This window comes from Campylobacter concisus (genome assembly GCF_015679985.1).
Classification (GTDB): Bacteria; Campylobacterota; Campylobacteria; order Campylobacterales; family Campylobacteraceae; genus Campylobacter_A; species Campylobacter_A concisus_AC.
Genome location: NZ_CP049239.1, coordinates 1,037,528 through 1,268,213, shown reverse-complemented (window position 1 = coordinate 1,268,213; position 230,686 = coordinate 1,037,528). Strand labels below are relative to the sequence as shown.

Here is a 230,686-nt window from a genome sequence, read left to right as displayed (position 1 = left end):
TACAAATGGCACAAAGATCAAGTAGCTGCCATAAATTTTGTTTATACCTTTTGCAAAATAGATATGTCGCAAGCAGAAAGCCAACTACTGCTCCGTGGTAGCTCATGCCACGAATTCCTATAAACTCGCCGTTATGAAATGGATTAAAAATTTGCCAAGGTTGCGCCAAGTAGTAGCTTACTTCGCCTGAATATACTAAAACCCAGCCAAGCCTAGCGCCTAAAATAACGCCTATTTCAACCCAGAAAAAGTAATTATCCAAGAGCTGATTTGAGATTGGGATTTTATCTTTTTTAACGAGATATTTTGCCATGGCAAGCGCCAAAACAAGGGCTAAAATATACATAAGCCCATACCAGTGCACGCTAAAACCAAAGATACTAAAGGCGACTGGGTTAAAGTGGTTATAAATGTCGTTCCAAATTTCCATTTTTACTTTCTTTTTAAAATTTTTGCGATTTTACAATGATTTAGCTTTGATGAGCGAATAAGCTCTTGCCACTAAGTGCAAGGGCTAAAAATTTAAACTCGCTTGCTTCAAATTCTTTGCAAAATTTAAATAGCTCGGCAAACTCAGCCTCGTTTAAATTTATACTCCAGATCGCTCCAAGGTCATTAAATTCTCTTTCAAACTCGCTTAAATTTTTAGTGGCAAAATAGTGCTCAAAGCGGCTCATCAGCGAAAATGGCGTAAAAAATTTAACCTCATCTTTTATCTCAAATTTCATCACGCCACCATCTTTTATGGCCTCATTTATTACTTCATTTACAGCCCCAGAGTAGGCTCTTACAAGTCCTCCAGTGCCAAGCTTTATCCCGCCAAAATACCTGACTATCAAGACACCAACATTTATAAGATCAGCGCCTCTTAGCGCGTTTAGGCTTGGCTGGCCGCTAGTGCCCTTTGGCTCGCCGTCATCGCTTTGGTTTTCAACTATTTGTCCGTATTTGTTTAGCTCCCTTGTCGCCCAAACTACATGAACGGCCTTAAAATGCTCCTCTTTTAGGCGTTCATGCAAGCTTTTAAATTCGCTTATCGGGCACAAAAATGCTAAAAAATTTGACTTTTTTATATCAAGCTGGGCTTTAAAAATCCTATCAATCGTCTGCAAATTTGCTCTTTTTTAAAAATTTTAAAAATCTTATCAATTTGCTAATTAAAGCCTTGTAAATTCAGAGAAATTTATATTATTAAGGAAAAGATAGTAGAATTTTGCAATTTTTCATGAAGGACTAAAATGATACAAACTTGCCTATTTCCAGCGGCTGGATACGGAACGAGGTTTTTACCAGCTACAAAATCGCTCCCAAAAGAGATGTTGCCAATACTTACAAAACCGCTCATTCACTACGGCGTTGATGAGGCGCTTGAGGCTGGCATGGATAATATGGCATTTGTCACAGGACGCGGAAAAAGGGCGCTTGAGGACTATTTTGACATTAGCTACGAGCTAGAAAAAGAGATCGCAGGTAGCTCAAAAGAGTCACTGCTAAGCGAAGTTAGAAATTTAATGAACTCATGCACATTTTCATTTACTAGGCAAAATGCTATGAAAGGGCTTGGACATGCTATTTATACAGGTAAAACGCTAGTTCGTGACGAGGCATTTGGGGTCATTTTGGCAGATGATCTATGCATAAATGAAAATGGTGAGGGTGTGCTTTCACAAATGGTTAAAATTTATGAGAAGTATCGCTGCAGCGTCGTTGCAGTGATGGAAGTGCCAAAAGAGCAGACCAAGTCTTATGGCGTCGTAAGCGGTAGGTTTATAGAAGATGATCTCATAATGGTTGATGATATGGTTGAAAAGCCCGATCCTGCCGAGGCTCCGACAAATTTAGCGATAATCGGGCGCTACATCCTAACGCCAGATATTTTTAACATTTTAGAGCGAACAAAACCAGGTAAAAACGGTGAAATTCAGATCACAGACGCGCTAAAAACGCAGGCAAAAGATGGCATGGTGCTAGCTTATAAATTTAGGGGTAAGAGGTTTGACTGTGGCAACATTGATGGGTTCGTTGAGGCTACAAATTTCTTTTACGAGCGCAGTAAATGATAGAGACTTCATTTAAATTTAACTTTGCAAGTAGCGAAGTCATTGACTCCTACGCCAAACGCATAAATGACGAGTACGAAAGCGGCGAGATAGGCTACTACCACCTGCCAGTGCTTGGGCAAAATTTATTAGGCGAGATCGAGGAGTATGAAAAGGGGCTAGCTCATATCAAAAATGTCGTGCTAGTTGGTATCGGTGGCAGCAGTCTTGGCGTAAAGGCGCTAAAATCGATGCTTGATGGCACAAAGGGGATAAAAAGAGAGCTTTTGTTTTTAGATAATGTCGATCCTTGCAGCTACAAAAGCACGCTTGATGGGCTAAATTTTGATGAGACACTTTTTGTAATAAGCTCAAAATCAGGCAACACGATCGAGACGATCACCATTTTTAAGTGCTTGCTTGATGACTTTAAGCCTCAAAATTTAGGCAAAAATTTCCTAATCATAACTGGTCCTGGGACAAATTTAGAAAATTTTGCCAAAGAAAATGGGATCAAGTTTTTTAACATCCCAAAAAATGTGGGCGGGAGATTTAGTGTGCTAAGTGCGATCGGCCTTGTGCCTCTTGGTATCTGTGGCTACGATATAAAGGCACTACTGGAGGGCGCGCTTGCTTGCAAGAAGCAATACATCGAGCAAAAAGATAGTTCAATAGTCGCTAAAGCCTACCACTACGCCACTAGCAGAAATGCCAGCATAAATGTTATTTTTAGCTACTGCGATAGATTTTTTGAATTTAACGACTGGTACGTGCAGCTTTGGGCGGAGAGCCTTGGTAAAAAAAGAGGCTATAAAAGGGTCGGTCTTACGCCAGTTGGACTTGTTGGTAGCCGCGATCAACACAGCTTTTTGCAGCTTATCATGGACGGCGTAAAAGATAAGAGCGTGACATTTATAAAGATAAAAGATCACGCAAGCGACAAGGCTATCCCAAATTTGAGTCTAAAAGGGCTTGAAGAGTGCGATTTTGTGGCGGGTCTAAGCCTAAATGAGCTTATAAATTTGCAATGCGACGCGACAGCTATGGCGCTAGTGCAAGAGGGCATAAGTGTCGATACTATCACGCTTGAGAGGCTTGATGAGTTTCATGCTGGCTGGCTCATTTTTTATTACGAGCTACTAACCTCGGCCACTGGTATCATGCTAGGCATCAACACCTACGATCAGCCAGGCGTTGAGATAGGAAAACGTATCCTAAAAACTATGCTTTTAAAGTAGAAAATGAAGAAATTTCTGCTTTTGGCTCTTTTTGCCACGCAAGTTTTTGCCTTTTCGGCGAGCAAATTTGTAAATGACGCTAGGTCGCAGATCGGCGTGACGCTAAGTTACGATCCAAGCTACGAAAGACTTGCCTATCCTATGGGTGATGTGGATATCAAAAAGGGCGTTTGCGCCGACGTTGTGGTAAGGGCACTACGTCATCAAGAGATGGATCTGCAAAGGCTCATTTTTGAAGATATGAGTAGAAATTTCGCGAGCTATCCTAAAAAATGGGGACTTAAAAAGGCTGATAAAAACATCGATCACAGGCGTGTTTTAAACATTGCCGCCTATCTAAAAAGGAAAGGTTTTGAGGTGAGCGATGATAAATTTCTGCCAGGCGATATCGTCACATGGATGCTACCAAAAAATTTACCTCACATTGGCGTGATCTCAGATAAATTTGAAGGCCAAACACCGCTTGTAATCCACAATATCGGCTCTGGCGTACAAGAAGAAAATATACTTTATAGCTACAAAATCACAGGTCATTTTAGGCTAAAGTAGCAAAAATGGCTTTTTAATCAAATTTTAGGCAAAATCGCAAAAAAATAAATTCAAGGAAAAATAATGTTAGAAGTTAGGGGACTTACTCAAAGATTTGCAAGCAGTTTGCTATTTGAGGATGTAAATTTAAAGCTAAATTGCCACAACAGATACGGACTAATCGGTGCAAATGGCGCTGGTAAATCGACATTTTTAAAAATTTTAAGCGGAGCTATCGAGCCAACTAGCGGCGAGATCATCATAGAAAATGGACTAAAGGTTGGCGTGCTTGGGCAAGATCAGTTTGCGTTTGAAAATTTCACGCTAAAAGATGCCGTGCTTTATGGCAACAAACGCCTATATGACGCTGTCAAAGAGAAAGAGAAGCTCTATATGAGCGAGGAATTTACAGATGAGATAAATGAGCGCTTAAGCGAGCTTGAGATGATAAGCGCCGAGGAGGATCCAAGCTACGAGTACGAGACTAGGATAGAAAAAATTTTAAGCTCGCTAGGGCTAAATGAATTTGATAAGCTCATGAGCGAGGTTGAAAACTCAGATAAAGTTAAGGTTTTGCTAGCGCAGGTGCTTTTTCCAAAGCCAGATATCTTGTTTTTAGACGAGCCAACAAACAACCTTGATATAGACGCGATCGCATGGCTAGAAAACGAGCTAAATCGCCACGAGGGCACACTTGTGGTTATCAGCCACGACAGGCACTTTTTAAATAGAGTTTGCACAAACATTTTGGATGTGGATTTTAAGAAAATTCGCGAGTTTTCAGGCAACTATGACGACTGGTATATGGCTGCAAATTTGATCGCAAAGCAGCATGAGATGGAGCGCGATAAGAAGTTAAAAGAGAAAGAGGAGCTGGAGAAATTTATCGCGAGATTTTCAGCAAATGCGAGCAAGGCAAAGCAGGCGACTTCACGTGCAAAACAGCTTGAAAAATTAGATATTGCTGAGATCGCAGTATCAAGTAGGCGCGATCCAAGCATTCTATTTCGTGCAAACCGCGAGATAGGCAATGAACTAATTGAGCTTAAAAACGTAAGTAAGAAATTTGATGATAAAGTGATATTTGAAAATTTTAACTTTAAGCTTGAAAAAGGCGACAAGCTAGCCATCATCGGCCATAATGGTGTTGGTAAAAGTACGCTTTGTAAGATCATAATGGGCGAGATAAAGCCTGATGCGGGCGAAGTGCATATAGGCGCGACCATTGAGCTAGGATATTTTGCCCAAGATACGGTAAATAAGATAGATGGCGAGCTAAAGCTTTATGAATACTTGCAAGATGCCAAAAACAAGGACATCGACGAGATCAGAAAGTGCCTTGGCAGGATGCTATTTAGCGGTGCTGAGCAAGAAAAGGCAGTAGGCGCGCTAAGCGGTGGCGAAAAACACCGCGTGAGACTAGCTCAGCTCATGCTTCACAGGCCAAATTTACTTGTCATGGATGAACCAAACAACCACCTTGATCTCGAGGCTATCATCGCGCTTGGCGAGGCATTTTATAACTTTAATGGCTCAGTTATCTGCGTGAGCCACGACAGGGAGCTAATAGACGCCTTTGCAAATAGAATTTTACATCTAAAAGGCAATGGCGAAGTGGCTGATTTTAAAGGTACTTACGAAGAATATAGAGTAAATTTGGGGTTTGAGAGCTAAAATTTGTTATTTCTTGCTCCTGATTGTAGTGGCAAGATTAAAATTTATATTTACTACAAAATCTTGCAAGTATTAATCTAGCTATATAAATTAAAAATAGCTTATAAAAATTATTAAAATCCAATAAAAAGACTTTATAAATAAGAAAGAAAATTAATAAGAATTTTCTAAAGTATTAGTAAGATTTGTAAAATAAAATTTATTAAATAATATTTTTATGATGCTTAGTTTAAGGGCTCTATTTAAAAATTTAATAAATTTACTTTGCAATATGGTGATATTTACTTAGTTTTTACTTTCTAAAGTAATATTAGAAATAAAATTTAACTTTATTTTTTATATTTTTAGATATAAAAAGTGTGATTTAATATTTATTTTATGTTATTTTTCTATATATTTACCTTTTAAGCTTAAAAATTTAAATAAATTTGAGCTAATTATGAGCTTTTTATATAATAAAAAAGTAATATTATTATTAAAACAACAATTTATCTAAGCTATATTGTTAAATATAGCTTAAAAGCTACTATAAATTTTTTTCCAAAAGTCGTTTTATCTAGGTTAAAAGTCAAAGCTTAAAAAAATAAAGTAGTAATTAATATTTAAAATATTAAATATCTATATAATTTCATTAATACATTTTTTATAAGGAGAATGGTTATGGCAACCAGAAAAGAACACGATTTTATAGGTGAGTTGGAAATTTCTGACGATTTTTATTATGGTATCCAAACATTTAGAGCTACCGAAAATTTTCACATGAGCGGTAGAACTTTAAAAGAGTATCCATATTTTGTAAAAGCATTTGCACAAATTAAAAAAGCAGCTGCACTTGCAAATAAAGAGGTTGGCGTTTTAGATCCTAAGATCGCTGATACACTAGCAAAGGCCGCTGATAGAGTAATAGCAGGTGAGTTTTTAGATCAATTTGTGGTTGATATGGTTCAAGGTGGTGCTGGAACAAGTACAAATATGAATGCAAATGAGGTTATTACAAATATCGCACTTGAGAGCATGGGGCATAAAAAAGGTGAGTATCAATACATCCATCCAAACGATCATACAAACCTTGGACAAAGCACAAACGACACTTACCCAAGCTCAATAAAAGTAGCAACTTATGCAAAACTTACTGATTTGCTTGCTGCGATGAATCTACTAAAAGACGAACTTGAGAAAAAAGCAAAAGATTTTAAAGATATCATTAAAATGGGTAGAACTGAGCTTGAGGACGCAGTTCCTACAACACTTGGAAATACATTTAACGCATTTGCAAGCTATATTAAGAACGATATAGAAAAGATAACAGCTGCACGCGAGTCAATGACATATCTAAATATGGGTGCAACTGCGATTGGTACAGGTATTAACTGCCACCCTGATTATAAAAATGTAGTTGTTAAAAAGTTAAAAGATATCACTGGTGTTGATTTCAAAAAAGCTGATGATTTCATCGCAGCTACTCAAGACACTGCAGATTTCGTTCACGTAAGTGGTGCGTTAAAAACTGCAGCAGTTAGACTTTCAAAAATCGCAAATGACCTTCGTTTGATGAACTCAGGTCCAAGATGTGGCCTTGGTGAGATAAATTTACCGCAAATGCAACCAGGTAGCTCAATCATGCCAGGCAAAGTAAACCCAGTTATTGCTGAGGTTGTAGGCGAAGCGTGCTATGAAGTAATCGGTAACGACGTAACTATCATGCTTTGCTCAGAAAGAGGCGAATTTGAGCTAAATGCATTTGAGCCAGGCATCGCTTATGCGCTATTTAACTCTATATTTATCCTTGAAAACGCGATGAAAACACTAGCTGAAAAAGCTGTAAGAAAACTAACAGCAAATCCTGAAGCTTGCTTAAAATCAGTTCTAGGCTCAGTTGGTATCGTAACTGCTTTTAACCCATACATCGGTTACGAAAAATCTGCAAGTATTGCTAAAGAAGCTTTGCAAACAGGTAAAGCAGTTGGCGATATCTGCCTAGAGAGAGGTTATCTAAGCAAAGAAGAGATCGATAAAATTTTAGAGCCAAAAAATATGCTAAATCCAAGCATGGTTAGGTAGAAATTTAAGCAAAGTATTATTAAAAGCGTGTCAAAATTCTGGCACGCTTAAGTAAAAATTTTAGTTATAAAATTTAATAGAGGAGTTTTCAATGGATATTTCATTGATATTACAGTTGATCGTGCTCTTTGGCGCGATATTTTTGGGTGTTAGACTAGGCGGTATGGCTATTGGTTATGCTGGTGGCATCGGCGTCGTAGTTTTAACTTTAGGACTTGGATTAAAAGCAGGCAGTATACCTTGGGATGTTATTTTAATCATTATGTCCGTTATAGCTGCTATTACAGCGATGCAAGTAGCTGGTGGCCTTGATTATTTGGTGCAAATAGCCGAAGGGATACTAAGAAAACATCCAAAATACATAAATTTCTTAGCCCCAGTTGTCACTTATCTGCTAACTGTATTTGCCGGTACTGGACACACAGCATTTTCTATGATTCCAGTTATTACTGAAGTTGCAAAGACACAAAATATTAAGCCTAGCGCGCCTCTTAGTATAGCTGTTGTTGCTAGTCAGATAGCTATTACAGCAAGCCCAGTTTCAGCAGCGGTTGTATTTATGGCTGGTGAGCATGCTTTGGGTGGACTTGGCATTAGCTATCCATTACTATTAGCTATCTGGATACCTACAACTTTTATTGGTTGTATGTTAACAGCTCTTGTTATAAATATATTTTATAATCTTGATCTAAGTAGCGATAAAGAGTATCAAAGAAGACTTAAAGAAGGGCTAATCAAAGATGTTAAAATCGAAGAGAAAAAAGAGCTTCCAAAAGGAGCTAAACTATCTGTTTTAATATTCTTAGTTGGTGTTATCTCTGTCGTTTTATATGCTACTGCTATTAGTAAAAACGTAGGCTGGATAAAACCAAGCTATGTAACAGGCTATGAAAAAATTTATGAGACCAAAAGTCCAGATAAATTTAATGAACTTGTCGCAAAAGATATAAAAGTTAAAACTGACTCAACTACTAATGTAAAATATGTAGAAGATCCAGATAAACCTACAAAGGTGTTGGTATTAACTAGAGATAACGCTATTATGAGCTTTATGCTAGTTATCGCTACTTTAATCACACTAACTTGTGGCGTTAAAGTTGATAAGTTATTTAATACAGCTACATTTAAAAGTGGTATGACTGCGTGCGTCTGCGTGCTAGGTGTAGCGTGGCTTGGAGATACTTTCGTGGTAAATCACACCGATGCGATCAAAAATTTTGCCGGCGATTTTGTTAAAGACTATCCGTTTATGCTAGCTGTTGCGCTATTTTTTGCTAGTATGCTTCTTTACTCTCAAGCTGCTACCGCAAAGGCACTTATTCCTACAGTTATAGCCGCACTTGGTTTAACTGCTGCAAATAACGGTGACGCATATATTTTAGTTGCATCATTTGCTGCAGTTTCAGCATTGTTTGTGTTGCCAACATATCCGACACTTCTTGGAGCCGTTCAAATGGATGATACTGGAACAACTAGGATAGGTAAATATATATTCAACCACTCCTTTTTTATTCCAGGCGTTTTAGCTATTGCTTTTTCTGTCGCACTTGGATTTTTGATAGCTCCGATACTTTTATAAGTATTTTAAATCAAACTTAAGCCGAGATCTCTCTCGGCTTTTTTAAATCCCTTTAAAATTTTTAATTTCTATTCAAAATCCTTAATCAAAATTTTATATTTAAAATTTTTATAAGATCGCGTTAAAAATTATATTAATTAAATTTATAATTTTTAGAATTTTACTTATTTTGATATTAGAATACTAATTTTTTAAAACTAAAAATCTAAATATAAATATTAAGTAAAATTTAATTTTATTTTCAACTTTAAATACTAGAATAACTAAAGGCAAATATCTTTAAAGGGAGAAAGATGAGCTTAAATAGACGAGAATTTTTAAAATTCGGTGCTGGAGTTAGTATGGTTGCATCATCCTTGCCGGGTGGTGCTTTGGAAAATGCTGCAAAGCAAGATGAGAAGTATGTCCGCAGCTTTTGCGAGATGTGCTCTTCAAGATGCCCTATCGAAGCAAAGGTCGTTGATAATAAAATTTGCTTCTTAAGCGGTAATCCAAAAGCTGGCGGTACGGCGACTTCGCTTTGCGCAAGAGGTGGCTCTGGTTTTAGCCAGCTTTATGACGAAAATAGAGTCAAAAAGCCTTTAATCAGGGTTGGAGAGAGAGGAGAAAATAAGTGGCGCGAGGCCAGCTGGGACGAGGCACTTGATCTAGTTGCTTCAAAAATGCTTGAGATAAAGCAAAAGTATGGCCCAGAAAGCTTTGTCTTTACCTGTAAAAGCTCGCAAACGCATAAGCTAATGGTAAATTTTGCCTCATCTTATGGTTCGCCAAACTGCTTTTCACACTTTTCATGCTGTCCGATCACATATCAGATGGTCTGCGAGCAGATGTACGGCATAGCTAAGCTAAAAAGAGACTTTGCAAATGCAAAATACGTTGTAAATTTTGGTCACAATCTCTTTGAAGGCATCGTCATAGCCGATGCTAAAAAACTTGCTAAATTTGCAGCCAAAAAAGATACAAAGCTACTTGTACTTGAGCCAAGATTTAGCGTGGTGGCTTCAAAGGCTGATGAGTGGCTACCAGTTAGACCTGGCACTGACCTAGCTTTTGTGCTAGCTATCATAAATACATGGATACAAAATGGCACTTACGATAAAGAATTTATAGAAAAATTTACAACTGGCTTTGATGAGATCATTAAAAGCGTAGAGGGCAAAACGCCTGAATGGCAAGAGGCAATCACTGGCATAAAAGCAAGTGATGTTAGACGCATCGCTGATGAAATTTATAAAGCTGCCCCAAGAGTTATTTTTGATTTTGGGCATAAGACAACCACCACGAAAGCCGAATATATGAGAACAAAAGCCATCATGGTGGCAAATGCGATGATGGGTAACTGGGAGGTCAAAGGCGGTCTTTTTGGTGGCAAAAATGCTAAAACCTTTAACAAGCTAGTTGGCGAGGATAAATTCCCAGTTCTTAAAAATCCAGATGATAAATTTAAAGTACCAAAAGTGACCAGACTAGACTTTGCTGGCGAGAATGGTAGGCATAAATTTGTAAGTAGAAAACATGGCGTTTTGATGGATATAAATGACGCTATCTTAAGCGAGAAACCATACGCCATAAAAGGCTGGTTTAACATTCGCTTTAATCACCTAATAAACGTTGCTGAGACGATGAAGAGCATAGAGGCGATGAAGAAGCTTGATTTTATCGTGGTAAGCGATGTCTATCTAAACGATATGGCGACATTTGCTGATGTCATCTTGCCTGAGAGTAGCTACCTTGAGCGCGACGAGGGCATAGAGGATAAGTCAGGTTTAAAGCCAGCTTATATGATAAGAAATAAGGTTATTGATCCAGTTGGCGACACAAAAGATGGGGCGTTTATCTTTAGAGAGCTAGCACGCCGCATGAAGATAGATGAGCTTTACACTTGGAACGACATACGTGAGTTTAGGATGCAGCAAGCTGGTGGAGATGTAAATTTACTTGCTGCGCTAGAAAAAGATGGCTTTATCACGTGGGATGAGCCGGGAATTTTGTTTAGAGAAAAAGGTATGATCGATAAATTTGTTGCTAAATATCCAGTCGCATCTAAATTTGTAGGCGAAAATGGCCTAATGGATGATATGGCTAAGCTTAAAACAAAAAGCGGCAAGATAGAGCTATTTTTGCCTGATGTCGAAGCGCAGTTTGTAGGATATGGCGCGCTAAATGACAAAGATATGGATACATTTGACGGGCATGATCTTTGTCTAACTTGTGGCAAAACACCTATTCATACCAATGGCCACACTCAGGCGGTGCCGTCGCTTCATGATCTTATGAGTGATAGCCCTATTTGGATAAATCCAAAAACAGCTAAACGTAAAAATTTACGTGATGGGGATATGGTTGTGGTGAAAAATAAATTTGGCGAGCAAAAAGGTAAGCTCATGGTAACTGAGGGTATTAGAGAAGATACGCTCTTTATCTATCACGGCTTTGGACACATCACTCCAGCTCTTAAGAGCATAGATCATGTGGGGCTAAATACAAGCGTGCTTCTTAATCCAGCCGAAGGACCAGTGGCTGCAACCATGGTTACAAATGTTGGCGTTAGCATAAGTAAAGCGTAAGGATAGAAAATGAAAAAATATATGATGATACATGATGAAAATTTATGCATCGGCTGTCAAGGCTGTTCGGTAGCTTGCAGAAGTGCAAACAACGTACCAAGAGGACTTTACCGCTTGCAGGTGCATGCGAAGATGAGTGGGACATTTCCAAATTTAAAGACTGATTTTTTACGTCAAAGCTGCGTTATGTGCGAAGATGCACCTTGTGTTGAGGTTTGTCCAACTGGCGCTAGCTTTAAAACGGCTGATGGCGTGACGCTGCTTGATCACAGAATTTGCGTTAGTTGCAAATACTGCATCCTAGCCTGTCCATACGACGCTCGCTACGTCATGCCAGATGGCGAGATAGGAAAATGCACATTTTGCTATGAGAGTAGGCTAGAAGAGGGCAAAGAGCCAGCTTGCGTTAGCGTCTGTCCTACAAATGCCCTAACTTTTGGCGATATAAATGATGAAAATTCTAAAATTTCAAAGAAATTAAAAGAGAGCAAATACTACTTGCCAAAAGCGGAGCTAAACACAAAACCTTCACTTGCGATGATCGCAAATACAAAAGGAGCACACCATGAATAACATGTCAGGAAGCCTAGCTCAATACTCTGAAATTTATTGGGGCTGGCCGATAGCCGTTTATCTATTTTTAGCAGGACTTAGTGCGGGTGCTAGCATCGTTGCTGTGCTCATTTCAAAAAAATATGGCAAAGAGAACTATTACTTTAAAGCAGCCGCTCTTATCGCTCCATTAGCGATCATTCTTGGACTTGCTCTTTTGGTGCTTGATCTTGGCAAGCCGCTTAGCTTTTACTGGATACTCTTGCTTTACAACTTCGACTCAGTCATGTCAATAGGCGTTGCACTGCTTCTAGTTTATACGCCTCTTAGCGTTATATACGCGCTTGGTGCATTTAAAAACGAGATCGCAATGCTTAAAATTTCTCTTTTTGACGTGGTTGCAAATTTTGCTAGCAAGCTTTCAAGCCTACTTGAAATTTTACTTTTTATCCTAGGCATTGGCGTTGGTGCATATACAGGCTTTTTGCTAAGTGCAGCTCACAAGATCGCACTTTGGAATACATCAGTCTTGCCGGTATTATTTTTAGTATCAGGCTTGAGCTGTGCTGGTGCATTTACGTTGCTTGTTGGCGTGCTAAAAGATAAGGCAAAAAGACAAAACGATATTGCACACTATTTATTAAAATTTGATTTTTTTGCGATTATTACCGAGTTTTTGCTCATAGTTGCTCTTTTTATGGTTGTAAAAGGTGCAAGCACAAGTGGTGCGCAGAGCGTAGCAAACGCACTTAGCGCAAATTCTCTTGGGCTGATGTTTTATATTGGCGTCATTGGTTTTGGTATGGCTTTGCCTATCATTTTAGACTTAAGCGTTTTAAAGGTGCATGATTTTAAACGCGAATTTGCCGTGATCAACGCATTATTCGTAATATGTGGTGTCTTTTTGCTAAGGTGTTACATTGTCTATGCGGGGCAAATTTTTATTTAATGCTTAAAAAATAATTTTAATTTTGAATTTACCTATTAAATATTACAATAGGGTTAAATCTTAATAAAACTTATTTTTTAGGAGAGAGATTTGAAAATTTTGCTTTTAGAAGATGATTTAGGGTTTCAAGAGAGCGTCTGTGAGTTTTTACAGACGCTTGGTTATGAAGTTACAGCAGTGAGCGATGGCCAAGAGGCGTGTGATCTGATAGAGAAAAATTTCTATCATCTTTTTATACTTGATATAAAAGTCCCTGGCGTAAATGGGCATGAGGTTATCAAGTACATAAGGAGTTTAAATCCAAACGCTCCTATCATGATAACAACATCTTTAGTTGATATAGGCGATATGGCTATTGGCTACGAGCTTGGCTGTAACGAATACCTAAAAAAGCCATTTGAGCTTGCTGAGCTTAAATTTAGAGTAGCTGAGCTTATGAGAAAATACTATGGAACTGACGATAAAAACATAGTAAAGATCAATGACGAGTTTAGCTTTAATCTAAACAAGCGTGCGCTATTTAAAAACGGCAAAATGGTCGATCTTAGTGCAAAAGAAGTCGCACTTGTTGAGTGTCTAGTTTCGCATCTAAATTCTTACGTCAGCATGGAAGAGCTAAGAGATCTTGTCTGGAATGACAAAGAAATAGAAGGCGCTGATATCAGAATGCATGTTTTAAAGATAAGAAACAAAACAACTAGTGACTTTATCACTTCAAAGAGGCGTATAGGCTACAAGATAGATGCACAAGAGCTTTAAGATCCAGATCATAGCGACATTTGTCATAATGTCGCTTTTTTGTTTTCAAAGCTTTGTGATCTTAAATTTAAGCCAAAAAAATAGCACTTCAAAAGCTCTTTTTGGTGCGATGAAGCATGAAACTATTATCAAAAATTCGTTTTTAAAAAATGAAAATATAACTCCTTCTTTAAAGTATAAATTTGCGATCTATGATGTAAATTTTAATCCAATTATTTCAAATCTCTCTAAGCAGCCAAGTAACTTTAAATTTGTAACACTTGAAGAAAATGGCTGCTTGTTTTATAAAAGTTTTTTTATAAAGGATAAGACGCCTTATTACATTGTCGTTGAAAAAGAGCTTGATAATGAAAAAAGTATATTTCTAGCGGCACTTATGCTCATTGTCATCCTTGTAGCGGTGCTTTTTATCGTATATTTTTTATATCTAAGTAGCGTTAAGCCCTATAAAGAGTTTCAAAAGTATATGAACAACTTCTTTAACGACGCCATGCACGAGCTAAAGACCCCACTTGGCGTGGCTGGTATGAACCTTGAGATGCTTGGACTTGAAAACAAGTATATAACTCGCATCAAAAACGCCCTAAAACAGATGCAAATAACCTACGAAGATGTCGAGTACTTCATAAAGCGAGGCTACATCAAATTTCCACTTGAGAGGCTAAATTTAGGCGAATACATAATAGAGCGAGTGAAATTTCTCTCAAGCGTGGCTGATGTCAAGCACATTGAGATAAAGACAAATTTAGAAGGCGATGCATTTACTATGCTAAGCAAGGTCGAAGCTCAGCGCATCATCGACAACACCATAACAAACGCCATAAAATACAGCCAAAAAGAGAGCGAGATAATAGTAAATTTAGAGCTTGAAGCAGACCGCATAAATCTTAGCGTGCAGGACTTTGGCAAGGGGATAAAGGACGTCAAAAAGATCTGGAAAAGATACGTCAGAGAGGATGAAATCCAAGGTGGCTTTGGACTTGGGCTAAATATCGTCAGTGAAATTTGCCAAAAACATGGCATTACATACGGCGTTGATAGCGTCTATGGCGAGGGCAGCACCTTTTATTATAAATTTAAACGAGCTTAAATTAAGCATAAAAGCGTAAAATGAAGCCTTAAATTTAGAAGGAAAAACTTTGGATAGAATCGTTGAAATCGAAAAAGTAAGCTTTGAAAATGACTTTGAAGTCTCGCTTAGACCGACAAAATTTGAAGACTATATCGGACAAGAAAAGATCAAGCAAAATTTAGATGTCTTTATAAAAGCAGCCAAAAAGCGAAATGAGTGCCTAGATCACGTGCTATTTTACGGCCCTCCAGGACTTGGTAAAACCACCCTTGCTCACATCATCGCAAACGAGATGGGTGTAAGTATCAAAATGACCGCAGCGCCTATGATAGAAAAGAGTGGTGATCTTGCGGCGATCCTTACAAATTTACAAGAGGGCGACGTGCTTTTTATCGATGAGATCCACCGCCTAAGCCCAGCTATCGAGGAGGTGCTTTACCCTGCGATGGAGGACTTTAGGCTAGACATTATCATAGGCTCAGGACCAGCTGCTCAGACTATCAAGATAGACCTGCCAAAATTTACGCTAATAGGTGCGACGACGCGTGCTGGCATGATCTCAGCGCCTTTAAGAGACCGCTTTGGAATGGACTTTAGGCTGCAGTTTTACACAAGCAGCGAGCTAAGCCGTATCGTACAGATCGCATCAGCCAAGCTTGGTAAAGAGTGCGACAAAAACGCCTCTTTAGAGATCGCCAAACGCTCACGTGGCACGCCTAGGATCGCTCTTAGGCTACTAAAGCGTATCCGCGACTTTGCCGAGGTAAATGACGAGCAAATCATCAGTCACGAGCGTGCAAAAGAGGGACTTAATGCACTTGGTGTAAATTCGCTTGGATTTGATGAGATGGATATTAGGTATTTAGAAATTTTGATGCAAGCAAGGCGCCGTCCTATGGGGCTTAGCACGATCGCAGCGGCACTTAGTGAGGATGAGGGCACGGTTGAGGATGTCATCGAGCCATATCTGCTTGCAAATGGCTTTATCGAGCGCACCGCAAAGGGTAGGATCGCAAGTGCGAAGTGCTTTGAGACCTTTAACATCAAGATCGATATCGAAAAAGGGCTTTTTGAGTAGCGAAATTTAAATTTGGAGCAAAAATGGGTGAGCCACATCTTTGTCCTAAGTGCGAGCAAAGGACGATTTACTTTGATGGGATCTGCTATGATTGCAGGCAAAAAGAGAAGCTGAAGTTTTATCAAGGTTTAAGCAAGGCTGAGATTAAGCAAAAGCTAAAAAATGTCCTAGCTCACACAGACGATATAGGCAAATATGATGAAATTTATAGCGATCTTGTCTATATTTTCTACCTGCATGGCATTTGCGACGAGCAGATAATAAAAGAAGTGACCAAGCAGGGCGAATACTACCCATTTGAAATTTACAAAAACGCCCCAAGCGACGTGAGAGATGAGCTCATAAATAGTCTAAATGGCGCTGAAAATATCGTAAAAATAAATCACATCCTTTGCGCACTTGCATGGCAGGGCGATGAGGTGGTGAGGGAGCTATTTTTTAAGCTCTATAATGCGCCAAAGCCTTGGAAGGCAAAGCTTCACGTCGATACTGATGCATACGCTCAGGTTGCTGGCTGGAGCTTTGACGAGAGTGGTAAGAGAAAAAGCCTAGTTTTTGATAGGTGTTTTACATGTGAGCCAAGCCAAAACGCAGAGGCAAGCATTAAATTTAAAGCACTAAACGATGAAAAATGTAAATTTTGTAGCGGTGAGATGCTGGAATTTACAATCAAAAAAGAGAGCTTAAAACGACTTAACTTAGAGCTTAAAAACGATGCTGTGCTTAAATTTTGCCCAACATGCGTTGGCCTTGTGCAGTACTTTTGCCAAAATGATGGCAATAGCGTGCAAACAGAGGTAGTAGGTGAGGGTGATAGCGAAGATTATTTAAGAGATGCTGTGGCAACGCTCGATGGGCAAAATTTCGAGCTAGCTAGCGAGGTTTGCGCTCACTACTCATATATGATAGATAGCGAAATTTTGCTTGGTGGATATCCGCAGTGGGAGCAAGATGCTGAGTATTTAAAATGTCCAAAATGTAGCAAAAGCATGAAATATCTAGCACAAATTCCTCTTGGAAGTCTAGTAGATGGCGAGGGAACTATATATGTTCAAGTCTGTGATGAATGCGAGATCATTGGGGCAAATTTTCAGTGTACGTAAAAGGCTAAATTTATAGGAGCTTTTGAGCTAGAAATTTTGCGTAAAACTATAAATTTATCTAAATTTACTAAGCGCCAGTAGCATGCTAAAAATATCAAAAGCCTAGCCACACTTGCTAGCTTTGCAAGCTTGATGGCAAAGAGATTGAGCAAATTTGGGAAGCAAATGAGCAACTTTGATAAATTTGCTATAATTACCCCATTTTAAGGGAGCAAGATGAACAATAGACTATTTTTTGGAATTTTTGTATTTTGCGCTTTGGCGTTGGTGGTCTATCTTTTTAAACCTTATCTGCTTGATATTTTTATCGCTGCACTGCTTGCTGTCGCGGTTTCAAATGTCCAAATCGCATTTTTATCGCTTACCAAAAACCGCAAGACGCTTTCATCGGCTCTTACCACATCTGTGCTTCTTTGCTTATTTATCGCCCCACTTCTTTATGCGGTGGTTGAGATCGCAAAATACGCGGCTGGCTTTGATATAAACAATGTTACAAAGACTATCGAATTTATCAAAAATTATGATTTTAGGATGCCTGAGTCGATAAATTTTTTAGAGCCAAAGATAAAAGAATTTATTGGCGGACTTGATATTAAGATGCTTTTTTCTCAACTTGCGACAAATCTTGCAAGCCTGGGCAAGTTAAGCCTTAAATTTGGCGTTGATATGATCATTATTTTGGTCTTTTTTTTCTTTTGCAATCTTTACGGCAATGAACTAATCAGCTATCTAAAATATGCACTTCCGCTAAAACAAGATGACACAGAGTCTATTTTAAGCGAGGTTGGCAACGTGATGAGCGTGGTTTTTTATTCAACCATTGCAAATATGATAATACAAGGCTTTTTGTTTGCTATTATCACAAGCTTTTACGGATATGATGGCGTGCTAACTGGTATCTTTTTTAGCTTTGCTTCGCTTATCCCAGTTGTTGGCGGTATTTTGGCATGGGGGCCTATTAGTATTTATGAGTTTGCAAATGGCAACATAGCAGCAGCGATAACTATCGCAATTTATACGATCGTAGTGATCTCATTTGCAGCTGATACGCTTTTAAAACCACTTGTTATTAAATTTATAAACTCGAAGCTGGTTAAAATACCAACAAAAATAAATGAACTTCTTATATTTTTTGCGATGCTTGCAGGCATCACGACATTTGGGTTTTGGGGTGTGATCCTTGGACCAGCGATCGTAACATTTTTTATCTCGACTATCAAACTTTATACGCTTTTAAGAGAGAGAAATTTCGTATAAAAATAGGAGCAAATATGATCTATGAAGATAAATTTATAAAAATCGAGCGTGAAGACAATGAACTTCCATGGATAAAAATTTTTACCATTAAGCCATTTCGTGAGCTAAGCGATTGCGATGAAGCGAGTAGGGCAAGGCTTTTTGAGGCGATGCTGGTGGCTGAAAAGGCGATGCTTGAGTTTTATAAACCAACTAAGATAAACATCGCAAGCTTTGGAAACTACGTACCACACGTGCATATTCATGTTATTGCTAGATTTAGTGATGACGCATTTTTTCCAGATAGTGTGTGGGCAGCTGCTAAGAGAAAAAGCGAGCTTGTGTTGCCAGAATTTGATAAATTTGCAAAATTTTTAGAAGAAAAGTTAAGGGCTAGTTTTGAATAAATATAAAAAATATTTTAATGTCTATATCATTTTTATCTTTATTATAGTGCTTGGAGGGCTTTTTTATTTTCTTTATAGCTCTTATATGGCTGAAAAGATGCAAAATAATATGCGAGTCTTTTTTGATTATCAGGTAAAACAGCTTAATAAAAGCATAGATGATGAGAAATTTTCATCAATGGCGATCTCTATCTTGCTTGCTCAAAATGAGTCTATACAAACGTGCTTGCTAGGGCAAAGTCGCGATGAATGTATAAAAAATATCGAAAATTTAACCAAAACCCTTGGCGCAGCTTCGATGTATAACAACATTAAGCTTCATATTTATGATAAAGATCTAAAAAGCTATGTAAGGAGTTGGGATCTAAACAGATATGGCGATATGATCGCTAGTAGTAGGTTTTTAGTGCAAGAGTCAAGGCATCAAAACAAGCCCATGGTTGGCATCGAGGCGTGGTATGCTGGAACACATATAAGGGCTGTCTCAAACGTAATACGTGATGGTAAAATTATTGGTAACATCGAGGTTTTGTTAAATTTTGACTCACTTGGAAATTATTTTAAAAAGCAAGGAATTGATCTATTTGTTCTTTTGGCAAAAGACAAGATGCCATCTCGTAAAAGCATTCCAAGTGATCAAATTTTAAATGATTATTACATCGAAAATTTAAGCAGTGCAAATTTAAACATAGTAGGTTTTTTGCGTGATATTAATTTTAAAGAATATGAATTTTACGTTTATAAAACGCACTACTTTTGCGTGGTACCACTAATAGATGCTAGCAACACACAGATAGGCTATTATGTGCTTCATGTAAATACTAATGAAAAAGAGCGAAATATTTCACAAAATTATTTTGAGTCAGAAGAGCTTTTTTAATTTAAGCTATTTAATAAAATTTTTATTTGTATTTTAGATAAAAATGGTGGAAGCGAGGGGGATCGAACCCCTGTCCAAAAACAAAATGCATACAGCCTCTACACGCTTAGCAAAAGTGAAAATTTCATCTAAAAAGGCTCACTTTCCAAAACCAAAATTTAGACTAAGACTAAAATTTCAGCTAGCAAGCAGTCACTTTGCGAGCCTACTCTAGCTAAATTACTTGCTTTTGTCCTAGCTAGAATTAGACTAAGCAAGGCTCAACTGAACTTACGCAGCTTTAGCGTAAGCAGGAGCGAAATTAACGTTGTTTGCGTTTAAATTTAATTTGAGCTTTTTACGCTTTGCTCAAAGCGACGTGCCACCGTACACACTCTGCTCCTGTCGAAGCCAAGTCGCTCCCAAAAAATAAAATGGTTAGTGAATTATTTAGTTAAGTTTTGCAGGCACATCAATGATTTTTGGCTCAAGAACGCTAAAATATTCAAAATCGTTCTCTACATCATCTTTATATTTATTAAACTGATCGCTAATAAGTAGTAACCAATCTATAAATTTATCATTTGCTGGCCCTTTTAGACTTCTTGCTTCTTGAGCTATCTCTTCAGCTAAAGTTGTAAGCTTTAATATCGGATCAAGATGCATGAATCCTGCTGCTGATTTAATATTATGAAAAATCCTAGTAAGCTCTAAGATACTATCTTTATATTTATCAGCTCTTCCTAAATTTATTATCAAAGGCTCGAGTAAATCGCACATTAAAGCATAGTGAGATAAAAATTCTTCAACTATGTCATAAGAGTAATCTATTTCAAGCCTTTTTAATATACCCATTTTTATGTCCTTAAGAAATTGGCGTAATTGTAGCAAAAATTTGATAAAATTGTTAGCCTTTTAGGTAAAATCCTTGGAGCTTGCAATGAAAAATGAAAAAACTCAGAAGAAAAAATTAAGCATAAATGATATAAAAAACAAAAAAGGCATTGACCCTATTGTAATGATAACAGCCTATGATGCGTTATTTGCTAAGCTTTTTAATGATTATGCTGATATTATTTTGGTTGGCGATAGCTTAAATATGAGTTTTAATATGCAAGAAAGCACGATAAGTGCGGACATGAATACCATGCTTTATCATACAAAGGCTGTTTGTAACGGAGCTAAAAATACTTTTATCATGGCTGATATGCCATTTGGTAGTTACACAAATGAAAAGCAAGCGATAAAAAATGCGATGAAATTTTTCAAACAGACAAATGCCGATGCGGTAAAGCTCGAAGTTGGCATGCACCAAGTAAATTTAGTGAAGCGCCTTTGTGAAGAGGGCATAAATGTTATGGCTCACATTGGTTTAAAGCCTCAGTTTTATAAATTTGAAGGCGGTTATAAGATAAAAGGCAGAAGCGAGATCGAGGCAAAAAAACTAATTGACGAGGCTTTGGCGTTCGAGCAAGCTGGAACATTTGGTATCTTGCTTGAAGGTACGATGAGTAGTGTGGCTAGCGAGATAACAAAGCAAGTTCATATACCAGTTATTGGCATTGGGTCTGGGGTAAATGTCGATGGACAAGTGCTTGTGTGGTCTGATATGCTTGGTTTTTTTGAAGACTTTAAACCAAAATTTGTAAAACACTATCTTGATGGAGCGGATATTGTAAGAAAGAGTGTGCAATCCTACGCAAATGATGTAAAAGGCAAAATTTTCCCAAGTGAAGAATTTTGCTACTAGGATGATTAATATCCGCATTAAATAGAACGTGACAAAATTAAATTTCTTTATAGCCTTTTATATCAAGACCAAAACCTGCAAGGCTTACAAATTCTTTATTTTTATTTGAGCTTAAAAGCTCAATTTCACTTATGCCAAAATACTTTAAAATTTGTGCCCCAATGCCATAATCTTTTTGCGAGCTTGTATCGCTTTTATTGCTGTCTAAAAATAGCAACACTCCGCCATTTTTACTTAAAAAATCCAATGCCTTTAATAAATTATCAAATTTATCTCCGCTTAAAAGCTCATGGTCTTTGCTTATTTTTTGAAATTTTACATTAGTTTGCGCTTTTATCTCTCCGAAAACATAGGCAGCGTGATTTTTATTTTCGTGATCTTTTATGTCATATCTTTTTGCTTCAAAACCACAGATTTTTACACTCTTTGCAGGCGAAACTTCTATTAAGCTTTCGTGACTAAGTCTGTATTCTACTAATTCAGAAACGCTTATCATATTTAGGTTAAATTTTTTACAGAATTCTTCCAAATAATCACGTCTTGCCATTGTGCCATCTTCTTTTACGATCTCACAAATCGCTGCCATTGGGCTAACGCCAGCGAGTTTGCAAAGATCAACTGATCCTTCAGTGTGACCTGTACGAACGAGGACGCCACCTTTTTTTGCAATAAGCGGAAATATATGCCCAGGCCTTACAAAATTTTCAGGCACTGAATCAATACTAGCAGCAAGTCTAATCGTCATATCTCGCTCATAAGCACTTACGCCTGTCGTTGCTTCCTTTGCGTCAATTGTGACAGTAAATGCGGTTTCGTGACTAGATGTATTTTTAGAAACCATTAGCGGCAAATCAAGTCTTTTTGCGTTTGCTTCATCCATTGCAAGGCAAAGCACACCTTTTGCATGAGTGATTGCAAAATTTACCTTTTGCATATCGCTGCTTGCCGCCGAAAAGACCAAGTCTCCTTCATTCTCACGGTCTTCGTCATCGACCATAATTACCATTTTGCCATTTTTTATATCTTCAATCGCTTTTAATACATTTTCAAATGCCATAAATTTCCCTTATTAAATTTTTACGATTATATTGATTTTTTGATAACTTAGAGATAAAAATATTAATTTTTGATTTATCTTGTATCAATTATCTAGAAATTTTAGTAAAAGATTTATTTTTAAATATATGCGATTTAGTGGTGATAACTTAGATTTTATTTCTCAATTTATTTTATATGTAAAATTTTAAAATATAAATTTTTAATAAAATTCACTATTTTTAAGAATAACAATAACTGGGAAAAATGGAAGTTAAAGAATAAATGATGGCGCAGCGGACGGGGCTCGAACCCGCGACCTCCGCCGTGACAGGGCGGCATTCTAACCAACTGAACTACCGCTGCACCTAAAATGGTGGTCGCTATAAGACTCGAACTTATGACATCCACCTTGTAAGGGTGGCGCTCTACCAACTGAGCTAAGCGACCTAAAATTTAAAAAATATCTGGCGACCCTTAGAGGATTTGAACCTCTGTTTCTACACAGAGAAAGTAGAGTCCTGAGCCACTAGACGAAAGGGTCATAAACCCAAAAATGGTGTCCTGCGTTGGATTCGAACCAACGGCCCCCTCATTAAAAGTGAGATGCTCTACCGACTGAGCTAGCAAGACATTTGTTTAAAAAAGAATTGAGATTATACAAAAAACATTATTACATGTCAAGAAAAGGATGTTTAAAATTTGTTTTTGGCTAATATTAATTGTACGGTTAAGCTGATTTGACATTGGTAAATTTTTAAAATAAAAAATACATAATAAAGGCCATTTGTAAGATATGCGGACACCAAATGGATGAATATTGGATTTACTAAGATATGTTTTTATTGTAAAGTTCTTCTATATTAAGCATCTTACTTTTTAGCCTCATGTGAATAGCTATTGCTATACGATAGATGATGTGTGATTCATAATAGTAAGAATTGTGGTAAATCGACGACATTGATTGCACATATGGCTAAATAAGTTATTTTTGAACTAAAGAGTTGTTTAAAGACAGTATATATTTGAGATGTCTACTTGAATAAATTCTATTTACCTCGTGCAAGTTAAATCAAAATTATAGATAGTACTTGAAAAATATTTTGAACTGTGTTCAATAAATAAAAATCTGTAAGAATATAAATCTAGGATATTTAGGATTAGGATTAAACCCCGTTAATAGGGGCTTAATAAGTTAATTAATTATAGTCCATCAAAAGGATTTGAAACTACATCTTTGCGATCTACTATGTAAGGTATAATAGCTGCATGACGAGCTCTTTTGATCGCTTTTTCTACCATCTCTTGATGTCTTTTTGATGTGCCAGTTAAACGTCTTGGCATGATTTTAAATCTCTCTGATAAACAATACTTTAAAAGAGAAGTATCTTTATAATCTATAAAATCAATTTTTGCTTCTGTAAATTTGCAATATTTACGTGAATATTTTCTTTTTTCTGCCATTTTCTATCCTTTAAATTAAAACGGTATTTCGTTGTCGCCATCAAAATTATCGGCGTCAATGTTTATATCAGGGATTTTTTCCTCATAGTACTCTTCTTGTACTTTTTTATTTTGTGGTTGCATTTGCTGTCTTTGTGATGCTGAATTTTGATATCCACCATTACCATAGCTATTATTTGAACCATTATTTCGTTGTTGTGAGTACGAACTATTTTGATTAAATCCACCTTGACTTTGTCCATTAGCTCCGCTATTTCCGCCAAGCATCTCCATATTTTCAACTACGATTGAGTGCTTTGAACGGTTTTGTCCGTTATTGTCGGTCCATTGATCAAATTTTAATCTTCCTTCAACCAGAAGCTTGGAGCCTTTGCTTAAATATTGATTTGCTATCTCAGCTGATTTGCCAAAGAACGATATGTCAATAAAGCATGTCTCTTCACGTTTTTCGCCGTTAGTATTAAATTTTCTAGTAACAGCAATACCGGAATTTCCTATAGCAGATCCACTAGTAGTGTATCTTAGCTCGATATCTCTTGTTAAATTCCCAACCAGTACTACTTTATTGAACATTTTTGATCCTTGATTATTCTTCTGTAAAAGTTTGCTCGTCTACTTTTTCAACTCTTGGCTCACGCGGTGCTCTTGGCTCACGAGGCTCTTTTTTTATAGTTTGTTTGATACCTTTGCAAAGTCTTTCCCAAGCTGCGATTTCGCGTTTATTTTCATATTTAACGCTTAAAAATCTTATGATATCTTCAGTGATCCTTACATTTCTTGTAAGCTCTGCAAGAAGTGCTGGTGGTGCTTTGTAATAGATAACAAAATATGTTCCACGCTCATATTTTTTGATGGTATAAGCTAGTTTTCTAGTGCCCATCTCAACGACAGTAGCGATTTCGCCGCCATTTTTTGTTATAACTTCTTTTACGAAGTCAACTTTAGCTTTAACTTCCTCTTCCGTTAGTGTCGGCTTAAGAATAAATAAAAGCTCGTAATGTTTCATTTCTTCTCCTTATGGATATTTAGCTCACTTTGTGAGCAAGGATTTTGCATTAAGCAAGGGTGGATTTTAGCTTAAAGTTACTTAATATTTGCTGTTGATATGAGGTGTTGTAAATTTAAAATAGTTGATAATACAAAAATTTCTTTATCCATTTTTGTATTTGTTTTTAGCTCTAACTCGGCTAAATTTAGCGTTTTAAATATCTCTAAATAGGCGTTTAAATTTAGTTTTAGACTATTTGCTTTTAATAAATTTGCGACATTTACAGGCGGTTGATAACCAATTGCCTCATCTAAATTTAATCGGCCATTTATCTTTATATAAGAGTAAATTTTAAATAGTCTAAAAAATGCTTTGTAAAGCGAATTTAGAAGTAAAATTTCATTAAAATTTGGATCTTCTAGATAGGTAAAAAAGTCGTTTTTTATGTCTTTTAGAGCCATAAATTTGTTAAAAAAATCATCAAAATTTATCCCGCCAAGTCCAAAAACTAGCCTTTTTACATCATCTTGTTCGATGTGTGTGTTTAGGCTCTTTAGCTTTGTTAGCTCGCTTGCTGCAAGGTATAAATTTTCATTATGCGTAAAGTAAAGCTCGTAAAGTGCGTTTTTGGTTATGTTTAGACCAATTTTAGCTGCGCTTTTAGCTAGCAAATTTATCGCTTCATCTGGAGTTGAGGGCTTGAAAAATCTAGCAAAATTTGTCCCAAAAGTCTTTTGTGTATCAAAAACTAGTTTCATATCGGACTCATAAAGCTCAAACAAAAAGTAGCTGTCCTGGCTTTTTGAACAAAGCGAGATGAGCTCTTTTAGCTCTTTTGCTGGGATCTTTTTGTCGCTTTTTACATATAGGATGTTTTTGCCACCAAAAAGCGACTGCTCGCTTAGATGAGAGCTTGCTTGCGCGTAGTTGTACTCGTCAAAATAAAGGCTTAATAGATTTGCATCTTCGCTTGAGTAAAAGCTCAAAATTTCCTTACCAAAAAGTTCGATCTGAAACTCATCCGCCCCAAAAAGCAAGAAGTAGTTGCTCAAATTTGCATTTGCTAAATTTAGCTCCAAATCTTTTCTATACATCGATCTTTCTTACCACTTTTGCAAAAATTTTAGCACTTGCGATGTCGGCCTCTGTGATCTTTACGACAAGCTTTTGAAGTAAATTTGCGCTGTATCCTGTTATAAAAATCCTAGCTCCGACAAAATAATCATCAAGCTTAGCAACCAAGACATTTTGGTTTTCGCTCACATAGCAGCGCACCTCTTTGCCGATGTTTGCGGCTGCCCAGCGTGCAAATTTCCTATCCATAAAGTCGTAGGCTACCTTGTCGGCCTCTCTTTCAAGCTCGCTTAAATTTGCGCAGGTGCTTTGGATGTTTAAAAGCAAAAAGTTGTAAAGCTTGTCATCTTTTGAAATTTTAGCCTTTAAAAGTCTGTGTAAAATGAGATCAGAATAGCGTCTAATAGGGCTTGTAAAGTGCGTGTATCTATCAAATCCAAGCCCAAAGTGACCTAAATTTTCACTTGAGTACTCAGCTTTTTTTTGAGACTTGATGATGAGCTTATCTATCTCTTCGCGGTTACCAAGTTCATCGGCTTTTAGCTGTACTTTTCTTATTAAATTTGCAAGATCGTTTTCATAAGTAAAGTCAAGCCCCAAAAGTTGCAAATCTTCAAGTAATGTATCTATCTTTTTAAAATCAGGCGAAGCATGGTTTCTAAAAACGCCTTTTGTGATGAGCTTTGCGGCAGCTTTGTTCGCTAAAAGCATGCAGTCCTCGACAAGTCTATGTGAGTCAGAGTCGCTTTCAAATCTAGTTTGTAAAATTTGACCCTCTTCATCAAGACTCATTCTCAGCTCTTTTGTCCTAAATTCAAATGCATGCAAAAGCCTTTTTTTGCGAAGCTTTGTGGTAAGTTTAAAAAGTAGCTTGACCCATGAAATTTCACACTCTCTTTTGCCTTCTAAAATTTCATCGATCTCGTCGTAGTTAAAGCGCCTTTTTGAAAGGATGATCGCTTCAAAAAGCTCCTCTTTTTTTACCTCATTATTCGCATCAAGTGAAATTTTAAAGCAAAATGCAAGGCGCGGCACATCTGGCTTTAGCGAGCAGATATTTTCACTTAGCGCGCGTGGCAACATCGGCACTGAAATGTGCGGAAAGTAGATAGAAAAGCCTCTTTTTTTAGCCTCGCTGTCAATAGCGCTATATGCGGTCACATACTCGCTTACATCAGCGATTGCGACATAAATTTCTCGCTTTTTCTCATCAAAATATATGGCATCGTCAAAGTCTTTGGCATCGACTGGATCGATCGTACAAAACTCTAAATTTCTTAGATCAACTCTATTTGGATACATGCTAGCATCGACTTCGTCGCCAAAAGCCTTTGCCTCAAGCTCGCAGGCCTCGCTAAATTTATCGTTTTTATTATAAATAGCAAGCGAAATTTTCTCATCGCTTAATGGGTCTTCTAAATTTCCTAAAACCTCAACTATCTCGTTGTTTAGGTTATTTATCTTTAGTAGCGTCCTAAGTGGGAGCATCTTTAGGCTTTTTTGCGTCGCTTTTAAGGTCGTGCTTAGTCCAGTTTTTAAATTTACTCCTAAAATGGCCGCTCCAAAGCGTTTTGTATAGACCACACTTGTCTCATTTGCAAGCTTTAGACTCATCACTATCTTAGCGCTTTGGCGTTTTTTCTTAAGCGGTAAAAGCTTTGCTAACACGATATCGCCAAGGTGAGAGTTGTTTAAATTTTTATTTTCTACAATGATATCTTGCTTGAAGCGTTTATCAAACGGCATGATAAAGCCAGTTGCGTTTTGACTGATGTCTAGCTTGCCGCAGACGTAGCCATTGTTTAGGTAAAATTTATCTTTATTAGAGCTTACAGCACCAAGATTTAAGAGATTTCGTAAAATCTCTTTATCTTCGTTTGAAACTTCTTTTTCCTTGATGCCAACTAGTAGTGATGTTAGAAATTCTTTCACAAATTATCTTTGACTTTAGCGACAGCCATTAAAAACGTATCATGTCCAAAGCCGTATTCGTCAAGAAGAGGTAGAGTATTTTGTATGCTTATATCATCAAGTTGATTAAAAATATTTACAGCTGTTTTTATCACTTTTAGGGCTTTTGCATAGTCTTTTATATGATCTGGTGCCTCTTCTGGATTATTTGAATAGAGTATTGAGCTGCTAAGCTCTGTCTCAAGGTTCCATTGTTCAAAAATTTTAGCTGTAACTTCTTCATTTGACATATCTAAAATTTCTGTTTCAAATAGAGCAAGATCAATTGGACTAGATATATTTTTAAGTTTTTCTCTAAATTCGACGTCTTGCTTATTTTCAGCTAATTCATGAGCAAGAACTATCTTGCCAATCTCAAGCATAAATGAAGCTGGAGATAGAATTTCTAGACTTTTAGGATTAACTTTAGAATGCCAATTGTACATCAGTGCATTTTGTATTATTGAGATATTTAAAAAATCTTGTGTAGTAATACCATAAGGCTCTAAATTTATAGAAAAACTCTTTTTAATCGTACTTGAAAGTGCAAAACCACGAATGGTAGCCATACCAAAAAGAGAAATAGCTCTTGCTATGGTTGTGATCTCTTGAGAAAACCCATAAAGTGGAGAGTTTGCTGAACGCAAGATATTTGCTGTTAGCATCGGATCCTTTTCGACCACTTTTGTAAGATCACTTATTGAGCTGTTTTCATCCGCATGTAAGCGTTGAATTTGTATAACTGTGTCATCTAATGGTGGAAGTGCTTTGATTTTTTTAAAAACTGATTCATTCATTGAGTTATCTCTTTTTTTGAAATTTCAGCGTATTTTATCAAAATAAATTATCATAAAACTTAAAAAGAGTTTCTATATATTTCAGCCGAATTTTTGCTGGCTAAAGTTATAATTTTGCCAAATTTTAATAATAGGAGTAACAATGGCTATAAATGTTTATTATGATAAAGACTGCGATTTAAGCCTTATTCAAAGTAAAAAAGTAGCAATCATCGGCTTTGGTTCACAAGGTCATGCACATGCTGAAAATTTAAGAGATAACGGTGTAAGCGTTGTAATTGGCCTTTCAAAAGGTGGCAAAAGCTGGGCAAAAGCTGAAGCAAAAGGCTTTGAGGTAAAAACCGTAAGTGAAGCTACAAAAGGCGCTGATGTGGTTATGATTTTAACTCCAGATGAGCTTCAAGCAGAAATTTATAAAAATGAGATCGAGCCAAATTTAAAAGATCATGCTGCTATCGCATTTGGACATGGTTTTAATGTTCATTTTGGTCAAATCAAAGCTCCAGCAAATATAGATGTCATCATGATCGCTCCAAAAGCTCCAGGACATACAGTTAGAAGCGAATTTGTAAGAGGTGGTGGCATACCTGATCTTATCGCTGTTGAGCAAAATGCAAGTGGAAAGGCAAAAGAGATCGCTCTAAGCTATGCTTGCGGTATAGGCGGCGGTAGAACTGGCATCATTGAGACAACATTTAAAGATGAAACTGAAACAGATTTGTTTGGTGAGCAAGCTGTTCTTTGTGGCGGTCTTTGCGCGCTAGTAAATGCTGGTTTTGATACGCTTGTAGAGGCTGGTTATGAGCCTGAGATGGCGTATTTTGAATGCTTACATGAGCTAAAATTAATCGTTGATTTGATGTATCAAGGTGGCATGGCCGATATGCGCTACTCTATCTCAAATACCGCTGAATACGGTGATTATGTAAGCGGTGTAAGAGTGGTTGGTGAAGAGAGTAGAAAAGCCATGAAGGAAGTTTTAAAAGAGATTCAAAATGGCAAATTTGCAAAAGACTTTATCCTAGAGAGAAAAGCAGGATATGTTAGAATGAACGCTGAGCGCGGTATAGCTGAGAGAAGTTTGCTAAATCAAACTGGCAAAAAACTTCGCGCAATGATGCCTTGGATAACTAACGGCAAACTTATAGATCAAAATAAAAACTAAGCCTTGAGCGAAAAAAAGACTACAAAGAAGCGACCTACAAAAAAGAGTGCAGGTCGCTCTAATAACAAAACCTATCTTGGTATCGGCATTATCGCAGCTATTTTAATAATAGCACTTAGCGTAGCTCTTAGTATAAAAAATAATGGTACAGAGCAGATAAGTAAAGCAAATGAGCCAAAGGTAGAGGAGCAAATTTCTAAAAAAGCTGAGCCAAAGGTTGCCAGTAAAGAGAAAAAACAAGAATACGAAAAGAGAAAATACCCTCTAAAATTTGATGAAGATGAAAATTTAAGTAAAATTTTTACTGATCCTAAGCATAAAAGTGAGCTTGCTTTAAATTCAAAAGCTGAGCCAAAAGAGCAAAAGAAGATAGCTGAAGTAAAGAGTGAAGCCAAAAAAGAAGAGATAAAAAAAGAGCAAAACGATACTAAAAATTTACTTGCAAGTTATAAAAACACAGAGCCTAGCGTAATAGAAAATGAACAAAAGATAGAGTCATTTTATAGCTCAAAAATCGAACAAAAAACTGAGCTAAAATCTCAAAATTTTGAAGTAAAAGTCGATCAAAATAAAAGTACTGAAATAGAAAAAAAAGAGAAATTTAAAAACGAGAACATAAAAGTCGAGCCAGCTAAAAAAGCTGAAAATTTAACTACCAAAAAGATAGAAAAAACAAAATACGAAGAAAAAAATATAAAAAAAGATAGTTTTGAAGCGGTACCTTTTACGCCAAATACTAGTGTAAAAGGGCGCGCAAAGCTCGTCATCATAATAGATGATGTAGCGACATTTGAACATGCAAGTATGATAAAGTCGCTTGGCCTAAAAATTACGCCGTCTATTTTTCCAGCGACAAAGACTCATCCAGATACGCCAAATATCGCAAGAACATTTGAGTTTTACATGATACATCTTCCGATGCAAGCAAAACACTTTGATAGCCCAGAGATAGGAACTCTCACGATCAACGAGAGTTTTGAGAGCATGCACAAAAAGATAAAAAAGATACGCAAAGACTTCCCGCGTGCAAAATATACAAACAACCATACAGGATCACGCTTCACAAGCGATTTTGATGCTATGGATAAGGCTTATAGGGCGCTGATAGAGCAGGGCTTTGTCTTTGTTGACAGCAAAACTATCGCTCAAACCGCAGTAGCAAGAGCTGCAAAAAAACATAATCAGCCATACATTTCAAGAGATATATTTTTAGACGACGATCCATCGGCTAGTGCTGTTAGACGTGAGCTTGTGGCTGCTGTAAATTTGGCTAAAAAAAGAGGCTATGCGATCGCCATCGGGCATCCAAAGAAAAATACGATCGCAGTGATAAAAGAGAGCAAAAATAATCTTTTAAAAGATGTTGATGTGGTTTATTTAAAAGATATTTTATGAGACTTGACTTTATCCCAGAGCCACTAAATAGACTAAAAAATCCACCAAAACAGCTAAATTTTATCGGAGATACTTCACTTTTATCTTTACCAAAGATCGCAGTTGTTGGCTCAAGAAAGGCAAGTGTTTATACAAAAGAGTGTGTTGTAGCACTTTGTGCAGCACTAAAAAGTGCAAACGTCTGTGTGGTAAGTGGCGGAGCAATCGGCGTGGATATCGCGGCTCATAAAGCTGCTATGCCACGAACGATTGGCATTTTTGCGAGCGGACTTGACACCATCTATCCAAGCCAAAATAAAGCGCCGATAAATGAAATTTATGAAAAAGCCTTGGCTCTTAGTGAGTATGACGAAGGCGAGCCACCACTTGCTTATAGATTTTTGGAGCGAAACCGCATAGTTGTGGGGCTTTGTGAAGCTCTGGTTGTCGCGCAAGCTGATCTTAAAAGTGGTTCTATGCAAAGTGCAAGGCTTGCAAATGAGCTTAAAATTCCAGTTTATGTACTGCCACAGCGCATGGGCGAAAGCGATGGGACAAATTTTTTGCTTGCAAATAAAAAAGCCGAGCTTATCGATGACTATCATAAATTTGTTTCAATTTTTGGTGAGATAAAAGAGCAAGAAAAAACTAGTGACGAGATCTTAAAATTTTGTAAAAATGGCGTAAGTCTTGATGAAGTTTTGACAAAATTTGGTGATATCATCTATGAGTACGAGCTTGAAGGGCTAGTTGAAATTTCAAATCTAAGAGTAAAGAGCGTGCTATGAGAGAGAAATTTATGGCTATTGATGTTGGGCTAAAGCGAATAGGACTTGCCTTTGGTTTTGGCGAGATCGTGACTCCGCTTGAGCCAGTGCTTAGAAAAAATAGAAATCAAGCCGCAAGAGATGTGAGCCAAAAGGTAAATAAATATACCCCAGATACGCTAGTAGTGGGTGTGCCAATCGGCGGTAGTAGTGAAGATGAGATGAGAAGACGCATCGAGCATTTTGTCTCACTTCTTGATGTAAAGGCAAATATTGTCTATCAAGATGAAGCCTTTAGTAGCAGTGAAGCCAGTGAAATTTACACCAATACAAGACGAGATGGTAGGCTAGATAGCATTTCAGCCACTATTATTTTAAAAAGATATCTTGGGATAAATTAAAAAGTAAAAATCGGTCTATTTCTCAAGCGAATTTTTAAAAGCTAGCTGAAAGCTATCTGTGCTAAAGGGCTGCTTTAATACTGTGACATGATTTGGCAGATCGTTAGCCGACTCATCGTTTTTGCAAATGGCTACAATACGAAAATTTTTAATATTTTTAAACTCAAGTATATCTTCTAGCATCGCTTCATTTTTTAAAATTTTACTATCGATAAAAATAACAAATGGAGTAAAAATAGAATCTTTTATATGTCTCATTAGATTGCTAAGGTCGTTTTTGCCGATAACTTTTAGACCTAAAAAATTTATCTGAGCACTAATGGTGTCAAACAAAGCATCGTCATCGCAAGCGACTAAGATATTTGTATTTGTTTGATTTTTGATATTTATTTGTCTTTGGATGGCTCTATCGCCTGTTAGTGCCGCGCTAAAAGATATTAAAAATTCTCCATCATTATGAGAGATTATAGATTCATTTGCTTTTTTTAGATAGTTATTTATCTTGCTGAGATAGTAGTGGCTTGGCCTCATTACGCTATGGCTAGATTTTATCTTAATGTCAAAATGTACAGATTTGGGACTATAATTTTTAAGCTGAAAAAGAATGTAAATGTCTGCATATTCGGTAGAGTAAAGGAAAAATTTGCAAATATTTTCAAGTGTTTTTATGAGATTTGTAGCATCAAATTTTAAAAACCTTGGATAACTTGGATCGTAACTAAAAATGATGGAATTTTTAGTGTCTTGCGCATCTTGGTATATGGCTCTAAGAAAAATTTCCATTCTGTTTATGATATCGATAGGTTTATCTTTCATATTATCAACATCCCGTCGCCGTATGAGTAAAATCTATACTTTTCATCAACTGCCGTTTTATAAATTCTCATCGTCTCTTCAAGCCCTATGAAGCTAGTAACTAGCATTATTAGAGTTGATTTTGGTAGATGAAAATTTGTAAGAAGGTAGTTTTGTCTAATTGGTTTATTATTTAGGTTTAAAAATAACTTACAAAAGCCATTTGCTTGCTTGCTTCTTGCAAATTCTTCAACACATCTAGTAACCGTCGTGCCAACGCCAAGGATTGGTTTATTAGAATTTATAATCTCTTGAGCTTGCTCGCTTAGCTCGTAAAATTCTGAGTGCATTTTATGGTCATTTATATTTTGGCACTCCACGCCTTTAAATGTCCCAGCGCCAACGTGGAGCGTAATGTAGGCGACTTCATGCTTTGCTTTTATCTGCTCTAGCATTTGTTCACTTATATGAAGGCTAGCTGTCGGAGCTGCCACTGCGCCACTATTTTTGGCAAATATGCTTTGATACCAGCTCTCATCATCCTTTGTATCAGCTCTTTTAATGTATGGCGGAAGCGGGACGTGGCCGATCTTTTCAAGCTCACTAAAAAGGCGAACGTTATCAAGCAAAACGCCATTTTGCGAAAAATTTACCACCCTTGTACCATCGTCATTTAGCTCAAGCACATTTACTTTTAGATTATCAGGAAAATTTAAAACGCTACCAGCGCTTACTTTGCCTCTTATATAGACACTAAATTTATTCTCGCCTATGGGCTGATTTAGCATCACTTCGCAAGCCCCACCGCTTTCTTTTTGTCCTAAAATGCGAGCTTTGATAACTTTTGTGTTATTAAAAATGACCGCTGCGTCCTCTGGGATGAGGCTGGAGAGATCTTTAAATTTGTAGTGTTTTATCTCTTTTGTATTTTTAAAATAGACAAGCAATCTTGCCTCTTCTTTTGGCAAAACTGGCTCCTTTGCGATGAGCTCTTCTGGCAAAAAATAATCATAACTTGAGATGTCGTTTATATTACTCATCGCTTGCTACGTCGCTGTCTTGTTCTTCTTTTTCGTCTTCATCGTCGCTCTTGTTAGCTCTTTTAGCGACGATTATTGAAATTCCATAAAGTCCGATGAGTGGCAGTGCCATTAAGACTTGACTTATCACATCAGGTGGTGTAACGATAGCTGCAAAGATAAAGATGATAACGACAGCGTATCTGAAGTAATCTTTTAGCATCTTGTCATCGACAAGTCCGATCTTTGCTAAGAAAAATGTAATGACTGGTAGCTCAAATGAAATTCCAAAGCCAATTAGTAGTTTTGCAAAAAAGCCAACATACTCGCCAATGCTTGGTAGTGCCGTAAAGAGCTGGCCACCAAAATTTACCAAAAATGCAAAGCCAAGTGGAATCACCACGTAGTAACAAAACGCCGCCCCACACGCAAACATAAATGAAGCTGAGATTACAAATGGGATCACATATTTTTTTTCATTGTCATAAAGTCCAGGGGCGACAAATAGCCAAAACTGCCAAAAAATGATAGGTAGCGCGATCACGACACCGGCAAAAAATGCAACCTTCATTGCTGTAAAAAATGGCTCTTGAATTTGAGTAAATATGATATTTGAGCCAGCTGGCAATACCTGTTTTAGCGGTTCGCTCATCCATGCAAGCAGTGGGTTCCAAAACGTAAAGCAGATGCCAAAGCAGACAAAAACGCTTACTATGCTTATAAAAAGTCTCTTTCTAAGTTCGATTAAATGGGGTCTTAGCTCTTCAAACATTACGCCTCTTTTTTATCGTTTAAGATCGCATCTTTAACTAAATTTGTTGGATTTTGTATATTTTCTACCGTTTTTTTCGTGTCGCTTACGACATTTTGTATGTCGTTTGTGATATCAGTAGCGCTTTTCTTGATCTCGTCAAGCTCTTCAAAAGTAAGCTTTTTGCGCACATTCTGCGTGCTTTTAGTTATGCTTTCTTTATATTTTTGAGCATCTTCTTTTAGCTCAGCTATCTTCATCTCTTGATCAAATGTTGATTTTGCGTCATTTATGCCTTTTTTAAACATTTTTAGAAATTTTGCAATCTGAACCATCGCGCTTGGCAGCTTGTCAGGACCTAAAACTAACACTGCAATAATGGCGATAACTAAGATTTCAGAAAAACTCATTCCAAACATTTTTGCCTCTATTAAATTTTATTTAAGCTTTGTATTTTATCTTGACTTTGCTCAAAATTTTATAAATTTAGCCCTCGATAAAGAGTGCGATCTCGTCGCTTAGTAAGAAATTTGGATTGTAAAATTTGCCATTTTTAAAGAGTAGTTTTTCATTTTCTACAAGTAGATTCGCCCTTTTTTTCTGAGCCTCACTTAATCGTCCAGCCTCCACGCCAACTATGCTTCTAAGCCCTAAAAATATATGCTCTCTTACTAGCTCGCTTTGACTTAAAATTTCTTTTTTTCTGTAAGTTGGTTGTGAGATGTAGGCATCTATGCTGTTTTTGGCGTAGTATCTGATGCCATCCACGAAGCCCACGCTGTAAGCCCCTACACCAAGGTAGTTTTTGGCTTGCCAGTAGCCAAGATTGTGCTTGCAAATCTGCCCGTAATTTGAAATTTCATACTGCCCAAAGCCAGCAAGCCCAATTTGCTCTATCATAAATTTAGCCAGGCTGTCGCTATCTTTTTTATAACTTTTTTTACCAGCAAATGGAGTATTTTCTTCAAGAGTGAGCGAGTAGGCGCTTAGATGCGTGATAGCAATACTTTTTAAATTTTCAACCTCAGCCAAAAGGCGCTTTTTAGTGTCAAATTTGGTGTCATAGATGAGGTCTAAATTTATATTGCTAAAGCCAGCTTTCTGGGCATTTTCTATAGCTTTAAAAATTTGCTCCCTGCTGTGAATGCGACCAAGAAATTTAAGCTTATCTTCAAAAAAACTTTGAGCACCAAAGCTTATGCGATTTGCCCCTAAATTTTTAACATGTTTTAGCCAAGTAAGGCTTGCTGAGTTTGGATTTGCCTCGAGAGTGATCTCGGTTGTTGGTGTGCAAAGAGGCATTAAAATGCTAAAAATTTCATCATAAAATTTAGCATTTACCGCGCTTGGTGTGCCGCCACCAAAAAAGATGGTTGAGATTTCTTTTACATTTTGGCTTTGTAGCTGAAAATTTAGATCAAAGCAAAGTGCCTTAAAATAGGCGCTAGCCTTGTTAAATTCGTCGTCACTTGAGCCAAAAGCACAATAAGGACATTTGCTTTCGCAAAATGGCACGTGGATATAAACTTGCAAATTTCTCTCTTTTTAAAATTTTGGCGATTATAAGAAATTTGGTATTTATAGCAGTTTAAAAGTAGCTTTTGGTCTTTAAGAGTTTGCTTGGCAAAAAGCCAAAATTTATCTTAAAAATTTTTGCAAAATGTGCAGTATTTGTATAACCTACGATATTTGCGGCTTCTTTTATGCTGATATCATTTTGCTCTAAAAGAGTAAAAGCCAGCTTTAGACGCTCTTTTGCTAAGAGTTGATAGATCGTATCTTTGAAAAATAGCTTAAAATTTTTCTTTAGCCAAAAGTCATTTGTGCCACAAAGATGGGATAGCTCCTTGATGCTTGGAGGATTTTGCATGCGACTTAATAAGATCGTTTTAGCCTTTAAAAGAGTCTTTTCTTCGTCACTGCTAAGTGAAATTTCGCTCTCTTTTCGTATTTTACTTTTGTAAATAAGCTCTAAAATTTTTGATTCGGTAAAAATTTCCCTCATCGCGCCTTCATATAAATTTGTCGTATCAAGTTCATTTAAAACGCAAATTTGAGCTAAATCTTTTTTGTATTTCAAAAGCTCAAATTTATCATCAAATCTAAGCCCAGCAAATATCTCAAGCTTATTTGCATAGCTTTCGTCAAAAAGTAGTGTTTTTGTCTTATAAAATTTATTTTGATACTCAAAGACACCCTTAAAATCATCATTAACAAGCCCAATGCAAAATTCATCTTTGTTTAAAATATACTCTTTTCTATCAAGCTTAAAGCAAAGATCATTTTTATCCTCATTAAACATTAAAAATAGATATTTTTTAGACTTGTGACGATCTCTTTTTATCCTACCATTACATAAAATTTCACTTTTTAGATAGCTGATGCCACTGCTTTGCTTGAAAAACTCCACGCTTACTTGTTTTTCCTTTTGAGATATTTTGCTCGTTCCATATTTTTTGTCTAAATTTATCATTTTATCCCTCAAGCGTTAAATTTAATCCCTTTAGCGTTACGTATGATATTGATAACGATTATTTAATTTTAGTAAAATGTGTATTAAATTTTTATAAGGAGTTTTTGTGAAAAGTGCATTAAAAATTTCTATTTGTGCGGCAATTTTTATAAATTTACCGCTTTTTGCAAATGAAGATAAGGTTCTACCAGAAGTTAAAGTAGTAAGTGCGACAGGATTTGAGCAAAATATCAAAGACGCACCAGCAACGCTTAGCGTTATAACCAAAGAGGCATTAGAAAAGAAAAATCACAAAGATATCGAGAGCATGACAAAGGATATCCCAAGTCTTTTTGGAACGACTCCCGAAGCGGCAAATAGACGAGGAATTTCTATACGTGGATTCTCTCCAAGATTTACTAAAATTTTAGTAAATGGCATGCCAGTACCAGGCGATAACGCCTATAAAGGGCTTAGAAGCGTTGGAGGCTCATATAGTTTCATTCCGCCAGCAAGTGCGATAAGCCGTATTGAAGTGATACGTGGACCTATGAGCTCGCTTTATGGAAGTGACGCGCTAGGCGGAGTTATAAATATCATTACAGATGAGTTTAGCAATGAATTTGGCGCAAATCTTGGCTCAAGCTATAAATTTGCTAGAAATAAAAATATAAGCGGTGAGCTTTACAATAGCCTTTATTTGCACTCTGGACTAATTGATGATGTTTTAAGTGTTTCTGTTTATGGTAAAAATTTAAATAAATCAGAAGATAAAATTTCTTATGCAAACAGAGAGCAAAAGGATAGAAATTTTGGTGCGAAGCTATTTTTGAAGCCAAATGAAAATAATGATCTTACGCTTGAGCTTGCAAGAAGCGATGTGAAATATAAAAGAACTAAAGGCAAAACACTATCAACTGGCACTAACTCAGTTGCTAGCGAGAGAATAAAAGGCGATGTGATAAATTTAAGCCACGAAGCAAGGCTTGACAATATCTTGCTTCAAAGCTATTTATCTTATGGCAAGCTAAAAGAGACAGCTCAACAAAATTTGACGCTAAAGACTCTAAATTTTGATACAAAAGGCTCATATTTTACTGATAATAACGCCTTTACATTAGGAATAAATGCTAAAAGAGAAAAGCTAGATGAAAAGGCAACCACAGCGGACGCTGCGAATGTAAAAAGGTATGATTATTCGGTCTATGCTGAAGATGATTATCGCCTTATAAAAGACTTTATCTTAAGCACAGGAATTCGCTATAACTACGATGAGAACTATGGTTCGCACGTTTCACCAAGAATTTATGGTATCTATAACTTAAATGACTTTTTTGCCCTAAAAGGCGGAGTTAGCACAGGTTATGCGACACCTGATATCAAGCAGCGCACGCAAGATCTTGCTTTGCCATTTGCCGGAGGACGTGGAGCACAGCTTGGTAGAAGTAGTCTTAAGCCAGAGACAAGCGTAAGTTATGAATTTGGTGGCGTTTATAATAACAATGAAGGTTTTGAAACGTCTTTAACTGGCTTTTACACAAGTTTTAAAGATATGCTAAGTTACAGGCCTATATGCTCAAGAGGCAGTGTTTGCAGGCATAAAGGCAAAATTTATCCAAATGGTATTTGGGAGAGTATAAATATCGGTAAAGCTGAAATTTATGGAGTTGAGCTAACAAATGAGTGGCAGGTGACAAATGCTCTCAGGTTAAATCAAAGCTATGTTTATACAAAATCAAAACAAAAAGATGGATCAGAAGTTGGTAAAAGCTTAAACAACTATCCGCTTCATACATTTAAATTTGGAGCAAATTATGAGCTAAATAGATGGCTAAATTTCTGGTCACAGATAAATTATTATGGTAGAACTAAAAACTCATTTAGCTATGCTGATGATATGAGGGCTTACGTTATCGCAGATCTTGGCATAAACTATAATGTAACTAAAAATTTCAGCCTAAACTTAAGCGTCTATAATCTCTTTAACGAGTTTTTTACGACAAGATCAGGCAGATATGATGTTTTGATAGTCGATGGACAAAAGATCGAGCTTGGCTTTAATTTGAAGTTTTAAAATGTTTAAAATTTGGCGGAAATTTCACTTAATTTTAGCTCTTATCTTTTCTTTACCGCTTTTGATAATCTCAATTAGTGGAGCGATTATTTCGTACCATGATGAGATAATTGAGGCTTTTAGCAAAGATGAGATAGACATAGCAACTAATAAAAGTGCTTTAAAAATAGATGAAATTTTAAAGGTCTTTAGTAAGACTTGGCCAAATTTTAACCTTAGTTATATAAAGATAAAAGGCGATGCAAATAGAGCTTATGTGGTAAGTGGCACAAGCGAGAGTGGCGAGTTTAAGTCATTCTTTGTAGATCCTTATACAGGCGAGGTAGTCTCTGAAAATAGTGTGGAAAAATTTATAGGGCTAGCTTTAAATTTACATAAAAATCTAGGACTAGCTCTATTTAAAAATGAAAATTTATCTAAATTTGCAAGTGAATTAGTGGCGATTTCGACGCTTGCACTACTTGCGGTTTTATTAACTGGAGCGTTTATACAATTTTGGAGATTTAGAAGCAAATTTATTAGCGCCTTTAAGCTAAATCTAAAGGCAAAGAAATTTGCATTTTTATATTCACTGCATGGATTTTTAGGGCTTTATTTGGGGGCCATTTTGCTTATTATCTGTTTTAGCGGTCTATACTTTTCTTATGAGAAATTTGCTAAGGTTATAAATCAAATTTGTGGCGAAGAGAAGGTATTTAAAAAGCCAAATTTTACTAGCAAAAATGGTTTTAGCCTAAATGATGAGCAAAAGGTAGAAAATCTTAAAAAAGCTTATGAAATTTTTACTTTAAAATTTGGAAATGAGTTTGACGCTTTAAATTTTATCCTCAACAAAGACGGCGTAAAATTTATGATCTTTTACTTGCCAAAAGGCGCTAGTGAGAGTGATGGCGTTAGACTTGCGGTCGATACGGCAAGTGGAGAAATTTTAAAAAACACCATGCCAAAATCTTTTGAAATTTATAAATTTATGCTTGATCTGCACGCTGGATATACATTCGGAGAGGCCGGAAAATTTATCTTTTTTATGGCTTCTTGTGGAGTGGGCGTGCTACTTTTTAGCGGCTGTGTGATTTACTACAAACGGCGTAAAAAGTAGTCTTATTTATCTATCTCTTAACTCTTTTTAGTTATTATCCCAAATAAAATTTTTGGAAAAATCATGCAAAAAAAATACAGACCAAATGTGGCAGCTGTTATTTTGTCTAGCTTGTATCCATTTAAATGTGAAATTTTAGTCGCAAAAAGGGTGGATATGGACGATATTTGGCAGTTTCCTCAAGGTGGGATAGATGAAGGTGAGAGTCCAAAGCAGGCCTTAAAAAGGGAGCTTAAAGAAGAGATCGGAACTAATAAAATCGATATCTTAGATGAGTATCCGCAGTGGCTAAGCTACGACTTTCCAGCAAACGCGGCAAAGAAATTTTATCCATTTGATGGACAGACGCAAAAATATTTTTTGGTTAGACTTAAAAATGGTGCCAGCATAAATTTAAAGACAGAGCATCCAGAGTTTAGCGAGTATAAATTTGTAGATTTTGGTAGAAGTTTAGAGGGTATAAATCACTTTAAAAAGCCTATTTATGAAAAGGTTTTGAGTTATTTTAAAGAGAAAGGATATTTTTGATGTTGATCGTTCAAAAATTTGGCGGAACTAGCGTAGGAACACTTGAACGCATCGAAGCTGTGGCAAATAGAGTTATTGAGACAAAAAATAGCGGTGCAGACGTAGTTGTGGTAGTTTCTGCGATGAGCGGAGTTACAAATCAATTGGTTGAATATAGTGAGTATTTTTCAAAACATCCAGATGGCGTCGCCACTGATATGCTTTTAAGCTCTGGAGAGCAAGTAACGACCGCGCTTTTAACGATCGCACTTAATGCAAAAGGCTATGCATGTGTGGGTATGACAGGTGCGATGGCAGGCATAATTACTGATGATATTCATACAAAAGCAAGGATCGAAAGGATAGAGACTGCTAGGCTAAAATCTGAGCTAAAAGCTGGCAAAATCGTAGTTGTAGCTGGCTTTCAAGGTATAGATGAAAAAGGTAATATCACAACCCTTGGTAGAGGTGGTAGTGATCTTAGTGCAGTTGCATTAGCAGGGGCGCTTGATGCTGATCTATGCGAAATTTTTACCGATGTTGATGGCGTTTATACGACTGATCCAAGGATAGAAAAAAAGGCAAAAAAACTTGAGAAGATAAGCTATGATGAGATGCTAGAGCTCGCTTCTGCTGGGGCAAAGGTGCTACAAAATCGCTCAGTCGAGCTGGCAAAAAAACTAAATGTAAAACTCATTACAAGAAGTAGCTTTAATCACAACGAAGGTACATTAATAGCAAAGGAAGATGACAATATGGAAGCAGTTTTAGTAAGCGGAATAGCACTAGATAAAAATCAAGCAAGAGTAACACTAAGAGGCGTAGTTGATAAACCTGGCATTGCAGCAGAAATTTTTACAGCTTTAGCTCATGAAAACATAAATGTAGATATGATAATTCAAAACGTAGGACATGACGGTACTACAAATTTAGGCTTTACAGTACCACAAAATGAGCTTGAACTAGCAAAAGAGACTATGCAAAAGCTCTCGGCCGCAAAACATATAGAATTTGATGATGCGATCGTGAAAGTTTCAGTTATTGGCGTTGGCATGAAGAGCCATAGCGGCGTAGCATGTCTAGCGTTTGAAACGCTTGCAAAAGAGGGCATAAATATCCAAATGATCTCAACAAGCGAGATAAAAATTTCAATGATCGTTGATCAAAAATATGGTGAGCTAGCGGTTCGTGTACTTCATGATGCTTATAAGCTAGATAAATAATGCAAGATTTTATTCAGTGGACGTTAAAGGCTATTAGGGACGAAGGTCCTTTGATGAGCTGGATGGAGGAAAGGCGTGTTGAATGGACACCTTTGCTTGCATCTAGGCTTAAATTTTTACTTGAAGGAAGGGCTTTTATAACTATAAGCGATGAAGAGCGAAGATGGTTTGAAATTTATCTTTTAAAAAAGATGAACCATTCAAAAAGCATTAGGCCATTTTTGCCATTTTTTAGCCTAAGATCGCTTTATCCATCGCTTGATGAGATAGAGACAAATGAGCAAAAGCAGCTTCTAAAAGATATGCTAAGTCTTGCTTTTCCAAACGGATACTTGTTTTTTTATATCGGAAAGAGCCTTGATAGATATGCGAATTTAGCCAAAAGTGATGAGGATAGTTATATGTGGCTATTTGACGAGCAGGCACAAAATAGCTTTACTCTTAGCTCAAGCGATGAAAATTTAGACGTTAAACTAATAAGTCTTTGCAAAATTTTTGATAAAAGCATCGATGCGGCACTCTTTGCCAAGGTGATACTCTAAATGCTTAATAAAATCGTCGTTACAAGCGATTTTGAAAGTTTAAAAGCCAAGCTTGAAAGCGAGTTTGGCGTAAATAATCTAAGATTTTTTATAAGCGATGATTTTTTGCTAGAAAATGCAAAAGAGGTTATCGCAGAAGCTTACATTGCTGAAAAAGATGAAAAAATTTTAGTAATAAATGCTAATTCTTTTAGGACAGAGGCCCAAAATGCACTTTTAAAGATCATCGAAGAGCCTCCAAGAAATATCAAATTTATAATAGTAACGCAGAGTAAAAATTTACTTCTACCAACGATTAGATCAAGAATGCTCATAGAAAATAACCTCACAAAAAAGCCAAAAATAACTCTTGATCTAAATTTAAAATCGCTTAGCCTAAAAGAGCTAACAAGCTTTATCGATCAAAAGATCGCAGACGAGCAAGCACAGAAATTTGGCAAAAACGAGTTAAAAGAGCTTATTGGTATTATCGTGACAAAGGCGGTTGATAGTGGGTATAAATTTAGCGGCGATGAGATGGATTATTTTTTCTCGCTTATAAGGCTAGCAGATCTAAATGCCAAGTCTCACGCCGTGCTAACGCCACTACTGCTTACTATATTTCAAAAAGGACGACGTTGAAATTTTATAAGATAGATAACAAAAGCGACTTTGATGAAATTTGCAAAGCTATCTCGCCAAGCCCTGCTGGTGCGAAGCTTATGCATGAAAAGAGCGAGATAAATTTTATATTTATAGATGAGATAAAAACCCCAGCGGCAAATATCCTAAAGCAAGATGCACTTAGTGTTGGAGCTGAGCTTGTGACGCATAAAGATACGATTTTGGGTAAGCAGAGTCTAAATAAAGCCTTACTAATGGCGACAGATGCACAGCTTAGGCAGCTAGCTAAAAAAGAGAAGTTGCAAGACTTTGGACTTAAAAATTTGGCAGCCTTTTTAGAGACAAAATTTATAAAGCCGACAAAGCCTCTTATAATGGGCGTTGCAAACATAAACACAGATAGTTTTAACGAGCAAAGCCGCATAAATACGCAAAATGGTATTTCAAAAATAGAATACATGATAGAAGCGGGTGCATACTATATCGACCTTGGTGGCGTTAGCTCAAGGCCAGGGAGCGAGTATTGCGGTCGTGAAGAGGAATTTAGACGCATAAAGGATATCGTAGAGGAAATTTACAAGCTAAATTTACATGAAAGGGCGAAATTTAGCCTTGATAGCTTTGATCCTTATTGCCTTGAATTTGCCCTAAGTCATGGCTTTAAAATGATAAATGACATCACTGCAAACGCCTCACTTGCCACGCTTGCAGCGCGATATGACGCTGAGTTTTGCATGATGCATATGCAAGGCGATCCTGCGACTATGCAGGTCGCACCAAAATATAATGACTTAATCGGCGAGATAGCAGACTTTTTTGAGCAAAAGATAGCCCTAGCAAAGGAGCTTGGTGCCAAAAAGCTAGTGCTTGATGTGGGTATTGGCTTTGGCAAGACGGCTGAACAAAATTTATTGCTTATCAAGCATTTGGAGCATTTTTTAAAATTTGGCTGCCCACTACTAGTAGGTGCCAGCCGCAAATCAGTCATAAACCACTACTATAAAAGCGAGGTTAAGGAGCGCTTGCCAGGCTCACTTTATCTGCACTTAAAAGCCTTCGAAAACGGCGCGCAGATCATAAGAACGCACGATGTGGCCGAGCACAGACAGCTTTTTGATATGCACGAGGCGATGAGCCAAGCCACGCTTTGGTAGAGTGTAAGGCTAAAAAGGCTAAGTGCTTTGGTGATAAAGAGGCGTTGGAGCAAATTTTGTCCGCCAAAGATCCAGCGCAGATGAAGGCACTTGGTAGACAGGTGCGAGGCTTTGACGCTAAGGTCTGGGATGAGATCAAATTTGGCGTCGTGCTAAATGCGAGCTATCTAAAATTTAGCCAAAATGTCTCTTTGCGTGATTTTTTGCTTCGGACAGGGAGTAAAATTTTAGTCGAGGCAAGCCCTGTTGATAAAATTTGGGGCATAGGTTTGGTTGCAAACGATGAAAATGCGCAAAATCCTATGAAGTGGCGTGGGCAAAATTTGCTTGACTTTGCGCTGATGAGGGCTAGGGACGAGATTGTAAAGGTCTATAAAAATGTCCATTTATGTGACGCAAGAGAGCTAAATTGGGATCATTTATAAAGCATGTTTAAGATAAAATGCGGTGTAAATTTGGAGCAAAAATGACAAAACAAGAGTACGAAAAAGCGGTAGATATGCTAAATGCGTGGGCAAAGGCCTACTACGACGATGACGAGCCACTTGCAAGCGACGAGGAGTATGACGCGCTATATCACACAGTTCTAGACTTCGAGCAGGCAAATCCAAGCGAAATTTCTATCTTTTCACCTACAAAACGTGTGGGCGGCACCATAAAAGAGGGCTTTAGCAAGGCTAATCACATCAAACGCATGTGGAGTATGGAAGATATTTTTGATCTAGCTGAGCTTGATGCGTGGCTAAAGCGTGGCGAGAAAGAAAATCTAACCTTTGTCGCTGAGCCAAAATTTGACGGAGCGAGCCTAAATTTGCTTTACGAAAACGGCGTTTTGGTTAGGGCGATAACTAGGGGCGATGGCGTTACAGGCGAAGATGTGACGCAAAATGCAAAGACGATAAATTCTGTTTTAAAGAACATTGATTACAAAGGGCTAATTGAAATCAGGGGCGAGGTTGTTATAAAAAAAGAAGATTTTGAGCTGCTAAACGCAGAGCGCGCAAAAGAGGGTGAGGCGCCGCTTTCAAACCCTAGAAATGCAGCTGCCGGAAGCCTAAGACAGCTTGATAGTGCGGTGACTGCTAAAAGAAAGCTACTTTTCATACCTTGGGGTGTGGGCGAGCAGAGCCTTGGGCTAAAAGATCACAGCGAGGTGATGAAATTTGTGCGTGATCTTGGCTTTGAAAGAGATGATTTTTTCAAAATTTTAAAAAAAGACGAGCTTGAGGCTGCATACAACGAGCTTTTGGCAAATCGTGACTCAAAAAGCGTGATGATGGATGGTATGGTGATACGTGTAAATGACCTTACGCGCTGCGAAGAGCTAGGCTATACGGTCAGATTTCCAAAATTTATGGTGGCGTTTAAATTTCCAGCCATTGAAAAGGTGACTAGGCTAAAAGATGTCGCACTTCAAGTTGGCAGAAGCGGCGTAGTAACGCCTGTTGGCGTGCTTGATGAGGTAAATATCGATGGTGCAAATGTAAAATCCGCCACACTTCATAACTTTGACGAGATCGAGCGCCTTGGCGTTATGAAAAACGACTATATCGGTATCATCCGCTCAGGTGATGTTATACCAAAGATAACAAAGGTTTATAAGGATAGGCGAGATGGCAGCGAGCAAGCGATTGATAGGCCTAAATTTTGCCCAGTTTGCGGCTCGCACCTGCTTGATGAAGGGGTCTTTGTAAAGTGCCAAAATTTAAGCTGCAGGGCAAGAGTGGTGGGCTCAATAATCCACTACGCATCGAAAAAATGCCTAAATATCGACGGCCTTGGCGACGCGATCGTAAATTTGCTATTTGATAAGGGGCTAATTTCCTGCATAAAAGACATTTACGGTCTTAAATTTGATGATCTCATGGTGCTTGAGGGCTTTAAAGAAAAAAAGGTAAATAACCTTTTAAATGCGATAGAGGCTAGCAAAGGTGCGGAGCTATCGCGCTTTATCACAGGTCTTGGCTGCGAGCACATCGGCGAAGTGGCGGCTAAAAAGCTAGCAAGTCGTTTTGGGCTGGGCTGGCTTGACGCTAGTTTTGAAGAGTTAACCTCGCTTGAGGGCTTTGGCGTGGAGATGGCAAACAGCTTGATAGACTTTGCCGAGGTAAATAGAGATGAAATTTTAGACCTTAGCCAGATCGTGCAGCCAAGCGTGACGCAGGTGCAGAGCATCTCAAATGCGCTAAGTGGCAAAACGGTCGTCATAACTGGCACGCTAAGTCGCCCAAGGGATGAGATAAAGGCGGAGCTTGAGAGTTTTGGCGCAAAGGTTTCAAGCTCAGTTTCTAAAAAAACGGACTTTGTCTTAGCTGGCGATGAGGCTGGCAGTAAGCTTGATAAAGCAAATGAGCTAGGCGTGCGAGTGATCGATGAGAGCGAATATGAGAGGCTAAAACTTGAGGTTTGATAACTACGTCGCAAGCGTTTTAAACATAAGCAGAAACAAGGCTAGCGAGCTAATAAAATCTGGCAAGGTGCTTTCAAACGGAGAAATTTGCACCAAGGTTTCAAGCGAGGTTGGCGAGGCTAAAATTTCGCTGCTTGATGAAATTTACGTTGGACGAGGGGCTTTGAAGCTAAAGAGCTTTTTGGAGACGATGAAATTTGATCTAACTGGCAAAAATGCGCTTGATATAGGTAGCTCGACTGGTGGCTTTATGCAAATTTTGCTTGAGCGTGGCGTAAAAAGCGTGACTGGTGTGGATGTGGGCACTGATCAGCTAGATGCCAGTCTAAGAAGCGATGAGCGAGTAAAAATTTATGAAAAGACCGATATAAGAGAGTTTGCCAAGCAAGAGCAAGATAAATTTGATCTAATAACCTGCGATGTTAGCTTTATCTCTTTGGCTGAAATTTTGCCTGCTATTTGTGAGCTAGCAAGTGGGAATTCGCTCATTATCACACTCTTTAAGCCACAATTTGAAGTGGGTGTTGGCGTAAAACGAAATAAAAAAGGCGTCGTCACTGATATGAAAGCTATAAATTTAGCAATGAAGAGGTTTGAAGTGATGGCTAATGGCTTAGGATTTAAAATGATAGCTTGCAAAGAGTGCGAAGTAAAAGGGAAAGAGGGAAATGCCGAATTTTTCTACGCTTTTAACAAAAGATAACATCACTGCCGTTGCGATCGGGCACTTTGACGGCGTGCATAGGGGGCACAAACAGCTTTTAAAGCAGCTTGGCGAGTTTGGCGGACTTGTCGTGATCGATAAAAATAAAGCCAACATCACGCCAAAGCTAAAGCGAGCCGAGTACTCAAACTATCCTTGCTTTTTGTACGATTTTGAGAGTATAAAAGGGCTTAGTGGTGAGGAATTTATCGCGATGCTAAAACATGATTTTAAAAATTTAAAAAAGATCGTTGTTGGGTTTGATTTTAGATTTGGCAGAAATAGAGCGTGGGATAAGCACGATTTGAAAAGAATTTTTGATGGTGAGGTGGTCGTCGTTGATGAGGTTTGTTATGACGGCATGGGCGTGCATAGCTCATCCATTAGGGAGCTGATACGCCAAGGCAACATTGAAGAGGCAAACAGGCTAATAGGCAGGGAGTACTCGGTCGAGGGCAACGTGATAAAAGGGCAGGGCATCGGTGCAAAGGAGCTAGTTGCAACGCTAAATTTGGATGTAAAAAACTATTTATTGCCTAAAGACGGCGTGTACGCCACAAGAACTAGGATAGGCTCATATACCTATGGCTCGGTCACATTTATAGGCAATAGACTTAGCACGGATGGAAATTTTAGCGTCGAGACATACATCTTAGACGAGGTCGCGCCAAAAGTAGCGAAGCATGTCGCGGTTTGTTTTATAAAACGCTTGCGAGATAATAAAAAATTTGACACACTTGAAGGGCTAAAAGAACAGATCAAATGCGATATAAACGGAGCTAGAGCTTGTGTTGGCGTGTGCGATCTTTTTGGCAACGAGACAATGAGATACTTTGATGGATACGGAGCTGGTATATGAGAGATGAAATTTTTAAGGAGCCTATAAGCAAGCAGTTTGAATTTGACGACTTTGTGGCGAGCGTTTTTGACGATATGATCTCGCGCTCGGTGCCATTTTACGACGTGAGCTCAAATCTAAACGCAAAACTACTTGCTAAAATTTTGCCAAAATCAGCAAAAGTGTGCGACCTTGGCTGCTCGACGGCAAATAGCTTACTTTTACTAAATAATCTTAGAAACGATCTCGTGCTAAGCGGCGTGGATAACTCTGAAGCTATGCTAGCAAATGCCAAAAATAAAGCAAAAGCTTATGGAGCAAAGATAAAATTTTTGCTTGATGATATTTTAAAGTATGAGCTAGTGGACTTTGACGCAGTTTTAGCAAACTATACTTTGCAGTTTATCAGACCGCCAAAAAGGGCCGATCTAGTGCAAAAAATTTATAACGGACTAAATGAAAATGGAGTTTTTTTATTTAGTGAAAAGATCATCTTTGAAGATAAAAAGCTTACTAAAAGCGTCATAGAAATTTACGAGGACTACAAACAAGCACAAGGCTACTCACGCTATGAGATCGCCCAAAAAAGAGAGGCGCTTGAAAATGTGCTGGTGCCATACACCGAAGAAGAAAATAGAAACTTAGCCATAAATGCTGGCTTTAAGCGAGTCGAGAGCACATTTAAATGGGGAAATTTTATGAGTTTTTTGGCGTTTAAATAAATTTAAAAATATCTGCTTTTGTATTTAAATATAAAATTTAACCACAAATAGTGAAGTTAAAATTTAGATTTTTTGGCTTCGCAATGTCAAAATTTTTGGATTATGAAATTTGGTAGTAAAGAAATTTAGCGGGGGTTACCCGCTAAATTTACTCATTTATCGCTGCATTTCCGTGATGGTGGAAGTCATCATAGATGATCTTTGAAGTTTGGAATTTTATGCGTTTTAGTTCGCGAACTCGTAAAAATTCTTCTTCATCGATCTTTTTGATCTGAATAGCTGCTTTAAATGTCGGAGTCTTGCTGATGTAGTCCCAACCGCTGCTTGTTAGCTCATTGCAAGAGCTCTCCCAGTAGTGGAAAGTCATCTGGATGATGCCGTCAGGCACGATGTCTGTTACTTCGGCTTTTACGACGATGTAGCCGTATCTACTCCATGCTTTGATGAAGTCGCCTTGTTTTAAGTCATATCTTGCCGCAAGTGCTGGATTCATCTCGGCGATAGGCCCGATACTATCTCCACCTTCTTCGATCGCTCGTGAGCGTCTTGTCATAGTGCCAACGGTGTATTGATAGACCTTTCTAGTGGTTAGAAGCTGTATCGGATACTCATCGTCAGTCTTTTCATCGACTGAGCCAGCCATGATAGGATACTCAGGCGACATATTCATCTTCTTAGCAAACTCAAGTTTTGCGCTCTCGATCTTATCGGCCTTATCCACAAAGAGGCATGGCACAAAACGACCTTTGCCATCAGGTGTGAAAAATTTCTTATCAAGATACAAGCTTTGACCGCCCATATCATCTTCATTTGGACATGGCCAGTGAAGTCCGTGATACTTTTTGATACGGTAATAACTCATGCCACCATATCGTCTTGGGTCGCATTTTCTAACTTCTTCCCAAATTTCTTCTGGTGAGTTGAAGTTAAAGCCCTCAGTTGCTCCTAAACGGCGTGCGATCTCACAAACGATCCACCAGTCTTGTCTAGCATCTCCTGGAGGTGTGATGACTGCTTCGTTGTGCTGTACGCGGCGCTCTGCGTTTGTATAAAGTCCTTCTTTCTCGCTACTTGCAACACCTGGAAGTATGACATCAGCTTTTAGTGAAGTCTCAGTTAAAAATAGATCTTGCACGACGTAGAAATCAACATGAGCGATACCTTTTAAAAAGTGGTTGGTATTTGGCTCAGAGATGACTGGATTTTCTCCGATAGTCCAGAAGAAATGCACTTTGCCATCAAGGATCGCATCAGGTACTTCGGTTTTGTGAATGCCTATTTTTGAGCTCAAAAATCCAGGTTCTAGGTGCCACATTTTTTCAAACCAAGCTCTTTGCTCTGGATCAGTGACTGAGCCAAGATTTGGGAAGATATTTGGTAAAACGCCCATATCACAGCAGCCTTGAACATTTTCTTGTCCTCTTAATGGTAAGTCGCCTGTGCCAAGCTCGCAGATGTTGCCAGTGATCAAGAATAAATTTGATACATCACAAACTCCGCCAACGCCGTGGTTAAAGTGAGTTACACCCATGCCGTGAGTGATGACAGCTGGCTTTGTGGTAGCGTACATTCTAGCAGCCGCTCTGATATCCTCTGGATTTAGCCTTGTGTATTTAGCCACGACCTCTGGAGCATAGTCTTTTACAGCTTCTTTGACATACTCAATGCCTATTGTGTGATCTCTTACAAATTCTTCATTTACAAGGCCTTCTTCGATGATAGTGTAAAGAAGTGCGTTGATAACCGGGATGTTGTGCTCAGGCTCTAGTTGTAAGTGAATATCAGCTCTGCTTGCAAACTCGGTCTTAATAGGGTCGATGACGATTAGCTTTGCGCCGCGGTTTAGTGCTCTTTGGATGTGCATAGCTGCGATTGGGTGACCATTTTCTGGGTTTGAGCCTATCATTAATATACAGTTACTATAAGTGCCAATCTCTGTAAAGCTATTAGTGGCAGCTCCGTTTCCGATTGTTTTAGCAAGTCCTGCTACTGTCGGAGCGTGTCAAATTCTAGCACAGTGATCGACGTTATTTGTGCCAATTACTGCGCGCATTAGTTTTTGAGCAACGTAGTTGTCTTCAAGTGTACAACGTGCTGAGAAATTTCCAGCTAATGCGTCTGGGCCATATTTTGCTTTGGTTTCTTTCATTTTTTCTACGACAAGATCAAGTGCCTCATCCCAGCTAGCTTCCTCAAAATCACCATCCTTTGAAAATACGCCATTTTTCTTTCTAATTAATGGTTTTGTGAGTCTATCTGGACTTGCAACGTAATCCCAGCCATAAAAGCCTTTTAAACATAAATTTCCTTGATTGACTGGATTGTCTTCAACGCCAGTGGCGGCACGAACGACATTATTTTCCACATGCAAGGTTACTTGACAGCCTGTCCCGCAATAAGGACAGATGACTTTGCCTTCTTTCATCATTTTCTCCTTTGCTATGCAATATATGCATATTTTTATATGGATAATATTAGTAGCCAGATTCTTAATCTTTAATAAAAATTCTTTATCTATAAAAATAAATTTATAATTTAAGCTAGAATTAATTTAGTTCCACTAAAGTCAATTATCTAGGGATTTTAAATTTATTTAAAATTAATAAATTTATTATAAAAGAAATAAAGATATAGAGATTTAGCTTTTTATATAAAATGAAGAAATTAATTCTAATTTTACCTTATTTAAAAAGGTTAGTCATATTGTGAGTAGATAAATTAATACTAAAGATAGAAAATTTTAAAATAGACTGTAAATTTTTGAATAAAAATTATGGATGAAGGAAATTTAATAAGGAGAGCAGATCGCTCTCCGATGGATTATTTATCTCTTAAGCCAAGCTCAGAGATTAGTTTTGAATATGTAGTGTAGTCTTTGTTTTTAAGATACTTTAAAAGTCTTTTTCTTTGACCAACTAGTTTTAAAAGACCTAAACGTGATGAAAAGTCTTTTTTGAAAATTTTAAGGTGTTCTGTAAGTTCAGTTATTCTAGCTGTTAAAAGAGCTATTTGAACTTCTGGAGAGCCTGTATCTCCCTCTTTTCTAGCGAATTTCGCAACTATTTGAGCTTTTTTAGCCGAATCCAAAGCCATAATGACCTCCTGATTGGTGAATTTTGAAAGAGCGATTATAGCATTTAAAACATAAAGTTAGATAAAACTACGCTTTTTAAAAATTAATGAAAAATGCAGTAAAAATTTAATAAAATTAGGGCTATTTAAAGACTTAAGGAAGATAAATGCTTTTTACAAAGGCAAGCGAATACGCTCTACTTTCACTTATTTTAATATCTCAAAAATCATCTCCAGTTGATGTTGATACGATCTCAAATGAACTTAAAATTTCAAAAAGCTTTTTAGCCAAAATTTTACAAAATCTTGCAAAAGATGGAATTTTAAAGTCGTTTAAAGGGGCAAATGGCGGTTTCGCGCTAAATAACGAACCTGAAAATTTAAGCATAAAAAAGATAATAGAGTGCGCTGAAAAACGTGAACTTAACGTCTTTGAGTGCTCATCTTCTGCAGATGGCTGCCCGTCAAATAAAGCCTCAAGCTGTCAAATTTGGTCGATGTTTAGCGGTCTTCAAGGCAAGATCGACGAGATGCTTGATGCGATAAAACTAAGTGACATCGTTAAGAAGTAAAGTTGGCAAAGCAAAAAAATAACATCTTAACTCTTGTTGCACCGTTTCTTGCGCCAATTGTTAAGTTTAAAAGTCTTAGCATCGTTGGTATCATTGTTGCCATCCTTGCTATCATCATCGTACCGCTTCCAAGCGCGGTGCTTGACTTTTTCCTGGCACTTTCGATCTCGATTTCTGTGCTTATAATTTTAATTTCGATTTATGTGCCAAAACCAACCGATCTTAGCACATTTCCGACACTGATCCTTATCGTTACGCTTTTTCGCCTCTCGCTAAATATCGCAACCACGCGTATGATCTTAAGCGAAGGTCACAACGGCCCAGAAGCGGTCAGCGAGATCATCTCAAGTTTTGGAAATTTCGTCGTTGGCGGCAACTTTGTCATCGGCACCATCGTCTTTTGTATCTTGGTTCTCATAAATTTTATGGTCGTAACAAAGGGCTCAACCCGTGTGAGCGAGGTGCAAGCGCGTTTTACACTTGATGCGATGCCAGGTAAGCAAATGGCGATAGATGCGGACTTAAACGCAGGTTTGATTGATGAAAAAACAGCGCGTGAAAGACGCCAAGCCATCATCGGTGAGGCAAATTTTTACGGCGCAATGGATGGTTCGTCTAAATTTATAAAAGGTGACGCCGTCGCTGGCATCATCATCACTATAATTAACATCATCGGCGGCTTTGCTATCGGCTCATTTCAACACGGCCTTGATATGGCGACATCGGCTCAGTACTATACGATCCTTACTATCGGCGATGGACTTGTGAGCCAGATCCCAGGGCTTATCACATCAACAGCGACTGCTATCATCATCACAAGGGCTAGCAAGGACGATGAGGACTTTGCAGAAGGCACGTTAAATCAGCTATTAGGGGATTATAAAACCTTACTGATAGTGGGCTTCATACTATTTATGTTTGCCCTTGTTCCAGGGCTTCCGACTCTTTCTCTTGGCTTTATAGCAGTGCTATTTTTGGGACTTGGCTACATCATCAAGCAGACCAAAGATGGCGGGCTAAATTTAAGCCTTGCGTCAAAAGACAAAACAGCTTCTAAAAAAGCTGGAGCCGCTACGCAAAGCGGAGCAGGTGCAGCTGCTAGTGGTGCCACTACTAAGGTACCAAAGAAGAGCGACGAAGAGATAGCAAGAGAAGAAGAGACAAAGATAAACGACATCTTAAAGCTTGAAATTTTAGAGCTCGACCTAGGATATGGTCTGCTAAAGCTAGCTGATGTGGATCTCATTGAGAGGATTCGTGCTATGAGGCGAAATATCGCTTCAAGTCTTGGCTTTTTGATGCCAAAGATAAGAATTCGTGACAACCTTCAATTACCGCCAAACGAATACCGCTTTAAGCTAAAAGGTATCGTGATCGGTCATGGTGAAATTTATGCTGATAAATTTCTAGCGATGGATAGCGGTCTAGTTAGCGAAGATATCGAGGGAATTCCGACAAAAGAGCCAGCTTTTGGGCTGGACGCACTCTGGATCGATGCTAGCGTCAAAGAGGACGCCATACTTAGCGGCTACACAATAGTTGATCCTGCAAGCGTCATATCAACGCATATGAGTGAGCTTATCAAGCAAAATGCAGCCGAGCTTCTAACTCGCCAAGAGACGCAAAATTTATTAGACAAGCTAAAGATCGACTATCCAGTTGTGGTCGAGGATACGCTAAGGATCGCACCTATAAATTTGATCCAAAAGGTTTTAAAAGCACTGCTTAAAGACAATATCCCGATCAAAGATCTGCTTAGCATACTTGAATCAATTAGCGATATCGCTGAGGTTAGCAAAAACCTAGACATGATCATCGAGCACGTGCGCGCAGCGCTTTCACGCGTCATCACTTCGCTTTATGTCGATGAGAAAGGTCAGCTAAATTTTTATATTTTAGATAGTGCTGCGCAGCAAAAGCTTATGGACGCGGTGCAGTATAAAGATGGCGCGTATCACCTGATGATAAATGTGGCTCAAACTTCAGCGATCGTTCAGGCTCTAAGACATGAAAAAGAGAAACGTCCGATGAGCCAGCACGGAGAAATGGTGCTTTGCGTTGAGCCAAGCCTAAGAAAATTTATAGCAAATATCTGCGCAAATTTTGCCATCGATATCGTGGTGCTAAGCTTTGCTGAGATCTCGGCAAATACGCCATTTGAAACGGTTGGCGTCATAGAAATAGAAAATTTATAAAGGAAAACGATGAAAATTTATCACCTCTCACACACTGATCTTGACGGATACGGCGCGCAATACATAACAAATTTTTACTTCAAAGATGTGAAATTTCTAAACTCAAACTACGGCAGGGAGATAGATGATAAATTTGCTCAAATTTTAGCTGAGATAGATGCTTCAAATGATGATAAAAACATCATCTTGATCACTGATCTAAATTTAAGCCTAGCTCAGTGTGAGAGCTTTGAAGATATGATAAGGGGTAAAAATATAAAGCTATTTTTGCTAGATCATCACCAAAGCGGTGCAGAGTGTGCGAGTGCCTATCCATGGTATTTTTTAGATAGCTCAAGGTGCGCCACAAAGATCACTTATGATTTTTTTGCAGGAATTTTTGGCAAAAACAAAGAGCTTGAAATTTTTAGTGACGTCGTAAATGCCGTAGATATCTGGCTAAAAGATGATAAAAATTTTGAGATGGGAAAGGTCTGCTTGGGGCTTGTGGCAAATGCTAAAGAGATAAATAAAGTGATGTTTGAAGCTGAAAACAACCTCTATATGGATCACATCCTAAAAGAAGCAAGCAAATTTTTTAACGAAAAAAACGACTATATCGGCCTTGATATGCAGGTGCATGCTATTAAGAAGTCATTTTTCAAAGAGGATAAAGACGATACGCTAAGCAATCTAATCTCAAGCTATGTCGTAAAAAAACTTAGTGAAAATAAAGAGAAATTTAGCATAAGTTATAAAGATCATAAAGGAATTTTAACCTACAATGTCGGCAACGTTTCGGTTATTGGCAACGACTTTTTAGTGGCAAATCCTGAATTTGACTTCTTTATCGACGTGACAAATAAAAAAACACTAAGCTTTCGCGCAAATGGCAAGCTTGATGTTAGCACCATGGCAAAGCACCTAGTTGGCGGCGGCGGACACGTGAACGCAAGCGGCGGATTATTTGCAAATTTTAAAGATAGCTTTAGCTATGAGCCGATCAAGGCACAGATAGTTGATCTAATAACCAAAAAAACACAGGAGGAAATATGAAAGAAGAAGAGGTAAGCGTAGAAGAACTTAGCTATGAGCTTAGTATGGTGCTTGAGGCGATGTTCTACTATGCTGGAGTAAAAAAAGACAAACTTGAAGAGGCGGCAAATCTTTATGTTGAGTGCATCGATGATGCGTTAGAAAATTCTGACGCTAGCGGAAGCGATGAGGTCATAGAGATAGTTGAATATATGAAAAAACATCATTCGAAATTATTTAAATAAGGAAAGAAAATGAAGAAAATTTTAGTTTTAGTGGCAGCAGTTTTTGCGTTAAATGCTATGGCAAATGAAAATTTAGACAAAGCAAACGAGCTTTATGCAAAGAAAAATTTTAATGAAGCTTATCTTTATTTTAATAAGGCTTGCGGAGAGGGCGAGAAAAAAGCTTGCACAATGAATGCTATCATGCTATTTAACGGAGACGGCGTAGCAAAAGATAGAGTTCAGGCTGAGAAAATTTTTACAAAAATGTGTGACGAAAATGAGGGTATGGCGTGCGAAAAACTAGGCGAAATGATCGCTTATGGCCTTGTAAAAGATAAAGACGCAAACGAAGCAAAAAACGAAGAAAAAGCAAAGGCTTTATTTAAAAAAGCTTGTGATAACGGCTACCAACCAGCTTGCGACTTCGTAGCAAAATAAATTTAAGAGGCTTAAAATGGGCTACAAACATAAAGATTTGATAGGAACTAGAGAGCTTAGCAAAGAAGAAATTTTATATTTTCTAGAGGCGGCGAAAGAGTTTAAGGAGCTAAATTTAAGCCAAGTGAAAAAAAATGACTATCTTCGTGGAAAGACCACGATCAACGCATTTTATGAAAACTCGACAAGAACTAGAACATCCTTTGAGATCGCAGCAAAGAGACTTGGGGCTGATACGATAAATTTCAGCTCATCAAGCTCTAGTGTGACAAAGGGCGAGAGCCTAAATGACACGATGAATAACATGGCTGCGATGAGAACTGACATCATCGTGCTTCGTCATCCAAGCTCTGGAGCGGCAAAATTTGCAGCGGATAGAACAGAGGCTAGCGTCGTAAATGCAGGGGACGGTACAAATGAGCACCCAAGCCAAGCTCTGCTTGATCTTTTCACGCTAAGAGAGCATGGCAAAATTTTGGATAAAAATTTAAACGTGGCGATCATCGGCGACATCGCTAGAAGCCGCGTGGCAAGGTCAGACATCTGGGCGATGAAGAAATTTGGCATAAATTTAAAGCTCTTTGCACCAAGGATGATGATGCCAAAAGATGCTGAGGTCTTTGAGTCTCAAATTTGCAAAAATATGGAAGAAGCCTGCGAGGGTAGCGACGTCATCATTATGCTTCGCATCCAACTAGAGCGTGGTGGTGCGGACGTGGCATTTCCAAGCTCGAGAGAGTACTCGAAATTCTTTGGACTAAATAAAAATAGGATAAAGCTAGCAAAGCCTGACGCTATCGTGTTGCATCCAGGGCCAATAAATAGGGGCGTAGAGCTAAACTCAGACGTGGCTGATGGCACACACTCAGTCATACTAAATCAAGTTGAAAACGGCGTTGCTATAAGAATGGCGATACTAAATACGCTTGCAAAAAATAGGGGCTAACGATGAAAATAGCAATAATTAACGGCACTATCGTAAATAGCGACGAGAAATTTAAGGCAAATATCCTAATAGAAAACGGTAAAATAGCCAAAATCGGAAGTGAGAAATTTGAGGCTGATAAGGTCATCGATGCTACAAATAAGCTCGTTATGCCAGGACTTATCGACATGCACGTGCATTTTCGCGATCCTGGTCAAGAGTATAAAGATGACATCATCTCAGGCTCGCAGGCGGCCGTAGCTGGGGGAGTGACTACCTGCCTTTGCATGGCTAACACAAACCCAGTAAATGACAACGCCTCGATCACAAGAGCGATGATAGAAAAGGCAAGAAACTGCGGGCTGATCGATCTTTTGCCAATTGCAGCCATTAGCAAAGGGCTTGGTGGCAATGAGATCGTCGAAATGGGCGATCTCATAGAGGCTGGCGCAGTCGCATTTAGTGATGATGGCCTACCAGTGACTAGCTCAAGCGTGATGAGAGCAGCACTTGAGTATTCAAGCATGTTTGGTAGCTTTTGTATAAGCCACTCAGAGGACTGCTCGCTTTGCAGGCAGGGCGTCATGCACGAGGGCAAGGTCTCAGCCATACTTGGACTTCGCGGCATGGCAAGAGAGAAAGAGGAGATCGCAGTTAGCCGCGATATGCTGCTTGCAAAGCTCACTAAAGCGCACATCCATATCGCTCACGTAAGCTCGGAGTACTCGCTAAAGATCATCGAAATGGGCAAAAAAGAGGGTATAAACATCACTTGCGAGGCGACACCTCACCACTTTAGCTTTAGCGACGATGAAATTTTGAAAAATGCCTACGATACAAATTTCAAAATGTCACCACCACTTCGTGAGGTAAGCGACGTAAAAGCGGTGAGAGAGGCGCTAAAAAGCGGCCTTATAGACGTTATCGCCACCGATCATGCCCCACATCACACAGACGAAAAGATAGTAGAATTTGACAAGGCGCCATTTGGCATCATCGGACTTCAAACCCTTGTGCCACTCACTCTAAAGCTCGTAAATGAGGGTGTTATAAGCTTAGAGCGCATGGTGGAGCTAACATCGACAAATGCGGCTAAAATGCTAAATTTAAAAGATAAAGGCAGGCTTGCTGAGGGCATGCTAGCTGATATTGCTGTGATTGATCCTGAGATCGAGTACATTTATGATGAGAAGATAAACCGCTCAAAATCTATAAATTCCCCACTCTTTGGTAAAAAGCTAAAAGGCGCAGCGACTACCACGATAAAAAGTGGCAAGATTGTTTATGAGTTTGGAAAATAATATAAATTTGCTCGTGCTTGCGAGTAAATCCTAAATCTTCAAAATCCAAAATTTGCTAGAAATTTCTAGCAAATTTTGGATTTTATGAGTTATATTTTTTAACGATACCGCGAACGACTTTTTCTATAAAAAGCGCAGATTCAACTTCGCAGCATTCTCTTGTTGAGTGAGGTGAGTGGATGTTTGGTCCTATTGAGCAAGCACTAAGACCCGCTTTTTTCTCTAAAAGTACGCCACACTCTAAACCAGCGTGAACGGCTGTTATCCTTGCATTTGGCTTATAAATTTTTAGCTCTTCTAAGATATCGTTTGCAAATTTATCATCTATAGGCTTCCAAGCCGGGTTTCTATCTTTTGTAATGACGCTAAAGCCAAGTGCTTTTGCAAGCTCAGAAATTTCAAATTCCATACTGTTTAGTCCGTCTTTACTCATTGATCTAGCAAAAAACTCCACTTCAAGTATGCCATCATCTTTGATCTTTACAAGCGAGAGATTGACACTATCTTGTGGTATGCCCAGCTCACAGTTATAGGCTCTTACGCCTTGTGAAAATGAATTGATTAGTGCTAAAATTTTCTCGCCATTTTCTAAAATTTCATCTCCCATGCCAAGCTTTTTCACGCTTAAATTTTCACACTCACTTTTTAGCTCTTTATCGCTTAGAACCAGTGCGGTTGCGCCGCTTGGGATAGAGTTGCTTCGCTCGCCACCTTCAAATTTAACAAGCTTGCAGCTATTTTTAGTCACAAATGCTGCCAAAACCTTGATCGCATTTGGGATATTTTTATGTATCTCATTGCCAGAGTGTCCGCCAGGAAGCCCACTTACTTTTACTTCATAAAGCGTGCTCTCTTTTGTTTTTTTGCTATTAAGCGAGGTATTGGCAAATAAATTTACACCGCCAGCACAGCCGATAGTGACTCTATCGTCCTCTTCGCTGTCTAAATTTAAAAGCTTATCGGCTTTTAACTCGCCGCTAAAGCCAGTAGCTCCGATCATGCCAACTTCTTCATTGTTTGTAAAGAGGCACTCTATGTCATCAAATTCGCTTATCATCTGCATCATGATAGCTACGCCGATGCCGTTATCGGCACCTAAAGATGAGTTTTTAGCCCTCATGTAGCCATCATCGCCATAAACTATCTCAATCTTTGGAGCATCACCCATGCAGACCATATCGTAGTGGCTTTGCAAGCAAATTTTTGGTTTGCCTTTAAACGCATGAATGTTGCCAAAGCTATCGACCACGACCTCACAGCCCTTATCTTTTGCATAGCTAGCTAGAAAATTACGCATCTTATCAGTCTCATAACTGCAGTGCGGTATCGCAGAAAGTGTCTCAAATTTCTTTAAAATTTCACTATTTGACATATTTGCCTCCGTAAATTTATTTTATCTCGCCCTTATAGCCAGTCGAATCGACTGCTTTTAAAAGCTCTTTTTCATCGAGCTTATCATCTGCTGTAACGACAGCTTTTCGCTCTTTTAGCGATACATCTGCCTTTTTTACGCCCTCAACGCTAAGAGCAGCCTTTCTAACTATTGCTGTGCAAAGCGGACAGTGCATGCTAGGCACTGAAATTTCTATCTTTTTATCAGCATAGCAACTAAGTGCAAGAAGGGTTAAAACTAAAATTTTACGCATAAATTTCTCCTAAAAGCTCCGGATATGTAAGGAGTAAAAGCAAAATCACTCCAAAAAGTATATATATAACTATCCATTTTTTCTTTTTATAGCTTAGGTTGCAACTTTTTGGCTTGTAAAATAGACTAATTCCTGAAATCACAAAGCAAATGACGGCCATAACGCTTAAAGGAACGCGGTATTCGTATAAATTTTGTGTCCAAGATAGAAAAGAAAAAGATGTACCAAAAAGCAGAAAAAGAAGTGCCGGCAAGCAGCACAAGGTAGCGCCGATAGCACTACCTATGGATGTTAGTATCAGCCAAAAGGCTCTCATTTTAGCTCTGTTGAGACGTAGTCGTAGCTAAATTCTTTTGGCGAATAGTAGTTTTGTGTGTTGCCATCAACTTCAGCGTATGGGTAGCCAAAGTTGTTTAGCGGAGTTTGCTCTGGGGTTGGCTTTAAGATAAAGTCGCGGCCGTAGTTAAAGCCTATCCAGCACATCTCCCAGTTACCAAAGCAGTACTCTCTCACAGCTACGATCTTGGCGTCGTCATTTGTTAGCTTCTCGCCCAGTCTTACCTTTGTGACATCAGCTGGATCAACTGGTATCCAACCATAGCCTTTTAAGTAAAACTCAGCCCTGCAGTGCTGTCCGCCTGAAATTTTAGCTACGCCATCTTTTGCGCTACCCATTTGATCTGAAAATCTAGACTGACCAACTCTGATACCAAAAATCTCTCTTGCTGGGATGCCAACTGATCTGCAAAGTCCCACGAAAACTGAGTTTATGTCGGTGCATTTGCCCACTAGTTTTCCGCTTTCTAGTATTGCTCTAACATCGCCTGTGCCACATCCTAGGATGCTGTTATCACGCTGCATAGTGTTTGCAACCCACGTGTAGATTGCTTTTGCACGCTCCAAGTCGCCCTTTAAATTTCCAACTATCTCTAGCGCTTTTGCTCTTACGACGCCGTCAGTTGGGATGTGTGAAGTTGGTTTTAAAAACTCCAAAACAGCAGGATCTACCTTCTCGTTTGGATCGTAATTTACCTTGCTAAAGTCAGTGTTGCGCTCTGTTGTTTGAATTTTAAACTGCACATTTAAGATAGGTCTTGGCTCATTTTCTTCAAAATCAGCATACATTGTAGGTATTAGCGTATCTGAAATATAGACGTTTTTAGCGGTTGTGTTTATGACGTAGTCTTGGGTTAGTTGCTGATAAGTGGTGCTTAGTGGGAGTGGTAGCCAAATTTTTGAGCTTTTGCCCTTTTCAAGCAGCTGGTGTTTGAAATTTACATCGAAATTTCTAACAACTGGATTTGCTGGCTCATCGCTAGCTAGAGTGACACTTGGAAGCAGACTCGCTGCACCTAAAAAACTACTGAATTTAAAAAAATCTCTTCTTTGCATAAAATGCCTTTTTTGCTTAATCTTAGCCAAACTTGGCTCTAAAACTGCCTGCTATTCTAGCATAAAATTTTTATTTATGATAAAATCCGCCACATGAAAAAGATTATATTTTTAGGCTTTATAGCGCTATTTTGCAATGGTTGTCTTTATATGAATGAGCGTGGAGTTTCGACGCAATATTATAATGATTGTAAAGAGTATTATGACGCGACTGGCACCTACCAAAAAGAGTGTCCGCACAACATCGTCGACTGGAAATAGCGTGGATCTTAGCAAATTTAACGAGCAACAAAAGCAAATTTTAAATAGGATAGAAAATTTAGCAAATTTTGACTGCGAGCTTGAGCTAAAAGATAGTGTAAATGTGAAATTTAAAAATTTAGACCAAGCCAAAAAAGATGAAATTTATGACCTCGCCCTTAGCCTAAAGCCTTGGCGAAAAGGGCCATTTTTACTTGATGATATATATATAGATAGCGAGTGGCAAAGTTTTATTAAGTTTAATATTCTTGTTCCTCATCTAAATTTAGCTGGCAAAAGCGTGGCTGACGTGGGTTGCAACAATGGATATTATATGTTTAAGATGCTTGAGTACGATCCAAAAAGCATAACTGGCTTTGATCCTAGCGTGCATACATATTTGCAGTTTGCTTTTTTAAATAAATTTATCCGCTCAAATATCGCTTACGAGCTTCTTGGAGTAGAGAGCTTGCCAGAATACGCAGCGAAATTTGACACCATTTTTTGCCTTGGCGTAATATATCACAGAAGCGATCCTATCAAGATGCTAAAAGAGCTAAAAATGGCTTTGAATCCTGGAGGCGAGCTATTTTTAGATACTATGTATATTGATATGGATGGCGACTTTGCGCTAAGTCCAAAGGATAGGTATTCAAAAATTCCAAATATCTACTTTGTACCGACACTCTCGGCACTTCAAAACTGGTGCGAGAGAGCTAAGTTTAGGGATTTTACCTTACTTGAAACAAAGGCGACTGATCTAAATGAGCAACGAAAAACGCAGTGGATAGATGGTGAGAGTCTTGGAAATTTCTTAGACCCAAATGACAATACAAAGACCATCGAGGGCTACCCAGCGCCAAAAAGAGCATATGTTAGAGTTAAAATTTAAGGATAAAAATGGCAGAAGAAAATATCTATGATATAAAAGATGAATCACAAATAATCTTACCAGAAGATGAAAACCCATTAAGAAACGAGATCAAAACCGCTCCACTTACAAAGCTAAATTTTAGTGGAACGGCATTTTTGCTTGAAAAAAATCACGCAAAGACTAGATTTTTTACTACAGATGATATGGTGTGCGATACTGAGGGACTTATTCACAGTGGATTTATTTTTATGGGTGCAAATCATGCCGCGCTTTTAGCCATTAATGAAGAATTTTGCGTTAGTATCGGGGCTAGGATAAATTTCTTTGGACCGCTAAAGCTTGGTGACGTGGTGGAATTTGACGCTCAAGCAAGATTTGAAGAGAGCAGAAAAAGGGAAGTAAAAGTGCTTGGATATGTTAAAGATATAAAAATTTTTGAAGGAATATTCCAACTTGTCACGCTTGAAGAGCATATCTTTGTCACCCAGCAAAAAAATATCCAAAAAGAAGCCGCCATAAGGCAAAAGAAAGAGCGAGAAGAAGCTAAGGCAAATAGCTAAAAGTAAGTAAAAATTTTTGATTTTCTTATATTTAATCCCAAATAAAACGAAATTTTAAAAAGACAACCTTTATCTCATTATCCTATTTTGGTAAATAATTGGTAACATTTTTTAAAAATTTTAAGGAAAATTAAGTAATAAAATTAATTTTCTATGATAACATCCTTTCAAAACTTTTTATCAAAAGGAGATTTAGATGAAACTTACAAAAGTTAGCTTAGTTGCTTTGGTTGCTTTAGGTGCATTTTCAAGCGTTGCAAGTGCAACTCCACTTGAAGAAGCTATAAAAAATGTAGATCTTTCAGGATTTGCAAGATATCGCTATACAAATGATCATTATAAAAATAGTGCTCAGTTAGACACCAAAAGATCGAGTATAGGCAATCATACATTTAAAATGCAGACAGCATTTAAAGCTGCTATTGACGATAACTTTTTTGGTGTTTTAAACCTAAGATATCAGGCAAATGATGGTTCAGGTGATAATGCTGGACGTAATTTCAGCAATAGATATGATTATGTTAACAACAACGGCACTGATAAAACAAATACAACAAATTCTTTTGGTGTATATGAGATGTATCTAGGTTACAAAATAGGCAATACTACAGTTACAGCTGGCAAACAAAAACTGGGCACGTTTTATGATGGTAAAGATATAGCGGGTACAGGTATTAAGGTGGTAAATACTGACATCTCTGGTCTTACTTTGACGGCATTAGCACTTGATGCTTTAGAAAATGAAAAAAGTGATACAAATGGCCCATTGGCAAATACTTTAGTTGCTTCAAATATGTTTAGTGATTCACCTGCAAATATTTATTATTTAGCAGCTTTTGGAAGTTATGAACCACTCGCATTTAAAATAGCTATAGCAAATATTTCTGAAGTTGCTACACTTTACGGAGTTGATGCAGGAGTTAGCTTTAATGTAACTGATGATATAAACCTAAACTTAAAGGGCCAATTCGCTCATAATGACTCAGATCACAAAGACGTAGCTGATGCAAATTTCCGGGCTATCCAAGCTGGCACAAAACTATTTGGTGCCAATTTTAATACTGGTTACTTAGATTTTGATGCTAAAAATAAGGCTGATGATGTGAAAAATAGCAACAAAATTTCATTTGTAACACTTGATGGAAATGGCGATCTAATTAGTCCAGCAAAAATCCTAAATGGCGGAATGAGTGGCAGCAGACAATACTACAACAACATCAAAGGTAACAACGACTACTGGTTTGTTAATGGTGGATACAGCATAGATAAATTTGGCTTTGGTGCTGGTTATACTCAAGGTAAAGGTACAAGCTATACTCTTAATAAAGAGAGAGCAAAAAGAAATGAGTGGTATGCACAAGCTAGCTACAAATATAGCAAAAAACTTAATTTCCTAACTTGGTATGCAGCTGCTAAAGACAAAAAAGACAGCGAAAGTTACAAACAAGATCGTATAAGATTTGAAGCAAAATATAGCTTCTAAAAACATTTATCCGAGCGAGTTTCCGCTCGGACCTTTTCAAAATTTAAAATAGACTACATATAAAATTTCTCTATCTTTTTTGATTGACTTTTAGTTTTATAAAAAATATAAATTTTTAATAGCAATTAAGTGTATTTTAAAAGTTTGAAAATTGAAATTAATACCACCAAAATTTTTAGCTATTTTTTACTATATCCATCCAATAATCAATATTATTTTGCTCGGCCTCTAGTGTACTGCCTTCTCCGTGTCCTGGATAAAGCGTGAAGTTATCTTTTAAATTTTTAAACTTTCCTAGACTTTTTAACATTTCATTTTTATCTGAAAAAGGAAAATCCCAGCGTCCTATGCTTCCTCTAAATAAAAAATCCCCACTAAACATCATGTCATCTATCTCTATCATCGAGCAGCCTGGTGTATGTCCTGGAAAATGATGAAATTTGATGCAAAAATCATCAGTGTTAAAATTTTCATCATTATCAACCAAAACATCTGGAGTAAAAGTACTTTTCATATAACCAAAAATATCACTCTCACACATGAAAGCATCAAATTTGTTAATATAAACTGGAATTTCTAGCTCATCTTTTAATTTTCCAGCATCAAAAATATGATCAAAATGCCCGTGAGTACAAAGGATGGCTTTTAATTTTTTAGCATTTTGTAAAACCCAATCTTTTGCCCCATCTCCCGGATCTATCACTATAGATGAGTTATTTTTTGTAACGATGTAACAATTAGTGCCAAAATCTCCAAAGCTTTTGTGTATTACTCTCATTTTTTACCTTAAATTTATTATTTCTTAAAATTTTACATCTTTTTACTTAAACTTAAAGAAAAATTTTAAATTTACTTAGTATAATTTTTGCAAAAGGAAGCAAATCTAGGCAAAGAAAGAATGAAGGAGTATCAAAAGATCGAAGAAACTTTAGTTTTTAGCTTAAAAGATAAAACTAAAGATAAAAATTTGTTGTTGGGTGTTAGTGGAGGTATTGATTCTGCTGTGGTAGCGACTTTGTGTGCAAGAGCAAAACCAAATGAAACTCATGCACTCATCATGCCAACAGCATCATCAAACAGACAAAATATGGACGATGCCTTAAATTTATGCGAAAAACTAAACATAAAATATAAGGTTTTATCCATAGAGGGCATTTTAAATGCTTTTTACGAAACGATAGATGTAAATTTAAGCAATTTAAGAAAAGGGAATTTAGCAGCTAGAGTTAGAATGAGCTTGCTTTATGATTATTCATCTAGTATAAACGCTCTAGTTATCGGAACAAGCAACAAAAGTGAGCTTATGCTTGGATACGGTACGATATTTGGGGATTTAGCATGTGCAATAAATCCTATCGGAGAGCTTTACAAAAGTGAAATTTTTGAATTTGCAAAACATCTTGAGGTTGATAAAAATTTTATCAACAAAGCACCTTCGGCTGATTTGTGGGATGGACAAAGTGACGAAGGCGACATAGGTTACAGTTATGCTGTTATTGATGAGATTTTAGAAAATTTAGAAAATAACAAGGAGCAAGTCATCAAAAAGTTCGGATTAAAAGCAGTATCGGATATAGAAAATAGAGTTGTTTCAAACAGGTTTAAACGACAAATGCCGTTGATAGTGAAAATTTAAAGGATTAAAGATGAGAGAGATTCCGTTTTATAGACCAACTATCACTGAGCGTGAAAGTGAGCTTATTGAGGAGGCTTTGCACTCTGAAAATACTACTAATATCGTTGCTAGATTTGAAGAGAAGTTAAAAGAGTATTTTGGTGCAAAATTTGTAGTTACCACAAATAATATCGCAGCCGCACATCACTTGGCACTAAGTGCGCTTGACACTAAACGCGGAGATAAGGTCATTTGCTCCATAAATGCTTTTCCTAGCATTGCACAAGCTGTTAGACATTTTGATGCTGAACCTATTTTTGTGGATGTTGATGAAGAAGATTTTAACATCTGCCCAGACGCCCTTGAGAAAGTGCTAAAAGAACAAAATCACAAAAAATTAAAATGTGCTTTTATCTCTCATATCGCAGGTCAAAGTGCTAGGATGGACGAGATAACGGAGGTTTGTGAGAAATACGGCGTAAAAATTTTAGATGATGCAAATCGCGGTATGGGACTAACATACAATGGCAAAAAAGTTGGTTCAGACTCCTTTTTGTCGTGCTTTCAAACACATTCGCGTGTACAAAATCCTATATCAACGGTTGGATTTTTTACGACAAATGATGAGGAAATTTATAAAAGAGCAAAACTACTTCGCAACTACGCCCTTGTAAATGGCATTGATAAATTCGGCAGCTTGAGTTATATTTATGATGTCGTAGATATTGGTTTAAAGTATGATATAAACTCGATAAATGCAGCATTTTCTATTGCGCAGCTAGAAAGAACAGATAAGCTCATACAAAGAAGACAAGAGATCGCAAGAATTTATGATAAAGAGCTTGGCGAGTGCCACAATATAACAATCCCTGTCAAGAAGCGCGAGCACATTTATACTCAGTATATTATTAAGATAAATAAAAATCGTGATGGTTTTGCCAGAGAGCTTTTGGAGCATGGCATTCACACATCATTGCACTACATACCGATACATTTACTAAGCTATTACAAAAACAAATACTCGCTTAAAGTAAATGATTTTCCAAATGCTTTAAAAAATTATCAGCAAGTGTTGTCACTGCCTATTTATCATAGTTTGAGTGACGAAGAGGTGCAATACGTCTGCAACAAAGTAAAAGAAATTTCTAAAACTCGTGTTTAAGAAATTAAATATTTTCTTGCATGCTTGGGCGAATGAATATTTTTTTCGCCCAAATTTCTTTCAAATTTTACTAGCATTTTTACTTTTGCCACTAAGCTTTATCTATTTTCTTATTGTTATTTTTAAGAAATTTACTGCTAAAAAAATAGACTTTGGCATAAAAATAATTAGCGTTGGAAATTTGACCCTTGGAGGAAGCGGGAAGACTCCACTTTGCGTGGCAATTGCTAAAAATTACGAGGGCGCTTTTATCATTCTTAGAGGCTATAAAAGAAAAAGCAAAGGCATGCAAGTTGTCGCGCGAAATGGCGAAATTTTGCTTGACGTAGCAGTGAGCGGCGATGAGGCGATGATATATGCTACAAGCCTTAAAAACGCAAATGTAATAGTAAGCGAAGATAGGAAAATAGCTATAAACTACGCTAAAAAGCATGGTGCAAAGTATATCTTACTGGATGACGGATTTTCTAAATTCGACATAGCCAAATTTGACATTCTAGTACGCCCAAACCCAGAGCCAAGGCTAAAATTTTGCTTACCAAGCGGGGCTTATAGATATCCGTTTGGCTTTTATAAATTTGCTGATTTTATAGCGATTGAAGGGCAAACTCATTTTAGAAAGAGTGAAATTTTAAATAAAAGCGAAAAAATGGTTCTAGTTACTGCCATAGCAAACCCAGAGCGTCTTAAGCCATTTTTTGATGAGTGTGTAGCTCGTGTCTTTTTTCCTGATCATTATGATTTTTCAAAAGATGAGCTGAGTGAAATTTTGCAAAGTTACGGTGCCACCTCGCTTTTGATGACGCAAAAGGACTATGTAAAGGCAAAAGATTTTGGTTTGCCAGTATCGCTTATTACGCTTGAAGTTACGTTAAGCGAGGAGTTTAAAAAGGTTTTGGCGAAGCAAATTTAAGCCCAGTTTGTTATAATGAACCACTTTCTTAAAGGAAAATTTAGATCAAAATGAGAATTTTAATCACCTCAGTCGCAAAGAAAAAAGAGGCAAAAAAACTAAGTAAAATGCTCTTTAAAAAGGGCTTTGCAGCTTGTGTGAGTAGCTTTAGCGCAAAAAGCATTTATCTTTGGCAAGAGAAGCTTTGCGATGGAAAAGAGCAAATTTTACTCATAAAAACGGACGTTAAATTTAAAAAAGTAGCTAAATTTATAAGAAAGCACCACAGCTACGAAATCCCAGAAATTTTGGCACTTAGGCCAAAAGAGGTATTTGAAAAATATGAAGATTGGATAAAAAAATCAACCAAAAAAGGCAAAAAATGAGACTAACACCAACAAGAAGCGTGAAAGATGAAAAGATAAAAAATGTAAATTTAAGCACAGCCATGCTTAGCCCAAGCTCCGCTCACGGCGGACTTTATGCGCCAAAAAAGCTTCCAAAAATAACAAGATCAAAGTGGCAAGAGTTCTCACAATTAAGCTACGAGAAGCTAGCACTTTGCATTATCTCGCTATTTAAATTTGATGTGCCAGAGGCTTTTTTCAAAAAGGCGGTTAAGAGATACGCGAGTTTTGACGATCCAAAGCACCCAGTCATTTTTAAAAAAATAGATAAAAATTTATACGTAAATGAGCTATATCACGGCCCAACTAGGGCATTTAAGGATATGGCGCTTCAGCCCTTTGGCTCGCTGCTTAGCCAGCTAGCAAAAGAGAGAGGCGAAAGATATCTTATTATGTGCGCAACTAGCGGTGACACGGGCCCTGCGACACTTCAAACCTTTGCAAACGATGAAAATATCAAGGTCGTTTGCCTCTATCCAGACGGCGGCACGAGCGAGGTGCAAAAGCTTCAGATGCAGACTATGCAGGGTGAAAATTTAAAGGTTTTTGGCATAAAAGGCGACTTTGACGACGCTCAAAGGGCGCTAAAAACGCTACTTGCAAATGATAAATTTAAGGCTGAGCTGAAGAAAAAGCGCCTTAAACTAAGCGCGGCAAACTCGGTAAATTTTGGCAGAATTCTCTTTCAGATCATCTACCACGCCTACGCCTATGCAAATTTGCTAAAACAAAAGGCGCTTAAGGCAAACGAGAGCTTTGATATCATCGTGCCAAGTGGAAATTTTGGTAACGCACTTGGGGCGTATTACGCTAAAAAAATGGGCGCAAAGATCGGTAAGATCAAGATCGCTTCAAACGCAAACAATATCTTGACACAGTTTTTTACTACCGGCGTTTACGACCTCAGGGACAAAAAACTAGTTAAGACGATAAGTCCGGCGATGGACATTTTGATCAGCTCAAATGTCGAGCGCTTGCTATTTGATAAATTTGGTAGCGTTAGAACCAATGAACTCATGCAAAGCCTAGCTAAAGATAAATCTTATAAACTTAGCAAGCAGGAGCTTGAAGCGCTAAAAGAGGACTTTGAGGCTAGCTGGTGCGACGACAAAGAGTGCGAGGCATACATCGCAAAGCTCGCAAAAGGCGGCTACGCGATCGATCCACATACGGCTACTTGCTTTAAAATGGTAGATGCTAGCCGCATAAACGTCATCACATCGACCGCGCACTGGGTGAAATTTACGCCAAGCATGATCAAAGCGTGCCAGATCAAAGATACAAAAGATGAAAAAGATGCGCTCGCAAAGACCGCTAAAATCTTAAACGATAGCGTGCCAAGCTCGATAAACTCGCTATTTAGCGCGAAAATTTTACACAAAAATATCATAAAAGAGGACGAGATCGAAAAGTGCGTCCTAGAATGGATCGAGCGATGATAATCATCCCAGCCCGCCTTGCCTCAACAAGGTTTAGTAATAAAATTTTAAAAGAGATAAATGGCGTGCCGATGTTTGTGGCGACTGCTCTTATAGTAAGTGACGTGGACGATGTGGCGGTTGCTGTGGACGAGCCAAACGTGCTTGATATCGCCAAGGCTTACGGCATAAAAGCTGTGCTAACTAGCAAAGATCATCAAAGTGGCACTGACAGGATAAACGAAGCAGCGCAAATTTTAGGGCTAAATGAGAGCGAGATCATCATAAATGTTCAGGCTGATGAGCCATTTATCGAGCCTGAAAATATCGCTAAATTTAGGGCATTTTGCGAGCAGAATAAAGAAAAAGCCTTTATGTTTTCTTGCTATAAAAAGATAGACGATGAGTTTGCGGATGATAAAAATTTAGTTAAAGTGGTGACTGATTTTGAGGGATATGCACTTTACTTTTCAAGATCTAGGATACCATTTAACAGAAGCGAGTGTAAAAGTTATAAGGCTCACCTTGGCATTTACGGATACAGCGTAAAAAGCTTAAAAGAGTTTTGTGCTCTTATGTCTTCAAGCCTTGAAAATACCGAAAAGCTCGAGCAGCTACGCGCCCTAGAAAATGGTAAAAAGATAGCAATGCTAGAGGTTGAGAGCCAAAGTATCGGCATCGATAGCGAAGATGACTACCAAAGAGCGCTAGCTAAATTTGGTAAAAAATAATTCGGCAAATTCTCTTTAAATAAAGTCAATATTTAAGGAGAATTCATCTAAATTATTAATCTTTAAATGCAGCAAAAAATATTTTTCTGCTCAAATAATATAAAACTAATTTTTCTTGATTTTTATTTTTTTAATTCTGTCTTTAACTACGTAAAATTTTAAAATCGCACTCGAGTAAAAGTCTTTATAGAAACCTAAAAATTTAGGCTCTTTCTTAGTGCAGATAGCTGCAAACACGCTCTCAAGGTCTATTCTCTCTTTTTGTGTCAAATTTTCCATCTATTTTCCTAACAACTTTCTCATCTTATTGATAACAAATAATATTTCATCATCGTCAAGCTCACATAGTAGCTTACAAGCTGCAGCAACAGCTTGTGGCTTTGAGTTGCCAAGCCTCCAATCTTGATATGTTCTCATTGGTACACCAAGCTCTTCTGCCATTTTTGCTTGTGAAATTTTCTTACCGATATTTTTTGCCTCAACTGCATTGTGAAGCAAATTAAATATATCACTTGTTTCAATCATTAAAGTATTATACGGGTTATTTTATTAAATATACATAAAACAATATATAAATAATAGAAATACGTATAAATAAATTAAAATATATTATATATTATACTATAAAATATTATATTAGTACGTAAAAACGTATAAAAATATTAGAACTTAGAGGTAATATAAATTTTTTAAGCTTGTTTAATTGTTTTTTATAATTTAATTTTTGAGAAAGCTTATATAATTGATATTAGATAAGCTTAGTTATATAGACTAAAGATATATAAATAAATTATTTTAACTTAAATACTTGACATTAATAAACTAAAGTTGTATAATCCGCTTAGCAATTAAAAAGAAAGAGTGCTAAAAGTGAGTAAAACAAATAAACGTGATTTGATACTAAATTCTATCATCGAGGCTTATTTGCAGGACAATATGCCTATTGGTTCAAATGAGCTTGGCTCTCGTATGAGCGCGGCTATTCCGGCTTCTACGATACGCGTTTATTTTAAAAAGCTTTCAGATGAAGGTGAGATCACAAAGCTTCACATTAGTGGCGGTAGAATTCCGACAATTGCTGCGATGAGAAGATATTGGAGTGAAATTTTTGCTATAAGTGATATAAATTTAGAGATAAATGACGCCGAAGGGCTGAAAAAACTATGTGATGAATTTGAGCTTTATTGTATGATTTTTGGCACAATCGATAATGAATTGCTAGAAATTTTAAATTTAAATAATAGGTATATGATCTTAAATTTTGGTGAAGATGAGATCGTTATTAAATTTGATGCTAGGATGTATAAATTTTTAAGTAATCTTGCTGGAGTTAGTTTAAACAAGCTTGAGCTTATCTGTTCTCAAGTTGGCTTAAGCGAACTAAAAAGTAAAATAAGAGAGCTTAAAAGGACTAAAATTTACTTCCAAGAAAATGAAATTTTAGCCTTTGATATGTTTAAGGATAGACGTTTTAAGATGGTTTTTGACCCAAGTTTTAGTCTGCAAATGGATGAAAAACTTACATTTTCTCCTATGTTTGATGAAAATTTTATGGGGCTCAAATTTAGTACAAACTATCTTGGCAATGAGGCACAGATGATCTGTGCTGGCAGTATTTATACTGACTATGTGAAATTTATAAATCTAATAAAGGAGGCTGCGTGAGCGAAGAGGTAAAAGAGCAAAACCTACCTGAGGTTGAGTCTGTGCAAGAACTAGCTAGTGATAGCGTAAATTTGGACGCACTTGGCGATATTTCAAAGGTTGAAAAACTTGAAAAAGAGCTCGGAGAAATAACTGATAAATATTATAGAGCAAATGCTGAGTTTGAAAATATCAAAAAGCGTTATGAAAAAGAGAAAGCAGACGTTGCAAACTATGCAAATGAGAAATTTGCTAGGGACTTGCTACCAGTCATAGATGCTCTTGAGATCGCTGCGAATTTTGATCCAGAGGATGATGAATTTGCTAAAAAGATTAAAGAGGGTATTTTGATAACTATAAATCAGTTTAAAAAATGTTTTGAAAAGCATGGCGTAAGCGAGATACCAACTGATACTGAGTTTGATCCAAGCGTGCACAATGCCGTTTTAAGGGTCGATAGCGAAGAGAAGCAGAGTGGTCAAATCGTACAAGCTTTGCAAAAAGGCTATATGATAAATGGTAGGGTTTTGCGCCCAGCTATGGTCAGCGTGGCAAACTAAATTTATAAAAATAAAATCTAATAAAAAGGAAAAATATGTCAAAAGTTATAGGTATAGACTTAGGTACAACAAACTCTTGTGTGAGCGTTTTTGAGCGTGGCGAGAGCAAAGTTATCCCAAACAAAGAGGGTAAAAACACAACTCCATCAGTTGTTGCTTTCACAGACAAGGGTGAAATTCTAGTAGGTGACGTTGCAAAACGTCAAGCAGTTACAAACCCTGAAAAAACGATATATTCTATCAAACGTATCATGGGTTTGATGAGCAATGAAAAAAATGCTGAAGAGGCAAAAAGCCGCTTGCCATATCACGTCGTAGATAGAAATGGTGCTTGCGCAGTTGAGATCGCTGGTAAGGTTTATACTCCGCAAGAAATTTCAGCAAAAATTCTTATCAAACTAAAAGAAGACGCTGAAGCATACCTTGGAGAGAAGGTAACAGATGCGGTTATTACTGTGCCAGCTTACTTTAACGATAGCCAAAGAAAAGCTACAAAAGAGGCTGGAACGATCGCAGGACTAAACGTACTTCGCATCATCAACGAGCCAACAGCTGCAGCACTTGCTTATGGTCTTGATAAAAAAGAGGCTGAGAAAATTTTAGTTTACGACCTAGGTGGTGGTACATTTGACGTTACAGTGCTAGAGACTGGTGATAATATCGTTGAAGTTTTGGCAACTGGCGGTAACGCATTCTTAGGCGGTGATGACTTTGATAACAAGATAATTGACTGGCTAGTAAGTGAGTTTAAAAACGAAAATGGTATTGATCTAAAAGGCGATATCATGGCACTTCAACGCTTAAAAGAAGCTGCTGAAAATGCTAAAAAAGAGCTAAGCTCAGCTCAAGAGACTGAGATAAATTTACCATTTATTACAGCTGATGCGACTGGCCCAAAACACCTTGTCAAAAAGCTAACTCGTGCTAAATTTGAGGGTATGATCGACTCACTTGTAGGCGAGACTATCACTAAGATAAACGAGGTAACAAAAGACGCTGGTTTAAATAAAAGTGACATCAAAGAGGTCGTAATGGTCGGTGGTTCAACTCGTGTACCACTAGTTCAAGAAGAGGTCAAAAAAGCATTTGGTAAAGAGCTAAATAAGAGCGTTAATCCAGATGAAGTCGTAGCTATCGGTGCTGCTATCCAAGGTGCGGTCATAAAAGGCGATGTAAAAGATGTGCTACTTCTTGACGTAACTCCGCTTAGTCTTGGTATCGAGACACTTGGCGGCGTAATGACAAAGATCATCGAAAAAGGCACAACTATACCAACTAAGAAAAGTCAAGTCTTCTCAACTGCTGAAGATAATCAAAGTGCCGTTACTATCATGGTTCTACAAGGAGAGCGTGAGTTTGCAAGAGATAATAAATCACTTGGAAATTTCAACCTTGAAGGCATCCCAGCAGCTCCAAGAGGTGTTCCTCAAATCGAAGTTGAGTTTGACATTGACGCAAACGGAATTTTAACCGTTTCAGCAAAAGATAAAGCAACTGGCAAAGCCCAAAACATCACTATCTCTGGATCAAGCGGCTTAAGCGAAGAAGAGATAAACAACATGGTAAAAGATGCTGAGCTTCATAAAGAAGAAGACAAAAAGCGCAAAGACGCAGTTGAGGCTAGAAACCAAGCTGACGCACTAGTTCATCAAACTGAAAAGAGCATGAACGAGCTTGGCGAGAAAGTCCCAGCTGAAGATAGAAGCAACATCGAAGCTGCGTTAAATGACCTAAAAGAGGTCTTAAAAGATGAAAATTCTTCAAAAGAGCAAATCAATGCTAAAGTAGAAGCTCTAAGCAAAGCTAGCCACAAACTAGCAGAAGCTATGTATAAAAAAGATGAAAATGCTGGAGCAAACGGCGGAAACAACAAAAAAGACGACGACGTAATAGACGCTGAAGTCGAGTAAAATTCCTAGAGCAGGGCGCTTGCCTTGCTCTTTTATAAATTTATCTTCATAAATTCTTAAAATTGATTCAAAATAAGCAGTTTAAATAGTTAAAATTTATATAATGCCAAACAAAAAAGGCAAAAAATGTATTTATTTTTTTTGATTACTCATTTAATTTGTGCCATTGTATTTATAGGATACGTATTTTTCGATGTTTGCATATATCCGTTTGCTAAAAAAACGGTTGATACTAAAACCCTTGAAATAGTTAAAAAAGCCTATACAAAAGGAAGTGCAAAGGTATTTGGCACGGCATTTTTATTGCTTTTAATAAGTGGTGCTTATATGGCAAAAGACTATTTTGGAGGCGAGCTTGGCTGGTGGCAAAGCAACTTTCAAAAGCTACTACTTGTAAAAATTTTTGTTTTACTCATAATGTGCCTTGTAACTTTTATCTCTGTTTTTAATGTAGTTATTTTAAAAAAGCCTGATCCATTTGGTAAATTTTCACATTTAATAGCTCTAGTGCTTTGCCTAATAATGGTCATTTTAGCAAAAGTAATGTGGTGGGCTTAAAGTTTAGCTAGCAAATTTAAGTAAATCGCCAGCTAGAAGTTAAAAATTCTCTAATCGATACTCTTTAACTTGTCTTTATTTAGCCCTTCTTCTATGCGTTTTATCTCTTCACTTCCGTCTCTTACGACGTTTTTGTCAAATTCCAAGTAGTCATTTATCTTTTTTGGATATTCAACGTGACTTAGGATAAATTTAAAGACATTTAGCCTAGCTTCTTTTTTGTTATCGCTTGAGACGATGACCCATGGTGAAATGCTATTGTGAGAGGCAAGAAGCATAGAATATTTAGCGATAGAGTATTGATCCCAAAGTTCTTGCGCTTTTTGATCAACGGGTGAAATTTTAAACTGCTTTAGCGGATCATTTTGTCTCTCTTTGAAGCGTTTTTTCTGCTCATCTTTTGTGATTGAAAGATAAATTTTAAAGAAAATTATGCCGGAGTTTATGATCATCTCTTCAAATTTTGGCACTTCACGTAAAAATTCTTTATGCTCTTCTTGCGTGCAAAAGCCCATCACTGGCTCAACGCCAGCTCTATTGTACCAACTTCTATCAAAGATCACGATCTCTCCAGCACTTGGTAGATGAGTCACATATCTTTGAAAATACCACTGCGTTTTTTCGACATCACTTGGCTTAGCAAGCGCTACTATACGGCAACCTCTTGGATTTAGATGCTCGGTTAAGCGTTTTATCGTTCCGCCTTTACCGGCTGCGTCGCGCCCTTCCATTAGCATAAGTACTCTAAGGCCTTTTTCTTTTACGTAATTTTGAAATTTTAAAAGTTCAATTTGAAGCAGTCTAAGCTCTTCCTCGTAGCCAAGTTTCTCGCTTTTTTGGTGTTTTTTGTCTTTTGACATCTTTGCTCCTTTAAAATTTCACATATTTTCACGATTTTACAATAAAATAGAATAAATTTAAGAATTTAGACTAAAATCATCTTTTTTAATTTAGCAAGGATTAGTATGTTTTTAAAATTTCTTTTTTCGATTATTTTATTTGCAGGCTCGCTTTTTGCCGAGGTTTTAGATGTTAGCAAAGCCTTTGTTTTAACTCCAAGCGTTGATAGTCAAAATGTTGAAGTGAAGTTTAACTTTGGTGAAAATATCTATCTTTATAAAGAGAGTTTTGAGATTAAGCTAGCTGGCAAAAAGATAAATGAGCTATTAAATTTGCCAAGTAGTGAAAATACGGGAGAATATGAAATTTATCCAAAAGATTTTTCGATTTTTATCCCATTAAATTTAGTAAAAGAAAATCTTTCAAATGGCAAAGCAATACTTGACATTAACTATCAAGGCTGTGCTAAAAACGGCATTTGCTACCGTCCACAAAGTAAAATTTATGAGATAACTGACCAAGCTGGAAAATTTAGCATCGCCACTTTTAAAAAAGAGCAAAAAAACGATGCCGACAGCTTTGCTGAAGAATTTTCTAGCGAGCAAGATATTGCAAATGGGCTTGGAGATAAAAATTTCTTTATCTCACTTCTTACTTTTTTTGGTTATGGTCTCTTGCTTTCACTAACACCTTGCGTCTTTCCGATGATACCGATACTTTCAAGCATAATCGTCTCAAAAGGTGCTAATTTAAATGCAAAAAAAGGCTTTTTACTATCATTTATCTATGTTGTCGCGATGAGCCTAGCTTATGCACTAGCTGGAGTTGCAGCTAGCCTACTTGGTTTTGGTATCGCAGGAGCTTTGCAAAACATCTATGTACTTGGCGCTTTTGCAGCCATTTTTGTCGTTTTAAGCTTTAGCATGTTTGGATTTTATGATATAAAATTGCCAGCAAAATTTGAAAATTTAATAAGTAAAAAATCGCAAAATAGCTCAGGCTATGTTGGAATTTTTATTATGGGTTTTGCCTCAGCTCTCATTGTGTCGCCTTGCGTTGCAGCACCACTAGCGGGCGCGCTTCTTTATATCGCTCAAAGTGGAAATATCTTTTATGGTGGCATTATGCTTTTTGTCATGGGGCTTGGCATGGGAGTGCCACTGCTTATTATTGGGCTAAGCTCTGGAAAGCTCTTGCCAAAACCTGGTAGTTGGATGGATGAAGTGAAAAAATTCTTTGGTTTTTTGATGCTCATCATGGCGATTTGGATCCTTGCGCGTGTGCTTGGAGAATTTTTTGAGCTATTAGGATATGGCATTATAGGCGTTTTTATGGCAGTTTATTTTGGGGCATTTGAAGTAGCAGAGCAAAGCTGGGCTAAGTTTAAAAAAGCGTTTTTTATCCTAGTTTTTATATATTCAGTTATGCTAATAGTTGGTTCATTTTTAGGCTCAAAGGAGGCTTTTTCTCCACTTTCTGGACTAAATTTGGCAAAAATTGATAGTGCGTTAAAATTTAATTCCGTTAAAAATTTAGATGAACTAAATGAGGTAATAAAAAACTCAACCAAGCCCGTTTTAGTAGATTTTTATGCTGATTGGTGTGTAAGCTGCAAAGAGATAGAAAAGATCACTTTTAAAGATATTGACGTTATGAATGCTTTGGCAAATTTTGCACTTATTCGTATCGATGTAACAAATGGCGGATCACAAAATGATGAGATGCTAAGAAATTTTGGACTTATTGATCCGCCTGCGCTCTTGTTATTTAATGGTGGCGATGAGCTAAAATTTCTTAGAACTATCGGCTTTATAGATGCTAAAAATTTTCTAGCAAAGCTTGAGAAAATTAAATAATCTTGTCCTTGCTGTTACAAAGACAATTTAAAATACACTCATGACAAAGCGGTTTTTTGGCTTTACAGGTGTAACGTCCAAAGAGCACCATGGCTTGATGAAGCTTACCAAGATCTGTTTTAAAGGCATGGCTAAGATCAGCTTCAGTAGCTTCTGGCGTTTTTGCATGGCTAAGATCAAGTCTGTGCGCCACTCTAAAAACGTGTGTATCAACAGCCATAACATTTGCATTTGTAGCTTCTAAAAGCACGACATGAGCGGTCTTTTGTCCAACTCCAGCAAGCGCTTTTAGCTTCTCTTCATCAAGCGGAATTTCTCCGTTATAAAGCTCAACCACGCTGTTTGCCATTTTGATTAAATTTACAGCCTTGTTATTAAAAAAGCTGCACGAGTTTATCATTAGTTTTAGGCTTGCTAAATTTGCGCTAGCTAGCTCATAGACATCTTTATACGCTTCAAATAAAGCCGGAGTTATTAAATTTACTCTTTTATCAGTGCACTGGGCTGAGAGCATGACACAGACAAGTAGCTCATATAAATTTCTAAATTTAAGCTCACTTTTGGCGTCTTTAAACTCTTCTAAAAGTCTTCTTTTTATCTCTAAAATATCTTTTTTTGTTCTCATTTTCGTATTTTACCTTATTTTCTTAAGTTAAATGAAAAGTTATCGCTTTATTTGATATAATCTTGCCCATAAAATCAATTTTTTAAAGGATTTATATGAAAAAATTTTTGTTTCCAGCAGTTTTAAGTTTAGCAGCAGCTGTTACTCTAAATGCAGCAGTAGTTGCAACAGTTGATGGTGATGCTATAAGTGATAGCGATATTTCAAGCCTTTTGTCAGCAGCTATGCCAGGATTTGACGCTAGCAAGCTTCAACCAAATGAGAAAAAACGTATTATCGACGATCTAATAAATAGAAAACTTCTTTTAAAAGATGCTAAGTCAAGCGGTATCGAAAAAGATGTAGAGTACATCAAAGCCGTAAAAGCAGCGCAAGAAGGCATTGCAGTTGAGCTTTATATGAGAAAGCTTTTTGATGGCATAAAAGTAAGTGATAACGAACTAAAAGATTTTTACAATAAAAATAAAGCAAGTATGAACGAGCCAGCTCAAGCAAAAGCAAGGCATATCCTAGTTGAAGATGAAAAAACAGCAAACGACATCATCGCTCAACTTAAAAATTTAAAAGGTGAGGCGCTAACAAAGAAATTTGCAGAGCTAGCAAGCCAAAAATCAATCGACAAAGGCTCAGCAGCACATGGTGGCGCGCTTGGCTGGTTTGGTCAAAGCCAAATGGTAAAACCTTTTGCAGACGCAGCATTTTCAATGGCTAATGGCACAGTTTCAACTAAGCCAGTTAAAACTCAGTTTGGTTACCATGTTATTTTGAAAGAAGATGGCAAAGCTGCTGGCACTGTAAGCTTTGAGCAAGCAAAAGCGGAGATCGAGCAAGCTGTAAAAATGGAGAAATTCCAAGCTGCTGTTAGACAAAAAAGTGAAGCTCTACGCCAAAAAGCAAAGATAGAATACAAATAAAATTTGGAGGATAAAATGGGCGTTTTAGATATCGTAAAACCTGGTGTTTTAAGCGGAGATGACGTAACAAAACTTTATGCTTATGCCAAAGAGCAAGGTTTTGCAATACCTGCTGTAAATGTCGTAGGCAGCGACTCAGTAAATGCTGTTTTAGAAGCGGCAAAGGTTGCTAACTCGCCTGTTATCGTTCAGTTTAGTAATGGCGGTGCAGGTTTTTACGCTGGTAAAGCCTGCGAAAACGCAGCTGTTCTTGGTGCGATCGCTGGAGCAAAGCATGTTCATCTGCTTGCCAAGGTTTACGGCGTGCCAGTCATTTTACACACTGATCATGCTGCTAGAAAGCTTTTGCCTTGGATAGATGAGCTAGTAAAAGCAAGCCATGAGTATAAAAAAACTCACGGCGTGCCACTTTTTAGCTCTCACATGCTTGATCTTAGCGAAGAGAATATCAACGAAAATTTAAGCACGTGCGAGAAGTATCTAAAAGAGCTTAGCGAGCTTGGTATCAGCCTAGAGATCGAGCTAGGCGTCACTGGCGGCGAAGAAGATGGCGTAGATAACACAAGCGTTGATAACGCACTTCTTTACACTCAGCCAGAGGATGTCGCGCTTGCTTATGAAAGACTAAGTAAGATAAGCGATAAATTTAGCATCGCAGCTAGTTTTGGTAACGTTCATGGTGTCTATAAACCGGGCAATGTCGTGCTAAGACCAGAAATTCTTAAAAACTCACAAGCCTATGTCGCTAAGAAATTTAACACAAAAAGTGACAAGCCTGTAAATTTTGTATTTCATGGCGGTAGTGGCAGCGAGCTAAAAGATATCAAAAATGCTGTGAGCTACGGTGTTATCAAGATGAACATTGATACCGATACACAGTGGGCATTTTGGGACGGTGTGCGTGAGTATGAGGCTAAAAATAGAGCATACTTGCAAGGGCAGATCGGCAACCCAGAGGGCGATGATAAGCCAAATAAAAAATACTACGATCCAAGGAAATGGCTAAGAAGTGGCGAGGAGAGCATGGTTAAGCGTCTTCAGACTGCTTTTAGCGACTTAAACTGCCTAAATAGGAACTAATCCTATGCAAAATCAAAATGATTTTAGTGAGCTAAGCGTGCCAAAAGAGCGCCAAGCTCACTCTTTCTTTGTCTTTTTTAAAGTTATCTTTATCCCTTTAGCTATCTACATCTTGGCGATACTAGCGTATCTTGGCGTTATAAATTTTCAGATGAAGCTTCACACCATCGTGATGATGGGCGCTATACTCTTTGTCGCTTTTGTATTTTCTCGCCACAGTGCTTTGGTCGCTTACTCAAATTTCTTAGCAAATGCCAAAGACTACAAGATAAGGCTAAAAGAATTTATCATCGCTCACCTTTTTGAAATTTCAAATGTCAAAAAGGCAAACGCTAAATTTGAAGATTTTTTCGAGAGCTATACAAGAAATTTTAGAAATGACAACCTCGCAAACATCGGCCAAGTAGTTTTTCCTATGCTTGGAATTTTGGGTACATTTATCAGTATCGCTATTTCTATGCCAAGCTTTAGCTCAAGCACCGCAAACGGCCTAGAAAAAGAGATTTCTATACTGCTAAACGGCGTGGCTACGGCATTTTATGTATCGATATATGGCATATTTTTAGCGCTTTGGTGGATGTTTTTTGAAAAGATCGGCATTAGTAAATTTGAGAAATTTTACAGCGAGCAAAAAGAGCTAAGCCGTGAGTTTTTCTGGCAGGACAATGAGCTAAATGCAAATTTCATGAAAGCCTCTGTTAGCTACTTTAAAGATAGTCACGACGCCTTTAAAATGGTGCTTGATGATAAATTTTTAAGAAATTTAAACGATCAGGTAAATGAAAAATTTGACAAACTAAAAGAGCTTTGTGAAATAGAGAAAAATATCATAAATCAAAGCAAGGCAGAGCTTAGCGCAAATTTAAAAATGCTAAATGAAGCTAGCCTAAAACAAGATGAATTTGTAAAAATCCACTCTGATATGTTAAAGGCAGTAAGCGCGTTCTCTAACACCTTTAAAGATATGGAGATTAAAATTTTAACCGAGCATGCAAAACTTGGCGAAATTTTTAGTAGAAATTTAAACGCCACAAAAGAGAGCCAGCTTAAATTTGAGCAGACTATCAAGGGCTTTGACAAGGTTTTAAGAGAATTTTCTTACTCACTTATGAAAGAGCAAAACGACGCACTAAAGGAATTTAGAGCCTCGCTCGTGGAGAGTGCGACGATATTTAAAGCCGCATATGAGCAAGAGGGCAGGAGCTTGGAGCGTGAAAAAGAGCGCGAGAGCCTCATAGCTGAGCTTAAGAAAAACATAGACGAGATCGATAAAGAAGCAAATTCTGTAATAGAAAAAATCGAAAATCTAGTGCAATGAAAATAAACAAAAATAACGAGGATCAATCGAGCTTTTGGGTTTCGTACGCGGACTTGATGGCGGGTCTGCTCTTTGTTTTTATGCTACTTATCGGTGCTGTCGTCGTAAAATACGTCCTAACTCAAAACACCCTTGAAAATAAAGAGCAAGCCATCATCGCAGCACTGGCAAATTTAAAAGACGCCCAGGGTAGAAATTTCACCCTTGAAGAGCTAAATGACGCCCTAAAAAGAGAGCTTTCAAAGATAAGCGACGAAAATATAAATTTGAAAAAATCAAATGAAATTTTTGTTATCCAAATAGACGCTCTAAAAGAAAAGCTAGCTCAGCTAATAAATGAAAACAAAGATGCAAATGCGAGCATAAAAGAGCTAAATGCCAGCATTTTTGATCTCAATCAAAAGATGATCGTGCTAAATGATGAAATTTCATCAAAAGATAGAGCGCTTAGCGACGCAAACGAAAGCAGTGAGAAAAATTTAGCCAAGATCGCCTTTTTGCTTGAGCAAGTGAGCCAAAGAGAGGCTAGATATGACGAGCTTTTAAGGGATCTAAACGTCACTCGTGACAGGGTAAAAAATTTAACCGGCATCAGAGTAAAAGTGATCTCAGCCCTAAAGGATAGGCTAGGCTCAAGCATCGAGATCGATCCAAACTCGGGTGCGTTAAAGCTTAGCTCCTCAGTACTTTTTGATAAAGGCAGTGCAGTCTTAAAAGAAGGGGTCAAAGAGGAGTTAAAGGCCACGCTTAGTAAATATTTCGACGTGCTTTTAAATGATAAAGAGATCTCCTCAAACATTGATCAAATCATAATCGAAGGCTTTGCAGATAGCGATGGAAGCTATATTTATAACCTAGAGCTTTCACAAAAAAGAGCTTACGCGGTGATGGAATTTATAAATTCATTTAGTGACGATACTCGACTTAGAAAGCTGCTTGTTGCAAGTGGCCGAAGCTACAACGAGCTAGTTTTTAAAGACGGAGCCGAGGACAAGAACGCTTCAAGACGCATAGAGATCAAATTTTCACTCTCAAATAAAGAGGCTATCAACGAGATAGAGAAATTTTTGGAGTTTAAGAGTGATTGATAAAATTTGCTTAAGAGGGCGAGAATTTTGGCTTTTAAGAGATGATCTGCTAGGCGAGTTTAATGGCAACAAAGCAAGAAAGCTAGAGTATTTTTTAAACGCTGATCTAGGTGGCATCAAAGCCATTGTATCTTACGGCTCAAGCCAGTCAAATGCGATGTATAGTCTAAGCCTTTTTGCTAAGATAAAGGGACTTAAATTTTACTACGTCGTCTCTCATCTAAGCTCAAATTTAAAGCAAAATCCGGTTGGAAATTTCAAATTTGCACTTGAAAATGGCATGGAAATTTTTGTGAAAGAGGAACGCGAGAAATTTGTTAAAGATCTAGCTAGAAGCCAAAATGCGCTCTTTATAAATGAGGGCGTGGCGCAGAGCGAGGCTGAGTTTGGCTTTATCACGCAAGCACGCGAGATAAATGAGTGGAGCAAAAAAAGCGGCATAAAGCCTGATATTTTTTTGCCTTCTGGTACAGGCACTAGCGCTTGCTACCTGGCAAAGCATACCGATCTTAGGGTTTTTACAACTCCTTGCGTGGGGGATGGCGACTATCTAAAAAAGCAAATTTATGAGCTAGACAAAAATAGTAAAGTGCAAATTTTAAATCCACCAAGGAAGTATCATTTTGGGAATTTATACCAAGAGCTTTATGAAATTTGGCTTGAAGTGTGCAAAAGCGGCGTGGAATTTGACCTAGTGTATGACCCTGTTGGCTTTATCACGCTTTTTGCAAATTTAGATAAGCTTGGAGCTGAAATTTTATATATCCACCAGGGCGGAATTTTAGGTAACATTACACAAAGACAAAGATATGATAGAAAATTAAAATTAAAGGAGCATAAATGAAATTTTTTCATAGTAGTGACGCTGATTTTGAGAGTAAATTTTTACAGCTGGTTAAACGAAGTGATAATGACATGAGTGCTGTAATGCCAGTAGTTGCAGGCATAATAAATGAGATAAGAAAAGATGGCGATAGTGCACTTTTTGCGCAGATAGCTAAATTTGATAAATTTAGCGTTACAAGTAAAAGCGACATAATAATCGACGTAAAAGAGATGGAGGCTGCCTATAATTCGCTAGATAACGCCCTAAGAGTAGCTTTAAAATTAGCTCATGATAGGATAAAAAGCTATCATGAACGCACAAAACCAAGTGACTGGACATATAAAGATGAGCATGACATCTTGCTTGGCGCAAAATACACAGCGGTTGACCGCGCTGGCCTTTATATCCCAGGTGGTAAAGCAGCTTATCCTAGCTCACTTCTTATGAATGCAATCCCAGCGATCGTAGCCGGCGTAAAAGAGATTGTAGTGTGCACTCCAGCGCCAAATGGTAAGGTAAATACCTTGCTTCTTGCGGCAATGCACCTTTGTGGCATAAAGACAGCCTTTAAAGTAGGCGGTGCAAGTGCCATTGCGGCGATGGCATACGGAACCGAAACGGTGCCAAAAGTAGATGTCATCACAGGACCTGGCAATATCTACGTAGCGACTGCTAAAAAGCTAGTTTATGGTGACGTAAATATCGATATGATCGCTGGCCCAAGCGAGATAGGTGTCATCGCTGATGATAGTGCCGATTCTCGCCACATAGCTATCGATATGCTCTCACAAGCCGAGCACGACGAGATCGCAAGTGCCTTTTTGATAACACCGGTAGAGGCTTTTGCAAGGGCTGTGCAAAGACACATTGAAGATGAGCTAAAGACACTAAAACGTGAGCAGATCGCAAGTGCAAGCATAAGAAATAAAGCTGCAATAATAGTGGCAAGAGATTTAAAAGAGTGTTTTGCTCTCATGAATGAGCTTGCTGTTGAGCACCTAGAGATCGCTACAAACGATGCTTTAAGTTATATTTATGATGTGACTCATGCGGGCGCTATATTTTTTGGACACTTTACGCCTGAAGCGATGGGAGATTATATCGCTGGACCAAATCACACATTGCCAACTGGCGGAAGTGCGAGATTTTACTCACCGCTTGGAGTTGAAAATTTCATGAAGCGAAGTTCGATCATTTCAGTGAGTAGAAAAGGTATCATGCATCTTGGCAAATCATGCATGCAGCTAGCTGAAGCTGAGGGACTAACCGCTCATAAAAAATCAGTTGCAGTGAGGCTAGAAGAGTAAAGAAAAATGGATTTTATAGAGATTTTGCAACTTTTTATAGAATTTATAGTAGAATCCATAGCGAATTATTAAAAAGGAGTTGTTATGAAGTTAGGAACTTATACTGCAAACCAGGCTTCAGGAAACTATTATTTAGATCAAGCAAAAAATAGCGAGAAGAAAGCGCTAAATGCTATCTCTGCAAACAGCGAGATCAAAGCTTCAGGTGCAAATTTACAAATCGCAGAGAGTTTGCTTTCGCAAACAAATGTCTTGAACGAAGGTTTGGCAAATGCAAACGACATGATCGGTATGCTTCAAATCGCTGATTCAATGCTTTTAAATTTAAGTAAAAGTACAGATAGAATAGGCGAGCTTTCAAGTAAGCTTACAAATCCTACTCTCTCAGCAAATGAACAAAAAGGCATAAAGGGCGAAATCAACGCACTAAGAAATGCTATGAATGATAGCGTAAAAGAGGCTAAATTTAACGGCAAAAACATATTTGATGCTGAGCTTGGATTTTTTACAGGCGAGAGTACAAAAAATATAAATTTGGGCACAAATGCTCTTTTAAATGTCAAAGATGACGGCTCAAATACAGGTGAAATTTTAAAAAATATAAATTCACTTCGCTCAGAGATCGGATCAACACAAAATGCTGTATTTAGAGGTATAAATGCTCTAGCCGCAAGAAGTGTGGCAAATACTAATAGTGTAGAGAACCTTGATAGTAGCGACATCGCAAAGAGCTTGGAAGAAAATTTACAAGCAAATTTAAAGCTACATGCTGCGAGCTTAGCCAAAGCTCATGATACTACGAGCTTGGTCGCAAAACTAGATAAACTTCTAGCTGAATAAATTTTTACCGGTCTTACACCGGTAAATTCTTTTTTAGTTTCTAATAAATTTTTATAATGATTCTATCTTGTTTGGATGAAATATGTTTATAGTTTAGATTATAGGTATAGGCATATTGAGGAATTTTGATGCTAGATTTTCTCGAGTTCGGGCAAACCCAAACCATTTTTATGATAACAAGCAAAAATATCACGGCTTGTGTCTTTTAAATTTTTATAGCAACGCAAAAAATAAATTTTAAGAGGTATAAATTTGTAAGACCAAACGGTCTTACAAAAGTGACTATTTTTTAGTGTGAGGGTTGTTTACTCTACCACTATCGACAACTTGGAGTCCTACTGTGTCATATGCTGCGCCAAAGCCTTTTACATATCTACCTTTTGTTGGGGTAAGTTTTACTATATAGAAGTCTTTCATCTCTTTAATAAATGCAAGTGCTGATTCATTTGCAAAGGCGCTCTCAAATTTTGATATAAATTTATCTCTTGCACTGTCGCTCATAAACTCAGCTTTAGCTTCAAAGCTTACTCTTACACGAGCAAATAGACTTTTTGCGTCTTTTTCATCCTGAATAAAAAGGAGTGAAATTTTATCCGGGTTTTGTTTTATTGAGTGGTAGTGATCTGCTACTGATGATATGCAGATATAAAACTCATCGTTTTCTTTTATGAAAGGTGAATACGACGAAACCGCTTGTCCGTCAAGAATGCTTGAGATCACAACAGTCTTAAAGCTATTTATAAATTTCATCATTCCGCCTTGCACACTAGAGCTGTTTGTATCGCCCTTGATGCTCATATAAAGCTCGATGATCGACTCTCTAAAACCATCTCCACCTGCTTTGCTTAAAAATGGTACAAATGTTTTTGCCTGATCACATGTTATTTCCATACCATCTTCGTTTATATCAGTCATTTTGACATTTGTAGGCTCAGCTACGCCGCTAAATTTCTTACAAAACTCGATCACTATATCCAAATGATCCTTATTCATGTGGTTTAATGCTCTTTGTTTCAAAACTGTTCTCCTTATAAAAATAAAATTAAAAATCGCAAAATCATACTAAAGAAAACTTAAAATTGATTAAAATTATCATTAATATTTTTAAAGCGAGAATTAAGCTTATTTTTTTAAAATTACGAGTTAATAATATTTTAGAAAATTTATATCTTTTATTTAAAAATTATATTTTCTGCTTATTTTATGCTTTTTTGTTGTTTTTAGCCATTTGTATTAAAAGGAAATTTATGCAGGGTAGTACCAAGCTTGCCGTTTTGCTTATTATGCTCATTGTTTTGCTCTCTTTTATCTCGCTTAGTATAGGCGGTTCTGACATAAGCATGAGTGAGATTTTAAATTTTATATTTAATAACAAAATAGACGAGATGAAAGAGACCATCTTGTTTGATATTAGACTACCAAGGCTTGTAATGGCTCTGATTATAGGCATGCTTTTGGCAAGCTCAGGCGTTGTAACGCAAAGTGTCTTTTTAAATCCGCTTGCAGACCCATATATCATCGGTATAGCCGCATCTGCGACATTTGGAGCAGTAGTGGCATATCTTCTTGGTATATCTGAAATTTATTATGGTATCTTTGCTTTTTTGTCTTCTAGCTTGCTTACCCTTGCTATTTTTGGAGTTTACAACCGTAGTCGCTCTATTGCTACACTTCTTATAATTGGTATTGCTTTTTCATCATTTCTAGGGGCATTTACGAGTTTTGCGACATATCTTATTGGTGAAGATAGTTTTAAGATAGTGGCATGGATGATGGGATATTTAGGTTCTGCTTCATGGCAAAAGGTCGGTATCATCGCTGTTCCGCTTATCTTTTGCATGATATATTTTTATCTAAAACGCTTTGAGTTAACGATACTTTTAAGCGGGGAAGACGAGGCAAAAAGCCTTGGTATAGATGTCGATGCACTTAAAAAGCGTCTGCTTGTCATAGCTTCGCTCACGGTCGCTTTTTCAGTCGCATTTACCGGCATGATAGGCTTTGTTGGGCTTATCATTCCACACTCTTTTAGAATGCTTTTAAATACCTCAAACAACGCTATTTTACTGCCGCTTTCTACTCTTGGAGGAGGAGCGTTTTTGCTAGCTTGTGACGTAGTGGGGAAGAGTGTTTTAAGCCCGGTTGAAGTGCCAGTTGGCGTTATTAGTGCGTTTTTTGGAGCGCCATTTTTCCTATTTTTAGCGCTTTATCTAAAAAGGAGTGTGCATTGAGTGTAGAAGTTTCAAACTTAAGCTTTTCATATGCGCAAACAAGTGTGCTAAAAAATATAAGCTTTACTGCCAAAAGTGGAAAATTTATAGGTCTTTTGGGCTCTAATGGATGTGGAAAATCAACACTTTTAAAATGTATCTTAAATTTACTTTCTCCAAGTGCTGGAATTGTCAAAATTTTCGAAAAAGATGTACAAAGCTACAGCACAAAAGAGCTTGCGAGAACGACTAGTTTTGTACCTCAAAAAAGCGCACTTACGATGCCATTAAGCGTTTTTGAGCTTGTTTTGATGGGTAGATATGCTCATCTAAAAAGCTCTTTTAGCGGTTATAGCTCTCACGACATTGCCCTAGTTGATGAGGCTTTGCAGACTTTTGGGCTCGCTAAATTTAAAGACCGAGTGGCAAACTCACTAAGTGGTGGCGAATTTGCTAGAGCTTTGCTTGCTCGTGCAATAGTTAGTGAGCCTAAAGTTTTACTTCTTGATGAGCCTACATCAGCCCTTGATCTAAGCCATGCTATAGAGGTGTTAAAGCTTTGCTCGCATCTTACTCGTGAGCTAAATTTAGTCACCATAGCAGTGCTTCATGATCTAAATTTGGCCTCACTGATATGTGATGAAATTTTAATGCTAAAAGGTGGTGTGATAGCTCACAAAGGGAGTGTCAGAGAGCTTTATAATCCAGAAATTTTAGATGAAATTTATGGCCTTAAGGCAGATATCATATATAAAAATGATATGCCATTTGTTTTACCAAAATGATAATTTTAAAGGAGATTTCATGAAAAAATTATTTTTAGTTTTTGCATTTTTGCTTGGTTTTGGCAGTGTTAGCCTAAGTGCTAAAAATATCGTTGTGCTCGATCCTGCAGTGGTTGAGATGATGTATATGTTGGAGGCTGAAGATCAGATCGCAGCTATTTCTACTCTTGAGTTTGGTAAGATTTGGCCTGAGGATAAGACGGAAAAGCTAAAGAGCGTTGGCACTTATACAAAGCCAAATTTAGAGCGTATAGTCGAGCTAAAGCCTGATCTTGTAGTTACGAGCTTTCACTCTGATGGTGTAAACGCCGACCTTGCTAAATTTGGTATAAAGACACTTACGATGCAGGCAAATAGTGTAGACGATATTTGCAAAAATATAGAAAAAATGGGCGATGTCACAGGAAAAAAAGAGCGTGCTGGCGAGCTTGTGGCTAAGATAAAGCAGGACTTTTTAAAATTTCAAAACTCAAATTTAAGCGGTAAGAAAATTTTAGGCGTTTATGCAGCTACCCCACTAGTTGCTTTTAACAATGCTAGCTTGCCTGGGGACATGTTTACTAAATTTGGTATGAAAAACGTAGCAGGTGGCCTAGCTGGAGCGATGCCGATCGTTCAAAATGAATTTATCCTAGCGCAAAATCCAGACTTCATAATAGTAGTAGGCATGAAAGATGGTAGTGACTTTTTATCGCAAAATCCAGTGCTAAAAGCAACTAGTGCAGCCAAGAACTCTAAAATTTTAAACGTCCCATCAAGTCTTGTCTTGCGCGGTACACCTCGCATAAATGAGGCCGCAAATGAGCTATTTAACATGCTTAATAAGTGAGTATAAATGTTTAACAAACGTATAAAAGGTCATAGCGTAGCTCCTTCAAAAAGACCTGATATGGTGAGTGAAGATGAGTTATGGGAATTTTTAGAGAGTGCGCCAGATGAAAATGAAGGGGTGATCTACATTCATGTGCCGTTTTGTGATAACATCTGCTCGTTTTGCTCGATGAATAGGACAAAGCTTGAGGATGAGCTTGATGAGTATACAAAATTTCTACTAAGCGAGATAGAAAAATACTCCGCCACGAACTACTTAAAAGGCAAGAAAATAGGTAGTGTCTATTTTGGTGGCGGCACCCCAACGATATTAAAAGAGAGACACTTAGAACAGGTGATAAACGCACTTAAGGGTAGCTTTAATATCTTACCTGAGTGTGAATTTAGCCTAGAAAGTACGCTTCATAATCTAAATATAAGCAAGCTTCGCCTTTTAAACGAGCTTGGTGTAAATAGATACAGTATTGGCGTACAAACATTTAGTGAGGCTGGCAGAAAGCTGCTAAATCGCACACATAGTTCAGATGGAGCCGTAAAACATCTACGTGATCTGCGTGAGAAATTTAACGGAATGCTTTGTGTAGATATCATATATAACTATCCTAATGAAAGCATAGATGAGGTAGTAAGAGACGCTAAGCTAGTGCGTGAGCTCGGCATTGACAGTGCGAGTTTTTATTCGCTTCAGTTTTTAGATGGCTCAGTGCTTAGCAAGACCATAAGCGAGGATTATTACGATGTGGAGGTTGATAGAAGCTTGCACCACGCATTTTTAGACGAAATTTTAAGTCAAGGTGACTATGAAATTTTAGAGTATACAAAGGTGGCCAAAAAGGGTAGGGACCAATATAAATATATAAGACTATCTCACGTGGGTGCTGATGTCTTGCCTCTTGGAAAAGGCGCTGGCGGCAGGCTAGGGGAGTTTGGTATCTATAATATGAGTCAAAAGATGAAAGTTATGGGTCGCATGACTGCTAGGCAGATGGAGTTTGATAGATTTGTAAATCTTTTTCAGTATCCGCAAATAAGCCTTGAGCGTGTTTTTAAATTTGTGAGCCAGACGTGTGCCAATGAGCTTATGGATCTTTTTAAAAAATGTGAGGAAAGTGGATATCTAAAAATCGAAAGCGACTCTTTAAATTTTACAAAAGATGGCGTATTTTGGGGAAATTCTATCGCAAATGCAGTGATGGAAATTTCTAAGAAGGAGTTTTTATGAAAAGTATTGTGATATATACATCAAAAAGTGGAAATACAAAAAAGATAGCGGAGGCTATTGCTGGTGAGCTTGGCTGTGAGGCGATAAATTTTGCTAATGTGGGTGAGATAAATTTGAGTGAGTTTGACTTTATCTCGCTTGGATACTATATAGATCAGGGCTCGCCAGAGAAGGAATTTAAAAAATTTATCTCTCAAAGTGTAAAAAATAAAAAAGTAGGCTTTTTTATAACCCTTGGTGCTGATGTGCCAAGTGCGCATGCCACGCAGGCTATAGATCAAGGCAAAGAGCTATTTATGCAAAATGGCAATGAAATTTTGCGCACGTTTATCTGTCAAGGTGCGATTGCCCCTGAAGTAATAGAGCAACTAAAAAAACTTGGTAAAGCTATGCCTGATGATCCGAGATTTGCTCTAACGCCTGAGCGACTAGAGCGATGGGAGCGAGCCAAAACGCACCCAGATGAGGCTGATGTGAAAGCCGCAAAGGAAGCATTTAGAGGGGTTAAAATTTAAACTCATTTTGTGCCTATTTTTGCTCTAAAATTTTTAATGATCCTGTAAATTTTTATTTTCATTAGTGAGTGTGATGTGATTATGAGATGATAATCCATTCTCGCTAGTGAATAGAAAGCTAAAATTTACTACAACAATATGCTTTAAAAGTCAACTAGCTTTGTAGATTTTAGCTTTGTTGCTTTTGCAACTAAAATTTATGTGGGAGATATTTGCTTTAATGTGAGTATAAAATTTTGATTTTAGCTTCTAGCTCAAATTTGTGTGAAATTCGAGCTAGATTAAGGCTTTTAGCCTTCGATGTAGTTTTTGAGTTTTCTACCAACTTTTGGGTGTTTTAGTTTTTTGATAGCTGAGCTTTCTATCTGGCGAACACGCTCGCGAGTGACATTTAGAGCCTTACCGATCTCTTCAAGTGTGCGGTCGCTCTCATCCTCAAGCAAGCCAAATCTCATCGAAATAACTGCTTTTTCGCGCTCATTTAGCTGTGAAAGCACATCGTCGATCTGCTCTCTAAGGTCACTTTTTAAAATTTGCTCTATCGGAGAAAGTGAGCTTTTATCCTCGACAAAATCTCCAAATTTTCCATCCTCTTCGTTTGCGATCGGAGCTTCGAGGCTGATAGGCTCTTTTGTGATCTTGATGACTTGTTTTACCTTATCAACACTTAGTCCAACCTCTTTTGCGATAACGCTCACATCAGGCTCTTTTCCCTCTTCTTGGAGGTATTTGCGGTTTATTTTGTTGATACGATTTATCGTCTCTATCATGTGGATAGGTATCCTAATCGTCCTTGCTTGATCGGCGATCGCACGCGAAATAGCCTGGCGGATCCACCATGTGGCGTAGGTTGAAAATTTATAGCCTTTTCTATATTCAAATTTATCAACCGCCTTCATAAGACCGATGTTGCCCTCTTGGATGAGATCTAAAAACGGCAAGCCCCTGTTTGTATAGCGTTTTGCGATACTTACGACTAGACGGAGGTTTGACTTAGCCATTCTAGCTTTTGCCTCGTCAGAAATTTTCTTTCCACGTTTGATCTGCTCTAGAATTTCTTTTAGCCTTGTTGGCTCAAGATCAAAGCCTTGCTTGCTTGCCTCTTTTGTAGTAAATAGCTTTTTGATCTCAACATAAGTTGAGACCATTGTAGCTTCTGGCACACGAGCTGCGATCTCTTCTTTACTAAGCTTGATGATATCTTTTAGTATGCTTTTATGATTTTTCTTAAGCTCGTCACTAAACATCGGTAAGCGATACTCCAAGCGTTTTAGCTCTCTGTCAAATTCGTCGTCGCTTTTTAGTGCTGTTTCCATTGATTTTACGATCTCGCTAATTAACTTGCTTGTTGGGCCAAGATCCATTAGCTTCTCTTTTAAAATTTTCTTTTTAAATGCAAGAGTCATCTTTGAAGCTGTATCGTCGCTCTCAACTTTATCTTGTTTGTTTGCAGTCTTTAGCCACTCTTTTTTTGCCTTTTCGAGGGCCTTGAAACTCTCTATAACTTTTTCAGCACGCTTATCGTTTTTGGCTGATTTTTTAGGAGCTTCGTTTTCTTCGTTCTCTTCATCTTCCTCGTCTATATCGTCTTCGCTATCTTCATTTTCTTCGTTTTCACTCTCGTCTTCAAAGCTCTTAAAAAGCTCTTTTACACGGCGCTCTCTGTTGATAAGCGGCTCTTTATAGTCAAGTATGAAATCGATCAAAAATGGCACAGAACAAAATGCATCGATAATGATATCTTCGCCAAGCTCGATTCTTTTGCTGATCTCTACCTCTTCATCTTTTGTAAGAAGTGCGATCTGACCCATCTCTCTTAGATACATCCTGACAGGACTATCAGATCTTGACCACTCTAAAAGGTCACTTTCGCCTGAAAGATCGAGATCTTCGTCGATATCTTGATCACTTTTTTGAGCGTTTTCTTGGCGCTTTTTAGCATCAGCTAAATTTCTAAGCTTTGCGGCCTCAGCAGATGTGATGAGCTGGACTTTATTTGTTTTTGCTAGTTGTTCTATCTTTTTTACTATCGTAGCAGTCGGAGCTTTGTCTAATAATTTTACTAATTTTTCGTATGTCAAAAAGCCTTTTGCATTTTCAGCGAAAAGCTCTTCTATCTGAGAAAAAGAGTCTTTTGCGGCGCTCATAAATTTCCTTTCGAATCGTCTAATTGTGATTTAAGTGTTGTTTAAAAGAAAGTGGATTATACCCAAATTTTGTAAAAAGTGTATCAAAGCAGTGAAATTTTATCTATACAAAGCTACCGCAAAAGTCTAAAATTGCGGTAGCTATAAAATTATTAAAACGTCATTTCAAATGTTAGCTTGAAATTTCTACCAGGTGAGTAAAATCTAGCAAGGCCCCTGCCAGTTTCTTTATTTACCATATTATTTGTGCCAAAAGTTCTTATACTTCTTGCACTATCCCAGCTTGTGTATTTTCTATCTGTGATGTTATACACACCTGCTGTAAATGTGAAATTTTTCATCGGTCTGTAAAATGCTACAAAATCAAATAGACTGTATGTATTACTGACATATCTAACATAAGTATTTTTTGCATCTGGATCGTCTTTGGCATAGATATTGTAAGTATCTTCTGGACGTTTTGCTTTTACGTGCGTCATATATAGATTTGCTCCAAATTTATCATTTCTTGTGTGATATCCGACGTTATAGACAAATTTTGCTGGCTGGATGGCATTCATTGGAGCGTCTAGCTTGCCGCTCTCATCTACCGACATTCTACCTTTTTGATATAGGTATTTATAGCCGATATTAAAGCCACTTAGTCCACTATAAACTTGCTCTAAGTCTAGATTTGCACTCAGTTCAACACCTCTTACGCGAGCCTTTGCTCTATTTACGTTTTGGTATTTTTCTACTGGCATTCTACTACCAGCATTTCCGTATGTTAACGTGCCACGACCGATGTACTTTAGATCGATAAAATTTTTATAATCAGTTTGAAAGAGATTTATTGTAAAAAAGCTAGGTGAGTTATGAAGAGTTAGGGCAAATTCTTTTGTCATTGCGATCTCGGGCTGAAGGGCTAAATTTGGAAATATCGTAAAATCAGGATGCTGAAAAGTAAAATAAATTTCATCAGATGTTGGAGCTCTAAAGCCATTTGCATATTTTGCCTGAAGTCTTATATACTCAAATGGATCAAAATTTATTGCAAATGAATAGGAATGATGCATAAAATTTCTTTTTTGGCTTGCCAGATAACGTGCATTTTCTTCAGCATTTTTAGTTTTTATCCTTTTTACTTCTTCTGCGCTAGAGCCAGGCGGTATAGTAAAAGGTATAAAAACACCAGCAAAAAGATCAGTTGGTAGCTTTGGTGTCTTACCCGGTATATAGTTTGGATTGTGTTTTATCATGTCAATCCTATGGTTTATATCAAAGCTTAAAAATCTAGTGAAAGATACACTATCGCCTACATAAGCTGCCAATGTCTCTGTCCTGACAGGTATTAAGAAGCTAAATTTATTATCTTCATGTCTGCAAAGTGTACTGTAATCATTTCCACCGTGAGGCATACACTTGTCTGGTTGAAAATTTGGTAGCAAGCCTGTGCCCTTATTTGCCATACCAAAGAAATATTTTGCCCACCATTCCTTATTGTGTGCCTCATAGCCTTGCCTATTTACCATACTTTTATCTGTTTGGCTATAAAGCCCACCGTATTTTAAGGCGTGATCCATTTTGATTTTAGGTATGCTAAATTCCTTTGTTGCATCTAAATTTAGCTGTTTTGTATCGGTATTTAGATCTCTATCTTTCCAGTTATTTTCAAGATATCCTGGACTACTTGGCAAAAGTAGTTCCTCAAATCTATTTTTTGGAGTAAGCTCTGCATATTTTCCATTGCCATCTGGCATGTTTTGCGGAGTTAGATTGTAGGTTTCATATCGTTTGGTTGTCTTATTAAAAAGTGTTAAAGGCTTAGAGCAATCATACTGATTACAATCGACAAGAAGTTTATCTGCTCCGCGATTTGTTCTTCCATAGAATGTTTCATCTACTTCGTTTCCATGACTGTCAAATACAATATCTTGAGGAAAAGTAAAGCCAGCTCCAGGCCAAGGCTCTTTTTCTACTTGTCTCATTTGTAGGTCGCCACCATATTTGTCCACTAGTTTACCTTCGTTATTTAACTTTAATCCCGATGGATTTAGTAGGCCTTGACAGTCGTTTTTATCACAGTACTCATCAGTCCTTGCTTTTAGCTGGATCTTTTGCTTTGAATAAGTTATCTTCATACTATCCCAAAGTGGGTTTTCATCGTAGTTTTCATATGTATAAAAGATATTTTCACGTTTGTTTTTATCATTTACGTGCCTTACATCGGTGCTGTAACGTACGTTATTTAACATACCGCCAGTATAAAGAGCAAATTTATACGACCAGTCAGTGCCTACTGTCTCTTTTGTGCTTCTATCGATTCCTACGCTAAAACGGTTCGTTTCATTAAAATTTACACCAAATTTAAATAGCCTGCTATCTGTATTTATGGTATAAGGATCCGGTTTTTCTCTTTCCTTGCCAAGCACATTATCATCGTATGTATTGTATCCCCAGTTTTTCATCTCATGACCATCTCTTTTTGTAGTGATAAAGAGTATGTCAAACCATTTTGCCCGTGCAGCCATCGTATGAGAAAATAGTTTTTCATCGTTGGCTGATGATTTTTGTGCTTTAAAGCCGTAAAACCAGTCTTTTTCTGTAAGATAGTCTCTAGCATCTTTTGTTTCAAACATTACAGAGCCACCAAGTGCACCTGAGCCGGTTTTTATACTATCTGCTCCTTTTGTAATATTTACTTGCTGGATGTTTTCTATCTCTACGCCATTTCTTGTATTATTAAAATTTCCATATCCTTCAAAGAGATCCTTAAATCCCTGTGATGAAAGTGTTTCAGCTTGATTAAGTCCATCGATACTGATAGCCACGCGGTTTTCATCAACACCTCTTATAGCATATCCGCTAGAACCAAAGCGACCAGTCTCAACTACGCTGACACCAGTGTCATAGCGCACCATATCTCTAGTATCGCTTACTTGTTGTTTAGTAAGCTCGCTTGCCGTCTTTTTTACTTCACTAATCTTTTTATTCTTTACGTTTTCTTCTTCCGCAGTTACCTCTACTCCGCCAAGTTCAACTTCTTTTATATTCTCACTTTCTTGGGCCAACAAATTTAAGCCAGCACAAAGCAAAACAACTAGTGAAGTCTTTTTCATAATAATATGTGTCCTTTTTTGTATTTTTATTGTTTTTAATAGTCATTATCTATATTAAAGCCGCGAATCTTAACATTAAATAAATAAATTATTTATTAAACTTTATGAAATATTTAATAGTTAAAAAATTAAAATTTTGGAACAGCTATTGCTTTAAAAACCGTGACAATAATTAATTTTAGGAAATTGCATGCAAAATGGTTATTATCAAGCCACTGCTGGCATGGTAACGCAGTTTAACAGACTAAATGTGATCTCAAACAACCTTGCAAATGTAAATACGATCGGCTACAAGCGAAACGATGTGGTTATCGGTGACTTTGCAAGAATTTTTAAAGAGACACAAGATGAGCTTCCGCTTAAAAATCACACAAAAGATGGAGCTAAATTTTTAAATAGAACGCTTGATCGTGTACCTCAAGTGAGCGAAGAGTATACCGACTTTAGTGCTGGTGGCTTTAAATACAGCTCAAACACACTTGACTTTGCGATAAAAAGAGATGACGCATTTTTCTTAGTTGATACTCCAAATGGCGTAAAACTTAGTAAAAATGGCTCTTTTAGCCTTGACGGCGACGGATACATCGTCACAAAAGAAGGCTATAAGGTGCTGCCAAGTGGTTACGAGGCACAAAATCCTGGTCAAAGAGGTATCCAAGTGCCACAAGGCGAGGTGCTAACTGTTGATAAAAATGGAAATTTATACTCAAATAACAATCAATTTTCTAAATTTTTTATCGCTCAGCCAAGAGAGATAAGAGATCTCAAAAAGGTCGGAGATAATCTCTTTGAGAGTAGAAATTTTGACGACATCACAGAACTTGAAGAAGCTGATAGCGTGATGCAAGGATATGCTCAGATGTCAAATGTAAATCCAGTTTTAGAAATGGTGGGTCTTATAGAAACCCAGCGCCTAGTTGATATGTATCAAAAGGTTATGACAAGTCACATGAACGATCTTAACCAAGATGCTGTTCAAAAACTAGCCCTAAAAGCTTAATAAAAGGATAAAACTATGATGAGATCACTTTACACTGCGGCCACTGGTATGATAGCTCAGCAGACGCAGATAGACGTAACCTCACACAACATCGCAAATGTAAATACTTATGGATACAAGAAAAATAGGGCTGAATTTGCTGATCTTATGTATCAAGTCATGGAGTATGCAGGTACGGCTACAAGCCAGACTACCACAAGCCCAACAGGCATCGAAGTGGGTCTTGGTGTACGCCCAACAGCGATAAATAAAATTTTCTCTCAGGGCTATTTTAAAGAGACTAGCAACAACCTAGATATGGTAATAGCTGGCAATGGATTTTTTCAGATTCAACTTCCTGACGGCACGACAGCCTATACTAGAAATGGCGCATTTAAGCTTGATGCAAACGGTACGATCGTAAATAGCGATGGCTATCAGCTAATCCCTCAGATTACCGTGCCTGCGAATGCGACGCAAATTTCTATCGGCACAGATGGCACCGTGTCAGTGCTCCAAGCAGGTGAGAGAGAGATGGCTCAGATAGGTCAGATCGAGCTAGCAAATTTCATAAACCCAGCCGGGCTTCACTCAATGGGCGATAACAACTATCTAGAAACAAGTGCTAGCGGTAATGTTGTGGTAGGTGTGGCAGGACTTGACGGACTTGGTACGATAAGACAAGGATTTGTTGAGATGAGTAACGTTCAGTTGGTTGAAGAGATGACCGATCTTATCACTGGTCAGCGTGCGTACGAGGCGAACTCAAAGGCGATAACTACGAGTGATTCGATGCTTGAAATAGTAAATGGGCTTAAAAGGTAGGTAGTATGAACGCGACTCTAGCTATCGTTGGGCTTATACTGCTTTCTTTTACGCTTGAGGTATTTTACTTTTTAAACAAAACGCCAAAAGACAAGGACTCGATAAAACAGACGCATTAATTTGGGCTCTAAATTAAAATTTGGCACATCTCGTCTAAAATTTCTGCTTTTAGGAGCAAGAATAAAAGTTACTGAGAAATTTTTAAGCTACTGCATGCTTCTTCCAAATCAAGCTCGCAGGCTTTTTTGTAGTAGTTTTTTGCTCTATTTTTATCTTGCAATATACCAGCATCTCCAGCTTCGTAGATGAGTGCAAGGGTGTAGCAAGCAAATGCATTTTTTAGTTCGCAAGCCTTATTATAAAGCCTAAGCCCTTCTTCTTTCTCTTGTGCTAGGGTGTCTTTTTGTAGATATATATTTCCTAAAAATAGACAGCTATGTGGATTGCCTAGCTCGCAGGCCTTGTTTGCCATAGCTGACATTTTATCGCGCTCATTTTTATTAAAATAGATATATATAAGATCGGTGCAGCTTTCTACGTTATTTAAAGCGCATTCACTTTCAAGCTTAGTGGCATCAAAATTTTTACCCCAAGAAAATAGAACACAAAATAAAATTAAAATTACTTTTTTCATCTTTTGGCTCCATAAATTTTTATTATTTTATAAAATTAGCTCCATTTTTACTCTAAATTTTTCAAATTTTGCTAACATTTCGGCTTTTTATGAAGGTAAAAATTTGACATTTAACTACGTTTTTAAACTATCTATTCCTATTTTTATGGGCTATTTCCCACTTGGCGTCGCATTTGGCGTGCTGGCAAAGAGCATGGGCGTTAGCGCGTTTATCTCCGTCGCTCTTAGCACTCTTGCCTACGGCGGCGCGGCGCAGTTTATGATGCTCTCGCTCTTTAGCGTTGGCACGAGCTACGTTGAGGTATTTATCGTGAGCTATCTAGTAAATTTACGCCATACTTTTTATGGAATTTCACTTTTAAAAGAGTATAGCGGGATCAAATTTAGGCTTTTAAACATCGCTTTGCTAACAGATGAGACCTTTGCGATATTTAAAAATTCGGGACTAAAAGAGGCAAGTGATCGAAGTTTTGTCTTTACTTGGCTAAATATCCTTTCTTGGTCTTACTGGGCGGCTGGAACGTTGCTTGGTGCGATACTTGGCGATCTTATAAAGGCTGATACAAAAGGGCTTGAGTTTAGCTTGACAGCACTTTTTATAGTTATTGTGATTAAAATGTTTAAAAATGATAAAAACTACCGCGTGCTCTTTGCGGCGACATTTTTTGGCGTGCTTGGAGTGAGCCTATTTCCAGCCAAATTTGTGCTTGTTGGCTCAATGGCGCTTTGTTTTGTATTTTTGCTTTTGTTCAAGGATAAAATTTGATAAGTGTAAGCTCAAGCGAGACGGTACTTTTTGTGGCGGTGCTCTTAAGCGCCTTGGCTACTTTTATAACGAGAGCAACGCCGTTTTATGTACTGAAAAACTATAAGCCAAACCCTTACTTAGACGCCATTGAGAAGCATATGGGCATGATGATAATGGTCGTTTTGGTCTGCTACGGCTTAAAAGATACGAAATTTAGCGAATTTCCTTACGGTTTAAGCGAGATAGTAGCGGTTTTTACAGCTATTTTGATGCATTTAAAATTTAAAAATACCCTTCTTAGCATAGTTATTTCAACCGGAATTTATATGTTTTTGATAAGAATTTTTTAAATAAATATAAAATTTGGAAGTTAATAATTTTTTTAAATAAATGGCATTATAATTACTTTGCAAATTTTAATGCAAAGGAGCTAAAATGCGTTTAATCTTTAAGGCGGTGTTACTCATGATTTTAGGTGCTACTTTAGCGGTTGCTAAGCCAACCATCTACATACTAGCTACTGGTGGAACGATAGCAGGAAGTGGCTCAGGATCGCTTGATTCGAGCTATACTTCTGGAACTGTTACAGTCGATAAACTAATCGCAGCCGTGCCAGATATCAACAAGATCGCTACCATAAAAGGCGAGCAAATTTCAAATATCGGCTCACAAGATATGAACAACGAAGTTTGGCTTAAGCTTGCTAATAGAATAAATGAGCTTCTAAATAGCGGCAAAGCCGATGGTATCGTCGTTACTCACGGCACAGATACTATGGAAGAGACGGCGTACTTTCTAAATTTAGTCGTTAAAAGCGACAAGCCAGTCGTGCTTGTAGGTGCAATGAGAAATAGTGGCTCACTAAGTGCAGATGGCCCACTAAATTTATTTAACGCTGTAAATGTAGCTATTAGCAAAGATAGTGTAGGCAAGGGCGTTGTGGTTACTATGAATGACGAAATTCACGCTGCTAGAGAGGTAACCAAAACCAACACAACAGGCGTTGATACATTTAAATCACCAAACAGCGGCAAAATCGGCACAGTCTTTTATGGCAACGTAAAATACTATATGAATCCGATCAGAAAACACACGGCAAAATCAGCATTTGACCTAGAGGGCGTAAAAGAACTTCCTAGAGTTGATATCATCTACTCTCACGCAAATGACAATCCTGACTTTGTAAAAATAGCTGTTAAAAACGGCGCAAAAGGCATCATCAGCGCTGGTCTTGGCAACGGCAACCCTTACTTTAGCGTACTTGACGCACTTGGCGAGGCTTCAAAAGCTGGCGTAGTGGTAGTTCGCGACTCACGTGTAGGAAGTGGCGAGACGACCATGAACGGCGAAGTAGACGACGCAAAATACGGCTTTTTAACAAGCGATAATCTAAACGCGCAAAAAGCTAGAGTGCTTTTGATGCTTGCACTTACAAAAACAAGCGACAAAGCCAAAATTCAAGAGTATTTCTTAACTCACTAAAAAAGAGGCGGCTTAGTCCGCCTTTTAAATTTAAGCTATAAATTTGATCGCTGGATCTGATCTATAGCTTAAATTTTTATATTTGTTAGCTAAATTTCAAGGCTTTTTATGGACTTCTTACTCTTTTTCGCCACTCTTGCTCCTATCTCGCTAATGCCAGGCATCAACATGACCTATGCGATGAGTATCGGTATGGGCTTTGGCTATAAGCACTCGCTTATTATGATGACCGGGCAGCTTCTTTCGCTTGCTTTCGTGGCATTTTGCTGTATGCTTGGCGTGGGCGCGATGCTTCATCATTTTGAGTACGCATTTAAGGCATTAAACATCATCGCAGGCCTTTATATGCTCTATCTTGGCGCAATGCTTCTTTTTGGCAAGGGCGAGCTTAGCATAACAAACGTCTCAAATTTACCAAGCAAAAAGCAGATGTTTATAAACGGCCTCATTGTTTGCATCACAAATCCAAAGGCATGGATATTTTTCTCGGTTTTACTGCCTACATTTTTGGATAAAGAAGATCCCTTTAGCCTAACTCGTATGTGCGCGATCACGGCAACGCTCGTTTTCATCGAGTTTTGCTCGCTAAATATCTATGCGCTTGGCGGAGCTATGCTAAAGAAATTTTTACAAACGCACCTAAGGCTGCTTGAAATTTGCACCGCCATTATCGTCTGCACGATCGGCGTACTTTTACTTTTTAGATAAATTTAGCCTCTTTTTATATAGCTTGGCTAAAATTTGCTCGGTTTGCGCTACATTTTTGGCAAAAGGAGAAAAAGATGAAAAAATTTCTATTTATACTTACAAATCAACCATACAACGGTACCGATAATGCTTACAACGCATTAAGGCTAGCTAAAACGCTAAAAGAAAAAGGCGAAGAGGTTAGAATTTTTCTAATGAACGACGCGGTCGATCTTGCGCGAAATAGCACCAAAAAGCCGGAAGACTACGACGTAGATCTAGTAGCGATGTTAAAGGAGCTTTACGCTAGCGGCGCTATGTTAAAGGTTTGCGGTAGCTGCCAAACGAGGTGTGGTTTGCATGCGGGAGAGCCTTATTTCGAGGCTGAAGTGAAAGGCAGCATGGATATCTTGTCCGAGTGGGTTAGGCAGTGCGATCAAGTGATGACGTTTTAGAGTAGGCGAAAGAGAATTTATGAGCGTAACATTTAAGATAAAAAACAAAAAGAAGCTTTTCGGCGGATATGAAAAGGCGCTAAGCGAGCGCGAAATTTCAGAGTTTATAGAGGGATTTTGCTTTTTTAATAGCCAAAATGACGAGCCGAGCGAGCTTTCGCTAAACGAAAACGTGATGATTGCAGGCGTATGGCAAAAGAGCGCTCGCGGCTTTGAGCTAAGCTACGAAGACGGCAAATATATCGTTCGGGTCTGTACTCCAAGCGGCGTTGGCGACTGGCAGACGGCGATTTTGTTTCTTTCTAAAATTTCAGCCAAAACCGGCTCGAAAATAGAACGCGACAATGAAGAAATTTACGATAGCGAGCAAATTTTAAAATTTGATTATGAAGCCGACATAATGTGGGGACTTGAAGCTCTAAAGGACGCAAAAGAGAAAAATCAAATGCTTTATATCTCTGGCCTGGAGCGTGACGTGGCGTTTGATGCGGTTATGATAGATGAAATTTTTGCAAGCGCTAGCCCTGCGGCTAAATTTGATGAGATGATGAGGCGGGTGCAGTATCTTGACGCTTATAGCGCAAGAGAGAATTTATACGAAGATAAAGACGGCAGCGAAATTTTTGGCGCATATACGCTTAGCGAAAATTTACCGACTATCTTGCCTTACGCCCCCTCTCCTTCGTGGCAGGCGCAAGAAGTTCTAGGAGAGCGCAAGGTCTCGCGCTGGATACTTACGCTAGTAGTCGGCGTAGACGATAGGGACGCGCACGTGTTCGGCGAATGCGAATACAATGCCTTTATGGCAAATTTACCAAAAGAAAAATATCGCTTCATAGACGCCGCAAATATACTGGTTGAGCCGCTTAGCGAAGAAGAGATGAGAGAAATTTTAAAAAAGGCAAACGAAGCTTAAGTTAATAAACTGCCGAAATGAAAATTCGCCTCAGACTTGCTTAAAAATTTAAGTCAGTTTCAGGCGCGGATTTAAACTCGTAAAAGCTAGGATTTTACCGGTATTGCCGCCTTTTAGGCTAAATTAGGCGAAATTTAGCCTAAACTAATCTAGGATTTGCGTGATTTGAAAAAGGATAAAAATGAAAATTTTAAAAACTATTTTAGCGGCGGCATCGGCGGTTTGCTATCTAAACTCGGCCGTTTTACCGCAAAACGACTGGAGCAAAAGAGAGCTAAAAGGCGAGGTTAAGAGCATGACGACTACGGAGTACGAATACTCTACGGACGGCTCCGGGACGCTAGAAAATACGCGCGTAAAGCGGACGGAGTTTAACGAAAACGGCTATATAGTGCAAGAAACCGAGCATATAAACGGCGCGCCAAACAGCTCGGTTTTGTTTGAGTACGGCAAAGACGGGCTAGTGCGCAAAAAATATCAAGATAGCGCCGTTTATCTCTACGAATACGAATTTGACGGCGAAAATTTAGTCGCGACGGCCAAAGAGCAGCACGTGGAGGATAGATTTTACCCCCGCACGGAGAAAACTACTTACGGCAAGGACGGCAAAATGATCGCTAGGGCGGCGTATTCCGGCGGGACGCTAGTGACGGACGATAGCTACGTCTACGACGAAAAGGGCGTTTTAACGCGGATAGAAATAATATGGAGCCGCGCAACGGCATAGAGATAAGCTTCGAGCGCAAGCCAAACGGCGAATACGAAAAAATCACGCAAGCCCCAAACTCAAAATGGATTTATTACTACGCCGCAAACGGCGACGAGATGGAGTATACGTCGGTAAATTACTTCGGCTCTGAGGCAAAAATCGGGCAAATCTTGCAGTTTAAAGATATAAGCAGGGACGAGCGGGGAAATTTGACGCATAAAACCTCGGTCAAATTTAAGCCCGCGGACAAATACTACGAAAACGGCGACATAACGGAAATCGGCCTATATAAAAAGCTAGAAATCAACTACGAATATTACTAAAGTAAATTTTTGAGCTAAGGTTATTTTTCCGAAAAAATTTCGCCGTTTATTATGGATTTAACCGTTAAAAACCCGACTATCAAAATCGAAGCGACTAGAGCCGCAAAAGCGCCGACGCCTAAAACTAAGTAAAAATCGCTTTGCGTAATTTCGTAAGCTTTTAAAAACGCTATGGAGCTAGCGGCCGTCGGGAAGGTAAAAGCCCACCACGATAGGGCGAATTTGAGTTTAATAAATCTTTTATACGAAAAAAGTATAAGCGCCGCGAAAAACACGTTTATATTAAGCAGTATCGCCGCAAAAGCGTCGAATCGCTCGGTCAGTTTTACGTATCCCAAAAACGCCATAGCCGGCGGCGCTAGCTTAATGACTAGCGTCGGAACGAATTTGTCGGCTAACTTATCGCAGAAGACTAGCCTATAAAATATAACGGCGAATAAAATAATCCAGAAAAATAGCCCCAAACTAAAATAATACCAGATCGCTTGAGATTTTTCGGCTATGATCGGGATTAGTAAGTTGCCCACTACGGGGATAAACCATGCTGGATTTAGCATCGCGATATCGAATTTTTCGTCGATCCAAAAAGAAATTACATAAAGCGTAAAAATCGTTTGCAAGCCTAAAGCCGCGTAAAAAAGCGAGTAGTATAGTCGCGGCGCGTCTTTGTAGGCTAGAGCTAAAAGAAAAAGCGAGATGATAAATCCGCCGAAAAAATTTATCTTTATAGGGTGCGAAAATTCGGCCTTTACTTCTTCTTTAAATTTTAAAAGCTTAAAGAGGTAAAACGCCGAAAGTAGGCAAAATACCGTGCAGTCTAGCGCTCTAAGCGCCGAGAATATCTCACCGGGCAAATCAAATATCTCGCTTAATTTCTTATAAGCCGCGCAAAGCCCTCCAATCCCCATAGTACCGGCAAAAAGCATAATCGGAAGCGATTTTATTTTGCTTTGCGAGTCGTTTTTTTTAACGTCGTGCATTGTTTTTCTTTTTGTATTAAATTTTTATGCAATATTACCTATAATAAGGTTAAATTTTTGTAACGAAGTCACGAAAGGGTAAAATGCTAAGCGAAGAGTTAAAAGAAATTTTGCGCGAAAGGTTTACGAATAATTTCGATCTAGCAAGCGAGGATCTAAATGCGATCTTTGCTAACGCGTATCTAAAAACCGTAAAAAGGGGCGATATATTTTACTCCGGAAACGATTGCTTAGGATTTATCCTTATACTAAAAGGCGTTTTAAGGGCGTTCGTGTCGTCTAGCGCAAAGGAAATAACGATATTTAGACTAACTAAAGACGAGAGTTGCGTGCTGTGCGATACGTGTTCTATAAATTCGCTAGAAAATAAAGTAAGCGTCGAAATCGAGCAAGATAGCGAGATCATCGTTATTCCGGCGCGAATTTACAAACCTCTTAAAGAAAAATATCCGAGCATTTTAAATTTTACTCTAAAAATCGTAGCCGATCGGTTTGCCAGAACGATAAACGTTATGGAACAGGCTTTGTTTTCGCCGCTTTCGGCGCGGATTATGAATTTTTTATCCCAAAGCATCGAAAACCTAAACGAAAATTTTATAAAAATAACTCACGAAGAGCTGGCGAATCATCTAGGAAGCGCTAGAGAAGCGGTATCTAGGGTGCTAAAAGAGCTTGAGAGAAGCGGGCAAATAACGCAAAGCCGCGGCGAAATAAGGCTTGTTTCTTAAGATTCTCGTTTTAAGGTAACTTTGTTACGGAGAGAGCGGCCTTTTTTATGTAGCATTTCATAAACTCGTTTGAAAGGAGAATTTATGAAAGGACTGCAAAGAAGAGACGCTTTAAAGCTAATGGGGGCTGCGGGACTAGCCGCTGGTATGAGCGGTTGCTCGGCAACGGGCGACGAAAACGACGATATAAATTCTAAAATCGTCATAATGGGCGCGGGACTTAGCGGTATCGCGTTGGCGGCTAAACTTAGAAGAGATATGCCTAACGCCAAGGTAATTCTCGTGGATAAAGACGAGAAATTTTACTATCAGCCGGGTTTTACGCTAATCGCCGTCGGAATTTACGAAGCTAGCGACGTCGTTTACGAAAAAGTGGATTATATCCCGCAAGGAACCGAGTGGATACGCAAAAACGTATCGGAGATAAAGCCCGAAGCCAATCTGCTCGTCTTAGACGACGGGAGCGAGCTTGGGTATGATTATCTAATCGTAGCAAGCGGCGTGGAATACGATTTTGAAGCCGTTAAGGGGCTGAGCTTAGAGGATATTAACGATACGAGCGGCAATATATCCTCCGTCTACACCCTACAAGGCGCCGTAAAGAGCAACGAGCTGATGAAAAAAATCTCTCAAAACGGCGGCTCGGCTGTATTTTGCGATCAAAAAACCCCGATGAAATGCAGCGGCGCTAATAAAAAAGTAACTTGCATGAGCGAAGATAGGCTGAGGTTGGCCGGCAACCGCGATAAAGGCAGCGTTAATCTTTACGTCGGCGGCGGCAAGCTTTTCGGCGATCCGACTTATGCCGCGGCGATGACTCAAATAATGATAAAAAGAAAGATAAAATTTAATCTTCGCCACCAAATCGTAGCCGTCGATAAAAGCTCAAATGCCGCTACTTTCGAGTTTTGGACGGCGTATAGGCAAAACGGCGAAGACAAAATCGCGTCCGAGCTAATCGACGTAAAATACGACTGGCTTCACCTGCCGCCTAAGCAAAAAGGAAGCGAAATTTTAGCTCGCGCCGGCCTAACCAAAGAGGCCGACAAGCTAAATTTTCTAGCCGTCGATAAATACAGCCTGCAAAGTACAAAATTTAAAAATATATTCGGTATCGGCGATATTTGCGGATTTGCGTCCGGCAAAACGGGGGCTAGCGTTAGGAAAATGTATCCGATCTTGGCTAAAAATTTAGCCGACACGATAAAAGGACGAGAACCTAGCGAGAAATTTACCGGATATACGGCTTGCCCTTTTATCACCAAATACGGCAAGGCTATAATGGTAGAGTTCGACTGGGAGGGAACGGCTCCGACGTTAGAGTGCTTCGGCGCTACTAGAGAGAGCTACATGAGTTGGCTGGTTAAAATTTACGGATTTAAACCTATGGTTATGAACGGAATGCTAAAAGCTTTAGCTTAAAGGAGATAAAATGAGCGTTTTAGATAAAACTATACGTTTGATTATAGCGGCGATTTGGTTTTTTATTTTCGGATTTATTTGCGACTGCTGGTTGTGGACGGTCGGACTAATTCCGCTTTTAACGGGATATTACGGTTACTGCCCGCTTTATAAAATTTTCAAGAAAAGGTAAAAATATGGTAAGCGTAAAAAGTAGAATTATTAGGGTTGTACTGGGGCTGATTTTTACGGTAGCGGTTTGGTATTTTTACGAGAGCTACTGGGCGTTAATCGGTTTAATCCCGATTATCATCGGCGTTACGGGTTTTTGCCCGGCGTGTAAATTCTTGGGCAGGTGCTCTTTAAATTTAAAAAAATAAAAGGGGCGTTTAGCGCCCTTTACCTTGCCCTTTAGCCGTTTGGGCCGCAAATTTTATTCGCCGTTTGATGAATTATTTAGCTACTTTTGGCTAAAATCTCGAAAATTTAAAAAAGGCGAAACGATGAATAAAGTTTGGAAATTCGGCGACAATATCGATACCGATATAATTATCGCCGCCAGATACTTAAATACTTCCGACGAAAATATCTTAGCAAAACATATAATGGAGGACGCCGATCCTAATTTTAGCGCCAAGATAGATAAGGGCGACATTATCGTAGCGGGCGAAAATTTCGGCTGCGGTAGCTCTCGAGAACACGCTCCTATCGCGCTTAAAGCCGCCGGTACAGGTGCGGTGATAGCTAAAAGCTATGCGAGAATTTTTTATAGAAATAGCTTTAATACGGGGCTTTTGATACTTGAAATCAAAGAAACGGACGAAATAAACGAGGGCGACGAACTAAAAATAGACGTAGATAACGGCGCGGTCGTAAATTTAACTAGCGGCAAAGAGTATAAATTTAGCCCTATACCGCCGTTTATGCAAGAGCTTCTAAACGCCGGCGGACTTATCGAGTACGCAAAAGCGAAGATGAACTAAGGAGCGGCGATGAAAAACTATAAAATTTGCGTTATAAAAGGCGATGGCATCGGCCCTGAGATCATAGATGAGGCGATAAAAATTTTAGATATTGTTAGCGCTGAGTTTGGGATAAAATTTGAGTACGACTATAAGCTTATGGGTGGTGCAGCTTATGATGTATTTGGCGTGCCTTTGCCAGATGAGACTCTTAGTTCTGCTCTAAACTCTAATGCTGTGCTTTTTGGAGCGATCGGTGGCGAGAAGTGGGATAATTTGCCAAGACATCTAAGGCCAGAGAGCGGGCTTTTAAAGATTAGAAAAGAGCTTGAAGCTTATGCAAATTTACGTCCAGCCATCGTTTTTGATGAGCTAGTGGATGCTAGCACGCTGAAGCCAGAGGTTTTAAGAGGCGTTGATTTTGTCGTGGTTCGTGAGCTAACGGGTGGACTTTATTTTGGACAGCCACGTGAAAAAGGCGAAGATAGAGCGTTTAATACGATGGTTTATTCTAAAATGGAGATCGAGCGCATAGCAAAGATCGCCTTTGAGACGGCTATGCTTCGCAAGAAAAAGGTCTGCATGGTCGATAAGGCAAATGTGCTTGAGACAAGCCAGCTTTGGCGCGAGGTGACTAGCGAGGTGGCAAAGGGCTATCCTGAAGTAGAGCTTAGCTTTATGTATGTCGATAACGCAGCGATGCAGCTAGTAAGAGCGCCAGCAAATTTTGACGTCATACTTACTGAAAATTTATTCGGCGACATTTTAAGTGATGAAGCGAGTATGGTCTGTGGCTCGATAGGACTTTTGCCAAGCGCTAGTATGGGCGGTAAAGTGGGAATTTATGAGCCGATACACGGCTCAGCACCAGACATCGCAGGGCAGGGCATAGCAAATCCGATCGCGACCATTTTAAGTGCAGCAATGATGCTAAGATACGCATTTAGCGAAAATGATGCCGCAGATGCGATAGAAAATGCTGTTAAAGAGGCGCTTGCAAAAGGTTATAGAACAAAAGATATCGCTGCTTTTAACGCAGTTGAAATTTGCTCAACTAGCGAGATAGGCGATGTTATCGCAGGATTTATCAAAAAATGAAAAACACAATCACTGAAGCACTGATCTACGAAGCTCAGGGGCTAAAAGATGATGCACTTGAAATTTATAAAAATATCTTAAAGCAAGATCCGTCAAACAAAGATGCCCTTAGCGCGATAAACCGCCTGAGCGGACTTCGCAAAGAGCGAGCGATAAAAAACGAGCAGATGAAAGAGTTTTTTATCAGGATGAAAAGTGATGAAGAGATAAATGAATTTAAAAGGTGGTTGATAAGATTATGAAGCTTGATGATATCGCTAGAATGGCAATCAGTGAGGTTAGCGCTGAGCTTGAAAAAATAGAAGCACTGCAAAATAAAAAGCAAGAAGAGCTTGAGCGAGAGAATTTAAAAAAAGAGCTTTTGGCCATAGAGAATAATGAAAATGCACTAAATAATGAGCTAAAAGTTGAGGCAAATTTACAAAATGAGCAAGTGTTTGAGGTAAAAGAGGAGCCAGTAAGTCCAATAAAAAATAGAGAGGTGAGCGAAGAAAAAATTTTCTTAGCAAACCTTGCTGAGCGCATAGAAGTGCTTTTTGAAGGGCTTAAACAAACTAATGAACAAAATCTTGCTTCAAGGCTTGAGCTAACGACAAAATTTTTAGAATTTACCCTTGCAAATATCGAAAATAGACTCCAAAATCTCTCAAAATAAGCCATTAGACGGCTCAAAAAATGAGATAAAAATCAAAAATGAAATTTATAAAAATAGCGAGCTAGACTTTTTTAGATCGCTATTTGCTCCATTTACTTCACGTGTTTATCTCGTGGGTGGTTGCGTGAGAGATGCGTTCTTGGGACGAGAAATTTATGATTATGATATCGAAGTTTATGACATTGAACCTACTAAATTTAATGAGCTAATGGCTAGCATTGGAGCGAGCGGCGTTGGTAAAAGCTACTTCATCTATAAATATAAAAACTACGACATTGGGCTTCCAAGAAGCGAGAGCAAAACTGGAAATTTGCACAAAGACTTTGCAGTAAGCTATATTAACGATCTCAAAATAGCGAGCCTTAGGCGAGATTTTACGATAAATGCCATGATGATGAATATCTTTAATGGAGAAATTTTAGACTTTTACTGCGGAAAGCAAGATTTAGCAAACAAGACATTAAGGCACATTGATAGTGAAAAATTTAAAGAAGATCCGCTAAGGATACTTCGTGGCGTGCAGTTTAGCTCTAGGCTTGACTTTGGCATAGCCGATGAGACGCTAGCTCTTATGAAAAGCCTTAGTTTAGAGTTTTTAAGCAGAGATAGGATAAATACTGAGCTTATTAAATTTTTTCGCGCAAAGCATCTTGAAAAAGGAGCTTACTATCTTTTTGAGCTTGGACTTTTTAAAGAAATTTTTGGTATGCAAATTTCTATGGATGATGAGTTTTTAAGTGATCTTAAGAGTGCTAGAAAATTTGTGAATGATGAGAGATTATTTTTGTATCTTTTGTTTGGCAAATTTGAGCTTGACGCAAAAGAAATTTTAGAGAAAATGCATCTGCCAAAAAGCTATTTTTCCATCTTAAAAGAGCCTTATTTTAAGCATATGCCAAGCGATAAAGGGCTAATGCAAATAGCACTTAGTATGCCTATAAAATCATGGCTTGGAGCTTACAATAAAGAGCGTATAGAGCGTGCCAAGAAGCTTGGAATTTATGAGGTAAAATTTGACGCGAAAGTTGATGTAGCGGAAATTTTATCAGCTGGTTTTAAAAACGAAGAGATCGCAAAAGAGATAAAACGCAAAGAAGAGCTTGCGATCTCAAAATATCTTAATGAGCAAAAATTTTAAATCTCTTAAAAGCCCATTTTGGCTAAAATAGGCTAGTTTATAACACTTTTTAAGGCAAAGAAAGCTTATGTTTAACATAGTCTTAGTTCATCCTCAGATACCGCAAAATACTGGAGCTATCGGTAGAATGTGCGTTAATGCAAATTTAAAGCTACATATCGTTAAACCCACCGTGTTTGATCTGAGTGAAAAGGCTGTTAGACGAGCAGGGCTTGACTACTGGAAAATTTTAAATCCAAAAATTTGGGATAGTTTGGAAGAATTTTTAGAAGCAAACTTAAGCCACAAGGATAGATTTTTCTTCGCTACCACAAAGACAAATAGGCTTTACTATGAGGCTAGGTTTAAACCAGGAGATTTTATATTTTTTGGTGGTGAGAGTACTGGGCTGCCAAGAGAATTTATGGATATAAATTTTAAAAACGCCATAACCATACCAATGGGAAAAGAGGGCAGGAGCTTAAATTTAGCTATGAGTGCTGGCATTATCGCTTATGAGGCGATCAGGCAAAATATCGCTGAATTTGACTTTAGGAGTGAGATTTGAGAGTAGTTTTTGCTTTGTTTTTTACCATTTTAGTGGCATTTGCGAGTGAAATTAGCATCGCAACTTATAATGTGCAAAATTTATTTGATTGCAAAGATGATGGTAGCGAGTATCTTGATTTTAAAGTAGGCGTATCAAAGTGGGACTGCGAGGCGGCTGATTCAAAACTACAAAGGACAAGACAAGTCATAAATGCACTAAATGCAGACATTATCGCACTTCAAGAGATCGAAAATGAGCAGGTTTTAAAAGCTCTGGTAAGTGATAGCGAGTATAAATTTATAAGCTTTACAAAGGAGAAAAATTCGCCTGTTGGGCTCGGGCTTATTTCAAAGTTGCAGCCAAGTGGCAGTGAAATTTTTAAAGTTCCAAACGTAAAGACGAGAAATATTTTAAAGGTTGTTTTTGAGATGGAAGGTAAGAAATTTAGCATATTTGTAAATCACTTTCCAACTTATAAAAATGGTATAAATATGCAAAAAAAGGCTGAAAAAACGTTAAGAACAGCTCTAGGTAAAGAGAAAAATGCAATTATTTTGGGTGATTTTAACTCGCCCTTTGGACAAAAATCCATCCTAAATGACATCATTGCAACGAGAAATTTTTATGATCTTTATAAAGAGATTGAGCCAAAAGATAGATATTCTCACGCAGTACATGGCAAAAAAAGAGCAATCGATCATGTTTTACTTTCGCCTAGTTTTATGGAAAATGGCGATCTAAGCTATGTTAGTGGTAGTTTTGAAGTCTTTAAACCAAGCTTTGCAGTCGATGAAAAAGGCTTTGCAAAGAGCGACCTTTACTCAGATCACTTTGCATTAAAGTTTAAAATTTCAACTGATCCAAGCCCAGTAAAAAAAGGCTTTGTGAGTAAAATTTTTAAAAAAGATGAAAACAAAGCCAATAAAAAAACAAGCGAACAAAACTATAAGACGGCTGATGTGGATACGCTTTTTGATCACCCAGAGGCAGTGCCAGCAGTGATTGAAAAAGTGGTTGTTATCTTAAAAGATAAGCATGGCTTTATTATCTCGAAAAATCACCGCGGAATTTATGTCTATGATCCTAAAAATAGTGTTATTGTAGGCGAGGAGCTAGATGTTTTAGTAAGACGAATGAAAATTTATAAAGATGCGCTTGAAGTCAGCTCTTATGAGATCATAAATGAGCATGGCACAAAAGATATTAGCGAAAATTTACTAGATGCATCGCAACTAAGTGAAGCTAGAAGTGGCGATGTCTTTGCTAAAATTTCGGGCAGGCTTGAGAGAGGCTACCTGCATACACCATACGGTAAGATCAGGGTTTATAGCAAGAAAAAGCTAAAAGATGGCGAGTATAATTTTGAAAATGCGAGAGTTAAAATTTATAAGAGAGAAAACCAAATCGTTGTGGAGTAGAGAGTGCAAATTTTAGATATTTTTATGATTACGGCGTTTGTTTTATTTCTTATTTTTATGATAAGAGGCGTCATTTTACAGTCGCAGGAGAAGGAGAGAGTAAGAAAAATGGTAAGAGAAAAAAGAGAAAATTTTAATAAAAAGAGTGAAATATGAAAGAGTTATTATTAGAAATCGGAGTTGAGGAGCTTCCAGCGATACCGTTTTTAAGGGAGCTGCCAAATATCAATACTAAATGGCAGGCTGTACTTGAAAAATATAATCTTGTAAGCCCTTTTAAATTTTATTATACGCCGCGTCGTTTGGTCTTTTTTCATGAGAAATTTCCACAATCTCAGCCTGACAGCGTAGCTAGCTTTATCGGTGCGCCAAAGCAAGTGGCACTAAAAGACGGAGCATTTACAAAGGCAGCACTTAGCTTTGCAAATAAATGCGGCATAGATGAAAGTGAGCTTAAATTTAAAGAGATAGACGGCAAAGAGGTGCTTTACTACGAAAAAGAGGTAAAAGGTGAGCCGGTTGCTAGGATAATGGGCGAGATGGTTGAGGAGTTTTTAAAGAGTCTTAACTTTGGCAAGTCTATGCGCTGGGGTAACGGAGAGTTCGAGTTTATCCGCCCGATAAGATCGTTTTTGTGTTTGCTTGGCGATGAAGTTATAAAATTTAATAAATTTGGCGTAGAGAGCGGTGATTCAACCTATCCACACAGAAGCATTAGCTATGACAAGATAAAAATTTCAAATATAAAAGAGTATTTTGAAGGCTCAAAGAGCCGTGGTGTCGTGCTTGAAGCAGGCGAGAGAGAAAAAATAATCCTTGATGAGTTTGAAAAGATCAGCCAAAAAAGCGGGCTAAAGATCGAAATCGATAAAGACTTGTTAGCTGAAGTCGTGGCGATCACCGAGTATCCGACAGCACTTCTTGGCTCATTTGAAGAGGAATTTTTGGAGGTGCCAAGCGAGGTCATCATCACTTCTATGAAAGAAAATCAGCGCTACTTCCCAGTCTTTAAAGATGGTAAGCTCGCAAATGGCTTTGTAGTCGTAAGTAACGCCATCACAAAAGATTACTCGCTCATCATCAAGGGCAACGAAAAAGTGCTAAGAGCAAGGCTAAGTGATGCGATGTTCTTTTGGCAAAGCGACCTAGCGCACGAATTTAGCCCAGAAAAACTAAAAAATATAACTTATCTAAAAGAGCTTGGAAGCATCTACGAAAAAGAGCTTAGAGAGCTACAAGTGGCTAAAAAGCTTGCTAGCAACTATGACGAGCTACTCAAAAAAGAAGCTGGCGAGTACACGGCTAAGCTGGAGCGAGCTGTGATGCTAAGCAAGGCCGATCTTACAACTCAGATGGTTTATGAGTTTACCGAGCTTCAAGGCATCATGGGCGCTTACTACGCAAAGGCAAAAAACGAGGATAAAGATGTCGTTTTAGCCATAAAAGAGCAGTATTTGCCAGACGGCGAGGAGGCACAGTGCCCAAGCAAGGTATTTAGCTCGGTTGTGGCGCTTTCAAATAAGCTTGATACACTAATGGGGCTCTTTAGTATCGGCAAAATCCCAAGTGGCACCAAAGACCCATACGCTCTAAGACGTGCGGCAAATGGCGTGATAAAGATCGTTTTGGCGCATAATTTGAAATTTAACGTAAAAGAAATTTTAGAAGATATCGCAAAAGACTACAAGAAATTTGATGTTGAAGTGCTTATAAATTTCATCCTTGATAGGCTTTACACTTTCTTTGACGCAAATGCTTCTATCGTAAAAGCGTGCATAAAAAGCGGCGAAAAGGACATCTTGGAGCTAACTAAGATGATAGAGGCACTTGCTAAAATTTCTAGCGAGCCAAACTTTAGAGAGAATTTCTCTACATTTAAGCGCCTTGCAAATATCATCAAAGACGATAAATTTAGCAAGATTGATGAGAGTCTCTTTGAGATAGATGCTGAAAAGGCCTTAAATGATGCATTTAAAGCGGTCGATAAGAGCCTAGCGTATGAGCCAAGGCTAAAGGCGCTATTTGCATTAAAACCACAGATCGATGAGTTTTTTGACAAAGTTATGATAAATGTTGAAAATGAGAAAGTGCGAAATAATCGCATTGCTATCATCGGCCAAATTTATAGCGAGATACTAAAAGTAGCTGATATAAAAGAGATCAGCTTTTAAATTTACGCCAGCTTGTAGCTTTTGCTTGGGCTGGCTTTTTAAAATTTATATTCCTAAGACTACCTAAAAATATCGAATTCTGGCTCATAGGCCTTAGTTTTTATTCCAAAATATCCAAGAACTGAGCTAAATATAAAATCATGCGAAAGACTTTCGTTTTTTCTAGCTTTTAGTCTTTTTAAAAGCTCGCTATCGCTTGAAAATACGATGGCTGGGATATGTTTTTGCTCATCTGGAGCGATGGAGTAAGGTAGACCATGTAAATATATGCCGTTTTCACCTAGGCTCTCTCCGTGATCTGAAAAAAAGAACATGGTAACTTCAAATTCATCTTTTCTTGCTTCAAGGGCATTTATCAGCTCGCTTTGTAGATAGTCCTCGTATAAAATAGTGTTGTCGTAGGTATTTGCTATCTCTTCTGGCGCGCATTTATTTAGCTCGGCAGTGTCGCATGTTGGGGTAAATTCTTTAAATTTTCTTGGGTAGCCTTTGTAGTAGATAGGGCCGTGTGAGCCTTGCAGGTGTAGCACGATAAGGGTAGTGGAATTTGCATCTTCGATGACCTTTTTGGCCTCATCAAATATCACTTCGTCAAAACCTTCTGCTCGATGATCTGAAGTATGGTTTTGATCAAGATTGTCGCAAACCACTACTTCTATTTTTTTCGCAACCGCCACTATTGTTGTCAAAAAAGTATGTCTTTATACCAAGCTTATTGATAATATCAACTAAATTTTCACGAGCTTTTGCTTCACGGTTACTAAAATTTTCTCGCTTTAAGTCTGAAAATAGGCAAGGCACACTAGTCTCTGTGGCTGTTCCACATGAGTAGAAATTTGTAAAACTTACCACATCTTTTTGTTTAGTAAATTTATTCGTATCGTTTTTGGCGTAGCCATTAGTGAGTAGTTTCTGCTTCTTTGTGTCTCGCCAACTATCAAAACTAAAATTTTCTTTTTATTATCAGCTAGTACCGCATCATCTGCTACATAGGTAAAGGTAGTGGTTTTTGAGTGATCGATTTTACTAGTTTTATAGCCGAGTAGATGGGATAGTATGGGAGCAATGCGGTTCTTAAATTCGAATGCTCTCTAAAAAATGGTATAAAAATTTTAGACGTTAATAAAAATATGGTAGCTATCGCAACTATAGAAAATGAGATAATTTTTGCTCTTAATTTAAGCTCATTAAATGCTAGCAAAAACTAAGATAAAGACAATTGTAAATATAAGAAAAAGAGTATAGAAAAAAGAGTGGATTATTTTATAAAAAGCCATAATAATAGGACTCAAATGTAAATGGCTAGAAATTTTAAATAAAAATAAGATTATTTTTTCTTTTTCTTGCCTTTAGAATTTTTTGCTTCAGACTTTTTGACTTTTGCATTCTCTTTTATGCTAAGTTTTTCTTTAACTTTTTGCATATCGTTAAAGCCAATACCTTGGACTTTTTCAAGTTCATCGATGCTTTTAAATTTATGGGCTTTTCTATATTTTATAATGTTTAACGCCTGGCCTTTACTTAGGCCAAGTTCCATCAACTCATTTTTGCTGGCTGTATTTAGATTAGTGCCATATGCAATACTTGCAACTACCAAACAAAGTAAAATTTTAACCTTCATCTTATCTTCCTAAAATAATAATCCATCGTTTTCTTGATCTTGTATGATGTCATTTGCTGGCATATTTTGAGGTAGTGGTGAGTCGTTTGTGTAGTATTCGTCACTGCCACTATAATAGCCTTTATAAACACCATCTGGCTGCTCAAATGCACGTCTTAAAGTAGGATAAAGCTTAATGTAGCCTTCCATAAATTTCTTAAACACAGGTGCGGCTGTTCTACCACCGCCTTCAATCTTTTTCATAGGGCTATTGTCGTCATTTCCGTACCAGATTATTGCTTCGATATCAGGTGAGTAACCACAAAACCAAGCATCGATGTTATTATTTGTTGTGCCGGTTTTGCCTGCTATTTGGATGCCGTTTATTTTAGCGTTGCGTCCAGTGCCGTTATTTACGACATTTTGAAGAAGTGTCGTCATCAAAAATGCTTGTTCTGGTTTTAGCACTTGCTTTCTTTGTGGTTCATAGTCCATCGAAGCCCCAAAGCTATTTTCTATATGCTTAATAAGTGTTGGCTCAACCATCTCGCCCTCATTTGGGAACATTGAGTAAAATTTTGCAAAATCAAGTGGTGAAATCCCAAAACTTCCAAGTGCGATAGATAAATTTTCTGGGATATCGTTAAAGCCCATATCAGTAAGCTGTTTACGAACCGAGCTAAGGCCAAGATCGTTTAGCAAATTTATGGTTGCGAGGTTACGAGACTGAGTTATGGCTGATTTTATAGTGATATAGCCTTGAAAACCGCCACTATAGTTCTTTGGTGTCCACTCTTTGCCATTTCCCATATCAAATGTCCTGGCGATATCAGCCACTTGAGAAACAACTGAGTAGCCACTATCAAGAGCGATTTGGTATATAAACGGCTTAAAGCTAGATCCTGGCTGGCGCTTGCTTTGAGTGGCACGGTTATAACTGCTTTTTGTGTAGTCAATACCGCCAATTAGTGCCAAAATTTGACCACTTTGTGGATGAGTGACTACTATAGCTCCATTTAGGATTTCTGCATTTGCTTTTTTGTCGCGTTTTAAAATTTCATTGTAGCCATAGACTAGAGCTTCTTGAGCGATCTTTTGAACATTTAGATCAACTGTGCTTTGTATCTTATAGCCACCAGTTTTTATATCGTCAAATTTCTTTGAAGCCTCTTTTATTATCTCATCGACTACGTAAGGGGCTTTATTTCTTGTGAGTGTATCGTCAAAGACCGCTGGCTCTTCAAGCACGCCCTTGCGGTACTCATCCTCATTTATCCAGCCGATGCTATACATTCTCTCAAGTACTCTATTTGCACGGCTAAGCGAGAGATCAAGGTGCTTTGTAGGATCATAGGTGCTTGGAGCCTTTGGTAAGCCAACTAGCATGGCAACCTCTTTTATGCTTAGCTCATTTAGCTCTTTTCTAAAATATCCCTCAGCTGCTGTTTTTATGCCGTAGTAACCATGTCCAAAATAGACGTGATTTAGGTATCTTTCGATGATATCTTCTTTGCTAAGCTCGCTTTCGAGCTTCATGGCAAGCACGATCTCTTTTATCTTTCTTGTAAATTTCTTCTCACGGCTTAGAGCTAAATTTTTAATGAGCTGTTGTGTTAGTGTTGAAGCTCCCTCGACTAGTTTTCTGGCCTTGATATCTTTTATGGCAGCTCTTGCCATAGCTTCTACGTTTATGCCACCATGCTCAAAGTAGCTCGTATCTTCGATAGCCACGAGTGCTTCGATGACACGCGGCGGTATGTCGTTATATTTTACGTAAATTCTATTTTCTTCAAAGATATTTGCAATGAGTTCGTTGTTTCTATCAAAAATTTGCGTTGTAAGCTTTGGTTTATAATCAATAATAGCGTAAGCATCAAATCTAACTTGTGAGTAAAAATATAAAAATGCTCCGCCAAGTGAAATGGCAACTATAAAGATAAATGCCAAGATATATTTCATAAAAATGCCTTTAATATTTTTAAATTTAGTCCCATGGCTGTGCTGGTCTCGCCTTGTTGGGAGATGATATATTTTTTATTAAAATTTTCTATCGTCATGGCTCCAGCCTTACCTTGCCACTCATTATTTTTTATGTATTCATTAAGGTCATGCTCGTTAAATTTTTTAAATTTATACGTAGTCTTACTTACGTTTATAAGCTCAAATTCGCCTAAAAATATCATCGCTGTATAGACGCTGCATTCGTTGCCACTTTGTAAATTTAGCATGGCAATTGCTTCTTTTTCATCCTTTGCTTTACCTAAAATTTTATCCCCACACGCCACGCAGCTATCTGCAAAGAGTAAATTTTTAAGACCTATATTTTCTTTTAAAAATTGCTCTTTTTTGGCTTTTACGACGTTTTGGACATAAATTTCAGGCTTTACATTTTTTTCTATCTTGCTCTCGTCAAACTGGAAAGAAATTTGAGTGAAATTTATGCCAGCATCTTTTAATAAATTTGCCCTTGTTGGCGAGCTTGAAGCAAGTGTTATCATAAAAATACCTTATAGCTTATACCAAGATAAATAGCTGCTAGCGAAGCTAATAAATTTAGTGGTGTAAAATAATAAATTATAACGATCAAACTCTCGTTTAGCTCGATCATTTCATGCGATCTTAGTGCTTTTAAGGCCTTTTTGTATCTATAAAATATATAGCTTAAATTTAATAGCAAAAATAGTTCTATTGCGCATTTTGTTGCCACCATTGCACTTGCCATAGGATTTGTCAAATTTGCATCATAAAATCCAAAAATTATAACCACACTTGTCGCTATCACGCAAAGGATTAGTATGAAAATCGCAATGCCAAAGCGTCTTATAATGTGAAGTAAGATGTGATAGCGTTCCTTGTCTTCAAATTTATTTTTTATAAAGTAACTTCCAACAAGCACAAGACCGGCTTGTAGCCCCACAAAAAGAGCTACAAAGCATACATGCAAAAATAGTACTACTTGGTCAAATTTTATAAAAGCTATATCGTAATGACTCATTTTTCTAAGGCTTGCCTTGCGTATTCAAGTGAGTCTTTTATCGCATCTTCTATCATTGATGCATCTTTGCCACCGGCTGTTGCAAAGTCATCTTTGCCACCGCCATTGCCGCCTAGGATTTGCGCTGCAAATTTTACCCAAGCACCAGCTTTTAGTGGAGCATTTTTGACTCCAGCTGCAAGAGAAATTTTGCCACTCTCATCAGTTTGGATTAGCAAAATAGCAGCACTTTCATGCTCATTTTTAAACTCATCTATCAAGGTTTTTATATCTCCACCATCTACGCTTGTGACGCAAAGCTTGGTTTTATTTATATCTAAATAGACTAGCTCATGAGAATTTTTAGCATTTTTTAGTTTGTCTTTCAAAACTCTTAGTTCATTTTTTAGCTTTTTGACCACATTTAGTGGCTCGGTGCTCTTTAGCTCATCTTTTAACTCATCAAGCTCAGCTCTAAATGACCTTGCTAAATTTAGCGCAGCCCTTGAGCAAACAGCCTCTATACGCCTAACGCCAGCACTTACACCACTCTCTTTTGTGATGAAAAACGATCCGATCTCATCTATATTTTTCACGTGTGTGCCACCGCAAAGCTCTTTGCTAACATTGCCAAAGCTAACGACTCTTACATTATCAGCGTATTTTTCATTAAATAGTGCGATAGCTCCACTATTTTTAGCATCTTCAAGTTTCATAAGTTCTGTTTTTGAGTTAGCACCATTTAGTATCCACTCATTTACCAAATTTTCGACCTTTAAAATTTCTTCGCTAGTAAGTGCTTTTGGATGTGAGAAGTCAAACCTTAGCCTATCTGCCTCGACGCTTGAGCCAGCTTGAGCGATGTGTGTACCAAGCACGCTTCTAAGGGCTGCGTGAAGCAAGTGTGTAGCACTGTGATGACGCGCGATCTGGGCTCTATCGCTGCCAACTTCAAGTTCTACTTCATCGCCAACTTTTAGCGGTGCGCTAGTTTTTACTAAAGATAAATTTAGTCCATGAAATTTTTGTGTATCAAGTACATTTGCTTTACCAATTATCTTACCGCTATCGCCGCACTGACCGCCACTTTGAGCATAAAATGGAGTGACATCAAACATCACCCAGCCCTCCTTGCCAGCATCCAGGCTATCTACATTTTTAAATTCTTCATCAAGTAGGGCTAAAATTTTACTTTTACTCTTAAGCTCTTCGTAGCCTATAAATTTATTCTCGCCAAATTTTTCAAGTAGCTCTTTAAAATCGCCCTTTGCACTCTTATCGCCACTGCCTTTCCAAGCAGCTTTTGCGCGTGCTTTTTGCTCGCTCATAAGCTCATCAAACCTCGCTTCATCGACCTTTAGACCCTTTTCTCTAAGCATATCAGCTGTTAGATCAAGTGGAAAACCAAATGTGTCATAAAGCTTAAACGCAGCCTCTCCGCTAAAAATTTCTTTTGTATTTTTAAGCTCGCTCTCAAATAGCTCCAAGCCACTAGCGATTGTCGCCAAAAATCTCTCTTCTTCAAGCTTGATCTGTTCTTTTACGGCCGCTTTTTTCTCATTTAGATAGGTGTAGTGCTCGCCCATTAGCTCGCAAACTTTATCAACAAGCTTATACATAAATGGCTCTTTTATGCCTAGCAAGTATCCATGGCGGATCGCACGGCGTAAGATGCGGCGAAGCACGTAGCCACGGCCTTCTTTGTCAAATGTCGTGCCTTGAGCTAGCAAAAATGTGACCGAGCGGATGTGGTCGCTTATGACGCGGTAGCTAGCGCCACTTTCATAGACGTATGGCTTGCCGCAAAGCTTTGCCACTTCGCTAATTAGCGGCATAAAAAGTGTGCTATCGTAGTTGCTAAATTTGCCTTGCAAGATAGCAGTAACGCGCTCAAGTCCCATGCCAGTATCAATGCTTGGCTTTGGCAGTGGGCTTAGTTTGCCATCCGCGCTTCTTTCATACTGCATGAAAACAAGGTTCCAGATCTCTAAAAATCTATCTCCATCGCCGCCCATGTAGTCTTCAGGTGTGTTAAAGTGTTCAGCGCCTTGATCGTAAAAAATTTCACTGCAAGGGCCACATGGTCCAGTATCTCCCATTTGCCAGAAGTTATCGTGATCGCCAAAGCGGTAAATTCTCTCTTTTGCGATGTGAGTGCTCCAAATTTCAAATGCTTCATCGTCGCTTTCGTGAACGGTTACATAAAGCTTATCTTTTGGCAGTTTTAGTACTTCTGTTACAAATTCCCAAGCGTAAGCGATCGCCTCTTTTTTGAAGTATTCGCCAAAACTAAAATTTCCTAGCATCTCAAAAAATGTGTGGTGGCGCGCTGTATAGCCGACGTTATCAAGATCGTTGTGCTTTCCGCCAGCTCTTATGCAGGTCTGACAGCTAGTGCGGATAGGTGGTGTTGGGCGTGGCACTTCGCCTGTGAAAATGCTCTTAAATGGCACCATGCCAGCATTTGTGAAAAGTAGTGTTGCATCGTTTGGCACGAGTGGTGCTGAAGCTACGACTTCGTGACCTTTTGATTTAAAAAAATCAAGATATGCCTTTCTTATATCTAAATTTTGCATTTTTATCCTCGTTAGTTTTAAATTTTGCTCGATTTTAGCTAAAAATCGTTTGTAAATTTATAAAAAAATACAAAATTAATTTTTGCTTAATATATTTTATAAATTTATTTGTTTAAAAGCGATTTGCAATTAAAATAGCCTAAAAATTTATAACTAAAAGGTCTTTAGTGAAACTCAAAATTGGCATTGTTGGATACAATCTGGTTGGCAAGCGGCACTATATGGAGCTGAGGCGTTCTGACAAATTTGAAGTTTGTGGAGTTTTTGATAAAGAAAATAGAGATGATGCTTGCAGAGCTCCGTTTTTTGATGAGTTTAAGAAATTTATAGAAGTAGCCCAGCCACAAGCTATCGTACTTTGTTTGCCTCAACATGAGATCGTAGAGGCCTTTTGTCAGTGTGTAAAATATTGCCAAAATATCTTGATTTCAAGGCCGATATTTAAAAGCGTGAGCGAGCTAAAAGAGATAAAATATGCTTCAGTGGTAAATAAAGTAAGAGTTTGCACCGGCGTTGATGAGCGTTTTAATCCAACCATCGTTTCATTAAAAAAGGCGCTTTTAAAGGAAGAAGAAATTTATAGCATTTCAATTGCACATTTTAGACCACTTTGTGAGGGAAATATTATAAACGAACTTTCGCTTTGCGATATAGACCTTGCGAAAAATTTAGTAGATAGTGAAATTTGTAGCTTTTTTTATACTCAAGCAAATAAAACAAATACCAAAATATGCGACAATGTTGGAATAAACATTAAAATGAAAAATCAAATTTTGGTGAGTATTACTGATTCTTTTTGTGGCTCTTTAGAGCGTTTTAAAATAGAAGTAAATGCCAAAGAAGGTGTTTATTTTGGCGATCTTATCGATTATAAGCTTCATAGAGTCAATGAAAATGGGCAGATGAATTTAAAAACCGATCCCATAAATAATGAGATAAAAGCTCAATACGATGCCTTTTATAATCTTTGCCAAAGTGGCGAAAGTAGCGAGCTTTCAAGCATTGATGATGCGATAAAAATCAAAGAGCTATTTTGATGAAAAAGGCGCTTTTGCTTTTGAATATGGGCGGGGCAAATAGCCTTGCTGATGTAGAAATTTTTCTAAAAAATATGTTTAATGACCCTTATATTTTGGGTATAAAGAATAAATTTTTAAGAAAATTTGTGGCTTTTATGATCACAAAAGGTAGGCTAAAAACGGCTAAGTATAACTACGAACAAATAGGTGGCAAATCGCCTATTTGCGAGCTTACAGCTAAGCTTTGCGATAAAATTTCAAGCTTACAAAATGAGTTTGATGCAGTTGATTTTGCGATGAACTATACTTCACCATTTGCAAAAGATGTGCTTAAAAAATACGAAAATTTTGATGAGATAGTGCTTTTGCCACTTTATCCTCATCATTCACAAACTACGATAACTTCGAGTTTAGATGATTTTAAAAAAGCAAAAGATGAGCTAGAGATAAAGGCTAAAATTTTGCTTTGCGGGCCATTTTATGATGATGAAATTTATAATAAAATCATAATCTCACATATAAATGAAGCCATAAATAACATAGATATAAGCGATGTGGAGCTTATCTTTTCAGCTCATTCGTTGCCTCAAAAAATTATTGATAAAGGCGATGTCTACGAAAAACATATAAATGAGCATGTGCAAATTCTAAGCAAAATGATAAAAGATAGCGGATTAAACTTCAAAGAGATAAATTTAGCCTACCAATCGCGTCTTGGGCCTGTAAAATGGCTAGAGCCCTCACTAAATGAAATTTTGGCAAAGTGTAAGAGTAAAAAGGCTCTTATCTATCCACTCTCTTTTTGTATTGATAACTCTGAGACTATTTTTGAGCTAGTTATTGAGTATGCAAAGATCGCAAAAGAGCTAAATTTTAGCTTCTACAAGGTTGTTTGGTGCCCAAATTTTAGTGATGAGTTTGCTAGTTTTATCTTACAAAAAGCAAAAACAGCCAAAGAGATTAACTTTTAGGAATAAATCTTGCTTATGAAATATATCTCAATACAGTAAAAGGAGATATATGAAGGTACAAAATAACGACATAATCGATTATTTATTGCAATCAGGCTCAAGCAAAACTAAAGATAAAAAAAATAGTTTTGATGAAATTTTAAACCTTGCTATGGATAAAATCGCAAGCGATGCAAAAATTTCAGATAAGATTGAACAGTTTAAAAAAAGGCTTACTGAAATCGGTGCAGTTGGTTTTATAAGTGAGCTAAATTCTAACAAGATAGAAGAGAAAATAGCCCAAAAGAAAAAGGAGCTAACAGAACTTCTAGGCATAGATGATCCCGCAAAAACACAGGATCAAAAAAATGAGTTGCTTAAAATAATGGATAAAATTTTAAGTGATTATCGCAAAGAGCTAAATGTAGCACTTGCTAATCAAGCTTTGCTAGAGAAGCAAAAAAATCTTAATAGTAAGAGTAGTAGCTCGGTTAATCTAAGTTCTGTTTTAAATGAGCTAGGACTTGCTTAAAATTTATATAAAAGATATTTAAGCCTATATAACTTTGCCAAAAATCTATATTTTTACGGCAAAGTTATACCAAATTTTATAGCAGCTCCGTATATTATTGCGCTAATTATTCCAGCAAAAAAGCCAGCTACCATATCATCGCCCATTACGCCAAGGCCACCTTTTACATTGCGGTCGATCCTGCCTATTATCGAAGGCTTTTTGATATCAAGCACTCTAAAAAGCACAAGTGAGAGTATGAGTTGAGAGATCGTAGCTCCACTAATGGCAATAGCAAGCCAAACTCCAGCAACTTCGTCTATAACGATAAAACTTTCATCGTGAGAATTTACCTTTTTTTCAAAATCATCAATAACGCTAATGCTTACCAAAAATAGCAAAATACTAGCTAGAAAAAGCGTGGTTGATGATAAAAAATAAAGCACAAAATAAGCTACTACAGCACCAGCGATAGAACCCCAAGTGCCAGGTGCTTTTGGTAAAAGTCCAAATCCAAAAAAAGTTAAAAATAGTTTTTGCATAAATTTCCTTAAGTCATCGATGATGTTTGATAAAGCTTCATAAGCTCTTCGTAAAAGTCACGGTCAGTTTTGTTTTCAAGCAGTCCTGAATTTACAAAAAGATCATCACAAAGCTTTTGCACGTCTTTGAAGCGATTTGTAAAGAGTTTGCTTAAAACTAGTGCAGAAATTTCTGGCCTCACAAGAATGGCTGGTGGCATAATGCCGTTAAATAGCAGCTCCTTGATAACATCTGGATGATATTTGATCTGATGGTGTTGTCCGTGCGGGCAACTTTTGGTACTAACTAGCGTCTTGCATTTGTTGCAATAAACTAGCTCTGGCAGCACGATTACCTCTAAATTTAGGTCGTTTTTATAAATATCAAGAATCGTATGAGCTTCATTGTGATCAAAAAACATTCCAATTCCTGAGTGGTTTTGCCCGATGACTAGTTTATTTGCCCCAAATCTTGAAGCAGCGATACACTCAAGTGTAGGATTTGCATGTGAGCTAAAAAGAGTCGTGTTTTTTAGAGCAAAGACAAAGACCTTTTTCGTCGGCAAATAATTTTGTATAAAATAGTCTAACACTTGCTTTCTAATCTCGTAATCAACGTGCTTTTCTTCGCGTGTTCTTATTAAAAAAATGATTACTAAATCAGCTTTATCAATAGTCATTCTAACAAGGCGCTCGTGAGCTCTATTGAATGGATCGGCTGTTAAAAATACAGCTGTTATCTTTTTAGCGCCATCTTCTTTTATTAGATCATTTAGTGCATTTTTGCTTATTTGCATACTTTCATCATAAAGCTCAAATTCGCCACTAATGCCGTATTTGCCCAAATTTAGCTCTTTATCATTGCTAGCTTCGTTTGCTAAAAATATATTTTTAGCTCTCATGCTCTCATCAAATTTAAAGACCTTAGCAACATTGATGTGCCCAACGATCTTACCATCAAGACTTAGATTTACCTTTTGTCCAGGAGCAAGCTTGCTAGTAATATTTTGATTTAGCTCGCCAAATGGAGCGAATCCAAAAGAATACGGCATCGGCTCGCCATTAAAATAGCCTTTTTTGCTCACCTCTTTTATCTGTTCATCATCCATCAACGAGTCGTAATCTGAGAGAATTCTATTTTTTATTAGCTCCAAAGCACCAAAAACTTCGGTATTTATAGAAATTTCACTATTTTTTCTTGCTGACGTCATATTTCTTTCTCTTTTCCCAAAGTGATTTTCTAGAAATTCCAAGCTTCTTGCTAAGTTCTGTATCAGGGAATTTATCTTGATAATTAACGATTATGTACTTTATATATTCATCGATCGTAACGATCTCATCGATATTGAAATTTTTATCGCGTCCTGAAAGCTCAAGCTCGTCAAATGGTGCTTTTTGTGCAAAATCGCTAGTTGAGATTGCGACCTTTTTCTTTTTGCAAATTTCTAAAATTTTCTCTTTTTCTTCTTGTTTTAGCTCCTCTAAATTTGTCATATAGATTAGCTCATCACCATTTTTGGCTAGTACCTTTTCAAGCTCAGAAAAACAGGCTTTGCCTAAAAATAAAAATGGTAATTTGCAAGCTTTTACGTAGCTAAATATAAATTTATCGCTGTATCCGCTTTTGCTTGATTTTAAAAGCAGTGGAAATTTTATCTTTTTTGCCTCAAAGCTAGAAATTTCGTACTCTTTTAAAGCGTAATTTACATAGCTTTCATAGTTTTTGATCTCGTTTTTGAAATTTCTAAATTCCTCAAAATGCTTTATCTTTCTAACTAGCTCTTCTATCATAAATGGCTTTTGGATGTAATCAACCGCACCTGCTTGGATCGGTTTTAGCACAGTGTCGCTATTGATATAAGCGATTAATAAAATAATGATAGAGCTTTTAAATTTTTCGATAACAGGGTAAAAATCCTGTCCTGGAAGTGTGGTAGAAAGTAACACTACATCAAAATTTTCAAATTTCAATGCCTCTTTTACGCTTTTAGCGATCTCGCAGTCGTAGCTAAAATCAGCTAGTTTACTAGCCATCGAGCCAGCTAAGTAAATTTCATTTTCTACTATTAAAATTTTCATATTTGCTTCCAGTTGTAAAATTTAAGGCTAGCACTTGCCATTACGGCGATCCCTTCGCATCTGCCAACAAAGCCAAGCCCTTCAGTAGTCGTTGCCTTTACATTTATGCGGCTTTGGCTCAAATTTAGAGCTTTTGCGATATTTGCCTCCATTTTTGACTTTAGTTTTGAAATTTTTGGTTTTTGTGCCATTATCGTGATATCAGCGTTTGTTAGCACAAAACCCACACTTTGCACCCTTTTGTAAGCTTCCTCAAGCAAGTAAATGGAGCTAATATCTTTAAATTTAGCATCCGTATCAGGAAAAAGCTCGCCTATATCGCCAAGTCCAGCAGCTCCCAAGATAGCGTCAGTTAGCGCATGAAGTGCCACGTCGCCGTCGCTGTGAGCTTTTAGCCCAAACTCATAGTCGATCTTCTCGCCACAAAGAATCAAAGGACGACCCTTTTCAAACTCATGCACATCAAAGCCATTTCCCACAAAGACTTCATTTTCTGGCTCTTTTAAAGTAGAAATTTTGGCAAGATCCTCTTTGTAAGTGATCTTTCTTGCCATCTCATCACCTAAAATTTGCCATACGCTTGCGCCAATGGCTCTCATAGCCGAGCTATCATCTGTGTAAATTTCACCGCTACTAAGAGCTTTTTTAAGAAGTGCTGTGCGCGAGAGTTGCGGCGTTTGGATCAGTTTTACCTTATCTCTATCAACCACATTTTCGCCAAGATAAGCGGTGTCTGCGATCTTTAGCGCTGGAACTACACAATCAGCTTGACTCGCTGCCTCTATAATTTTGTGAAAAAGCTCGCTTGAGATACAAGGGCGAGCGATGTCGCTAACTAAGACAAATTCACTATTTACTAGCTCAAGTGCGTTTTTTAGGCTATCTTGCCTGGTTTCGCCGCCATCAACAAATTTATAATTTGGAGCAAATTTTGACATATATTTGCACTCTTTGCTAACGACAATGATCTCTTTAAATGTGTAAAAGTTACTCAAATTTTTAGTAGCGAATAGCCAAAGTGGATCGCTTCCTATTCGAAGCCATTGCTTCTTTACTGGTAGCTCAAAACGGCTAGAATTTCCTGCTCCAAGCATTATAAGTGATATATCAAGCAAGATAGCTCCTTTGAAAATTGTTACAGAATTATACATCTCAAAACTTCAAAATTTCTTTTTAAAAAAGTAAATTTTTAAAAGCTTATTTAGTTAGTTTAAATCAAAAAAGGACTAAAATGAGGTTTTTAAAAATCAAAAAAGGCCTTATATGAGAGATAAGACGCAGATGTATTATGCTAGGCGCGGCGAGATAACGCAAGAGATGAGCTATGTGGCAAGGATCGAAGGGCTTAGTGAAAATTTGGTGATGGATGAGGTGGCAAAAGGTAGCATCATCATCCCAGCAAATATAAATCATAAAAATTTAAAGCCAATGGGCATAGGGCGGAAGCTAAGGACAAAGGTCAATGCAAATATCGGCAACTCAAGCCTAAGTAGCGACATTTGCGCTGAGCTTAGAAAGCTTGAAATTTGCCTCGAATTTGGCGCTGATACGGTTATGGATCTAAGTACGGACGGCGATTTAGACGCTATTAGAAGTGCGATCATCGAGCATTCAAGCGTGCCAGTTGGCACAGTGCCTATGTATGAAATTTTAAAAGAGGCAAAAGAGGTTACAAATATCACAAATAAGCTCATTTTAGAGATACTTGAAAAGCAAGCAAAGCAAGGAGTTAGTTACTTTACGATACACGCTGGCTTTTTGCGTGAGTTTTTGCCACTTGTTAAGAAGCGTAAAATGGGCATAGTAAGCCGCGGTGGTAGCCTAAGTGCAAGTTACATGTCAAAGTTAAATAGACAAAATCCATTTTATGAAATTTTTGATCAAATTTTAGAAATTTGCGCAAGATATGATGTCTCGCTCTCGCTTGGCGATGGACTTCGCCCAGGATGCCTTTTTGATGCGACAGACGAGGCACAGCTTAGTGAACTAAAGGTGCTTGGAGAGCTAACGCTTCGTGCATGGGAAAAAGATGTGCAAGTGATGATTGAGGGTCCTGGTCATGTGCCATTAAATCAAATTGAGTATAATATGAAAATCGAACAAGAGCTCTGCCATGACGCCCCATTTTACGTGCTTGGACCGCTTGTCTCAGACATAGGTGCAGGATACGATCACATCACCTCGGCGATCGGTGGCACGATGGCGGCATATCACGGCGCTAGCATGCTTTGCTACGTGACGCAAAAAGAGCACCTTGGCTTGCCAAATGAAAATGACGTAAGGGAGGGCATCGTAGCTCATAAGATAGCAGCTCATGCCGCTGACGTCGCACTTGGAAAGGTTGGAGCTATAGAAAAGGATCACGAGATGAGTGATGCTAGATATGCATTTGATTGGAACAAGCAGTTTGAGCTTAGCTTTGATCCAAAGAAAGCTAGAGAGCTTCACGATGAGAGCTTGCCAGAAGATGCGTTTAAGAGTGCTCATTTTTGTTCGATGTGCGGACCAAAATTTTGTGCATATAAAATTTCAAAAGATCTAGAAAAAGGAGAAAAATGTTAAATAAAGAAGAGGTCTTAAATAGACTAAAAGGTGTTATATATCCTGGTTTTGAAAAAGATATAGTTAGCTTTGGCTTTGTAAAAAATGTAGAAATAGGCGATAAAATTTTAATCGAAGTCGAGATCGTCAGCTCAAGCCCAGAAGTGGCAAATGAGCTAAAAACGGACATCAAACGTGTTATGGGCTCAAATGAGTATGTGTTAAATTTGATCCAGCCAAGGATACCTGAGGAGAAAAGTAACACTCAAAGTGGTAAAAATATCGCGCCACAAGTTAAAAATTTCGTAATGGTAAGCTCTGGAAAAGGCGGCGTTGGTAAATCAACCACAACTCTAAATTTAGCCATCTCAATGGCAAAACTAGGCAAAAAAGTGGGAATTTTAGACGCTGACATCTACGGACCAAATATCCCAAGAATGCTTGGCGAAGTAAATACTCAGCCACAAGTCGTTGGTAACAAGCTAAAACCGATACTTAGTCACGGAGTTGAGATGATGAGTATGGGCGTTTTGATGGAAGAGGGCATGAGCCTCATCTGGCGTGGCTCGATGATAATGAAAGCGATCGAGCAGCTGCTAAAAGACGTACTTTGGAGCGAACTTGATGTCTTGTTTCTTGACATGCCTCCAGGAACGGGCGACGCACAGCTAACTCTAGCTCAAAGCGTGCCAGTAACGGCAGGTGTCTGCGTCACAACGCCACAAGTGGTAGCACTTGACGATAGCAAGCGTGCGCTTGATATGTTTGAGAAACTTCACATCCCAATCGCTGGTGTCATCGAAAATATGAGTGGTTTCATCTGCCCAGATAACGGCAAAGAGTACGACATCTTTGGCAAAGGTACGACTGAAGAGATAGCAAAAGCTTACAATACGCAAATTTTAGCTGAAATCCCTATCGAGCCAGCTGTTCGCGTGGGTGGAGATAATGGTAAGCCAGTTAGCTTCTACGAGCCAAACTCAGTCACTGCAAAACGCTACGAGAGCGCGGCTGCTAGACTTTGGGAAGTGATAGAAAATATAAATAGTGATGGCGGAGCTGATAACTCGGCGATCCAGCCCGTAAATGACGGCAAGAGTGCTTGCTCGAAGTAAAATTTACAAAAGATAAAATTTAGAGCAAATTTTAAAATTTGTTCGTTTAAAGTTGGCTACCAAAATTTAGCTTTGCTTGATGCTTGGCTTAAATTTTGGAGCCAAAATGCACTTCAAATCAAAAATTTATTAACAGGAGAAAAGATGAAAGCGATCGTAACCGTAGTCGGAAAAGATAGAGTTGGCATCGTTGCTGGCGTCTCAGCAAAGCTTAGCGAGCTAGGGCTAAACATAGATGATATCTCACAGACTATTTTAGATGAGTTTTTTACGATGATGGCGGTGGTTTCAAGTAATGAAAATAAGGATTTTACGGTCCTAAGAGAAGAGCTTAATAAACTTGGAGAGAGCCTAAAAGTAAAGATAAATATCCAAAGTTCCGCTATCTTTGATGCGATGCATACAATCTAAGGAAAAACAATGGACATCAAAAACGTAACCGAAACGATCTCGATGATCGAAGAGCAAAATTTTGACATCAGAACGATCACGATGGGCATTAGTTTGCTTGACTGCATCGATCCTGACATCAACAAAGCTTGCGACAAAATTTACGCAAAAATCACCACTAAAGCCAAAGACCTAGTCAAAGTGGGCAACGAAATTTCTGCTGAGCTAGGCATACCAATCGTCAATAAAAGAGTGAGTGTGACGCCTATCTCGATAATCGGCGCCGCAACGGACGCAAAAGACTACGTAATGATCGCAAAGACGCTTGATAGAGCGGCTATTGAGGTTGGTATTGATTTTATAGGTGGTTTTTCAGCTTTAGTTCAAAAGGGATATCAAAAGGGCGATGAAATTTTGATAAATTCTATCCCGCAAGCACTTTCTCAGACTTCAAAAGTATGTGCAAGTGTCAATGTCGGCTCAACAAAAAGTGGCATAAATATGAGCGCTGTGCGTGACATGGGACGCATCATAAAAGAGACGGCGGCAGCTTCAGAGATGGGCTGCGCCAAGCTTGTCGTTTTTGCAAACGCAGTCGAAGATAATCCTTTTATGGCTGGTGCATTTCATGGCGTGGGCGAGGCTGATGTGGTGATAAATGTTGGCGTTTCTGGCCCAGGCGTGGTAAAAAGAGCCCTTGAAAAGGTACGTGGCGAGAGTTTTGACATGGTAGCTGAGACTGTGAAAAAGACGGCATTTAAGATCACGCGTATCGGCCAGCTTGTGGGCCAAATGGCGAGCGAGCGCCTTGGGGTTAAATTTGGTATCGTCGATCTCTCTCTTGCCCCAACGCCTGCTGTGGGCGACTCGGTAGCTCGCGTGCTTGAGGAGATGGGGCTTGAGGCTGTTGGTACGCACGGAACGACTGCGGCACTCGCTCTCCTAAATGACGCAGTAAAAAAAGGTGGCGTCATGGCGTGCAATCAAGTTGGCGGCTTAAGCGGTGCATTTATACCAGTTTCTGAGGATGAGGGTATGATAGCGGCGGTGCGCGCTGGCTCACTAAATTTAGAAAAACTTGAAGCGATGACTGCGATATGCTCGGTTGGTCTTGATATGATCGCTATACCTGCTGACACACCAAGCGAGAGCATAGCTGCGATGATCGCTGATGAGGCGGCTATCGGCGTTATAAATCAAAAAACAACGGCCGTTCGAATTATACCTCTTGGACGTGAGGGCGATATGATCGAGTTTGGCGGCCTTTTAGGAAGAGCGCCTGTGATGAAGATAAATAAAGCCTCAAGTGCCGATTTCATCGCTCGTGGTGGACAAATTCCAGCACCTATCCATAGTTTTAAAAACTAATCTTCGAAGTCCGCTTTAAATTTGCGGACTTTTTCTTAAATTTATCCTAATCTTTTCAACTGCTTTTAGTTAGAATAATAAAAATTTTAAGCCAAGGAGCTAAAATGAAAATTTTATCACTACTTACGGCGCTACTTTTTGGATCGGTATGTGGCTTTGCAAATGATGGTAAAGTAAGAAGTATCGACATCTACGTCACGCCTTACTACTCAGCAAATGCTGGCAAGGTGGAGTACGTCAAGGTCTATGACAAGATAGATGAGCTTTTAAAAAGTGGCAAAGAAGAGGACTTTAAAAAGGCTGAAAAGATCGTGCAAGACGCCCCACAAATGGTCTCTCCGATAACTCTTTTTGTCCTTTCAGCTCGCGCATACGATCTTGGACTTCGCGATGATGCGGTATTTTGGTTTTATGCGGCAAAAAATCGCTCGATTTTGCTAAGAGGTGTTATAGACATGGAGGGCGAGAAATTTACTGACGTGGTGGCCGCGATAGGGGCGTTTATGAAGCTTGTTGGCGACGTGGTCAATCCTTATGCATTTTGCGATATCAAAAAGCAACAAGAGATCGCTGATAAAGCGCTTGGATGGACTAAGAAAAATGCCTATGAAGCGATGTTCTCGCCAGAATTTAGCTCGCCTCACGAAGATAGAAAAGCAGCCCTTGCAAAAGGCATAGAAAAGCTAGAAGCCCGCAATAAAAAAGAGAAAGATTACTTTTTAGATAAAGATAATCTTGCTAACTTTAAAGCTATGCGCAAGCAAAATGGCACTGATGAGAAATTTTGCTTCTAAATAGCGAGAAAAACTGAAAATTTGCTTGTAAATTTAACTTTTGCTTTATGCTAAAAGGGCAAATTTACAAGTTATCTTCATTTTAGATGATAAATTTTAGCTCATTACAAATCTGCTTAAATTTCGCTCTTTTTCGTAAGAGTAGCAAAACCATAAAAATGAGAATAAAAAATGACTTTAAAATTTGGCGAACTTGAAAAAGTTGCAACAGATGATGGCTTTATCTGGTATGCGGAGACGGTGCTAAAAAGCGAAATTTTTGGCCAAGTGCTCTTTTGCCTTATCTCGGCAAATGGGGCAGACGTGGATGATGAGACTACTTTGCTAGCAGAGCGCATCGCCAGCGATATCGATTGGTACGTAAAAGAGGCGCTTACGTTTTTACGAGATGAGCTTAAGCAAAAATACTTTTTGAGCAAGGACGAGCTTAGAGCGCTTGATGTGCCAGTTTGCGACCTGCCCTTTAGCTCGCCACAGTGCACCTTTTATGCGCAAGATAGGCAGTGGCTGATGAGATTTGCTGAAGGTGCGCTTGATATTTGTGAACCTTTCGGTATTGGGGTGATTTTTGAAGGTGAAAAGCCATTGTATTTAGAAAATTTAGAGCTTAGCCAGGAGTGCTAATCGCGGATAAATTTTGCTTTTAAACGGTGAGATAAATTTGGTTGCTGTTTTAGGTTTTTAGCCCAAAACAGCAAAAATTTGCACTTATACGTTGCAGCAGCAATAATCACTCGGATCTTTTTCTTTTGTGATCCTAACTCTTAAGTCGTGACGGATGATCTCTATCGACCAGAACCATATCATGTGACCGACAAATTCAGATACGTGTTCGTACCAAGGGAGTGTCCAAAGTGGTGGAGTAAGCCCCAAAATAGGTAGTGTGATCACGTGAACAGCGATATTTACGATAATGCCAACTAGTAAGCCTTGCCATATTGTAATCTTTGGAAATTTCTCAGCCAAAACACAATAAGCAACCGCAAAAACGATCGAAAATAATATATGCGTCATCATTACGTAGTTAAACGCATGCCCTGCAAACTCGTAAATGGCGGCATTTGGATCGGCTACGCCCAAATAATCCCTTAAAAATACATAAGGCGGATTTAAGAAATTTCTAGAGCAATCGATCGCATCGGCTGCTCTAATGGCACTCTCTGGTCCGCAAGCAGCGTTAAACATATCCATCGGACTTCTTGGAGGAAGTGGAAATTCTGCTCCCCATTTGACAAAAGCTGAGACAATGCCAGCGACAAGGCCGATCAATGTAGCCAGAGCAAATCTAGGTTTTGTTACTAAATTTGACATTTAAACTCCTTCTTTAAATTTGCAAAATCTTATTGCAATTTACTTTATGATAAGATTAATCATTATTAAAAATATAAAAATATTTAAAATTTTAATGGACTTAAAATCATAAAATTTTTAGCCATTTTTGGCTAGACTAAGAAAAATTTAAAGGAGAATAGATGTCTAAAGAGTTTAAAGATGCAAATGAATTTAAGGAATTTTTTGAAGAATTTAGAAAAAAAGATGGTTACAAAGATCCGCTTGCTTTTGGTATCGCTAGGATCGATCGCGGACAAAAAAATACAGACAAAATTTTGCAAGCGACATTCGCTGTTGTAAATTACAAAGAGAGTTTTTTAAGCGCAGCTGCTTATATCTATGCTTTGCAAAAATGTGATGTTAAGGTTGATTTTAACGGCTCTGAATTTGTAGCCGATCTTACTCCAAAAGTGGTAAAAAAGGCTAGCAAGCTCTTTAGTGTCTTTGAAAAAGAGATAAGCTCTCATAAAAATGTACAAAATTTGCATGCCGTAAAAATGGCATTTGATGATGATCTTGAACTAAATGAGAATAAATTTAAGCTTGTGTTTTTGTTTGATGATGCAAAGCCACTTAGCGTGGAGGCCGTATATCTCAAGCTTTACTTGATCTCGCTTGGCAAGGTTGCACCTAGGACGATCGTGCTTGATGGAGCTTTTGGTGTGTTACCAAATGTTGCATGGACTAGCCAAAATACGCCAATCGAGCTTGAATGGTTAAGAGAAAATGAAATTTCTCTAAAGATGTTTGGCGAATATCCAGCGATCGTTAGCGTCGATAAATTCCCAAGATTTTTAAGCCATATCATTCCAGCGGATAATACGAGAATTTTAGACTCAGCCAAGGTTCGCATGGGTGCTGCCGTGTATCCTGGCACAGTCGTTATGCCTGGTGCTGCCTACATCAACTTTAACGCAGGTACAACCGGCGGGGTGATGGTTGAAGGCAGAGTCAGCAGCTCTGTCGTAGTTGGCGATGGTAGTGACGTAGGCGGAGGGGCAAGCATACTTGGCGTGCTAAGTGGCACAAACGGCAATCCTGTAAGCATCGGCAAACACTGCTTGCTTGGCGCAAACTCAGTCACAGGCGTACCTCTTGGCGATAACTGCATCGTGGATGCTGGCATAGCGGTGCTTGAGGGCACAAAGGTCTATATATCAGCTAGCGAGCGCGAAAAGTTAGCTAAGCTAAATCCAGAGTTTAAATTTGAAGCTGAAATTTACAAAGCGCTTGAGCTTGGTGGGCTAAATGGACTTCATTTTAGACAAAATAGCCAAACAGGCCAGATCACTGCAAGTGCGAGCAAAAGGGCGATCAAGCTAAATGAGGCACTTCATTAAAAGGAGCTAGCATGAAAGTTGGCATTTTGATGTTTGACAAGATAAATTTGTTAAGCTTTGCCAAAATTTATGATTTTTTACATAAATTTGAGGATTTTAATATCAAGACTTACGCACTAAAGCCTGAGGTTGTCGATGAATTTGGCGTCAGGCTTCATCCAGAAATTTATGCTGAAAGCCTTTATGGTGTGGATATCTTAGTCGTGCCAGATGGTGTTGGAGCACTTGGATTAAGATACGATGAGATATTTTTAAGCTGGGTTAAAAGCTCAGCGAGTGCGAAATTTAAGATAGGTTTTGACCTTGGCGTGCTCATCTTTGGCGGGGCTGGATTTTTAGAAGACAGAGAGGCTTGTATAAGGGGCGGATACAAAAACGCACTTAGTGACTACTGTGATGTTAATGATGCTAAGATGTGCGAAAGTAGGGGTGTCATAAGCGTTAGTGAATTTGATGATAGAATCAAAGAACAGCTGACAACGATGCTGGGTAAAGATAAATTTTAAGAGTTTTGAGCTTTAAATTTTTTAGTTTAGTGGGTTAGAATAAGGCTTTTTGCTAAACATCTCCTTTATCCTTAAAAGAGAAGATGCCAACAAGATCGACAATATCCACTTTTTGATTTTTAATATCGCACATCATTTTAAAATGCTCCAGTGCGATATTCTTATCATTTTTACTTAACTCATTAAGTTTTTAGTCACATCAAAAATGATATCTATGCCACCATTTTTTATTGTCATAGTAAAGTATAAAATTTTAAACTAAGGCTAGATAAATTTTAGACGGGCTGCACTCTTGCAAGAACAGAATTTTATAAAATCTAATGCAAAATATCAAATAAAATTTAACTAGCCAGTGTTTGCTGGCTAGTTAAATTATTCGACAGTTACGCTTTTTGCGAGGTTCCTTGGCATATCGACGTTGTTGCCAAGTCTAACAGAAATTTCAAGAGCAAGTAGCTGAAGTACAAGCATCATCTCGAAAAATTCGCTCATATAGTGATCTTGCGCGCTTGTTTTTACGTAGTCATCGCTTAGCTCAAACTCAAGTGGGCTTATCGCTAGTATGTAAGCATCTCTTGCGGCAAGCTCTTCGACGTTGCTTTTTGTTTTTTCATAAAGTAAATTTTGAGGCATTAAAGCGATCGTAAATAGCTTCTCATCTGCAAGTGCGATAGGGCCGTGTTTCATCTCGCCTGATGGATAGCCCTCGGCGTGAAGATATGAAATTTCTTTAAGTTTTAACGCACCTTCAAGTGCTAGCGGATAGAAAATATCTCTACCAATAAAGAAGAAGCCATGACCGTGTAAATAATGCTTGCTTAGGCGGTGAAGCTTCTCTTGAAGAGAGTTGTTGATATTTAAAATTTGTGGGATGTGAAGAAGCGTTTTGATCTCGTGATCAAGCTCTTTTTTGCTGATAGACTCTTTTGCTGCTGCCATTTGAAGCACAAGCATCCAAAGCACGATGATTTGCGTTGCAAAGGCCTTTGTGCTTGCCACACCTTTTTCAATGCCAGCGCGAGTTAGAAGAGTATTGTCAGCTAGTCTAACGATAGATGAGTTATCAACGTTACAAATAGCAATTGTCCTAAGACCGGCTTCTTTAGCGATCCTCAATGCTTCTAGAGTATCTGCTGTTTCGCCGCTTTGAGATATAACGATAAAAAGCGAATTTTTGTTTAAGTAAGGCTTTCTGTATCTAAATTCGCTAGCAACTTCGACCTTTGTTCTAACTTTAGCAAGCCTTTCAAAAAGATAGCTTGCGGTTAGTGCTGCATGGTAGCTCGTGCCGCACGCGCAAAGCACGACATCATCGATACTTTTTAGATATTCATCGTCTAAATTTTCAAGAGTGACTTTGTGGTTTTTAACCCTGCCCATAATGGTTTCAGATACGACTGCACCTTGCTCGTAAATTTCTTTCTCCATGAAAAATGTATAGCCCTCTTTTTGGGCATAGCTCTTATCTTTTGGTAAAGCATTAAACGTTATGCTCGCCTTTTTGCCGTGTTTAAAGACTGCGATCTCGTCTAAGCTCACGTAGCCGTAATTGTTGTCATCAAGATATGCCACCTCTGTTGCATTGCCGATAAGTGGAGCGTCAGATGAAGCAAAGTATAGCTCTTTTTTGTCGCTCTTTCCTATCGCCATAGGAGCGGCATCTTTTGCAAAAAATATCTTATCAGGCGCAGTTTTGGTGATAAGTAGCGTCGCATAAGCGCCTCTTAGCTTTGCAATAGTTGCCTCATAAGCTTTAAATGGATCTTTTTTCTCTTTTAAAATTTCTTCAAAAAGGTGCACGATCACCTCAGTATCGGTTTGGCTGACAAATTTCACGCCCTTTGCCTCAAGCTCATCTTTAAGCTCTTTGTAGTTTTCGATAATGCCGTTGTGAACGACAAATGAGTGCTCGCCAAGGTGTGGGTGAGCGTTTATCTCAGTTGGTTTGCCGTGCGTCGCCCAGCGTGTGTGACCTATCGCCACGCCAAAGCCAGTTGATGTAAAGTCCTTTGTCTTTAGGGCTAAATTTTCAAGCTTACCGACAGCCTTAAAAAAGTCGATTTTGTCATCACTCATCACAGCCATACCAGCGCTGTCATATCCTCGGTACTCAAGCTCTTTTAGACCGCTTAAAATGACCTCTTTTTTCTCTTTATCTCCGATGTATCCTACGATTCCACACATGTTTTACTCGCTTATTAATAAATTTAATATCTCTTCGCCTTTACTCTCAAGTCGCTCGTTTTTCTCGATCAAAAAGAGATTTCTTGTTCTATTTTTGACCGTTTGGATTCTCGCACTAGTGACTTGAAAATGAAGCCTATCAAAAACACTCATCACATAAGCCATTAGTCCGCGCTGATCTTTTGCGTTGATGCTAAGTTTGGCGTAATCTTTTGAGTGATTTAGCTCGAAGTTTATCTCATCTTTGTTAATGTTTGGTTTCAAAGGCTCTTTTAAAACCTCGCTATTTAAGGATTTTAGAGCTAAATTTTTAGTAGTTTCAAGCTCCTCTTTTTTAACATTTTGGTTAAAATCAAGCCTGATATAAAATTTCTTCTCAAATAGCTCAAAAATTTCCATGTATGCTAGGTCAAATTTAGCAAATTCATAGAGCAGAGCACTTAAATTTAGGCTCTTTTTTGTATAAATCTGAATGCTTAAATTTTTAGAGTTATTTATAAAAATTTCTGTCGCATCTAAGCTATCTGCAACCTTGCTTAAATTTATGATCTCACTCGCACTATATTTTATAAAGACAAGATTTGATGTGATTTTAAAAATTTTCTCTTGCAGCTTTGATTCAAGTGCCAAAAACTCGCTATTTCGTTTTATAGACTGCTCTTTTTTTACGCGCCTTGTCGCTTCATCTAGTAAATTTTCATCGCTAAATGCACTAAGAGAAATTTCATAAAGTTCCCTTAAAAGCTTTGCTGTGTAGGCGTTATAGAGCCTCTCGTTTGTCGCATTTATCACGCAGTAGCTAAGGATGTAAAGCAGTTTTAAAACCTGCTTGTCGCCAAGCTTTGAGATAAAAGCAAATATAACGCGTTGGGAATAAATGTCTTCTCTGTTTGAGACATTGCTCATTAGCGTGTGGTATTTTATCAAGATGACGCCGATATTTACAGCTTTTTGACTTAAATTTAGCTTGTTTGCGTAGGCTCTAAAGATATTAGCGCCGATATTTGCGTGATCTTTGCCAAGCCCCTTGCCAACGTCGTGCATTAAAGTCACGATCTTTAGCATTGTTTTGCCCTCCAAGCAAAGCTCGGTATAGAGATTTTTTATGAATTTATCTTTTATATTTTCAAGAAATTTTACACTTAAAATGCTATGCTCATCGACCGTAAATTCGTGATAGCCGTCGTACTGAGCTAGCTGGCTGATGTGTTCCATTGGTTTTATTAAAATTTGTATCATTTGCGCATCAAGCAATGACTTTAAAATAGCGTAGGAATTTTTTCTTAAAAATATCTTCTTAAACTCACTTATAGCACGCTCTAAGCCACTTTTTGTGATGATGGCTCGCTTGATGTAAAAGATCGCACTTATATCAAATTTATAATCAACATCTTTTAGTTCTAAAAGCTCGGTTATTAGATTTTCAATGAGAGCTGGCTTTTTATGAAGCGGCACGTAAATAACGCCATTTATCTCGTAAAAGCCATTTTTTAGCCTTGCAAATTTTCTCTGATCAAAATTTAGCTCACTTTTAAAAAATGGCCTGCAAAGAGAAGCGATGATAAACCTCGAATAAATGGCGACATTATTCATCGAGCTTAGCATCTTTTGGCTGATAACGCTTTCATTGTCTTGAAGTTTTTTAGACTTTGTTTGCATGAAATTTGTCGTGATCTCAACGCTTGAAGCGCTAAAAGTATCAGAATTTTGCGTTAAATTTAAGGTGGTTAGTAGGCTTAGTAAAAAGTCTACATTTAGGTTAAAGCTAGCGATCTCTTTTTCATTCATCACTTTTAGGGCTTGTGATCTAACTGAAATGTCGCTATCTAGGCAGTTTAGTATGCAGTTTAGGTGATAAATTTCATCTATCCCGCCAAAGCCACTTTTTAGATTTGGCTCTTGGGCTAAGTAGCTGATGCTAGAAAACGGCAAAAATGCCTTTAAATGGTAGTTTAAAAAGGTTTTTTTATCAAATTCTTTTAATTTTACGATCTCGCTTTTTACTAGACGGTAGAGACTTTTTGAACCACAGATATATCGGACTTGCGATGTTTCGCTTTTAAATTTGAGATCGTCTTTGTAATTTGTAAAAATTTCATCTATTTCAACGCTTTTTATATAAAAATTTATTCCAGAGCTACTTAAAATTTCGCTAAATTCTTTTAAGAAATTCTTTATGTTGTAGCCTTTTAAATTTTTATAAACTAGTAAAATTTCAAGCTCACTATTTGCGCTAAGTAAGGTTTGGGCGTATTTTCCAGTAGCTAAAACACTAAAGGCAAAGCTATCATTTTGCGGTACAAAATCATCAAAAAAATCTCGCATAGTTTCATTTAAATAAGATTTTATAAAATCATCACATTCTTTGGCTAAAAAATTTGCAAAATTTCTACCCTGATTTTTTTGAAAATGTTTTGGTAAATTTGCCTTAAAATCAAGAAATTTCTCTTTAATTTTTAAATAATTATCGCTATTTTTGGTACTTTTATCGGCCAGCATTTAATGTTTCCATTGTTAAAAATATCTTGGCAAATGTTACATAATTTTTGCAAAAACAAAGCTTTATTTGCCTATAATGAAGCCTTAAGTTCAGCTTTAGGACGATAAAGATAATGAATCTATTACAAAAACTAGAAAGTGGCGAGAGATTAAGCAAGCAAGAGGCTTTTTCGCTTTATGAGCTTGATCTTTTTACATTGGCTAAATTTGCCGACAAAAAGCGCAGAAAACTGCACGGCAACAAGGTCTTTTTTAATGTAAATCGCCATATCAATCCAACAAATATCTGTGCTGATATCTGTAAATTTTGCGCATTTTCAGCTCACAGAAAAAATCCAAATCCATACTTAATGAGCCACGAAGAAATTTTAAAGATCGTTGATGAAAGCGTGAGTCACGGAGTAAAAGAGATACACATCGTATCAGCTCACAATGCAAAAAGTGGCTGGCAGTGGTATTTAGAAATTTTTAAAAAGATAAAGGCAGCTCATCCAGAACTTCACGTAAAGGCGATGACGGCAGCTGAGATCGACTTTTTATCAAGGCATTATGGCTTAAGCTACGATGAGGTGATAGAAAAGATGCTTGAATACGGCGTCGATAGCATGCCAGGGGGTGGGGCTGAAATTTTTGACGAAGAGGTCAGGGCTAAAATTTGCAAAGGCAAGGTTAGTAGCGAGAACTGGCTAAAGATCCACAAAATGTGGCACGATAAAGGCAAGCAAAGTAACGCTACAATGCTTTTTGGACACATAGAAAGTCGTGAAAATAGGATCGATCACATGCTAAGGATTAGGGACTTGCAGGACGAAACTGGTGGATTTAACGCATTTATCCCGCTTGTCTATCAAAGAGAAAATAACTACTTAAAAGATGTTAAATTTCTAGGATCAGCTGAAATTTTAAAGACTATGGCGATATCTCGCTTGGTGCTTGATAACGTCCCACACATAAAGGCATACTGGGCTACTTCGACGCTAAATTTAGCGATGATCGCTCAGGAATTTGGCGCTGATGATCTTGATGGTACGATAGAAAAAGAGAGTATCCAAAGTGCAGCTGGTGCAAACAGTGCAAATGGCGTTACGCTAAAGACATTTTGCGATCTCATAAAAACATCTGGTTTTACGCCGGTTGAGCGTGATAGTTTATATAACGAACTTAAAATTTACTAAAAGGAGCTTGGGGTGAAATTTTTTGACTTAGCACAAAATAAAACGAGTGTGAAGCAGGAATTTGGAGCGGGACTTACGACGTTTTTGGCGATGATGTATATCGTGCCGGTAAATGCGATCATTATGAGCAAAACTGGTATGCCTTATGAGGCACTAATCACTGCAACTGCGCTAATTACCATCTTTTCTACTGTATTAAATGGCCTTTGGGCGAACACGCCAGTTGCGATGAGCGTTGGCATGGGGCTTAATGCTTATTTTACATTTGGTCTTTGCATCGGCATGAAAGTACCTTGGCAAACGGCTCTTGGCGTTGTTTTTCTAAGCGGCGTGATATTTGTCGTCTTGTCTTTTACAAATTTTAGAATGTGGATAATTAGATCTATTCCGCTTGACCTACGAAGAGCGATAAGCGCTGGCATAGGCACTTTTATCAGCTTTGTGGCGTTTCAGCAAATGGGTTTTATTGTAAATAGCGACGCAGTTTTGGTTGGTATAGGAAATTTCAAAGATCCAAACGTACTTCTTGGCGTTTTGGGATTATTTTTAGTTATTTGCTTTTGGGCGTGGAAGATAAAGGGTGCGTTTATCCTAGCTGTGCTTGCTACTTCAGTAATAGCTTGGGTGCTTGGTATCGCTCCTCATCCAACAGAAATTTTCTCAACTCCAGCCTCTATCTCTCCGATATTTTTAGAGCTTGATATAAAAGGTGCGCTTAGCCTAGCCTTGCTGCCAGTTGTTATTACATTTTTTGTGACCGATCTTTTTGACTCGATAGGCACACTAGCTGGTGTAGGAACGAGGGCTGGAATTTTTGATGAAAACAAAAAAGATGGCGTCGTAAAACTTGAAAAAACTCTTGAAGCTGACGCTATTGCTACGGCAGCTGGCTCACTTGTAGGCGTAAGTACGACCACATCGTTTGTAGAGAGTGCTAGCGGTGTAGAAGAGGGCGGTAGAACTGGTCTAACGGCTGTATTTTGCGGACTTTTATTTATACTTACATTATTTATGTTGCCACTTTTTAAAGCGATCCCTGGCAATGCCATCTATCCGATCCTTGTAATGGTTGGCGTGCTTATGTTTGCCGAGCTTGCTAGTATAAATTTCAAAGATCCAGCCATTGCGGTTGCGACATTTTTCATAGTTGTGCTCATACCACTTACTTACTCGATCACAAACGGCCTTGCATTTGGCTTTATGTCATACGTAATAGTTAAGCTCATAAAGAGAGAATTTAGCGATATAAATTTAGGTGTAGTCGTGCTAGCGCTCATTAGTTTTATCGTATTTTTAGTGCATTGATAAGGAAGAAAGATGATATTTTATAGCTACGATGAATTTGCTGTTGATACTAAAAAGATGGCAAAACAGATAAAAGATGAGTTTGATCCAGAGGTGATACTAGCTGTGGCAAGAGGCGGTCTAACGCTTGGCCACTCGCTAGCTGTTGCGCTTAATAATAGAAATTTATTTACCTTAAATTCTATCCATTATGAAGATACAAACAAGCTTGATACGATTAATATCTTTAACGTACCAGATCTTAGCAAATACACTAAAATTTTGCTCGTCGATGACATCATTGATAGTGGCGAGAGCATGGTCGAGATAAAAAGGGAACTGCTTAAGCGTTATCCAAATTTAGATATAAAAATAGCGACCGTCTTTTATAAAGAGAAGGCTTTGCTTTTGCCAGAATTTAAGGTAAAAGAGGCTCACGATTGGATTGAGTTTTTTTGGGATATACATATTTAAGGAAAATTTTTGCTAGATAAATTTAGAGAATTTGTTGGACATCACGTCGCCTTTAGCGTATTTTTAATATGTTTGATTGATTGTATGTTTTTACTTTATACAGCAGATTCTCTTAGCATAAGTTACAGTGAAGCTGAAATTTTTTTTAACAAACAAAATTTTCTTAGCCATGTTTTAAACTCAAGCGTTCAAATTTTTGGTCAAACAGATCTTGCTCTAAGATCTGTGATGATCGCGTTTCATGTCATAAGTGTCGTTTTAATGTATAAGATAAGCAAATTTTACATTAAATTGGAGTTTGATAGACTTATTGCGGTATTGCTTTTTATCTTACTTCCTGGCACGATAGCTTTAGCTCTTATCGTCAATAATGCTGGGCTTTGCGTTATGCTGGCGCTCCTATGTATATACTTTTTTCATGTTACAAATAAAATTTTATTTGTAACATTTTTTTGTCTTTCTTTTTTTATAGATGGCGATTTTTTGATATTTTACGTAGGGTTTTTTATATTTGCACTTTACAAAAGAAAGCCGCCTCTTGCTTGGCTAAGTGCTATTTTATTTTTGCTCACGCTTTACTTTTTTGGTTTTGATACAAATGGTAGGCCAAGTGGGCACTTTATCGATACCTTTGGTATCTTTGCCGCTGTTTTCTCGCCATTTATTTTTATATTTTTTGTCTATACGATTTATAGAATTTGGGTTAAGGAAAAGAAGGATCTCTTATGGTTTATTGCGATTTGCTCATTTTGCTTTTGCATGATAGTCTCAGTGCGCCAAAGGCTGGAACTTGAGCAGTTTTTGCCATTTTGCGTGATCGCAACGCCACTTATGGTAAGAGTTTTTTTTAATTCGTATCGCGTAAGATTGCCAAAATTTAGAAAAGGCTATAAAATTTGCACGACCTTAGCGATGCTTTTTTTAGCCTTAAACTGGTCGATGATCGTATTTAATCAAATTTTTTACCTATTTTTAGATAACCCAACAAAGCATTTTGTATATAAATTTGATGTTGTAAAAGAGCTTGCTACTAAATTAAAAGAAGTGGAAATTAAGGATTTATACACTGATAATAAAAAGCTTGCATTAAGACTTAAATTTTATGGTATAGACGTAAGAGATGAGTCTAAAAATTTATTAGTAAACGCCGATCTAGATGGAAAATCAAAATTTTGCATAGAAAAAATGGGAAAAGTAATTGCAAATTTTGACGTAAGAGGCAGGTAGATGCATAAAAACAAGGGTTTTACTGTTATAGAGCTTATCTTTGTAATCATTGCCGTAGGCATACTTGCAGCAATGATCATACCAAGACTAGAAATAAACGGAGCCAGAGAGGCAGCTACGCAGATGCTAACGCATATAAGGTACGCCCAGCACCTTGCCATGCAAGATGATAAATTTGTACATTCAGAAAATGAAAAATTTTGGTTTAAAATGAGGTGGGGGATAGCTATTAATGATACTAGTTTGCAAGAGTGCTCTGTAGATGAGCCTGGGGCTAAATCTTGGAAATATAGTATTTTTTATGATAAAAGAGGTAGTGGTAATAAATTTAGTGGTAATTTAAATTCCAAAGAAGAGGTTGCCATCGATACACAAAAATCAAACAAATTCTTAAGTGCGGGCTGGAGAGGCATTCCTCAATCCTATTGTAATAAAATTAATATAGATTTAAATATTGAAAAAAAATATGGCATAAAATCGGTTAAATTTGTCGGTAGTTGCGGAAAAGGCAAAACACAAACCATTGATTTTGACGAATTAGGTAGGCCTATGAGAGTGGTAAGTGTTACTAACAATAAAGGAGCGAAAAGACCTTATTCAAGACTATTAAAAGGTGATTGTAAGATAGTTTTAACAGATAAAAATAACAATGTAGCCTCTATAAATATAGAAAAAAGAAGTGGATACGCATATATAAACTAAGACCCTATAAACCCACTAATAAAAATACACAATTTAAAATTTTTAATCGCTAACAATTTTTTCTCAAATTCCCTAATTATTTCAACTATCTTTAAGTATTGCTCGTATATAATTCCAGCTCACGAAACGAGAAACCACCTTTAACTTCATTGGTTAATAAAGCCTTTTCTTTTTATCGTTGTTCTTTTAACTTACAATTGTTAAACTATTAGTCAATCTTTGAAATCTAAACAAGTGATCGATTGAGCCAGTCTATTATTTTATAATTATAATAGATTAGACAAACTAATAAATAAAACTAAAAGTTTTTTTGATTAAAAACTTCATAATAAAATCCTATCAAATAAATTTTGCTAGGTAATAATATGGAGAGTTTGATCCTGGCTCAGAGTGAACGCTGGCGGCGTGCCTAATACATGCAAGTCGAACGGACAAGTAAGAGCTTGCTCTTATGAGTTAGTGGCGCACGGGTGAGTAATGTATAGCTAATCTGCCCTACACTAGAGGACAACAGTTGGAAACGGCTGCTAATACTCTATACTCCTGTCTTACATAAGTTAGATAGGGAAAGTTTTTCGGTGTAGGATGAGGCTATATTGTATCAGCTAGTTGGTGAGGTAATGGCTCACCAAGGCTATGACGCATAACTGGTCTGAGAGGATGATCAGTCACACTGGAACTGAGACACGGTCCAGACTCCTACGGGAGGCAGCAGTAGGGAATATTGCTCAATGGGGGAAACCCTGAAGCAGCAACGCCGCGTGGAGGATGACACTTTTCGGAGCGTAAACTCCTTTTGTTAGGGAAGAACAATGACGGTACCTAACGAATAAGCACCGGCTAACTCCGTGCCAGCAGCCGCGGTAATACGGAGGGTGCAAGCGTTACTCGGAATCACTGGGCGTAAAGGACGCGTAGGCGGATTATCAAGTCTCTTGTGAAATCCTATGGCTTAACCATAGAACTGCTTGGGAAACTGGTAATCTAGAGTGAGGGAGAGGCAGATGGAATTGGTGGTGTAGGGGTAAAATCCGTAGAGATCACCAGGAATACCCATTGCGAAGGCGATCTGCTGGAACTCAACTGACGCTAATGCGTGAAAGCGTGGGGAGCAAACAGGATTAGATACCCTGGTAGTCCACGCCCTAAACGATGTATACTAGTTGTTGCTAAGCTAGTCTTGGCAGTAATGCACCTAACGGATTAAGTATACCGCCTGGGGAGTACGGTCGCAAGATTAAAACTCAAAGGAATAGACGGGGACCCGCACAAGCGGTGGAGCATGTGGTTTAATTCGAAGATACGCGAAGAACCTTACCCGGACTTGATATCTAACAAATCATCTAGAGATAGAAGAGTGTCTGCTTGCAGAAATGTTAAGACAGGTGCTGCACGGCTGTCGTCAGCTCGTGTCGTGAGATGTTGGGTTAAGTCCCGCAACGAGCGCAACCCACGTCATTAGTTGCTAACAGTTCGGCTGAGCACTCTAATGAGACTGCCTTCGTAAGGAGGAGGAAGGTGTGGACGACGTCAAGTCATCATGGCCCTTATGTCCGGGGCGACACACGTGCTACAATGGCATATACAATGAGAAGCAATATCGCGAGATGGAGCAAATCTATAAAATATGTCCCAGTTCGGATTGGAGTCTGCAACTCGACTCCATGAAGCCGGAATCGCTAGTAATCGTAGATCAGCCATGCTACGGTGAATACGTTCCCGGGTCTTGTACTCACCGCCCGTCACACCATGGGAGTTGATTTCACTCGAAGCCGGAATACTAAATTAGTTACCGTCCACAGTGGAATCAGCGACTGGGGTGAAGTCGTAACAAGGTAACCGTAGGAGAACCTGCGGTTGGATCACCTCCTTTCTAGAGTACATATAGATATTCTCTCACAAGATATCTATAAGAAAGATATTCTCAATCATCCTTGTTTAGTTTTGAAAGATTGATAGACCTATAGGGGCCTATAGCTCAGCTGGTTAGAGTGCACCCCTGATAAGGGTGAGGTCACAAGTTCAAGTCTTGTTAGGCCCACCAGAGAATTTAATTGGGGAATTAGCTCAGCTGGGAGAGCGCCTGCTTTGCACGCAGGAGGTCAGCGGTTCGATCCCGCTATTCTCCACCATAAAATAGTTTAACTATATTAAGTCTAATTAGAGAGCTTAAAAATTAAACTTTCTAATTAGACTTTTGTCTAAATGTTCTTTTAATTAATATTGTTAATAGTCACAAGCAAGTTTTAAAAACAATTTTACAGGACTTGTTAAAGATTTAAATTTCTATTCTCTTTGCATTTAATGCAAAAGTTTGACATCACAATCTATTTAGGATTTAAAACTTATCTAAATAGTAGTCAATGCTTTCCGTCTTGAGAGCTAGAATTTAAATACAGTAACATAAAGTTATCTTTAACAAGGAAGTGATGCGAATTAGAATAATCTAATATAGAAAAGGTAAGCTACAAAGAGCAAGTGGTGGATGCCTTGGCTAGTAGAGGCGATGAAAGACGTGCCAGGCTGCGATAAGTCTCGGGGAGCCGTCAAGGGGCTTTGATCCGGGAATTTCTGAATGGGGCAACCCAGTTAAGCGCGAGCTTAACTACCTAATATGGAGCGAACGAGGGGAATTGAAACATCTTAGTACCCTCAGGAAAAGAAATCAAAAGAGATTACGCTAGTAGCGGCGAGCGAACGCGTAAGAGGGCAAACCGTTAGTTTACTAACGGGGTTGTAGGACTGCAATATAGACTAAACTTAGCTAATAGAATAACCTGGAAAGGTTGAGCGTAGAGGGTGATACTCCCGTATATGAAAGCTTTGTTTTACTTAGCAGTATCCTGAGTAGGGCGGAACACGTGATATTCTGTCTGAAGCTGGGTAGACCACTATCCAACCCTAAATACTACTACTAGACCGATAGTGCACAAGTACCGTGAGGGAAAGGTGAAAAGAACTGAGGTGATCAGAGTGAAATAGAACCTGAAACCATTTGCTTACAATCATTCAGAGCCCTATGATTTATCAGGGTGATGGACTGCCTTTTGCATAATGAGCCTGCGAGTTGTGATGTCTGGCGAGGTTAAGGAAACCCGGAGCCGTAGCGAAAGCGAGTCTTAATAGGGCGTTTAGTCAGACGTTGCAGACCCGAAACGATGTGATCTATCCATGAGCAGGTTGAAACCGGTGTAAGAGCCGGTGGAGGACCGAACCCGCTAGCGTTGAAAAGCTATGGGATGACTTGTGGATAGGGGTGAAAGGCCAATCAAACATCGTGATAGCTGGTTCTCTCCGAAATATATTTAGGTATAGCGTCATGTAGTAACACTAGGGGGTAGAGCACTGAATGGGCTAGGGCATACACCAATGTACCAAACCCTATCAAACTCCGAATACCTAGTGTGTAATCATGGCAGTCAGGCGGCGAGTGATAAAATCCGTCGTCGAGAGGGGAACAACCCAGACTAACAGCTAAGGTCCCTAAATCTCATTTAAGTGGAAAACGATGTGGAGTTACTTAAACAACCAGGAGGTTGGCTTAGAAGCAGCCATCCTTTAAAGAAAGCGTAATAGCTCACTGGTCTAGTGATTCTGCGCGGAAAATATAACGGGGCTAAAATGAGTACCGAAGCTTTAGACTTAGTTTTACTAAGTGGTAGGAGAGCGTTGTATTTGCGTTGAAGGTATACCGGTAAGGAGTGCTGGAGTGAATACAAGTGAGCATGCAGGCATGAGTAGCGATAATTGGGGTGAGAATCCCCAACGCCGTAAACCCAAGGTTTCCTACGCGATGCTCGTCATCGTAGGGTTAGCCGGGTCCTAAGCAAAGTCCGAAAGGGGTATGCGATGGAAAATTGGTTAATATTCCAATGCCAACTATAATGTGCGATGGAAGGACGCTTAGAGTTAAGCAAGCTAGCGGATGGTAGTGCTAGTCGAAAGGTGTAGGTTAAGATCCAGGCAAATCCGGATCTTTTTAAGCCGAGACCCCACAGGCGTTTGAAGTTCTTCGGAATGGATAGCGAATTGCTGATACTGTCGAGCCAAGAAAAGTTTCTAAGTTTAGTTATAGTTGCCCGTACCGTAAACCGACACAGGTGGGTGGGATGAGTATTCTAAGGCGCGTGGAAGAACTCTCTTCAAGGAACTCTGCAAAATAGCACCGTATCTTCGGTATAAGGTGTGCCTAACTTTGTGAAGGATTTACTCCGTAAGCATTGAAGGTTACAACAAAGAGTCCCTCCCGACTGTTTACCAAAAACACAGCACTCTGCTAACTCGTAAGAGGATGTATAGGGTGTGACGCCTGCCCGGTGCTCGAAGGTTAATTGATGACGTTAGCTCTGCGAAGCGTTTGATCGAAGCCCGAGTAAACGGCGGCCGTAACTATAACGGTCCTAAGGTAGCGAAATTCCTTGTCGATTAAATATCGACCTGCATGAATGGCGTAACGAGATGGGAGCTGTCTCGAAGAGGGATCCAGTGAAATTGTAGTGGAGGTGAAAATTCCTCCTACCCGCGGCAAGACGGAAAGACCCCGTGGACCTTTACTACAGCTTGACACTGCTATTGGGATAAAAATGTGCAGGATAGGTGGGAGGCTTTGATCCATAGACGCCAGTTTATGGTGAGCCATTGTTGAGATACCACTCTTTTTTATTCTGATAGCTAACTAGCTTGAGTTATCCTCAAGTAGGACAATGTCTGGTGGGTAGTTTGACTGGGGCGGTCGCCTCCCAAAATGTAACGGAGGCTTACAAAGGTTGGCTCAGAACGGTTGGAAATCGTTCGTAGAGTATAAAGGCATAAGCCAGCTTAACTGCGAGACATACACGTCAAGCAGAGACGAAAGTCGGTCTTAGTGATCCGGTGGTTCTGTGTGGAAGGGCCATCGCTCAAAGGATAAAAGGTACCCCGGGGATAACAGGCTGATCTCCCCCAAGAGCTCACATCGACGGGGAGGTTTGGCACCTCGATGTCGGCTCATCGCATCCTGGGGCTGGAGCAGGTCCCAAGGGTATGGCTGTTCGCCATTTAAAGCGGTACGCGAGCTGGGTTCAGAACGTCGTGAGACAGTTCGGTCCCTATCTGCCGTGGGCGCAAGAAGATTGAGGAGAGTTGACCCTAGTACGAGAGGACCGGGTCGAACCAACCACTGGTGTACGAGTTGTTCTGCCAAGGGCACCGCTCGGTAGCTATGTTGGGATGTGATAACTGCTGAAAGCATCTAAGCAGGAAGCCAACTCCAAGATGAATCTTCTTTTAAGAGCTCATATAGACTATGTGTTTGATAGGCTGGGTGTGTAATGGATGAAAGTCCTTTAGCTGACCAGTACTAATAGCTCGTCTGCTTATCTTTTAATAAGCATCACTTCCTTGTTAAGGATAAAAACTTAATAAGATATGTTTTTATAAGACTTTGTTTATGACTTTTAACTTTATCAAGTAGTGTTAAATAAGAGATTTATCTGATATATTTTTTATTTAACACTGCCCGTGACTATACAGACGAGGAAACGCCTTGCTCCATCTCGAACCAAGAAGCTAAGCTCGTCCTGGCTGATGATACTCTCCCTTACTGGGATGTTGGAAAAGTAGGTCGTTGCGGGCTTTGTTAATTTTTAATCTTCTTTATCTAAACAATCTTCTTTTAATATTTTTTTAATTTATAACAAAATATCAAATCTAAAATTTATTTATATTTTTAAATAATTAGACTTTTTATCTCTATGTTTATAAATATCTTTTAGTTTATGCTTTTATACAAGTGTTGACTAAAAACACCAAATATGATAGACTCCAAACCCAAATTTACCCAAAAAGGACAAAAAATGAAAAAGATTATATTCTCACTATTAGCAGCAGCTTCTACATTACTAGCAGCCATAAATTTAAACACCGCCACAAAAGAAGAGTTAATGAGTTTAGATGGTATAGGTTCTTCAAAGGCAGATGCAATAATAGAGTATAGAAAAGCGAATAAATTTAACTCAATAGAAGATATAAAAAATGTAAATGGTATAGGCGATAAGACATTTGAAAATTTAAAATCAGATATATCAGTATCAGGCACTACAAAGATAGATGACACAAAATCTAAAATAAAATCTAAAAAAGATGAGATAAAAGAAAAAGCAAGTAAAAAGAGTGATGAAGTAAAAGAGAAAAAAGATAGTGCTAAAGATAGTGCAAAAGAAGTCAAAGATAAGAAAGAAAAGCTAAAAGATAAAGCAGAGAAAAAGAGTAAAGCTAAAAAAGAGAAGAGCAAAGAGTAATAAATCTAGAAATTTATAAAAATTCTTACATAAAGTATATAAAAATAGTTAGGAGCGCATAGCGTTCCTAATAAAAAATAGATTGGTTTTTATATATTTGCCTACTTTTTAAATTCTATAACTTAGTTTGTCAACTTTTTAAATTTTTATAGATTAATAAGTTCATCCAATAGATCTTGTAAAGTAATGTTTCTTAAACTATCCTCTAAAGCTTCTTGTGCTTTTAGGAAGTGACCAGTTAAGAGTCCCTCGATCTTGCTACCAAGTGGGCAGGCTTTAGGTGAGTCAGAGTGGATCTTGAAAAGTTTTTCTTTATCATTTACTGCGTTAAAAATTTGAAGGAGGGTTAGGATTCTTTATTTAATATTTTAAATAAGCTTACTATTGAATATTTTAAATACCTAGTTAAATTTATAGAAAACTCTATTTAGATAAAGTCCTTCAGCTGGAGCCGGGATACGAGTTAGGACAGAGCATCCGTTAAGTGAAGCATTGATGAGCTCACCACCATTTTTTATACTCAAGGCTTTAAGTAGATTTGCAACCATAAGCCGTACTTGTGCGCGCAAAAAACCGTTCGCTTTAAAAACGATGATAGTTTGGTTCTTGTATTCATAGCAAAATGCCTTAAAAATTTCTCGCACTGGACTTTTTGTATCACTTCCTGTTTTCATATAGGAGCTAAAATCATGCTCACCAACAAAATTAGATAAAATTTCATTTGCTTTTTTGATATCAAATTTTGGCAAAAAGACTTTATAGTTTGAGCTAAAAACATCAAATTCTCCATGATCTATAATGTATCTATAAGACCTTGCTACGGCGTCAAATCTTGCTTGAAAATTTTCATCAACTAAATTTATACGTTTTATATGAATATTTGGATGAGCATGGCGGTTGATTAGCTCTTTTAGATGCTCTAAATTTTTAAAATGATCGCCACAAATTACGCTTGAGCTTTGATTGATCGCATGGACGTTTTTGTCTGTACGTGAGCTAGAGACTATTTTTTCAAATATTCCGACGTGAGCTAGGGCACGCGAAAGCTCATCTTCTACGCCATTTTCATGCGGTTGAGTTTGCGAGCCTTGAAATTTGGAGCCATCGTAGCTATAAATTAGTTGGATTTTCATTAGTATCTTCGCATGATCTTGGCTTTAAAAAGTAAAATTCCTGCCAATAAAAAGACGAAAAATATGAGTGGAATCGCAAAAGCTGGCTTTGATGAAAATAGCATTATGAGCGTAAAATACCCAAATAAAACGCCAAATGTCCCAACATAAACCATGCCCTTTTCATATCTATAAGTAACGATGCCAAAGCTTATAGCAAAAAGTGTACTGGCAAGTGGAAATAGTGCAACAAGTACATACGTACTAAGATCTTTTCTTCTTTTTTCGCTACTATTTGCCTCCGTCCAGTACTCTTTTATACTGCCTATATTGCTTATCTCTTCACTTTGGGCAGTCCTTATCTTCATAGATTTGAAGTTACTTTGGTGATAAATTTCATCTTTTATGTCATACATTTTTCCATCTAATAAAGAGAGTTCGATGCTTTGATTTGTATTAGTGATCTTTGCATTTTTTGCAGTGATTAAGCGTTGGGAGTCTTTAATGTAAGGATTAAACATCACGATATCTTTATAAGTAGTGCCGTTGTTATCTTGCATTTCACTACCCACATAGACCATCCAGTCAGAGAATTTTTGTCCAAACTGAGTTGGCTTTAAATTTAGCTTTGCAACAGTCTTTTTATAATCAATAAAATTTGCATTTAGCTGTGCGGCTATTGGTATCATTACTATAGCGATTACAAGTAGAGCGGTGCTTAAAAATGCTGAAAATATTAAGAAAAATTTAGCAATTTTATTTGGTGAGCCACCAAGCGTAAAAATAACGATGCTTTCATTCTCTTTTGATAATCTAAAAAGAGTCATCGCAAGTGATACAAAAAATGCGATAGGCACGACAAAAAGTAGCACGCGTGGAAGCATAAATGAGTAGAGTTTAAAAAGCTCACCAAAGCTGATCTCAATGTAAGAAGTGATGCGCGCGATCTGGATAAAAAATACGATCGACATGATCAAAAAAAGCGTACTAAATAGTGACGCAAAAGTCCCTAGGAAATTAAATAAAAGATATCTATTCACTCTACTCATAAATAAACCTTAAAATTTCTAAAATTTGCTCTTTAAAAGCGTATGTAATAAGTAAGCCAAGACTTAAAAATGGCACAAAAGCCAGCTCGTAGCTTTTTTTTTGAACGATTGCATAGACTGGAAGTGTAAAAAGTGCTGCAAGATAGATCGCCACTAGAGCCAGTTTGACTGGCAAGATAGCTCCGATGATCGCTGCTATAAAGATATCTGCGCTACCCATCGCTTCTTTTTTTATGGCAAAGCTTACAACAAATCTAAGCACCCAAAAGATAAGTGCAAAAAGGAATAAATTTAAAATCTGGGCAAAATTTCCTTTAACTATAAAAAGCATCAGAGCGTAGATAAATGCGAAAAATAGCGCTGCAAAAAGAAGTGGATCTGGCACGGCTTTATATCTTATATCTATGACGCTAAGAGCTAACAACATAACAAGACAAAGCCCTAAAAATAGCGCGTAAAGCAGAGCTTCTATGCTTAAAATTTCGCTACATTCTTTAAAAAAACAGATCAAAAAAAGTACCCCAGAAACTAACTCGGTTGCTGGATAGATGAGGCTTATTTTTTGCTTGCAAAAGGCACATTTGCCGCCTAAAAATATCCACGAAAAAATTGGAACATTGTGATAGAAATTTAGTTTATGATCGCAGTTTGGACAATGAGAAGCTGGAAAATTTATGCTCTCATTTCGTGGCAAGCGATATATCAGTACATTTGAAAATGAGCCCACGCAAATACCCAAAACAAAAGCAAAAACGGTAAAAAAGATGACTAAATTATCCATTATCTCGCTAAACTCCGCCAAATCTTCGCTCTATATCTTTAAATTTAGCAACGATGCTTGTAAGCTCATCCTTGCTAAAGTCAGGCCAAAGTGTTGGCGTAAAAAATAGCTCCGCGTAGCTTGCTTGCCAAAGCATAAAATTTGAAAGCCTGCTCTCGCCACCAGTCCTAATGAGAAGATCCACCGGCTCACTCTCATCAAGTGCTATATTTAGGCTTGCTTCGTTTATCTCGCAGCCTTCTAAATTTAGCTTTCTCACAGCTCTAATGATCTCGTCTTTTGAGCCGTAGTTTATAGCTAAATTTAATAATAAATTTTTATTCTCTCTTGTAGCGTTTTTGGTGATTTCTATCTCGTTTTTTAGCTCATCGCTAAATGGCGAAATGTCACCAATCGTGTTAAATTTGATCCCATTTTTTATAAAGTCAGCACGCTTTAAAATGAGAAATTTCTTAAGCAAATTCATCAAAAACTCAACCTCTTTTTGCGGCCTTTTCCAGTTTTCAGTACTAAACGCGTAAAGGCTTAAAATTTTCACTCCATTATCGATACAAAATTCGCACATATCGCTTACTACATTTGCTCCGGCTTCGTGCCCATTTGTCCGTAAAAATCCACGTTTTTTAGCCCAGCGTCCATTTCCATCCATGATAATAGCAAGGTGGTTTAATTCATTCAATCTTTAACCTTTTATATCAATAATTTGTTCTTTTTTGCTCCAAAGAGCACTCACATTTTGCACTGTTATGTTGGCGCTAAATTCACTTTTTAGCAAGCTAGCTACATTATTAAATGGAGTAGCGATCTCGTATAAAACTTCATTTTTGAATTTAAAAATAAGTGGAGCAAAATTTGAAAATATTAAAAAAATTTTCATATCATTCTCATCTTTTTTTAGCTGAAAAACGCCGTTTATGCCATTATAAATAAATGGTATATGCACGACATTTTCTTGCAGAGCAAAGAGCATTTTTGCTAGCACTTTCATCTCGTCTTTTGTCTTAGCCTCACTTAGACTTTTAAATAAATGGTCATAAAACCACGATAAATTCTCATTTTCTATCAAATTTTCGATAAGATTTAGCCCATCAGCCAAGACATCTTCGTCTAAAATTCTTGGCTTTTCGTATAAATTTTTTATGACGATATTTTCGCCCTGACTTTGCACCTCGCCCCAGTATTTCGAGCCTACGTTTAGCTCTTTTGCGCTTTTTGTGTTTAAATTTCTATTTGCAAAATTTAAAATGTATCTGTTAAAGCCGATCTTTTGGCTTACCAAGATACTAAGTGGAAGTGACGAATTTATCGCTACTAGTGGCGTATTTACATTTTTTGCTATTTTTTGAATGCGAGAAATTTTCTCTATCATAAATTTGCTGCTAGCTCCACTATGCGCCCTGCAATCTCGTCTTTTGAGGCAAGCGGCAGCAAAGTTTTATTATTTTTCGTGATGAAATTTACCTCATTTTGCTCGCTTGCAAAGCTGTTTTTCTCACCCAAGATATTTAGGCAAACTGCGTCAAGCCCCTTTTGCTCTAGCATTGCTCTAGCGTTTTTGTGTGCGCTCTCACTTGAGATTTCAAGCTTAAAGCCGATCTTTTTGCATTTAAACTCTTTTAAGCTTTGCAAAATATCGACATTTCTCTTTAGACTTAAGCTTAAAATTTCGCCAACGTCCTCTTTTTTTATCTTGCCATCAATTTTTGTCGGAACAAAATCGCTTACTGCAGCACACATCACAAGTAAATTCGCGCTCTCACACTCGCTCTTGCAAAGCTCTAAAAGCTCGCTACTTGAGCCAAATTTTAAAATCTCAAAGGGCTCGTTTTCCACTTCAAAGCTAGCAAGTAGTTTTACCTCTGCACCAGCATAGTAAAAAGCCCTTGCAAGCGCCATCGCCATCTTGCCACTTGAGAAATTTGTAATGGCTCTAACATCATCTATCTTTTCTGTCGTCGCACCACCAGTGATCACTACTTTTTTGCCTGCAAAAAGTGGCTTACTAAGCCTTTTAATGGCAGCTTCTACTATCATCTCAGGACTGGCAAGACCGCCCTTGCCAACGTCGCCACAAGCTAGAGTTTTTAAAACCGGCTCTACTACTAAAGCACCGTTTTTCTTTAAAATTTCAAGTGAGTTTTGCGTCGCGAAGTGCTCTATCATATTGTTATTTGCAGCAGGGGCAACGACTAAAGGTACGTGTGAGGCGGCGATTAGTGTTTGCATGAAGACATTGTCACAGATGCCAGCTGTTAGTTTGTTTATCGTATTTACAGAGGCTGGAGCGATGAGAACTAGATCCATTTTAGAGTAGGCTATGTGATTTACGCCATCTTGCCAGTTTTGTGTTTGTGAGCTTAAAATTTTATGCTCACTTAGCGCCTCAAAGCCGCTTACACTGCAAAATTCAAGCGCTCCGTCACTTAAAGCCACATAAACATCAGCGCCTTGCTTTTTAAGCAGCGATAAAATTTCAAATGCCTTGTAAAAGGCGATACTACCGCAAACGGCTAGTAAAATTTTCTTATTTTTTAACATCGTCTTTGCCAAAGAATTTCTCAAAAAAGCCGCTTTTGTTCTCTTGACGACCTCTGCTAATCGCTAGCGCTCCACTCTCAACATCTTTTGTGATGGTGCTGCCAGCTGCGATGATAACATTATCAGCGATATTGACAGGGGCAACTAGCTGGGTATCTGAGCCAACAAAGACGTTTTTGCCGATCTTGGTTTTGTATTTTGCCTTGCCGTCGTAGTTGCACGTGATTGTGCCACAACCGATATTTGTGCCACTTTCTATCTCGCAGTCGCCAAGATAGCTTAAGTGTCCAGCTTTTACGCCACTAAGAACGCCTTTTTTAACCTCGACAAAATTTCCTATATGTGTGTTAGAAATTTCAGAATTTGGCCTTATGTGAGCTAGTGGGCCGATGTCTGAGTTTTTGATGACGCTGCTTTCGATCACCGATGAGCTTTTGATGACGCTCTCTGTGATGACGCACTCGCCAAGGATGCTTACGTTTTCTTCTAGCACGCATTCGCCTTCAAATTTAGCTCTGCTGTCTATGAAAATGCTCTCAGGCATGCGCATCAAAACGCCAGCCTTCATCAAATCTTGCTTGATCTCATCTTGCATTATTTTTTCTGCAATGCTAAGCTGAAATTTATCATTTATGCCCATAAAATTTTGCTCGCTAACACTCACTGCAACGCACTTTAAACCCTTTTCATTTGCTATTTTTATGGCGTCAGTTAGGTAGTACTCTTTTTGCGCGTTTTGGTTGCTTATGAGTGGTAAAATTTGCTCTAGCGCTTCGCGTTTAAAGCAGTAGCAGCCAGCATTTACGCTTTTTATCGCAAGTTGCGCTTCGCTCGCATCTTTTTGCTCGACGATGCCTTCAACTTTACCATTTTTTATGATAACTCTGCCGTAGCCAAAAGGATTTGCCGCTTCAAATGAGCTCATAACCACGTCCGCTTCAGCATTTGCTAGGCGCATTAGATCGGTTGATTTTACAAGAGGCATATCGCCACAAGTTACAAGCACCTTTTCGCCGCTTAAATTTACGCTCTTTATCGCGCCAGCAGTGCCTGGAAAATTTGCTAGATCTTGCTCGAAAATTTTAGTTTGAGGGAAAATTTCTTTTATCTTTTTGCTAATTAACTCTTTTTCGTAGTGAAGCACGACGCTAACGTCATTTGTGATCGCATAAGCTTGCTTTAATATGTGAATGATCATTGGCTCGCCACATAGCTCAAATAGAACTTTTGGGCGTTTTGATTTCATTCTGGTGCCAAGACCAGCCGCTAAAATTATGATTGAAGTATTGTTCATTTTTAAGCCTTTTAACGTTAAAAATTTCGCAGATTGTAGCAAAAAATGCCAAACATTTTTTTTAATTTAACGATTGTTTCAACAAAAAGCTAATAAAATAGCAATTCTTAAGAATTTATAAATAAAGTGAGCTTAAATGGATTTAGGAACCGTCGTCGGCTGGGTTTTGACCCTGGTGCTTTTGTTTGGATCAATGGCGATAGGCGTTGGTATAGGACCATACATCGATATTCCTTCTGTGATGATCGTTTTTGGTGGTACTATCGGCGTTATGATGGTTGGCTTCAAGATGGAGACGCTTAAAGGAATCGGTAAATTTTATGGCATTGCTGTTAAACCATCAGTCGTAGTAAATTTACCTGAGACTATAAAAAAAATAGTCGATTATTCAACTAAAGCTAGACGTGATGGTATCTTATCGCTCGAAAGCGAAGTAAATAATGAGACAAATCAGTTTTTAAAAAGAGGCCTCTCAATGGCGGTCGATGGCAATGAGCCAGATGCGATCAGAGCACTTTTGGAGATCGATATCGATCAAACTAGTACAAGACATTCAAATAATATTAAAATTTTTGAGCAAGTCGGCGGTTTTGCTGGTGCGATGGGTATGATCGGTACGCTCATTGGTCTTGTTGCGATGCTTCTTAACATGTCAGATCCTAGTGCGATTGGCCCATCAATGGCGGTTGCCTTGCTTACGACGCTTTATGGTGCGATGATAGGTAACATCATAGGTGCGCCTGTGGCAAATATCCTCTCTATTCGCGATGCTGATGAAGCACTTGAAAAACAAGTCGTACTTGAGGGAATCATGTCGATACAAGCAGGTGATAATCCAAGAACGCTTGAAGCTAAACTCTTAGCATTTTTACCACCAAAAGATAGAAAAAGTCAGTTTGAATAATGGGTAAGTTAATAAAACCAGAAGAGTGTCCAAAATGTATGCCTGAGTGGCTAGCTGCTTTTGGCGACCTTATGTCGCTTTTGCTTTGTTTTTTCGTTTTATTACTTTCTATGGCGACAATGGATGCTAAAAAGATGGAGGCCGCTGTTGGCTCACTAGCTGGTGCTTTGAGCGTGCTTGAAGGTGGTGCTAGACCTGAAAATCAGATAGAAAAAGAGACAGATCCAGAAAATACTCGCGCAAAAAAGATAAGCAAGCAAAAGGGCTCACAAAGTGAGCTAAATATGAATGTTAAAAAGATAAATGAGCTGCTAGCTGCTAGCGGGGCACCTGAGATCACTATGGAAGAGAGCGAAGATGGCTTTATCGTAAGGCTTCCAGCGGCTATGCTTTTTGATAAGGATAGTGCTGAAATTTCTGGCGAAGATGCGAAGCTATTTTTAAAACGAATAGGCATGATTGTGGCAAAAATGCCTAATGATGTAAAAGCCGATATCATCGGCCATACAGATAATATAGAACCAAGCAAAGACTCAGCTTATAAAAATAACTGGCAGCTCTCAACTGCAAGGGCTTTAAGCGTAGTTGAAGAGTTAATTAACGATGGCGTGCCACAAAATAGAATAATAGCTTCTGGCAAAGCTTCGTTTGATCCGATCGCTAGCAACAGCACAGAAGATGGCAGAGCTAAGAATAATAGAGTAGAAATTCACTTCATATCGCTTGAGCCAAAAAATAAAGAGGCTACTAAGAAAAGTATCCTTGATATGAGGAATTAGTCGTGAAAGCACTGCTTGCTTTAGCGGTTTTACTTTGCACGGTTTTTGGGGCTGATCCTGCGTTACCAACTATAAATTTAAGTCTAAATTCTCCAACAAATGCCGAGCAACTTGTAAATTCTCTAAACGTTTTACTAATTCTCACTGCACTTGCACTTGCTCCTTCGCTCATTTTTATGATGACAAGTTTTTTAAGGCTTGTTATCGTATTTTCATTTTTACGCCAAGCGATGGGTACGCAACAAGTGCCTCCTTCAACAGTGCTCATTTCGCTTGCGATGGTTCTTACATTTTTTATTATGGAGCCAGTTGGGCAAAAGAGCTATAACGATGGTATAAAGCCTTATATAGCTGAGCAGATAGGCTATGAAGAGATGCTTGATAAGAGCTTAAAGCCATTTAAAGAATTTATGGTAAAAAACACAAGAGAAAAAGACCTTGCACTTTTTTTTAGGATTAGAAATTTACAAAATCCAGCAAATATTGAAGAGATACCGCTAAGTATCGCAATGTCAGCTTTCATGATAAGTGAGCTAAAGACATCTTTTGAGATAGCTTTTTTGCTCTATTTACCATTTCTTGTCATCGACATGGTCGTAAGCTCAGTGCTGATGGCTATGGGTATGATGATGCTTCCTCCTGTAATGATCTCACTGCCATTTAAACTTCTCATATTCGTGCTTGTTGATGGCTGGAATTTGCTAATAGGAAATCTTGTAAAAAGCTTTCACTAATGAAAAAATTTTTATTCATTTTTTTGCCGGTATTTTTGCTTGGTTCAAATTTAAGTATGATCGCAAACAAGGCAACGCAAAATGAAATTTCAAAGATCAAAGAGCTTGAGTTAAAAAGAGCAAATTTAAACGATGAAGCCACATTAAGCTCATATATGCCAAGCCTTAGCTTAGAGGGCTCATACGGCAAAAATGCAAGCACCTTTCCAAGTGTAGTCGCTAAAGAGTCAGCCGGTGTGCTAGCTAGGATAGATTTTTTACTTTATGATGGCGGAGCGAGAGAGGCTAGGCTAAAGATGAGCCAGCTTTTAAAAAACAAAGCCATGATCGCTAGTGATGAAGTCAAAAACTATCTTGCACTTAAGGCTGTAAATTTATACTTTAACGCAGCTGCACTTGAAAATATAATCGCAGCCAAGCAGGCTCAGGCAAATTTTTTAAAAGGCGTTTTAGACAAGCTTGAAAAGGCAAACATTGCAGGCCTTGCCGCAAAAAATGAGCTAGAAAATGTGCGGGCTAAATATTACTTAGCTAATAGCACGCAGCTTGAATACAAAAACAAAATGGAGCAAATCTTAAATGAGATAAATTTGCTAACTGGTGAGAAAATTTTGCCAGTAGGCGGAGCAAAGATGGCTGATATTAACTCAAATTTAGCTTCAAAAAATGCCGAGCTTGATAGACTAAGCCAAGATATATTTTTAGGCGAGGCCAAGCTTAGCGAGACAAGAGCTAGCTTTTTGCCTCAAATTTTGCTTTATGACACATATGGATTTTATAAAAATAATTACGATATCGATCTAGGCAGGCTTAGTTCTTACCGCTCGTATGTGGATAAATACCTAAAAGAAGATACTCATGGTAATAAATTTGGTATCGCTTTTAAATGGAAAATTTTTGATTTTTTCGCCACTAGCAAGATGAGTCAGGTTCAAAAGATCGCGCTTGATGAGGCAAGGCTAAATTTGGAGTATAAAAGGCGTGAAAACGAGACAAAGCTTAAAAATTTGCAAAGTGAAATCGTGGTGCTTGCTTCAAAAATCGCTTCACTAAACGAATATGTAAGAGCAAGTGATTTGGCATTAAAAGCTAGCTATGAAAAGTATAACTCTGGGCTTTTGGGATATAGCGACCTGCTTGAGGCGCTCTCTCAGAAATTTGATGCCATTAGCCTTTTTGAGAGTGCAAAGGATGAGCTTGAGATCAAAAAAGCGGAGTTCTTTTTTGAAAATGGTGAGCCGATTTTAGAGAGGATTAGAGATTGAGAAAGCTGATAATTTTGATGATATTTGGCGTTTTTTCATTTGCTAGTGAAGAAATTTTTGCTGATTTTGAAGTCTATGCCAAGCAAAGCTCAAAGCTTGCATTTGAGAGCAGCGGCAAGGTGGATAAAATTTTTGTAGATGTTTCAAGTCACGTTAAAAAAGGTGACGTTTTAGCTAGCCTTGATCAAAGCAGCTTAGAAATCGCTCTAAAAAAGGTAAAAAATGATCTTGAGCTGGCAAAAAATGCTAGTGAATTTGCAAAAAATACTTTAAACAAATTTACTCAAGTAAAGGACGTCACTTCAAAGCAAGAATTTGATGAAGTAAAGTATAAATTTGACGAAGCGATACTTCGGGTTCAAAGTGCACAAATTGCTATTTTAAATGCGCAAGATCGCCTTAAAAAAGCTGTTTTAAAAGCCCCATTTGATGGCGTCATAGCTAGTAAAAATATTGAGCTTGGAGAGGGTGTTTCGCCGCTTAGTCCAGCTTTTGTTTTAAATTCAAATGAGGCAAAAATTTTAATAGCAATTGACGAAAAATATGTAGATTTGGTAAAGATTGGCGATACATTTAAATTTAAACTTGACGCAGCAAGCGATGAAAAAGAGGTAAAAATCGCACTTATCTATCCAGAGATCAAGCGAGAGACTAGAAAATTTTATGCCGAGGCTTATGATATGAGCTTAAAACCTGGCATGTTTGGTCAAGGAAAAGTGATAATCGGCAAAAATAAATGATAAAAACAGCCATCAACCGCCCTATAACTACATTAATGGTTTTTTTAAGCCTCGTTGTCTTTGGAATTTATTCTCTAAAGACGATGAATGTAAATTTATACCCACAAGTAAATATCCCAATAGTAAAGATCACGACCTACGCAAACGGCGATATGAACTATATAAAAACTAAGATCACTCAAAAGATCGAAGATGAAATTTCAAGCATTGAAGGTATCAAGAAAATTTACTCAACTAGCTTTGATAATCTAAGTGTGGTCAGCATCGAATTTGAGCTAAATAAAGACCTAGAGAGTGCTACAAATGACGTCCGCGATAAGATGCAAAAAGCTAGGCTAAACGCAAACTACGAGATAGAAAAGCTAAATGGGCTCTCGTCATCTGTATTTAGTCTCTTTATCACAAGGCTTGATGGCAATGAAACCAAGCTCATGCAAGAGATCGATGACGTGGCAAAGCCATTTTTGGAGCGCATTAGCGGCGTTTCAAAGGTCAAGACAAATGGCTTTTTAGAGCCGGCGGTGAAAATTTTACTTGATAGATTTAAGCTTGATAAAAACGCTCTTAGCGCAAACGAAGTGGCAAATTTGATAAAGGTTGAAAATTTAAAAGTGCCACTTGGCAAGATAGAAAATGAGCAGATCCAAATGGCGATCAAGTCAAATTTTAGCGCCAAAAGCGTAGATGAGATAAGAAATTTAACGATCAAACAAGGGGTCTTTTTAAAAGATATCGCAAGCGTTGATCTTGCTTACAAAGATGCAAACGAAGCAGCGATAATGGATAAAAAAAGTGGCGTCTTGCTGGGTCTTGAGCTAGCTCCAGACGCAAACGCTCTAACCGTGATCGCTCTAGCTAAGTCAAAGCTAGATCAGTTTAAAAGCTTGCTTGGCAGCGAATACGACGTAAAAATAGCTTATGATAAGAGCGAAGTGATACAAAAACACATCGATCAAACTGCCTTTGATATGATCCTTGGCGTCTTGCTAACCATCGTGATCGTATATCTGTTTTTAAGAAATTTCTCGATCACCATCATCTCAGTCGTGGCGATCCCAACTAGCATCGTAGCGACATTTTTCATCATAAATGCCCTAGGCTACGACATAAACCGCTTAAGTCTCATAGCGCTGACCCTTGGCATTGGAATTTTTATCGATGATGCGATCGTTGTCACTGAAAATATCGCTAGCAAGCTAAAAGATGAGCCAAATGCCCTAAAAGCAAGCTTTGCAGGTATAAAAGAGATAGCTTTTAGCGTCTTTGCGATCTCGCTCGTGCTGCTTTGCGTCTTTGTGCCAATAGCCTTTATGAGCGGTATCGTTGGCAAATACTTTAACTCATTTGCGATGAGCGTGGCAGCTGGCATCGTCATCTCATTTTTTGTGAGTATATTTCTTGTACCAACGCTTAGTGCTAGGTTTGTAAATGCCAAACAAAGTGGCTTTTTTCTAAAAAGTGAGCCATTTTTTGAAGCGCTTGAAAATGGCTATGAGAAAATTTTAGCTTTAGCTCTTAAATTTAAGCTCATATTTTTAGCTATAACGCTTGCGGTCGTTGTTTGCTCATTTGCTCTGGCTAAATTTGTAGGAGGCGACTTCATGCCAAGCGAGGATAACTCGGAGTTTAACATCTACTTTAAGCTCGATCCCTCACTTAGCCTGCAAGCTAGCAAAGAGAAGCTAAAAGATAAAATTTTACTCATAAATGCCGATCCTCAGGTAGCTTACGCCTACTTCATCCTTGGCTACACAGATGCCAAGCAGCCTTATCTTGTAAAGGCTTACGTTAGACTAAAGGAGCTAAAAGATAGAGCTAATCACGAGCGGCAAAACGCTATCATGCAAAGTTTTCGTGACAGACTAAAGAGCGATGATATGAGCGTCATCGTGGCTGATCTGCCAGTGGTTGAAGGTGGCGATGTGCAGCCAGTTAAGCTTACTATCACTTCTGAAAATGGCAAAGAGCTAGAAAAATTTGTGCCAAAGATCAGCAAAATGCTAAAAGAGATAAATGACGCAACGGACGTAAATTCGCCTGAAGAAGACTTGCTAAAGCGCGTGCAAATCTCTATCGATGAAGATAAGGCTAAGAGGCTAAATTTAGACAAAGCCAGCGTTGCAAGTGCTGTTTATAGCGCATTTAGCCAGAACGAGGTCTCTGTTTTTGAAAACGAAAATGGCAAAGAGTATGAGCTTTATATGCGCCTTGATGATAAATTTAGAAGCGATACAAATGATATCTTAAAGACCAAGATAAGAAGCAAAGAGGGCTTTTTTGTCACACTTGGCGATGTGGCGACGATTAGTTTTGAGCAAAAGCCAGCTAGTATTTCAAGGTTTAATAGAGCCGATGAGATCAAATTTCTAGCAAATACCAAAAACAACGCTCCGCTAAATAGCGTGGCAAATGAAATTTCAAAGAAGCTTGATGAAATTTTGCCTGCAAATTTCAAGTATAAATTTTTGGGATTTGTTGAGCTTATGGACGATACAAACGCTTCTTTTATCTTTACAGTAAGTGCTAGTGCAGTGCTTATTTACATGGTGCTAGCGGCACTTTATGAGAGCTTTTTGCTGCCATTTCTCATCATGCTTGCCATGCCACTTGCCTTTTGTGGTGTGGTGATAGGGCTTTTTATAAGCGGCAATCCATTTAGCCTATTTGTCATGGTTGGCGTCATCTTGCTCTTTGGTATGGTCGGCAAAAACGCCATTTTGGTGGTTGATTTTGCAAACCACTTTGCAAATAGTGGCATGGAGGCGAACGAAGCTGTTAAAATGGCTGCCAAAAAGCGTCTAAGGGCTGTTTTGATGACCACTTTTGCGATGATATTTGCCATGCTGCCTCTTGCTCTTAGCAGGGGTGCTGGCTATGAGGCCAACTCGCCTATGGCTATAAGCATCATCTTTGGGCTCATTAGCTCGACTTTACTAAGCCTGCTTGTCGTGCCAGTTCTGTTTGCATGGGTTTATAATCTTGATAAATTTATAAGAAAATTTTATGAAAGGGAGAGAATTTGAAGAAGATTTTGGCTGTTTTGCTCTTTGCTTTACCTCTTTGGGCTGGAAATTTACTAGAGATCATCGCTCTAGCGCAAAGTGCAAGGCTTGAGAGTTTGAAAGAATTTAATAAAAATGAATATATAAATAAAAATAAGAGTAAAAAGCTAAATTTATCCCTTGATGGCAGATATACCTTTGTGCCTGATGAGATAAAGGGCGGATATATGACAAAGGCGGGATCGATCACGGCAAAGGTTGAGTATCTTATCTTTGATGGCGGAGCGAGCGAGGCTGCTGATAAAATTTTAGACCACAAGGGCGTGGAGAAAATTTATAAAGATGAAGAGCTGATGAATCTCACTGCTTTTCAGGTCGCAAAGGTCTATTTTAATGCCGTTGCCCTAAATTCGCTTATAAATTTAGAGACAAAATTTGTCGATAGCTTTGCCAAGGCTGCGGCTGAAAATGAATTTTGGTTTGAGTATGGCGAGATAGATAAGAGCGAATTTGATGCGATAAATTTCACTCTTAGTAAAAAAAGAGCTGAGCTAGACGAGCTTGGACTTAAGCTAGCTGAGCTAAACTCAAGGATAAATTTACTCTCAAACGGCGAGATCGGCTTTAATGCTGGCTCAAAGATAATGATGCCAGATTTTAGCAAAGATGATATAAGCGCAAAACTTGGGGCAATGGAGCAAGAAAAATTTATAAAAGAGCAAGAAAATGAGAAGCAAAAGAGCAAATTTGCTCCAAAAATTTACTTAAAAGATACGCAAAGTGTGAATAATAACAGCTTTAAAAAAGGTGAGAGGACGACTTCGCAGATGATAGGTGCTTACGCTGATGCGAACAAGCCTAGAGTGGAGTTTGAGTGGAAGCTGCCTGATAGCTTAAGTCTTAGCAAGCAAAGTCAAGCTAAACGCATTGAAGAGCAAAAGGCGGCACTTGATCTAAGCGATGAAGAAAATAGGATAATCACTCGCCTAAAAGAGCTAGAAAGCACGATCAAAGGCTTAAATGCAAAGTTAAATTTGCAAGATTTGAAGCAAGATAAGCTTGATAGTGATTTTATTGATCTGCTAAATGGGTATCTTGATGGTGAGATAAAATATGAAGAATTTCTATTTGTGAGTGAGAAAAATTTTAGTGATAGGGCAAATTTCATACTTGATGGCGATTTACTTGAGCTAAACAAGCTTGAGTATTTTTTTGAATGTGCAAGAAAAATAAACGAGGTGATAATTGAATAAACTGATCTTTGTAACCATTTTGTGGGCTTTTAGCTTTAGTTTGATAGGTGAGTTTTTAGCTGGCAAGGTTGATAGCTATTTGGCTGTTTTTATTCGGGTTGCGCTTGCGAGCTTAGTCTTTTTGCCATTTACAAAATTTCGTGGCATTAGTCCAAAGCTAGCATTTGGCATCATGACGATCGGAGCGGTGCAAATAGGACTTATGTATCTATTTTATTACAATTCATTTTTGTATCTAAGTGTGCCAGAAGTAGCACTTTTTACCATTTTTACGCCGTTTTACGTGACGCTCATCTATGACGCATTTAGCTTTAAATTTAGGCCACTTTATCTATTTAGCGTTGGCGTTGCGGTTTTTGGAGCTTTGGTTATAAAATACGGTGCTATAAACGATGGTGTATTAAAGGGCTTTTTGCTAGTGCAAGCGGCAAATATCTGCTTTGGAGCAGGGCAGAGTGCATATAAAGCACTTTTAGAAAAATTTGACGTGGACCAAAAAAATGTCTTTGGCTACTTTCACTTTGGGGCATTCTTTGTAGCTATCGTTGCGCTTCTTACTCTTGGCAATCCAGCCAAATTTTCACTTACTTCAACTCAAATTTTAGTGCTTCTCTGGCTTGGCATAGTCGCTAGTGGAGTTGGATATTTTATGTGGAACAAAGGTGCTTGCGAGGTTGATAGCGGTGTGCTTGCCATTATGAATAACGCTCTCATTCCAGCCGCCATCATTGTGAATTTGGTCTTTTGGCAAAAGGACACAGACTTAACTAGGCTAATTTTAGGCGCTGTTATAATGTATATATCTTTGATAATTCATAACAAGATAATGAAATTTTATGGTATGAAGATCGCTTAGGCGTAAATTTTATAGCTAGCAACGAAAAAGCACAAGAGCCCAAGCAGCGGTAAAATGTAGAATATGGATTTAAATTTTATAGCTAGAAGTGAAGTGATATTATAAAAGATAAAAATAATAGCTGGCACGAAAATTTTAGTCGAGCTTAGTCTAAAATTTAAAACATTATTTAGCAATCCATCAAAAATGCCGCCATACGAAGCCATATGAAGTATGGCGCTTAATGGATAAAAAACGCTAAAGATGTAGTTGATAGCAAGGACGCTAAGCTGCTGTAAGCTAATGAGCGGAAAGAAATAAAGCACGCAAATTTCCATTGCAAAGCAAACATATAAATTTAAAAGTATAACATGAATGAAAGGCGAAAATTTATCTTTTAGGTGTTTAAAGTATAAAAATATGTAAAAAACGCCCATAAGTGAAAAGTAAAAACCTACGCTAAAAAGTAGCTGCGGAAAGAGCGATATGCTAACAAGCGCTACTATAAAAAGTGTCTTGAAGTTTAAAATTTTAACACCTTTTAACGTGCAATAAAATCCTAAAATGCTCATTAAGAACGCTCGCAAAAAGCTTGGTATAAAGCCTATTATAAAAAAGTAAAATGACAAGACTATAAAAACGATAATAGCTAGATCAAAGTTGTAGTTTCTAAAAGGTAAAAACCTAGCATATAAAAATTTTAAAAGCGGCCTAAATACAAAAAATATAACTGCACTTATAAAACCTAAATGATAGCCACTTATGGCTATAAGATGCGCTATACCAAGGTGCGAGACATCATCTCTTAACTCTGCATCAATACTTGTGCCTAAAAATAGAGCCGAGTAGAGCTGTGAAATTTTACTATTTTCATGCTGGGCGTAGATTAGTGATTGTAATTTTTGATTGATATTTAGCGTGGCTTTTCGTGGTAGTTTTTCGCGTGAAAAGCTAGGCATGTAAAAAGAGGAAGCAAGATAGTCTTTAAAACTAACGTCTAAATTTATGACGCTTAGAAATATATTATCTCCAGCTTTAAAGTCATCTGTTTTAGCTCCAAGCGTATAAAATGAAAACTCATCAGTTTTAAGCTTTAAAATTTGCCTTTTCTTGCCGTCATCTCCAAGCTTTTCGTAGCTAGAAATCACGGTTGCTGTTAGCTCTTGTTCGCCTTTGTCCATAAAAATTTGATATTTATGGTAGCTAATAGCCAAATTTATAGAAAAAATACAAAGGCAAAACAGACAAAATATAGTAAAAATTTCTCTATTTTTTAAAGCTTTAAAACACATCAGCCTTCAAATGAAACATCAGATACTGGCATTGCAGACATATCTTCAAATCTTGAGTGTTGCTTTTGAAAGAGCACATCAACTGAGCCAGTTTCGCCATTTCTATTTTTGCCAACTATGATCTCAGCCTTTTCTTGAAGCTTATTAAAGACATGATTGCTCTTGTACTCTTTGCCCTCGGCACTTGCGCGTTTTTCTTTCTCTTTTTCCTCTTGTTCTAGATAAAATTCATCTCTATAAACAAAAAGAATAATGTCGGCATCTTGCTCGATCGCACCTGATTCTCTTAGATCGCTTAGCATAGGGCGTTTATTTGCGCGAGATTCAAGGCTTCTATTTAGCTGAGAAAGAGCGATGATTGGCATATCTAGCTCACGTGCCAAAAGCTTTAATCCACGAGAAATTTCAGCTATTTGGACGTGACGATCAGCGTAGTTATTTGTACTCATCATAAGACCGATGTAGTCGATCACGCAAAGTGAAATCTCAGGATGCATAGCCTTTAGTTTTCGCATTTGCGTTCTTACTTGATGGATATTTACATAGCCACTATCATGCACAAAAAGCTTGCTAGCAGCAAACTCTTCACAAGCATCGCTAAATCTAGCCAACGCTTCATCATCCATCTTTGCGGTCATTATGTCTTGAAGCGGGATAGAGGTCTTGCTTGCTAGCATTCTCATCATTATCTGCTCAGCTGGCATCTCGAGCGAGAAAAAAACAACTCCAGCATTATTTTTTAGAACCTGACTCATAAAATTTAAACAAAGTGTCGTTTTTCCCATGCCTGGACGAGCTGCGACGATGATGAGGTCTCCATTTTTAAAGCCCTTTATCATCTCATTTAGCTTCTTAAATCCAGTGTCAAGTCCAACTATGTCTTTTTCGCCAAGTAAAGCTTGAGCATTAATATGATCCATCATTTTCGTGATGATCTCTTTGCCTTCTTTTATAACTCCAGTGCTTCCACCTTCTATCAAAGAGTAAAATTCCTGGCTAAGATCATCGACCATATCGCGACTTGGTTTGTCTTCATTTACCTTGCTTGGTATGTTGTGAGCTATTTTTACAAGACTTCTTTTTATAGATTTTTCTCTTAGTTCGTTTGCGTATTTTTGAATGTCTATTAGGGAGTTTGTGCCTAAAATATCTAGTATTAGCTCTTCGTCGTATTTTTCGCCAAGTCTATTTTTTAAAAATGGCATAGTTATAGGATCATCGCTATTTAGGCATGCCACCATTGCATCGTATATTTGCGAATGCCCTTTTAGATAAAAATCCTTTGCCTTAACAATGTCAAAAATTTCACCTAAAATATCGTTGTTTTGCAAAATGGAGCTTAGTATAGCTCGCTCCATATCAATGTCGTAAAGGTTGGTAAATTCTATCTCGTTAACTCTTTGCTTTGCCACAACTTTTCCTTTAGTCTCTACTTTTTATCTCGTCATCGATCTCTTGTAAAAATCTATCCACAAGTTCGCTCTCGGGTAGTCTTGCGACCACTTCGCCGTGACGCATTATCATGCCATTGCCTTTGCCAAATGCTATGGCAACATCTGCACCTTTTGCCTCGCCGATAGCATTTACCACGCAGCCCATAACTGAGACGTTTAGCGGCTCTTTTATACCTTTTGTTTTTTCTTCTACGAGCTTTACTGCAGCCATAAGATCAGCTTGCAAACGCCCACAAGTTGGGCATGAGATGATATTTAGCCCCTCTTTTTGTCGCCCGCTATCTTTTAAGATCGCCTTTGCGACTTTGATCTCCTCTTCAAGCTCGCCTGTAATGCTAACTCTCATCGTATCGCCGATACCTTCAAGTAAAAGCCCACCAAGCGCGATCGCGGACTTGATAGTCGCGTGAAAAGTGGTACCTGCCTCTGTTACACCAAGGTGAAACGGATAGTTTGTCTTCGGACGAAGCGCTCTATATGCTTGCATAGTGCGCTCTACGTCGCTTGATTTAAGCGAAATTTTAATGTCCGTAAAGTCAAAATCCTCAAGAAGCTTGATGTTGTACATCGCACTCTCCACCATCGCCTCTACCGTGCGGCCGTAGCGGTCCTCAAACTGCTTTTCAAGTGAGCCAGAATTTACACCTATGCGGATAGGTAAATTTCGCTGTTTGCAGGCATCAACGACTGCTTTTATATTTTTGGCTGAGCCAATGTTGCCTGGATTTATGCGGATAGCATCGACAAATTCGCTAACTATAAGCGCATAGGTGTGGTTAAAATGAATGTCTGCAACGACTGGAATAGGTGAGCCCGCAACGATCTGTTTTAGTGCGCTGGCGTCCTCTTTATCAAAAACTGCGCAGCGCACGATGTCACAGCCTGCAAAGTATAGCCTTTGTATCTGCTCTAGCGTGCCTTTTACGTCTTTTGTCTTTGAAAAAGTCATTGATTGCACGGATATTGGCGCGTCGCCACCTATTAAAACATTGCGAATTTTTATCTGTTTTGTTGGGTATCGTTGCAAAATTTTACCTTTAAATTTTTATTGGGGATTATAAAGAAAAATGGCTTTTAAAAGGCTTGAAAATTTATTTTTAATAGTTTAAAAATTAGTATTTTTATTGGATGTAGTTTCTAAAATTTTACTTACTCTTTATAGCCAACTTATCAAATTCCATAATGCTTTCATAAGCATTAGGTTTCCCTATATGTCTATTTTTAAAATTTGTCATGTCTTTGTTGAATAGTTTTTAGACTAACATTTTAAGTAAAATTGACTGGATCTATATCGATATCACTAAGCTCGCTTTTGCAGAGGTTTGCAGCTTTTAAAAGAGGTATGTGAGAGTTTGAGCGGAGTAGAATTTCATACCTAAATTTACTTCCAAGATACTCTATCTGGCACTTTCCGTATCCTATGATCTCAAGTTCATCGCTTCTTAAAGGTTCTATTCTTTGTACAAATTCATTCATTGTATTTTTTACTATGTGTTCATCTTTATGCGAGATGATAATGCGAAGAAGCCTGGTAAATGGCGGATAAAGCTCTTTCCTATAATCTATCTCATCTTTTAAAAATGCGTCATAATCACTGATGTAACTCTCAAAAAATTCTCTTTGTTTGCTTTGAATGATAACTCTACCAACCCCGTTTCTGCCAGCTCTTCCGGCTACTTGCATGGCAAGAGCGAGCGTTCGCTCCCTGGCTTTATAATCAGGAAAATTTAAAAGCTCATCAAAGCCCATGATGACAGCAAGCTCTACGTTGTGGTAATCATGCCCTTTGCTTAGCATCTGCGTGCCAAGCAAGATGTCTATTTTACCGTCGTTAAATTCTTTTAAGGCCTTTATGAGCTTGTTTTGCGTCGTTATTTCATCCCTGTCAAATTTAGCGATTCTGGCGTTCGCAAACTCAGCTTGCAGCCGCTCAAGTAGCTCGCTAGTACCAATTTTTTTGGCCTCTATCATCTCGCTGCCGCACTGATGGCAGGTCTTTGGCACGGCCATTTTATGCTCGCAGTATTGACACTTTAGCACGTTTTGTTTTTTGTAGTAGCTCATACCGATACTGCAAAATGGGCACTTTAGCGTTTCACCGCAGTTTTTGCAGACTAGATATTTAAAATTTGCCCTTGTTGGCAGGCAGATGACAGCTTGCTTTTTATTCGCGAGTGTCTTTGAAATTTCATCTTTTAAAATTTCACTAATTCCAGTCTCGCTCTCGTCGAAAATGTAATTTTTTTGCGAATCAAAATATGTCCCTTTTAAGCGAAAATGCTTCTGCTTGTAAAAGCTAGTAAGGCTTGGCGTGGCACTTCCAAGCACCACTTGTAGGTCAAATTTGCTAGTTAGAAAGAGGGCGAGATCTCTTGCGTTGTAGTGTGGTTTTGAGCCTGTGTTTTTGTAGCTATCGTCGTGTTCTTCGTCGATGATGATAAGTTTTAGTTTTTCAAGTGGCAAAAATAAAGCCGATCTCGCACCTGCAACGAGCCTAACTTTTCCAATTTTTATATCTTTTAAAATTTGCTCTTTTTTCTTTGACGTGATCTTTGAGTGCCAAACAGCTACTGCCTCGCCAAAGAAGCTCTCAAGGCGTTTTTGCATTTGTGGTGTGAGTGAAATTTCAGGCATTAAAAATAGCGCATGAGTACCTGCGTTTAAAATTTCTCTGATCTTTGCTATGTAAATTTCGCTTTTTCCGCTTCCAGTGTCGCCAAAGATGAGTGAAATTTTACGTTTATTTATAAAATCCAAAGCCTCTTGCTGTTTTTCGCTTAGTTTGGGTGCTACATTAAAATTTTGATTTTCATAAATTTGATCTACTGCAATAGTGTCATTTGGTTCAAATAAATTTAGACTGACGCCAAGCTCGCATGTGTAATATTTTGAGATAAATATTGCCAATTCGCTTTGCATTGAAGTTAGATTAATCGGTAGAATTTCTAAAATTTTACTTGTTTTAAACTCTGGCTTGCCAGTCTCTTTTATGATAAAAGCAGTAAGAATTTTTCCTTTTAAAGAAGCCTTTACGCCTTGAAATTTTTCTAGTTTTTGATCGCTTTCATAAGTGAGTGGGGCTAAATTTAGCCCATAAAATGCGAGTATGTAATAATGCATTACTGAAGTGATTTGCAAATTTCATTTTCATCACTGCAACCAAAATCACCAGTATTTTTATCGTATTTGAAATTTGCTACTTTGCCATCTAGCCTAAATGTATATTTGTCATCGCCTATTCTGTGCCAGCCATTTTTGCTGCCGCTATCTTTTATCGGTATATTTATAACATTTTTAAAGAGTTTGCTTGGATCGCCATCGTCTAGTTTTTGTGGAAATTCTGGCTTTGCTTGCAAGATATTGTCATTGTATTTTAGTGAAATTCCACTTCTTATAGCGGCAAGTTGAGTTTTTGCATTTGAGATGGTAGCATCACTTCTAGAAAAAAATAGCCTAGGTATAGCGACCGTGCTTAAAATGCCTAGTATAACTACTATAAATATCAGCTCAAGCAAGGTGTAAGCTCGTCTTTTCATCTCTCTTCTCGCTTTAATATCTCATCAACGTTGCCAGTTAAATTTTTTACGGCCTTTATCACAGCATAATTTTCATAACATTTTTCTATAAAGGCATTTAAAAGCTCTTTTGGCTCGATAAATTGGCGTCCGCCCATTAAATTTTGCCAGTCATCTTCAAAGAATTTAGCAAAATCATCATCAAGCGTGATCGTATAGTCGCGAGATGATATCGTGAGCATGATTTTTTTCATATTTTAGCCAAGCTTATCTGCCAAGGACAGCTTCGATTTTTCTCATTACATCATCAGCTTCGGTATTTTTCTTGTCAAGATCCTCTTCTAAACGCATGATTTGATTGCTTTTTGCCTCATTTTGTGCTTTTAAAGTTACGATCTCGTTGCGTAACTCTTCGTTCGTTTTGCAAAGTTCGTCATATTTTGTGATCAGGTCATTTACTTTATCGCTTAGTGTGGTTAAGATCGCATTATCTTCAAACATAAAAGTTCCTTTAACATAATAATTAGGCTCGTATTCTAACACGCAGAGGCTAAATTCTTATTAAAATTATCATTTGACAAAGCACTATCTTTGCTATAAAATTCGCCCAAATTTAAAGGCAATCAATGAGTAAATTTGAAATTTCATCTAAATTTAGCCCAAGCAGCGACCAAGCAAGAGCGATAAAAGAGATAGTAAAAAGCATAAAATCAGGCAATAAATACCAAACACTTCTAGGTGTGACAGGGTCCGGCAAAACTTTCACCATGGCAAATGTCACACGTGAGCTAAACATGCCAACGCTTATCATGACGCATAACAAATCCCTTGCCGCGCAGCTTTATAGCGAATTTAAGGGCTTTTTCCCAAAAAATCATGTCGAGTACTTCATAAGCTACTACGACTACTACCAGCCAGAGGCCTATATCCCAAGAAGCGACCTATATATAGAAAAGGATAGCTCGGTAAATGAGGAACTTGAGCGCTTGCGCCTCTCTGCGACGGCTAGCTTGCTAAGCTTTGATGATGTGATCTGTGTGGCCTCAGTCTCTGCAAACTACGGCCTTGGTAACCCAAGCGAGTATAAAGGGATGGTGGCATATCTTAGCGTAGGGGAGAAGATAAGCCAAAGAAAGCTTTTAGAGCAGCTTGTGGATATGGGCTATAAACGCAATGACAACTACTTTGATAGGGGGGACTTTCGCGTAAATGGCGATGTGGTTGATATTTACCCAGCTTACTACAACGACGAAGCGCTAAGGATTGAGTTTTTTGGCGATGAGATCGATGCGATGTATTATTTTGACGTGCTTGATAACAAAAGGCTAAAGGATATCTCTAAATTTACGCTTTATGCCACCAGCCAGTTTATCGTAGGCGCTGATAGGCTAAAGATCGCGATGAAAGAGATCGAAGAGGAGCTTGATGCGCGCTTAAAAGAATTTAACGAGCAGGGCAAGCTAGTAGAGGCGCAGAGACTAAAGCAAAGGGTGGAGTTTGACCTTGAAATGATGGCAAGCACAGGCATGTGCAAGGGTATCGAAAACTACGCGCGCCACCTGACCGGTCAAAAGCCTGGAGAGACGCCGTACTCGATGTTTGACTACTTTGAGATAAGCGGCAAGGACTATCTAGTCATTGTCGATGAAAGTCACGTGAGTTTGCCGCAGTTTAGGGGCATGTATGCGGGCGATAGGAGTCGTAAAGAGGTGCTTGTGGAGTATGGATTTCGTTTGCCATCAGCTCTTGATAACAGGCCGCTTAAATTTGATGAGTTTATAAGCAAAAAGGCGAAATTTCTCTTTGTCTCAGCCACGCCAAACGAGTATGAGCTTGGTATCAGCCAGGGGCATGTCTATGAGCAAATTTTGCGACCTACGGGACTACTTGACCCGATCATCGAGATAAAAGATAGCGATAATCAAGTCGAGGTGCTATTTGACGAGGCAAAGGCAGTCATCGCAAGAGGTGAGCGCGTGCTAGTTACGGTGCTAACTAAAAAGATGGCCGAGGAGCTAAGCCGCTACTACATCGAGCTTGGCGTCAAGGTCAAGTATATGCACTCAGACATCGACGCAATCGAGCGAAATGAGATCATTAGAGGGCTTAGAAGTGGCGAATTTGACATGCTAATAGGCATAAATTTGCTCCGTGAGGGGCTAGACCTGCCAGAAGTGAGCCTAATAGCGATCATGGACGCCGATAAAGAGGGCTTTTTGCGCTCGACCACGAGCCTTATACAGACGATGGGGCGTGCGGCTAGAAATGTAAATGGCAAGGTGCTAATGTTTGCCAAAAAGATCACGCACTCGATGAAAGAGGCGATCGATACGACGACAGCTAGGCGTAAATTTCAAGATGAGTACAACAAAGCTCACGGCATAACGCCGCACTCTGCAAGTAGAAATATCGAAGAGAGCCTGCATGTCGAAGATGATGGTGAAATTTATAAACGTGGTAAAAATTTAGAGAAGATGCCAGCTAGCGAGCGAGCTGCGATAGTAAAAGAGCTAAGAAAGCAGATGCTTGAAGCGGCGGCACAGCTGGAGTTTGAGAAGGCGGCGGCACTACGTGATGAGATAGCAAAGATGAGAAAACTTTAAAAAAGACAAGCCCTTTTTGTTTTATACTGCGTTGGATATCGCTTCAAACTTCGGTCACGTATCATATATACGCTCCCTTGTTTTTGCTCATCCGCCTTGTCTGAAACAAAAATTTTCTTGTCTTGGTGGCTTAAATTTATTTGTCCTATCTTCGGTCGAAAATTTCTTCGTAGCATTTAAAATCATCACAAGATACCTTGCCTTGATATTTGGTTGTCAAATTTTAAAATTTACTGACTATCTAAATCTACTACAAAATACCGCCAACTAAAAGCCATGATTTGGCTTTTTACATCTTTAAATTTAGTCTTGTGCCTCCGCATAGAAGCAAAAAACTTATTTTCTTTGGCAAGTTTTGCCTAAATTTCAGCTCGTAACAAAGCAAATTTAAAGCCAAAAAAGTAAAATTTGCAAAATCAGCGTTAGGGATGAGAAATTTGACTGCATCTCTCATAGCTTTGCGCCAAAGTTGGGCGTGCAAAGGATCTGGTCTGTAGCTCAAGGCATTGTCATCTAGTGCTATTTTGACAAAAGAGCTTGGCAAAAAAATTTCAGGCATCAAAAAGAGGTAGCGAGATCGCTTGCAGCTCAAAGATGACGGCAAGGCTGTGCTCTACGCAGTTAGCAAGCTATTTGTATAAATTTAAGCTCTGCTAACTGGCTTTAAAAAGTAGCTAGAAATCGCGCAGATGAATGAGACTGTAGCTACAAAGTAAAATGTATGCCTCAAGCTAAAGATGTCAGCGATTTTGCCGATGACCGTCGCAAATATGCCGCCGATTGTTATGCTAAGGCCAAGCGTTACGCCTGACTAAACCTATAAGCTGATCTGATTTGGCAAATAAAGCTGTGCAAATGGGTTGAAGGGCTAAAAGATAGGCTGATGTAGCCACTCACGCACATGGAGGCCGCGAGAAATAGCGCGTAGCTGTCAATAAAGAGCATTAGCACGACTAGCGGCGCGGCTATGCTTAGGCTTATTTTGATGAGCCTAACTAGGCCGTATTTATCAGCTAGAGCTCCGCCAAATAGCGTAGAGATCGCACCTGCAGCAAAAAACATACTTAAATTTACATTTGCAGCCTCTTTGCTAAGACCAAAAATTTTGATGAGGTAGATACTAAAAAATGCCGAAAAGCCAAATGTGACTATAGAGCGTGAAAATATACACAGACAAAGCCTCAAAAATGCGCCAAGATCGTCTTTTAGAGCGCTTGTTTTTTGTGAAATTTACTTTTTGTGATTGCCTTCTAGCGCTTTTATAAATTTGCCCTTTTTGAGGTATAAAAGTGTGAGCAAAATTTGAGGGATAATGAAAAAATAGCGTCCCTTTTAAGCCAAAATTTCCCACAAAAATGGCGACTAAAATGGGTCCAACTGCAAAGCCCACGTTGCCTTCAAAAGAAAATATACTTATGGCTCTATTTTTGGCGTTTGAGACGTAGTTTACGATCTTTGCAGCGCTTTGATGAAAGAGTGCGGCGCCTATACCGCTTATCATCACGCAAACCAAGATGATGTAGTAGTTTGTCACAAAGCCAGTGAGGCTCATGCCCCCGCCAGCAAGCAGTAGCCCAAGCGGGATGACGTATGGCAGCTCTTTTTTGTCGCTTAGGCGGCTGATAAGTGGTTGGATGAGCGAACTTGCTAAATTTGTGGCGGTCACGAGCGAGGCGGCTGTGGCATAGTCGTAGTGGTAGCTTGCGATGAAAAATGGCAGTATCGCGCCAAGGGCACTTTGGTTTATGTTGCTACAAAAGTGCCCAAGCCCCATTAGATACTTTAAATTTTCCGCCTTTTTCATCTAAAATAGCCCTTTTAAAAGCCTCTTTAAATTTTGCTTTTCGCCGTTTGCGCCTTCATCATCTTTGCCCAGCTTTTTATCTAAAAATCTACCTATCTCTTTTTTGACCTTATTTTCGAGATACTGCGATCTGACGTCGTATTTTAGCTTGTCTGTAGTGCCTGAGATTTGCACGTTTAGATCGGTCTTTTCGAGCCTGCAAACAAGTGGCGCGTTAAGCATTTTTGTCGCGGTATTATAAGTGCCGTTTGCAACCTTTATGTCGCTCTTTGGCGAGCTTAAATTTACGTTAAAGACGACGTTGTCGCCCTTTATATCGCCATAAATTTTGCCGTCTTTGTAAATTTCTTTTGTGATGCCCTTGCCAGTAAATATTTGGATGTTGTTTGTGAGATTTGTGCTGGCTAGGTGACCTTCTTTTAGCAAGATGTCAAATTTACCGAGCTTTTGCTTTGTCTCGTAGTCAAATTTAGCATCGCCGTTGCCATCATATAGATGATCTAGCCCCAAAGTCTGCGTTAGCCCTTTAACCTCAAAGTTTTTTAGCGCCGCATCAAGCGCGCCGCCTTTGTAGTTTGCCTCGAGTTTACCCTTAAATAGATCATCTGAAGTGGCTTTTACGCTTAGATCATCCACTTTGCCATTTGCCGTTACGAGGGCTGCAAATTTACCGTGAAGCTCGCGGCCAGCTAAAAATGCAAGCTTATTTAGCTCTGAAACTACCGCTTGAAGCTTTAAGCTTAGAGTGCTTTTGCCCGCGTCAAAGCTGCCATCTATGCCCTTTATATCAGCAAACGAGCTAAGAAAGTCACCACTAAATTTTGCTACGTCGCCTTTGTAATTTAGGCTCAAATTTGAGCTAAATTTCTCATTTTCTGGGAATTTTTTATCAAGCATTTTGCTAAGTGCTGCGGCGTTAAATTTGCCATCATTTAAAGTGATCGTTGCGGTGACACTTGGACTTTTGCTAAAGATATTTTGCCCCTTTGCTTGGACATTTGTCTTAGCGTTTGCCAGTTTGTCGTTGCCGCTAAGTGCCAAGATCTCTCCTAACTGCGCCTCTTTTAAGCTAAGGTCAAGATTTTCATTTTTTATGGTGGCGTTTAGCTTGCCAGCAAAGGCATCGCCGCCTAAATTTAGCTCATCTATCTTGCTTGCTTTTAGCTTTACATCGCCCGCAAGCGCCATCTTTGAGCTCACCTCAAAGCCACTAACCGCTTTAAATTTCTCAGGGTCGCTAATGAGCAGGGCAAATTTGCTAAAAATTTGACTGTTTTTTAGGTCATAAACGCCCCTTACATCCTTTAGCTCGCCAAGATCGCTAAGTACGTTTGCGTCAAAATTTACAAGCTCACCTTTTGCTGTGGCGCCGCCTTTTAGCTCAAATTTAGCTGCGTTTTTAAGCTTTACAAGACCATTATCTATAAGACCGTTTTTTATCTCAAATTTAGCCTCGCCAGCAAGCTTTTTTAGCTCGTCAAAGCCGCTAAAATTTGCGTTTAAATTTATCTGCCCGTCTGCGTAGCTAGGCTGCAAGGCAAGCGCTAGAAGCTCTTTTAGCTTGATGCTAGTTGCATTTAGGGCTAAGTTTTTACTATCAAAATTTGCATTTATCTTGCCACCAAGCCCGTTTATCTCAGCTTTTAGGTTTTTAAGGGCATTTTCTTGCATTGTAATTTCGCCGTTTGCGTCCACGGCGCCACTTAGCTGTTGCCCCAAGAGCTTGCCAAAAAGAGCAAGATCAGGCACGTTTAGAGAAAAGTCGCTCTTTAAATTTTTGCTAGCTAGATCATAAGTCGTTTCATTTGCTTTTAAAGTGGCTTCAGGTGCGATGATAAGGGTTTTTGCGCTCACTTTTTCATTTGCAAATTTAGCATTTACGCCGCCTTTAAAGTTTATATCTTTTGCTAAATTTAGCCCAAATTCGTTTTTAAGAATTTCTTTATTTATTACGCCATCACTTGCTAAAATTTGAGCGTTAATGATGGGCTCATTTTTCTCATCAACCCCTTGCATATTGCTCGTTAGATCAAGCTTACCGCTAGCTAAATTTGGCTTTTGCGCCAGAGCTGAGATCTCAGAAAGATCGATGTTTTTAGCGTCAAGGTTTAGAGCTTTTGGCAGATAGTCTTTTAAATTTGCATTTAAATTTATGTTTGAGCCAAGCGCCGTGCCAGTTGCCGCTAGCTTGAAGTTGCTAAACTTACCGATCGCGTTTGCCTTAAGCGCGATATCTTTTTTTAGTCCAAGCTCGCTAGTCTTTGCCTTGTCGGCGTCTATATCTATGTTTAAGTTCATGCTTTGAGCAAATAATGAGAGATCGCCATTTGCCTTTAAATTTATGGCATTCATCACAATCGCTTCTAAATTTAGCGTGCTAAGATCAAGGTTAAAGTTTTTAAATTTGACATCAATACCGCGAGTGAGTGCTTCTTTTTCTATTTTGCTGACTATAAATTTATTGCCAAAAGAGCTAAAGATAAAGCCGAAAATGCAAAGGATTATCAGCGCCAAAGCCGCTACTAAATAGGCTATTTTTTTCATAAATTTCCTTTATATTAGTTTTACATATCATAAAACTTTAGTGTAAGTGACTAAAGTTTGAATAAAATTTAACTATAAATTATTGACTTTTTTAGAAAAAAGTGCTAGGATCTCATCACTCAAAAATAAAGAGTGCTAAAAAAGACAATTAAACCAAAAGGATGAACAATGAACTTTCAACCATTAGGCAAGCGTGTTCTAGTCGAACGCGTAGAGGAGACAAAGACCACAGCTTCGGGCATTATTATACCTGATAACGCAAAAGAAAAACCTTTAAGCGGTGAGGTAAAAGCAGTTGGTGCTGAAGTAGAGGGTGTAAAAGTTGGTGATAAAGTTGTATTTGCAAAATACGGTGGTACTGAGATAAATTTAGATGATAAAACATATCTTGTTTTAAACATTGATGATGTTTTAGGTGTTTTAAAATAAGGCTGCAGATGGCTGCGATTATGTATGTTGATTTTCCGCAAGAAGGTCTTTTTGGAGACGAGATGTCAAAAGCTTTTGAGGATTTGGCTAAAAGTATCAACCAAGAACCTGGTATGATATGGAAAATTTGGACTGAGAACAAACAAACAAAAGAAGCAGGCGGAATTTATCTTTTTGACAATAAGGAGAATGCGGAAAAATATCTGAAAATGCACAGCGAAAGGCTAGCTAAAAACGGCTATTCAAATATTCGCGGCAAAATTTTTGATATTAATATGCCTTTGTCAATGATAAATAAGGCTGATTTTTTAAAATAAATTAAAACCGAAAGGAAAAACAATGGCAAAAGAAATTTTTTACTCTGATGATGCAAGAAACCGCCTATACGAGGGCGTAAAAAAACTAAATGATGCTGTGAAAGTGACAATGGGACCAAGAGGCAGAAATGTTCTTATCCAAAAGAGCTTTGGCGCTCCAAACATCACAAAAGACGGCGTTAGTGTGGCTAAAGAAGTTGAGCTAAAAGATACTATCGAAAACATGGGTGCAAGCCTAGTTAGAGAAGTGGCAAGCAAGACAAATGACCAAGCGGGCGACGGCACTACAACAGCGACTGTGCTAGCTCACGCGATATTTAAAGAGGGTCTTAGAAACGTAACTGCTGGCGCAAATCCTATCGAAGTAAAACGCGGCATGGATAAAGAAGTAGCAGCTCTTATAGATGCACTAAAAAATATCTCTAAAAAAGTATCTGGCTCAAAAGAGATCGCTCAGATCGCTACTATCTCTGCTAACTCAGACGAGAGTATTGGCAAACTTATCGCTGATGCGATGGAAAAAGTCGGCAAAGATGGCGTCATAACAGTAGAAGAGGCAAAATCTATCCAAGATGAGCTAAGCGTTGTTGAGGGTATGCAATTTGACCGCGGATATCTAAGCCCGTACTTCATCACAAACCCTGAAAAGATGCAAGTTGAGCTAAGCAATCCATTTATATTGCTATTTGACAAGAAGATCACAAATTTAAAAGATCTACTTCCAGTGCTTGAGCAAGTACAAAAGAGTGGCAAACCACTTCTAATCATCGCTGAAGATATCGAGGGCGAGGCACTTGCAACACTTGTTGTAAATAAACTTCGCGGCGTGCTAAACATCTCAGCTGTTAAAGCTCCTGGCTTTGGCGATAGAAGAAAAGCGATGCTTGAAGATATCGCTATTCTAACAGGTGGCGAAGTCATTAGCGAAGAGCTAGGTAGAACACTAGAAAGCGCTACTATAAACGACCTTGGTCAAGCTTCAAGCGTAGTTATTGACAAAGATAACACAACTATCGTAAATGGTGCAGGCGAGAAGTCGGCGATCGACGCTAGAATAACTCAGATCAAAGCGCAAATCGCTGAGACTACAAGCGACTATGACAAAGAAAAACTTCAAGAGCGCCTTGCAAAACTAAGTGGCGGCGTGGCAGTTATCAAAGTAGGTGCTGCGACTGAGACTGAGATGAAAGAGAAAAAAGACCGCGTAGATGATGCTCTAAGCGCTACTCGTGCGGCTGTTGAAGAAGGTATCGTTGTTGGCGGTGGCTCAGCTCTTATCCTCGCTTCAAAGAGCGTAAATTTAAATTTACAAGGTGATGAGGCAATCGGCGCTGAGATCGTTAGAAGAGCACTTCGTGCTCCACTTCGCCAAATCGCTGAGAACGCTGGTTTTGACGCAGGCGTTGTGGCAAATGCAGTTGAGACAAGCAAAGATGCAAATTTTGGCTTTAACGCCGCAACTGGCGAATATGTAAATATGTTTGAAGCTGGCATCATCGATCCAGTTAAAGTTGAGAGAGTTGCGCTTCAAAATGCTGTTAGCGTGGCTAGCTTGCTACTAACAACTGAAGCAACTATCAGCGAGATAAAAGAAGAAAAAGCAATGCCTGCAATGCCTGACATGGGCGGAATGGGTGGCATGGGCGGCATGATGTAGCAGCCCCTTTCGAGCTAGAGCCTTTTCTAGCTCGAATTTATATTTTAACCTCACTAAATTTATAAAATTATTTACTCCTTTTTAAATTTATTCTTGTATCATTTTTGCATTCTTTTAGGGAGAATTTACAATGAAATATGATGAAATTTTTAGAGAATACGACATCCGCGGCATTTTTGAAAAAGACTTGACAGAGGACAGCGTCAAGGCTATAGGACTTGCTTTGGGTAAGAAATTTAACGAATTTGGCGTGAAAACTTTAAGCGTTGGCTTTGACGCAAGGCTAAGTGCTAGCACACTTTTTAGGTATCTGCTAAGCGGTCTAAATAAGGCTGGTGGCTTTAAAATTTACAACATCGGCTTACTACCAACTCCTATTGGCTACTTTAGCGTTTATGCTGACTATTTCGACGCAAATATCATGATCACTGGCTCTCACAACCCAAAAGAGTACAACGGCTTTAAGATCACTATCAAAAAAGATAGTTTTTTTGGCAAAGATCTGCAAATTTTAAAAGACAAGGTAAATGAGATAATCGCCTCTGGTGAGCAGATCGTAGACGATGAAAGCTGTGAGAAATTTAACATCTTAGAAAAATATGTCGAGTTTTTTGTAAAAGAATTTAGTGAGCTTAAAAATTTTAAAAAACCTTTTGTCATCGACTGTGCAAATGGTGCTGTTGGCGTAAGCTTGGTGCCGATAGTCAAGGCTCTTGGGCTAAATGCAAAAATTTTATATGAAGATCCAGATGGGAATTTTCCAAATCACCACCCAGACCCAAGCGAAAAAGAGAATTTAAAAGAGCTATTTTCGCTCATCGAAAAGAAGGAATTTGACCTTGGATTTGGCTTTGACGGCGATGGCGACAGGATCGCGGTTATAACGCCAAAAAGAGATATAAAAGGCGATGAGTTAGCCTATCTTTATGCACTAAATATGGATCATCCAAAGGTGCTTGGCGAGGTTAAATGCTCGCAAAATATGTACGATGAGATCGCAAAGATTGGTGAAGTTTTCATGGGAAAAACAGGACACAGCAATATAAAAAAGATGATGAAAGAGCTAAATGTCGATCTTGCGGCAGAGGTGAGCGGTCATATCTTTTTTAAAGAGCGCTATTTTGGCTTTGATGATGCGCTTTATGCGATGATGAGAGTGCTCGAGCTAGTTCATAAGGGCTTTGACCTTGACGGTGAGCTTGATAAGATGCCGCTTGTCTTTAGTACCGATGAGATCAAGGTAAAGACGACTGACGAGGCTAAATTTAAGATAGTTGCTAAGTTAAAAGAGTGCGTGAAAAACGAGAGTTGCGATCTACCAAAGATAAAAAATATCATCGACATTGATGGTATAAGGATTCAGTTTGAAAATGGCTGGGCGCTGGTGCGTGCATCAAATACAACGCCAGTTATCGTCACTAGATTTGAGGCAAAGAGCAAGGAATTTTTAGAAGAGATCGAGCAAAAAGTGATAAATTTGCTAAAGAGCTTAATGTAGCTTGCAAAGGCATTTTGGGCTAAATTTACTCCAAAATGCCTTTTAGAATTTTATTTAAATATTTAAAAACTAAGTTGTATCTTTCTCGCCTAGCTTTCGTGGGTTTCTTTTTTTGTGGGCTCTATATACATATTATCTAGAATTTAAATTTATAAAATACATGCACCTTAGCCTTTTTGAATGTTCATGCGGATAATGCAATTTAAATCCACAAGTAGCCTATCTATTGTTGGCATTCTTTTTTAAAAATAGCTCATTATTACAAGGAGCTCGCCTACTAGCTTGCTGTTCAGGTATGCAAAATATCAGCCTTTATGGATTTTATGCAGTGTAACCTACCGGCAAAAAATTTTTACAAACGTATTTGTTAAATTTAAAAAAAAGAGAGATGGCGTAAAGATTTACGCCATTAAATTTTTTAAAGTTTGCCGCCTTCAACGACAAGTGATTCTGGATTGACGCTATCACCATAGATCGGTTTTAGTGTAGCATCATAGTCTTTGTGGAAGAAATTTTCTTTGCCTAACTCAATGATCTCGTTGTTTAGCCAGTCAAGTAAAACTTTGTTGCCTTTTTTAACAGCTGGTGCTATTACATCCACATCACCAAGTGCTTCAACGCCTACAACAAAACCTGGAGTCTCTTTCGCCCAGGCAAAAAGTAGGGCGTTATCATGCGCTAGTGCAGCACCTCTTTTATCAACCAAAGCTGCAAATGTTTCAGTATTTTGGTCGTATTTTGCAAGCTTAATGTTAGGATAATTTTTTGTAAAAAACGCGTCTGCGGTTGTGCCCTTATTTACGATTAGGGTTTTGTCTTTTAGCTCATCGATGCTCTTTATCACTGCACCTTCAGGGCTTACGATGCCAAGTGAAACCTTCATGTATGGAAGCGCAAAATCAACAACTTGTGCACGCTCAGGTGTTTTTGTAAAATTTGCAAGCGTGATATCTACTTTATCAGCTACTAAAACTTCAACTCTACCAGCAGCCTCGACTAACTCAAATTTTACCTTGCTCTCATCGCCTAGTAGGTCTTTTGCGATACGTTTTGCAAAGTAAATATCATAGCCTTGGTTTTTGCCGTCTTTATCGACGTAGCCAAATGGCGGCTTGTCGCTGAAAACGCCAATTCTTACAAATCCGCGCTCTTTTATCTTTGCGATCGCATCAGCTTCGTTTGAAGCAGCTTTTGCCGTGTCGGCACCTTTGTCATTACCACAACCCGTTAGAAAGACGGTAGCGATTAATGCTAATAAGAAAAATTTAAATTTTCTCACTCTTTCTCCTTGTAAAAAAGTTAAATAAATAAGAGCGTTAAATTTTCGCTCTAAACGCATTTTGAAAAAACGGCAAATTATCTCTTATTTTTTCTAAAACGAGAATAAATTTAGAAATTTCTTCGCGCGGTCGCTCTTTGGGTTGGTAAAAAATTCCTCTGGTTCGCTGATCTCCACGATCGCTCCAGCGTCCATAAATACGATCTTATTTGCAACCGCCCTTGCAAAGCTCATCTCATGGGTAACTATTAGCATCGTCATACCATCTTTGGCTAAATTTAGTATAACATCAAGCACTTCTCTAACGATCTCTGGATCAAGCGCAGCCGTAACCTCGTCAAATAGCATGATCTCAGGGTTTAAGCAAAGGCTTCTTACTATAGCTATGCGCTGCTTTTGGCCGCCACTTAGCTCCTTTGGATAGGCAAATTTCTTATCAAGCAGTCCAACCTTGCTTAACCACATATCAGCGGTCTTTTCGGCCTCGGCCCTATCTCTTTTTTGCACCTTTAAAGGCCCAAGAAGGACGTTATCTATAACATTCATATGATCAAACAGCTCGTAGCTTTGAAAGACCATGCCGACTTTTTGGCGGATCCTTTGCCAATCATTAAATTTAGCATCTATCGCTTCGCCGTCTATGACGATCTCACCGCTTGCGATACTCTCAAGGCCGTTTATACATCTAAGAGTTGTGCTCTTGCCACAGCCTGATGGTCCAAGAAGTACGACCACTTCACCGCTTTTTACCTCTAAATTTATATCTTTTAAGGCGTGAAGCTCTCCATAAAATTTATTTATTTTTTTAAGTTCCAAGATATTTTCGCTCATTTTAGCTCCATTTTTCTTCTAGTTTTTTTGATAATTTTGAGACTGGATAGCAGATCGCAAAATATAAAAAGAATATGAGCGCGTATATCCAAAATGGCGCCATAGGATTTGTAAATACATTTCGCTCAATGATCTGCTGACCGACCTTGACTACCTCTACAACGCCGATTAGTACGACTATAGAGGTCGTTTTTATCATACGGCTTAGTAAATTTACAGCTCCAGGAACTAGCCTTCTTGTGGCAAGTGGGATGATGACGTGAGAGTAAATTTGAAATTTACTAAGTCCAAGCGATGCGGCTGATTCAAATTGATGTTTTGGTATTGATGTTATTGCGCCACGCACGATGTCCATCATTTCAAAAATTCCCCACAAGCTAAAGACGATGAGTGAGGCTGTAAATGCTGAAATGTGAATATCAAACGCCTTACTGACACCAAAATAAAATAAAAATAGCCAAACGATCTGAGGCATTATGCGAACGATTTCTAGGCAAATTTTTAAAATAAAATAGATAAATTTGTTTTTCATGCTCATAAGCACGCCAAGCACTAAGCCGCCGATTATAGAGATAAAAATAGAGATAAATGAAATTTCTGTGCTAATGACTAGACCTTCAAAGAGCCTTAGTAAATTTTGTGTATCAAATAATATACTAACTCCTTGCATTTCTCACCCTTTTTTCGACATAGCTAAGCACCAGCGAGACTGGCAAGATGATGATGAGATAGCTAATTACTAGCATAAAAAGCGCTTCATCTGTTTTGTAGTAAAGCCCGATAAGATCCTTTGCGACGTAAACTAGATCGGCGAGTGCCACGATACTAACGATGCTTGTCTCTTTTAGTAAAAAGATAATATTTGCACTAATACTTGGCACCGCTACGCTAAATGCTTGAGGCAAGATAACATATCTTAGCAGCTGATTTTTGCTAAGTGCGATGCTAAGTCCCGCTTCTATCTGCGACTTTCTAACCGCCTCAAAGCCAAGCCTAAAGCTCTCACTCATATAGCTACCACCAAGAAAGCTAAGTCCCGCAACCGCACAGGCAAAGCCGCTCATCGACACTCCAAGCTTTGGCAAGCCATAATATAAAAAGAAAAGCTGTATAAGAAGTGGCGTATTTCTTGAGAGCTCGACGTAGCAGTCAATTACTTTTGATAGAAATTTTAGCTTGTAAAATTTCACAGCCATACAAAAAATACCGATCAAAATAGAAAAAACGATCCCTAAAAAGGCGATCTCACAGGTAAGCACTCCGGCCTTAACATAAAGCGGATAAAATTTCTCAATAAACTCAAAATCCATAAAACTTTAATCCAATCTGAAAAATGGAGTTATTTTATCTTATAATCATAAATTTAAAACTAATTAGATATGATCTTGCCTTAAATTTAAGCTTACAAAAAGGATAAAATTTGATCGATCTTTTTCAGATCATTGGCTTTTTAGGGATGATTTGCATCGTGTTGGGCTACTTTTTACTTCAGATCGGCCGCCTAAATAGCCGCGATCTAGCCTATCAGATAATAAATTTAGCAGGTGCGGTGCTACTTATCATCTCACTTTTTGTGCACTTTAACCTCGGTTCATTTTTGATAGAGGTCTTTTGGATAATCATTACGATTTATGGAATTTATAAAATTTATAAGGAGAGAGCGTGAGAGCTTACGCAGAGTGGGAAGAGCAGGAGCTTTTGTTTTTATCGCTGCCACATAGTAAGAGCGACTGGGAACCTTATTTAGAGGAGATTTTAGCCGGCTATGAGGAGCTAGTGGCTGCTATTACGCCCTTTGAAAAGGTGGTGCTCATCTGCCCTGATGAGGCAAATTTTTCTAGGTTTAAGAAATTTAAAAATGTTGAGTTTGTTAAGCTTGATACTGATGATACTTGGATCAGAGACTACGGTATGATCGACGTTTGTGCTGAAGATGGCGTAAAGAGTTATGACTTTAAATTTAACGCTTGGGGCGGTAAATTTAAGAGTTCAAAAGATGATGCGATAAATTTGGAGCTAGCTAAAATTTACAAGACCAATCTTGAGCAAGTTGATATGATACTAGAGGGCGGGAGCATCGAGTTTAACGGAGATGGCGTACTTTTAACCACCTCAAAATGCTTGCTAAATGAAAATAGAAACAAGGCACTTAGCAAAGAGCAGATCGAGGAGAAGCTAAAGAGTTTGTTTGGTCTAAAGCGTATCATCTGGCTTGAAGATGGCTTTATAAAGGGCGATGACACAGATAGTCACATTGACACTTTAGCGCGTTTTATCACGCCTGATACTATCGCTTACGTAGCTTGCGATGACAAGAGCGATGAGCACTTTGATGAGCTTAAAATGATGGAAGATGAGCTTAAAAAAACTGGCTTTAAGCTACTTGCTCTGCCGCTTCCTAAGCCTAAATTTTATGAGGGCAAAAGGCTTGGCTGCACCTATGCAAACTTCATCTTTATAAATGGTGCCTTGATCGTGCCAACATATAACGACGAAAACGACGAAAAAGTGCTAAATTTACTAGCCAAGGCACTGCCAGATAGAAAGATCATCGGTGTAAATTCGCTAGTTTTTGTGCGTCAAAATGGCTCGCTTCACTGCTCAAGCCAAAATAGATATAAAAGGTCTTAGTCTTGTCAAGTCCGTTTGATTATGAGTTTAACCGCATAAATAAGCAGGAGTGCACGCAGGGCGAAAACAAGGCAGTTATCGCAGCTGGAGCTTGCGCCTTTTTGCTAGCACTTGTGAAATTTACAGCTGGGCTTTTTAGTGGCTCGGTCGCTGTGCTTGGCTCGGCGATAGACTCGATGCTTGATTTTATTGTCTCACTTTTAAATTTATTTGCGCTTAGAAAGTCAAGAAAGCAAGCCGATGAGAGATTTAACTTTGGCTACACAAAGCTAGAGGCGTTAGCAGCGCTATTTGAGTGCGTCATCATCGTTGTGGCTGCTGGATATATTTTTTATGAGAGTATTAAAAAATTTAGCGAGCCAAATTTAGAGATAGACCTTGGCTTAAGCCTTGGTGTGATGGTTTTTTCGGTAGTTGTGACGTTATGTTTGGTGCTATTTTTAAACCAAATTTCTAAAAAAAGTGGCAATCTTATCATAAAAGCAGACGCACTACACTATAAGATCGACCTTTTTAGTAACCTAGCAGTCATCATCTCGCTACTTATCATTAAATTTAGCGGATTTGTGATGATAGATGCGATCTTTGGCATCGTGATAAGCGGCTACATCGCTCAAAGCGCTATAAATTTAGGTAAAGACGCCTTTGGCATCTTGCTAGATCACGCAGCAAGCCCTGAAGTCACAGATGAGATCATCAAGATGATAAAGGCAAAGCAGAGAATTTTAGACTTTCACTACTTAAACACAAGACAGAGCGCAAATACCATATTTTTAACGCTGCATTTAGTTTTTGACAAAGATATCTCGCTTTACGATGCGCACGAGGTGGCCGACTCGCTTGAAGCTGAGGTAAGAGAGAAATTTAGGGATTATTCGTGGCAGATAACCACGCATTTAGACCCATATAACGACAAAGAAGGGAAATGAGATGAAAGTAGCACTACTTCAACAAGAATTTAAAGGCACAAAAGAGGCGACTATCGCAAAGACACTTGAGCTAATTGCCGAGGCAAAAAAAGGAGGTGCTGATCTAGTCGTCTGCCAAGAGCTGCACCAGACGCGGTACTTTTGCCAAAGCGAGGATACAAATTTCTTTGATCATGCAAATGAGTGGCAAGAAGATGTCGCTTTTTGGGGCAGGGTAGCAAAAGAAAATGGCGTGGTTTTAGTCACTTCGCTTTTTGAAAAGAGAGCTGACGGACTTTATCACAACACCGCCTTTGTCTTCGAGCGTGATGGCAGCGTGGCTGGCAAATACCGAAAAATGCACATCCCTGATGACCCTGGATTTTATGAGAAATTTTACTTCACGCCTGGCGATATCGGCTTTGAGCCGATCGAAACTAGCCTTGGTAAGCTTGGAGTTTTGGTCTGTTGGGATCAGTGGTATCCAGAGGCGGCAAGGCTCATGGCGCTAAAAGGGGCAAAAATTCTTATCTATCCAACGGCTATTGGCTGGTTTGAGGGCGATAGTGACGATGAAAAATCAAGACAGCTTGAAGCGTGGGTGGCAGTGCAAAGAGGCCACAGCGTGGCAAATGGCCTGCCAGTGGTCGCAGTAAATCGCGTGGGCTTTGAAAAGGATGATAGCGGCGTGATGGATGGGATCAAATTTTGGGGAAATAGTTTTGTCTTTGGGCCACAAGGCGAGCAGCTTTTCCGCGCAAATATCACAGATGAGCTTTGCAAGATCGTTGAAATAGATATGAAAAGAAGTGAAGAAGTCCGCAGAATTTGGCCATTTTTAAGAGACCGCAGGATCGATGCCTACGTAAATATCACAAAAAGATTTATCGACTAAATTTGCAGCTAGAATTTCTAGCTCTTTTAAAATGTAAATTTCTTATCCACTATGCGGACTATCCTGCCGCCAAGCCTTTTTGCCTGCTCTTCATTGTGCGTGGTGATGATGATGGTGTATCTTTGCGACAAGCTTTTTAAAAGCTCCTCTACGATCAAAATATTTTTCATATCAAGCGATGAGCAAGGCTCGTCAAGCATGAGCACTTCAGGTTTTGTAGTTAGCATCCTTGCGATACAAAGTCTTTGCTTTTGACCGCCAGAGAGCTTGCTAGCTGGCATATCTAGGTAGTTTATTTCGCCCAGTAAATTTACGCTTTTTAAGAGCTCTTCTACTCTTTTTTGCTTATCTTTTATGCTGCCTTCATAAAATTCCATCGCATAGGTCAAATTTCTTTCTACACTAAAGGGAAAGAGTGTGGCGTCTTGAAAGAGTATGGCTAGCTTTCGTCTTAGCCAAATTTCGCCCTTAATTTTAATATTTTCACCTTTAAATAGGATCTCTCCGTTATATCTGCCGCCCTTTTGCTCTAAAAAGCCATTTAGCGCTGAAAGAAATGTCGATTTGCCACATCCTGAGCTGCCCATTAGGCAGATGATCTCGTTTTCGGCGACGCTTAAATTTAGATCTTTTAAAATTTCATTATCTTGATAAAAAATACTAAGATCTTTTATGTTTAAAATATCTGGCAATTTTCTCTCCTATATCAAATAAAACTACGGCTGAAAGCAGATGCAAAATGATCAATATAAAAATGAGCACGAGTGCCGTGGCGTAGGCATTTTGCGTTGCGACTGACTGGCTTAGTAGCATGTGCAGATGAAAAGGCAGTGCCATAACTGGCGAGAGCAGGCCTTCGGCCTTTGCCATGAAGACGACTCCAGTTAAAAGTAGCGGTGCGGTAGCCCCTATGGCGTAGCTGCCAGCAAGTATTAAAATAGATATTATATTTTTTCTAATAGCTGGCAAAACCAGCTTTCTAGCCATGAAATTTTTATCAACACCAAGCGCGAAGCTATCTCTTAACATCTTTTTTTCATCGATCTGCGAGATCACCTTTTCAACGCTTACTTCAACAAATAGAAAGACCATCAAAGCAAGCGTAATACTAGCTGTTAGTAGGCTTTTAGGGATATCAAGACTAACGATAAAAAGCCCATAAACAAACATCCCAAGCAAGATAGAAGGAATAGAAGCCATCGTTTGGATGATAAATTTAAGCCCAAGCTTGATCGTGCCAGAGGTGCAGTAAATTTGCCTATAAATGGCGCAGCTAACGCCAAGAAGTGCAGAAAATATCATAGATAGTATCATCAGCAAAAATGAGCCTATGATAGCGTCTCTTATGCCACCACTCTCACCTAAATTTAAACCTTGCGGATTTTTAGTCAGAAAGTCTAAATTTATCTGAGAGATGCCATTTGCGAAGATGAAATAAAATATCCAAAATATCATCGCAACCACTATAAATACGCAAAGATAGGCATAAAATTTGACTAGATGATCTTTAAAAGCGTTCATTGTTTTTCTCAAATTTAAAGATAAAGATATTTAGCAAAAATATAAAAACAAGCAGGACAAATCCGCTTGCAATAAGAGCGTGATAGTGCAGGCTGCCAGCCTCGCTCATGCCCATTTCAAGGGCTATTAGAGATGGTATGGTCTGAGCTTTTGAGAGTAGGTGCGGAAAAAGCGGGGTGTTGCCTATGACCATCATCACAGCCATTGTCTCGCCAGCTGCCCTTGAAAATGCGAGTATAAAGCCTGAAATGCTAGCTTTTATAGATTTTCTAAAAATGATTTTTCTTATAAAATATCCAGTGCTTACGCTAAGCGCATCTGAGTTTGTTTTGAAATTTTGTTTTAGCAGATCAACACTTTGAAGCAAATGCGAGGTAAAAAAGGGCAGTATCATGACGCTAAGGATGAGACTAGCTGCCAAGACTGACTCGCCAGCAGACATTTTTAGCCCTGACTCTATAATTTTTACAACCGTGTAAAGCGCGAAAAATCCATAGATGATAGAGGGTATGCCAGCTAGTATCCGTATCATCCAGTCTAGCACGTGTTTAAGCCAGGCGCTCGTAAAAAAGCATATAAATATAGTAACGCCAAGTGAGATAGAAAATGAAAATATGCAAGCTAAAAACGCAACTACGAAATTTGCGATTAGGATATTAAACAGCCCAAAGCTAAAAGGCTCTGTGCTAACGTCCCAGTCGCCGTTTAGTAAGAAGTCAAAAAGGCTTACTTCTGCAAAGAAACTCGTGGAATTTATCAGTAAAAATCCCACAAGCAAAAGCAAAAGCATGGCGGATAAAAGTGTGAAAAGATATATCGCGCCTTTAAAAATTTGCCCTGTCATTGGACTATTTTACTGGTATAAATCCCATTTTTTCGATAGTCTTTTGACCTTCGGCTGAATTTAACACATCAACAAAAATTTGCTCGCTCTTGCTTAGATCGCCACTTTTTACGATGATGAGCGGACGAGAGATGTAGTATTTGCCATCAACTATATTTTTAACAGTTGGTTCGACGCCATCAACGTTTAGTGGTATTAGCTTGCCTTTGTTTTGGTTTGTGATACCAAAAGATGCATAGCCAATAGTGTTTTTATTTTCGATTATTTTTGAGACAAGCGCGCCCATGGAAGGTGATTGGATGACGTTTTTACTAACTTTGACATCTTTCATGATCTTTTTTTGAAATACCTCGTGAGCACCGCCACCAAGATCTCTTGTAACTACGACTATTTCGTCATTTGGTAGGGATTTGTCAAGATCGCTCCACTTTTTGTACTCGCCTGAGAAAATTTTGACGATCTCGTCTTTGCTTAAATTTCCGCCCTTTAGCTTTATCACCTCATTTTCTGGGTTTACAGCCACGCAAAGTGCGTCTATGCCAAGCGTATAGGCTTTCATATCCTTGATCTTTGCCTTTTCGCTATCTTTTATATCGCGAGCTAGCATGCCAAAGTCAGCGACATGATCAAGTACAGCTTTTACGCCAGCGCCAGAACCACCAGCTGAGACAAAAATGGTGATATTTTTGTTTGGCAAAGAGCTATCAACCTTGTCCCAAGTCTCGTACTTTTCAATAAAGTCGGTTGAAATTTTAGCAATAACTGGAGCCAGAGTAGATGAGCCACTAAAGCTAACCTGCGTTTTCTCGTCTGCACCAGAAGCGAAATTTAAAGATAAAAGCAGCATATAAGCAGCCAACATAAGTGATTTTTTCATAAAAACCTCCAAAATTTGATTGTTATTAACATTTATAAAAGCTATTGATTAGTTGTAAATTTGCAACAGTTTTTCTAAAACTTAGAACTGCGGTGGATTATACAATAAAAAATGATATTTAAATAGCTGGTTTATCAAATTTATTTTGACTGATAAAGAAATATAAATTTAATCTTAAGAAAATATTTTTTTAAGTCTTGATTGTGTAGAATGGTTGCAACTTTACTAAAACGGCATGAAAATATCATATTAAATAAGGTAAAAAGCTAAATTTATAGAATAAAATAGCCTTAAATTTCTTGAAAGGATCTTAGATGAAAACTACTTCTTTGGCACTTGCTGGCTTGCTTTTAGCAACAACTCTTTCAGCGAAAGAATTTATCAGTATCGGTACTGGCGGCATGACAGGCACTTATTATCCGATAGGTGGAGCGATTTGCCGTTTAGCAAACAAAAATACTAATGTAAAATGCTCAGTCCAATCAACTGGCGGCTCAGTCTATAACGTAAATAACGTCCTCAAAAAAGAGCTCACATTTGGCTTTGTTCAAAGTGACGTTGTCTATGATAAATTTAATGGCACTGGCAAATTTGACGGAGCAAAAGATGAAAATTTACGCTCAGTAGTTGCTATCTATCCAGAGCTTCTTGCATTTGTTGTAGCAAAAGATAGCGGTCTAACAAGCGATCTTGCTTCATTTGCAGGTAAAAAATATAACGTTGGTAACCCAGGCAGTGGCAACGAAGTAAGTACGCTTGAAGTCTTTAAAGCAAAAGGCTTTGACGTTTCAAAACTAGGATACCGCGGCGTTTTAACAGTTGGTGAATGCCCACATGCACTAAAAGATAAAAAGATAGACGGATATAGCTTTGTCGTCGGTCACCCAACTGCAAACATCACTGATGCTGCGACATCTTTGCCGATTGACATCCTAAATATCGAAGGCGGCGAGATCGATAATCTTCTTAAAGAGAAGCCATACTTCGCAAAAGGTGTGATCCCAAAAGGTTCATATGACGGCGTTGATCACGATGTAAATACTATCGGTGTAAAAGCTGTTTTGGTAACTAGTAAAGATACGAAAGATGAGGCTGTAAAAGCTGTAATAAAAGCTATTTTAGACAACTTTGATGAGTATAAAACTCTTCACCCAGCGCTAAAATCAGTAAACAAAGAAGATCTTGTTCAAGGTCTTTCAGCTCCGCTTCACCCAGCTGCAGAGGCTGCATTTAAAGAGGCTGGTATTTTAAAATAATCCATTTCCAGGGGCTTTTGCCTCTGGATAAAATTTAAATATGCAAATTTTTTAATTTATATATTTAAATTTTAAAGGAGAGAGATGAACGAAGTCAAAGACAACGAAGAACAATTTGTCGAAGTAAAAACAAGGGAGATAAATAGCAATTTTTACAACTATTTCATTGCGATCGTATGCTTTTCTTGGTCAGTTTTTCAGCTTTATATAGCTTATTTTCCGCTAAATACTAACATTTCGCGCTCAATACACTTAGCCTTTGCGGTTGGGCTTGTATTTTTGCTTTATCCAGTCACTTTTCATAAAAAGGCACATTCTAGTTTGCCATTTTACGATCTAGTCTTTTGTGTGGTAGGCGTTGTTGCTGTGCTTTATCCAGCGGTTTATTTTTATGAGCTAGCTGATAGGACGGGGGACTACATCACGCAAGATATCGTCATATCGTTTTTAGCGATCATTGTCTTGCTTGAGGCTGGCAGGCGCGTAATGGGGCCAGCACTTCCAATTATTTGTATATTATTTTTGATATATGATCACTTTGGCCCTTATATGCCAGACATCATCGCTCATCAAGGTGCCAGCTTTGAAAAGATCGCAGGTCATATGTTTTTAACGACCGAAGGTATCTTTGGTGTACCTATCGGAGTTAGCGTTAGTTTTATCTATCTTTTTGTTCTTTTTGGCTCATTGCTTGAGAGGGCAGGAGCTGGGCAATATTTCATAAATTTAGCTTTCTCACTTCTTGGAAAATATAGAGGCGGTCCAGCTAAGGCTTCAGTTATCGCAAGTGGCTTAACTGGCATGGTTTCAGGAAGCTCCACTGCAAATGTTGTAACAGTTGGTACATTTACCATACCACTTATGAAAAAAGCCGGTCTTTCACGCACAAAAGCTGGAGCCATCGAGGTTGCAGCTGGCGTAAATGGCCAGCTTATGCCTCCGATCATGGGCGCAGCTGCTTTTATTATCGCTGAGTTTTTAGGCATGACATATACAAATGTCATGATGGCAGCGGTTATCCCAGCGTTTGCTTGTTATTTGTCACTATTTTTTATCGTTCATTTAGAGAGCGTCAAGCTTGGTTTAAAAGGTATAAACCAAAGCGAGTTTCACTCAAGATTTAAAATTTTTGTAAGCGGACTTCACTATATAACTCCGATTTTAATTTTGCTTTATACACTATTAATCACAAAAGAGTCAGCTATCGCTGCGGCGTTTAATGCGATTGGATTTTTATTTTTAATAATGATCTTTCAAGAGCCAGTTAAAAAACTAGCAAGTGGCGAAAAAGTTGGAATAAATGATGTATTAATAGGCTTTGAAGATATATTTTGGGCGATGGTCGCAGCCGCAAAAAGTATGACAACGATCGCCATTGCAACCGCACTTGCAGGTATCATCGTGGGTTCTATCTCTCTAACTGGCCTTGGTCAAGTACTTTCAGATCTAGTTGAGCTACTTGCTGGTGATAATATAGTTATGATATTGCTTCTTACTGCGATGATGTCACTTATACTAGGAATGGGCCTTCCAACAACAGCAAACTACATCGTAGTTTCAAGTCTTGTAGCACCTGTTATTTTATTTTTAGCGCACAAAAATGGCTTTTTGATCCCAGCCATTGCTGTGCATCTTTTTGTATTTTACTTTGGAATTTTAGCTGATGATACGCCACCAGTTGGTATCGCGGCTTATGCGGCAGCTGGTATTGCTAAAGCAAATCCTATAACCGTTGGCGTTCAAGGATTCTTTTATGATCTAAGAACGGCGATCTTGCCATTTGCCTTTTTCTTTAACAATAAACTTATGCTAATAGAAAGCGTAAATGAGGGCGACCCGCTTGATTCAAAAGGAATAATCTGGATGAGTAATCCGCTTGAAATTTTACTTGTCTTTGGTATGGCGATCGTGGGAATGTTTGCATTTTCAAGCTTACTTCAAGGCTACTATGTCACAAAGCTTAGAATTTGGGAGCGTATTCTTTTGATTCCAGTTGTGCCACTAGCTCTTGTACCAAATATATGTGTGAAATTTAATCTTATACCAAACGAATACACTGCTTATATCGTAGCTGCTGTGCTTTATGGATTTGTTTTTATGACTCAATGGGGCATTAAAGACAAACCACTTGATCAAATAAAAATAATCTAATCTTAGGCAAGATCATTCTTGCCTAAATTCCTAATATAAATTTTTTAGACTACCTTTATACTTTGAGTAATTTCTATTTAAAATAAGTGTTTTTTTAGGATTTTTTTGTTTAAGGATATTGGTGTAATAAATTAAATTAAGAAATTTTTAGGCTCGTAAGCCTAAAAATTATAGTTGTTTTGAGCGTCTTAGATCGCCTGCAAATTCGCAAGACATCTTATCGCCTAATTCGCAGCCTTTTACTAAAAATTCATAAGCTTTTTTAAATTCTTTAGCTTCTATCAAGATAGAACCTACCATCTCGCAAGAATATCCATCATTCTTCTCACAAGCTTTATTAAAAAGCTCTCTTGCTTTTTGTGGCTCAGTATTTAGATAAAGTCCACCAGCTGCCGAGCAACCTTCAACCTCACCAGCTTCGCAAGCTTTGTTATAGTACTCCAAGGCCTTGCTTGGATTAGGTAGAGCTGTTTTTCCTAGTTGGTAAATCGCTCCAACTTTTACGCAAGATTTTACGTCATTTGCCAAACATCCTGCTTCAAATTTAGCCAAAGCTTCTTTAAAATTTGAACCAGCATACGCTTTTAAGCCATCTTCAAAATTGCCTGCGAAAGCACAAGCAGCTAAAAGCGAAACAAGAATCATTTTTTTCATTTAAATTTCCTTTTGTAAAATTTCTCGCAATTTTATCATATTAAATTTACACTTACTTGATGAAAAATAATTACGCTTTTAAAATTTGCTCTTGCTTTCTATAATCAGGCATGATTTTTTCTATAAAATCGTAAAAACTTTTTTGATGATGTGGATAGAGTAGGTGTGTTAGTTCGTGAAGAACGACGTAGCGCACGGCTGAGAGTGGCTTTTCTATGAGTCTTAGGCTTAGGTTTATATAGCCTTTTTTATGATTGCAGCTGCCCCAGCGAGTTTTGCTATTTCGTATGACTATACGCTTGATTGGCTTATTTATAAAAGGCTGAAAATGGCTTACAAGCTCTAAAAATAGCTCTTTTGCTCTTGTTTTTTTAAAACGCTCAAGGCTTTTTAAATTTGGCGTAAAGACAAACTCGCCATCAAAAAATGGCTCTTTAAAATTTTCATCAAATTTTATCTTATAAATTTGCCCAAGAAATTTCATCTCATCATCTTTTGGTAAATTCAAAAGAGCTTTTTTGTAAGTATTTTCAAGCCAAATTTTATGCATCTCAAGAAAGATAAGAGCCATCTTTTGTGTGCTGTAAAATGGCATAGATAGCGTGATCTTAGCGCCCTTGCCAACTCTTAGACGCATGGATTTTACATTTGTTTTAAAATTTATTAAAACGCTTAGCCCATAAAAGTCTAAATTTATGCTCTTTTGCTTTAAACTAGGCGTTTTTCTTGCCATTTTTTGCTTCTCCAACGCCACGTATTTACAAGGCCTCTTAGCCATTCATCAGCACAAAACCCTATCCAAACGCCGATAATTCCCCAGCCAAGATAGATGCCTAAAAAATATCCAAGCGGCAGTGAAAGCCCCCACATGAAGATAAGGCCAGTCGCAAGAGGAAATTTTGCGTCGCCGCTTGCACGAAGGGCATTTACGATGACAATGTTAAAGGTTCTGCCCGCTTCAAGAAATATCGAAAGTGTAAAAAGTGGCAACATGATCGCACGTAAATTTTCATTTAAATTTAGTGCGTCCATGATTTGATGCTTTAGCGCATAAGCTATAAGCACGACTACAAGCGTTATAAAAACTCCAAGCCTTAGCGCTCTAAATGTCCTTGTGTAGGCCTCGTTAAACTCGCTTGCTCCAACTAAATGTCCTACAATGACCTCGTTTGCCACGCTAATGCTCGCTCCACAAAGCAAGATAAGAAGCGTGATCTGAAAGTAAATGGTCTGCACGCTAAGGCTAGCCTCGCCCATGCTTGCCACAAAGCCAAAAGCGACCATGTATTGCGCCATCCAGAGTAAATTTTCGCCTGCGCTTGGAAGGCCAATTGAGAGAATTTTCTTTAAAATTTCAAATGGCACGACAAGTAGCTTTTTAAAGTAAATTTTAACTTTTGCCTTTTGACTTAGCATATAAGCTAGCACAAAAATGCCTACTAGTCTGCCAACAAGTGTCGAGAGAGCGACTCCTTGTAGTCCTAAATTTGGTAGATTGAACCAGCCAAAAAGGGAGATAGCATTGCCTAAAATCGTAATTACGTTCATCAAAACCGAAGTTAGCATAACAGCAGTTGCTAGATTATAAACACGAAGCACCGCAGCTAGCACCATTCCGATGCCATCAAAAAGTAGGGCAAAACCAAGGATGTGAAGATATGAGAAGCTATCATTTATAAGCTCTTTTGGCACATTTAGTAAGTTTAAGATGTTATAGCCAAAGACGTAGATAATGATAGCTGAGAAGATACCAAAGAGCGTATTTGACGTGATACTTGCGTGTATGACGTTTGAGGCAAGATCGTTCTTTTTAGCTCCCAGTGCTTGGGCGACGACGACTGAACAGCCAATGCTTAGGAAGTTAAAAATGGTCATAAAAAGATCCATTACTTGATTGCCCGCACCCATGGCACCAACTAGATGCACACTCACTTTTGTAACCATGTAGGTGTTGATGATGAGCGTAATGAAGTGTAAAAACATATCTAAAAATATCGGAACTACGAGTTTTCTCATAGATAAGTTCATTAAATTTTCCTTAATTATTTTAAAATTTTGGCGATTATAGCCAAAATTAGGTTTTAGCTCCCTTTTTGATATAATCGCGAGAAATTTAAAAAATGAGAGAAAAATGGCATTAATCGACCTGATAGACGTAAGTAAAAAATTTGGTGCAAATGAGATTTTAAACGCTGTAAATTTTAGTGTAAATGAAAATGAAAAAATAGCGATCATCGGTAAAAATGGCAGCGGTAAAAGCACGCTTATGAAGATCATCTCTGGCGAAGTGGCAGCTGATAGTGGCAGACGCATAGTGCAAAGCCTAATAAGCGTCGAGATGCTAGCTCAAACTCCAAATTTTAACGCAACTTTTACCGTAAGGCAGGCACTAAATAACGAGCTAAAAGAGATATTTGATGCGATAAGCGAGTATGAAAAAAGTGGCGTCTTGCTAGCAAATGATCCTGAAAACAAAGAAATTTTAAAAGAGCAAGAGAGGCTTTTAAAATTTATAGAGGCAAAGGATGGCTGGAATATCGAGCATAAGATCGAGCGAATTTTGCAAGAATTTAAGCTAAAAGAGTATGAAAATAGACCCATTTGCTCGCTAAGTGGTGGCGAGATCAGGCGCGTGGCACTGGGTGCGCTCATCCTTAAAAAGCCAGATGTGCTGCTACTTGATGAGCCGACAAATCACCTTGATGTCTATATGGTCAAATTTCTTGAAGATATGCTAAAGGGCTCAAATCAAAGCATAGTTTTTATAAGCCACGATAGGTATTTTATCGATGCGCTGGCAACCAGGTGCGTTGAGGTTGAGGATGCAAGCTTAAAAAATTTCGAAGGCGGATATGCAAACTATCTGACCAAAAAAGAGGAAATTTTAGCAAGCCTTGCAAAGTCGCATGAGACGCTACTAAAACAGCTAAAGGCTGAAGAGGAGTGGCTAAGAAGAGGCGTGAAAGCTAGGCTAAAGCGAAACGAGGGTAGAAAAGAGCGGGTGCTTGCTATGCGGGAAGAGGCTAAGAAAAACCCAGGCGTGATAAGGCGTGTGAGGCTTGAGCTGGAGCGTGCGAGTAAAAATTTCAACCAAACGCAGAGTCAAAACCGTAAAAAAATGCTCTTTGAGTTTAAAAATTTAAGCAAAAGCATAGATGGTAAGGTGCTTTTTGAAAAATTTGACGCAAGAGTTTTGCAAGGCGAGAGGATCGCCATAGTCGGGCGAAATGGTAGCGGCAAAAGCACGCTACTTAAAATTTTGCTAGGACTTGAAAAGCCAAGTAGTGGTGAGATAAAAAGAGGCGAGGCGAGCATCGGCTACTTTGATCAAGCTAGAAATGTCCTTGATGATGATAAAAGCCTTATCGAGACATTTTGCCCAAATGGTGGCGATCACGTGCTAGTTCGTGGGCGAAATATGCACGTATATGGTTATCTTAAAAATTTTCTCTTCCCAAAGGAATTTTTAGATAAAAAGATAGGCGTTTTAAGTGGTGGCGAGAAAAACCGCGTTGCACTTGCGCTTCTTTTTACTAAAACTTACGATGTGCTGGTACTTGACGAGCCGACAAATGACCTTGACATCGCAACTATCAACATCTTAGAAGACTACTTGCAAAGCTTTGAGGGAGCGATCTTGCTGGTAAGTCACGATAGATATTTTGTCGATAAGATGGCAAATAAGCTCTGGGCGTTTGAGGGCACAAAGATAAATGTCTTGCATGAAGAGTATAGCGTCTATTTGGAGCTTGAAGATGAGATGAAAGAGCTTGATAAATTTGAAAAAGAGCTAGCAAATAGTCAAAACGAAGCCAAACAAAAGAGTAAATCTGGCGCAAAGCTAAGCTACAAACAAACGCAAATTTTAAACACATATCCAGATAAAATTTCAGCCCTTGAGGCAAGAGTGGCTGAGCTAAATGAAGGTTTAAGTGATCCAAAAATTTATCAAGAAGTGGGACTTACTAAGCTTTATGAAGAGCTAGAAAAGGCAAAAGCTGAGCTTGAAAGCCTAGAAAATGAGTATTTTGAAGTTTTGGAGATCGCCGAGGAGCTAGAGTAGCTTGAAAAAGATTGGTAGGATAAGCGCGCTAAAAAGAAGAGTTGTTAGGCAAAATTCTGTTGTAAGCCTTAGCATTATCGTTGATAAGATGAGGTTTAGTGAGACATTTTCGCCTGAGATATATAAATATGAAGTAGGCGATCTAGTCCGGATAAAATATAAAAAGGTTGGGTTTTTAAATAAGATAGAGACCATTAGGCTAATCGCGACAAATAGAGAAAATTCGGACTTATATGAAAGGTTGAAAAATTTATTTTATATGATTATGTTTTTTTATTTTTCTCTTTTTTTATTGATGGTGATTTATTATATGGTTTTAAAGAATTTTAGTATTATTGGAGCTATTTTAGTGTTATGTGATGTTTGGCTATTAAATACAGTAGTTAGAGTAGTATATTATCAGTTTTTGATTTTTAGATATTTTATATTTGGATAGAACTTTGAAATTTAAATGCACGAAAGGTTTTGCGACATGATGAGGTCGCTAAATTTGTTTGAAACGAGGCTAAAATGCTAAAAAAACATCCGCTAATCTCTGTAATAATCGCTATTGTTGTAATATTTTTTGCTGTCTATTTTTTTATCTTTGGTTTGGCTACTATTTTAGATGACGACATTGGCAATAGTAAAGAGCTAAATAATAGCTTTTTTTACGTCAAAGATGACAAAGTCTATGCCTTGGTGCCAAGCGGCGGTAAATTTGAGCTAATAGGCGTGAGGGCCAGTAAATTTAGATACATCGACACTGGCAAATACGACAACAGAAACGTTGGCGCTAGCGATAAGGCGGTATATTGCGGTAATCTCGTGATGAGTGGGCTTGATCCAAATGGCGTTAGAGCGCTTGGCAATGGCTACTTTGGTGACGGCAAGATCACATATTTTTGCGATAGCGAAAGCGAGACAAACCTCGAAATATCCGCACTTAAAGAGTTTTGGGACATCTTCTCGCACAAAATGTTTAATACCCCAAAAGCGCAAACTCATATCTATAAATTTAGGCAGGTTGATAACGCAAATTTAGCAGCGATCTTGGGCTTTGGCTACGCAAGTGACGGCGTGAAGGTCTATCATGAGGGCAAAGAGCTAGAGGGCGCAAATGCCAGCAAGATGCGTTATATCGAGCAGGTATCTGGCAGAAAGAGCGTGCATTTTACGACTGATGGGGAAAATGTCTATTATGACAGCTCAAAGCTAGGGATCAAATTTAGCCCACAAATGCGTGATATCGGCGGGATATGGCGCATTCACTATCTTTATGAGCCAAATTCTGGCATGGTCTATGCAAACGACCATGAATTTGACCCCAAATTTGCCCCATACGAGCCACTTTTTAACCTAAAAGATGAGCACTCCTATCACGCTCTTTTTCGCGGTAAAGGTGGGATCTATCACTGGGAGCGAAAGTGGCAGTGGTATAACAGCATAGATGAAGGTGAGTTTGTAAGGGACGGAAATGATCCATTTAAAGGCGAGATAACGCCGCTATATGGCGACGTGGTGATAAGTGATGGCAAGACATATTTTTTAAAAACCTATGAAATTTGGCACAACACGAAAAATAACCACAGCCTAAGCTCACGCCACACTTGCATCGTTAGACTTGATACAAAAGAGCAGTGGCGAAAGATCGGCCTTGTAAGAAACGATAGCTACGGAGCGGTCTATGCAAACAGCGATAAGACATATTATTTTGATAATGTCGGCTACGGCTGGCGTTTTAACAGCAGCGTTTATGATATAAACGACCTTGGCGTGGTTGAAATCCTCACTCGTCCTTATGGCCCAAATGTTAAGAATTTAAAACTTGATGAGATAGTAAAAATGGTAGATCAAGGCGCTATGGTGCCAGCTGAGGGCGAGGTGGTGATCGATGCGATAAGCGACTTTGATGATTACTCGCAAAAATATGCCTACTGGATATTTTTAGCCATTGCATTTATAGTCTCGGTGGTTGGCGCTATTTTTAAAAATAAAAAGCAAAAAAGTGGGCTTAAAAAAAGGGTGGATGATTATAGATAATGAGAAAAATTACTATTAGATTTATTTATTTTTTAGTTATCTTGACGCTATTTTTTGTTTTGGCGATGCTTTATCTATGGCATGAGGGCGAGTATCAAAGAAGCTTTGCAAACATTGATAATAGCGAGTTTTACCGCTCGCCTGAGGGTAAAATTTATGTTCAAATTTCAGGTAGTGGCAAGTATGAGCTAAAAGGTGTTGATGAGGCTAGTTTTAGGGTCTTAAAGCTAAAACACGCATACGACTACTCAAATGTGGCGGCCGATAAAAATAGTGTCTATTGCGCTAGAGAAATTTTGCCAGGACTTGATCCAAACAGCACCAAAGTGCTTGGCAATGGCTATATAAGTGATGGCAAGATAAGCTATTATTGCGCTACTAGAAGCGAGAAAGAGCCAGGATATAGCGAATTTGGCGCTATTATGAAAAACCTTGTTCACGTTTTTATAAAAAGCTACGATGATAGTCCTTATTTTTACATGACAAAAAGGGTTGAAAGCATAAATTTAGAGCCTATATTTGACGCTGGCTTTGCAAGAGACGGAGCTACGCTTTACTACAAGGGTGAAAAGCTTGACGCAGATCCTAGTGAGCTAAGATACATCACGACAGAAAGCGGCGCTGCTAGTGGATATTACACAGATGGCAAAAGCTTATTTTTAGGCTTTTATAGGCTTGATGCTGGCTACGGAGATGAGACGCGCCGGATATGCTACGATGCGAAGCACGATATAGAATATCTTTTTGAGCCAAAAAGTGGGGCGGTGTTTGCAAATGAGCATAAATTTAGCGCTCAAAATATGCCTTATAGCGCCATTTATAGCGTGGATAATGTGCATTCGTTTTGGCCTCTTTTTGCCAGTAAAGATGGGATTTACTTTTGGGATGGCAGTAAAAACGAGCAGGCTAAAATTTCAGACTATCAGCTAAAAGGCGAGCTAAAAAGGCTCTATGCTGACGTTTTTGTAGATGATGGCTCAGCGTATTTCTTACAGCAAGGCGAAGAGTGGCAGCGCTCAAAGCACGGCAGGCACTTAGTGGCACAAACTGTCTCTTTATATAAATTTGCCCCAAGCTCATCTTGGCGCGAGATAGGACTGGTAAAAGATGGAGAGTATGGCGCGGTCTATGCAAACGGCGATAAGGTCTATTTTTTTAGCAGTATAAAGCCATTTTACGGCATCAAACATAGCGTTTATGAGGTGGCAGATCTTAGCGTCATAGAAATTTTAACAAGGCCGTCTAAAGAGCTTAGCGCAAAAGATATCAGCCAGATGATAAAGCGCGGCGAGCTAGTGGAGGCGAGTGGCGAAGAGGTCGCAAGGTCGAGGATAGAGTTTGACTCGCCAAAGATCATCTTGTATATCACATTTGGCATCGCTTTTTTCGTCATAGTGCTAACAACTCTTGCAAAACCAAAGAGAGATAAAAGAGACTTGAGATAAATTTCAAAGTGGCTATTTTTGGTGGCTGAAGCTTAAAATTTCATAAAAAATTTAAAGAGAAAATTTGACCTATTTACTCTTTTTTGTTAGTTTGAAAAGAAGCTGACATTACAAAAAGGAGGAAAAATGATGAAATTTCAAAGATCAAAATTTAACAACTCAGTATTTATCCCATCGCTTATTGTCATAGTTTTAATAACAGCATTTGCAGCGATATTTCCAAATTTCTCAAATGAATTTTTTAAGGGTATGCAAGATTACATCTCGGCAAAATTTGGCTGGTTTTACATCCTAGCCGTCGCCGTCATACTTCTTAGCGTCATTATTCTTGGCTTTAGCAAGCTTGGCGAGATCAAGCTAGGAGCCGATCACGTAAAGCCAGAGCACAAAAATATCTCGTGGTTTTCTATGCTTTTTGCCGCTGGTATGGGCATAGGTCTAGTGTTTTTTGGTGTGGCAGAGCCACTTATGCACTATCTAAACCCACCAGTTGGCGACCCGCAAAGCGTCGCTGCAGCAAAGCTTGCGATGAATATCACCTTCTTTCACTGGGGCATGGGCGCTTGGTCAGTTTATGCTATCGTGGCGCTAATACTTGCTTTTTTCTCGTATAGACACGGCTTGCCACTCACGCTTAGATCGGCGTTTTATCCGATCATTGGCGATAAAATTTATGGCAAGATAGGCAATGCTATTGACACATTTGCCGTTGTGGCGACCCTTTTTGGCGTGGCGACCTCGCTGGGATATGGCGTACTTCAGGTAAATGCTGGTCTTACGCACGTTTTTGGCCTGCCAACCATGCACATCACGCTTTTAATAGTGCTTTGCCTAGCTGCGACCATCTCAGCGGCAAGTGGCGTAGATAAGGGCATCAAAATCTTATCAAACGCAAACATCGCGCTAGCTATATGTTTTATGTTTTTGATACTATTTTTGGGCGATACGACACAACTTTTAAAGTCGTTTGTGCAAAACAGCGGCGACTACGTCTCTACGCTCATTTCAAACACATTTAACCTTTACGCCTACGAGAAGCAAAATGATAGCTGGCTTGGTGGCTGGACGCTGCTATACTGGTCTTGGTGGCTCTCTTGGTCGCCGTTTGTGGGGCTTTTTATCGCTAAAATTTCAAAAGGTAGAACGATAAGAGAATTTGTCATAGGCGTGCTTTTAGTACCGACTGGCTTTACTTTTGCTTGGATGAGCTTCTTTGGCAACTCAGCGATCTCGCTCGTGCAAAATGGCTTTAGCCAGCTAGCGACGACCGTAAATTCTGACTCAGCCTCAGCGCTATTTATGTTTTTAGAGAAATTTAGCTTCTCAGGCGTGCTAAGCGTCATCGCAGTCTTTATGATCGTCATATTTTTCGTCACTTCTGCTGACTCAGCAGCGATCGTTATGAACATGCTTTGCTCAAACGGCAAGGACGATACACCAGTTTGGCAAAAAGTATTTTGGGGCGTTGCAGTGGGCATCGTAGCGGCATTTTTGATGTTAGCTGGCGGACTTGCCTCACTTCAAGCGCTTACTATCACCACAGCACTGCCATTTGCGATCGTACTGCTTGGCGCTATTTATGGGCTATTTAAGGCCTTGCGCGTGGATCTAACCAAAAAAGAGACAAATAACTTTAGCAACATGCCTCTTAGCGATCTTTCAAAGCCGTGGCAAGAGCGCCTAAGTGCGATCATTACGCTTCCAGGCAAGAAAGATGGCAAGAAATTTTTAAACGAAGTCGTGATAAAAGCGTTTAACGAGCTAAAAGAGGAATTTGCTAAAAACGGCCTTGAAGCAAAGGTCACAAATGGCGAAAATTTTGTAAATTTAAACGTTGGTCTTGGCGATGAGATGGACTTTAGATATGGCGTCTATCTCACCAAAAGCCAGAGCCCAGACTACACCAGAGAGCTTGACGGCGATGATCTTTACTATAGAGCTGAAGTCTATCTAAAAGAGGGCGGTCAGGACTACGATGTGCTTGGCTGGAGCGAAGCTACGCTGATAAATGACGTCATCGAGCAATACCGCAAACACATGCAGTTTTTACATGTTGTTAGAGAGTAAATTTGAGTGAAATTTGCCTGGAATTTGAAAATTTCTAGGCAAATTCTAAATTTTACTCACTCGTTATCGTTTGTTACTGAATTTAAAAGCGTGATATACTTGTTTGTAAATTTTAAAATTTAATTGAATTTATGCACGTGGTGTAAAGCAAGATATGAGTGTCCTTATTTTTTAGAGAAAACAAATTAGAAAATTTAACTTTATTAGTTTGTATTTTTGCTTGTAGCTATGAAATAAATTTGAAATAAAAAATGTTAATTTTTTGTTGCGTATCGTTCAAATTCCAGAGCCAAAATGCATTTTCTATAAATTTTTAACTTTGATAGATGTTTTGCTGTATCGGTCATTGTAAAAATTTATAAAATCTCAAGTCTGGTGCTGATATCAGCAACGCCTTTTGAATACATCGCTGATGTTACTATCGCATCGGCATTTGCGTAATCTTTTGCATTTGATAAATTTATACCACCGGCTGCTAGTATCATTGTATTTGGCGAAATTTCATCTCTTAAATAGAGTACGTTTTTGATAAGCTCTGGGCTAAATTTATCACACTGCACAACGTCGCAATTTGCTTTTAGAAGTTTGCTTGCTTCGTCTAAATTTTCAGCTTCAATGCATACTTTTCGCTCAGCCATTTTTGCTTTAAACTCTGGCAAATGCGATAAAAATTTATCAAAGCTACCGTAGGCTTTCATGTGGTTTTTAAAAAATAAAATACTATCGCTAAGCCCAAGCCTATGGATGCCACCACCGCCTTCAAGTACGGCTTTTACGCAAAATTTCTTAGCAAACGGAAAACTCTTTCTAGTTGCCAACACTTCACATTTTTCATTGACGTACTTTGTGGCATTTGCCATTTTATTTGTATAAGTTGCGATGGCACTGGCATATTCTAGTGCGACTTGAGCTAGTTTCCAGACTTTATGCACATCTTCGTAGCTACCATAAATTTTTATGATCACATCGCCAGCCTTGCAGATTTGAGAATTTTGCACAAAAATTTTATTCTCGCACCCAAGTAGTCTTGCGACACTTGCGGCCACATCAACGCAGCTAACGCAAATTTCATCACGTGAATAAATTTCAAGCGAGACTTTTTTATCGATATTTTGAAGCGACGTTGTGAGGTCAAAGTAGGGTAGGTCCTCATTTATGTATTGTAAAATTTCAGCGTCGCTTAGTTTCATTTTATTCCTTTTTTGAAGCAGTTTTTGCTTTAAGGATCATTTTTTTAAAGATACCGTTGTCGTAAAGTCCAGCGTGATAAATGGCAAAGCAAGTAAATGCAATTCCTGAAACTGTGTGTAATTTTTTCATACCTCTGCCATTCATGCAAAGTGCCGTTAAGCAAACTGTCGCTAAAGTAACACCCATACCGACCTTTGCCACCTTTCTGTGAGTATTTATGTCAAGTAGTTGACCGCTTATTTTTATATCTTTTTTCAAATTTTCCTCCGTTATTTTTTCTTCCAGCAGCTTGTATTTTTGATGCCAAGACTTTCTGGATCAAACTCTGGATTTAGCCCAGCTCTTCTTTGAGATTCGTAGTCTTTAATCGCTATTATCACTACTTTTGAAAGTAAGAAAATAGCGATGATGTTAATAGTTGCCATCGCAGCCATTGTGATATCGGCGATATTCCAAGCAAGCTTTAGATTCATCTGAGCACCAACAAATATCATAACAACAGCTGTTGTCTTAAATAGTAGCGTAACATTATGGTTTTTGGTTAAAAATTTCATGTTCGCCTGAGCGTAGTAGTAGTTGCCAATAAGCGAAGTGATAGCAAAAAGTACGACTGCAAGAGTAGTAAAATGAACTCCAAATTCGCCAAAGTACTCTTTCATCGCAGCTTGTACCAGCGGAAGTGCTGTTAGTAGTTCGCCACTTGAGCCAGTTTGTTTTGTAAGATAGGCCTGCGAAAATAGCACAATCATACCAGAAGCGATACATATCGTCATATCTATAAAGACCGCCATAGCCTGAACCAGACCTTGCTTTACTGGGTGGCTAGTATGTGCTGCAGCTGCTGCGTTTGGAGCTGAACCCATACCAGCTTCGTTTGAGAAAAGGCCTCTTTTGATACCTATTACGATCACGCTGCCGGCAAATCCACCAAATATCGCTTTAAAATCAAAGGCATTTTCTAAGATCATCTTAATAACATCAGGAATTTCTTTGAAATTTAAAACGATAGCAATAAGTGCTAGCGAGATGTAGGCAAGTGCCATGAAAGGCACGATGTATGAGCTTACTTTACCGATGATGTGGCTTTTGCTAAAAAACATTACCGCCGCAAATGCCGTAAGTATAAGGCCGATGCCAACAGGTAGTCCGCTTTGTGCAAAGCTAACGTTGCTACCAGCTTTGTCGTAGTAAATTTCAAAAGCTGATGTCATTGTATAGCTTTGAAGTCCGTTAAAGCCGTATGCGTAGGTAATGATGAGAATCACCGCAAAAAGAGAAGCTAGCCACTTTATGCCAAGGCCATTTTTGATGTAATAAGCTGGACCGCCTTTAAATCCAAAAACATCTTTTGTCTTATAAATTTGCGCTAACGTGCTCTCTATAAAAGCTGAAGCTGATCCTAAAAATGCCATCAAACACATCCAAAAAAGAGCACCCGGACCGCCCGCGACGATGGCTGCTGAAATTCCAGCGATATTGCCTATGCCAACACGTGAAGCGGTTGAGATCATAAGTGCTTGAAACGGCGTTAAATGGTGCTTATTGTACTTGTCTTTTTTTTCTACTAAGACTCTGCAAGCTTCAAAAAACATCCTAAACTGCACAAAACGAGTCAAATAACTAAAATAAATTCCCGTAGCCACAAGAATAATGACTAAAAAATATCCATATAAAAAGTCGTTGGCTACGTCCATTTTGCCGTTTAAAAAATTTAAGAAACTATCAAGCACCATCTACCCTTTCAAATTTATTTTGATTTGAATTTTACGCCCTTCATTGAATTTAATAAAAGCCAAATCGTTGTGCCATTATGAAGCATGGCAGTTGCTATTGGATTTAACATACCAAGTGTCGCAGCACTTAGTATAGCTGTGTTTACGCCGACGGTTGAGCGGAAATTTGAGCTAATTAAATCCATTGTTTTATTTGCAAGCTCTTTTACGAGAGCTACGCTCATGATATCGTCTTTTAAAAGACTTATATCAGCCGTCGCTTTAGCTATATCAGCACCTTTGTGCATACTTATACCCACATTTGCCTTAGTTAGGCTTGGAGCATCATTTATGCCATCTCCCACAAAGGCTACTTTTTTGCCCTCACTCTTTAGCTCTTCGATGATAGCTGCTTTGTCTGTTGGTAAGCACTCTGCATAGACCCTATCAAGTCCAAGCTCGCGTGCCACCTCTTCAGCCTTGCTCTTGATGTCACCACTTAGCATGACGACTTCTTTTACGCCAAGACTGCGTAGTTTTGCCACCATGTCTTTTGCGTTTTCTCTCATATCATCTTTCATAGCAATGACTCCGACTAGCTCTTTGTCGTATCCTACGTAGAGTAAAGTTAAGCCGCTATTTAATGCTTTGCTTATTAAAGCTTCATGAGCTTTAAAACTTATCATCTCGTCATCTTCTAAAAAGTGTCTACTGCCTATAACCACCTCTTTGCCGTGCATCGCAGTTTTTACGCCATGAGCTACGATAAATTCGACTTCATCGTGATGAATATGGTGGAAACCACGCTTATTTGCAGCTTCAACTATTGCTTCAGCCACCGGATGAAAGTAGTGCTCTTCGGCACTTGCAGTTAAATTTAATATATCATTTTGAGAAAAGCCCTCTTTAAATGAGTAAATTTCAACTACACTTAGGCGTCCATGTGTCAGAGTGCCAGTTTTGTCAAATACAAAAGTATCAACTGAACTTAAAGCCTCGATCGCCTTTGCACCTTTTACAAGAATGCCATTTCTACCAGCTTTTGAGATACTTGATTTAAAAGCAACTGGTGTAGCAAGCTTTAATGCGCAAGAGTAGTCCGCTTGAAGTACGCTAGCGACACTATTCATATTTTTATTTATAATGTATGAAAGTCCAGCAAGCGAGAGCGTAACAGGCACAAGTTTATCAGCTAGTTTTAACGCTTTTACACCAATGGCTGATTTTTCATTGAGTGAAGTTTGTATGTACTCTTTGATCCTAGCTGTCGCTGTGTCGCTACCTACATTTTCAGCCCAAATTTTTATCCTACCTTCATCAACCACGGTGCCACTTATAACACGGTCGCCTCTAGCTTTTGGTATAGGTTCAGCCTCTCCGGTCATTGAGACTTGATTTACATCGGCGTTACCTTCAACGATATAACCATCAACACCTATCGTCTCACCAGCTCCGACTACTACAATGTCGCCTTTTTTTAAATTTTCGGTTTTTACTTTTTCAAGCGTCTTTTCACCATTTAAATTTCTCTCGACCCAGACTTCTTCGATATTTGGTTTTGCTAGCTCTTTGATGAGATCATCGCTTCTGTGACTAGCACTTTCTTCCATATATTCGCCGATATTTATCATCAAATTTGTGCTATTTGCTGCTAAATGATCGCCCATTGCTAAGCTAGTACCAATGGCAGTTGCCTCAAGCACTTTTGAAGTGACGCCCTCATGTCTTAGCTCTTTTGCACCTTCTATTAAATTTGGTGCTGTGGCATAAAGAGTCACGGCTGATTTTAGAGTTTTATTGCTCATAAATGGAGTTATACCAAGTGCAGCAGCAGCCTTATAGATATTTGCCTTGCTTGGTAAATTTGGATCTTTAGCCTTTGTTGGAAATTCATAGCTCTTTATAAAGTTTAAAATTTTATCGTAGTTTTTATCGTATTCAACAATAATGCTTTTTGCGTATTTATTTACACGAACACTTAGTGCATCAGTTCGCTCTGAGATCGCAGCCTCGATAGCACTGACGTCGCTTCTAGCGTTTAGGCTCTCGCAAATAAACCTCGCTCTATTTTTACTCTTGTGAGCTAGAGTGATCTTATTTTTGTGAGTCAAGTTCTGCTTTGACATCTTCAAAACGCTCTTTTAGTTCTTCTATGCCAGCATTTATAAGCTCGCCACCTTTGATAATCGCCTTAAATACGCACTCTTGCGCTTTTGGATTAGTCAGTACATAAGCTGCGATACCACCTAAAACTAGACCTTTTACAAAGCCAGCAGCATTAAAATTTTCAGGTACAAATGGTAAATTTTGGGCTGCATTATTTATTGCGTTATCAATTGCGCTTGGCTGAGTAGCTGCTGCATTGTTAGCCGCAGTTTCACTTGCTACGTTTTCTTCGTTGATGTAAGGGTTGTTCATTATTTACTCTCCAATTTTATTAGTTTTTCTGCTATCAAAAGACCGCCGATACCAGCTGCTGTAAAAGCTGCTGCATTTAGATATTTTTTTTGTGCTATTAAATTTGAAGCATGAATACCAACAGCACCTACGAAACCACCTGTTACAGCGTATTTCACTATCTTTTTAGCGATATCTTTTTTAGTTGCTCTATTATTTAGATAGTCGCTAAAGCCAAGTGCAGCTGCACCCATGCCAGCGATTAAAGCTCCGCTGATGAAGTGATCAAATGGAAGTCTTGTGCTTGAAAGTGTAAAAAGACTATTTTCTTGCATTCTCTATCCTTAAGCTATATCGTTTGGTGTGATAGTTTTTGGAGCAGCTGGCTTTTTAGCGCGTGGTTTTCTTGTTTTCTTTACCACTTTTTCAGCCTCTTTTTCTACTTTTTTAGCACCGCGTTTTGCCTTTTTCTCTTCTTTTACTATAAAGTCTTTTGCATCTTTTGCAACGCTTTTACCTTTTTTGTAAAGATCTTTTGCAGCCTCTTTGCCTTTATCTAAGCCTTCTTGGGCGTACTCTTTGATCTTATCTCTCTTATTCCAAGCAGCTATTGCTAAACCGCCTACTGCTAAACCTGCTAAAAATGGTAATGCCATTTTAAATCCTTTCTTTGTTTGATTTTGTAAATTATTCATTTTCTTCATCCTTATTAAAATTTTTGCTAACTACTGAAATACCTAATGCCCCAAGCGCAAGTCCGCTAAAAAACGAGAAATTTGGATTATTAGTTATCTTTGCTAACTCGCTTTTATCAGCTTTGCCGCTTGCGATATTTTGCAAGCTTTTAGTTATCTCATTAAAGTCATTTTGATAGTTTTCTAAAATATTTGTTATACCATTTTGCTCAAAATTTTGTGAAATTTCATTTAAATTTAGCTCATTTTTTATTTCACAGCCACTATAAATTTCTTTTAAACGTTGCTTTAAAGAGGTGATATATTCGTTATTTGAAGTAGCCCAAAGTCTAAAAAATAGATCTTTTAGCTCTTCATCATCTAAGCTTTCACAAAATTTTTCATACATTTTATTTAGCTCTAACTCGTAGTTTAAAGCTTGTATTAGTGCATCTTCTTTATTTTTTGCCGGCAAAAATATAGCTTCATTTTCGCAAGCAAGCTCGTAATCATGTGTGCTCGCAAATTTTTCTATCAAGATGATCGCATTTTTTCTGATATTTGCGATCTCGTTAAAAACATCACCAAATAAAGCTAAATTTTCATATAAGCTAAGTGCATTCTTTTCGCTGGTATATGATGCATTTAAAAGTTCATTAAGCATATTTCACTTCTTTTGCAACTTCATTTACTCTAGTTGAAATCTCTTCTAAATTTTGCCCTTTTAAAAGATCCTCCCAAAGATTTTTTGGAAAAATTTCATGATCGTATTCGATCGTTACAGAGCCGATTAGCTTGTTAAATTTTACATTTTTTATACCATTTATCTGAGCTATCACATCATCTAAGCTAGCTAAATTTACGCTACTGCTTAGCTCTTTTATCTTTGGACTAACTCTTACTCTTAGTCTGCCGTTTGTGTGAGCTATCATTGAAAAATAGCTTGCAACTTGTGCTAAAGTTTGTGTTTTTATATCCATTTTCATCCTTTTTTAATTGCGTATTATCTATTTCACAGCTTAAATAAATCTGAAATTTTTTTGTTTTTCATTATCAAAAAGTAAAATGAAATGATAAAATTTAATTTTCATTTTTCTCTTGGCAATCACTGCAAATACCATAAAGTATCATTGTATGCGACTGCTCGCTAAAATTTTTTTCTTTGCAAATTTGCTCTTGCCTTTGCTCTATTATCTCATCTTCAAAATCAACTATCTTTTCACAAATCTCACATATCAAATGATCGTGCGATGATTTTAAATTTAGTTCAAATTTCTTTACTCCATTTTCTTCAAAGCAGTTTGCAAGATGATGCATTTCTAGAAAATTTAAAAACGAGTAAATTGATGTCATTGAAATTTCATTCTTGTGTATTTTGTAAATTTCTGAAGAAATTTCTTGAGCACTTAGATGAGAGTTGCTAATGAAAAGTACATGCAAAATTTGTTCTTTTAACTCTGAGCTTTTTTGCCCAAAGGCTTCCAAAAACTCTTTAAAATGCTTATAAAATAGTTCAAAATTATCCACAAAAACCTAACTAAAATGATAATGAATATAAGGATTTTACAACTTTACTTATAAAAAAAGCATAAAATTTCTTACGAATTTCAAGTAAAGTATTTTATAAGATTGTTTTGGTATAGTGTCGCATTTTTTAAATCAAAATTAAGGAATAAAATGACTTACGACGAGCTTGAATTAGACGCCGTTTTGTTAGAGGTTTTAGAAAATAGAGGCAGTTTTGATTCTATGGACGATGAGGAGCTTTACGAGCTTATCGAACAAGTTGCACAATATACAGATGGCGATTACGAAGAAGCGTTTGAGTATATGACTCAATTTTCTCCAATCCCTAAAAAACGCTTTGTTTCACTATTTATGGTTTAGCAAAAAGCTAAGCCATAACTTCTATAAAATTAATCAAAAAAAGTAAAAATAAAAAGAGCTCTTGACCCACTTAATGAGCCAAGAAATTTGAGCTATAAGAAGTATTTTGAGATTATTTCTTTAAATTTCAGAGTGTATTTACTAGCTTTTGGGCTATTATTGTAGATATTTTCAAAATCATACATTCGCTCATAGTAATCATTTGTATCTTGTCTATTTATTTTTAGCCTTGCCACATCTAGGCTAACGCCTACAAAAGCACCACTTGTCTTGCCACGCTCCTCAGCAAATGCTGAAATTTCAGGCAAATCACTTGTGATAGCTACTTCATTACCAACGCCACCAGTTGCTTCTGCTTTTAGACTGATCGTATCTTTTGCATTAAATAAATTTGCATAAGCTTCTGAATTTTTAAATAAGATAATCATATCAGCTGAGCTGTAACCAAGCTGCAAGCCTATGCTGCCAGATGTGTAATTTACAAAAAATGGGCTTGACCATTCACCATCATCGTTTTTAGCGATAAATACGCCTTTACCTGTTGAGCCAGTAACGATAGCGCCTGCTTTTGTCACATCAGGGATTATGGCGATCGCTTTTATGCCTTCAAATTTAGTGTTTGGCTTTAAATTTCTTGTACCAAAAGCGTTTAAAATATTTATTGCATTTTTTAGCTTTTGGTTTTGGATCACATCAGCATTTAAGCATGGCGTGAAAAATAAACCAGCAAGAAATATGATTAATAGTCTTTTCATTAAAATTCCTTCCTTAAATTTTTCGTTATTATAGCCTAAAATAAACTAATGGTAAAAATATTATTAATGATTTTTTATGAGAGTTCATTATAAAATGCGACCTTTTAAGGGAAAAAATATGAGTTTAATACTTTTTGTCGAATACGTCGGTATCGCATCAGCTGCACTTAGTGGCTTTTTATTTGCAGTAAAAAAGGAGTGTGACTGGCTTGGAGTCTTTTTGTCTGCATTTTTGACTGCACTTGGTGGCGGTATCATGCGTGATATGCTTGTTGGTAGGGTGGTTTATTCATTTACACACTACATGCCAGTAAGCGTTGTCATTTTTATGTTGATTGTTTCAAGAGTGGCAAATTTACACATAAAAAGAGAAGGTTTGGAGCGAAAATTTGTATTCATCTTTGCCGATGCGATCGATGTTATCTGTTTTTCCATCGTTGGAGCAATGGTTGCCATTGAGTACAACTACAACATCTTTGGTGTGATGATGATCGCCTTTTTTAACGGCGTTGGTGGCGGTATCTTAAGAGATATTTTGCTAAATGAAATTCCATGGTTTTTACGCACTGGACTTTACGGCACGATAAGCCTTGGCGTGGGGCTTGCTTACTTTGTGCTATATCATCTAGGCCTAACCAATATATTTTTTACTATGCTCTTGCTTGCTGCTGGCATTACGGTTAGGATGTTTGCATTTTATAGAGGCTGGAAGCTACCTGATCTATGAAATTTAGCGAGTTTTTTGATATCTGGGTCAATGAAAACTACTATAAATTTGGCGTAGATATCGGTAAAAAGGGCGATTTTTACACAAATGTAAGCGTTGGCTATCTCTTTGGTGCTTGCCTTGCGAACTACTTTTTAAAGCTGCTTAAAAACGGCGAAATTTCTAGCTCTTGCAAGGTCGTGGAGATCGGTGCGAACTCAGGCGATATGCTAGCTGATTTTGCGCAAGGAATTTTTACACTTGAGCCAGAAATTTTGTCAAATTTAGAGTTTATCATCATCGAGCCTCATGAAATTTTACGTAAAAAACAGCTTGAGACTTTTACAAAACGCTTTGGTGACGAGGTTAGAGTAGGGCACTATGAAAATTTGGGCGAGTGCTCGTTTGATGAAATTTTTGTCATCTCAAATGAGCTACTTGACGCATTTAGTTGCGAGATGATAGACGGACAAAATATACTTTTTGTGGATAATGATCTAAAATTTCACTGGCAAAGAGCGGATCAAAATTTGCTAGCTCTTGCAAAAAAAATTGGCATAAAAAGGGGCGAGATATCAACTAGCTACGCTAAATTTGCGCTCCAACTTGCAAGTGCAGCAAAAAAGGTGAGATTTTTAAGCTTTGATTACGGCGAATTTGAGCCAAAAAATGAGTTTAGTTTAAGGGTTTTTAAAGACCATCAAGTATTTTCTTTATTTGAAATTTCAGATCTTGAGCCGTATTTTAAAAGATCGGATCTAACTTATAGCCTTTGTTTTAAACAAGTAAAAGAGGCTTTTTGTGAGGCTGGCTTCGAGATGCTTAAATTTAAAAAACAAAACGAAGCTTTAGTTTGCGATCTTGGTGTGGATGAAATTTTATCTTTAGTGCTTGAAAAAGGTAGCAAGCAAGCCTATGAAAATGCAGCTAAACAGGCGAAATTTCTACTCTCGCCCGAGTTTCTAGGCGAGAAGTTTAAATTTATAGAGTTTTTAAAGAGCTAGCCTAGCGACATCAGCGTAATTTGCTTCGCAAGCCTTTAAAAGATCATTTGGAGCTATCTTTATCTGCTTGCCTCTTACTCCAGCGCTTACTAACACGTATTCTTGCTCTTTTGCACGTTCATCGATAAATGTTGCAAAGTGTTTTTTCATAGCAAGCGGTGAGCAGCCGCCCCTGATGTAGCCAGTGATCTTTTCTAAATCTTTTAAATTTATAAGTTCGCAGCGTTTGGCGCCACACGCGTGAGCAAGTGCTTTTAGATCAAGCTCCAAATCACCCTGCAAGCAAGCAACAACGAAATTTTTAGGCTCACACTCACAAACGATAGTTTTGTAAATTTGCTTTATATTTTGCTTAGTGCTAGCTGCTACGTGGAGGGCTGAAAGATCGTTTAAATCGACCTCATACTCTAAAATTTCATAATTAATTTTTAGCTTGTCTAAAGCTCTAGCGGCATTTGTCTTATGTATCATTTTTTCTCATTTTTGCGAATTTTTTGTATAATTATAGCCAAAACTTAAAGGAGGAAAGATGGCTGAAGAAGTTGAAGAGAAAAAGGCAAAAAAAGGTGGCAATGGTGCATTAATGATAATTATCATTGCGATATTTGTTTTGCTGCTAGTTATTGGAGGGCTAGTTGCGTTTTTGATGCTTAGTTCTGACGAGCCAAAAGAGGCAAATATGATGCAAGCACCAGCTCAGACTCAAACGCAGTCCATGCCAGCTCAAAATAAGGCAAAGCATGGTAGCAACGACTATTCAAATATGGGACCGATATATCCGCTTGATCAGTTCATTGTAAATTTGCTTAGCGAAAATGGCTCAAGATTTCTTAAAACCAAGATTGATATGGAGCAAAGCGATGAGTTACTAACTCCTGAGCTTGATAAGAAAAAGGCACTTTTAAGAGATATTATCATCAGAACACTTTCATCAAAAACTTACGAAGAAGTAAGCACCGCAAAAGGTAAAGATAGGCTAAAAGATGAGATCGTCGGCAAGCTAAATGAAGTGCTAAATGATGGCTACATCAAAAACATATTTTTTACTGATTTTGTGGTGCAATGATAGGTATTGATATCGTTAAGATAGATAGAATTTCAAAACTTAAGGCTCGCCACGGCGAGCTTTTTTTAAAAAAATTTCTTAGTGATGACGAGATCACTCTAGCAAAAAATGATGCGACTTTGGCTGGATTTTGGGCGGCCAAAGAAGCAGCTAGCAAAGCTCTTGGTGTGGGCATCAGCAAAGAGTGTGGTTTTTTGGATATTGAGCTTAGCAAAGACGCAAAAAACGCACCAAAGATAAAATTTAGCCCAAGAATTTATACAAATTTTAATATCAAAGAAGCAAGCCTTAGCATAACTCACGATGGCGGATTTGCCGTAGCTGCAGTGATGATTGTCTAAAATTTATGCATTTTTACAAAGCTTTTTAATATCTTTTAACTACTTCTAATAAATTTAAAAAATGTATTTTTATAAAATTTTTTAAAGAAAAGACGATATCTTAGATTAAGATTTAATGGAGCTAAAGAAACTAAGGATAGTAAAATGCAAATTTCTAATAACCTCCCAATTACTAACTATCTCTCAAGAGAAAACATAGCAAGAGAGATGGGATTTAAATTTAACGATATAAACGAGATACTTAGTAACGATATGGGTCATGGTATGACATTTCCTAAGTATATGAGCCTAGACGATAAAGCTAAAGCAAGAGAATACGACAGATATGAGCACTCACTCACCGGCTTCGTAAAAGGTGAAGGAGAGGCAAGGATTAGCATACTTGGCAAGCTTATGGGCTATGACGACACTTTTTCAAAAGATAAGATAGATGAGCTACAGAAATTTATAGATGATAGCGGTGCTTTGGGGCCTGAGAGAGCTTTTGGTGACTCAGAGACTTTATCTGTTAACGAATTTATAAAAAGATATACCAGAAAGCATGGTTTCTCTGACTTTACCTTTGGCGGAACAAAAACAGCTAAGTTACTTGATAGCGATATGAGCGTTGATGAGTTTAAAGCTAATTGGACTAAATTTGCACTAAAAAAGCGCTTTGGTTTAGAGCTTGATGAGGAGCTAGCAAAAGAGACTATAAATTCCATTAATGATCTTGAAGCACAAAACGAAGAAGATAAAAAAGAGAAGAAATTTACACCTATACAGGTTACTAAAAAGTCTCAAACCTATAAGTTTGAAGCCGATGAGAGATTTAAAGAGCTTTATAAATTTATAAAGAGTGAATTTGATAGTGGTAAGAGTATGTTTGAAATTTTAGAAAAAGTGGCAAAGCTTAAAGTGGATAAGAGGGCATAGGTATTTTATAAGCAAAGAATGGAATTTTTATAATTTAAATTTCAAAGAAAAAAGCATAGATATCCTAAGACTTATGCAAAAGATAAAAAATATGGTTTAGCCAGCAAAGTATTGATATTAAGTCGCTAGCAAGATAAATTTACATCCACTCAAGCACTTGCGTGATATCTTTGGCGTAAAAGCACTTTAGACCCTGCGTGTCAAGCGGCTTGTTTGGGATGATCGCATTTTTAAATTTCTGCGTTTTTGCCTCTTTTAGTCGCTGATCGAGGTTGAAAATTTCTCTTATCTCGCCGTTTAGACTTAGCTCACCGATGAATACGCTATCCTTGCTAATAGGGCGGTTTTTGAAGCTACTGATTATCGCTGCAATGACGGCTAGATCGGCCGCAGTTTCGCTTATCTTAACTCCACCTGAAACGTTTATGAAGACGTCGTAGTGCCCAAGTGGAATTTCTAGCTTTCGCTCAAGAAGTGCTAGCAGCATATCTAGGCGGTTTCTCTCAAAGCCAGTCGAGCTTCTTTTTGGATAGGCACTTTCGCAAACGAGTGCTTGAATTTCGATGCTAAGCGCCCTTGAGCCTTCCATTATGATGGTGATCGCACTGCCACTCATCGCTCCACCACGTGTGAAAAATTTACTAGATACCTCGTTTGCGCTCACTAGTCCGTGCTGGCTCATCTCAAAGATGCCAACTTCGCTTGTCGAGCCAAAGCGGTTTTTAAACCCACGTAAAATTCTTAACTCTCTGCTCGCATCGCCCTCGAAATAAAGTACCACATCGACCATGTGTTCAAGCACTCTAGGCCCTGCGATCGAGCCCTCTTTAGTTATGTGTCCGATGATGAAAACGCAGATATTTTGACTCTTTGCAAGTCTCATCAGCTCAAATGTGATCTCGCGAACCTGCGTGATCGAGCCTGGAGCGGAGCTTATATTTTGGCTATAAAGTGTTTGTATGGAGTCAATTACAAGCACCTTGTAGTCGCTCTTTTGCACTTCTAGCAGGATATCTTCTAGGCAAATTTCAGTTAGCAGGTATAAATTTTTATCCACCGCATTTAGCCTATCAGCTCTCATTTTTATCTGGCTTTGGCTCTCTTCGCCGCTTACATAGAGCGTTTTTTTACCGTCTTTTGCTAAATTTGAGCCGATTTTTAGAAGCAAGGTTGATTTACCGATGCCTGGACTGCCACCTATTAAAACTAGCGAGCCCTCGACTACGCCACCACCAAGAACAAGGTCTAGCTCGCTATCTTTGGTACTAAATCTCGTAAAATTTTGAATTTCAACTTCGTCTATGCTTATGGCTTTGCTAGGTGCGCTAGTGCTTTTTGCTATCTCTTTACTTATCTTTATCTCTTGCTGGCTAAGCTCGACAAAGCTATCCCAAGCCCCACATTGTGGGCATTTGCCCAGCCATTTTGCTTGTTGATTACCACACGCTTGACACTCAAAAACTGGCTTTGCTTTTGCCATAATATATCCTTTTTAAAATTTCAATTATCATCACTCCAAAGGCCGCTCCGATCATGTCAGCCACGATGTCAAGCAGGCTAAAGCTCCTGTTTGGTAAAAATGCCTGAACGAGCTCTATTTGCACGCCAAAGGCTAAAAGTAGGGCTAAATTTTTTAAAATTTTAAAATGATAGCCAAGATAGAGCAGTGTATAAAGGATGAAAAAAGCTAAAAAATGGTTTGCTTTATCCCACGAATTTTCGATGATAGTAGGAGATTTTGGAGTAAACGCAAGAAAATCGATCGCCAAAAGAGCGATAAAAAAGCAAATTTTACTAAGAAATTTTACTCTACTCAAAAATAGCGTCCATCAGCTCGTCTAAAAACTCATCTGGGTTAAATTTGATGATATCATCCATTCTTTCGCCAACGCCTATATAAAATATAGGTAGTTCAAGCTCTCTTGCCACACCAAATAGTGCTCCGCCCTTTGCGGTGCCGTCAAGTTTTGTGATGATGACGCCATCAAGCGAGACGATATCGTTAAATGCTTTTGCTTGTGCAACTCCGGCGTTACCTTGCGTGCCATCAAGAATCAAAATTTTGCGGTGGGGCGCTTTTTCGTAGGCTTTTTTGCTAATTCGAACGATCTTTTCTAGCTCGTTTGCTAAATTTGTCTGGTTTTGAAGTCTGCCGGCTGTGTCAAGGATGACTCGGTCGATACCTTTTGCAAGAGCTGAGCTGATCGTATCGTAAGCAACAGCCGAAGGATCATGCCCTTGCTGTGTGGCGACTATTGGCACATTTAGCCTAAGCGACCACTGGCGCAGCTGCTCGATAGCCCCAGCTCTAAATGTATCGCAAGCGCCCAAAATGACGCTTTTGCCATTATTTTTATATAAATTTGCAAGCTTTGCGATCGTAGTCGTCTTGCCAGCACCATTTACGCCAAGGATGAGATCGACAAATGGCTTATCTGGCTCTATCATGCGCTCTTTTTCGTAGATAAAATAGCTACTCATAACGCGCCTAAGATCAGCTCTACTTACTTCATCTTGTGGCGGCAGGTAGTATAAAATCTCCTCCACGATCTCATAGGCTACGTCAGCTTCAAGTAAAATTTCTTCTAAGCTCTCTTTGTCTATCTTTTTCGACTTCTTCGCTGAGCTTATCGCTCCAAAAGTCTTCTCAAGGCCTTTTTTTAGAAAGTCAAGCATTATTTTGTTGCCCTATTTATGTCATTTTCAAGCATCTCTTCAGGCACAAGACCGATGTAGCCTTGAACGTAGTCACCATTTGCTTTAAAAAGTGCTGACGCAGGCAAGCCTTTTATGCCACCCATCGCTTTTTCAAATAAAAAATTTCCCTCGCCAACCGCGACTTCATATTTTATTTTATATTTTTGAGCAAAATCTTTTACTTCATCTTCACTTTTGTCTTCAAGTAGCACACCAACGATATCTAGTTCGTTTTTAAATTTCTCGCTTAGGTTGTTTAAGTGCGGGATCTCAGCCTTGCAAGGAGGGCACCAAGTGGCAAAAAATACGTAAAGTGTTGCTTTTTTACCATCTTTTACGTCAAAGCCATTACTTCTTTTTGTAATCTGCATAGTTGTGCCATTTAGCAGCTTTAGATTTATCTCTTTTATCTCGCTGTCTTGGGCACTTTCACTCATTTTTGGAGTGAGTGAGTCTTTGCTTAAATTTTCATCTTTGCTAGCATTTTTATCTAAAATTTTGCTTTGCATTTGTTCGCTTGTATTTTGCTCTTTTTTTTGCTTGTTCTCGTCGCCGCATCCAAAAAATGCAAAAATGCAAAGTGATGTTATAATTGCTCGTTTTAATGTCATAAATTTCCTTTTGAATAAGATTTCAGGATTATACAAGAAAGAGCATAAAATGAGCGTTAATTTAGAAAAAAATGAATTTAGAAAAAATGCAAGAGCAAATTTAATGAAACTTACTAAATTTAAGGCCAAATGCTCGCACTATAAAGCTACGAAAACGCTTTTGAAATTGATAAATTTTACAAATTCTAAGAAAGTATTGTTTTATTTGCCACTTAACTACGAAGTCGATGTGCTTAAAATAAGGCGAAATTTATCACGTAAATGTGAAATTTTTGCCCCTTTTATGGTAGGTCTTAGCTTAAAGATGGTAAGATTGCGACTGCCATTTATAACTTATAAATTTAACGTCAGACAGCCATCTGGCAAAAAAATGGATAATGTTAGACTTGATATGGCAGTAGTTCCAGCGATTGGGGTTGATGGGGCTATGGCTAGGATAGGGCATGGAAAAGGATTTTATGATAGATTTTTTTACTCTTTGCCCATTAAGCCAAAACAGATAGTTTTTCTTGAGATAAAAGACTTTTACACCAAAGATGTGCTTTCAAATGCACAAGACGCGGTAGCAGACTTTTATATAACCCCAAATAAAAATTATATAAAAAGAGGAATAAATGATAGAGGTTTTAATAGGCTTAGGAGCCGGTGTGGCGGGCGTTGGAGCAGGGTATCTATACGCTAAAAAGATAAATGATGCAAACTACAACATCTTCTTAGAACAAGCAAAAGCAAAAGCAAAAGCAATAGAATACGAAGCTGAACTAACGCTTAAAAATTCTAAAATTTCAGTACAAGAGGCTGAATTTGAGGCTAAAAAAAAATACGATGACAAGACGACAAAGCTTCAAAAAGAGTATGCAAGTAAATTTGATGAACTAGCCAAAAAAGAGAAAATTTTGCTAAATGAGCAAGAGCTTTTAAACGAAAGTAAAGAGCTTTTTGAAAAGGATAAGCAAGACGCAAAGATAACTTACGAAGAGGGCTTAAATTTAAAAGCGACTTATCAAAACAAGGTAGAAGAAGCGATAAGAGTGCTTGAGCATGCTGCTGGCTTAACGGAAGAAGAGGCAAAAGAGGTCGTACTTAAAAAGGTTGAGGAGAAGTCTCGTGCGGATATCGCTCATATCGTCAGAAAATATGAAGAAGAGGCTAAAAGAGAGGCTAAAAAGAGAGTTAATTACATCTTGGCGCAGGCCACGTCAAGATTTGCTGGAGAATTTGCGGCTGAGCGTCTGATAAATGTCGTAAATATCAAAAATGATGAGCTAAAAGGTAGGATTATTGGCAAAGAGGGACGTAACATCAAGACCCTTGAAATGGTGCTTGGTGTTGATATCATCATCGATGATACACCTCACGCGATCATACTAAGCAGCTTCAATCTTTACAGACGTGCGATCGCAACAAGAGTGATCGAGCTTTTGGTAGAGGATGGAAGAATCCAACCTGCGAGGATAGAAGACCTTCACAAAAAAGTGACTGAAGAATTTGAGCAAAGCATACAAGAAGAGGGTGAAAACATCGTCATGGATCTTGGTCTAAATAAAATTCATCCAGAGATCGTAAAACTAATAGGCAAGCTTAAATTTAGAGCAAGCTACGGACAAAATGCCCTTGCGCACAGCCTTGAAGTAGCACATTTAGCTGGCATCATTGCAGCTGAGTGTGGCGGAGATGAGAAACTTGCAAAAAGAGCTGGCATACTTCACGATATCGGCAAGGCACTAACTCACGAGTATGAGGGCAGTCACGTTGATCTTGGAGCAGAAATTTGTAAGCGATACAAAGAGCATCCAGTAGTCATCAATGCTATCTACGCTCACCACGGCCACGAAGAGGCAACAAGTATAGAAAGTGCGGCTGTTTGCGCAGCTGACGCACTAAGTGCGGCTCGTCCAGGTGCAAGGCGTGAGGTGCTTGAGAGCTTCTTAAAGCGTGTTGAAGAGATCGAGAACATCGCAAAAAGTAAAGATGGCATCAAGCAAGCTTATGCGATAAATGCTGGCCGTGAAATCCGCGTCATCGCAAATGCTAAACTCATAAACGATGATGAGGCAGTGCTTGTAGCAAAAGAGATAGCTCAAGAGATCGAGAGCAAGGTGCAGTATCCTGGTGAGATAAAAGTAAGCGTCATCAGAGAGACTCGCGCTGTTGATTTTGCGAAATAACGGCAAGATATGAAATTTCTTTTTTCAATTTTATTATTTTTCTCACTTGGCTTTGCCAGCGAGGAGCTCGTGCTAGATTCGGCAAACTCGTTTATAACAACTATGAGAGGCGCTAGAAACGCTCCTATAAAAGAGCTAATCGAGCAGTCAAAAGCGACGATCATCTTTCCAAGTGTTAAAAAGGTCGGTTTTGTAGTTGGTGGCATGGGCGGAGATGGCATCATGGTTGTTGGCAACATTAACTCGCCAAGTGAAATTTTACCAGTTAGCATAAGTGGCGGCAGTATCGGTATACAGCTTGGTTATGAAGATAGTTCACTTGTACTTTTTATATTTAAAGATAGCATTATCCACGATATTAAAGATGCCAAGATCACGCTTGATACAAAGCTTTCAGTAGCTTTTGGTGACATTGGACGCAATTACAGTAAAGTAAGCGATTTTAAATTTTCAAGTGATATTTACGCATATGCCGCAAATGATGGTTTCTTTGCGGGAGCTAGCTTTGGTGGAGCAGTCATCAGTGCAAGAGAAGAAATTTTAAAGCAAAGTGGCTATGCCTATGAACAGCTAATAGCCTCCGCATCTAAACTTTTAGGAGATTAATGCAAGATATCATAAACTCAGTTTCAACATACGGCTATATTGTATTGTTTTTTTATAGCCTTGGTGGCGGTATGGTTGCATTAATCGCCGCTGGAATTTTAAGTTTTGCCGGCAAGATGGATATCACTCTTAGTATAATTGTCGCTGCTGTAGCAAATACAATTGGCGACACGCTAATTTTTTATGTCGCAAGATTTAATAAAAACTCACTTATGCCTTATATCAAAAATCATAAAAGAAAGCTTGCTTATGCAGGAATTTTGGCCAAAAAACACGGCGATAAGATAATATTCATCAAAAAATTTATCTACGGCGTCAAAACTTTGGTTCCTATCGCGCTTGGACTTACGAAATATTCATTTTATAAATTTAGCATTATAAATTTGATCTCGTCAGTGCTTTGGGCGGTCATTATCGGATTTGCCAGCTTTAAAGCGGGTGATTATTTTGTAGGTGCAAGCGACTATCTTGGCGAGCATGGATATATTATGCCTCTTGCTATGGTTTGTTTGTTGCTTGGAATTTGGTTTTTTTTACAACATATTACAAAAAGGAGAAAAGCATGAAAAAGGTGATATCTGCTTTAATCGTAGTTATCGTGGTAGCCATTGGAGCGGTTTATTTTGCTTCAAATGAGGTGGAGAAAAACTATCAAAGGATAGTGAATGATCTAAATAATATTAAGGGCTTTAAAATTTCTAATAACAATTACAAAAAAGGTTTTTTTGGCTCAAAAGGATCATTTGATTTTAGTGTTTCAAAAGATCTTTTGGAAAATATATTTGGTAAAAATGTAAATGAGGATTTGGTTTTTAAAGTAGAAAATGAAATTTCTCATACAGCGCTTGCTTTTATAGATGGCTTTGAAATAGACTCAAAAATTTCTATTCAAAACGATATGATTAAAAACATTATCGCAACATTTATGGGTTCAAATGTCATTGCAACAACTAAAACAAAAGTTAGTTTAACTGGCGATAAAGATGTGGATATTAAATTTAGCAATATTGAATTTAATGATAAGCAAAAAACTGCATTTAATACAAAAGATATAAAGATTGGTATGACGCTTGATTCAAAAGATAGTATAAACAGCTTAAAGATTGAAGCGGACAAGATCGCTTTGAAAGATGTTAGTGA

The 230,686-nt window shown here is 38.3% G+C and carries 234 protein-coding genes, 6 tRNA genes, 3 rRNA genes, 1 other RNA gene and 1 pseudogene (2 of these 245 cut by a window edge); 146 read left to right on the top strand and 99 right to left on the bottom strand.

Annotated elements, in window-relative coordinates:
* Positions 1 to 430, bottom strand: partial view of a prolipoprotein diacylglyceryl transferase gene (gene lgt / locus G5B98_RS06470; RefSeq protein ID WP_196086399.1) — the 5' portion only. 386 nt of this gene lie to the left of the window's left edge; the window shows 430 of its 816 coding nt (coding positions 1-430); the start codon lies at positions 428 to 430; its stop codon lies beyond the left edge, outside the window.
* Between the two features lie 40 nt (positions 431 to 470).
* A complete protein-coding gene (locus G5B98_RS06465) occupies positions 471 to 1,112 on the bottom strand; it encodes an IMPACT family protein (RefSeq protein WP_196086398.1) in 642 nt (213 codons plus the stop codon).
* 126 nt (positions 1,113 to 1,238) lie between these two features.
* On the opposite strand from G5B98_RS06465, the gene galU reads away from it, so the two are divergent.
* From galU to G5B98_RS06400, 13 genes are all read left to right on the top strand, one after another.
* A complete protein-coding gene (gene galU / locus G5B98_RS06460) occupies positions 1,239 to 2,060 on the top strand; it encodes a UTP--glucose-1-phosphate uridylyltransferase GalU (protein ID WP_196086397.1) in 822 nt (273 codons plus the stop codon).
* Positions 2,057 to 3,277 carry a glucose-6-phosphate isomerase gene (locus G5B98_RS06455; protein WP_196086396.1) on the top strand — a complete coding sequence of 407 codons (1,221 nt, stop codon included), beginning with the start codon at positions 2,057 to 2,059 and terminating at the stop codon, positions 3,275 to 3,277. Before galU ends, G5B98_RS06455 begins: the two co-directional genes overlap by 4 nt.
* A gap of 3 nt (positions 3,278 to 3,280) precedes the next feature.
* Positions 3,281 to 3,826 (top strand): DUF1287 domain-containing protein, encoded by a 546-nt coding sequence (locus G5B98_RS06450; RefSeq protein WP_196086395.1) that lies wholly within the window; start codon positions 3,281 to 3,283, stop codon positions 3,824 to 3,826.
* Positions 3,827 to 3,889: 63 nt separating this feature from the next.
* Positions 3,890 to 5,479, top strand: a complete 1,590-nt coding sequence (locus tag G5B98_RS06445; RefSeq protein ID WP_196086394.1) for an ABC-F family ATP-binding cassette domain-containing protein — start codon at positions 3,890 to 3,892, stop codon at positions 5,477 to 5,479.
* 660 nt (positions 5,480 to 6,139) lie between these two features.
* A complete protein-coding gene (locus G5B98_RS06440) occupies positions 6,140 to 7,540 on the top strand; it encodes an aspartate ammonia-lyase (RefSeq protein ID WP_196086393.1) in 1,401 nt (466 codons plus the stop codon).
* Between the two features lie 91 nt (positions 7,541 to 7,631).
* Complete coding sequence (locus tag G5B98_RS06435) at positions 7,632 to 9,119, top strand: anaerobic C4-dicarboxylate transporter (RefSeq protein WP_054196953.1); 1,488 nt, start codon at positions 7,632 to 7,634, stop codon at positions 9,117 to 9,119.
* A gap of 293 nt (positions 9,120 to 9,412) precedes the next feature.
* Positions 9,413 to 11,686 (top strand): thiosulfate reductase PhsA, encoded by a 2,274-nt coding sequence (gene phsA, locus G5B98_RS06430; protein WP_196086392.1) that lies wholly within the window; start codon positions 9,413 to 9,415, stop codon positions 11,684 to 11,686.
* A gap of 9 nt (positions 11,687 to 11,695) precedes the next feature.
* Complete coding sequence (locus G5B98_RS06425; protein WP_196086391.1) at positions 11,696 to 12,259, top strand: 4Fe-4S dicluster domain-containing protein; 564 nt, start codon at positions 11,696 to 11,698, stop codon at positions 12,257 to 12,259.
* Positions 12,252 to 13,187 carry an NrfD/PsrC family molybdoenzyme membrane anchor subunit gene (nrfD, locus tag G5B98_RS06420; protein WP_196086390.1) on the top strand — a complete coding sequence of 312 codons (936 nt, stop codon included), beginning with the start codon at positions 12,252 to 12,254 and terminating at the stop codon, positions 13,185 to 13,187. Before G5B98_RS06425 ends, nrfD begins: the two co-directional genes overlap by 8 nt.
* A 90-nt stretch (positions 13,188 to 13,277) precedes the next feature.
* Positions 13,278 to 13,946, top strand: coding sequence for a response regulator transcription factor (locus G5B98_RS06415; protein ID WP_054196949.1), 669 nt, complete (start codon positions 13,278 to 13,280; stop codon positions 13,944 to 13,946).
* Complete coding sequence (locus tag G5B98_RS06410; RefSeq protein WP_196086389.1) at positions 13,930 to 15,036, top strand: sensor histidine kinase; 1,107 nt, start codon at positions 13,930 to 13,932, stop codon at positions 15,034 to 15,036. Before G5B98_RS06415 ends, G5B98_RS06410 begins: the two co-directional genes overlap by 17 nt.
* Positions 15,037 to 15,085: 49 nt before the next feature.
* The gene (ruvB, locus tag G5B98_RS06405) at positions 15,086 to 16,096 is read left to right on the top strand and encodes a Holliday junction branch migration DNA helicase RuvB (RefSeq protein ID WP_194167887.1); all 1,011 of its coding nucleotides are present in this window, start codon (positions 15,086 to 15,088) and stop codon (positions 16,094 to 16,096) included.
* 23 nt (positions 16,097 to 16,119) lie between these two features.
* Positions 16,120 to 17,199, top strand: coding sequence for a cytochrome C (locus G5B98_RS06400; RefSeq protein WP_196086388.1), 1,080 nt, complete (start codon positions 16,120 to 16,122; stop codon positions 17,197 to 17,199).
* On the opposite strand, the gene G5B98_RS06395 is transcribed toward G5B98_RS06400, so the two are convergent.
* A complete protein-coding gene (locus G5B98_RS06395; protein WP_196088164.1) occupies positions 17,187 to 17,372 on the bottom strand; it encodes a hypothetical protein in 186 nt (61 codons plus the stop codon). The genes G5B98_RS06400 and G5B98_RS06395 overlap by 13 nt on opposite strands.
* 43 nt (positions 17,373 to 17,415) lie before the next feature.
* Here G5B98_RS06395 and G5B98_RS06390 point away from each other — a divergent pair, with 43 nt between their 5' ends.
* From G5B98_RS06390 to G5B98_RS06380, 3 genes are all read left to right on the top strand, one after another.
* Positions 17,416 to 18,456 carry an AI-2E family transporter gene (locus G5B98_RS06390; RefSeq protein WP_084042133.1) on the top strand — a complete coding sequence of 347 codons (1,041 nt, stop codon included), beginning with the start codon at positions 17,416 to 17,418 and terminating at the stop codon, positions 18,454 to 18,456.
* Between the two features lie 14 nt (positions 18,457 to 18,470).
* Positions 18,471 to 18,842: an HIT family protein gene (locus G5B98_RS06385; protein ID WP_087579025.1), complete on the top strand. Its 372-nt coding sequence runs from the start codon at positions 18,471 to 18,473 to the stop codon at positions 18,840 to 18,842.
* An 85-nt stretch (positions 18,843 to 18,927) separates the two neighbouring features.
* Positions 18,928 to 19,722 carry a cache domain-containing protein gene (locus G5B98_RS06380; protein WP_232525359.1) on the top strand — a complete coding sequence of 265 codons (795 nt, stop codon included), beginning with the start codon at positions 18,928 to 18,930 and terminating at the stop codon, positions 19,720 to 19,722.
* A 44-nt stretch (positions 19,723 to 19,766) separates the two neighbouring features.
* Here the strand turns inward: G5B98_RS06380 and ssrA are convergent.
* Positions 19,767 to 20,125: a transfer-messenger RNA gene (ssrA, locus tag G5B98_RS06375) on the bottom strand.
* Between the two features lie 26 nt (positions 20,126 to 20,151).
* Complete coding sequence (locus G5B98_RS06370; RefSeq protein ID WP_084042130.1) at positions 20,152 to 20,556, bottom strand: phosphorelay protein; 405 nt, start codon at positions 20,554 to 20,556, stop codon at positions 20,152 to 20,154.
* Positions 20,557 to 20,641: 85 nt separating this feature from the next.
* Between G5B98_RS06370 and panB the strand changes: the two genes are divergently transcribed.
* Positions 20,642 to 21,451, top strand: a complete 810-nt coding sequence (gene panB, locus G5B98_RS06365) for a 3-methyl-2-oxobutanoate hydroxymethyltransferase (RefSeq protein ID WP_196086386.1) — start codon at positions 20,642 to 20,644, stop codon at positions 21,449 to 21,451.
* A 37-nt stretch (positions 21,452 to 21,488) separates the two neighbouring features.
* On the opposite strand, the gene G5B98_RS06360 is transcribed toward panB, so the two are convergent.
* From G5B98_RS06360 to G5B98_RS06310, 11 genes are all read right to left on the bottom strand, one after another.
* Entirely contained in the window at positions 21,489 to 22,508 is a 1,020-nt protein-coding gene (locus G5B98_RS06360; protein WP_196086385.1) for a bifunctional 3,4-dihydroxy-2-butanone 4-phosphate synthase/GTP cyclohydrolase II, read from the bottom strand.
* Positions 22,509 to 22,775: 267 nt separating this feature from the next.
* Positions 22,776 to 22,852: transfer RNA gene (locus tag G5B98_RS06355), tRNA-Asp, on the bottom strand.
* An 8-nt stretch (positions 22,853 to 22,860) separates the two neighbouring features.
* A tRNA-Val gene (locus G5B98_RS06350) sits at positions 22,861 to 22,936 on the bottom strand.
* Between the two features lie 18 nt (positions 22,937 to 22,954).
* Positions 22,955 to 23,030: transfer RNA gene (locus G5B98_RS06345), tRNA-Glu, on the bottom strand.
* 13 nt (positions 23,031 to 23,043) lie between these two features.
* Positions 23,044 to 23,119, bottom strand: a tRNA-Lys gene (locus tag G5B98_RS06340).
* 570 nt (positions 23,120 to 23,689) lie between these two features.
* Complete coding sequence (rpsR, locus tag G5B98_RS06335; RefSeq protein ID WP_021091467.1) at positions 23,690 to 23,950, bottom strand: 30S ribosomal protein S18; 261 nt, start codon at positions 23,948 to 23,950, stop codon at positions 23,690 to 23,692.
* A gap of 15 nt (positions 23,951 to 23,965) precedes the next feature.
* A complete protein-coding gene (locus G5B98_RS06330) occupies positions 23,966 to 24,523 on the bottom strand; it encodes a single-stranded DNA-binding protein (RefSeq protein ID WP_103579918.1) in 558 nt (185 codons plus the stop codon).
* Positions 24,524 to 24,536: 13 nt separating this feature from the next.
* The gene (rpsF, locus tag G5B98_RS06325; protein ID WP_021091458.1) at positions 24,537 to 24,956 is read right to left on the bottom strand and encodes a 30S ribosomal protein S6; all 420 of its coding nucleotides are present in this window, start codon (positions 24,954 to 24,956) and stop codon (positions 24,537 to 24,539) included.
* 77 nt (positions 24,957 to 25,033) lie between these two features.
* The gene (gene holA / locus G5B98_RS06320; RefSeq protein WP_196086384.1) at positions 25,034 to 26,032 is read right to left on the bottom strand and encodes a DNA polymerase III subunit delta; all 999 of its coding nucleotides are present in this window, start codon (positions 26,030 to 26,032) and stop codon (positions 25,034 to 25,036) included.
* Positions 26,025 to 27,944, bottom strand: coding sequence for an RNB domain-containing ribonuclease (locus tag G5B98_RS06315; RefSeq protein ID WP_196086383.1), 1,920 nt, complete (start codon positions 27,942 to 27,944; stop codon positions 26,025 to 26,027). Before G5B98_RS06315 ends, holA begins: the two co-directional genes overlap by 8 nt.
* Positions 27,941 to 28,759 carry an HDOD domain-containing protein gene (locus G5B98_RS06310; RefSeq protein WP_021091523.1) on the bottom strand — a complete coding sequence of 273 codons (819 nt, stop codon included), beginning with the start codon at positions 28,757 to 28,759 and terminating at the stop codon, positions 27,941 to 27,943. Before G5B98_RS06310 ends, G5B98_RS06315 begins: the two co-directional genes overlap by 4 nt.
* A 142-nt stretch (positions 28,760 to 28,901) precedes the next feature.
* Between G5B98_RS06310 and ilvC the strand changes: the two genes are divergently transcribed.
* From ilvC to ruvX, 4 genes are read left to right on the top strand one after another with little or no spacing between them, the layout of a single operon-like run.
* Positions 28,902 to 29,924 (top strand): ketol-acid reductoisomerase, encoded by a 1,023-nt coding sequence (gene ilvC / locus G5B98_RS06305; RefSeq protein WP_054196937.1) that lies wholly within the window; start codon positions 28,902 to 28,904, stop codon positions 29,922 to 29,924.
* A 3-nt stretch (positions 29,925 to 29,927) separates the two neighbouring features.
* A complete protein-coding gene (locus G5B98_RS06300) occupies positions 29,928 to 31,319 on the top strand; it encodes a divergent polysaccharide deacetylase family protein (RefSeq protein WP_196086382.1) in 1,392 nt (463 codons plus the stop codon).
* Entirely contained in the window at positions 31,316 to 32,086 is a 771-nt protein-coding gene (locus G5B98_RS06295) for a DNA-processing protein DprA (RefSeq protein ID WP_196086381.1), read from the top strand. Before G5B98_RS06300 ends, G5B98_RS06295 begins: the two co-directional genes overlap by 4 nt.
* Entirely contained in the window at positions 32,083 to 32,466 is a 384-nt protein-coding gene (gene ruvX / locus G5B98_RS06290; RefSeq protein ID WP_196086380.1) for a Holliday junction resolvase RuvX, read from the top strand. The genes G5B98_RS06295 and ruvX overlap by 4 nt, the downstream gene beginning before the upstream one ends.
* Positions 32,467 to 32,481: 15 nt before the next feature.
* Here ruvX and G5B98_RS06285 read toward each other — a convergent pair whose 3' ends face one another.
* From G5B98_RS06285 to G5B98_RS06260, 6 genes are all read right to left on the bottom strand, one after another.
* A complete protein-coding gene (locus G5B98_RS06285) occupies positions 32,482 to 33,282 on the bottom strand; it encodes a hypothetical protein (protein WP_196086379.1) in 801 nt (266 codons plus the stop codon).
* Positions 33,279 to 34,301: a tRNA preQ1(34) S-adenosylmethionine ribosyltransferase-isomerase QueA gene (gene queA, locus G5B98_RS06280; protein ID WP_196086378.1), complete on the bottom strand. Its 1,023-nt coding sequence runs from the start codon at positions 34,299 to 34,301 to the stop codon at positions 33,279 to 33,281. The genes G5B98_RS06285 and queA overlap by 4 nt, the downstream gene beginning before the upstream one ends.
* A complete protein-coding gene (tatC, locus tag G5B98_RS06275) occupies positions 34,294 to 35,052 on the bottom strand; it encodes a twin-arginine translocase subunit TatC (RefSeq protein WP_021091515.1) in 759 nt (252 codons plus the stop codon). The genes queA and tatC overlap by 8 nt, the downstream gene beginning before the upstream one ends.
* On the bottom strand, positions 35,052 to 35,450 hold the full coding sequence (gene tatB / locus G5B98_RS06270; RefSeq protein ID WP_107793709.1) for a Sec-independent protein translocase protein TatB: 399 nt from the start codon (positions 35,448 to 35,450) through the stop codon (positions 35,052 to 35,054). Before tatB ends, tatC begins: the two co-directional genes overlap by 1 nt.
* 67 nt (positions 35,451 to 35,517) lie before the next feature.
* The gene (gene hemW / locus G5B98_RS06265; protein WP_196086377.1) at positions 35,518 to 36,564 is read right to left on the bottom strand and encodes a radical SAM family heme chaperone HemW; all 1,047 of its coding nucleotides are present in this window, start codon (positions 36,562 to 36,564) and stop codon (positions 35,518 to 35,520) included.
* 55 nt (positions 36,565 to 36,619) lie between these two features.
* On the bottom strand, positions 36,620 to 37,504 hold the full coding sequence (locus G5B98_RS06260; protein ID WP_196086376.1) for a helix-turn-helix domain-containing protein: 885 nt from the start codon (positions 37,502 to 37,504) through the stop codon (positions 36,620 to 36,622).
* A gap of 106 nt (positions 37,505 to 37,610) precedes the next feature.
* Here G5B98_RS06260 and G5B98_RS06255 point away from each other — a divergent pair, with 106 nt between their 5' ends.
* The 12 genes from G5B98_RS06255 (at position 37,611) to cmoA (ending at position 49,358) form a co-directional block, all read left to right on the top strand.
* Positions 37,611 to 39,557, top strand: coding sequence for a TonB-dependent receptor domain-containing protein (locus G5B98_RS06255; protein WP_196086375.1), 1,947 nt, complete (start codon positions 37,611 to 37,613; stop codon positions 39,555 to 39,557).
* Between the two features lies 1 nt (position 39,558).
* Positions 39,559 to 40,656 (top strand): PepSY-associated TM helix domain-containing protein, encoded by a 1,098-nt coding sequence (locus G5B98_RS06250; RefSeq protein WP_196086374.1) that lies wholly within the window; start codon positions 39,559 to 39,561, stop codon positions 40,654 to 40,656.
* A 63-nt stretch (positions 40,657 to 40,719) separates the two neighbouring features.
* Positions 40,720 to 41,184 (top strand): RNA pyrophosphohydrolase, encoded by a 465-nt coding sequence (locus G5B98_RS06245; RefSeq protein WP_196086373.1) that lies wholly within the window; start codon positions 40,720 to 40,722, stop codon positions 41,182 to 41,184.
* Positions 41,184 to 42,386 carry an aspartate kinase gene (locus tag G5B98_RS06240; RefSeq protein ID WP_196087360.1) on the top strand — a complete coding sequence of 401 codons (1,203 nt, stop codon included), beginning with the start codon at positions 41,184 to 41,186 and terminating at the stop codon, positions 42,384 to 42,386. Before G5B98_RS06245 ends, G5B98_RS06240 begins: the two co-directional genes overlap by 1 nt.
* On the top strand, positions 42,386 to 42,928 hold the full coding sequence (locus G5B98_RS06235; RefSeq protein ID WP_072594585.1) for a HobA family DNA replication regulator: 543 nt from the start codon (positions 42,386 to 42,388) through the stop codon (positions 42,926 to 42,928). The genes G5B98_RS06240 and G5B98_RS06235 overlap by 1 nt, the downstream gene beginning before the upstream one ends.
* Complete coding sequence (locus tag G5B98_RS06230) at positions 42,929 to 43,549, top strand: DNA polymerase III subunit delta' (RefSeq protein WP_196086372.1); 621 nt, start codon at positions 42,929 to 42,931, stop codon at positions 43,547 to 43,549.
* A complete protein-coding gene (gene folP / locus G5B98_RS06225) occupies positions 43,546 to 44,685 on the top strand; it encodes a dihydropteroate synthase (RefSeq protein ID WP_196086371.1) in 1,140 nt (379 codons plus the stop codon). Before G5B98_RS06230 ends, folP begins: the two co-directional genes overlap by 4 nt.
* A complete protein-coding gene (locus tag G5B98_RS06220; RefSeq protein WP_232524562.1) occupies positions 44,679 to 45,110 on the top strand; it encodes an NADAR family protein in 432 nt (143 codons plus the stop codon). Before folP ends, G5B98_RS06220 begins: the two co-directional genes overlap by 7 nt.
* 41 nt (positions 45,111 to 45,151) lie before the next feature.
* Positions 45,152 to 47,095: an NAD-dependent DNA ligase LigA gene (gene ligA, locus G5B98_RS06215; protein WP_196086370.1), complete on the top strand. Its 1,944-nt coding sequence runs from the start codon at positions 45,152 to 45,154 to the stop codon at positions 47,093 to 47,095.
* A complete protein-coding gene (gene tlyA, locus G5B98_RS06210; protein WP_196086369.1) occupies positions 47,085 to 47,798 on the top strand; it encodes a 23S rRNA (cytidine-2'-O)-methyltransferase TlyA in 714 nt (237 codons plus the stop codon). The genes ligA and tlyA overlap by 11 nt, the downstream gene beginning before the upstream one ends.
* The gene (locus G5B98_RS06205; RefSeq protein WP_196086368.1) at positions 47,764 to 48,657 is read left to right on the top strand and encodes a bifunctional riboflavin kinase/FAD synthetase; all 894 of its coding nucleotides are present in this window, start codon (positions 47,764 to 47,766) and stop codon (positions 48,655 to 48,657) included. The genes tlyA and G5B98_RS06205 overlap by 35 nt, the downstream gene beginning before the upstream one ends.
* Positions 48,654 to 49,358: a carboxy-S-adenosyl-L-methionine synthase CmoA gene (gene cmoA / locus G5B98_RS06200; protein WP_196086367.1), complete on the top strand. Its 705-nt coding sequence runs from the start codon at positions 48,654 to 48,656 to the stop codon at positions 49,356 to 49,358. The genes G5B98_RS06205 and cmoA overlap by 4 nt, the downstream gene beginning before the upstream one ends.
* Positions 49,359 to 49,506: 148 nt before the next feature.
* Here cmoA and G5B98_RS09555 read toward each other — a convergent pair whose 3' ends face one another.
* Together G5B98_RS09555 and rpsO are read right to left on the bottom strand one after the other, a co-directional pair.
* A complete protein-coding gene (locus G5B98_RS09555) occupies positions 49,507 to 51,786 on the bottom strand; it encodes a molybdopterin oxidoreductase family protein (RefSeq protein WP_346265378.1) in 2,280 nt (759 codons plus the stop codon).
* Between the two features lie 392 nt (positions 51,787 to 52,178).
* Positions 52,179 to 52,451: a 30S ribosomal protein S15 gene (rpsO, locus tag G5B98_RS06185; protein WP_004317763.1), complete on the bottom strand. Its 273-nt coding sequence runs from the start codon at positions 52,449 to 52,451 to the stop codon at positions 52,179 to 52,181.
* Positions 52,452 to 52,597: 146 nt separating this feature from the next.
* On the opposite strand from rpsO, the gene G5B98_RS06180 reads away from it, so the two are divergent.
* Genes G5B98_RS06180 through G5B98_RS06150 form a run of 7 tightly spaced genes read left to right on the top strand, consistent with a single transcriptional unit; the run spans position 52,598 to position 59,102 of the window.
* Positions 52,598 to 53,002 carry an RrF2 family transcriptional regulator gene (locus G5B98_RS06180; RefSeq protein WP_072594593.1) on the top strand — a complete coding sequence of 135 codons (405 nt, stop codon included), beginning with the start codon at positions 52,598 to 52,600 and terminating at the stop codon, positions 53,000 to 53,002.
* Between the two features lie 2 nt (positions 53,003 to 53,004).
* Positions 53,005 to 55,197, top strand: coding sequence for a flagellar biosynthesis protein FlhA (gene flhA, locus G5B98_RS06175; protein WP_196086365.1), 2,193 nt, complete (start codon positions 53,005 to 53,007; stop codon positions 55,195 to 55,197).
* Between the two features lie 9 nt (positions 55,198 to 55,206).
* On the top strand, positions 55,207 to 56,232 hold the full coding sequence (locus tag G5B98_RS06170) for a DHH family phosphoesterase (protein ID WP_196086364.1): 1,026 nt from the start codon (positions 55,207 to 55,209) through the stop codon (positions 56,230 to 56,232).
* Positions 56,229 to 56,456, top strand: a complete 228-nt coding sequence (locus tag G5B98_RS06165) for a hypothetical protein (protein ID WP_021089755.1) — start codon at positions 56,229 to 56,231, stop codon at positions 56,454 to 56,456. Before G5B98_RS06170 ends, G5B98_RS06165 begins: the two co-directional genes overlap by 4 nt.
* Positions 56,457 to 56,465: 9 nt before the next feature.
* Positions 56,466 to 56,876 (top strand): tetratricopeptide repeat protein, encoded by a 411-nt coding sequence (locus G5B98_RS06160; protein WP_107686947.1) that lies wholly within the window; start codon positions 56,466 to 56,468, stop codon positions 56,874 to 56,876.
* A gap of 16 nt (positions 56,877 to 56,892) precedes the next feature.
* On the top strand, positions 56,893 to 57,822 hold the full coding sequence (locus tag G5B98_RS06155; protein WP_002942659.1) for an aspartate carbamoyltransferase catalytic subunit: 930 nt from the start codon (positions 56,893 to 56,895) through the stop codon (positions 57,820 to 57,822).
* A 2-nt stretch (positions 57,823 to 57,824) separates the two neighbouring features.
* Entirely contained in the window at positions 57,825 to 59,102 is a 1,278-nt protein-coding gene (locus tag G5B98_RS06150) for a dihydroorotase (RefSeq protein ID WP_196086363.1), read from the top strand.
* Between the two features lie 82 nt (positions 59,103 to 59,184).
* On the opposite strand, the gene G5B98_RS06145 is transcribed toward G5B98_RS06150, so the two are convergent.
* The 4 genes from G5B98_RS06145 to G5B98_RS06130 are packed head-to-tail and all read right to left on the bottom strand — an operon-like array spanning position 59,185 to position 62,140.
* Positions 59,185 to 60,474 carry a M28 family peptidase gene (locus G5B98_RS06145; RefSeq protein WP_196086362.1) on the bottom strand — a complete coding sequence of 430 codons (1,290 nt, stop codon included), beginning with the start codon at positions 60,472 to 60,474 and terminating at the stop codon, positions 59,185 to 59,187.
* Positions 60,475 to 60,490: 16 nt separating this feature from the next.
* Positions 60,491 to 60,748, bottom strand: coding sequence for a heavy-metal-associated domain-containing protein (locus tag G5B98_RS06140; protein ID WP_196086361.1), 258 nt, complete (start codon positions 60,746 to 60,748; stop codon positions 60,491 to 60,493).
* A complete protein-coding gene (locus G5B98_RS06135; RefSeq protein ID WP_196086360.1) occupies positions 60,741 to 61,064 on the bottom strand; it encodes an aryl sulfotransferase in 324 nt (107 codons plus the stop codon). Before G5B98_RS06135 ends, G5B98_RS06140 begins: the two co-directional genes overlap by 8 nt.
* Positions 61,061 to 62,140, bottom strand: coding sequence for a transglutaminase-like domain-containing protein (locus G5B98_RS06130; RefSeq protein ID WP_196086359.1), 1,080 nt, complete (start codon positions 62,138 to 62,140; stop codon positions 61,061 to 61,063). The genes G5B98_RS06135 and G5B98_RS06130 overlap by 4 nt, the downstream gene beginning before the upstream one ends.
* Before the next feature lie 93 nt (positions 62,141 to 62,233).
* Here G5B98_RS06130 and G5B98_RS06125 point away from each other — a divergent pair, with 93 nt between their 5' ends.
* From G5B98_RS06125 to G5B98_RS06110, 4 genes are all read left to right on the top strand, one after another.
* Entirely contained in the window at positions 62,234 to 62,401 is a 168-nt protein-coding gene (locus G5B98_RS06125) for a hypothetical protein (protein WP_002942642.1), read from the top strand.
* Position 62,402: 1 nt separating this feature from the next.
* On the top strand, positions 62,403 to 63,272 hold the full coding sequence (gene cmoB, locus G5B98_RS06120) for a tRNA 5-methoxyuridine(34)/uridine 5-oxyacetic acid(34) synthase CmoB (RefSeq protein ID WP_232524630.1): 870 nt from the start codon (positions 62,403 to 62,405) through the stop codon (positions 63,270 to 63,272).
* A gap of 8 nt (positions 63,273 to 63,280) precedes the next feature.
* Positions 63,281 to 63,814, top strand: a complete 534-nt coding sequence (locus tag G5B98_RS06115) for a PaaI family thioesterase (RefSeq protein WP_196086357.1) — start codon at positions 63,281 to 63,283, stop codon at positions 63,812 to 63,814.
* Positions 63,815 to 64,010: 196 nt separating this feature from the next.
* Positions 64,011 to 65,297 carry a major outer membrane protein gene (locus tag G5B98_RS06110; RefSeq protein ID WP_196086356.1) on the top strand — a complete coding sequence of 429 codons (1,287 nt, stop codon included), beginning with the start codon at positions 64,011 to 64,013 and terminating at the stop codon, positions 65,295 to 65,297.
* A gap of 175 nt (positions 65,298 to 65,472) precedes the next feature.
* Here G5B98_RS06110 and G5B98_RS06105 read toward each other — a convergent pair whose 3' ends face one another.
* On the bottom strand, positions 65,473 to 66,075 hold the full coding sequence (locus G5B98_RS06105) for an MBL fold metallo-hydrolase (protein WP_196086355.1): 603 nt from the start codon (positions 66,073 to 66,075) through the stop codon (positions 65,473 to 65,475).
* Between the two features lie 120 nt (positions 66,076 to 66,195).
* On the opposite strand from G5B98_RS06105, the gene G5B98_RS06100 reads away from it, so the two are divergent.
* Genes G5B98_RS06100 through kdsB form a run of 6 tightly spaced genes read left to right on the top strand, consistent with a single transcriptional unit; the run spans position 66,196 to position 71,522 of the window.
* Entirely contained in the window at positions 66,196 to 66,933 is a 738-nt protein-coding gene (locus G5B98_RS06100; RefSeq protein ID WP_196086354.1) for an NAD+ synthase, read from the top strand.
* 10 nt (positions 66,934 to 66,943) lie between these two features.
* Positions 66,944 to 68,074 carry a DegT/DnrJ/EryC1/StrS family aminotransferase gene (locus G5B98_RS06095; protein ID WP_196086353.1) on the top strand — a complete coding sequence of 377 codons (1,131 nt, stop codon included), beginning with the start codon at positions 66,944 to 66,946 and terminating at the stop codon, positions 68,072 to 68,074.
* Positions 68,067 to 68,987 carry a tetraacyldisaccharide 4'-kinase gene (locus tag G5B98_RS06090; protein ID WP_196086352.1) on the top strand — a complete coding sequence of 307 codons (921 nt, stop codon included), beginning with the start codon at positions 68,067 to 68,069 and terminating at the stop codon, positions 68,985 to 68,987. The genes G5B98_RS06095 and G5B98_RS06090 overlap by 8 nt, the downstream gene beginning before the upstream one ends.
* A 50-nt stretch (positions 68,988 to 69,037) precedes the next feature.
* Positions 69,038 to 69,352, top strand: a complete 315-nt coding sequence (gene cutA, locus G5B98_RS09650) for a divalent-cation tolerance protein CutA (RefSeq protein ID WP_196086351.1) — start codon at positions 69,038 to 69,040, stop codon at positions 69,350 to 69,352.
* Entirely contained in the window at positions 69,349 to 70,812 is a 1,464-nt protein-coding gene (gene thrC / locus G5B98_RS06080) for a threonine synthase (RefSeq protein WP_196086350.1), read from the top strand. The genes cutA and thrC overlap by 4 nt, the downstream gene beginning before the upstream one ends.
* Entirely contained in the window at positions 70,809 to 71,522 is a 714-nt protein-coding gene (kdsB, locus tag G5B98_RS06075; RefSeq protein WP_196086349.1) for a 3-deoxy-manno-octulosonate cytidylyltransferase, read from the top strand. The genes thrC and kdsB overlap by 4 nt, the downstream gene beginning before the upstream one ends.
* A 105-nt stretch (positions 71,523 to 71,627) precedes the next feature.
* Here the strand turns inward: kdsB and G5B98_RS06070 are convergent, their stop codons facing one another.
* On the bottom strand, positions 71,628 to 71,801 hold the full coding sequence (locus G5B98_RS06070) for a hypothetical protein (protein ID WP_021091517.1): 174 nt from the start codon (positions 71,799 to 71,801) through the stop codon (positions 71,628 to 71,630).
* Complete coding sequence (locus G5B98_RS06065; protein WP_196086348.1) at positions 71,802 to 72,047, bottom strand: XRE family transcriptional regulator; 246 nt, start codon at positions 72,045 to 72,047, stop codon at positions 71,802 to 71,804.
* Between the two features lie 345 nt (positions 72,048 to 72,392).
* On the opposite strand from G5B98_RS06065, the gene G5B98_RS06060 reads away from it, so the two are divergent.
* From G5B98_RS06060 to G5B98_RS06045, 4 genes are all read left to right on the top strand, one after another.
* A complete protein-coding gene (locus G5B98_RS06060; protein WP_149714868.1) occupies positions 72,393 to 73,187 on the top strand; it encodes an HrcA family transcriptional regulator in 795 nt (264 codons plus the stop codon).
* Complete coding sequence (gene grpE / locus G5B98_RS06055) at positions 73,184 to 73,726, top strand: nucleotide exchange factor GrpE (RefSeq protein ID WP_196086347.1); 543 nt, start codon at positions 73,184 to 73,186, stop codon at positions 73,724 to 73,726. Before G5B98_RS06060 ends, grpE begins: the two co-directional genes overlap by 4 nt.
* Positions 73,727 to 73,761: 35 nt before the next feature.
* Positions 73,762 to 75,636 carry a molecular chaperone DnaK gene (gene dnaK, locus G5B98_RS06050; RefSeq protein ID WP_196086346.1) on the top strand — a complete coding sequence of 625 codons (1,875 nt, stop codon included), beginning with the start codon at positions 73,762 to 73,764 and terminating at the stop codon, positions 75,634 to 75,636.
* Between the two features lie 126 nt (positions 75,637 to 75,762).
* Complete coding sequence (locus G5B98_RS06045; protein WP_103600624.1) at positions 75,763 to 76,194, top strand: trehalose-6-phosphate synthase; 432 nt, start codon at positions 75,763 to 75,765, stop codon at positions 76,192 to 76,194.
* Between the two features lie 50 nt (positions 76,195 to 76,244).
* Here G5B98_RS06045 and ppk2 read toward each other — a convergent pair whose 3' ends face one another.
* The gene (ppk2, locus tag G5B98_RS06040) at positions 76,245 to 77,054 is read right to left on the bottom strand and encodes a polyphosphate kinase 2 (protein WP_021091543.1); all 810 of its coding nucleotides are present in this window, start codon (positions 77,052 to 77,054) and stop codon (positions 76,245 to 76,247) included.
* A 105-nt stretch (positions 77,055 to 77,159) separates the two neighbouring features.
* Here ppk2 and dsbD point away from each other — a divergent pair, with 105 nt between their 5' ends.
* Entirely contained in the window at positions 77,160 to 78,890 is a 1,731-nt protein-coding gene (dsbD, locus tag G5B98_RS06035) for a protein-disulfide reductase DsbD (RefSeq protein WP_196086345.1), read from the top strand.
* Here the strand turns inward: dsbD and nth are convergent.
* Positions 78,883 to 79,515: an endonuclease III gene (gene nth / locus G5B98_RS06030; RefSeq protein WP_196086344.1), complete on the bottom strand. Its 633-nt coding sequence runs from the start codon at positions 79,513 to 79,515 to the stop codon at positions 78,883 to 78,885. The two genes, dsbD and nth, sit on opposite strands and share 8 nt — an antisense overlap.
* A 95-nt stretch (positions 79,516 to 79,610) precedes the next feature.
* Here nth and G5B98_RS06025 point away from each other — a divergent pair, with 95 nt between their 5' ends.
* From G5B98_RS06025 to G5B98_RS05995, 7 genes are all read left to right on the top strand, one after another.
* Positions 79,611 to 80,429, top strand: coding sequence for a peptidylprolyl isomerase (locus G5B98_RS06025; RefSeq protein WP_085658279.1), 819 nt, complete (start codon positions 79,611 to 79,613; stop codon positions 80,427 to 80,429).
* Between the two features lie 15 nt (positions 80,430 to 80,444).
* Positions 80,445 to 81,509: a class II fructose-bisphosphate aldolase gene (gene fbaA, locus G5B98_RS06020; RefSeq protein ID WP_196086343.1), complete on the top strand. Its 1,065-nt coding sequence runs from the start codon at positions 80,445 to 80,447 to the stop codon at positions 81,507 to 81,509.
* Positions 81,510 to 81,513: 4 nt separating this feature from the next.
* Positions 81,514 to 82,827, top strand: a complete 1,314-nt coding sequence (locus G5B98_RS06015) for a MotA/TolQ/ExbB proton channel family protein (RefSeq protein WP_196086342.1) — start codon at positions 81,514 to 81,516, stop codon at positions 82,825 to 82,827.
* Positions 82,824 to 83,915 (top strand): OmpA family protein, encoded by a 1,092-nt coding sequence (locus tag G5B98_RS06010; protein ID WP_196086341.1) that lies wholly within the window; start codon positions 82,824 to 82,826, stop codon positions 83,913 to 83,915. The genes G5B98_RS06015 and G5B98_RS06010 overlap by 4 nt, the downstream gene beginning before the upstream one ends.
* The gene (locus G5B98_RS06005) at positions 83,908 to 84,759 is read left to right on the top strand and encodes a 1-aminocyclopropane-1-carboxylate deaminase (RefSeq protein WP_196086340.1); all 852 of its coding nucleotides are present in this window, start codon (positions 83,908 to 83,910) and stop codon (positions 84,757 to 84,759) included. The genes G5B98_RS06010 and G5B98_RS06005 overlap by 8 nt, the downstream gene beginning before the upstream one ends.
* Entirely contained in the window at positions 84,756 to 86,048 is a 1,293-nt protein-coding gene (gene hisD / locus G5B98_RS06000) for a histidinol dehydrogenase (RefSeq protein ID WP_196086339.1), read from the top strand. The genes G5B98_RS06005 and hisD overlap by 4 nt, the downstream gene beginning before the upstream one ends.
* Positions 86,049 to 86,132: 84 nt before the next feature.
* Entirely contained in the window at positions 86,133 to 86,888 is a 756-nt protein-coding gene (locus G5B98_RS05995; RefSeq protein WP_196086338.1) for a flagellin, read from the top strand.
* 282 nt (positions 86,889 to 87,170) lie between these two features.
* Here the strand turns inward: G5B98_RS05995 and G5B98_RS05990 are convergent, their stop codons facing one another.
* Positions 87,171 to 87,905 (bottom strand): HugZ family heme oxygenase, encoded by a 735-nt coding sequence (locus tag G5B98_RS05990; RefSeq protein WP_196086337.1) that lies wholly within the window; start codon positions 87,903 to 87,905, stop codon positions 87,171 to 87,173.
* 230 nt (positions 87,906 to 88,135) lie between these two features.
* On the opposite strand from G5B98_RS05990, the gene G5B98_RS05985 reads away from it, so the two are divergent.
* From G5B98_RS05985 to G5B98_RS05965, 5 genes are read left to right on the top strand one after another with little or no spacing between them, the layout of a single operon-like run.
* On the top strand, positions 88,136 to 89,119 hold the full coding sequence (locus tag G5B98_RS05985; RefSeq protein ID WP_196086336.1) for a FecCD family ABC transporter permease: 984 nt from the start codon (positions 88,136 to 88,138) through the stop codon (positions 89,117 to 89,119).
* Positions 89,116 to 89,883, top strand: coding sequence for an ABC transporter ATP-binding protein (locus G5B98_RS05980; protein ID WP_196086335.1), 768 nt, complete (start codon positions 89,116 to 89,118; stop codon positions 89,881 to 89,883). Before G5B98_RS05985 ends, G5B98_RS05980 begins: the two co-directional genes overlap by 4 nt.
* 19 nt (positions 89,884 to 89,902) lie before the next feature.
* Positions 89,903 to 90,712, top strand: a complete 810-nt coding sequence (locus G5B98_RS05975; RefSeq protein WP_196086334.1) for an ABC transporter substrate-binding protein — start codon at positions 89,903 to 89,905, stop codon at positions 90,710 to 90,712.
* Between the two features lie 6 nt (positions 90,713 to 90,718).
* Positions 90,719 to 91,936 (top strand): radical SAM protein, encoded by a 1,218-nt coding sequence (locus G5B98_RS05970; protein ID WP_196086333.1) that lies wholly within the window; start codon positions 90,719 to 90,721, stop codon positions 91,934 to 91,936.
* Entirely contained in the window at positions 91,933 to 92,451 is a 519-nt protein-coding gene (locus G5B98_RS05965; protein ID WP_196086332.1) for a flavodoxin family protein, read from the top strand. The genes G5B98_RS05970 and G5B98_RS05965 overlap by 4 nt, the downstream gene beginning before the upstream one ends.
* A 290-nt stretch (positions 92,452 to 92,741) precedes the next feature.
* Here the strand turns inward: G5B98_RS05965 and rpoD are convergent, their stop codons facing one another.
* Together rpoD and G5B98_RS05955 are read right to left on the bottom strand one after the other, a co-directional pair.
* Positions 92,742 to 94,598: an RNA polymerase sigma factor RpoD gene (rpoD, locus tag G5B98_RS05960; protein WP_021091519.1), complete on the bottom strand. Its 1,857-nt coding sequence runs from the start codon at positions 94,596 to 94,598 to the stop codon at positions 92,742 to 92,744.
* 152 nt (positions 94,599 to 94,750) lie between these two features.
* Positions 94,751 to 97,696 carry a TonB-dependent hemoglobin/transferrin/lactoferrin family receptor gene (locus tag G5B98_RS05955; RefSeq protein ID WP_196086331.1) on the bottom strand — a complete coding sequence of 982 codons (2,946 nt, stop codon included), beginning with the start codon at positions 97,694 to 97,696 and terminating at the stop codon, positions 94,751 to 94,753.
* Between the two features lie 190 nt (positions 97,697 to 97,886).
* Here G5B98_RS05955 and G5B98_RS05950 point away from each other — a divergent pair, with 190 nt between their 5' ends.
* Both G5B98_RS05950 and flgG read left to right on the top strand, forming a co-directional pair.
* Positions 97,887 to 98,696 carry a flagellar hook-basal body protein gene (locus G5B98_RS05950; RefSeq protein ID WP_107784672.1) on the top strand — a complete coding sequence of 270 codons (810 nt, stop codon included), beginning with the start codon at positions 97,887 to 97,889 and terminating at the stop codon, positions 98,694 to 98,696.
* Positions 98,697 to 98,711: 15 nt separating this feature from the next.
* Positions 98,712 to 99,500 (top strand): flagellar basal-body rod protein FlgG, encoded by a 789-nt coding sequence (gene flgG, locus G5B98_RS05945; RefSeq protein WP_021091447.1) that lies wholly within the window; start codon positions 98,712 to 98,714, stop codon positions 99,498 to 99,500.
* A gap of 187 nt (positions 99,501 to 99,687) precedes the next feature.
* Here flgG and G5B98_RS05940 read toward each other — a convergent pair whose 3' ends face one another.
* Positions 99,688 to 100,134: a tetratricopeptide repeat protein gene (locus G5B98_RS05940; RefSeq protein ID WP_103604795.1), complete on the bottom strand. Its 447-nt coding sequence runs from the start codon at positions 100,132 to 100,134 to the stop codon at positions 99,688 to 99,690.
* 103 nt (positions 100,135 to 100,237) lie between these two features.
* Here G5B98_RS05940 and G5B98_RS05935 point away from each other — a divergent pair, with 103 nt between their 5' ends.
* The 8 genes from G5B98_RS05935 to G5B98_RS09440 all read left to right on the top strand — a co-directional run bounded on the left by G5B98_RS05935 (position 100,238) and on the right by G5B98_RS09440 (position 105,454).
* A complete protein-coding gene (locus G5B98_RS05935) occupies positions 100,238 to 100,900 on the top strand; it encodes an AzlC family ABC transporter permease (RefSeq protein ID WP_196086330.1) in 663 nt (220 codons plus the stop codon).
* On the top strand, positions 100,897 to 101,232 hold the full coding sequence (locus G5B98_RS05930) for a branched-chain amino acid transporter permease (protein ID WP_196086329.1): 336 nt from the start codon (positions 100,897 to 100,899) through the stop codon (positions 101,230 to 101,232). Before G5B98_RS05935 ends, G5B98_RS05930 begins: the two co-directional genes overlap by 4 nt.
* 85 nt (positions 101,233 to 101,317) lie before the next feature.
* Positions 101,318 to 102,364 (top strand): type II asparaginase, encoded by a 1,047-nt coding sequence (locus G5B98_RS05925; RefSeq protein ID WP_196086328.1) that lies wholly within the window; start codon positions 101,318 to 101,320, stop codon positions 102,362 to 102,364.
* Positions 102,365 to 102,472: 108 nt separating this feature from the next.
* Positions 102,473 to 103,072 carry a LysE family translocator gene (locus tag G5B98_RS05920; RefSeq protein ID WP_196086327.1) on the top strand — a complete coding sequence of 200 codons (600 nt, stop codon included), beginning with the start codon at positions 102,473 to 102,475 and terminating at the stop codon, positions 103,070 to 103,072.
* Positions 103,073 to 103,146: 74 nt separating this feature from the next.
* Positions 103,147 to 103,506, top strand: a complete 360-nt coding sequence (locus tag G5B98_RS05915) for a DsrE/DsrF/TusD sulfur relay family protein (RefSeq protein WP_021091421.1) — start codon at positions 103,147 to 103,149, stop codon at positions 103,504 to 103,506.
* 19 nt (positions 103,507 to 103,525) lie between these two features.
* Positions 103,526 to 104,422, top strand: coding sequence for a DUF4299 family protein (locus G5B98_RS05910; RefSeq protein WP_196086326.1), 897 nt, complete (start codon positions 103,526 to 103,528; stop codon positions 104,420 to 104,422).
* Between the two features lie 181 nt (positions 104,423 to 104,603).
* Positions 104,604 to 105,149 carry a hypothetical protein gene (locus G5B98_RS09445; protein WP_232524561.1) on the top strand — a complete coding sequence of 182 codons (546 nt, stop codon included), beginning with the start codon at positions 104,604 to 104,606 and terminating at the stop codon, positions 105,147 to 105,149.
* Positions 105,128 to 105,454, top strand: a complete 327-nt coding sequence (locus tag G5B98_RS09440) for a hypothetical protein (protein ID WP_232524560.1) — start codon at positions 105,128 to 105,130, stop codon at positions 105,452 to 105,454. Before G5B98_RS09445 ends, G5B98_RS09440 begins: the two co-directional genes overlap by 22 nt.
* Before the next feature lie 20 nt (positions 105,455 to 105,474).
* Here G5B98_RS09440 and G5B98_RS05900 read toward each other — a convergent pair whose 3' ends face one another.
* The gene (locus G5B98_RS05900; RefSeq protein ID WP_196086325.1) at positions 105,475 to 106,434 is read right to left on the bottom strand and encodes an SLAC1 anion channel family protein; all 960 of its coding nucleotides are present in this window, start codon (positions 106,432 to 106,434) and stop codon (positions 105,475 to 105,477) included.
* An 83-nt stretch (positions 106,435 to 106,517) separates the two neighbouring features.
* Between G5B98_RS05900 and G5B98_RS05895 the strand changes: the two genes are divergently transcribed.
* The 12 genes from G5B98_RS05895 (at position 106,518) to glyS (ending at position 116,534) form a co-directional block, all read left to right on the top strand.
* Complete coding sequence (locus G5B98_RS05895) at positions 106,518 to 107,162, top strand: Crp/Fnr family transcriptional regulator (RefSeq protein ID WP_103580276.1); 645 nt, start codon at positions 106,518 to 106,520, stop codon at positions 107,160 to 107,162.
* 84 nt (positions 107,163 to 107,246) lie between these two features.
* Entirely contained in the window at positions 107,247 to 108,584 is a 1,338-nt protein-coding gene (locus tag G5B98_RS05890; protein ID WP_196086324.1) for an NAD(P)/FAD-dependent oxidoreductase, read from the top strand.
* A 10-nt stretch (positions 108,585 to 108,594) separates the two neighbouring features.
* Entirely contained in the window at positions 108,595 to 108,756 is a 162-nt protein-coding gene (locus tag G5B98_RS05885; protein WP_021091464.1) for a YgaP family membrane protein, read from the top strand.
* A 4-nt stretch (positions 108,757 to 108,760) separates the two neighbouring features.
* Positions 108,761 to 108,943 (top strand): YgaP-like transmembrane domain, encoded by a 183-nt coding sequence (locus tag G5B98_RS05880; RefSeq protein WP_196086323.1) that lies wholly within the window; start codon positions 108,761 to 108,763, stop codon positions 108,941 to 108,943.
* A gap of 123 nt (positions 108,944 to 109,066) precedes the next feature.
* Entirely contained in the window at positions 109,067 to 109,546 is a 480-nt protein-coding gene (locus G5B98_RS05875; RefSeq protein WP_196086322.1) for a 3-isopropylmalate dehydratase small subunit, read from the top strand.
* A 9-nt stretch (positions 109,547 to 109,555) separates the two neighbouring features.
* A complete protein-coding gene (leuB, locus tag G5B98_RS05870) occupies positions 109,556 to 110,623 on the top strand; it encodes a 3-isopropylmalate dehydrogenase (protein WP_196086321.1) in 1,068 nt (355 codons plus the stop codon).
* Positions 110,620 to 110,865, top strand: a complete 246-nt coding sequence (locus tag G5B98_RS05865; RefSeq protein WP_021089560.1) for a hypothetical protein — start codon at positions 110,620 to 110,622, stop codon at positions 110,863 to 110,865. Before leuB ends, G5B98_RS05865 begins: the two co-directional genes overlap by 4 nt.
* Positions 110,847 to 111,278 carry a CiaD-like domain-containing protein gene (locus G5B98_RS05860; protein ID WP_232525357.1) on the top strand — a complete coding sequence of 144 codons (432 nt, stop codon included), beginning with the start codon at positions 110,847 to 110,849 and terminating at the stop codon, positions 111,276 to 111,278. The genes G5B98_RS05865 and G5B98_RS05860 overlap by 19 nt, the downstream gene beginning before the upstream one ends.
* On the top strand, positions 111,238 to 112,416 hold the full coding sequence (locus G5B98_RS05855) for a CCA tRNA nucleotidyltransferase (protein WP_196086320.1): 1,179 nt from the start codon (positions 111,238 to 111,240) through the stop codon (positions 112,414 to 112,416). Before G5B98_RS05860 ends, G5B98_RS05855 begins: the two co-directional genes overlap by 41 nt.
* Positions 112,417 to 112,483: 67 nt before the next feature.
* Positions 112,484 to 112,963 carry a tRNA (cytidine(34)-2'-O)-methyltransferase gene (locus G5B98_RS05850; protein WP_103577356.1) on the top strand — a complete coding sequence of 160 codons (480 nt, stop codon included), beginning with the start codon at positions 112,484 to 112,486 and terminating at the stop codon, positions 112,961 to 112,963.
* A complete protein-coding gene (locus tag G5B98_RS05845; RefSeq protein WP_196086319.1) occupies positions 112,960 to 114,363 on the top strand; it encodes an endonuclease/exonuclease/phosphatase family protein in 1,404 nt (467 codons plus the stop codon). The genes G5B98_RS05850 and G5B98_RS05845 overlap by 4 nt, the downstream gene beginning before the upstream one ends.
* Before the next feature lie 152 nt (positions 114,364 to 114,515).
* A complete protein-coding gene (glyS, locus tag G5B98_RS05840) occupies positions 114,516 to 116,534 on the top strand; it encodes a glycine--tRNA ligase subunit beta (RefSeq protein ID WP_196086318.1) in 2,019 nt (672 codons plus the stop codon).
* A 59-nt stretch (positions 116,535 to 116,593) separates the two neighbouring features.
* On the opposite strand, the gene G5B98_RS05835 is transcribed toward glyS, so the two are convergent.
* The 8 genes and pseudogenes from G5B98_RS05835 to alaS form a co-directional block, all read right to left on the bottom strand.
* Complete coding sequence (locus tag G5B98_RS05835; protein WP_269775679.1) at positions 116,594 to 117,184, bottom strand: phosphoethanolamine transferase; 591 nt, start codon at positions 117,182 to 117,184, stop codon at positions 116,594 to 116,596.
* Positions 117,165 to 117,413 (bottom strand): annotated as a pseudogene (locus G5B98_RS09535) (sulfatase-like hydrolase/transferase); the annotation flags it as partial. The gene G5B98_RS05835 and the pseudogene G5B98_RS09535, both read right to left, overlap by 20 nt.
* A gap of 106 nt (positions 117,414 to 117,519) precedes the next feature.
* The gene (locus tag G5B98_RS09435; RefSeq protein ID WP_232524559.1) at positions 117,520 to 117,735 is read right to left on the bottom strand and encodes a phosphoethanolamine transferase domain-containing protein; all 216 of its coding nucleotides are present in this window, start codon (positions 117,733 to 117,735) and stop codon (positions 117,520 to 117,522) included.
* A 126-nt stretch (positions 117,736 to 117,861) separates the two neighbouring features.
* On the bottom strand, positions 117,862 to 118,155 hold the full coding sequence (locus G5B98_RS05830; RefSeq protein WP_196086317.1) for a ComEA family DNA-binding protein: 294 nt from the start codon (positions 118,153 to 118,155) through the stop codon (positions 117,862 to 117,864).
* A gap of 9 nt (positions 118,156 to 118,164) precedes the next feature.
* Entirely contained in the window at positions 118,165 to 120,093 is a 1,929-nt protein-coding gene (locus G5B98_RS05825; protein WP_196086316.1) for a transglycosylase domain-containing protein, read from the bottom strand.
* Complete coding sequence (maf, locus tag G5B98_RS05820) at positions 120,090 to 120,632, bottom strand: septum formation inhibitor Maf (protein WP_196086315.1); 543 nt, start codon at positions 120,630 to 120,632, stop codon at positions 120,090 to 120,092. The genes G5B98_RS05825 and maf overlap by 4 nt, the downstream gene beginning before the upstream one ends.
* The gene (locus tag G5B98_RS05815) at positions 120,629 to 121,129 is read right to left on the bottom strand and encodes a 3-isopropylmalate dehydratase (protein WP_084042051.1); all 501 of its coding nucleotides are present in this window, start codon (positions 121,127 to 121,129) and stop codon (positions 120,629 to 120,631) included. The genes maf and G5B98_RS05815 overlap by 4 nt, the downstream gene beginning before the upstream one ends.
* Positions 121,126 to 123,684, bottom strand: a complete 2,559-nt coding sequence (alaS, locus tag G5B98_RS05810) for an alanine--tRNA ligase (RefSeq protein ID WP_196086314.1) — start codon at positions 123,682 to 123,684, stop codon at positions 121,126 to 121,128. The genes G5B98_RS05815 and alaS overlap by 4 nt, the downstream gene beginning before the upstream one ends.
* A 167-nt stretch (positions 123,685 to 123,851) precedes the next feature.
* Between alaS and G5B98_RS05805 the strand changes: the two genes are divergently transcribed.
* From G5B98_RS05805 to G5B98_RS05795, 3 genes are read left to right on the top strand one after another with little or no spacing between them, the layout of a single operon-like run.
* Complete coding sequence (locus tag G5B98_RS05805; protein ID WP_196086313.1) at positions 123,852 to 124,721, top strand: Gfo/Idh/MocA family protein; 870 nt, start codon at positions 123,852 to 123,854, stop codon at positions 124,719 to 124,721.
* Positions 124,721 to 125,674: a ferrochelatase gene (gene hemH, locus G5B98_RS05800; protein ID WP_196086312.1), complete on the top strand. Its 954-nt coding sequence runs from the start codon at positions 124,721 to 124,723 to the stop codon at positions 125,672 to 125,674. The genes G5B98_RS05805 and hemH overlap by 1 nt, the downstream gene beginning before the upstream one ends.
* 49 nt (positions 125,675 to 125,723) lie before the next feature.
* Positions 125,724 to 126,185, top strand: a complete 462-nt coding sequence (locus tag G5B98_RS05795) for a response regulator (protein ID WP_072594668.1) — start codon at positions 125,724 to 125,726, stop codon at positions 126,183 to 126,185.
* 53 nt (positions 126,186 to 126,238) lie between these two features.
* On the opposite strand, the gene G5B98_RS05790 is transcribed toward G5B98_RS05795, so the two are convergent.
* From G5B98_RS05790 to G5B98_RS05775, 4 genes are read right to left on the bottom strand one after another with little or no spacing between them, the layout of a single operon-like run.
* Complete coding sequence (locus G5B98_RS05790) at positions 126,239 to 126,706, bottom strand: phosphatidylglycerophosphatase A family protein (RefSeq protein ID WP_084109307.1); 468 nt, start codon at positions 126,704 to 126,706, stop codon at positions 126,239 to 126,241.
* 8 nt (positions 126,707 to 126,714) lie between these two features.
* Positions 126,715 to 127,896, bottom strand: a complete 1,182-nt coding sequence (locus tag G5B98_RS05785) for a sulfate adenylyltransferase (RefSeq protein WP_196086311.1) — start codon at positions 127,894 to 127,896, stop codon at positions 126,715 to 126,717.
* Positions 127,874 to 128,764: a response regulator gene (locus G5B98_RS05780; RefSeq protein ID WP_196086310.1), complete on the bottom strand. Its 891-nt coding sequence runs from the start codon at positions 128,762 to 128,764 to the stop codon at positions 127,874 to 127,876. The genes G5B98_RS05785 and G5B98_RS05780 overlap by 23 nt, the downstream gene beginning before the upstream one ends.
* Entirely contained in the window at positions 128,761 to 129,879 is a 1,119-nt protein-coding gene (locus G5B98_RS05775) for a bifunctional 2-C-methyl-D-erythritol 4-phosphate cytidylyltransferase/2-C-methyl-D-erythritol 2,4-cyclodiphosphate synthase (protein WP_103589596.1), read from the bottom strand. Before G5B98_RS05775 ends, G5B98_RS05780 begins: the two co-directional genes overlap by 4 nt.
* 148 nt (positions 129,880 to 130,027) lie before the next feature.
* On the opposite strand from G5B98_RS05775, the gene thiC reads away from it, so the two are divergent.
* The 6 genes from thiC to G5B98_RS05745 all read left to right on the top strand — a co-directional run bounded on the left by thiC (position 130,028) and on the right by G5B98_RS05745 (position 135,596).
* Positions 130,028 to 131,326, top strand: a complete 1,299-nt coding sequence (gene thiC / locus G5B98_RS05770) for a phosphomethylpyrimidine synthase ThiC (protein ID WP_196086309.1) — start codon at positions 130,028 to 130,030, stop codon at positions 131,324 to 131,326.
* The gene (locus G5B98_RS05765; RefSeq protein ID WP_196086308.1) at positions 131,320 to 132,420 is read left to right on the top strand and encodes an Mrp/NBP35 family ATP-binding protein; all 1,101 of its coding nucleotides are present in this window, start codon (positions 131,320 to 131,322) and stop codon (positions 132,418 to 132,420) included. The genes thiC and G5B98_RS05765 overlap by 7 nt, the downstream gene beginning before the upstream one ends.
* Positions 132,421 to 132,564: 144 nt before the next feature.
* Positions 132,565 to 132,831, top strand: a complete 267-nt coding sequence (locus tag G5B98_RS05760; protein ID WP_087583839.1) for an ACT domain-containing protein — start codon at positions 132,565 to 132,567, stop codon at positions 132,829 to 132,831.
* Positions 132,832 to 132,840: 9 nt separating this feature from the next.
* Complete coding sequence (locus tag G5B98_RS05755) at positions 132,841 to 134,178, top strand: PFL family protein (protein ID WP_196086307.1); 1,338 nt, start codon at positions 132,841 to 132,843, stop codon at positions 134,176 to 134,178.
* 104 nt (positions 134,179 to 134,282) lie between these two features.
* Positions 134,283 to 134,972, top strand: a complete 690-nt coding sequence (locus tag G5B98_RS05750; protein WP_196086306.1) for a cytochrome-c oxidase — start codon at positions 134,283 to 134,285, stop codon at positions 134,970 to 134,972.
* A 171-nt stretch (positions 134,973 to 135,143) separates the two neighbouring features.
* Entirely contained in the window at positions 135,144 to 135,596 is a 453-nt protein-coding gene (locus G5B98_RS05745) for a hypothetical protein (RefSeq protein ID WP_196086305.1), read from the top strand.
* Positions 135,597 to 135,680: 84 nt separating this feature from the next.
* On the opposite strand, the gene G5B98_RS05740 is transcribed toward G5B98_RS05745, so the two are convergent.
* Entirely contained in the window at positions 135,681 to 136,283 is a 603-nt protein-coding gene (locus G5B98_RS05740; protein WP_196086304.1) for a YagU family protein, read from the bottom strand.
* A gap of 161 nt (positions 136,284 to 136,444) precedes the next feature.
* On the opposite strand from G5B98_RS05740, the gene G5B98_RS05735 reads away from it, so the two are divergent.
* Positions 136,445 to 137,644, top strand: coding sequence for a tetrahydrodipicolinate N-succinyltransferase N-terminal domain-containing protein (locus tag G5B98_RS05735; RefSeq protein WP_196086303.1), 1,200 nt, complete (start codon positions 136,445 to 136,447; stop codon positions 137,642 to 137,644).
* Between the two features lie 11 nt (positions 137,645 to 137,655).
* Positions 137,656 to 138,150 carry a hypothetical protein gene (locus tag G5B98_RS05730; protein ID WP_196086302.1) on the top strand — a complete coding sequence of 165 codons (495 nt, stop codon included), beginning with the start codon at positions 137,656 to 137,658 and terminating at the stop codon, positions 138,148 to 138,150.
* 372 nt (positions 138,151 to 138,522) lie between these two features.
* Here G5B98_RS05730 and glmS read toward each other — a convergent pair whose 3' ends face one another.
* Both glmS and G5B98_RS05720 read right to left on the bottom strand, forming a co-directional pair.
* Positions 138,523 to 140,334: a glutamine--fructose-6-phosphate transaminase (isomerizing) gene (glmS, locus tag G5B98_RS05725; protein ID WP_196086301.1), complete on the bottom strand. Its 1,812-nt coding sequence runs from the start codon at positions 140,332 to 140,334 to the stop codon at positions 138,523 to 138,525.
* Positions 140,335 to 140,337: 3 nt separating this feature from the next.
* Entirely contained in the window at positions 140,338 to 142,833 is a 2,496-nt protein-coding gene (locus tag G5B98_RS05720; RefSeq protein ID WP_196086300.1) for an HD domain-containing protein, read from the bottom strand.
* A 110-nt stretch (positions 142,834 to 142,943) separates the two neighbouring features.
* Between G5B98_RS05720 and mqnE the strand changes: the two genes are divergently transcribed.
* The 11 genes from mqnE (at position 142,944) to G5B98_RS09645 (ending at position 153,973) form a co-directional block, all read left to right on the top strand.
* Positions 142,944 to 144,008 carry an aminofutalosine synthase MqnE gene (gene mqnE / locus G5B98_RS05715; protein ID WP_196087358.1) on the top strand — a complete coding sequence of 355 codons (1,065 nt, stop codon included), beginning with the start codon at positions 142,944 to 142,946 and terminating at the stop codon, positions 144,006 to 144,008.
* A 12-nt stretch (positions 144,009 to 144,020) separates the two neighbouring features.
* A complete protein-coding gene (locus G5B98_RS05710; protein WP_087578927.1) occupies positions 144,021 to 145,313 on the top strand; it encodes an NCS2 family permease in 1,293 nt (430 codons plus the stop codon).
* Positions 145,314 to 145,325: 12 nt separating this feature from the next.
* On the top strand, positions 145,326 to 145,766 hold the full coding sequence (locus tag G5B98_RS05705) for a phosphoribosyltransferase (protein WP_054196841.1): 441 nt from the start codon (positions 145,326 to 145,328) through the stop codon (positions 145,764 to 145,766).
* A gap of 9 nt (positions 145,767 to 145,775) precedes the next feature.
* Entirely contained in the window at positions 145,776 to 146,993 is a 1,218-nt protein-coding gene (locus G5B98_RS05700; RefSeq protein WP_196086299.1) for a hypothetical protein, read from the top strand.
* Positions 146,994 to 147,695, top strand: coding sequence for a pilus assembly FimT family protein (locus G5B98_RS05695; RefSeq protein ID WP_196086298.1), 702 nt, complete (start codon positions 146,994 to 146,996; stop codon positions 147,693 to 147,695).
* 362 nt (positions 147,696 to 148,057) lie between these two features.
* A 16S ribosomal RNA gene (locus tag G5B98_RS05690) occupies positions 148,058 to 149,568 on the top strand.
* 94 nt (positions 149,569 to 149,662) lie between these two features.
* Positions 149,663 to 149,739: transfer RNA gene (locus G5B98_RS05685), tRNA-Ile, on the top strand.
* A 12-nt stretch (positions 149,740 to 149,751) separates the two neighbouring features.
* Positions 149,752 to 149,827, top strand: a tRNA-Ala gene (locus tag G5B98_RS05680).
* Positions 149,828 to 150,153: 326 nt separating this feature from the next.
* Positions 150,154 to 153,057 (top strand): 23S ribosomal RNA (locus G5B98_RS05675).
* Between the two features lie 133 nt (positions 153,058 to 153,190).
* A 5S ribosomal RNA gene (gene rrf, locus G5B98_RS05670) occupies positions 153,191 to 153,309 on the top strand.
* The 16S, 23S and 5S rRNA genes sit together here with 2 tRNA genes alongside, the layout of an rRNA operon.
* A gap of 220 nt (positions 153,310 to 153,529) precedes the next feature.
* Positions 153,530 to 153,973 (top strand): ComEA family DNA-binding protein, encoded by a 444-nt coding sequence (locus tag G5B98_RS09645; protein WP_084110099.1) that lies wholly within the window; start codon positions 153,530 to 153,532, stop codon positions 153,971 to 153,973.
* A gap of 146 nt (positions 153,974 to 154,119) precedes the next feature.
* Here the strand turns inward: G5B98_RS09645 and G5B98_RS09425 are convergent, their stop codons facing one another.
* From G5B98_RS09425 to glmU, 8 genes are all read right to left on the bottom strand, one after another.
* Positions 154,120 to 154,308 (bottom strand): hypothetical protein, encoded by a 189-nt coding sequence (locus G5B98_RS09425; RefSeq protein WP_269775691.1) that lies wholly within the window; start codon positions 154,306 to 154,308, stop codon positions 154,120 to 154,122.
* Positions 154,309 to 154,374: 66 nt separating this feature from the next.
* Positions 154,375 to 155,106, bottom strand: a complete 732-nt coding sequence (gene truA, locus G5B98_RS05660; protein ID WP_196086297.1) for a tRNA pseudouridine(38-40) synthase TruA — start codon at positions 155,104 to 155,106, stop codon at positions 154,375 to 154,377.
* Positions 155,106 to 156,134, bottom strand: coding sequence for an LptF/LptG family permease (locus G5B98_RS05655; protein ID WP_148821591.1), 1,029 nt, complete (start codon positions 156,132 to 156,134; stop codon positions 155,106 to 155,108). The genes truA and G5B98_RS05655 overlap by 1 nt, the downstream gene beginning before the upstream one ends.
* The gene (locus G5B98_RS05650) at positions 156,127 to 156,915 is read right to left on the bottom strand and encodes a prepilin peptidase (RefSeq protein ID WP_196087357.1); all 789 of its coding nucleotides are present in this window, start codon (positions 156,913 to 156,915) and stop codon (positions 156,127 to 156,129) included. Before G5B98_RS05650 ends, G5B98_RS05655 begins: the two co-directional genes overlap by 8 nt.
* Before the next feature lie 7 nt (positions 156,916 to 156,922).
* Positions 156,923 to 157,594, bottom strand: coding sequence for a polyprenyl diphosphate synthase (uppS, locus tag G5B98_RS05645; protein ID WP_196086296.1), 672 nt, complete (start codon positions 157,592 to 157,594; stop codon positions 156,923 to 156,925).
* 3 nt (positions 157,595 to 157,597) lie between these two features.
* Positions 157,598 to 158,284 (bottom strand): hypothetical protein, encoded by a 687-nt coding sequence (locus tag G5B98_RS05640; RefSeq protein WP_196086295.1) that lies wholly within the window; start codon positions 158,282 to 158,284, stop codon positions 157,598 to 157,600.
* Positions 158,281 to 159,453 carry a bifunctional phosphopantothenoylcysteine decarboxylase/phosphopantothenate--cysteine ligase CoaBC gene (gene coaBC, locus G5B98_RS05635; protein WP_196087356.1) on the bottom strand — a complete coding sequence of 391 codons (1,173 nt, stop codon included), beginning with the start codon at positions 159,451 to 159,453 and terminating at the stop codon, positions 158,281 to 158,283. The genes G5B98_RS05640 and coaBC overlap by 4 nt, the downstream gene beginning before the upstream one ends.
* Positions 159,440 to 160,747 carry a bifunctional UDP-N-acetylglucosamine diphosphorylase/glucosamine-1-phosphate N-acetyltransferase GlmU gene (gene glmU / locus G5B98_RS05630; RefSeq protein WP_196086294.1) on the bottom strand — a complete coding sequence of 436 codons (1,308 nt, stop codon included), beginning with the start codon at positions 160,745 to 160,747 and terminating at the stop codon, positions 159,440 to 159,442. The genes coaBC and glmU overlap by 14 nt, the downstream gene beginning before the upstream one ends.
* A 136-nt stretch (positions 160,748 to 160,883) precedes the next feature.
* On the opposite strand from glmU, the gene G5B98_RS05625 reads away from it, so the two are divergent.
* Genes G5B98_RS05625 through G5B98_RS05590 form a run of 8 tightly spaced genes read left to right on the top strand, consistent with a single transcriptional unit; the run spans position 160,884 to position 170,280 of the window.
* Complete coding sequence (locus G5B98_RS05625) at positions 160,884 to 161,651, top strand: motility protein A (protein WP_021091276.1); 768 nt, start codon at positions 160,884 to 160,886, stop codon at positions 161,649 to 161,651.
* The gene (locus G5B98_RS05620; protein WP_035167452.1) at positions 161,651 to 162,430 is read left to right on the top strand and encodes an OmpA/MotB family protein; all 780 of its coding nucleotides are present in this window, start codon (positions 161,651 to 161,653) and stop codon (positions 162,428 to 162,430) included. The genes G5B98_RS05625 and G5B98_RS05620 overlap by 1 nt, the downstream gene beginning before the upstream one ends.
* 11 nt (positions 162,431 to 162,441) lie before the next feature.
* Entirely contained in the window at positions 162,442 to 163,164 is a 723-nt protein-coding gene (fliP, locus tag G5B98_RS05615; protein ID WP_374048483.1) for a flagellar type III secretion system pore protein FliP, read from the top strand.
* Entirely contained in the window at positions 163,164 to 164,429 is a 1,266-nt protein-coding gene (locus G5B98_RS05610; RefSeq protein WP_196086293.1) for a TolC family protein, read from the top strand. Before fliP ends, G5B98_RS05610 begins: the two co-directional genes overlap by 1 nt.
* Positions 164,426 to 165,169 (top strand): efflux RND transporter periplasmic adaptor subunit, encoded by a 744-nt coding sequence (locus tag G5B98_RS05605; RefSeq protein WP_196086292.1) that lies wholly within the window; start codon positions 164,426 to 164,428, stop codon positions 165,167 to 165,169. The genes G5B98_RS05610 and G5B98_RS05605 overlap by 4 nt, the downstream gene beginning before the upstream one ends.
* Positions 165,166 to 168,192: an efflux RND transporter permease subunit gene (locus G5B98_RS05600; RefSeq protein ID WP_196086291.1), complete on the top strand. Its 3,027-nt coding sequence runs from the start codon at positions 165,166 to 165,168 to the stop codon at positions 168,190 to 168,192. Before G5B98_RS05605 ends, G5B98_RS05600 begins: the two co-directional genes overlap by 4 nt.
* Positions 168,189 to 169,424 (top strand): TolC family protein, encoded by a 1,236-nt coding sequence (locus G5B98_RS05595; protein ID WP_196086290.1) that lies wholly within the window; start codon positions 168,189 to 168,191, stop codon positions 169,422 to 169,424. Before G5B98_RS05600 ends, G5B98_RS05595 begins: the two co-directional genes overlap by 4 nt.
* A complete protein-coding gene (locus G5B98_RS05590) occupies positions 169,417 to 170,280 on the top strand; it encodes an EamA family transporter (protein ID WP_196086289.1) in 864 nt (287 codons plus the stop codon). Before G5B98_RS05595 ends, G5B98_RS05590 begins: the two co-directional genes overlap by 8 nt.
* Here G5B98_RS05590 and G5B98_RS05585 read toward each other — a convergent pair.
* From G5B98_RS05585 to G5B98_RS05555, 7 genes are all read right to left on the bottom strand, one after another.
* Complete coding sequence (locus G5B98_RS05585) at positions 170,277 to 171,440, bottom strand: ComEC/Rec2 family competence protein (protein WP_232525356.1); 1,164 nt, start codon at positions 171,438 to 171,440, stop codon at positions 170,277 to 170,279. The genes G5B98_RS05590 and G5B98_RS05585 overlap by 4 nt on opposite strands.
* Before the next feature lie 110 nt (positions 171,441 to 171,550).
* Complete coding sequence (locus tag G5B98_RS05580) at positions 171,551 to 172,963, bottom strand: replicative DNA helicase (protein ID WP_196086287.1); 1,413 nt, start codon at positions 172,961 to 172,963, stop codon at positions 171,551 to 171,553.
* A gap of 10 nt (positions 172,964 to 172,973) precedes the next feature.
* On the bottom strand, positions 172,974 to 174,032 hold the full coding sequence (gene ispG / locus G5B98_RS05575) for a flavodoxin-dependent (E)-4-hydroxy-3-methylbut-2-enyl-diphosphate synthase (RefSeq protein WP_085658583.1): 1,059 nt from the start codon (positions 174,030 to 174,032) through the stop codon (positions 172,974 to 172,976).
* A 239-nt stretch (positions 174,033 to 174,271) separates the two neighbouring features.
* Entirely contained in the window at positions 174,272 to 176,125 is a 1,854-nt protein-coding gene (locus G5B98_RS05570) for a primosomal protein N' (RefSeq protein WP_196087355.1), read from the bottom strand.
* Complete coding sequence (locus tag G5B98_RS05565; protein WP_072594389.1) at positions 176,125 to 176,541, bottom strand: type II secretion system protein; 417 nt, start codon at positions 176,539 to 176,541, stop codon at positions 176,125 to 176,127. Before G5B98_RS05565 ends, G5B98_RS05570 begins: the two co-directional genes overlap by 1 nt.
* Positions 176,538 to 176,774 (bottom strand): hypothetical protein, encoded by a 237-nt coding sequence (locus G5B98_RS05560; protein ID WP_107788879.1) that lies wholly within the window; start codon positions 176,772 to 176,774, stop codon positions 176,538 to 176,540. Before G5B98_RS05560 ends, G5B98_RS05565 begins: the two co-directional genes overlap by 4 nt.
* A gap of 13 nt (positions 176,775 to 176,787) precedes the next feature.
* Positions 176,788 to 177,021, bottom strand: coding sequence for a cell division protein ZapB (locus tag G5B98_RS05555; protein WP_021091279.1), 234 nt, complete (start codon positions 177,019 to 177,021; stop codon positions 176,788 to 176,790).
* Between the two features lie 125 nt (positions 177,022 to 177,146).
* Between G5B98_RS05555 and uvrB the strand changes: the two genes are divergently transcribed.
* Positions 177,147 to 179,123 (top strand): excinuclease ABC subunit UvrB, encoded by a 1,977-nt coding sequence (gene uvrB, locus G5B98_RS05550; protein ID WP_196086286.1) that lies wholly within the window; start codon positions 177,147 to 177,149, stop codon positions 179,121 to 179,123.
* 289 nt (positions 179,124 to 179,412) lie between these two features.
* Here the strand turns inward: uvrB and G5B98_RS05545 are convergent, their stop codons facing one another.
* The 4 genes from G5B98_RS05545 to G5B98_RS05530 all read right to left on the bottom strand — a co-directional run bounded on the left by G5B98_RS05545 (position 179,413) and on the right by G5B98_RS05530 (position 183,471).
* Entirely contained in the window at positions 179,413 to 179,727 is a 315-nt protein-coding gene (locus G5B98_RS05545; protein ID WP_196086285.1) for a hypothetical protein, read from the bottom strand.
* Positions 179,728 to 179,924: 197 nt separating this feature from the next.
* Complete coding sequence (locus G5B98_RS05540; protein ID WP_196086284.1) at positions 179,925 to 180,308, bottom strand: MFS transporter; 384 nt, start codon at positions 180,306 to 180,308, stop codon at positions 179,925 to 179,927.
* Positions 180,244 to 180,927 (bottom strand): MFS transporter, encoded by a 684-nt coding sequence (locus G5B98_RS05535; RefSeq protein ID WP_196086283.1) that lies wholly within the window; start codon positions 180,925 to 180,927, stop codon positions 180,244 to 180,246. The genes G5B98_RS05540 and G5B98_RS05535 overlap by 65 nt, the downstream gene beginning before the upstream one ends.
* Positions 180,928 to 183,471: a tryptophanyl-tRNA synthetase gene (locus tag G5B98_RS05530; protein ID WP_196086282.1), complete on the bottom strand. Its 2,544-nt coding sequence runs from the start codon at positions 183,469 to 183,471 to the stop codon at positions 180,928 to 180,930. It lies immediately after the preceding gene.
* A 168-nt stretch (positions 183,472 to 183,639) separates the two neighbouring features.
* On the opposite strand from G5B98_RS05530, the gene groES reads away from it, so the two are divergent.
* The 4 genes from groES to G5B98_RS05510 all read left to right on the top strand — a co-directional run bounded on the left by groES (position 183,640) and on the right by G5B98_RS05510 (position 187,372).
* Complete coding sequence (gene groES / locus G5B98_RS05525) at positions 183,640 to 183,900, top strand: co-chaperone GroES (RefSeq protein WP_072594386.1); 261 nt, start codon at positions 183,640 to 183,642, stop codon at positions 183,898 to 183,900.
* An 8-nt stretch (positions 183,901 to 183,908) separates the two neighbouring features.
* Positions 183,909 to 184,217 (top strand): monooxygenase, encoded by a 309-nt coding sequence (locus tag G5B98_RS05520; RefSeq protein WP_084042163.1) that lies wholly within the window; start codon positions 183,909 to 183,911, stop codon positions 184,215 to 184,217.
* 22 nt (positions 184,218 to 184,239) lie between these two features.
* Entirely contained in the window at positions 184,240 to 185,874 is a 1,635-nt protein-coding gene (groL, locus tag G5B98_RS05515; RefSeq protein WP_002940160.1) for a chaperonin GroEL, read from the top strand.
* A gap of 130 nt (positions 185,875 to 186,004) precedes the next feature.
* Complete coding sequence (locus G5B98_RS05510; protein ID WP_196086281.1) at positions 186,005 to 187,372, top strand: phosphomannomutase/phosphoglucomutase; 1,368 nt, start codon at positions 186,005 to 186,007, stop codon at positions 187,370 to 187,372.
* Positions 187,373 to 187,790: 418 nt separating this feature from the next.
* Here G5B98_RS05510 and G5B98_RS05505 read toward each other — a convergent pair whose 3' ends face one another.
* The 4 genes from G5B98_RS05505 to G5B98_RS05490 form a co-directional block, all read right to left on the bottom strand.
* Positions 187,791 to 188,651, bottom strand: a complete 861-nt coding sequence (locus G5B98_RS05505; protein ID WP_107824125.1) for a cysteine ABC transporter substrate-binding protein — start codon at positions 188,649 to 188,651, stop codon at positions 187,791 to 187,793.
* A gap of 93 nt (positions 188,652 to 188,744) precedes the next feature.
* Positions 188,745 to 189,482, bottom strand: a complete 738-nt coding sequence (locus G5B98_RS05500; protein ID WP_196086280.1) for an amino acid ABC transporter ATP-binding protein — start codon at positions 189,480 to 189,482, stop codon at positions 188,745 to 188,747.
* Position 189,483: 1 nt separating this feature from the next.
* Positions 189,484 to 190,152: an amino acid ABC transporter permease gene (locus tag G5B98_RS05495; RefSeq protein ID WP_196086279.1), complete on the bottom strand. Its 669-nt coding sequence runs from the start codon at positions 190,150 to 190,152 to the stop codon at positions 189,484 to 189,486.
* Positions 190,139 to 190,792, bottom strand: a complete 654-nt coding sequence (locus G5B98_RS05490) for an amino acid ABC transporter permease (protein WP_054196811.1) — start codon at positions 190,790 to 190,792, stop codon at positions 190,139 to 190,141. Before G5B98_RS05490 ends, G5B98_RS05495 begins: the two co-directional genes overlap by 14 nt.
* A gap of 110 nt (positions 190,793 to 190,902) precedes the next feature.
* Here G5B98_RS05490 and G5B98_RS05485 point away from each other — a divergent pair, with 110 nt between their 5' ends.
* From G5B98_RS05485 to G5B98_RS05470, 4 genes are read left to right on the top strand one after another with little or no spacing between them, the layout of a single operon-like run.
* Complete coding sequence (locus G5B98_RS05485) at positions 190,903 to 191,148, top strand: CBU_0592 family membrane protein (RefSeq protein WP_103641493.1); 246 nt, start codon at positions 190,903 to 190,905, stop codon at positions 191,146 to 191,148.
* Entirely contained in the window at positions 191,145 to 192,113 is a 969-nt protein-coding gene (locus G5B98_RS05480) for an agmatine deiminase family protein (protein ID WP_196086278.1), read from the top strand. Before G5B98_RS05485 ends, G5B98_RS05480 begins: the two co-directional genes overlap by 4 nt.
* A gap of 2 nt (positions 192,114 to 192,115) precedes the next feature.
* Entirely contained in the window at positions 192,116 to 193,042 is a 927-nt protein-coding gene (locus G5B98_RS05475) for a cation diffusion facilitator family transporter (RefSeq protein ID WP_196086277.1), read from the top strand.
* Position 193,043: 1 nt separating this feature from the next.
* Positions 193,044 to 193,916, top strand: coding sequence for a carbon-nitrogen hydrolase (locus G5B98_RS05470; RefSeq protein WP_196086276.1), 873 nt, complete (start codon positions 193,044 to 193,046; stop codon positions 193,914 to 193,916).
* Between the two features lie 26 nt (positions 193,917 to 193,942).
* Here G5B98_RS05470 and G5B98_RS05465 read toward each other — a convergent pair whose 3' ends face one another.
* The 4 genes from G5B98_RS05465 to G5B98_RS05450 are packed head-to-tail and all read right to left on the bottom strand — an operon-like array spanning position 193,943 to position 197,158.
* Positions 193,943 to 194,608, bottom strand: a complete 666-nt coding sequence (locus G5B98_RS05465; protein ID WP_196086275.1) for a phosphate ABC transporter ATP-binding protein — start codon at positions 194,606 to 194,608, stop codon at positions 193,943 to 193,945.
* Positions 194,577 to 195,437: a PstA family ABC transporter permease gene (locus G5B98_RS05460; protein WP_196086274.1), complete on the bottom strand. Its 861-nt coding sequence runs from the start codon at positions 195,435 to 195,437 to the stop codon at positions 194,577 to 194,579. Before G5B98_RS05460 ends, G5B98_RS05465 begins: the two co-directional genes overlap by 32 nt.
* Positions 195,424 to 196,281 (bottom strand): PstC family ABC transporter permease, encoded by an 858-nt coding sequence (locus G5B98_RS05455; RefSeq protein WP_196086273.1) that lies wholly within the window; start codon positions 196,279 to 196,281, stop codon positions 195,424 to 195,426. The genes G5B98_RS05460 and G5B98_RS05455 overlap by 14 nt, the downstream gene beginning before the upstream one ends.
* 4 nt (positions 196,282 to 196,285) lie before the next feature.
* Positions 196,286 to 197,158, bottom strand: a complete 873-nt coding sequence (locus G5B98_RS05450; protein WP_196086272.1) for a phosphate ABC transporter substrate-binding protein — start codon at positions 197,156 to 197,158, stop codon at positions 196,286 to 196,288.
* A gap of 314 nt (positions 197,159 to 197,472) precedes the next feature.
* Here G5B98_RS05450 and G5B98_RS05445 point away from each other — a divergent pair, with 314 nt between their 5' ends.
* On the top strand, positions 197,473 to 198,414 hold the full coding sequence (locus G5B98_RS05445) for a TAXI family TRAP transporter solute-binding subunit (protein WP_196086271.1): 942 nt from the start codon (positions 197,473 to 197,475) through the stop codon (positions 198,412 to 198,414).
* 84 nt (positions 198,415 to 198,498) lie between these two features.
* Positions 198,499 to 200,565, top strand: coding sequence for a TRAP transporter permease (locus G5B98_RS05440; protein ID WP_196086270.1), 2,067 nt, complete (start codon positions 198,499 to 198,501; stop codon positions 200,563 to 200,565).
* Between the two features lie 168 nt (positions 200,566 to 200,733).
* Here the strand turns inward: G5B98_RS05440 and G5B98_RS05435 are convergent, their stop codons facing one another.
* The 3 genes from G5B98_RS05435 to G5B98_RS05425 all read right to left on the bottom strand — a co-directional run bounded on the left by G5B98_RS05435 (position 200,734) and on the right by G5B98_RS05425 (position 203,247).
* Positions 200,734 to 201,219, bottom strand: coding sequence for a tetratricopeptide repeat protein (locus tag G5B98_RS05435; RefSeq protein ID WP_149707159.1), 486 nt, complete (start codon positions 201,217 to 201,219; stop codon positions 200,734 to 200,736).
* Between the two features lie 70 nt (positions 201,220 to 201,289).
* Entirely contained in the window at positions 201,290 to 201,952 is a 663-nt protein-coding gene (locus tag G5B98_RS05430) for a M48 family metallopeptidase (protein ID WP_196086269.1), read from the bottom strand.
* On the bottom strand, positions 201,928 to 203,247 hold the full coding sequence (locus G5B98_RS05425) for an MATE family efflux transporter (protein ID WP_196086268.1): 1,320 nt from the start codon (positions 203,245 to 203,247) through the stop codon (positions 201,928 to 201,930). Before G5B98_RS05425 ends, G5B98_RS05430 begins: the two co-directional genes overlap by 25 nt.
* A 103-nt stretch (positions 203,248 to 203,350) precedes the next feature.
* Here G5B98_RS05425 and abc-f point away from each other — a divergent pair, with 103 nt between their 5' ends.
* The 5 genes from abc-f (at position 203,351) to G5B98_RS05400 (ending at position 210,816) form a co-directional block, all read left to right on the top strand.
* Entirely contained in the window at positions 203,351 to 205,282 is a 1,932-nt protein-coding gene (gene abc-f / locus G5B98_RS05420; RefSeq protein ID WP_196086267.1) for a ribosomal protection-like ABC-F family protein, read from the top strand.
* Between the two features lies 1 nt (position 205,283).
* Positions 205,284 to 205,718, top strand: coding sequence for a hypothetical protein (locus tag G5B98_RS05415; RefSeq protein ID WP_196086266.1), 435 nt, complete (start codon positions 205,284 to 205,286; stop codon positions 205,716 to 205,718).
* 74 nt (positions 205,719 to 205,792) lie between these two features.
* A complete protein-coding gene (locus tag G5B98_RS05410; RefSeq protein ID WP_196086265.1) occupies positions 205,793 to 207,304 on the top strand; it encodes a DKNYY domain-containing protein in 1,512 nt (503 codons plus the stop codon).
* Entirely contained in the window at positions 207,304 to 208,749 is a 1,446-nt protein-coding gene (locus G5B98_RS05405) for a DKNYY domain-containing protein (protein WP_196086264.1), read from the top strand. The genes G5B98_RS05410 and G5B98_RS05405 overlap by 1 nt, the downstream gene beginning before the upstream one ends.
* Before the next feature lie 126 nt (positions 208,750 to 208,875).
* Positions 208,876 to 210,816 (top strand): BCCT family transporter, encoded by a 1,941-nt coding sequence (locus G5B98_RS05400; protein ID WP_196086263.1) that lies wholly within the window; start codon positions 208,876 to 208,878, stop codon positions 210,814 to 210,816.
* A gap of 356 nt (positions 210,817 to 211,172) precedes the next feature.
* Here the strand turns inward: G5B98_RS05400 and modD are convergent, their stop codons facing one another.
* The 10 genes from modD to G5B98_RS05350 all read right to left on the bottom strand — a co-directional run bounded on the left by modD (position 211,173) and on the right by G5B98_RS05350 (position 218,317).
* Positions 211,173 to 212,006, bottom strand: a complete 834-nt coding sequence (gene modD / locus G5B98_RS05395) for a ModD protein (RefSeq protein WP_196086262.1) — start codon at positions 212,004 to 212,006, stop codon at positions 211,173 to 211,175.
* A gap of 1 nt (position 212,007) precedes the next feature.
* Positions 212,008 to 212,265 (bottom strand): helicase, encoded by a 258-nt coding sequence (locus G5B98_RS05390; protein ID WP_196086261.1) that lies wholly within the window; start codon positions 212,263 to 212,265, stop codon positions 212,008 to 212,010.
* Positions 212,266 to 212,276: 11 nt separating this feature from the next.
* Positions 212,277 to 213,740, bottom strand: coding sequence for an alanine/glycine:cation symporter family protein (locus tag G5B98_RS05385; RefSeq protein ID WP_232524558.1), 1,464 nt, complete (start codon positions 213,738 to 213,740; stop codon positions 212,277 to 212,279).
* A gap of 14 nt (positions 213,741 to 213,754) precedes the next feature.
* Positions 213,755 to 215,830, bottom strand: a complete 2,076-nt coding sequence (locus G5B98_RS05380) for a heavy metal translocating P-type ATPase (RefSeq protein WP_196087354.1) — start codon at positions 215,828 to 215,830, stop codon at positions 213,755 to 213,757.
* The gene (locus G5B98_RS05375; protein WP_087577962.1) at positions 215,814 to 216,137 is read right to left on the bottom strand and encodes an oxidoreductase; all 324 of its coding nucleotides are present in this window, start codon (positions 216,135 to 216,137) and stop codon (positions 215,814 to 215,816) included. Before G5B98_RS05375 ends, G5B98_RS05380 begins: the two co-directional genes overlap by 17 nt.
* Positions 216,137 to 216,451, bottom strand: a complete 315-nt coding sequence (locus tag G5B98_RS05370; RefSeq protein WP_196086259.1) for a hypothetical protein — start codon at positions 216,449 to 216,451, stop codon at positions 216,137 to 216,139. The genes G5B98_RS05375 and G5B98_RS05370 overlap by 1 nt, the downstream gene beginning before the upstream one ends.
* A gap of 9 nt (positions 216,452 to 216,460) precedes the next feature.
* Entirely contained in the window at positions 216,461 to 216,811 is a 351-nt protein-coding gene (locus tag G5B98_RS05365; protein WP_196086258.1) for a hypothetical protein, read from the bottom strand.
* Positions 216,804 to 217,454, bottom strand: coding sequence for a ferritin-like domain-containing protein (locus tag G5B98_RS05360; RefSeq protein WP_196086257.1), 651 nt, complete (start codon positions 217,452 to 217,454; stop codon positions 216,804 to 216,806). Before G5B98_RS05360 ends, G5B98_RS05365 begins: the two co-directional genes overlap by 8 nt.
* Positions 217,447 to 217,770 carry an HMA2 domain-containing protein gene (locus G5B98_RS05355; protein ID WP_021091233.1) on the bottom strand — a complete coding sequence of 108 codons (324 nt, stop codon included), beginning with the start codon at positions 217,768 to 217,770 and terminating at the stop codon, positions 217,447 to 217,449. Before G5B98_RS05355 ends, G5B98_RS05360 begins: the two co-directional genes overlap by 8 nt.
* Positions 217,771 to 217,870: 100 nt before the next feature.
* The gene (locus tag G5B98_RS05350; protein ID WP_021091224.1) at positions 217,871 to 218,317 is read right to left on the bottom strand and encodes a Fur family transcriptional regulator; all 447 of its coding nucleotides are present in this window, start codon (positions 218,315 to 218,317) and stop codon (positions 217,871 to 217,873) included.
* Between the two features lie 150 nt (positions 218,318 to 218,467).
* On the opposite strand from G5B98_RS05350, the gene G5B98_RS05345 reads away from it, so the two are divergent.
* The gene (locus G5B98_RS05345) at positions 218,468 to 218,677 is read left to right on the top strand and encodes a hypothetical protein (RefSeq protein WP_002942234.1); all 210 of its coding nucleotides are present in this window, start codon (positions 218,468 to 218,470) and stop codon (positions 218,675 to 218,677) included.
* Between the two features lie 92 nt (positions 218,678 to 218,769).
* Here the strand turns inward: G5B98_RS05345 and G5B98_RS05340 are convergent, their stop codons facing one another.
* Positions 218,770 to 219,432, bottom strand: a complete 663-nt coding sequence (locus G5B98_RS05340; protein ID WP_087585274.1) for a lipid-binding SYLF domain-containing protein — start codon at positions 219,430 to 219,432, stop codon at positions 218,770 to 218,772.
* A gap of 118 nt (positions 219,433 to 219,550) precedes the next feature.
* On the opposite strand from G5B98_RS05340, the gene G5B98_RS05335 reads away from it, so the two are divergent.
* Together G5B98_RS05335 and G5B98_RS05330 are read left to right on the top strand one after the other, a co-directional pair.
* The gene (locus tag G5B98_RS05335; protein ID WP_196086256.1) at positions 219,551 to 220,159 is read left to right on the top strand and encodes a trimeric intracellular cation channel family protein; all 609 of its coding nucleotides are present in this window, start codon (positions 219,551 to 219,553) and stop codon (positions 220,157 to 220,159) included.
* Positions 220,156 to 221,142 carry an SAM-dependent methyltransferase gene (locus G5B98_RS05330; RefSeq protein WP_196086255.1) on the top strand — a complete coding sequence of 329 codons (987 nt, stop codon included), beginning with the start codon at positions 220,156 to 220,158 and terminating at the stop codon, positions 221,140 to 221,142. Before G5B98_RS05335 ends, G5B98_RS05330 begins: the two co-directional genes overlap by 4 nt.
* Here G5B98_RS05330 and ybaK read toward each other — a convergent pair.
* Positions 221,131 to 221,613, bottom strand: a complete 483-nt coding sequence (gene ybaK, locus G5B98_RS05325; protein ID WP_196086254.1) for a Cys-tRNA(Pro) deacylase — start codon at positions 221,611 to 221,613, stop codon at positions 221,131 to 221,133. The two genes, G5B98_RS05330 and ybaK, sit on opposite strands and share 12 nt — an antisense overlap.
* Before the next feature lie 58 nt (positions 221,614 to 221,671).
* Here ybaK and fliL point away from each other — a divergent pair, with 58 nt between their 5' ends.
* The 3 genes from fliL (at position 221,672) to G5B98_RS09420 (ending at position 223,464) form a co-directional block, all read left to right on the top strand.
* Entirely contained in the window at positions 221,672 to 222,208 is a 537-nt protein-coding gene (gene fliL, locus G5B98_RS05320) for a flagellar basal body-associated protein FliL (protein WP_084042196.1), read from the top strand.
* Positions 222,205 to 222,549, top strand: a complete 345-nt coding sequence (gene acpS, locus G5B98_RS05315; protein ID WP_103641321.1) for a holo-ACP synthase — start codon at positions 222,205 to 222,207, stop codon at positions 222,547 to 222,549. The genes fliL and acpS overlap by 4 nt, the downstream gene beginning before the upstream one ends.
* A gap of 144 nt (positions 222,550 to 222,693) precedes the next feature.
* The gene (locus G5B98_RS09420) at positions 222,694 to 223,464 is read left to right on the top strand and encodes a hypothetical protein (RefSeq protein WP_232524556.1); all 771 of its coding nucleotides are present in this window, start codon (positions 222,694 to 222,696) and stop codon (positions 223,462 to 223,464) included.
* A gap of 139 nt (positions 223,465 to 223,603) precedes the next feature.
* Here G5B98_RS09420 and radA read toward each other — a convergent pair whose 3' ends face one another.
* Genes radA through G5B98_RS05290 form a run of 4 tightly spaced genes read right to left on the bottom strand, consistent with a single transcriptional unit; the run spans position 223,604 to position 226,772 of the window.
* Entirely contained in the window at positions 223,604 to 224,944 is a 1,341-nt protein-coding gene (gene radA / locus G5B98_RS05305) for a DNA repair protein RadA (protein ID WP_107698563.1), read from the bottom strand.
* Complete coding sequence (locus tag G5B98_RS05300) at positions 224,919 to 225,281, bottom strand: VanZ family protein (RefSeq protein ID WP_084042200.1); 363 nt, start codon at positions 225,279 to 225,281, stop codon at positions 224,919 to 224,921. Before G5B98_RS05300 ends, radA begins: the two co-directional genes overlap by 26 nt.
* Positions 225,274 to 226,140 carry a signal recognition particle-docking protein FtsY gene (gene ftsY, locus G5B98_RS05295; RefSeq protein ID WP_196086253.1) on the bottom strand — a complete coding sequence of 289 codons (867 nt, stop codon included), beginning with the start codon at positions 226,138 to 226,140 and terminating at the stop codon, positions 225,274 to 225,276. Before ftsY ends, G5B98_RS05300 begins: the two co-directional genes overlap by 8 nt.
* Entirely contained in the window at positions 226,140 to 226,772 is a 633-nt protein-coding gene (locus G5B98_RS05290) for a TlpA family protein disulfide reductase (RefSeq protein WP_196086252.1), read from the bottom strand. The genes ftsY and G5B98_RS05290 overlap by 1 nt, the downstream gene beginning before the upstream one ends.
* A gap of 49 nt (positions 226,773 to 226,821) precedes the next feature.
* On the opposite strand from G5B98_RS05290, the gene G5B98_RS05285 reads away from it, so the two are divergent.
* The 5 genes in view from G5B98_RS05285 to G5B98_RS05265 are tightly spaced (at most 9 nt apart) and all read left to right on the top strand, a layout consistent with a single transcriptional unit that may run on beyond the window.
* A complete protein-coding gene (locus G5B98_RS05285) occupies positions 226,822 to 227,454 on the top strand; it encodes a 5-formyltetrahydrofolate cyclo-ligase (protein ID WP_196086251.1) in 633 nt (210 codons plus the stop codon).
* Positions 227,387 to 228,940, top strand: a complete 1,554-nt coding sequence (gene rny / locus G5B98_RS05280) for a ribonuclease Y (protein ID WP_194168137.1) — start codon at positions 227,387 to 227,389, stop codon at positions 228,938 to 228,940. Before G5B98_RS05285 ends, rny begins: the two co-directional genes overlap by 68 nt.
* 9 nt (positions 228,941 to 228,949) lie before the next feature.
* Positions 228,950 to 229,546 (top strand): lipid-binding SYLF domain-containing protein, encoded by a 597-nt coding sequence (locus tag G5B98_RS05275; protein ID WP_054196777.1) that lies wholly within the window; start codon positions 228,950 to 228,952, stop codon positions 229,544 to 229,546.
* Positions 229,546 to 230,112, top strand: a complete 567-nt coding sequence (locus G5B98_RS05270; RefSeq protein WP_021091280.1) for a DedA family protein — start codon at positions 229,546 to 229,548, stop codon at positions 230,110 to 230,112. The genes G5B98_RS05275 and G5B98_RS05270 overlap by 1 nt, the downstream gene beginning before the upstream one ends.
* On the top strand, positions 230,109 to 230,686 hold the beginning of the coding sequence (locus tag G5B98_RS05265) for a DUF945 family protein (RefSeq protein WP_196086250.1). 763 nt of this gene lie beyond the right edge of the window; 578 of the gene's 1,341 nt are visible here — the first part of the coding sequence; its start codon is at positions 230,109 to 230,111; its stop codon lies off the right edge, out of view. Before G5B98_RS05270 ends, G5B98_RS05265 begins: the two co-directional genes overlap by 4 nt.

Coding starts and splice junctions, on each gene's coding strand:
- galU (WP_196086397.1), top strand. CDS start 1,239: ATGATACAAACTTGCCTATTTCCAGCGGCTGGATACGGAACGAGGTTT.
- G5B98_RS06455 (WP_196086396.1), top strand. CDS start 2,057: ATGATAGAGACTTCATTTAAATTTAACTTTGCAAGTAGCGAAGTCATT.
- G5B98_RS06450 (WP_196086395.1), top strand. CDS start 3,281: ATGAAGAAATTTCTGCTTTTGGCTCTTTTTGCCACGCAAGTTTTTGCC.
- G5B98_RS06445 (WP_196086394.1), top strand. CDS start 3,890: ATGTTAGAAGTTAGGGGACTTACTCAAAGATTTGCAAGCAGTTTGCTA.
- G5B98_RS06440 (WP_196086393.1), top strand. CDS start 6,140: ATGGCAACCAGAAAAGAACACGATTTTATAGGTGAGTTGGAAATTTCT.
- G5B98_RS06435 (WP_054196953.1), top strand. CDS start 7,632: ATGGATATTTCATTGATATTACAGTTGATCGTGCTCTTTGGCGCGATA.
- phsA (WP_196086392.1), top strand. CDS start 9,413: ATGAGCTTAAATAGACGAGAATTTTTAAAATTCGGTGCTGGAGTTAGT.
- G5B98_RS06425 (WP_196086391.1), top strand. CDS start 11,696: ATGAAAAAATATATGATGATACATGATGAAAATTTATGCATCGGCTGT.
- nrfD (WP_196086390.1), top strand. CDS start 12,252: ATGAATAACATGTCAGGAAGCCTAGCTCAATACTCTGAAATTTATTGG.
- G5B98_RS06410 (WP_196086389.1), top strand. CDS start 13,930: ATGCACAAGAGCTTTAAGATCCAGATCATAGCGACATTTGTCATAATG.
- G5B98_RS06400 (WP_196086388.1), top strand. CDS start 16,120: ATGGGTGAGCCACATCTTTGTCCTAAGTGCGAGCAAAGGACGATTTAC.
- G5B98_RS06390 (WP_084042133.1), top strand. CDS start 17,416: ATGAACAATAGACTATTTTTTGGAATTTTTGTATTTTGCGCTTTGGCG.
- G5B98_RS06385 (WP_087579025.1), top strand. CDS start 18,471: ATGATCTATGAAGATAAATTTATAAAAATCGAGCGTGAAGACAATGAA.
- G5B98_RS06380 (WP_232525359.1), top strand. CDS start 18,928: ATGGCTGAAAAGATGCAAAATAATATGCGAGTCTTTTTTGATTATCAG.
- G5B98_RS06370 (WP_084042130.1), bottom strand. CDS start 20,556: ATGGGTATATTAAAAAGGCTTGAAATAGATTACTCTTATGACATAGTT.
- panB (WP_196086386.1), top strand. CDS start 20,642: ATGAAAAATGAAAAAACTCAGAAGAAAAAATTAAGCATAAATGATATA.
- G5B98_RS06360 (WP_196086385.1), bottom strand. CDS start 22,508: ATGGCATTTGAAAATGTATTAAAAGCGATTGAAGATATAAAAAATGGC.
- rpsR (WP_021091467.1), bottom strand. CDS start 23,950: ATGGCAGAAAAAAGAAAATATTCACGTAAATATTGCAAATTTACAGAA.
- G5B98_RS06330 (WP_103579918.1), bottom strand. CDS start 24,523: ATGTTCAATAAAGTAGTACTGGTTGGGAATTTAACAAGAGATATCGAG.
- rpsF (WP_021091458.1), bottom strand. CDS start 24,956: ATGAAACATTACGAGCTTTTATTTATTCTTAAGCCGACACTAACGGAA.
- holA (WP_196086384.1), bottom strand. CDS start 26,032: ATGTATAGAAAAGATTTGGAGCTAAATTTAGCAAATGCAAATTTGAGC.
- G5B98_RS06310 (WP_021091523.1), bottom strand. CDS start 28,759: ATGAATGAATCAGTTTTTAAAAAAATCAAAGCACTTCCACCATTAGAT.
- ilvC (WP_054196937.1), top strand. CDS start 28,902: ATGGCTATAAATGTTTATTATGATAAAGACTGCGATTTAAGCCTTATT.
- G5B98_RS06295 (WP_196086381.1), top strand. CDS start 31,316: ATGAGACTTGACTTTATCCCAGAGCCACTAAATAGACTAAAAAATCCA.
- ruvX (WP_196086380.1), top strand. CDS start 32,083: ATGAGAGAGAAATTTATGGCTATTGATGTTGGGCTAAAGCGAATAGGA.
- G5B98_RS06285 (WP_196086379.1), bottom strand. CDS start 33,282: ATGAAAGATAAACCTATCGATATCATAAACAGAATGGAAATTTTTCTT.
- queA (WP_196086378.1), bottom strand. CDS start 34,301: ATGAGTAATATAAACGACATCTCAAGTTATGATTATTTTTTGCCAGAA.
- tatC (WP_021091515.1), bottom strand. CDS start 35,052: ATGTTTGAAGAGCTAAGACCCCATTTAATCGAACTTAGAAAGAGACTT.
- tatB (WP_107793709.1), bottom strand. CDS start 35,450: ATGTTTGGAATGAGTTTTTCTGAAATCTTAGTTATCGCCATTATTGCA.
- G5B98_RS06260 (WP_196086376.1), bottom strand. CDS start 37,504: ATGATAAATTTAGACAAAAAATATGGAACGAGCAAAATATCTCAAAAG.
- G5B98_RS06250 (WP_196086374.1), top strand. CDS start 39,559: ATGTTTAAAATTTGGCGGAAATTTCACTTAATTTTAGCTCTTATCTTT.
- G5B98_RS06245 (WP_196086373.1), top strand. CDS start 40,720: ATGCAAAAAAAATACAGACCAAATGTGGCAGCTGTTATTTTGTCTAGC.
- G5B98_RS06240 (WP_196087360.1), top strand. CDS start 41,184: ATGTTGATCGTTCAAAAATTTGGCGGAACTAGCGTAGGAACACTTGAA.
- G5B98_RS06235 (WP_072594585.1), top strand. CDS start 42,386: ATGCAAGATTTTATTCAGTGGACGTTAAAGGCTATTAGGGACGAAGGT.
- G5B98_RS06230 (WP_196086372.1), top strand. CDS start 42,929: ATGCTTAATAAAATCGTCGTTACAAGCGATTTTGAAAGTTTAAAAGCC.
- ligA (WP_196086370.1), top strand. CDS start 45,152: ATGACAAAACAAGAGTACGAAAAAGCGGTAGATATGCTAAATGCGTGG.
- G5B98_RS06205 (WP_196086368.1), top strand. CDS start 47,764: ATGCCGAATTTTTCTACGCTTTTAACAAAAGATAACATCACTGCCGTT.
- cmoA (WP_196086367.1), top strand. CDS start 48,654: ATGAGAGATGAAATTTTTAAGGAGCCTATAAGCAAGCAGTTTGAATTT.
- rpsO (WP_004317763.1), bottom strand. CDS start 52,451: ATGGCTTTGGATTCGGCTAAAAAAGCTCAAATAGTTGCGAAATTCGCT.
- G5B98_RS06180 (WP_072594593.1), top strand. CDS start 52,598: ATGCTTTTTACAAAGGCAAGCGAATACGCTCTACTTTCACTTATTTTA.
- G5B98_RS06170 (WP_196086364.1), top strand. CDS start 55,207: ATGAAAATTTATCACCTCTCACACACTGATCTTGACGGATACGGCGCG.
- G5B98_RS06165 (WP_021089755.1), top strand. CDS start 56,229: ATGAAAGAAGAAGAGGTAAGCGTAGAAGAACTTAGCTATGAGCTTAGT.
- G5B98_RS06160 (WP_107686947.1), top strand. CDS start 56,466: ATGAAGAAAATTTTAGTTTTAGTGGCAGCAGTTTTTGCGTTAAATGCT.
- G5B98_RS06155 (WP_002942659.1), top strand. CDS start 56,893: ATGGGCTACAAACATAAAGATTTGATAGGAACTAGAGAGCTTAGCAAA.
- G5B98_RS06150 (WP_196086363.1), top strand. CDS start 57,825: ATGAAAATAGCAATAATTAACGGCACTATCGTAAATAGCGACGAGAAA.
- G5B98_RS06145 (WP_196086362.1), bottom strand. CDS start 60,474: ATGTCAAATAGTGAAATTTTAAAGAAATTTGAGACACTTTCTGCGATA.
- G5B98_RS06140 (WP_196086361.1), bottom strand. CDS start 60,748: ATGCGTAAAATTTTAGTTTTAACCCTTCTTGCACTTAGTTGCTATGCT.
- G5B98_RS06135 (WP_196086360.1), bottom strand. CDS start 61,064: ATGAGAGCCTTTTGGCTGATACTAACATCCATAGGTAGTGCTATCGGC.
- G5B98_RS06130 (WP_196086359.1), bottom strand. CDS start 62,140: ATGCAAAGAAGAGATTTTTTTAAATTCAGTAGTTTTTTAGGTGCAGCG.
- G5B98_RS06125 (WP_002942642.1), top strand. CDS start 62,234: ATGAAAAAGATTATATTTTTAGGCTTTATAGCGCTATTTTGCAATGGT.
- G5B98_RS06115 (WP_196086357.1), top strand. CDS start 63,281: ATGGCAGAAGAAAATATCTATGATATAAAAGATGAATCACAAATAATC.
- G5B98_RS06110 (WP_196086356.1), top strand. CDS start 64,011: ATGAAACTTACAAAAGTTAGCTTAGTTGCTTTGGTTGCTTTAGGTGCA.
- G5B98_RS06105 (WP_196086355.1), bottom strand. CDS start 66,075: ATGAGAGTAATACACAAAAGCTTTGGAGATTTTGGCACTAATTGTTAC.
- G5B98_RS06100 (WP_196086354.1), top strand. CDS start 66,196: ATGAAGGAGTATCAAAAGATCGAAGAAACTTTAGTTTTTAGCTTAAAA.
- G5B98_RS06095 (WP_196086353.1), top strand. CDS start 66,944: ATGAGAGAGATTCCGTTTTATAGACCAACTATCACTGAGCGTGAAAGT.
- cutA (WP_196086351.1), top strand. CDS start 69,038: ATGAGAATTTTAATCACCTCAGTCGCAAAGAAAAAAGAGGCAAAAAAA.
- thrC (WP_196086350.1), top strand. CDS start 69,349: ATGAGACTAACACCAACAAGAAGCGTGAAAGATGAAAAGATAAAAAAT.
- kdsB (WP_196086349.1), top strand. CDS start 70,809: ATGATAATCATCCCAGCCCGCCTTGCCTCAACAAGGTTTAGTAATAAA.
- G5B98_RS06070 (WP_021091517.1), bottom strand. CDS start 71,801: ATGGAAAATTTGACACAAAAAGAGAGAATAGACCTTGAGAGCGTGTTT.
- G5B98_RS06065 (WP_196086348.1), bottom strand. CDS start 72,047: ATGATTGAAACAAGTGATATATTTAATTTGCTTCACAATGCAGTTGAG.
- dnaK (WP_196086346.1), top strand. CDS start 73,762: ATGTCAAAAGTTATAGGTATAGACTTAGGTACAACAAACTCTTGTGTG.
- G5B98_RS06045 (WP_103600624.1), top strand. CDS start 75,763: ATGTATTTATTTTTTTTGATTACTCATTTAATTTGTGCCATTGTATTT.
- ppk2 (WP_021091543.1), bottom strand. CDS start 77,054: ATGTCAAAAGACAAAAAACACCAAAAAAGCGAGAAACTTGGCTACGAG.
- dsbD (WP_196086345.1), top strand. CDS start 77,160: ATGTTTTTAAAATTTCTTTTTTCGATTATTTTATTTGCAGGCTCGCTT.
- nth (WP_196086344.1), bottom strand. CDS start 79,515: ATGAGAACAAAAAAAGATATTTTAGAGATAAAAAGAAGACTTTTAGAA.
- G5B98_RS06025 (WP_085658279.1), top strand. CDS start 79,611: ATGAAAAAATTTTTGTTTCCAGCAGTTTTAAGTTTAGCAGCAGCTGTT.
- fbaA (WP_196086343.1), top strand. CDS start 80,445: ATGGGCGTTTTAGATATCGTAAAACCTGGTGTTTTAAGCGGAGATGAC.
- G5B98_RS06015 (WP_196086342.1), top strand. CDS start 81,514: ATGCAAAATCAAAATGATTTTAGTGAGCTAAGCGTGCCAAAAGAGCGC.
- G5B98_RS06010 (WP_196086341.1), top strand. CDS start 82,824: ATGAAAATAAACAAAAATAACGAGGATCAATCGAGCTTTTGGGTTTCG.
- hisD (WP_196086339.1), top strand. CDS start 84,756: ATGAAATTTTTTCATAGTAGTGACGCTGATTTTGAGAGTAAATTTTTA.
- G5B98_RS05995 (WP_196086338.1), top strand. CDS start 86,133: ATGAAGTTAGGAACTTATACTGCAAACCAGGCTTCAGGAAACTATTAT.
- G5B98_RS05985 (WP_196086336.1), top strand. CDS start 88,136: ATGCAGGGTAGTACCAAGCTTGCCGTTTTGCTTATTATGCTCATTGTT.
- G5B98_RS05975 (WP_196086334.1), top strand. CDS start 89,903: ATGAAAAAATTATTTTTAGTTTTTGCATTTTTGCTTGGTTTTGGCAGT.
- G5B98_RS05970 (WP_196086333.1), top strand. CDS start 90,719: ATGTTTAACAAACGTATAAAAGGTCATAGCGTAGCTCCTTCAAAAAGA.
- G5B98_RS05965 (WP_196086332.1), top strand. CDS start 91,933: ATGAAAAGTATTGTGATATATACATCAAAAAGTGGAAATACAAAAAAG.
- rpoD (WP_021091519.1), bottom strand. CDS start 94,598: ATGAGCGCCGCAAAAGACTCTTTTTCTCAGATAGAAGAGCTTTTCGCT.
- G5B98_RS05955 (WP_196086331.1), bottom strand. CDS start 97,696: ATGAAAAAGACTTCACTAGTTGTTTTGCTTTGTGCTGGCTTAAATTTG.
- G5B98_RS05950 (WP_107784672.1), top strand. CDS start 97,887: ATGCAAAATGGTTATTATCAAGCCACTGCTGGCATGGTAACGCAGTTT.
- flgG (WP_021091447.1), top strand. CDS start 98,712: ATGATGAGATCACTTTACACTGCGGCCACTGGTATGATAGCTCAGCAG.
- G5B98_RS05940 (WP_103604795.1), bottom strand. CDS start 100,134: ATGAAAAAAGTAATTTTAATTTTATTTTGTGTTCTATTTTCTTGGGGT.
- G5B98_RS05925 (WP_196086328.1), top strand. CDS start 101,318: ATGCGTTTAATCTTTAAGGCGGTGTTACTCATGATTTTAGGTGCTACT.
- G5B98_RS05920 (WP_196086327.1), top strand. CDS start 102,473: ATGGACTTCTTACTCTTTTTCGCCACTCTTGCTCCTATCTCGCTAATG.
- G5B98_RS05915 (WP_021091421.1), top strand. CDS start 103,147: ATGAAAAAATTTCTATTTATACTTACAAATCAACCATACAACGGTACC.
- G5B98_RS05910 (WP_196086326.1), top strand. CDS start 103,526: ATGAGCGTAACATTTAAGATAAAAAACAAAAAGAAGCTTTTCGGCGGA.
- G5B98_RS09445 (WP_232524561.1), top strand. CDS start 104,604: ATGAAAATTTTAAAAACTATTTTAGCGGCGGCATCGGCGGTTTGCTAT.
- G5B98_RS09440 (WP_232524560.1), top strand. CDS start 105,128: ATGGAGCCGCGCAACGGCATAGAGATAAGCTTCGAGCGCAAGCCAAAC.
- G5B98_RS05900 (WP_196086325.1), bottom strand. CDS start 106,434: ATGCACGACGTTAAAAAAAACGACTCGCAAAGCAAAATAAAATCGCTT.
- G5B98_RS05895 (WP_103580276.1), top strand. CDS start 106,518: ATGCTAAGCGAAGAGTTAAAAGAAATTTTGCGCGAAAGGTTTACGAAT.
- G5B98_RS05890 (WP_196086324.1), top strand. CDS start 107,247: ATGAAAGGACTGCAAAGAAGAGACGCTTTAAAGCTAATGGGGGCTGCG.
- G5B98_RS05885 (WP_021091464.1), top strand. CDS start 108,595: ATGAGCGTTTTAGATAAAACTATACGTTTGATTATAGCGGCGATTTGG.
- G5B98_RS05880 (WP_196086323.1), top strand. CDS start 108,761: ATGGTAAGCGTAAAAAGTAGAATTATTAGGGTTGTACTGGGGCTGATT.
- G5B98_RS05875 (WP_196086322.1), top strand. CDS start 109,067: ATGAATAAAGTTTGGAAATTCGGCGACAATATCGATACCGATATAATT.
- leuB (WP_196086321.1), top strand. CDS start 109,556: ATGAAAAACTATAAAATTTGCGTTATAAAAGGCGATGGCATCGGCCCT.
- G5B98_RS05865 (WP_021089560.1), top strand. CDS start 110,620: ATGAAAAACACAATCACTGAAGCACTGATCTACGAAGCTCAGGGGCTA.
- G5B98_RS05850 (WP_103577356.1), top strand. CDS start 112,484: ATGTTTAACATAGTCTTAGTTCATCCTCAGATACCGCAAAATACTGGA.
- glyS (WP_196086318.1), top strand. CDS start 114,516: ATGAAAGAGTTATTATTAGAAATCGGAGTTGAGGAGCTTCCAGCGATA.
- G5B98_RS05830 (WP_196086317.1), bottom strand. CDS start 118,155: ATGAAGGTTAAAATTTTACTTTGTTTGGTAGTTGCAAGTATTGCATAT.
- G5B98_RS05825 (WP_196086316.1), bottom strand. CDS start 120,093: ATGAAATATATCTTGGCATTTATCTTTATAGTTGCCATTTCACTTGGC.
- maf (WP_196086315.1), bottom strand. CDS start 120,632: ATGATAACACTTGCTTCAAGCTCGCCAACAAGGGCAAATTTATTAAAA.
- G5B98_RS05815 (WP_084042051.1), bottom strand. CDS start 121,129: ATGAGTCATTACGATATAGCTTTTATAAAATTTGACCAAGTAGTACTA.
- alaS (WP_196086314.1), bottom strand. CDS start 123,684: ATGCAAAATTTAGATATAAGAAAGGCATATCTTGATTTTTTTAAATCA.
- hemH (WP_196086312.1), top strand. CDS start 124,721: ATGAAAAAGGCGCTTTTGCTTTTGAATATGGGCGGGGCAAATAGCCTT.
- G5B98_RS05795 (WP_072594668.1), top strand. CDS start 125,724: ATGAAGGTACAAAATAACGACATAATCGATTATTTATTGCAATCAGGC.
- G5B98_RS05790 (WP_084109307.1), bottom strand. CDS start 126,706: ATGCAAAAACTATTTTTAACTTTTTTTGGATTTGGACTTTTACCAAAA.
- G5B98_RS05785 (WP_196086311.1), bottom strand. CDS start 127,896: ATGACGTCAGCAAGAAAAAATAGTGAAATTTCTATAAATACCGAAGTT.
- G5B98_RS05780 (WP_196086310.1), bottom strand. CDS start 128,764: ATGAAAATTTTAATAGTAGAAAATGAAATTTACTTAGCTGGCTCGATG.
- thiC (WP_196086309.1), top strand. CDS start 130,028: ATGAGAGATAAGACGCAGATGTATTATGCTAGGCGCGGCGAGATAACG.
- G5B98_RS05765 (WP_196086308.1), top strand. CDS start 131,320: ATGTTAAATAAAGAAGAGGTCTTAAATAGACTAAAAGGTGTTATATAT.
- G5B98_RS05760 (WP_087583839.1), top strand. CDS start 132,565: ATGAAAGCGATCGTAACCGTAGTCGGAAAAGATAGAGTTGGCATCGTT.
- G5B98_RS05755 (WP_196086307.1), top strand. CDS start 132,841: ATGGACATCAAAAACGTAACCGAAACGATCTCGATGATCGAAGAGCAA.
- G5B98_RS05750 (WP_196086306.1), top strand. CDS start 134,283: ATGAAAATTTTATCACTACTTACGGCGCTACTTTTTGGATCGGTATGT.
- G5B98_RS05745 (WP_196086305.1), top strand. CDS start 135,144: ATGACTTTAAAATTTGGCGAACTTGAAAAAGTTGCAACAGATGATGGC.
- G5B98_RS05740 (WP_196086304.1), bottom strand. CDS start 136,283: ATGTCAAATTTAGTAACAAAACCTAGATTTGCTCTGGCTACATTGATC.
- G5B98_RS05735 (WP_196086303.1), top strand. CDS start 136,445: ATGTCTAAAGAGTTTAAAGATGCAAATGAATTTAAGGAATTTTTTGAA.
- G5B98_RS05730 (WP_196086302.1), top strand. CDS start 137,656: ATGAAAGTTGGCATTTTGATGTTTGACAAGATAAATTTGTTAAGCTTT.
- glmS (WP_196086301.1), bottom strand. CDS start 140,334: ATGTGTGGAATCGTAGGATACATCGGAGATAAAGAGAAAAAAGAGGTC.
- G5B98_RS05720 (WP_196086300.1), bottom strand. CDS start 142,833: ATGCTGGCCGATAAAAGTACCAAAAATAGCGATAATTATTTAAAAATT.
- G5B98_RS05705 (WP_054196841.1), top strand. CDS start 145,326: ATGATATTTTATAGCTACGATGAATTTGCTGTTGATACTAAAAAGATG.
- G5B98_RS05695 (WP_196086298.1), top strand. CDS start 146,994: ATGCATAAAAACAAGGGTTTTACTGTTATAGAGCTTATCTTTGTAATC.
- G5B98_RS09645 (WP_084110099.1), top strand. CDS start 153,530: ATGAAAAAGATTATATTCTCACTATTAGCAGCAGCTTCTACATTACTA.
- truA (WP_196086297.1), bottom strand. CDS start 155,106: ATGAAAATCCAACTAATTTATAGCTACGATGGCTCCAAATTTCAAGGC.
- G5B98_RS05655 (WP_148821591.1), bottom strand. CDS start 156,134: ATGAGTAGAGTGAATAGATATCTTTTATTTAATTTCCTAGGGACTTTT.
- G5B98_RS05650 (WP_196087357.1), bottom strand. CDS start 156,915: ATGGATAATTTAGTCATCTTTTTTACCGTTTTTGCTTTTGTTTTGGGT.
- G5B98_RS05640 (WP_196086295.1), bottom strand. CDS start 158,284: ATGATAGAGAAAATTTCTCGCATTCAAAAAATAGCAAAAAATGTAAAT.
- coaBC (WP_196087356.1), bottom strand. CDS start 159,453: ATGTTAAAAAATAAGAAAATTTTACTAGCCGTTTGCGGTAGTATCGCC.
- glmU (WP_196086294.1), bottom strand. CDS start 160,747: ATGAACAATACTTCAATCATAATTTTAGCGGCTGGTCTTGGCACCAGA.
- G5B98_RS05625 (WP_021091276.1), top strand. CDS start 160,884: ATGGATTTAGGAACCGTCGTCGGCTGGGTTTTGACCCTGGTGCTTTTG.
- G5B98_RS05620 (WP_035167452.1), top strand. CDS start 161,651: ATGGGTAAGTTAATAAAACCAGAAGAGTGTCCAAAATGTATGCCTGAG.
- G5B98_RS05610 (WP_196086293.1), top strand. CDS start 163,164: ATGAAAAAATTTTTATTCATTTTTTTGCCGGTATTTTTGCTTGGTTCA.
- G5B98_RS05600 (WP_196086291.1), top strand. CDS start 165,166: ATGATAAAAACAGCCATCAACCGCCCTATAACTACATTAATGGTTTTT.
- G5B98_RS05585 (WP_232525356.1), bottom strand. CDS start 171,440: ATGGACAAAGGCGAACAAGAGCTAACAGCAACCGTGATTTCTAGCTAC.
- G5B98_RS05570 (WP_196087355.1), bottom strand. CDS start 176,125: ATGCATTATTACATACTCGCATTTTATGGGCTAAATTTAGCCCCACTC.
- G5B98_RS05565 (WP_072594389.1), bottom strand. CDS start 176,541: ATGAAAAGACGAGCTTACACCTTGCTTGAGCTGATATTTATAGTAGTT.
- G5B98_RS05560 (WP_107788879.1), bottom strand. CDS start 176,774: ATGAAAAAAATCATGCTCACGATATCATCTCGCGACTATACGATCACG.
- G5B98_RS05555 (WP_021091279.1), bottom strand. CDS start 177,021: ATGTTTGAAGATAATGCGATCTTAACCACACTAAGCGATAAAGTAAAT.
- uvrB (WP_196086286.1), top strand. CDS start 177,147: ATGAGTAAATTTGAAATTTCATCTAAATTTAGCCCAAGCAGCGACCAA.
- G5B98_RS05535 (WP_196086283.1), bottom strand. CDS start 180,927: ATGAAAAAGGCGGAAAATTTAAAGTATCTAATGGGGCTTGGGCACTTT.
- G5B98_RS05530 (WP_196086282.1), bottom strand. CDS start 183,471: ATGAAAAAAATAGCCTATTTAGTAGCGGCTTTGGCGCTGATAATCCTT.
- groES (WP_072594386.1), top strand. CDS start 183,640: ATGAACTTTCAACCATTAGGCAAGCGTGTTCTAGTCGAACGCGTAGAG.
- G5B98_RS05520 (WP_084042163.1), top strand. CDS start 183,909: ATGGCTGCGATTATGTATGTTGATTTTCCGCAAGAAGGTCTTTTTGGA.
- groL (WP_002940160.1), top strand. CDS start 184,240: ATGGCAAAAGAAATTTTTTACTCTGATGATGCAAGAAACCGCCTATAC.
- G5B98_RS05510 (WP_196086281.1), top strand. CDS start 186,005: ATGAAATATGATGAAATTTTTAGAGAATACGACATCCGCGGCATTTTT.
- G5B98_RS05500 (WP_196086280.1), bottom strand. CDS start 189,482: ATGAGCGAAAATATCTTGGAACTTAAAAAAATAAATAAATTTTATGGA.
- G5B98_RS05495 (WP_196086279.1), bottom strand. CDS start 190,152: ATGCAAGGAGTTAGTATATTATTTGATACACAAAATTTACTAAGGCTC.
- G5B98_RS05490 (WP_054196811.1), bottom strand. CDS start 190,792: ATGGATTTTGAGTTTATTGAGAAATTTTATCCGCTTTATGTTAAGGCC.
- G5B98_RS05470 (WP_196086276.1), top strand. CDS start 193,044: ATGAAAGTAGCACTACTTCAACAAGAATTTAAAGGCACAAAAGAGGCG.
- G5B98_RS05460 (WP_196086274.1), bottom strand. CDS start 195,437: ATGAACGCTTTTAAAGATCATCTAGTCAAATTTTATGCCTATCTTTGC.
- G5B98_RS05455 (WP_196086273.1), bottom strand. CDS start 196,281: ATGACAGGGCAAATTTTTAAAGGCGCGATATATCTTTTCACACTTTTA.
- G5B98_RS05450 (WP_196086272.1), bottom strand. CDS start 197,158: ATGAAAAAATCACTTATGTTGGCTGCTTATATGCTGCTTTTATCTTTA.
- G5B98_RS05445 (WP_196086271.1), top strand. CDS start 197,473: ATGAAAACTACTTCTTTGGCACTTGCTGGCTTGCTTTTAGCAACAACT.
- G5B98_RS05440 (WP_196086270.1), top strand. CDS start 198,499: ATGAACGAAGTCAAAGACAACGAAGAACAATTTGTCGAAGTAAAAACA.
- G5B98_RS05435 (WP_149707159.1), bottom strand. CDS start 201,219: ATGAAAAAAATGATTCTTGTTTCGCTTTTAGCTGCTTGTGCTTTCGCA.
- G5B98_RS05430 (WP_196086269.1), bottom strand. CDS start 201,952: ATGGCAAGAAAAACGCCTAGTTTAAAGCAAAAGAGCATAAATTTAGAC.
- G5B98_RS05425 (WP_196086268.1), bottom strand. CDS start 203,247: ATGAACTTATCTATGAGAAAACTCGTAGTTCCGATATTTTTAGATATG.
- abc-f (WP_196086267.1), top strand. CDS start 203,351: ATGGCATTAATCGACCTGATAGACGTAAGTAAAAAATTTGGTGCAAAT.
- G5B98_RS05410 (WP_196086265.1), top strand. CDS start 205,793: ATGCTAAAAAAACATCCGCTAATCTCTGTAATAATCGCTATTGTTGTA.
- G5B98_RS05405 (WP_196086264.1), top strand. CDS start 207,304: ATGAGAAAAATTACTATTAGATTTATTTATTTTTTAGTTATCTTGACG.
- G5B98_RS05400 (WP_196086263.1), top strand. CDS start 208,876: ATGATGAAATTTCAAAGATCAAAATTTAACAACTCAGTATTTATCCCA.
- modD (WP_196086262.1), bottom strand. CDS start 212,006: ATGAAACTAAGCGACGCTGAAATTTTACAATACATAAATGAGGACCTA.
- G5B98_RS05385 (WP_232524558.1), bottom strand. CDS start 213,740: ATGGTGCTTGATAGTTTCTTAAATTTTTTAAACGGCAAAATGGACGTA.
- G5B98_RS05375 (WP_087577962.1), bottom strand. CDS start 216,137: ATGAACAACCCTTACATCAACGAAGAAAACGTAGCAAGTGAAACTGCG.
- G5B98_RS05370 (WP_196086259.1), bottom strand. CDS start 216,451: ATGCAAGAAAATAGTCTTTTTACACTTTCAAGCACAAGACTTCCATTT.
- G5B98_RS05365 (WP_196086258.1), bottom strand. CDS start 216,811: ATGAATAATTTACAAAATCAAACAAAGAAAGGATTTAAAATGGCATTA.
- G5B98_RS05360 (WP_196086257.1), bottom strand. CDS start 217,454: ATGCTTAATGAACTTTTAAATGCATCATATACCAGCGAAAAGAATGCA.
- G5B98_RS05355 (WP_021091233.1), bottom strand. CDS start 217,770: ATGGATATAAAAACACAAACTTTAGCACAAGTTGCAAGCTATTTTTCA.
- G5B98_RS05345 (WP_002942234.1), top strand. CDS start 218,468: ATGACTTACGACGAGCTTGAATTAGACGCCGTTTTGTTAGAGGTTTTA.
- G5B98_RS05340 (WP_087585274.1), bottom strand. CDS start 219,432: ATGAAAAGACTATTAATCATATTTCTTGCTGGTTTATTTTTCACGCCA.
- G5B98_RS05335 (WP_196086256.1), top strand. CDS start 219,551: ATGAGTTTAATACTTTTTGTCGAATACGTCGGTATCGCATCAGCTGCA.
- G5B98_RS05330 (WP_196086255.1), top strand. CDS start 220,156: ATGAAATTTAGCGAGTTTTTTGATATCTGGGTCAATGAAAACTACTAT.
- ybaK (WP_196086254.1), bottom strand. CDS start 221,613: ATGATACATAAGACAAATGCCGCTAGAGCTTTAGACAAGCTAAAAATT.
- fliL (WP_084042196.1), top strand. CDS start 221,672: ATGGCTGAAGAAGTTGAAGAGAAAAAGGCAAAAAAAGGTGGCAATGGT.
- acpS (WP_103641321.1), top strand. CDS start 222,205: ATGATAGGTATTGATATCGTTAAGATAGATAGAATTTCAAAACTTAAG.
- G5B98_RS09420 (WP_232524556.1), top strand. CDS start 222,694: ATGCAAATTTCTAATAACCTCCCAATTACTAACTATCTCTCAAGAGAA.
- radA (WP_107698563.1), bottom strand. CDS start 224,944: ATGGCAAAAGCAAAGCCAGTTTTTGAGTGTCAAGCGTGTGGTAATCAA.
- ftsY (WP_196086253.1), bottom strand. CDS start 226,140: ATGCTTGACTTTCTAAAAAAAGGCCTTGAGAAGACTTTTGGAGCGATA.
- G5B98_RS05290 (WP_196086252.1), bottom strand. CDS start 226,772: ATGACATTAAAACGAGCAATTATAACATCACTTTGCATTTTTGCATTT.
- G5B98_RS05285 (WP_196086251.1), top strand. CDS start 226,822: ATGAGCGTTAATTTAGAAAAAAATGAATTTAGAAAAAATGCAAGAGCA.
- rny (WP_194168137.1), top strand. CDS start 227,387: ATGATAGAGGTTTTAATAGGCTTAGGAGCCGGTGTGGCGGGCGTTGGA.
- G5B98_RS05275 (WP_054196777.1), top strand. CDS start 228,950: ATGAAATTTCTTTTTTCAATTTTATTATTTTTCTCACTTGGCTTTGCC.
- G5B98_RS05270 (WP_021091280.1), top strand. CDS start 229,546: ATGCAAGATATCATAAACTCAGTTTCAACATACGGCTATATTGTATTG.